Annotated in this window: 191 protein-coding genes and 3 pseudogenes (2 of these 194 only partly in view); 123 read left to right on the top strand and 71 right to left on the bottom strand. The window is 52.7% G+C overall.

What is annotated here, in order from left to right; all coding sequences use genetic code 11:
* From B0B12_RS02940 to B0B12_RS02920, 5 genes are all read left to right on the top strand, one after another.
* A protein-coding gene (locus tag B0B12_RS02940; RefSeq protein ID WP_076665988.1) for a chemotaxis protein CheB crosses the window boundary here: on the top strand, positions 1–3074 show its 3' portion. Its footprint begins 1072 nt before the window's first position; the window shows 3074 of its 4146 coding nt (coding positions 1073–4146); its start codon lies off the left edge, out of view; its stop codon occupies positions 3072–3074.
* Between the two features lie 4 nt (positions 3075–3078).
* Positions 3079–3375, top strand: a complete 297-nt coding sequence (locus B0B12_RS02935; protein WP_076665987.1) for an antibiotic biosynthesis monooxygenase family protein — start codon at positions 3079–3081, stop codon at positions 3373–3375.
* A gap of 48 nt (positions 3376–3423) precedes the next feature.
* Positions 3424–3927 (top strand): ankyrin repeat domain-containing protein, encoded by a 504-nt coding sequence (locus tag B0B12_RS02930; protein WP_076665986.1) that lies wholly within the window; start codon positions 3424–3426, stop codon positions 3925–3927.
* Positions 3872–6505 (top strand): ATP-dependent helicase HrpB, encoded by a 2634-nt coding sequence (gene hrpB, locus B0B12_RS02925; RefSeq protein WP_244554575.1) that lies wholly within the window; start codon positions 3872–3874, stop codon positions 6503–6505. The genes B0B12_RS02930 and hrpB overlap by 56 nt, the downstream gene beginning before the upstream one ends.
* Positions 6506–6702: 197 nt before the next feature.
* Complete coding sequence (locus tag B0B12_RS02920) at positions 6703–6933, top strand: hypothetical protein (RefSeq protein WP_076665984.1); 231 nt, start codon at positions 6703–6705, stop codon at positions 6931–6933.
* 632 nt (positions 6934–7565) lie between these two features.
* Here the strand turns inward: B0B12_RS02920 and B0B12_RS02915 are convergent.
* The 3 genes from B0B12_RS02915 to B0B12_RS02905 all read right to left on the bottom strand — a co-directional run bounded on the left by B0B12_RS02915 (position 7566) and on the right by B0B12_RS02905 (position 11167).
* A complete protein-coding gene (locus tag B0B12_RS02915; RefSeq protein WP_076665983.1) occupies positions 7566–8966 on the bottom strand; it encodes a M16 family metallopeptidase in 1401 nt (466 codons plus the stop codon).
* A 5-nt stretch (positions 8967–8971) separates the two neighbouring features.
* Positions 8972–10426 carry a M16 family metallopeptidase gene (locus B0B12_RS02910; protein ID WP_244554574.1) on the bottom strand — a complete coding sequence of 485 codons (1455 nt, stop codon included), beginning with the start codon at positions 10424–10426 and terminating at the stop codon, positions 8972–8974.
* 183 nt (positions 10427–10609) lie between these two features.
* Positions 10610–11167 (bottom strand): fasciclin domain-containing protein, encoded by a 558-nt coding sequence (locus B0B12_RS02905; protein ID WP_076665982.1) that lies wholly within the window; start codon positions 11165–11167, stop codon positions 10610–10612.
* A 102-nt stretch (positions 11168–11269) separates the two neighbouring features.
* Here B0B12_RS02905 and B0B12_RS02900 point away from each other — a divergent pair, with 102 nt between their 5' ends.
* A complete protein-coding gene (locus tag B0B12_RS02900; protein ID WP_076665981.1) occupies positions 11270–12883 on the top strand; it encodes an AprA-related methyltransferase in 1614 nt (537 codons plus the stop codon).
* A gap of 715 nt (positions 12884–13598) precedes the next feature.
* Complete coding sequence (locus B0B12_RS02895; protein ID WP_139337780.1) at positions 13599–15530, top strand: M13 family metallopeptidase; 1932 nt, start codon at positions 13599–13601, stop codon at positions 15528–15530.
* Between the two features lie 121 nt (positions 15531–15651).
* On the opposite strand, the gene B0B12_RS02890 is transcribed toward B0B12_RS02895, so the two are convergent.
* Positions 15652–17175 (bottom strand): malate:quinone oxidoreductase, encoded by a 1524-nt coding sequence (locus B0B12_RS02890; RefSeq protein WP_076665980.1) that lies wholly within the window; start codon positions 17173–17175, stop codon positions 15652–15654.
* A 284-nt stretch (positions 17176–17459) separates the two neighbouring features.
* Between B0B12_RS02890 and B0B12_RS02885 the strand changes: the two genes are divergently transcribed.
* From B0B12_RS02885 to B0B12_RS02865, 5 genes are all read left to right on the top strand, one after another.
* Positions 17460–18473 carry a hypothetical protein gene (locus B0B12_RS02885; RefSeq protein ID WP_139337757.1) on the top strand — a complete coding sequence of 338 codons (1014 nt, stop codon included), beginning with the start codon at positions 17460–17462 and terminating at the stop codon, positions 18471–18473.
* 178 nt (positions 18474–18651) lie between these two features.
* Positions 18652–21159 (top strand): penicillin-binding protein 1A, encoded by a 2508-nt coding sequence (locus tag B0B12_RS02880; RefSeq protein WP_083704062.1) that lies wholly within the window; start codon positions 18652–18654, stop codon positions 21157–21159.
* A 293-nt stretch (positions 21160–21452) separates the two neighbouring features.
* Positions 21453–22127, top strand: a complete 675-nt coding sequence (locus B0B12_RS02875) for a response regulator transcription factor (protein WP_076665978.1) — start codon at positions 21453–21455, stop codon at positions 22125–22127.
* Entirely contained in the window at positions 22127–23401 is a 1275-nt protein-coding gene (locus tag B0B12_RS02870; RefSeq protein ID WP_076665977.1) for a sensor histidine kinase, read from the top strand. The genes B0B12_RS02875 and B0B12_RS02870 overlap by 1 nt, the downstream gene beginning before the upstream one ends.
* A 77-nt stretch (positions 23402–23478) precedes the next feature.
* Entirely contained in the window at positions 23479–24753 is a 1275-nt protein-coding gene (locus tag B0B12_RS02865) for an SdiA-regulated domain-containing protein (protein WP_244554573.1), read from the top strand.
* A gap of 41 nt (positions 24754–24794) precedes the next feature.
* Here B0B12_RS02865 and B0B12_RS02860 read toward each other — a convergent pair whose 3' ends face one another.
* The 3 genes from B0B12_RS02860 to B0B12_RS02850 all read right to left on the bottom strand — a co-directional run bounded on the left by B0B12_RS02860 (position 24795) and on the right by B0B12_RS02850 (position 27714).
* Positions 24795–25613 (bottom strand): phosphatase PAP2 family protein, encoded by an 819-nt coding sequence (locus tag B0B12_RS02860; RefSeq protein ID WP_083704061.1) that lies wholly within the window; start codon positions 25611–25613, stop codon positions 24795–24797.
* A gap of 123 nt (positions 25614–25736) precedes the next feature.
* Positions 25737–26594 (bottom strand): aminotransferase class IV, encoded by an 858-nt coding sequence (locus B0B12_RS02855; RefSeq protein WP_076665976.1) that lies wholly within the window; start codon positions 26592–26594, stop codon positions 25737–25739.
* Positions 26578–27714, bottom strand: coding sequence for a DmpA family aminopeptidase (locus B0B12_RS02850; protein WP_076665975.1), 1137 nt, complete (start codon positions 27712–27714; stop codon positions 26578–26580). The genes B0B12_RS02855 and B0B12_RS02850 overlap by 17 nt, the downstream gene beginning before the upstream one ends.
* Positions 27715–27871: 157 nt before the next feature.
* On the opposite strand from B0B12_RS02850, the gene B0B12_RS02845 reads away from it, so the two are divergent.
* The 3 genes from B0B12_RS02845 (at position 27872) to B0B12_RS02835 (ending at position 30873) form a co-directional block, all read left to right on the top strand.
* Positions 27872–28639, top strand: a complete 768-nt coding sequence (locus B0B12_RS02845; RefSeq protein WP_076665974.1) for a S1/P1 nuclease — start codon at positions 27872–27874, stop codon at positions 28637–28639.
* A gap of 231 nt (positions 28640–28870) precedes the next feature.
* Positions 28871–29062 (top strand): cold-shock protein, encoded by a 192-nt coding sequence (locus B0B12_RS02840; protein ID WP_076665973.1) that lies wholly within the window; start codon positions 28871–28873, stop codon positions 29060–29062.
* Positions 29063–29214: 152 nt separating this feature from the next.
* Positions 29215–30873, top strand: a complete 1659-nt coding sequence (locus tag B0B12_RS02835; RefSeq protein ID WP_076667618.1) for a M1 family metallopeptidase — start codon at positions 29215–29217, stop codon at positions 30871–30873.
* Positions 30874–31123: 250 nt separating this feature from the next.
* Here B0B12_RS02835 and B0B12_RS02830 read toward each other — a convergent pair whose 3' ends face one another.
* Positions 31124–32188: a hypothetical protein gene (locus B0B12_RS02830; RefSeq protein ID WP_244554572.1), complete on the bottom strand. Its 1065-nt coding sequence runs from the start codon at positions 32186–32188 to the stop codon at positions 31124–31126.
* 230 nt (positions 32189–32418) lie between these two features.
* Between B0B12_RS02830 and B0B12_RS02825 the strand changes: the two genes are divergently transcribed.
* From B0B12_RS02825 to B0B12_RS02720, 22 genes are all read left to right on the top strand, one after another.
* Positions 32419–32940 carry a DUF2911 domain-containing protein gene (locus B0B12_RS02825; protein WP_076665971.1) on the top strand — a complete coding sequence of 174 codons (522 nt, stop codon included), beginning with the start codon at positions 32419–32421 and terminating at the stop codon, positions 32938–32940.
* Positions 32941–33011: 71 nt separating this feature from the next.
* Positions 33012–33860: a membrane or secreted protein gene (locus B0B12_RS02820; protein WP_083704060.1), complete on the top strand. Its 849-nt coding sequence runs from the start codon at positions 33012–33014 to the stop codon at positions 33858–33860.
* Positions 33861–34191: 331 nt separating this feature from the next.
* Positions 34192–34797 carry a restriction endonuclease gene (locus tag B0B12_RS02815; protein WP_244554571.1) on the top strand — a complete coding sequence of 202 codons (606 nt, stop codon included), beginning with the start codon at positions 34192–34194 and terminating at the stop codon, positions 34795–34797.
* 389 nt (positions 34798–35186) lie between these two features.
* Positions 35187–35624, top strand: coding sequence for a CBS domain-containing protein (locus B0B12_RS02810; protein WP_076665970.1), 438 nt, complete (start codon positions 35187–35189; stop codon positions 35622–35624).
* A gap of 30 nt (positions 35625–35654) precedes the next feature.
* Entirely contained in the window at positions 35655–36089 is a 435-nt protein-coding gene (locus tag B0B12_RS02805) for an NADH-quinone oxidoreductase subunit A (protein WP_076665969.1), read from the top strand.
* 88 nt (positions 36090–36177) lie between these two features.
* Positions 36178–36816, top strand: coding sequence for an NADH-quinone oxidoreductase subunit B (locus B0B12_RS02800; RefSeq protein ID WP_076665968.1), 639 nt, complete (start codon positions 36178–36180; stop codon positions 36814–36816).
* A 448-nt stretch (positions 36817–37264) separates the two neighbouring features.
* Positions 37265–39013 (top strand): NADH-quinone oxidoreductase subunit C/D, encoded by a 1749-nt coding sequence (gene nuoC / locus B0B12_RS02795; protein WP_076665967.1) that lies wholly within the window; start codon positions 37265–37267, stop codon positions 39011–39013.
* Positions 39014–39085: 72 nt separating this feature from the next.
* On the top strand, positions 39086–39799 hold the full coding sequence (locus B0B12_RS02790; protein ID WP_076665966.1) for a hypothetical protein: 714 nt from the start codon (positions 39086–39088) through the stop codon (positions 39797–39799).
* 26 nt (positions 39800–39825) lie between these two features.
* Entirely contained in the window at positions 39826–40290 is a 465-nt protein-coding gene (gene nuoE, locus B0B12_RS02785; RefSeq protein WP_076665965.1) for an NADH-quinone oxidoreductase subunit NuoE, read from the top strand.
* 19 nt (positions 40291–40309) lie between these two features.
* Positions 40310–41611, top strand: coding sequence for an NADH-quinone oxidoreductase subunit NuoF (gene nuoF, locus B0B12_RS02780; RefSeq protein ID WP_076665964.1), 1302 nt, complete (start codon positions 40310–40312; stop codon positions 41609–41611).
* A complete protein-coding gene (nuoG, locus tag B0B12_RS02775) occupies positions 41593–44328 on the top strand; it encodes an NADH-quinone oxidoreductase subunit NuoG (protein ID WP_076665963.1) in 2736 nt (911 codons plus the stop codon). Before nuoF ends, nuoG begins: the two co-directional genes overlap by 19 nt.
* A complete protein-coding gene (gene nuoH, locus B0B12_RS02770) occupies positions 44298–45266 on the top strand; it encodes an NADH-quinone oxidoreductase subunit NuoH (protein WP_076665962.1) in 969 nt (322 codons plus the stop codon). The genes nuoG and nuoH overlap by 31 nt, the downstream gene beginning before the upstream one ends.
* A 248-nt stretch (positions 45267–45514) precedes the next feature.
* The gene (nuoI, locus tag B0B12_RS02765; protein WP_076665961.1) at positions 45515–46030 is read left to right on the top strand and encodes an NADH-quinone oxidoreductase subunit NuoI; all 516 of its coding nucleotides are present in this window, start codon (positions 45515–45517) and stop codon (positions 46028–46030) included.
* Positions 46031–46033: 3 nt separating this feature from the next.
* Positions 46034–46591 (top strand): NADH-quinone oxidoreductase subunit J, encoded by a 558-nt coding sequence (nuoJ, locus tag B0B12_RS02760; protein ID WP_076665960.1) that lies wholly within the window; start codon positions 46034–46036, stop codon positions 46589–46591.
* A complete protein-coding gene (gene nuoK, locus B0B12_RS02755; protein WP_076665959.1) occupies positions 46588–46896 on the top strand; it encodes an NADH-quinone oxidoreductase subunit NuoK in 309 nt (102 codons plus the stop codon). The genes nuoJ and nuoK overlap by 4 nt, the downstream gene beginning before the upstream one ends.
* A 4-nt stretch (positions 46897–46900) precedes the next feature.
* Entirely contained in the window at positions 46901–48787 is a 1887-nt protein-coding gene (gene nuoL / locus B0B12_RS02750; protein ID WP_076665958.1) for an NADH-quinone oxidoreductase subunit L, read from the top strand.
* Positions 48784–50391 (top strand): NADH-quinone oxidoreductase subunit M, encoded by a 1608-nt coding sequence (nuoM, locus tag B0B12_RS02745; RefSeq protein ID WP_083704059.1) that lies wholly within the window; start codon positions 48784–48786, stop codon positions 50389–50391. The genes nuoL and nuoM overlap by 4 nt, the downstream gene beginning before the upstream one ends.
* A 6-nt stretch (positions 50392–50397) precedes the next feature.
* Positions 50398–51852: an NADH-quinone oxidoreductase subunit N gene (locus tag B0B12_RS02740; protein WP_076665957.1), complete on the top strand. Its 1455-nt coding sequence runs from the start codon at positions 50398–50400 to the stop codon at positions 51850–51852.
* A 302-nt stretch (positions 51853–52154) separates the two neighbouring features.
* Positions 52155–53105, top strand: a complete 951-nt coding sequence (locus tag B0B12_RS02735) for a GNAT family N-acetyltransferase (RefSeq protein ID WP_076665956.1) — start codon at positions 52155–52157, stop codon at positions 53103–53105.
* 42 nt (positions 53106–53147) lie between these two features.
* Positions 53148–54290, top strand: a complete 1143-nt coding sequence (locus B0B12_RS02730) for an alpha/beta hydrolase-fold protein (RefSeq protein ID WP_076665955.1) — start codon at positions 53148–53150, stop codon at positions 54288–54290.
* A 277-nt stretch (positions 54291–54567) separates the two neighbouring features.
* A complete protein-coding gene (locus tag B0B12_RS02725) occupies positions 54568–55488 on the top strand; it encodes a lytic transglycosylase domain-containing protein (RefSeq protein WP_076665954.1) in 921 nt (306 codons plus the stop codon).
* A 122-nt stretch (positions 55489–55610) separates the two neighbouring features.
* A complete protein-coding gene (locus B0B12_RS02720; RefSeq protein WP_076665953.1) occupies positions 55611–56129 on the top strand; it encodes a GreA/GreB family elongation factor in 519 nt (172 codons plus the stop codon).
* A gap of 122 nt (positions 56130–56251) precedes the next feature.
* Here the strand turns inward: B0B12_RS02720 and B0B12_RS02715 are convergent, their stop codons facing one another.
* From B0B12_RS02715 to B0B12_RS02700, 4 genes are all read right to left on the bottom strand, one after another.
* Entirely contained in the window at positions 56252–58021 is a 1770-nt protein-coding gene (locus B0B12_RS02715) for an efflux RND transporter periplasmic adaptor subunit (RefSeq protein ID WP_076665952.1), read from the bottom strand.
* 63 nt (positions 58022–58084) lie between these two features.
* Entirely contained in the window at positions 58085–59518 is a 1434-nt protein-coding gene (locus B0B12_RS02710) for a TolC family protein (RefSeq protein WP_076665951.1), read from the bottom strand.
* On the bottom strand, positions 59515–63276 hold the full coding sequence (locus B0B12_RS02705; protein WP_076665950.1) for an efflux RND transporter permease subunit: 3762 nt from the start codon (positions 63274–63276) through the stop codon (positions 59515–59517). Before B0B12_RS02705 ends, B0B12_RS02710 begins: the two co-directional genes overlap by 4 nt.
* Positions 63277–63377: 101 nt before the next feature.
* Positions 63378–63797, bottom strand: coding sequence for an HYC_CC_PP family protein (locus B0B12_RS02700; RefSeq protein ID WP_083704058.1), 420 nt, complete (start codon positions 63795–63797; stop codon positions 63378–63380).
* Between the two features lie 223 nt (positions 63798–64020).
* Here B0B12_RS02700 and B0B12_RS02695 point away from each other — a divergent pair, with 223 nt between their 5' ends.
* The 3 genes from B0B12_RS02695 to B0B12_RS02685 all read left to right on the top strand — a co-directional run bounded on the left by B0B12_RS02695 (position 64021) and on the right by B0B12_RS02685 (position 66884).
* Positions 64021–64479 carry a DUF2892 domain-containing protein gene (locus B0B12_RS02695; protein WP_076665949.1) on the top strand — a complete coding sequence of 153 codons (459 nt, stop codon included), beginning with the start codon at positions 64021–64023 and terminating at the stop codon, positions 64477–64479.
* 75 nt (positions 64480–64554) lie between these two features.
* A complete protein-coding gene (locus tag B0B12_RS02690; RefSeq protein ID WP_076665948.1) occupies positions 64555–65622 on the top strand; it encodes a COX15/CtaA family protein in 1068 nt (355 codons plus the stop codon).
* 11 nt (positions 65623–65633) lie between these two features.
* Positions 65634–66884, top strand: coding sequence for a GAF domain-containing sensor histidine kinase (locus B0B12_RS02685; protein ID WP_083704057.1), 1251 nt, complete (start codon positions 65634–65636; stop codon positions 66882–66884).
* Between the two features lie 3 nt (positions 66885–66887).
* Here the strand turns inward: B0B12_RS02685 and B0B12_RS02680 are convergent, their stop codons facing one another.
* Both B0B12_RS02680 and B0B12_RS02675 read right to left on the bottom strand, forming a co-directional pair.
* On the bottom strand, positions 66888–67883 hold the full coding sequence (locus tag B0B12_RS02680) for a PorP/SprF family type IX secretion system membrane protein (protein ID WP_076665947.1): 996 nt from the start codon (positions 67881–67883) through the stop codon (positions 66888–66890).
* Positions 67884–67888: 5 nt separating this feature from the next.
* Positions 67889–71899 (bottom strand): Ig-like domain-containing protein, encoded by a 4011-nt coding sequence (locus B0B12_RS02675; protein WP_076665946.1) that lies wholly within the window; start codon positions 71897–71899, stop codon positions 67889–67891.
* Between the two features lie 241 nt (positions 71900–72140).
* Here B0B12_RS02675 and B0B12_RS02670 point away from each other — a divergent pair, with 241 nt between their 5' ends.
* Entirely contained in the window at positions 72141–73037 is an 897-nt protein-coding gene (locus B0B12_RS02670; RefSeq protein ID WP_076665945.1) for a patatin-like phospholipase family protein, read from the top strand.
* A 12-nt stretch (positions 73038–73049) separates the two neighbouring features.
* On the opposite strand, the gene B0B12_RS02665 is transcribed toward B0B12_RS02670, so the two are convergent.
* From B0B12_RS02665 to B0B12_RS02650, 4 genes are read right to left on the bottom strand one after another with little or no spacing between them, the layout of a single operon-like run.
* The gene (locus B0B12_RS02665) at positions 73050–74681 is read right to left on the bottom strand and encodes a phospholipid carrier-dependent glycosyltransferase (protein WP_076665944.1); all 1632 of its coding nucleotides are present in this window, start codon (positions 74679–74681) and stop codon (positions 73050–73052) included.
* Between the two features lie 6 nt (positions 74682–74687).
* Positions 74688–75338: a lipid-A-disaccharide synthase N-terminal domain-containing protein gene (locus B0B12_RS02660; RefSeq protein ID WP_076665943.1), complete on the bottom strand. Its 651-nt coding sequence runs from the start codon at positions 75336–75338 to the stop codon at positions 74688–74690.
* Positions 75325–76101: a glycosyltransferase family 2 protein gene (locus tag B0B12_RS02655; RefSeq protein ID WP_076667614.1), complete on the bottom strand. Its 777-nt coding sequence runs from the start codon at positions 76099–76101 to the stop codon at positions 75325–75327. Before B0B12_RS02655 ends, B0B12_RS02660 begins: the two co-directional genes overlap by 14 nt.
* Positions 76102–76114: 13 nt before the next feature.
* Positions 76115–77179 carry an NAD-dependent epimerase/dehydratase family protein gene (locus tag B0B12_RS02650; RefSeq protein WP_076665942.1) on the bottom strand — a complete coding sequence of 355 codons (1065 nt, stop codon included), beginning with the start codon at positions 77177–77179 and terminating at the stop codon, positions 76115–76117.
* 462 nt (positions 77180–77641) lie between these two features.
* On the opposite strand from B0B12_RS02650, the gene B0B12_RS02645 reads away from it, so the two are divergent.
* Positions 77642–80308 carry a cation-translocating P-type ATPase gene (locus B0B12_RS02645; protein ID WP_076665941.1) on the top strand — a complete coding sequence of 889 codons (2667 nt, stop codon included), beginning with the start codon at positions 77642–77644 and terminating at the stop codon, positions 80306–80308.
* Between the two features lie 15 nt (positions 80309–80323).
* On the opposite strand, the gene B0B12_RS02640 is transcribed toward B0B12_RS02645, so the two are convergent.
* The 9 genes and pseudogenes from B0B12_RS02640 to B0B12_RS02600 form a co-directional block, all read right to left on the bottom strand.
* Entirely contained in the window at positions 80324–81211 is an 888-nt protein-coding gene (locus tag B0B12_RS02640) for a phosphatase PAP2 family protein (RefSeq protein ID WP_083704056.1), read from the bottom strand.
* Between the two features lie 17 nt (positions 81212–81228).
* Positions 81229–82440 (bottom strand): DUF3570 domain-containing protein, encoded by a 1212-nt coding sequence (locus B0B12_RS02635; RefSeq protein WP_076665939.1) that lies wholly within the window; start codon positions 82438–82440, stop codon positions 81229–81231.
* Positions 82431–82657, bottom strand: a pseudogene (locus B0B12_RS02630) (DUF4266 domain-containing protein). The gene B0B12_RS02635 and the pseudogene B0B12_RS02630 overlap by 10 nt, the downstream one beginning before the upstream one ends.
* A 5-nt stretch (positions 82658–82662) precedes the next feature.
* On the bottom strand, positions 82663–83625 hold the full coding sequence (locus tag B0B12_RS02625) for an FAD:protein FMN transferase (protein ID WP_342039358.1): 963 nt from the start codon (positions 83623–83625) through the stop codon (positions 82663–82665).
* Between the two features lie 114 nt (positions 83626–83739).
* The gene (locus tag B0B12_RS02620; protein WP_076665938.1) at positions 83740–84210 is read right to left on the bottom strand and encodes a thioredoxin family protein; all 471 of its coding nucleotides are present in this window, start codon (positions 84208–84210) and stop codon (positions 83740–83742) included.
* Positions 84211–84425: 215 nt separating this feature from the next.
* Positions 84426–85856, bottom strand: a complete 1431-nt coding sequence (locus tag B0B12_RS02615) for a TolC family protein (protein WP_076665937.1) — start codon at positions 85854–85856, stop codon at positions 84426–84428.
* Positions 85849–89052 (bottom strand): efflux RND transporter permease subunit, encoded by a 3204-nt coding sequence (locus tag B0B12_RS02610; protein ID WP_076665936.1) that lies wholly within the window; start codon positions 89050–89052, stop codon positions 85849–85851. The genes B0B12_RS02615 and B0B12_RS02610 overlap by 8 nt, the downstream gene beginning before the upstream one ends.
* Positions 89053–89076: 24 nt before the next feature.
* Positions 89077–90165, bottom strand: a complete 1089-nt coding sequence (locus B0B12_RS02605; RefSeq protein ID WP_076667613.1) for an efflux RND transporter periplasmic adaptor subunit — start codon at positions 90163–90165, stop codon at positions 89077–89079.
* A gap of 221 nt (positions 90166–90386) precedes the next feature.
* Entirely contained in the window at positions 90387–90749 is a 363-nt protein-coding gene (locus B0B12_RS02600) for a hypothetical protein (RefSeq protein WP_139337756.1), read from the bottom strand.
* Between the two features lie 532 nt (positions 90750–91281).
* Here B0B12_RS02600 and B0B12_RS02595 point away from each other — a divergent pair.
* From B0B12_RS02595 to cls, 20 genes are all read left to right on the top strand, one after another.
* Positions 91282–92619, top strand: a complete 1338-nt coding sequence (locus tag B0B12_RS02595) for an MBL fold metallo-hydrolase (protein ID WP_076665934.1) — start codon at positions 91282–91284, stop codon at positions 92617–92619.
* Positions 92620–92737: 118 nt separating this feature from the next.
* Complete coding sequence (locus B0B12_RS02590; protein WP_076665933.1) at positions 92738–93385, top strand: Crp/Fnr family transcriptional regulator; 648 nt, start codon at positions 92738–92740, stop codon at positions 93383–93385.
* Positions 93386–93724: 339 nt separating this feature from the next.
* Positions 93725–94582 (top strand): sulfite exporter TauE/SafE family protein, encoded by an 858-nt coding sequence (locus B0B12_RS02585; RefSeq protein ID WP_076665932.1) that lies wholly within the window; start codon positions 93725–93727, stop codon positions 94580–94582.
* A 122-nt stretch (positions 94583–94704) separates the two neighbouring features.
* Complete coding sequence (locus tag B0B12_RS02580) at positions 94705–96117, top strand: MBL fold metallo-hydrolase (RefSeq protein ID WP_076665931.1); 1413 nt, start codon at positions 94705–94707, stop codon at positions 96115–96117.
* Positions 96118–96279: 162 nt separating this feature from the next.
* Positions 96280–96612, top strand: coding sequence for a rhodanese-like domain-containing protein (locus tag B0B12_RS02575; protein ID WP_076665930.1), 333 nt, complete (start codon positions 96280–96282; stop codon positions 96610–96612).
* An 88-nt stretch (positions 96613–96700) separates the two neighbouring features.
* The gene (locus B0B12_RS02570; protein ID WP_076665929.1) at positions 96701–97258 is read left to right on the top strand and encodes a YeeE/YedE family protein; all 558 of its coding nucleotides are present in this window, start codon (positions 96701–96703) and stop codon (positions 97256–97258) included.
* 121 nt (positions 97259–97379) lie between these two features.
* Positions 97380–97793: a DUF6691 family protein gene (locus B0B12_RS02565; RefSeq protein ID WP_076665928.1), complete on the top strand. Its 414-nt coding sequence runs from the start codon at positions 97380–97382 to the stop codon at positions 97791–97793.
* Between the two features lie 90 nt (positions 97794–97883).
* On the top strand, positions 97884–99146 hold the full coding sequence (locus B0B12_RS02560; protein WP_076665927.1) for an MFS transporter: 1263 nt from the start codon (positions 97884–97886) through the stop codon (positions 99144–99146).
* A 55-nt stretch (positions 99147–99201) separates the two neighbouring features.
* Positions 99202–99564, top strand: coding sequence for a hypothetical protein (locus B0B12_RS20190; protein ID WP_076665926.1), 363 nt, complete (start codon positions 99202–99204; stop codon positions 99562–99564).
* A gap of 151 nt (positions 99565–99715) precedes the next feature.
* The gene (locus B0B12_RS02550) at positions 99716–100612 is read left to right on the top strand and encodes a DoxX family membrane protein (protein ID WP_076667612.1); all 897 of its coding nucleotides are present in this window, start codon (positions 99716–99718) and stop codon (positions 100610–100612) included.
* A 60-nt stretch (positions 100613–100672) separates the two neighbouring features.
* On the top strand, positions 100673–101302 hold the full coding sequence (locus B0B12_RS02545) for a TlpA disulfide reductase family protein (protein WP_076665925.1): 630 nt from the start codon (positions 100673–100675) through the stop codon (positions 101300–101302).
* A gap of 108 nt (positions 101303–101410) precedes the next feature.
* Positions 101411–102355: a sterol desaturase family protein gene (locus B0B12_RS02540; protein ID WP_076665924.1), complete on the top strand. Its 945-nt coding sequence runs from the start codon at positions 101411–101413 to the stop codon at positions 102353–102355.
* Between the two features lie 570 nt (positions 102356–102925).
* Complete coding sequence (locus tag B0B12_RS02535) at positions 102926–103654, top strand: VIT1/CCC1 transporter family protein (protein ID WP_076665923.1); 729 nt, start codon at positions 102926–102928, stop codon at positions 103652–103654.
* 201 nt (positions 103655–103855) lie between these two features.
* The gene (locus B0B12_RS02530; RefSeq protein ID WP_076665922.1) at positions 103856–104197 is read left to right on the top strand and encodes a hypothetical protein; all 342 of its coding nucleotides are present in this window, start codon (positions 103856–103858) and stop codon (positions 104195–104197) included.
* A gap of 153 nt (positions 104198–104350) precedes the next feature.
* Entirely contained in the window at positions 104351–104563 is a 213-nt protein-coding gene (locus B0B12_RS02525; protein ID WP_076665921.1) for a Sec-independent protein translocase subunit TatA/TatB, read from the top strand.
* A 36-nt stretch (positions 104564–104599) separates the two neighbouring features.
* Positions 104600–105259, top strand: coding sequence for a DedA family protein (locus B0B12_RS02520; RefSeq protein ID WP_076665920.1), 660 nt, complete (start codon positions 104600–104602; stop codon positions 105257–105259).
* A gap of 29 nt (positions 105260–105288) precedes the next feature.
* Complete coding sequence (locus B0B12_RS02515) at positions 105289–106737, top strand: dicarboxylate/amino acid:cation symporter (RefSeq protein WP_076665919.1); 1449 nt, start codon at positions 105289–105291, stop codon at positions 106735–106737.
* A gap of 134 nt (positions 106738–106871) precedes the next feature.
* On the top strand, positions 106872–107339 hold the full coding sequence (locus B0B12_RS02510; protein WP_076665918.1) for a COG2426 family protein: 468 nt from the start codon (positions 106872–106874) through the stop codon (positions 107337–107339).
* Between the two features lie 61 nt (positions 107340–107400).
* The gene (locus B0B12_RS02505; RefSeq protein WP_076665917.1) at positions 107401–108360 is read left to right on the top strand and encodes a calcium/sodium antiporter; all 960 of its coding nucleotides are present in this window, start codon (positions 107401–107403) and stop codon (positions 108358–108360) included.
* A gap of 28 nt (positions 108361–108388) precedes the next feature.
* Positions 108389–109864 carry a cardiolipin synthase gene (gene cls / locus B0B12_RS02500; RefSeq protein ID WP_244554570.1) on the top strand — a complete coding sequence of 492 codons (1476 nt, stop codon included), beginning with the start codon at positions 108389–108391 and terminating at the stop codon, positions 109862–109864.
* Between the two features lie 73 nt (positions 109865–109937).
* Here the strand turns inward: cls and B0B12_RS02495 are convergent, their stop codons facing one another.
* Positions 109938–111191: an OmpA family protein gene (locus B0B12_RS02495; protein ID WP_076665916.1), complete on the bottom strand. Its 1254-nt coding sequence runs from the start codon at positions 111189–111191 to the stop codon at positions 109938–109940.
* Between the two features lie 613 nt (positions 111192–111804).
* On the bottom strand, positions 111805–112071 hold the full coding sequence (locus B0B12_RS02490) for a hypothetical protein (RefSeq protein ID WP_076665915.1): 267 nt from the start codon (positions 112069–112071) through the stop codon (positions 111805–111807).
* A gap of 576 nt (positions 112072–112647) precedes the next feature.
* Between B0B12_RS02490 and B0B12_RS02480 the strand changes: the two genes are divergently transcribed.
* On the top strand, positions 112648–113049 hold the full coding sequence (locus B0B12_RS02480) for a hypothetical protein (protein WP_076665913.1): 402 nt from the start codon (positions 112648–112650) through the stop codon (positions 113047–113049).
* Positions 113050–113209: 160 nt separating this feature from the next.
* Entirely contained in the window at positions 113210–113677 is a 468-nt protein-coding gene (locus B0B12_RS02475) for a DUF1569 domain-containing protein (protein WP_244554569.1), read from the top strand.
* Between the two features lie 531 nt (positions 113678–114208).
* On the opposite strand, the gene B0B12_RS02470 is transcribed toward B0B12_RS02475, so the two are convergent.
* Both B0B12_RS02470 and B0B12_RS02465 read right to left on the bottom strand, forming a co-directional pair.
* The gene (locus tag B0B12_RS02470; RefSeq protein ID WP_076665912.1) at positions 114209–114703 is read right to left on the bottom strand and encodes a hypothetical protein; all 495 of its coding nucleotides are present in this window, start codon (positions 114701–114703) and stop codon (positions 114209–114211) included.
* A 131-nt stretch (positions 114704–114834) separates the two neighbouring features.
* Positions 114835–115149, bottom strand: a complete 315-nt coding sequence (locus B0B12_RS02465) for a hypothetical protein (protein WP_076665911.1) — start codon at positions 115147–115149, stop codon at positions 114835–114837.
* Between the two features lie 368 nt (positions 115150–115517).
* On the opposite strand from B0B12_RS02465, the gene B0B12_RS02460 reads away from it, so the two are divergent.
* From B0B12_RS02460 to B0B12_RS02445, 4 genes are all read left to right on the top strand, one after another.
* Complete coding sequence (locus tag B0B12_RS02460) at positions 115518–115925, top strand: hypothetical protein (RefSeq protein ID WP_076665910.1); 408 nt, start codon at positions 115518–115520, stop codon at positions 115923–115925.
* A 137-nt stretch (positions 115926–116062) separates the two neighbouring features.
* A complete protein-coding gene (locus tag B0B12_RS02455) occupies positions 116063–116257 on the top strand; it encodes a hypothetical protein (protein WP_076665909.1) in 195 nt (64 codons plus the stop codon).
* 9 nt (positions 116258–116266) lie between these two features.
* Positions 116267–116983 (top strand): PRC-barrel domain-containing protein, encoded by a 717-nt coding sequence (locus B0B12_RS02450; RefSeq protein WP_076665908.1) that lies wholly within the window; start codon positions 116267–116269, stop codon positions 116981–116983.
* 147 nt (positions 116984–117130) lie between these two features.
* Positions 117131–118402 carry a PQQ-dependent sugar dehydrogenase gene (locus B0B12_RS02445; protein WP_076665907.1) on the top strand — a complete coding sequence of 424 codons (1272 nt, stop codon included), beginning with the start codon at positions 117131–117133 and terminating at the stop codon, positions 118400–118402.
* A 73-nt stretch (positions 118403–118475) separates the two neighbouring features.
* Here the strand turns inward: B0B12_RS02445 and B0B12_RS02440 are convergent, their stop codons facing one another.
* On the bottom strand, positions 118476–119114 hold the full coding sequence (locus B0B12_RS02440) for a DUF2911 domain-containing protein (protein WP_076665906.1): 639 nt from the start codon (positions 119112–119114) through the stop codon (positions 118476–118478).
* Positions 119115–119306: 192 nt separating this feature from the next.
* On the opposite strand from B0B12_RS02440, the gene B0B12_RS02435 reads away from it, so the two are divergent.
* The 4 genes from B0B12_RS02435 (at position 119307) to B0B12_RS02420 (ending at position 121845) form a co-directional block, all read left to right on the top strand.
* A complete protein-coding gene (locus B0B12_RS02435; RefSeq protein WP_076665905.1) occupies positions 119307–119609 on the top strand; it encodes a phosphoribosylpyrophosphate synthetase in 303 nt (100 codons plus the stop codon).
* Between the two features lie 37 nt (positions 119610–119646).
* Positions 119647–120099 carry a hypothetical protein gene (locus B0B12_RS02430; RefSeq protein WP_244554568.1) on the top strand — a complete coding sequence of 151 codons (453 nt, stop codon included), beginning with the start codon at positions 119647–119649 and terminating at the stop codon, positions 120097–120099.
* A gap of 103 nt (positions 120100–120202) precedes the next feature.
* Entirely contained in the window at positions 120203–121225 is a 1023-nt protein-coding gene (locus B0B12_RS02425) for a potassium channel family protein (protein ID WP_076665904.1), read from the top strand.
* A gap of 122 nt (positions 121226–121347) precedes the next feature.
* A complete protein-coding gene (locus tag B0B12_RS02420; protein WP_076665903.1) occupies positions 121348–121845 on the top strand; it encodes a VOC family protein in 498 nt (165 codons plus the stop codon).
* A gap of 109 nt (positions 121846–121954) precedes the next feature.
* Here B0B12_RS02420 and B0B12_RS02415 read toward each other — a convergent pair whose 3' ends face one another.
* Both B0B12_RS02415 and B0B12_RS20185 read right to left on the bottom strand, forming a co-directional pair.
* Positions 121955–122392, bottom strand: a complete 438-nt coding sequence (locus B0B12_RS02415) for an acyl-CoA thioesterase (protein ID WP_076665902.1) — start codon at positions 122390–122392, stop codon at positions 121955–121957.
* A 382-nt stretch (positions 122393–122774) separates the two neighbouring features.
* Positions 122775–122951: a hypothetical protein gene (locus B0B12_RS20185; RefSeq protein ID WP_170871806.1), complete on the bottom strand. Its 177-nt coding sequence runs from the start codon at positions 122949–122951 to the stop codon at positions 122775–122777.
* On the opposite strand from B0B12_RS20185, the pseudogene B0B12_RS20775 reads away from it, so the two are divergent.
* Together B0B12_RS20775 and B0B12_RS02405 are read left to right on the top strand one after the other, a co-directional pair.
* Positions 122904–123017: pseudogene (locus B0B12_RS20775) on the top strand (hypothetical protein); the annotation flags it as partial. The gene B0B12_RS20185 and the pseudogene B0B12_RS20775 overlap by 48 nt on opposite strands.
* Before the next feature lie 66 nt (positions 123018–123083).
* Positions 123084–127070 carry a DUF7619 domain-containing protein gene (locus B0B12_RS02405; protein ID WP_170871805.1) on the top strand — a complete coding sequence of 1329 codons (3987 nt, stop codon included), beginning with the start codon at positions 123084–123086 and terminating at the stop codon, positions 127068–127070.
* Positions 127071–127115: 45 nt separating this feature from the next.
* Here B0B12_RS02405 and B0B12_RS02400 read toward each other — a convergent pair whose 3' ends face one another.
* Complete coding sequence (locus tag B0B12_RS02400; protein ID WP_076665899.1) at positions 127116–127310, bottom strand: hypothetical protein; 195 nt, start codon at positions 127308–127310, stop codon at positions 127116–127118.
* A gap of 150 nt (positions 127311–127460) precedes the next feature.
* Positions 127461–129629, bottom strand: coding sequence for a glycoside hydrolase family 97 protein (locus B0B12_RS02395; RefSeq protein WP_139337754.1), 2169 nt, complete (start codon positions 129627–129629; stop codon positions 127461–127463).
* 170 nt (positions 129630–129799) lie between these two features.
* On the opposite strand from B0B12_RS02395, the gene B0B12_RS02390 reads away from it, so the two are divergent.
* Positions 129800–130078, top strand: coding sequence for a GNAT family N-acetyltransferase (locus tag B0B12_RS02390; protein WP_076665898.1), 279 nt, complete (start codon positions 129800–129802; stop codon positions 130076–130078).
* A 1-nt stretch (position 130079) separates the two neighbouring features.
* Here B0B12_RS02390 and B0B12_RS02385 read toward each other — a convergent pair whose 3' ends face one another.
* Both B0B12_RS02385 and B0B12_RS20180 read right to left on the bottom strand, forming a co-directional pair.
* A complete protein-coding gene (locus tag B0B12_RS02385; RefSeq protein ID WP_076665897.1) occupies positions 130080–130310 on the bottom strand; it encodes a hypothetical protein in 231 nt (76 codons plus the stop codon).
* A 99-nt stretch (positions 130311–130409) separates the two neighbouring features.
* Positions 130410–130616 carry a hypothetical protein gene (locus tag B0B12_RS20180; protein ID WP_170871804.1) on the bottom strand — a complete coding sequence of 69 codons (207 nt, stop codon included), beginning with the start codon at positions 130614–130616 and terminating at the stop codon, positions 130410–130412.
* Positions 130617–131070: 454 nt separating this feature from the next.
* Here B0B12_RS20180 and B0B12_RS02380 point away from each other — a divergent pair, with 454 nt between their 5' ends.
* Positions 131071–132681, top strand: a complete 1611-nt coding sequence (locus B0B12_RS02380) for an alpha-amylase family glycosyl hydrolase (RefSeq protein WP_076665896.1) — start codon at positions 131071–131073, stop codon at positions 132679–132681.
* Between the two features lie 169 nt (positions 132682–132850).
* Here B0B12_RS02380 and ligD read toward each other — a convergent pair whose 3' ends face one another.
* Positions 132851–134401 (bottom strand): non-homologous end-joining DNA ligase, encoded by a 1551-nt coding sequence (gene ligD, locus B0B12_RS02375; RefSeq protein WP_076665895.1) that lies wholly within the window; start codon positions 134399–134401, stop codon positions 132851–132853.
* A gap of 819 nt (positions 134402–135220) precedes the next feature.
* Here ligD and B0B12_RS02370 point away from each other — a divergent pair.
* The 5 genes from B0B12_RS02370 to B0B12_RS02350 all read left to right on the top strand — a co-directional run bounded on the left by B0B12_RS02370 (position 135221) and on the right by B0B12_RS02350 (position 141854).
* Entirely contained in the window at positions 135221–135682 is a 462-nt protein-coding gene (locus B0B12_RS02370; protein WP_076665894.1) for a GbsR/MarR family transcriptional regulator, read from the top strand.
* Between the two features lie 71 nt (positions 135683–135753).
* Positions 135754–137106, top strand: a complete 1353-nt coding sequence (locus B0B12_RS02365; RefSeq protein WP_244554567.1) for a TolC family protein — start codon at positions 135754–135756, stop codon at positions 137104–137106.
* A 17-nt stretch (positions 137107–137123) separates the two neighbouring features.
* Positions 137124–138176, top strand: a complete 1053-nt coding sequence (locus B0B12_RS02360; RefSeq protein WP_076665893.1) for an efflux RND transporter periplasmic adaptor subunit — start codon at positions 137124–137126, stop codon at positions 138174–138176.
* Positions 138177–138335: 159 nt separating this feature from the next.
* Positions 138336–141515 carry an efflux RND transporter permease subunit gene (locus B0B12_RS02355; protein ID WP_076665892.1) on the top strand — a complete coding sequence of 1060 codons (3180 nt, stop codon included), beginning with the start codon at positions 138336–138338 and terminating at the stop codon, positions 141513–141515.
* A 96-nt stretch (positions 141516–141611) separates the two neighbouring features.
* Entirely contained in the window at positions 141612–141854 is a 243-nt protein-coding gene (locus tag B0B12_RS02350; protein ID WP_076667603.1) for an acyl carrier protein, read from the top strand.
* A gap of 124 nt (positions 141855–141978) precedes the next feature.
* Here B0B12_RS02350 and B0B12_RS20655 read toward each other — a convergent pair whose 3' ends face one another.
* Positions 141979–142113 (bottom strand): hypothetical protein, encoded by a 135-nt coding sequence (locus B0B12_RS20655; RefSeq protein ID WP_280173742.1) that lies wholly within the window; start codon positions 142111–142113, stop codon positions 141979–141981.
* A gap of 312 nt (positions 142114–142425) precedes the next feature.
* Between B0B12_RS20655 and B0B12_RS02345 the strand changes: the two genes are divergently transcribed.
* Positions 142426–142896, top strand: coding sequence for a YbhB/YbcL family Raf kinase inhibitor-like protein (locus B0B12_RS02345; RefSeq protein WP_076665891.1), 471 nt, complete (start codon positions 142426–142428; stop codon positions 142894–142896).
* On the opposite strand, the gene B0B12_RS02340 is transcribed toward B0B12_RS02345, so the two are convergent.
* Positions 142883–144178: a hypothetical protein gene (locus B0B12_RS02340; RefSeq protein WP_076665890.1), complete on the bottom strand. Its 1296-nt coding sequence runs from the start codon at positions 144176–144178 to the stop codon at positions 142883–142885. The two genes, B0B12_RS02345 and B0B12_RS02340, sit on opposite strands and share 14 nt — an antisense overlap.
* 240 nt (positions 144179–144418) lie before the next feature.
* Here B0B12_RS02340 and B0B12_RS02335 point away from each other — a divergent pair, with 240 nt between their 5' ends.
* Together B0B12_RS02335 and tamL are read left to right on the top strand one after the other, a co-directional pair.
* Positions 144419–149545, top strand: a complete 5127-nt coding sequence (locus tag B0B12_RS02335; protein ID WP_342039364.1) for a translocation/assembly module TamB domain-containing protein — start codon at positions 144419–144421, stop codon at positions 149543–149545.
* Positions 149546–149551: 6 nt separating this feature from the next.
* A complete protein-coding gene (tamL, locus tag B0B12_RS02330; protein ID WP_076665888.1) occupies positions 149552–151930 on the top strand; it encodes a translocation and assembly module lipoprotein TamL in 2379 nt (792 codons plus the stop codon).
* Positions 151931–152018: 88 nt separating this feature from the next.
* Here the strand turns inward: tamL and arsC are convergent, their stop codons facing one another.
* Positions 152019–152360: an arsenate reductase (glutaredoxin) gene (gene arsC / locus B0B12_RS02325; protein WP_076665887.1), complete on the bottom strand. Its 342-nt coding sequence runs from the start codon at positions 152358–152360 to the stop codon at positions 152019–152021.
* Between the two features lie 167 nt (positions 152361–152527).
* Here arsC and B0B12_RS02320 point away from each other — a divergent pair, with 167 nt between their 5' ends.
* Entirely contained in the window at positions 152528–153169 is a 642-nt protein-coding gene (locus B0B12_RS02320) for a DUF3347 domain-containing protein (RefSeq protein WP_076665886.1), read from the top strand.
* A gap of 215 nt (positions 153170–153384) precedes the next feature.
* Here the strand turns inward: B0B12_RS02320 and B0B12_RS02315 are convergent, their stop codons facing one another.
* The 3 genes from B0B12_RS02315 to B0B12_RS02305 form a co-directional block, all read right to left on the bottom strand.
* Positions 153385–153693, bottom strand: a complete 309-nt coding sequence (locus B0B12_RS02315; protein WP_076665885.1) for a DUF6122 family protein — start codon at positions 153691–153693, stop codon at positions 153385–153387.
* 106 nt (positions 153694–153799) lie between these two features.
* Entirely contained in the window at positions 153800–154069 is a 270-nt protein-coding gene (locus tag B0B12_RS02310; protein WP_076667600.1) for a hypothetical protein, read from the bottom strand.
* 211 nt (positions 154070–154280) lie between these two features.
* On the bottom strand, positions 154281–154712 hold the full coding sequence (locus B0B12_RS02305) for a hypothetical protein (protein WP_076665884.1): 432 nt from the start codon (positions 154710–154712) through the stop codon (positions 154281–154283).
* Between the two features lie 299 nt (positions 154713–155011).
* Here B0B12_RS02305 and B0B12_RS02300 point away from each other — a divergent pair, with 299 nt between their 5' ends.
* The 3 genes from B0B12_RS02300 to B0B12_RS02290 all read left to right on the top strand — a co-directional run bounded on the left by B0B12_RS02300 (position 155012) and on the right by B0B12_RS02290 (position 158970).
* Entirely contained in the window at positions 155012–155272 is a 261-nt protein-coding gene (locus B0B12_RS02300) for a hypothetical protein (RefSeq protein WP_076665883.1), read from the top strand.
* Between the two features lie 351 nt (positions 155273–155623).
* Positions 155624–158059 carry a TonB-dependent receptor gene (locus B0B12_RS02295; protein WP_076665882.1) on the top strand — a complete coding sequence of 812 codons (2436 nt, stop codon included), beginning with the start codon at positions 155624–155626 and terminating at the stop codon, positions 158057–158059.
* A 140-nt stretch (positions 158060–158199) separates the two neighbouring features.
* Positions 158200–158970: a metallophosphoesterase family protein gene (locus B0B12_RS02290; RefSeq protein ID WP_244554565.1), complete on the top strand. Its 771-nt coding sequence runs from the start codon at positions 158200–158202 to the stop codon at positions 158968–158970.
* A 73-nt stretch (positions 158971–159043) separates the two neighbouring features.
* Here the strand turns inward: B0B12_RS02290 and B0B12_RS02285 are convergent.
* A pseudogene (locus B0B12_RS02285) lies at positions 159044–160579 on the bottom strand (SulP family inorganic anion transporter).
* Between the two features lie 91 nt (positions 160580–160670).
* Between B0B12_RS02285 and B0B12_RS02280 the strand changes: the two are divergent.
* Both B0B12_RS02280 and mscL read left to right on the top strand, forming a co-directional pair.
* Positions 160671–160907 (top strand): hypothetical protein, encoded by a 237-nt coding sequence (locus tag B0B12_RS02280; protein WP_076665881.1) that lies wholly within the window; start codon positions 160671–160673, stop codon positions 160905–160907.
* A gap of 274 nt (positions 160908–161181) precedes the next feature.
* Positions 161182–161616: a large conductance mechanosensitive channel protein MscL gene (mscL, locus tag B0B12_RS02275; RefSeq protein WP_212564602.1), complete on the top strand. Its 435-nt coding sequence runs from the start codon at positions 161182–161184 to the stop codon at positions 161614–161616.
* Between the two features lie 744 nt (positions 161617–162360).
* On the opposite strand, the gene B0B12_RS02270 is transcribed toward mscL, so the two are convergent.
* From B0B12_RS02270 to B0B12_RS02260, 3 genes are all read right to left on the bottom strand, one after another.
* A complete protein-coding gene (locus B0B12_RS02270) occupies positions 162361–163128 on the bottom strand; it encodes a creatininase family protein (protein ID WP_076665880.1) in 768 nt (255 codons plus the stop codon).
* A gap of 201 nt (positions 163129–163329) precedes the next feature.
* Positions 163330–163725: a hypothetical protein gene (locus B0B12_RS02265; protein WP_076665879.1), complete on the bottom strand. Its 396-nt coding sequence runs from the start codon at positions 163723–163725 to the stop codon at positions 163330–163332.
* A 52-nt stretch (positions 163726–163777) separates the two neighbouring features.
* Complete coding sequence (locus B0B12_RS02260; RefSeq protein WP_076665878.1) at positions 163778–164179, bottom strand: hypothetical protein; 402 nt, start codon at positions 164177–164179, stop codon at positions 163778–163780.
* 261 nt (positions 164180–164440) lie between these two features.
* On the opposite strand from B0B12_RS02260, the gene B0B12_RS02255 reads away from it, so the two are divergent.
* Positions 164441–164848 carry a hypothetical protein gene (locus tag B0B12_RS02255; protein ID WP_076665877.1) on the top strand — a complete coding sequence of 136 codons (408 nt, stop codon included), beginning with the start codon at positions 164441–164443 and terminating at the stop codon, positions 164846–164848.
* 294 nt (positions 164849–165142) lie between these two features.
* Here B0B12_RS02255 and B0B12_RS02250 read toward each other — a convergent pair whose 3' ends face one another.
* The 3 genes from B0B12_RS02250 to B0B12_RS02240 form a co-directional block, all read right to left on the bottom strand.
* Positions 165143–165583: a hypothetical protein gene (locus B0B12_RS02250; RefSeq protein ID WP_139337752.1), complete on the bottom strand. Its 441-nt coding sequence runs from the start codon at positions 165581–165583 to the stop codon at positions 165143–165145.
* A 269-nt stretch (positions 165584–165852) separates the two neighbouring features.
* Positions 165853–166641: a TaqI-like C-terminal specificity domain-containing protein gene (locus B0B12_RS20540; protein ID WP_076665875.1), complete on the bottom strand. Its 789-nt coding sequence runs from the start codon at positions 166639–166641 to the stop codon at positions 165853–165855.
* Positions 166601–169834 carry a DUF7149 domain-containing protein gene (locus B0B12_RS02240; protein ID WP_076665874.1) on the bottom strand — a complete coding sequence of 1078 codons (3234 nt, stop codon included), beginning with the start codon at positions 169832–169834 and terminating at the stop codon, positions 166601–166603. Before B0B12_RS02240 ends, B0B12_RS20540 begins: the two co-directional genes overlap by 41 nt.
* 341 nt (positions 169835–170175) lie before the next feature.
* On the opposite strand from B0B12_RS02240, the gene B0B12_RS02235 reads away from it, so the two are divergent.
* The 3 genes from B0B12_RS02235 to B0B12_RS02225 all read left to right on the top strand — a co-directional run bounded on the left by B0B12_RS02235 (position 170176) and on the right by B0B12_RS02225 (position 174562).
* On the top strand, positions 170176–171660 hold the full coding sequence (locus tag B0B12_RS02235; RefSeq protein WP_076665873.1) for a S8 family peptidase: 1485 nt from the start codon (positions 170176–170178) through the stop codon (positions 171658–171660).
* A gap of 294 nt (positions 171661–171954) precedes the next feature.
* Positions 171955–174174 carry a PAS domain-containing sensor histidine kinase gene (locus B0B12_RS02230; RefSeq protein WP_076665872.1) on the top strand — a complete coding sequence of 740 codons (2220 nt, stop codon included), beginning with the start codon at positions 171955–171957 and terminating at the stop codon, positions 174172–174174.
* The gene (locus B0B12_RS02225) at positions 174164–174562 is read left to right on the top strand and encodes a response regulator (RefSeq protein ID WP_170871803.1); all 399 of its coding nucleotides are present in this window, start codon (positions 174164–174166) and stop codon (positions 174560–174562) included. The genes B0B12_RS02230 and B0B12_RS02225 overlap by 11 nt, the downstream gene beginning before the upstream one ends.
* Here the strand turns inward: B0B12_RS02225 and B0B12_RS02220 are convergent.
* Positions 174559–175638, bottom strand: coding sequence for a PAS domain-containing sensor histidine kinase (locus tag B0B12_RS02220; protein ID WP_076665870.1), 1080 nt, complete (start codon positions 175636–175638; stop codon positions 174559–174561). The two genes, B0B12_RS02225 and B0B12_RS02220, sit on opposite strands and share 4 nt — an antisense overlap.
* Positions 175639–175920: 282 nt before the next feature.
* Positions 175921–177852: an ABC-F family ATP-binding cassette domain-containing protein gene (locus B0B12_RS02215; protein WP_076667594.1), complete on the bottom strand. Its 1932-nt coding sequence runs from the start codon at positions 177850–177852 to the stop codon at positions 175921–175923.
* Positions 177853–178070: 218 nt separating this feature from the next.
* Between B0B12_RS02215 and B0B12_RS02210 the strand changes: the two genes are divergently transcribed.
* The 3 genes from B0B12_RS02210 (at position 178071) to B0B12_RS02200 (ending at position 183838) form a co-directional block, all read left to right on the top strand.
* Entirely contained in the window at positions 178071–178622 is a 552-nt protein-coding gene (locus B0B12_RS02210; protein WP_076665869.1) for a 2'-5' RNA ligase family protein, read from the top strand.
* 254 nt (positions 178623–178876) lie between these two features.
* Positions 178877–181072 carry a catalase gene (locus tag B0B12_RS02205; protein ID WP_076665868.1) on the top strand — a complete coding sequence of 732 codons (2196 nt, stop codon included), beginning with the start codon at positions 178877–178879 and terminating at the stop codon, positions 181070–181072.
* A 177-nt stretch (positions 181073–181249) separates the two neighbouring features.
* Entirely contained in the window at positions 181250–183838 is a 2589-nt protein-coding gene (locus B0B12_RS02200) for a M1 family metallopeptidase (protein ID WP_076665867.1), read from the top strand.
* An 81-nt stretch (positions 183839–183919) separates the two neighbouring features.
* Here the strand turns inward: B0B12_RS02200 and B0B12_RS02195 are convergent, their stop codons facing one another.
* From B0B12_RS02195 to hslV, 6 genes are all read right to left on the bottom strand, one after another.
* Positions 183920–184936 carry an outer membrane beta-barrel protein gene (locus B0B12_RS02195; RefSeq protein WP_139337751.1) on the bottom strand — a complete coding sequence of 339 codons (1017 nt, stop codon included), beginning with the start codon at positions 184934–184936 and terminating at the stop codon, positions 183920–183922.
* 9 nt (positions 184937–184945) lie between these two features.
* Positions 184946–185191 carry a hypothetical protein gene (locus B0B12_RS02190; RefSeq protein WP_076665865.1) on the bottom strand — a complete coding sequence of 82 codons (246 nt, stop codon included), beginning with the start codon at positions 185189–185191 and terminating at the stop codon, positions 184946–184948.
* 336 nt (positions 185192–185527) lie between these two features.
* Complete coding sequence (locus tag B0B12_RS02185) at positions 185528–186499, bottom strand: deoxyhypusine synthase family protein (RefSeq protein WP_076665864.1); 972 nt, start codon at positions 186497–186499, stop codon at positions 185528–185530.
* A gap of 114 nt (positions 186500–186613) precedes the next feature.
* The gene (locus B0B12_RS02180) at positions 186614–186931 is read right to left on the bottom strand and encodes a DMT family transporter (protein ID WP_076665863.1); all 318 of its coding nucleotides are present in this window, start codon (positions 186929–186931) and stop codon (positions 186614–186616) included.
* A gap of 63 nt (positions 186932–186994) precedes the next feature.
* Positions 186995–187564 (bottom strand): Crp/Fnr family transcriptional regulator, encoded by a 570-nt coding sequence (locus B0B12_RS02175; RefSeq protein ID WP_076665862.1) that lies wholly within the window; start codon positions 187562–187564, stop codon positions 186995–186997.
* A gap of 17 nt (positions 187565–187581) precedes the next feature.
* Entirely contained in the window at positions 187582–188124 is a 543-nt protein-coding gene (gene hslV / locus B0B12_RS02170; protein ID WP_076665861.1) for an ATP-dependent protease subunit HslV, read from the bottom strand.
* Positions 188125–188347: 223 nt separating this feature from the next.
* Here hslV and B0B12_RS02165 point away from each other — a divergent pair, with 223 nt between their 5' ends.
* From B0B12_RS02165 to rclC, 11 genes are all read left to right on the top strand, one after another.
* Positions 188348–189181, top strand: coding sequence for an FkbM family methyltransferase (locus tag B0B12_RS02165; RefSeq protein WP_139337750.1), 834 nt, complete (start codon positions 188348–188350; stop codon positions 189179–189181).
* Between the two features lie 66 nt (positions 189182–189247).
* On the top strand, positions 189248–190090 hold the full coding sequence (locus B0B12_RS02160) for a 1,4-dihydroxy-2-naphthoyl-CoA synthase (protein ID WP_076665859.1): 843 nt from the start codon (positions 189248–189250) through the stop codon (positions 190088–190090).
* Positions 190091–190217: 127 nt separating this feature from the next.
* Positions 190218–192062 (top strand): PLP-dependent aminotransferase family protein, encoded by a 1845-nt coding sequence (locus B0B12_RS02155; protein ID WP_076665858.1) that lies wholly within the window; start codon positions 190218–190220, stop codon positions 192060–192062.
* A 125-nt stretch (positions 192063–192187) separates the two neighbouring features.
* Positions 192188–193168 (top strand): Gfo/Idh/MocA family protein, encoded by a 981-nt coding sequence (locus B0B12_RS02150; protein ID WP_076665857.1) that lies wholly within the window; start codon positions 192188–192190, stop codon positions 193166–193168.
* A gap of 80 nt (positions 193169–193248) precedes the next feature.
* The gene (locus B0B12_RS02145; protein WP_076665856.1) at positions 193249–193842 is read left to right on the top strand and encodes a Crp/Fnr family transcriptional regulator; all 594 of its coding nucleotides are present in this window, start codon (positions 193249–193251) and stop codon (positions 193840–193842) included.
* Between the two features lie 85 nt (positions 193843–193927).
* Entirely contained in the window at positions 193928–194641 is a 714-nt protein-coding gene (locus B0B12_RS02140; RefSeq protein ID WP_076665855.1) for a hypothetical protein, read from the top strand.
* 297 nt (positions 194642–194938) lie between these two features.
* A complete protein-coding gene (locus B0B12_RS02135; protein WP_076665854.1) occupies positions 194939–196177 on the top strand; it encodes a S41 family peptidase in 1239 nt (412 codons plus the stop codon).
* Between the two features lie 106 nt (positions 196178–196283).
* Positions 196284–196613 (top strand): DUF1801 domain-containing protein, encoded by a 330-nt coding sequence (locus B0B12_RS02130; protein ID WP_076665853.1) that lies wholly within the window; start codon positions 196284–196286, stop codon positions 196611–196613.
* 30 nt (positions 196614–196643) lie between these two features.
* Positions 196644–197204: a sugar O-acetyltransferase gene (locus B0B12_RS02125; RefSeq protein ID WP_076665852.1), complete on the top strand. Its 561-nt coding sequence runs from the start codon at positions 196644–196646 to the stop codon at positions 197202–197204.
* Positions 197205–197245: 41 nt separating this feature from the next.
* Positions 197246–198076, top strand: coding sequence for a helix-turn-helix domain-containing protein (locus B0B12_RS02120; RefSeq protein WP_076665851.1), 831 nt, complete (start codon positions 197246–197248; stop codon positions 198074–198076).
* Positions 198077–198147: 71 nt separating this feature from the next.
* Positions 198148–198780: a reactive chlorine resistance membrane protein RclC gene (rclC, locus tag B0B12_RS02115; RefSeq protein WP_076665850.1), complete on the top strand. Its 633-nt coding sequence runs from the start codon at positions 198148–198150 to the stop codon at positions 198778–198780.
* Positions 198781–199176: 396 nt separating this feature from the next.
* Here the strand turns inward: rclC and B0B12_RS02110 are convergent, their stop codons facing one another.
* Together B0B12_RS02110 and B0B12_RS02105 are read right to left on the bottom strand one after the other, a co-directional pair.
* A complete protein-coding gene (locus B0B12_RS02110) occupies positions 199177–200886 on the bottom strand; it encodes a pyruvate dehydrogenase complex dihydrolipoamide acetyltransferase (RefSeq protein ID WP_076665849.1) in 1710 nt (569 codons plus the stop codon).
* A 109-nt stretch (positions 200887–200995) separates the two neighbouring features.
* Positions 200996–201622, bottom strand: a complete 627-nt coding sequence (locus tag B0B12_RS02105; protein ID WP_076665848.1) for a histidine phosphatase family protein — start codon at positions 201620–201622, stop codon at positions 200996–200998.
* Positions 201623–201688: 66 nt separating this feature from the next.
* Here B0B12_RS02105 and B0B12_RS02100 point away from each other — a divergent pair, with 66 nt between their 5' ends.
* The 7 genes from B0B12_RS02100 to B0B12_RS02070 all read left to right on the top strand — a co-directional run bounded on the left by B0B12_RS02100 (position 201689) and on the right by B0B12_RS02070 (position 209447).
* Complete coding sequence (locus tag B0B12_RS02100) at positions 201689–202099, top strand: PaaI family thioesterase (RefSeq protein ID WP_076665847.1); 411 nt, start codon at positions 201689–201691, stop codon at positions 202097–202099.
* Between the two features lie 3 nt (positions 202100–202102).
* On the top strand, positions 202103–203311 hold the full coding sequence (locus B0B12_RS02095; RefSeq protein WP_076665846.1) for a chorismate-binding protein: 1209 nt from the start codon (positions 202103–202105) through the stop codon (positions 203309–203311).
* A 244-nt stretch (positions 203312–203555) separates the two neighbouring features.
* Entirely contained in the window at positions 203556–205253 is a 1698-nt protein-coding gene (menD, locus tag B0B12_RS02090) for a 2-succinyl-5-enolpyruvyl-6-hydroxy-3-cyclohexene-1-carboxylic-acid synthase (RefSeq protein WP_076665845.1), read from the top strand.
* A 775-nt stretch (positions 205254–206028) separates the two neighbouring features.
* The gene (locus B0B12_RS02085; RefSeq protein ID WP_076665844.1) at positions 206029–206484 is read left to right on the top strand and encodes a DoxX family protein; all 456 of its coding nucleotides are present in this window, start codon (positions 206029–206031) and stop codon (positions 206482–206484) included.
* A gap of 431 nt (positions 206485–206915) precedes the next feature.
* Positions 206916–208028 (top strand): AMP-binding protein, encoded by a 1113-nt coding sequence (locus B0B12_RS02080; protein WP_076665843.1) that lies wholly within the window; start codon positions 206916–206918, stop codon positions 208026–208028.
* A gap of 49 nt (positions 208029–208077) precedes the next feature.
* Entirely contained in the window at positions 208078–208947 is an 870-nt protein-coding gene (locus B0B12_RS02075) for an SMP-30/gluconolactonase/LRE family protein (RefSeq protein ID WP_076665842.1), read from the top strand.
* Positions 208948–209051: 104 nt separating this feature from the next.
* Positions 209052–209447: a hypothetical protein gene (locus B0B12_RS02070; RefSeq protein WP_244554564.1), complete on the top strand. Its 396-nt coding sequence runs from the start codon at positions 209052–209054 to the stop codon at positions 209445–209447.
* A 184-nt stretch (positions 209448–209631) separates the two neighbouring features.
* Here B0B12_RS02070 and hutG read toward each other — a convergent pair whose 3' ends face one another.
* The 3 genes from hutG to hutU all read right to left on the bottom strand — a co-directional run bounded on the left by hutG (position 209632) and on the right by hutU (position 213932).
* Entirely contained in the window at positions 209632–210606 is a 975-nt protein-coding gene (hutG, locus tag B0B12_RS02065) for a formimidoylglutamase (RefSeq protein WP_076665840.1), read from the bottom strand.
* Between the two features lie 188 nt (positions 210607–210794).
* A complete protein-coding gene (hutI, locus tag B0B12_RS02060; RefSeq protein WP_076665839.1) occupies positions 210795–212039 on the bottom strand; it encodes an imidazolonepropionase in 1245 nt (414 codons plus the stop codon).
* A 180-nt stretch (positions 212040–212219) separates the two neighbouring features.
* On the bottom strand, positions 212220–213932 hold the full coding sequence (gene hutU / locus B0B12_RS02055; RefSeq protein WP_076665838.1) for a urocanate hydratase: 1713 nt from the start codon (positions 213930–213932) through the stop codon (positions 212220–212222).
* Between the two features lie 120 nt (positions 213933–214052).
* On the opposite strand from hutU, the gene B0B12_RS02050 reads away from it, so the two are divergent.
* Entirely contained in the window at positions 214053–214679 is a 627-nt protein-coding gene (locus B0B12_RS02050) for a class I SAM-dependent methyltransferase (protein ID WP_076665837.1), read from the top strand.
* A gap of 712 nt (positions 214680–215391) precedes the next feature.
* Here the strand turns inward: B0B12_RS02050 and B0B12_RS02045 are convergent.
* Positions 215392–217263 carry a vWA domain-containing protein gene (locus B0B12_RS02045; protein ID WP_076667592.1) on the bottom strand — a complete coding sequence of 624 codons (1872 nt, stop codon included), beginning with the start codon at positions 217261–217263 and terminating at the stop codon, positions 215392–215394.
* Positions 217264–217362: 99 nt separating this feature from the next.
* Between B0B12_RS02045 and B0B12_RS02040 the strand changes: the two genes are divergently transcribed.
* Genes B0B12_RS02040 through B0B12_RS02030 form a run of 3 tightly spaced genes read left to right on the top strand, consistent with a single transcriptional unit; the run spans position 217363 to position 219928 of the window.
* A complete protein-coding gene (locus B0B12_RS02040) occupies positions 217363–217962 on the top strand; it encodes an RNA polymerase sigma factor (protein WP_076665836.1) in 600 nt (199 codons plus the stop codon).
* Entirely contained in the window at positions 217949–219301 is a 1353-nt protein-coding gene (locus tag B0B12_RS02035) for a carboxypeptidase-like regulatory domain-containing protein (protein ID WP_076665835.1), read from the top strand. Before B0B12_RS02040 ends, B0B12_RS02035 begins: the two co-directional genes overlap by 14 nt.
* Before the next feature lie 12 nt (positions 219302–219313).
* On the top strand, positions 219314–219928 hold the full coding sequence (locus B0B12_RS02030) for an HD domain-containing protein (protein ID WP_170871802.1): 615 nt from the start codon (positions 219314–219316) through the stop codon (positions 219926–219928).
* Between the two features lie 53 nt (positions 219929–219981).
* Here B0B12_RS02030 and B0B12_RS02025 read toward each other — a convergent pair whose 3' ends face one another.
* The 3 genes from B0B12_RS02025 to B0B12_RS02015 all read right to left on the bottom strand — a co-directional run bounded on the left by B0B12_RS02025 (position 219982) and on the right by B0B12_RS02015 (position 222710).
* Positions 219982–221028, bottom strand: coding sequence for an NAD(P)-dependent alcohol dehydrogenase (locus tag B0B12_RS02025; RefSeq protein WP_076665833.1), 1047 nt, complete (start codon positions 221026–221028; stop codon positions 219982–219984).
* Between the two features lie 171 nt (positions 221029–221199).
* Positions 221200–222102, bottom strand: a complete 903-nt coding sequence (locus B0B12_RS02020; protein WP_076665832.1) for an SMP-30/gluconolactonase/LRE family protein — start codon at positions 222100–222102, stop codon at positions 221200–221202.
* An 83-nt stretch (positions 222103–222185) separates the two neighbouring features.
* Positions 222186–222710, bottom strand: a complete 525-nt coding sequence (locus tag B0B12_RS02015) for a c-type cytochrome (protein WP_076665831.1) — start codon at positions 222708–222710, stop codon at positions 222186–222188.
* 190 nt (positions 222711–222900) lie between these two features.
* Between B0B12_RS02015 and B0B12_RS02010 the strand changes: the two genes are divergently transcribed.
* From B0B12_RS02010 to B0B12_RS20495, 3 genes are all read left to right on the top strand, one after another.
* The gene (locus B0B12_RS02010; RefSeq protein WP_076665830.1) at positions 222901–225336 is read left to right on the top strand and encodes a zinc-dependent metalloprotease; all 2436 of its coding nucleotides are present in this window, start codon (positions 222901–222903) and stop codon (positions 225334–225336) included.
* Positions 225337–226053: 717 nt separating this feature from the next.
* On the top strand, positions 226054–227121 hold the full coding sequence (locus B0B12_RS02005) for an NAD(P)-binding domain-containing protein (RefSeq protein WP_212564601.1): 1068 nt from the start codon (positions 226054–226056) through the stop codon (positions 227119–227121).
* A gap of 68 nt (positions 227122–227189) precedes the next feature.
* On the top strand, positions 227190–227414 hold the full coding sequence (locus B0B12_RS20495; protein ID WP_212564600.1) for a hypothetical protein: 225 nt from the start codon (positions 227190–227192) through the stop codon (positions 227412–227414).
* A gap of 91 nt (positions 227415–227505) precedes the next feature.
* On the opposite strand, the gene B0B12_RS02000 is transcribed toward B0B12_RS20495, so the two are convergent.
* Positions 227506–227772 (bottom strand): hypothetical protein, encoded by a 267-nt coding sequence (locus B0B12_RS02000; protein WP_076665829.1) that lies wholly within the window; start codon positions 227770–227772, stop codon positions 227506–227508.
* 164 nt (positions 227773–227936) lie between these two features.
* Positions 227937–229550, bottom strand: coding sequence for a T9SS type B sorting domain-containing protein (locus B0B12_RS01995; RefSeq protein WP_076665828.1), 1614 nt, complete (start codon positions 229548–229550; stop codon positions 227937–227939).
* 268 nt (positions 229551–229818) lie between these two features.
* Between B0B12_RS01995 and brnQ the strand changes: the two genes are divergently transcribed.
* Positions 229819–230686, top strand: partial view of a branched-chain amino acid transport system II carrier protein gene (gene brnQ, locus B0B12_RS01990; RefSeq protein WP_076665827.1) — the 5' portion only. 473 nt of this gene lie beyond the right edge of the window; only the first 868 of its 1341 coding nucleotides appear in the window; its start codon is at positions 229819–229821; the stop codon falls past the right edge of the window.

Raw genomic sequence — 230686 nt, 5'->3', positions numbered from 1 at the left:
TCTTTGCGACTGATATAGACCAGTCGGCCCTGCAGAAAGCTTCAAAAGGGGCCTACCCTGCCGGCAACCTTCGCAAACAGGTGTCCGAAGAGCGTCTGCAGCGTTTCTTTCAGCAGACAGGCAACAAATACATTGTGAGCGATGAGATACGCAAGATGGTGATCTTTGCGCAGCACGACCTGCAGAAGGACCCGCCTTTCAGCAAGATCGACCTGATCTCCTGCCGGAACATGCTCATCTACCTCAACCCTAGCTTGCAGCATAAAGTACTTTCCCTGTTCCCGTATGCCCTTAATATGGGCGGCTACCTGCTTCTGGGCCCCAGCGAGCACATTGGCGACATGCAGGAATACTTTGAGGAAGAAGACCGCAAATGGAAGCTATTCCGAAAAGTAAAAGACCGCAGCAGCCTGCAGCGCAGCTATGGCGTAACAGATTACCAGAATACCAGCATGCAGCAAAGCCAGGCCAGTCAGTTTAAGACCACGCAGCTCAACCGCTACAACGAGGCATTTATGGATGCCCTGGCAGAGGACTTTAGAGTCACCGCCCTTTACGTTGACTCCAACTACCAACTGCTGCACGGCATCGGCGACATCAACCGTTTCCTCAAGTTTCCGGACAAACGCCTGCACTTCAACCTGATTAAAATGGTGCCGGAGGAGCTCGCCGTTGTGCTGAGTGTAAGCATCCGCAAGGCCCTTAAGACGAAACACAGTGTGGTGGGCAGGCAGGTAGCCGTGAAATTTGGAAAAACAGAGCGCCTTATCCATACCTCTGTGCGCCCGGTTACGCTCGAAAAAGGCCAACCGCCCCTCATCCTGGTATTGTTGCAGGAAATGGGCGAAGTAAGTCCGCAGCCTAAACTAAGCGAGGTGCCCCACCTCTCGGACTCGGACTACTACCAGCAGCTGACTGCGCTAGAAACAGAACTGCGCGAAACCCGTGAAAGCCTGCAGATGACCGTGCAGGACCTCAGCACTACAAACGAAGAGCTGCAGTCAAGCAACGAAGAACTGATGTCGAGTAACGAGGAGCTGCAGAGCTCCAACGAAGAAATGCAGTCGCTAAACGAAGAGCTGCATACGGTTAACTCTGAGCACCAACTGAAAATAAAGGAACTACAGGAACTTAACGAAGACCTGGACAACTACTTCCGCAGCTCCAATGTGGGTCAGCTTTTTGTAGACCACAACCTTGAAGTGCGCAAGTATACGCCGTCCGTTGAGCAGATCGTCAACATCATTGGAGGCGACATCGGGCGACCCGTTCACCACCTGTCGCACAACCTGAAGTATGCCCGCCTGTTTGATGATATTCGCCAGGTGAACAATACCTCACAGGAAATAGAGCATGAAGTAGAGACTGAAAGTGGCCGCTATTTCCTGATGCGCATTATACCTTACCTGAAACGTGACGGCAACAAAGACGGTGTCGTGGTCAGTTTTGTGGATGTGACCACCCTCAAAACACTGACCAGCGTAGTGCAGGGCGTGCTCGACAGCTCGCTTAACAGCATCATGGCCATGCAGCCTGACCGCGACAGCAAGGGCCAGATCAAGGACCTGACCTGGACCCTGCTCAACAAGAAAGCAGAGGAAATGCTCGGCCAGTCGAGTGCCAACCTGATGCAGGGAAGTGTGTCAGCAACGATACCGCACCTACGCGAAAGCGGCCTGCTCCAGAAATTCTGCCAGGTGGTCGAGACTGGCAAGCCCCTGCACATTGAGCAGTTACTGACAATGAACGATCAAAAAGCCTGGTACGAAATTGCCGCCGTGAAAATGGGTGTTGGCATTGCCGTGACCATGGCCAACATCAATGATAAAAAAGACAGCGAGGAACAAACGCTGGAAGCTTACGAAGAGCTTAAGAAGGCAGAGGAAAACCTGACGATCCTCAACAACCAACTGGAGCGCCTGGTGCAGGAGCGTACCCGCGAACTGGCAGAGAGCGAGGAACGGTTCAGGCTGGTAGCCATGGCCACCAACGACGTGGTGTGGGACTGGGATCTGGCAGCCAACAAAATCTGGTGGAGTGACGGGCTCTTTAAAATGCTGGGCTACGACGAAGATGAAATGGCTGGTGGCCTGGAAGGCTGGTTCTCGAAACTGCACCCTGACGACCGGAAGGAAGTGGAGCGCAGCGTGAACAATGCCATCAACAACGGCAAAAAGCAGTGGAATGCCGAATATCGCATCCAGCACAAAGAAGGCACGTATACCCACGTCTCGAACAGGGCCTACATTCTGTATAACGAGTACCAGATGCCGTACCGCATGATCGGCTCGTTTATAGATCTTTCGGACCTGAAGCTGGCGCAGGAGGAACTGCAACACACCAACAACCACCTGATGCGCGTAATCGACGACCTGGACACTTTCGTGTACACGGCCTCGCACGACCTCAAGTCACCGATCGCCAACATAGAGGGTCTGATGCTGGTACTCGAAGAACAAATACGGGAAGCGGAGCCGCTACCAGGCGAGCCGACAGACCCGCTCTTCGTCATGATCAAAGATTCCATCAGCCGCTTCAAAAATGTGATCCGCGACCTGACCGACATTGCCAAGGTACAGCGCGATGTAGATGGTGAGTCGGAACCGCTGGAGATCGAAGCAGTTTACAAGACTGTGTATGAAGGGTTGAGGGAAGAGGCGGAGCGTAAACAGGCGATCATTGAGACAGACTTTACGGAGGCACCTAACATCAGCTTTTCCAGAAAGAACCTGCACAGCATTCTGTATAACCTGATGAGCAACGCGCTCAAGTATAGCTCGCCGGAGCGCAGACCGCACATCCGGATCAAAAGCGGTCACAAAGGGAAAAAACTGGTGCTGAGTATTGAAGACAACGGGCTCGGCATCAACAGAGAAAACCAGGGCAAGATGTTTACGCTCTTCAAGCGTTTCCACTCCCACGTAGACGGCACCGGCATGGGGCTTTACATTGTGAAGCGCATCATGGACAACTCGGGCGGACATGTGCACGTGAAGAGTGAGGCAGACAAGGGAACCACTTTTACGCTAACGTTTCAGCAACAGGAAGTAGGTTCCACCACCATTTTAAAATAAAAATATGTACATAGCCATGAGCCAGTTTGAGGTTGCCAACGGAATGGCAGCTGATGTGAAGGAAGCCTTTGTGAGACGACCACACCTGGTCGACCATGAGAAGGGATTTCTGGGCATGAAAGTTTTTACCCCACAGGAAAACGGAAATGAGTTTTGGGTGATGACCACCTGGACCGACGAAACCAGTTACAAAGAATGGTATAAGGAGCACATGAAGGCCTCGCACGAAGGTATACCGAAAGGTTTAAAACTAGTGCCTGGCAGCCTGAAAATACGTTTTTTTGACATGGTGAGTGACTAAATCATGTTTTCATCGTAGGTAAGGGCAACATCAAAAGCCCTTATACCTATGACCTTCCAATCCACTAGACCTGTTGACATTCTCTTCGATGCTGCCCGGCGCGGCGACCTCACCCTGCTGAAGCAACTGATTGACGAAGGTGTTGACGTGAACGAGCCAGGCCCCCGTGGCTTCACCCCTCTGATCATCGCGACTTACAACAACCAGCCCGAGGCAGCGCGTATGTTGCTGGAGGCGGGGGCTAATGTCAATGCGCAGGACCTGGCCGGTAACACCGCCCTGATGGGGCAATGTTTTAACGGCTATGAAGGTATAGCCGAGCTCCTGCTGGAATACGGCGCAGACCTTGACCTGCAGAACGGCAGCGGCGGCACCGCGCTGATGTTTGCCACTATGTACGGCCGCACCAACATGGTGAAGTTTATGCTGGAGCAGGGCGCCAACCGCGAGCTACGCGACGTTCGTGGCCTGACCGCCCAGCAAATGGCCGCACAGGTTGGCAACGAAGAAGCCCTGGAACTTTTCGAAGCCTCCCCAGAAAGCACCACCTGATAAGTTTAACTTATTTTTCGGAAATTGCGGCGACATGTCGTACGCCCTTTCTATACCTAAACTGCCGGAGCTCCCCGTAAAGGAAGCGCTCCCCAGCCTGCTGCAAGCACTTGCCACTTCGAACCGCGCTGTGCTGGAGGCCCCTCCCGGAGCTGGTAAGACTACGCTTGTGCCACTAGCTCTGTTAGATGCCGACTGGTTGCAGGGCGGCAAGGTGCTGGTGCTGGAACCACGCCGACTGGCAACCCGTGCCGCCGCGCAGCGCATGGCCGATCTGATGCAGGAAACCCTGGGCCAGACCGTCGGTTATTGGGTACGCATGGAACACGTTGTCTCTTCCCGTACCCGCGTGGAAGTGGTAACCGAAGGCATTCTGACGCGCATGTTGCAGGAAGACACCGCTCTGGAAGGTGTAGCCGCTATCCTATTCGACGAGTTTCACGAACGCAGTCTACAGGCTGATTTGGGCCTGGCACTCGCACTGGATGCGCAAGCTGTCCTTCGTCCTGACCTGCGCATCGTCATCATGAGCGCCACGCTCGACGCAACAGGTATAGGCAAGTGGCTCCAGGCACCCGTAATCCGAAGCGACGGCCGCCTTTACCCTGTCGAAACGCATTACCTCTCCCCTGCCGAAGTGGCGGCAGCCGGTTCTCGACCTGCTGAACGCCTGCAGGAGTTGGTACCCAGAGCAATCATGAAAGCCTTGCGCGAAGTGCCTGACGGAGACATCCTCGTCTTTCTGCCAGGTATGGGCGAGATGCGACGGGTGGCAGATCAACTGGAGAGCAGCCTGCCGGCCGATGTAGAACTACACTTGCTGCACGGTGACTTGGCACTAAGCCGTCAGATGGCTGCTATCCAACCTTCTCCAGCCGGTCGACGGAAAATAGTGCTGGCCACCAGCATTGCCGAAACCAGCTTGACCATAGAAGGCGTGAAGATTGTAGTGGACGGCGGCTTTGCGCGCACCCCGCGCTTCCTGCCCCGTACCGGACTCACAACACTGGTCACCACTCCTGTATCCAAAGCTGCAGCCGACCAGCGACGTGGTCGCGCCGGTCGATTAGGCCCCGGCGTATGCTACCGGCTCTGGTCCACGGCCGATCAGTTGCAGCTGCCCGAGCGACAGGACCCTGAAATAAGCGAGGCTGACCTGTCGGGGCTGGCGCTGGAACTGGCCTTGTGGGGTATAAAAGACGTCAGTGCCTTGCAATGGCTGGATGCCCCGCCCCCAGCAGCACTCTCACTTGCCCGTGATTTGCTGGTGCGCCTGGAGGCGATCGATCATATGGGGCAGGCCACCGCCCACGGAAAGGCCATTGCCTCCATGGGCCTCACTCCCCGTCTCGGACATCTGGTGATCCGTGGGCACGAACTAGGTTTGTCTGAAACAGCTTGCACCCTGGCCGCCCTGCTTGCAGAACGTGACATCATCAGAGCACAACAAACCTTCAACACTCCCCTGCCCGACCTAACCCTACGGCTGGAACTCCTGGCCGGTAAGCGCCCGCCTATACCTGGCTTCGTGCGCGACGAGAATGCTATCAGGCGGGTACAGGAACAGGCCCAGCACCTGCGGCAGCGCCTCCGTGCCCCCAAGGGAACCATCGACGCGCATGCGGCCGGCCTTCTGACAGCCCTCGCCTATCCTGACCGGCTGGCTCAGCGCGAGAGCGCGGGTAAGGTACGGCTGATCACAGGCCAGCGTGCCTCACTCCCTACGGAGATATTTTCCGAGGCTGCCTACTACGGCATTGCCCACCTTGATGCAGGGCAGCATCCACGCATTTTGCTGGCTGCGCCTCTAAGCAAAGGGGAAGTGCAGGAACACTTCGCAGCCCAGCTTGCGCAATCCGAAGAGGTGCGCTGGGACAATGCCAGCGGTCGGGTGCAGGCGCGACGCATTGTCAAGCTAGGTGCCTTGGTGCTGGAGGAAAAACAACTTGCGCAGCCCGATCCGGAGCAAATGGCATCAGCGCTCCTGCAAGCATTGCAGGAGAAAGGTATAGCACGATTACCCTGGTCAGAGGAAGCTATCCGGACACGCCAACGAATAAATTTCTTACGTCAGCTTGCACCCGACGCCTGGCCGGATGTATCAGACGAGGCATTGGAAGAGACTAGGGAGAATTGGCTTTTGCCGCACCTGGCCGGCCTGCGCAGCTTGGAGCAGGTCAACCGGCTCGATTTTCAGAATATCCTCTTGTCTATGCTGACTTGGGAACAGCAACAGGAACTGGACAAACTGGCTCCCTCGCACCTGCAGGTTCCCAGCGGCTCCCGTATTGCCTTGGACTATACTGATCCTTCGACCCCTGTGTTGGCTGTCCGATTACAGGAAGTGTTCGGTATGCTCGACACCCCCCGGATTGCAGCGGGCAAGGTGCCACTGTTAATGCACTTACTCTCTCCTGCTTCCCGCCCCGTACAGGTTACCCGCGACCTGCGAAGCTTCTGGAACACCGGCTACTTTGACGTGCGTAAAGACCTGCGCGGACGCTACCCCAAACACCACTGGCCGGAGGATCCGCTCACGGCTATACCTACCCGCAGCATAAAAAGGAAAAGTAATTAATCAGTACAAAACGGACTATTTAAATCAGCAGAAACATTCTGAGTTCGACTTTAAATAGAACTATACAAAGAATATACAAACTAAATCATACTGATAAACAACCTTTTACAACTATCACATCGTACAATTAATCGATATTATACCTGCTTTATTTATAGGCTAATATCGTATTGTGATCAAGTTTAAACTATAAAACCATGAAAAAGATATTATATGCAGGCTTCGGTGTGCTGTTTGGTACAATGGCTTTAGTTGCCTGCGATAACACCAATAGAACCGGAACAACAGAAAGTGATACAGAGCGAGTGGTAGATCGGGACTCAGTTGCGACTGAATATGAAGTAACAGAAACAGTTGTAGATTACGACACCACGAAAAACACCAAAAAAGTAGATGTTGATCGGGATAACGACCGGGACAATAACTAAAATAAAAAAATATTTTTTGGTTGAATGCAACCCCACCCGAAATGCCGCCGTATAAAAGAACGGCTAAAAGTTGAAAAGTTAATTGTTACAGACTAATCTTTTCAATAGAGAACAGCTCCTTTTCGAAGGGGCTGTTCTTTTTTTATGCCCTATCCATACTATAGCGCGAAAAATTCAAACGGGCCAGTTTACCTTTCATCATTCCAGTTCTTGTACAGATCAAGCATTGGTTTAAATCCCATGCTCATTTTCCTGCGCTCTCACAGTCCAACTTAATAGCTATACCTGCTGGCAAAGTCTACACATTGGGACAGTATTTGGAGAGCAGGTGAGCTCCCTCTTAATTATTTGGAAACAGAGACATACCGAGGTTAAATCGCCTACTTGTTGAGGCGCCAGCTGGGGCTCAGAAATTAAGAAGGAAAATTATTTTTAAAAACTTTGTAACAACCCTGAAACTAGCCCCGTATAAAGGAATGGCTAAAAGTTGAAAAGTTAATTGTTACAGACTAATCTTTTCAATAGAGAACAGACTCCTGCAAAGGGGTCTGTTCTTATTTTATACCTACCCTAATCAAAAAAAGGGAGCCCGGATATGGACCGGGCTCCCTTTTTTTGTGCTTTACTGCCTATTAAAGTGCGTTCTTCTTCAATTCTGCCTGAAATTTCTTCAGTTGCGGATCGATCACTTTTTTATCACCTACTACTACGAGGGTCATGTTTTTAGGCTGCATGTACTTCTGTGTGGTTTGCTGTACCTGCTGTGGAGTTACGGCATGGATGTTCTGTACTTGGTTTTCCAGGAACGAATCTGGCAGATCGTGCAATTTCAGGAAATTGAGCTGCGAAATGATACCCGATGGAGATGAGTTACGCAGAACGAACAGACCGGCTTCATAATTTTTAATGCCTTCCAGCTCTTCAGGTGCAGGGGCTTCAGTAGCCATGCGGTTGATCTCGTTCAGGATCTCGCGAAGGGAGTTGCCCGTGTGCTCGGTGGTGACATCGGCTACCTGCGCCCAGTCCCCTACCCGGTAACGGGCGGCTAGGGTGCTGTAAGGCGAGTAGGTATAGCCTTTGTCTTCGCGAATGTTGCGGGTGATGCGTGAGCCGAAAGAGCCTCCCAATAGCGAGTTTGTCACACGCAGCGCCATGTAATCAGGATGGGAAGGATCGACAACCGGCAAACCGAATACGATGGTAGACTGCGGCGCCCCCGGCCTGTCCAGAACGATCATGTCGCTTTTGGTAACGGGTTTGGCCACCATGATCTGCGGGGCTGCCCCTTTCCGCCAATCGCTTAACTGACTGTTCACGGCGTCCTTCATGGCGACCTGGTCAAACTTACCGGCCACGTATACCGTGGTGCGGTCGGCTCCGAACTGCTGCTCGTAAAACTGCTGCACCTGCTCGCGGGTAAAGCCATCGATCATTTTATCGGTCGGAAAGTCGCGGCCATAGGGGTGATTCGGGTATAGCGCCCCTCTGAACTTTGACTGCGCAATGGCACCCGGCTGCTGCCGGAGCAGATTGTTCTGGCGCTTGAAGTCATTCTTGATCCGATCCATCTCCGACTGTGGAAAGGCCGGATTTTTAAGCAGGTCAGCCATGATCTCGACCAACTGTGGACCAAACTCTGACAGTGCTGAGCCGGAAATCCAGGTTTCGTTAGGACCAACGCTTATGTACAAGGAGCCTCCCAGGCGAGCCACCTCCTGGGCCAGCTGCTTGGCGTTTCGTGTAGCAGTGCCTTCCTGCATCAGGCTGCCCACAATGTCGGCCAGGCCATTTTGCTCGGCCGTCTCGTGTACGTTGCCTACCTGCACCACCATGCTTACCTCTACTTTGGGCACGTCGCCATAAGGCACCATCACGGCAGAAAGTCCATTGTCAAGTTCGAACTCCTGCTTGGCGGGAAGTTTAAAGTCACGTGGCTGGCCTCCCTCGGGCGGGCTTTGCTTTTGGGCCATGGCCATACCTGCCGACAAGGTCAGGACAGCGGACAGTGCGATTGTAAATATCTTTCTAGTCATGGCGCTTAGCTTTTTGCGAGTGGTTTAACAACAAGAACAGTGCGGTTAGTAGGACGCAGGTACTCCTCAATCGTTTTGCGGAGCAACTCAGGCGTCACTTTACGGAACTCTGACTCCAGCCGGTTAATGCGAGCCGGATCGTCGTCGAACAAGGCAAAAGTGGCTAGCAGATCTGCTTTCCCGAAACCGGATGAGGCACTTACCTGATCGTAAAGGGAGGAGCGCATTTTCACGATCGCCAGATCAATCAGTTGCTTGTCAATCCCCTCCTGCTGCAGTTTCTGGATCTCGGCATCCAGTACTTTCACGATCTCGTCCGCATTCACGTTCTGGTCATAGATCAGGCTGCCCATCCACAGCATCGGACCGTTGTAGTTGAACATATTGCCCAGAAAGGCATTGATGCCGCCATCCACCGAACCGGTATAACCCCGCTCCTGCACCAGTGCCTGGTAAAGACGGCTGTCGTTGCCCTGCAGCAGGATCTGGTCGAGCAGGCCCATGGCGTAGTACTCCGGCGAGTTGCGCTCCGGCATGTGGTAGGCAAAAGCCAAGGCCGGACGGTTAGCCAATTTGTCGTCTTTGGTGAAGCGCTGCTCTTTTTCCTGCCGCGGCTCGGTCAGGTCGACAGGAGCCGGCAGTTTGCCTGTAGGTATACTGCCAAAATACTGCTGTATCCATTTTTTTGCATCACCTGTCTCGAAGTCGCCGACTACGACCAGCACGGCATTGTTAGGCGAGTAGAAAGTGTCAAAAAAGGACTGCACGTCCTGCAGGTTGGCAGCATCCAGGTCTTTGAGGTCGCCATAGAAGTTGTGCGCGTTGTACCAGTTTTTATTCGCGTACTGCGGCATGTCGAGCCAAGGGAAGCCACCATAAGGCTGGTTGAGCACGTTCACCTTCACCTCGTTTTTCACCACGCCCTGCTGGTTGGTCAGGTTTTCCTGGGTGATGTTGAGGCCCTTCATACGATCCGCCTCTGCCCAAAGCATGGTTTCAAGTTTGTGCGCCGGTACGATCTCGAAGTAGTTGGTGAAGTCGAAGCGGGTAGAGCCGTTGAGGATGCCGCCGTTCTTCTGAACAAGCTGAATGAACTCCATTTTGCCCAGGTTATCAGAGCCCTGGAACATCATGTGCTCGAACAGGTGCGCAAAACCAGTGCGGTCTTTGGGCTCGTTCCGGAAGCCGATGTTATAATACACAGCGATGGTGGCAATAGGTGCCGTCTTGTCCTGCGACAGAACCACCTTCAAACCATTGTCCAGGGTATAGTAGTCCACGGGAATCTGATAGCCCGATTCGGTTGCTGGTGGCTCCTCGGTGGCGGGTACGCTCTCGGCTGTGGCCGTTGTCGTTTCAGGAGACTGGGTGGTGGTCCGCTGTCCGCAGGCGCTCCAACTGAGCACTAGAGCCAATGCGCCCCATCTCACATAATTTTGGAAAGGTGTGTGATTCATCATGCGCTGATTATAAGGTTGAAAATAGGGAAAGCCTTAATTCAGAACATAATACGAGAACTAACTAAAATATATACTAAAAAATATGTTAAATTTTAAAATAAGGCTTATCCTATATAAAAAAATTAGCCTGTGCTTAAGGTCCTTAAGCACAGGCTATTCTGCCAGCTGTTGCATGGGAGCGGCTTATTCCGGCAACAACACCTGATCGATTACGTGAATGATTCCGTTTGAGGCTGGTATAGAGGCAATGATCTTAGCACCGTTTACAGTAGGCTGGTCTCCTTCCAGACCAAGTTTCACACGGCCGCCGTTTACCTGACCAAGGGTCATGTCGTCGTCAAAACGCTCAGCGGGGATAACGCCCACATAAACGTGGTATTGCAGTATGTTACGCAGGTCGCTGCGGCTCTCTGGTTTCAGGAGGCCATCTACCGTCCCGGCGGGCAGTGCCTCGAAAGCGGCATTGGTCGGTGCAAACACTGTGAACGGCCCTGCGTTGGTTAGCGCATCTACGAGCCCGGCAGCCTTAACGGCGGCTACCAGCGTGGTGTGGTCCTGCGAACCGGCGGCTACCTGCACCACGTTCTGCTGCGACTGGTCATCGGCCACGGCAGATTGTCCTGCGGCTGGTGTTGCTTCTGTTTCAGGAGCTGCCTGAGCTGTTTCTTGTGGATTTTCCGTGTTGCATGAGGTCATCAGACCAAAGGCAATCGCTATCAAGGCTACATGTAAACTTTTCATTTTCGTTAGGTGGTTTAGTTTGATGTAGCAATATTCCGTAAATTAAAGTGCTTGAAATATGACTGTTCTTAGTCTAAAAAATGATATTCGTTACTATTTACTATGAGAAGCAAAAACGAACTGCGTGAGACTATTTTCCGCCACCTGGATGGGATCGTAACGGCTCCAACCGCCTTTAGTCTGCACAAACACGGGGTGCTGGCCTACCTGTTGCAAGAGCAACAGGCAAACCTGGATGAACTGGTCTCACGATTCAAAGCGAATGACGGCTACCTGAATGTGGCGCTGCGCGTGCTGTGTTCGCAGGGCTGGCTGGAGCAGGACCTCAACAATGCCACCGACCAGGTGAACTATCGCATAACGGATCGTGGGCGCCTCGCCATTCCCCTTGTGCCTTTATATGAGGATGTCGTGCAGTTAATGCAGCTGTCGGGTAATTTTCATCCGCGCAAGTTCGAGAAGGAACCCTACCAGGTATGGGCAAAGGTGGCTGACAGGTATAAAGACAGGTATGGCTTGAAGCCATCGGATAATCCGGATGAGCAAAGTGTGCAGGAGCAGGTACTCAAACACATCGAAGGCCTGCTGATGGGTCCGACGATCGTGCGGCTGGGCATGAACGGTATGTTTCATAAATACTTTATGGAGAGCCGTTTCAGCCCCGAGGAGTTTCATGAAAACCACGAGGATTTCCGCAAGATACTCGACCTGTTTGCGCACCTGGGCTGGTTCCGGAAAGTGCGTGACCAGTATGAGTATACCGACGAAGGAATTTTCTTTGCCAAGCGGGGCAGTGCTTACGGTGTCACGGTTTCCTACATCCCCACCTTCCGTCACCTCGACGAGATGATCTTTGGCAACCCGAACATCCTTTGGAATAAGCCGGAAGGGGCGCCCGAACTGCACGTGGACCGGGAGATGAACGTATGGGGCAGCGGCGGTGCGCATGCCACCTATTTCAATGTAATCGACGAAATAATCATCGAGTTATTCAACCGACCGATAAACGAGCAGCCCAAAGGCATACTGGACATGGGTTGCGGCAACGGGGCTTTTCTGCAGCATATGTTCGAGGTGATCGAGCGGCAGACCGCCCGGGGAAAAATGCTGGACCAGCACCCGCTCTTTCTGGTGGGGGCCGACTTCAACCAGGCTGCGCTGAAGGTGACCCGTGCCAACCTGATCAAAGCCGACATCTGGGCCAAAGTGATCTGGGGCGACATCGGGCGTCCGGACCTGCTGGCGCAAGACCTGCGCGAGAACTACAACATCGACCTGAAGGAATTGCTCAACGTGCGCACCTTCCTCGACCATAACCGCATCTGGGAGCAGCCGGCGCAACGAACCGAAAATCGGTTGAGCCAGTCGACGGGGGCCTTTGCTTTCCGGGGCAGGCGGGTGAGCAACAATGAGGTAGAGGACAACCTGCTGGAGCACCTCAAAAAGTGGACGCCCTATGTGGATAAGTTCGGCCTGCTGACTATGGAGCTGCATACCATCCCCCCTACCCTGGCAGCCGCTAACCTGGGCAAAACAGCCGCCACCGCTTATGATGCAACACACGGTTTCTCAGACCAATACATCGTGGAGGTGGAAGTATTTCATAAAGTAGCTAGAGAAGCCGGCTTGCACCCCGACAAAGGGGCCTTCCGTCGCTTCCCGGACTCTGACATGGCGACCATCAGCATCAACTTGCTGAAAGGCGAAACGCAGTAAGGCTATACCTATACCTGTGATACCATCTCATTGAAGTACCGGTTTGCCCTTACACGACATGGTCAATTACATACAGCAGCTCCCTTCAAACAATCGCTCTGAAGGGAGCTGCTATACCTGCCGGGTGACCGTTTTGGAGACATTAAGCCTCTACGTTCTGGCTCTTCTGCTTTGTAACTTATAACTGGTTCCCTCCTACGATAGGCCCAGGCTGTCCTTCGCACAAATTCTTCTGTCTATGCTGGATACAGAGTGCATGATACCCGCCTGGCAAGGTAATGTATAACACAACTGGTCGTGACCGGAGAAGGATTCTTTGCTTAGCTTCCGGTATACAGCATGTCTAGGTATGGCAAAGCCGGGAAAATTCGGTCCGGTTAAACTATCGGAGGGTTCACTGTGTTGTGAAAAAAGTGTACGCTTTAAATAAGGCAGAAAAAATACCATTCACTTTTCAATCAGAAGCCTTATTTTAGGGCATTCAAAAACCTTCTGTTCTAACAACAGCTTTTTGAACCTAAAACAAATTCATCCTAACATGAAAGACACAAAGAACACGGCTGCACTTTCCCGAAACGTGGAAGTAAAGTCAGCCTGGAAGAACCGCCTGCGGCTCCTGCTTTTCGGAGCGGCGACGCTTTGCGCCCTGGAGGCCTCTGCCCAGTACGGTGGCAAGGGACCAGCCGGGCAGGCAAAGTTCATCGACAAGGCCAACATGGACCTGAACGTGAAGCCTGGCGATGACTTCTATACCTACGCCAACGGCGTATGGCTGCGCAACAACCCGGTACCTGCCAAGGAAACCCGCTGGGGTAGCTTTAACCAGCTGCGCGATTTCAACATCATTGCTGTGCGCACCATCCTCAACGATGCCGCCGCAAAAACCAATGCACAAGCTGGCTCAGTGGAGCGCCGTGTAGGGGACTTCTACGCTGCCGCCATGGACAGTGCCGCTATTGAGAAACTTGGTTACGAACCGATCAAAGCAGACCTGGAGCGCATTAAGGGTATCAAAGACGTGAACGGGGTACTGAACGAAGTGGCTAACCTACGAACTTCAGGTACGGCTGCGCCTATGTTCGGCTTCTTCGTGGGCCAGGACCGCAAAAATGTGGAAGTGATGATCCCGCAGTTGAGCCAGGGCGGAACTACCCTGCCAGACCGCGACTACTACCTGAAGAATGACGCCCGCAGCACTAAAATTCAGGATGATTACAAGAAATACATCGCGACGCTCTTCACCCTGACTGGCGTGGACCAGGCTACTGCTCAGAAGAATGCGGAGACCATCTTCAACATTGAGAAGCAACTGGCGGCCACCCAGATGGCCCGCGTGGAGATGCGTGACCCGCACAAAACTTACAACAAATTTGCCGTTGCCGATTTCAGCAAGACCACATCAAACATGGACTGGAAATCGCTGATGACGAAGATGAAGGTATCTGGCGAAGACACCATCCTGGTGAATAACCCGAAATTCTTCATTGAGCTGAACGGCCTGCTCGCCGCTACACCTGTGGCGAACTGGCAAACGTACCTGCAGTGGAATGTACTGAAATCAGCCGCGCCATACCTGAGCTCCGACTTCGTGAACGCGAACTTTGCCTTCACACAGACCCTGACCGGCCAGAAAGTACAGACGCCACGCTGGCAGCGCATGTCGCAGCTGACGGACGGCACCATCGGTGAGTTGCTGGGCCAACTATACGTAGCCAAGCACTTTAAGCCGGAGGCAAAAGCCCGTATGGACGAGATGATCGCCAACCTGATCAAGGCTTACGAGATCCGCATCAAAGGACTGGAGTGGATGTCGCCTGAGACAAAAGATAAAGCACTGGCGAAGCTTGCTACTTTCCGTCCGAAAGTAGGTTATCCTGAGAAATGGAAGACCTACGATGGCCTGGCGATCAGCCGCAACTCGTTCTTCCAAAACGTGCGCAACGCTGGCCAGTGGGGCTACAATGACATGGTAAGCCAGTTGGGCAAACCGGTGGACAGAACCAAGTGGGGCATGACGCCTCCAACTGTGAACGCCTACTATAGCCCGGTAATGAACGAGATCGTGTTCCCGGCCGGTATCCTGCAATTCCCGTTCTTCGACCCGAACGCGGATGACGCAGTGAATTACGGCGGTATCGGTGCGGTGATCGGCCACGAGATCTCCCATGGTTTCGACGATTCGGGTAGCCAGTACGACAAAGACGGTAACCTGCGCAACTGGTGGACGGCCGAAGACCGTGACCGCTTCATGCAGCGAGCCAACCAGCTGGTGGAGCAATTCAACGGCTATACCGTGCTGGACACCATCCACGTGAACGGTAAACTGACGTTGGGTGAGAACATCGGTGACCTGGGTGGCCTGAACGCCGCTTACGAAGCCTTTAAGATGACCAAGCAAGGCAAGTCAAAGAAGAAGATCGACGGCTTCACGCCGGACCAGCGCTTCTTCCTGGCCTGGGCACAGGTATGGAGAACGAACATACTGCCTGAGACAGCTGCCCAGCTGATCCTGACTGATACGCACTCTCCGGGCATGTACCGTACCATCGGTGCGCCTGTGAACATGGATGCCTGGTATAAGGCCTTCAACGTGAAGCCTGGCGAAAAGCTTTACAAAAAGCCCGAAGACAGAATCAGAATCTGGTAGCTTATACCTGATCTACATGACAAAAGCCCTCCTGACAGCAGTCGGGAGGGCTTTTTATTTCTAATACGGCGAAGGAAAGCTGGGAACAAGCTTCAGGTATAGCGCAGCCAGATGATCAGTTCTATACCTGACTATCCACTGTATCCTGCAAGCCAAGCACTTCGCTGGTCCAGCTGCGCACCTTCCGGAGCAGAACCGGATCATCTGCAAGCGATTCACCATACGACGGGATCATCTGCTTCATTTTCTCCTGCCAGGCCGTTGACTGCATCTTCTCCGGGAAACAGCGTTCTAGTAAGTTGATCATGATTGAGACGGCGGTAGAAGCCCCCGGAGAAGCACCTAGCAGGGCCGCCAGCGACCCGTCTGCTCCGGCTACAACCTCTGTCCCGAACTCCAGCACGCCGCCGTGCTTAGGGTCTTTCTTGATTACCTGTACACGCTGCCCGGCCACTTCCAGTTTCCAGTCCTCGCTACGCGCCTCCGGGTAATACTGCCGCAGCGCCTCCACCCGCTCATCAGGCGACTGCCGTACCTGGTTGATCAGGTACTGAGTGAGTGGGATGTTCTTGACCCCAGCTGCTAACATGGGGTGCAGGTTGTTGACTTTAAGCGACAAGGGCAGATCGAAGAAGGAGCCATTCTTGAGGAACTTGGTGGTGAATCCGGCATAGGGACCAAACAAAAGTTCGCGCTTGCCATTGATAAAGCGGGTATCCAGGTGCGGCACCGACATGGGCGGGGAACCCACGGAAGCCTTGCCGTATACCTTGGCACGATGTTGCTCAATAACCGCAGGGTTGGTGCACTTGAGCCACTGCCCGCTCACCGGGAAACCACCGAAGCCCTCTCCTTCCGGTATACCTGACTTCAGCAGCAGCGGCAAAGAACCACCACCTGCACCAATAAAAACGAAGTTGCCACGTACCTTATGCTTCGTACGCGTATCGCGGTGCCGGATGCGGACACTCCAGCGGTTATCGGGGCGTTGCTTTAGTTTGCGCACGTCGTAGCCGAAGTATAGGTGCACTCCTTCCATTTTGCTCAACTGCTCAAACATAGAGCGGGTCAGCGCACCAAAATTCACGTCTGTTCCCAGGTCCATCCGGGTGGCAGCCACCTTCATGAGCAGATCGCGCCCCTCCATCACCAGCGGCATCCAGGACTTCAATTCTTCCACATCCTCTGTGTAAGCCATACCTTCAAAAAGATGGCAGGCAGTCAGCGCGTCGTGGCGTCTTTTGAGGAAGTTGACGTTCTCATCGCCCCACACAAAACTCATGTGCGGAACATTTCGAATGAAATTACCAGGCAGGGTCAACTGATTTTCCTGTATCAGGTAGGACCAGAACTGACGCGAGATTTCAAACGATTCGGATATACTGACTGCCTTTGTCGTATCGATGCTGCCATCCGCTTTTTCCGGGGTATAATTTAACTCACAGAAAGCGGCGTGCCCGGTTCCGGCATTGTTCCAGGCGTCGGAGCTTTCGGCCGCGGCTTCATCCAACCGCTCGAGCACCGTGATCCGCAGGTCGGGTTGCAGCTGTTTTAGCATCATACCCAGTGTCGCACTCATAATTCCCGCACCAATCAGCACGACATCCGCCTCCGAAACATCAGGCAGTCTTTGGTCTGTTTTCATAAAAATTTCAGCTTTGGGTTCAGAATCTTACTACGTAGCGGACTCTGTAGGGTAAGATCGCAGAAAAATTTTATGCATCGTTTCGGCATTGGCTATTGGGCGAAAGTCAATGGGAAAAGGGTGAACTGCCCGAAACCGATGGTGAAAAAGCACAGGGATGCTCTAAAGAAACAGACCAGCCAACAATTTATAAATTACTTGAAATCAAACACTTATATTGCAGTTGGTAAAGCATCGCACCCTGCTACCTCACTATTAAAACCTACTGACGGCATACCCGTCAAATGAAACAAATCTTAGATATGAGTACCACCTTTTCGAATGTTCATCTGCCTAAGTTTACTGGTTCTAAATCACCCCAGGCACCAGCAACCGATATCCTTTCAGTCAGCTACTGTCCGCATCACAAACTACTGTACGCGCAGTGGGAGCGCTTCACAACTTCTGCAGAACTACGTCAGTCAATTCGCCTGCTGGCACGTGCGGCCGCTATCCTCAAAGCAGAACTAATATTGGTAGAGATTCCGGGGCATTACAATGTACCGGAGCAGGACCGTGAGTGGGCGAAAAAGTTCATGTACGACGCCCTGAAGTATACCTCTATCCGCCGGGTGGCTCGCTTGGCCGCGACCGAAATGAATCATGCCATGCGACATGCGCTGCGCAGTTTGGAAGAAATGCCGTACGAGGCTCAACTATTCAACGATCGGAACGAGGCGCTGCGCTGGCTGTTGCGTGAGGACTATGTGGCATTTTCAAACGAGGCATTCATCCGGGTGCCCCTTCAAGTTAATCTGAAGCTTGTGCGCCCCGAACTGAAGGGGCGTGGCCATGCCACTGTTCCAGTTGCCCAATCGCAGAGTGGTAATCCCACCAATGTGACAGAGACCCTGCCGGCGCTGATCTCTATCGAAACCGACTTCGTCTCGATTACGCTTGATAAGGTGAAGAGCCTGATGAACATCCGTTGGAAAAAAGCCCCTCACAGCCGCCAATACCGCTATGGCATGCTGAAGGCAGCACGCGCGCTGATTGAGCATCGCTTGGAGCGCTTGCTGCTCAATAACCAGCGCCTGGGCGTGCTCACGCTCGAAGACCAGGGTTGGCTGATCACGGCTGCACAGCAGATGCTGCCCAAGATGAATTTAAAGAAGCTCGCAGTGATTACTTCATCCGATTCGCTGCAGCAAATGAGCAGTGAGCACATTGGCAACAAGCTAAAGCAAGCCGCCGTCAATTACAAGGCCCATTATTTCCTTTCAGAAGAAGATGCCCTGGGGTGGCTGACAATGGATTAAGTTCTGATTGAATAATATACGGACTGATTGCGTTGTAATCCGGAGTCCTGCAACAGATGAGTATGTCCGGAAAGGATTTTTTCTCGTATGGCCTCTGAAAACCAAGGGAAGGTATGGCGTGGTTATTGCCTGCCTTTTGGCTGCAGCTGCTGTGGCAGCTACGCAAAACTGACCTTATATGAAGCGTTTGCTTGTAAAGCTAATAAAATTAATTACTTATGGACTGCTGGTGCCCGTGCTTAGCTTTTTAAGCACCCAGTTTCGTCTCTTCTTCGAAAGCCAAAAGCCCAAGTTCACCAAGGCCTACTGGCAGCAAAAAGGGCAGGCCATACGCCAGTTTAACCTGTTAAAGCCTCGCATGTCAGATCTGCGTGCCATCCTGCGATTTGCACTCAAAGGGGCCCTTTTTCTGATACTTGCTTTTACCATCTTCTACCTGGCCGTGTTTACAGGTATAGTTGGCGGGGCAGTCCCTTCGCGCGCGCAGCTCAAAGCCATCCAGAGCAACACAGCCTCTGAGGTATACTCCGCTGACAAGGTGTTGCTGGGCCGTTACTACATCCAGGACCGCACCAACATCCGCTACGACGACATCGCCCCTGTTGCCATCGATGCCCTGATCGCGACAGAGGATGTGCGCTTCTACAAGCACAGCGGTGTGGATGCCCGCAGCCTGGGCCGCGTGTTCCTGAAGACAATGCTGATGGGACAGGAAAGCTCCGGCGGGGGCAGCACCCTAAGCCAGCAACTGGCCAAGAACCTTTTCCCGCGTAAAGGACGGCGCATCTGGGAAATGCCTATCAACAAGATGCGCGAGATCATTATTGCCCGCAAGCTGGAAAGCATTTACTCCAAACAGGAATTGCTGGAGCTATACCTGAACACTGTGCCTATGGGGGGAAACCTGTACGGCATCGAACGGGCCTCACGCCGCTTCTTCAACACCACTGCCGACTCGCTTAAAACAGAGCAGGCCGCCGTACTGATCGGGATGCTGAAAGCCACGACCAGCTACAACCCGCGCCTCTACCCGGAGCGCTCGCTGCAGCGCCGCAACGTGGTGCTCAACCAAATGGCCAGGTATAACTACCTCACTCCACAACAGGCTGATTCTCTGAAGAAAATACCGCTCAAGTTAAACTACCGCTACATCACGCACAACGACGGCATTGCGCCTTACTTCCGGGAGCAACTGCGACAAGAGTTGGTGCAATGGGTCGCCTCGCAGAAAAAACCGAACGGACAGCCTTACAACCTCTATACCGATGGCCTGAAGATCTATACCACCATCGACTCGCGGATGCAGCGGCATGCCGAGCAGGCGGTGCGCAAAAAAATGGCCCAGCTGCAGCAGCAGTTCGACGCACACTGGAAAGGCCGCACACCCTGGGGATCGGACGCCTCGGTCATTCAACAGGCCATGCAGCGATCCGACAGGTATAAGAAACTGAAGGCAGGGGGCGCTGAAGAAGCTGAAATACTGGAGAATTTCCGGCAGCCGGTGAACATGCAGGTGTTTAACTGGAAAGGCACCACCACCAAACCCATGACGCCGATGGATTCACTGGCGTATTACCAGCGTTTCCTGAATACGGGATTACTATCGATGGAGCCTGCCACCGGGTATGTACGGGCCTGGGTGGGCGGCATTAACCACCATGCCTTCAAGTACGACCACGTGCGCTCCCGCCGACAGGTGGGTTCTACGTTCAAGCCATTTGTGTATGCGGCGGCGCTGGAGAAAGGAATTGACCCATGCGAATATTTCCCGAACGAACTCACCACCTACCCGGAATACGAGGATTGGTCACCACGCAACTCCAACGGTCAGTACGGCGGCGAGTACACCATGCGCGGGGCGCTGGCGCAGTCGGTCAACACCATTTCTGCTCACCTGATCCTGGAGACGGGCGTAGATCGGACCGTGTCTTTGGCCAAACGCATGGGCATACAGCAGGATTTGCCCCGGGTTCCGTCTTTGGCCCTGGGTACAGCCGACCTATCGCTGCTGGAAATGGTGAGCGCCTATTCGGCTTTCGCGAACGGCGGCTACAAAACGGCTCCCATCTACATCGACAGGATTGAGGACCGCCAAAGCCGCGTGCTACACCAGCATTTGAACCGCAGCGGCACGCAGCGCGTGCTCTCGCGCGACAATGCTGCCATTATGCTGCACCTACTACAGGGGGTGGCAGAAGAGGGTAGCGCTGCTCGTCTGAAGACAGAATATGGGTTGCGGATGGATATTGCGGGCAAAACCGGAACCTCACAGGAACATGCCGACGGCTGGTTCATCGGTATTACACCGGAGCTGGTAACCGGCGTGTGGGTGGGTGCCGAAAGTCCGAAGGTCAGGTTCCGGACAATCAGCGAAGGACAGGGCTCGCGCACGGCCATGCCTATCTGGGGCGAGTACATGAAACGCATCGCGCAGGACAAGGAGTTTGCCAGTCTGCGCACGGGACGTTTTGCACCGCTTCCCTCCCATTTGCAAGGCATGGTCAACTGCCCATCTTACCGCGATGCGCCTCCCGAACCGGAAAACATTTTTGACCGTATTGCCGAGCGGGTTGTGAAAACCTACGAAGACTGGAAGAACCAGGCCAAGAGTAACCGCGAAAGAAAGAAGGAAGAGAAAAGGCGCCGTCAGGAAGAGAAAAAGAACCGGCGTGGCGGATGGTTTTAGTGGGGCAAGTTTATGGTCCTTCCATACCTATACCTGAGGCATCTGTCTTTGTTCCAGTACGAACGAGGACGTGGTAGCTTGCTCCGACTAACGCTATGCTTTGAACCATATCCTAGATGTGGACGGAGCTAATGACAGATTATGAGGTTTTAAGTTAAAGGCAGCCGCTATACCTGAGGGAGACTGAATACGCTCAATCCTATACCTGTAGCGGAGCTTATACCTGACGATAAAACTCCGAAACAGATTGTCTTCAGATTCTTTCCGTATACTGCGTGAACTAAACGAGTCAGATGAAACTGCTGATAATTGAAGACGAGCAAGCCCTGAACGCCTCCATGGTGTCCTACCTGCAGGCGGGTGGCTATACCTGCGACACAGCCCTCAACTACCACGAAGGTTCCCGACTGCTGTCCGACCAGCACTATACCTGCGTGCTGATCGACCTGACCCTGCCAGGCGGAAACGGGCTGGACCTGGTGCGGCTGATCAAAAAGAACAGTCCGGATACAGGCATTATCATTATTTCAGCAAAAAACGCCCTTGACGATAAAATCACGGGATTGGAGCTGGGCGCGGACGATTACCTGACCAAGCCCTTCCACCTCTCAGAACTCAACGCCAGGCTGCGCTCCGTTATCCGGCGCCGGAACTTCAATGGGCAGAAAGTGATCAAGATCGGAAATCTGGAGGTGTTCCCGGAATCGGCCGAGGCCCATGTGAAAGGGCAAAAGCTTACCCTGACTAAAAAAGAGTATGACCTGCTGCTCTACTTTGTCACGAACAAAAACCGGGTACTGACCAAGGATTCCATTGCCGAGCACCTGTGGGGCGACCACATCGAAAACCTCGACTCGCTCGACTTTGTGTACACGCACATCAAAAACCTTCGCCGCAAGTTGGTGGAGGCCGGTGGCGAGGACCCGATCACAACTGTGTACGGGATGGGCTATAAATTCACTTTCTGATGCGCATTCTCACCAAAACCAGTCTCTACTATCTCCTGGTTTCCGTCATCGTGTTTTTGCTCGGTGGCCTGAGCTTTTACAAGATCCTGCAGACCGAGATTTACGACGAGGTGGACGACCAGCTTTTTACGGATAAGGAGAACATCATCGAGTACATCAGGCGCCACAACGAGCTGCCCAGCGTGACTTCAGGTATATCGGAGGCGATCATTGTCAGGGAGACCAGTGCCGGTGTGGGTGCCCTTGAGGCGCTGTCGGACACGCTGATCTTCAGCACTTACGACGAAGAGTATGTGCCCTTCCGCAAGCTCACCTTCACCACCTACCAGGACGGCAAACCCTTTGAATATACCATCCTTAAATCGCTGATGGACTTTGAGGACCTTTTTGAAAGCACCATGCTGGCCATGGCCTGGATTTTTGTGCTGCTGCTCGTCGGGCTGGCCGGGGTGAACTACTTCATCAACAAATACAACTGGCGCAACTTCTACGACACGCTCGAGCGGGCCAAACGCTACAGCCTGACGCAGCGAAAACCTTTGCTGCTAAAACCCACCGACACCCAGGAGTTTCAGGAACTTAATGAGGTGCTGCAGGCCATGACGGGCAAGATCCACAACGACTACCTCAACCTGAAGGAGTTTACCGAAAACGCCTCGCACGAAATTCAAACGCCGCTGGCCATCGTGAGCAGCAAACTCGAGCTTTTCATGCAGTCCGACAACCTGACACAGGCGCAGGCCGCCATGCTGGAAGAGATGCACGCCTCCATCAACCGCCTGTCGCGGCTCAACCGCTCGCTCATTCTGCTGACCCGCATCGAGAACCGGGAGTTTTCAGAGAACGAAGTCATCCCCTTCCATGAACTGCTGCAGGAACAACTCGACCAGTTGCATGAAATGATGCTGATGCACGACATTCAGGTGGAGATCGAGGCGATGGAGCCTGTTTTCGTGGAGATGAACATCGGTTTGTGCGAGATCCTGATCTCTAACCTGCTGCTCAATGCCATCCGGCACAACAGCACAGGCGGCATTATCCGCATCAGTCTGAAGGCGGAGGAGCTTTGCATTAGGAACTCCGGTGAGCCCTTGCAGGAAGAGCCGGTGACGCTGTTTGAGCGCTTCCGGAGCGGCAACAAGCTTTCCGGCTCAATGGGCATCGGCCTGGCGCTGGTGAGCAAGATCAGTGAGCTATACCTGCTCACACCTTCCTATACCTACGAAGAGGGCCTGCACGTGCTCCGTCTGAAGTTTCCGAAAAAAAATTCCTAAACTCAGATTTCTTCAGAATTGCTTCAAATTCGGTCAGTATACCTGATCAGAGACACGAAAGAATTAAGAAGCATTCTATGAAACATACATTTTTTTGGGCCATGGCGCTCGCTGTTGGCGCTACCCTGAGCAGCTGCGACCAGATCTGGTCAGCCCGGAACGTACCCGATGCCGTGAAGGTGAAATTTGTGGAGAGTTACCCCACCATCAAGCGGGTAGACTGGGATCAAAAAGGCAACCTCTTTGAGGCTGAGTTCAAGATCAGCGGCCGCGAGCGAAAAGCGCTCTTCCAGGAGGATGGTACCCTGGTGAGCTATACTGAGGAAATCGAAGAACAATACCTCCCGAAAACGGTGGCTACCCATTTGCAACAGCAATTCAATAATTACAAAATAGAGGAGGTACACCGGGTACAGGAGGGCAATATGACGAGCTTTGTGGTCGAGGTTGAAAAAGGTACCCGCGACTATAAGCTTCGTTACAGCGAAGCAGGCGAACTGCTGGACAAATCGGCTTACGCCGCGCCTGAAGTACAGCAACAGGCTGCTTCCCTCCTGCCGATGAAAGACAGCGGTACAACAGTGGAGGACCTGGGTATGGCGGACACGCGCTGGGAATTACCGGCCGAACTGCGCGAAGTGTCCGGTATTTCGCTGCTGTCGGATGGGACCATGGCCTGCGTGCAGGATGAAGAAGGAAAGATCTTCGTTTATGACTTGGAGAAAGAAGCAATTGCACGGGAAATCCCCTTCGCCGGACCTGGCGACTACGAAGGTATAGCCATAGCTGGTGAGAATGCCTACATTGTACGGAGCGACGGTACCCTGTTTGAGATAGCCAACTTCACAAGTGAAAAGCCGACCACCAAGGTATACGAAGCCTCCTTCCCCGCTACGATCAACATTGAAGGGCTCGCCTACGACCAGGAACAGAACCAACTCCTGCTGGCTCCCAAGGGCCACGACCCGAAACTGAAAATGCAGAAGGCCATCTACGCTTTCTCGCTGGACTCCAGAACATTCCTTTTGGAACCGGTGGTCAACATCCCGCTGGATCAGGTTGAGCCACCGAAAAAGGGCAAAAAGAAGAAATCCGAGTACGATGTGCTGCAACCCTCCTCACTTGAGAAGCACCCCACTGACGATGCGCTATACCTGCTCGATGCGGTCAACAACCGGCTCTACTCGATGACAAAAGACGGCAAGCTGACTCGCACCCTGGAGCTCGACGAGTCGCAGCTCCGGCAGGCAGAAGGCCTGACCTTTGATCAGGACGGGGCCATGTACATTGCCAGCGAAGGCGGTAAGAAAGGCAAAGGCGTTATCCTGAAATACACCAAAGGCATCAACTAAATTTTAGATCGCCCTGCACCCTGCGTGTAGGGCGTTTTGCTTTATGGCAGTTGCCATACCAAGGCCACCCCTCCTGCACCGCCATCATAGTAAGGCATCACGATCATTTTATTTTGCCGCTTCAGGTAACTGCGCGCCACCACCTGCTGGAGTTTAGGGTAAACCATGTACACGACTTCAGCCGACAGAATGCCTATACCTGCCCCGGCCAGCACATCAGACAGCCAATGTTTGTCGTTGAGGATGCGCAGTGCGCCCGTAGCGGTAGCCACAGAATAACCCCCAATGCTGTACCAGATGCTGCGATGGCCATACTCTTTGTGAAAAAAGGTGGCATACGCAAAGGCTTTGCTGGTATGGGCCGACGGGAAGGCATCGTTGTTGGAGCCGTCTGGTCGGTTGATGGCCGTGATGGTTTTAAGGTTGTTGGTGATGGTCCTATTCAGTAAATGGGTCATACCCAGCAGCAGGGCCTGTTCAGCATAATGGTGCTTTCCTTTCACGCCTGCTATGTTGAGTCCCACAGTCAGGGCTAAGGGAGCGTTGTAGAGGTAGTCGTCTACGGGGGTGTGATAGTCCTTATACTCGCGCTGTACCACCCGTCGCAACCCGCGACTTCCTTCAAACAGCCCTTCGTCATCCATATGGGTTAGGCCTAGCCCTATCAGCAAGACGGGCACAGCGGTTTTTCTGGCCACCACACTCAACTTGCCGGGTCTGTTAAGTTGTACGGTCGTGTCCATTAGTTGCGCCACCACGGACGAGTCAGGAATGTGAGGGGATTGAATTTCGGGCTGGTGAGCGAATAATGGAGGGAGGGCCAGCCAACTTAAAAGTAAACAGTAAACGTATTTCTTCATAGTACCGCCTTTTTTCCTTCTATATACTAGCCGATTCTGAAGAAAATCTGATTTTAACTAAAAAAAGCCGCTCCCTATCAGATAGTGAGCGGCTTTAAAATTTAAAGCTGTATCAGTAGAGGGCTATACCTTGGGGGAAGTCATCTGTGCTTCTTCAAGGTCCTTCAAATCCTGCAGCAGTTGCAAGCTTACCTCACCGGGCAGGCCATCACTAATCAAGACATCGTCCACTCGCACAATGGGCAGTACACGCTTCGTTGTGCTGGTCAGGAAGCACTCTTTGGCCTGCAGTACTTCCTCCAACCGGATGTCGCGCACTTCGGTCTTATACCTGCGGCCGGCCAGCAGCAGCACATTTTTGCGGGTAATTCCCTTCAAAATGTTTTTGGCTGGCGTCACTACCGTATTGTCGTGTGTCACAAGGAAGAAGTTGCAGCGCGGGAACTCAGAAACAATGCCGTTTTTGGCGTAAAGCACCTCTTCTGCCCCAACGGCCTTTTGCTCCTGCAGCAGGCGTATACCCATCGAGTAATTGATCGTTTTTACCTCTGGCACCTCGCGCACGTAGTCGTGCGTCATGATCGGAATGCCTTTTGCCACTTTCTCGTCTGAAGGCAGCGTGAGCGGCAACTGCGAGATGAGCAGATTCGGGTTCATCGGCGTAAAGCCGTCCTCGGAATAGCCCCCGGTCAGGATGATTTTCATGCCCGCTTCCGGCAGTTGGTTTCGTTCCGTCAGGTCAGCGATCACCTGCTTCAGCTCTTCCCGCGACAAGGGCACCTCCAGGTGCATCAGCTGCGCCGACTGGTAAAAGCGATCCAGGTAATCGTCCAGAAATAGCGGGATGCCCTGCTGCACTTTCACAAAGTCGAATACCCCGTAGCCGCGTTGCACGGACAGGTCGCTGATGTGCAGGCGCGCCTCGCTCAGCGGCACGATCTCTCCAAGATTATAGGCGAAAAGCTTATCGTTTGATGGCATGATGTTTTTTTAAGATTTTGATAACGGGTTCGATCGGAAGCGCTTCCACGATATTGTTGTCACGGCCTTTCATGGTCTGCGCTTGGAAAAGCGAGTTGATGATCGCTTCTTCGGTTGCCTCGATTGTGGCCATAAAAAGCGGCGACATCTCGTCGTTTCGGAGCAGCGTGAAGGTCTGTGTTTTTTCTTCTGACTGATAAGGTATACGCAATCCTTCGTTTGTGGAGAAGGCGATTACATAATCCCCACTCCCATTCGAAGCGATACCGCCGGTTTTGCCCAGCCCCAGCATGGCTCTTTTGGCAATGCGCTCCAGGTTGCGGGCGTCTAACGGCGCATCTGTTGCCACCACAATCATGCAGGAGCCGTCGGCGCTTTCCAGCACCTGATTGCTGTACGAGAACTTGCCCAGTTCCTTTCCGACCGGCACACCGTCAATCTGCAGCACGCCGCCGAAATTGCTTTGCACAAGTATGCCCACCGTATAGCCGCCCAAACTGGCTGGCAGTTTGCGCGAGGCCGTGCCAATGCCGCCCTTAAACCCAAAGCAAACGGTGCCCGTGCCTGCTCCCACATTGCCTTCCGCCACTGGACCACCTGCAGCTTGTTTGATCGCCTGCAGCACGTGCTCCTCTTTCACATGCCTTCCCCGGATGTCGTTCAGGTAGCCATCGTTGGTTTCGCCCACCAGCGCATTCACCGACTGTACCGCTTCGTTGCCGGGCAATTGCAAGGTATAGCCAACCACCGCGTTCATAGCGGTGCCCACTCCTAGGGTGTTCGTCAGGATGATCGGGGATTCGAGGTTGCCGAGTTCCTGCACCTGCGTGCTGCCAGCCAGTTTGCCAAAGCCATTGCCGACATAGATAGCTGCGGGGACTTTTTGCTGAAAAAGATTGCCGTTGTGCGGGAGGATGGCTGTCACGCCGGTCCGGATGTTGTTGCCCTGCACCAGGGTGGAATGCCCCACCTTTAAGCCCGCCACATCGGTAATAGCATTGTGTGTGCCGGGCTGTAGCACACCAATCTGGATGCCATAGTCGCGGGCGCGCTTACGCTCCTGCCCACTTGCGTTTACCAACACTGCCATCATGAGAAATCCTGTAAGGAGTAGTTTCATAGCGGAAAACTAAGTCTAACAAAGCACTTTAACAACCGCCACACGCCTCCCCATCTAAAGCCGGAAAAGCCTTTCGCTAAAAGAAAAAGGCTTAGGTCTACACAATTAAGCAAAAAAGCCTTTGTTTTGCAGCATTCAAAATCCAATAATTTTATCGATGAAAAAAATAGTTTGTATTCTGCTATTTATACCCCTTTTCATAGGTCAGGCCATGGCCTGGGGGCAAAACGGACACCGCGCCGTTGGTTTGATCGCGGAGCAGCACCTGAAGAAAAAAGCGAAAAAGAAAATCACGAAGATCCTGGCAGATAACTCGCTGGCGGAGGTGTCGGTTTGGATGGACGATATCAAATCGGACGCAGCTTATAACCACACGCACGACTGGCACTGGGTAACGGTACCGGGCGGCAAGAAATACGAGGAGACCGAGAAAAATCCGAACGGCGACATCATCATGAAAATTGAGGAGTTGGTGTCTGTACTGAAAGCCGGCAACCTGTCAGCCAAGCAGGAAGAAGAGTACCTCAAATACCTGGTGCACCTGGTAGGCGACCTACACCAGCCGCTGCACGTGGGCAAAGAAGGCGACACAGGCGGAAATGCGGTGAAGGTACAGTGGTTCGGACAGCCATCTAACCTGCACCGGGTATGGGACAGCGACATGATCGACGGCAAAAACCTGAGCTTCACAGAACTGGCCTGGTTTGTTGGCACGCCTTCCAAAGAGCAGGTAAAAACCTGGCAGTCCACGGGCGTGCGCGACTGGGCTTACGAGTCGGTACAGCTCCGGGAGCAGGTATACCGCCTGCCAGAAGATGGTCGTTTAGGCTACCGTTACAGCTACGACAACTTCAGCACTGTAGAGCAGCGCATCCTGCAGGCGGGCATCCGTCTGGCCGGTCTACTAAACCAGATCTACGGCTAAACAGTCCAAAAAATTATACCTGGAATAAAAAACTCCGGCAGCTGTCTCCAGTTGCCGGAGTTTTTTATTCCAGGTATAGAGCCGCTACGTCCGCGAAAATGGAATTTGCGAAAAATAATGTCCCCTGAGAATACAGGAAGCTATTATTTTAAATTTTTTGCAAAAAATTGTAACCTACTATGAACGTTTTACCGTTCTGCAGTGTCTAACATGTATTAACAACAACATATCATGAGTAACGGAAAAGTAAAATTCTTTAATGAAACCAAAGGTTTCGGTTTTATCAAAGACAGTGAAACAAACGAGGAGTACTTCGTGCACGTAACAGGTCTGATCGACGAGATCAAAGAGAACGACGAAGTTACATTCGAAGTGAAAGAAGGCAGAAAAGGACTAAACGCGGTAAATGTGAAACTGGCTTAGTCTGGTTATATATAAAGCGTAAATCAAACGAAGGGCTCCGCAATAGCGGGGCCCTTCGTCTTTTATACCTGCCTGCCCGAAGATTGGCCGGCCCCAGGCTGCTCTTTCCGAAATTCTTTTTAATTTAAGCTTTCTGAATGAAAGCTATCCCTATGAAAAATTTATCGGCCAGGCGCGCACTCACCGGAGCGGCGCTTCTGTTGGGGCTCTGCAGCCTGGAGGCACAGGCGCAGCAGCAAACCCCTACCTTCACCCGTCAGGACACCCTGCGCGGCACCATCACCCCCGAGCGGGCCTGGTGGGACCTCACCCACTACCACCTCGACATCAGCGTAAATCCGGCTGACAGCACCATCCGCGGTACGAACACCATCCGCTACAGTGTGTTGGAGCCTTACCAGATCATGCAGATCGACCTGCAGCCTCCTATGCGTATGGAGCGGGTGATGCAGAACGGCAAACAGCTGAATGTGCGCCAGGAAGGCAATGCCTACTTTGTGCAGTTGGTAGATGCACAGCAGAAGGGCGACCAAAACGAAGTGGTGGTTCACTATGGTGGCAAACCGCAGGTCAGTGTGAATCCGCCCTGGAGCGGGGGCATAACCTGGCGACGGGATGAACGTGGCAAACCCTTTATCGCCAACTCCAACCAGGGAGACGGTGCCAGCTTGTGGTGGCCGTGCAAAGACCACATGTACGACGAACCCGACAGCATGCTGATCAGTGTGGCCGTGCCCAAGGATTTGACAAATGTATCGAACGGCAGGCTGCGCGGTGTGGATGAAAACCCGAACGGCACCCGCACTTTCCACTGGGCGGTTACTAACCCAATCAACAACTATGGCGTGAACATCAACATAGGCGACTATGTGCACTTCGGGGAGAAGTACCAGGGCGAGAAAGGCGTGCTGGACTGCGACTACTGGGTGCTGCGCGATAACCTGGAAAAGGCGAAGGTACAGTTCAAAGATGCAGGCCGTACACTTCAGGCCCTGGAGCACTGGTTTGGCCCCTACCCTTTTTATGAGGACAGCTACAAACTGGTGGAGGTGCCCTACCTGGGTATGGAGCACCAGAGCTCAGTGACCTACGGAAACGGTTACCAAAACGGCTACCGAGGCCGTGATCTGAGTGGTACAGGCTGGGGTATGAAGTTCGATTTCATCATCGTACACGAGTCGGGTCATGAGTGGTTTGCCAACAACATCACTTACAAAGACGTGGCCGACATGTGGGTGCACGAAGGATTTACCGCCTACTCAGAGTCGCTCTTCCTGGATTACCACTACGGCACGCAAGCCGGCAACGAATACACCATCGGCAAGCGGGCCAGCATTAAAAACGACCGTCCACTGATTGGCTACTACAATGTGAACTACGCCGGCTCCGGTGACATGTACAACAAAGGGACCAACATGCTGCACACGCTGCGCCAGATCGTGAACGATGACGAGAAGTTCCGGGGTATGCTGCGCGGCCTCAACCGCGATTTCTACCATCAGACAGTCACCACGCAGCAAATCGAAAATTACCTGGCACAGCACACCGGCCGTGACCTCAGCCGCTTCTTCGACCAGTACCTGCGCGACACCCGCATCCCTGCGCTGGAGTACCGACTGGAAAAGAAAAAGCTAACTTACCGCTGGACAAATGCCGTGCAGGGTTTCGACATGCCGGTAAAGGTATACCTGAACGGCGTAGAAACCTGGCTCGAACCAACTACTGACTGGAAGGAAATCAAAAAAGTGAAAGCCGGCACTAAATTAACCATCGATCCGAACTTCTATGTGCTGGAAGGGAAGGGAGCTTAGAAGTTTGAGAGTTAAGGAATTTAAGAGTTGGGGAGTTTAGGATTAAGAGGAAAATCAGGAAACATTCAAACCCAAAACAGAAGGCCTGCCAATTATTGGCAGGCCTTCTGTTTTAATTGAAAACTGATTATTAGTTGACTTTCAATTCAACTATGACTTTGCATAAGCTACTTCTGATGAATCAGGAAAGTATACCCCTGAATTCTTATCTCACTAACTCTTCAACTCCCAAACTCCCCAACTCCTAAACTTACTTCGCTCCCACCGCTTTAAGCTCTTTGTCGAGTCTTTGGTTCCAGTTATCCTGGGCAGCTTTGTCGAGGCCGTGGCGGGTTTCGGCATAGTATTGCTCCTGAAGCCGGTTCATCTCGCGGTACGATTCGATGAAGTGATATTGAATGTTGCTGTTGTAATCTGTCAGTGACAGTTCCTCCGGTTTAATCTTTTGTTTGAAGCGCTCCGACATCAGCTTGACAATGTCAAAATGCCGCTGCTCGTGATTGAGGCCGTAGGCATCGCGCGCATTTTCCTTCACCCATGAGGAGCTTTTGAGCACGTATACCTTCATGTTCAGGTTCAAGTGGATGATGCCGTCGCGTACTTCTGTTTGCCCTTCGTAGGCAAAACTCGGAAACACGGTCGCGGAAAAGCGGCTCGTGAGGTTTACGTCTGCCTGAAAATCCTGCCAGTTGAGCGGCCTGCCCGGATCGTAGAAAACGGTATCCTGATCCGGAGGAGCAATATAGTCCGTAAAGCGTACTTTTATACCTTTGGCCAGTCTGGGGTTGGTGTCAGCTTCACGGTCCATCCAGGTGTTCAGGTAGCGGAGGGCCTCCACGATCGACTGGCGCATGGCGGGCTCCGTAACTTCATTCCGGGAAGCGGAGCGTTCGTATCGTCCCCCGCCCTTATACTCCAGCAGGGGCACTGTCTCTCCCTCCCTTTCCATTTCAAAGGCCATTACCACCGAGATATTGCCCGCCACCCGGCCCGCGTCTGTAGCGGTTTCCTTTACCTGCAGTTCCTTTAGCCGGATGGTGACGGGCCGCAGGGATTTGTCAGAAGGCAAACTTTGCTGGATGAATGTACGCAAAGCCGTTGGGGCGCCTCCCTGCAGGTCGATAGCCTGTGCCTTGCCTCCCCCGCCAACCGGCAGCAGGTAGGCAACTGCCTTGCGGTCGCTGCGCTCATCGATTACATTGGCAATGTAAAACTCTTTCGGGGTGAAAGGCAGCTTGCCGGCACGCAAAACGAGTGGCTCTACGTTAGGTGCTATACCTGTCGCTGCTGCGTAATAGCAGATGAGTAACAGCAACAAGAGGCTTGCGCAGGTATATAGTTTTCTGGAATTGAAATTCATGATCAGAAAGGGCCTTATTTACCGGAGGCCATACCTGAAACAGCGGCCGGACCTACTTTCGTTCAGTCAGACCAGCGGGGTTTTATCACTTAGATGCGAGCGCATAATTAAACTATTTTTTTAAAAACCTGTCTATACTTTTGATTATCTTAGCCTGACCAATCAGGTATTTCTTTTATCTCTATATGAAAACTTCTTTTTTAGTACGACACATTCTGCTTTCTTTTCTAGTGCTGGCTCCCTTGCTGACCCTGGCGCAGAATGGCAACAAGACTAACCGCCCAAGTCCTCCAGCCAACGCCTCCGGCAAAATCGGAGACGCCCTGGTGACCATTGAATACAGCAGTCCTTCGGTTAAAAACCGTAAGGTATGGGGTGAACTGGTACCCTACGGCAAGGTATGGCGCGCCGGTGCCAACGAAGCCACCACCATCGAATTTAGTCAGGACGTGCAGATTGAAGGCCGCCATCTGGCCAAGGGCAAATACAGTCTCTATACTATACCCGGCGAAACCAACTGGACCGTGATCTTCAACAAAGCCACCGGCCAATGGGGCACCGAATATGACGAACGTCGGGACGCACTGCGTGTGTCGGTAAAGCCTCGTAAGGCGGCCAAGATGCACGAGCGACTGACGTACGTGGTGGCCAAAAACGGCATCCTGCTACGATGGGAAAACCTGGAGCTTCCTGTCAAGATCAAATAAACGAAATCAGAAAGCCGCCTATACTTGGTATAGCGCGGCTTTTTTATGTCTAACCTCTATACCATGCATCCATGATAAAACTACTGAAAAACACCTCCGCTACCGGTCTCTCCTTTTGTTTCCTGATGGGATGCGCCGGCTCTGATGCGACCTCTTCTACCTCAGATAATCAAGAGGCTACCGCCAGTGCCACTGCTCTCGTCACTGCTACAACCACTGCTGCAACTTCCGCTTCTGCTCAGAATGCCAATGCGACGCAGCAGGCCACTGAGCTGGAAGGAGCCTGGCGAACGACAGACGGCCATGGCAATGAAGTGGTGATGATCGTGCAGGACGGCTTCTTTACCATTGCCCGCTTCAACCAGCAAAACAAGCAGTTCCTGGGCACCACTGGTGGCACCTATACCGCCTCAAACGGCACCTTTGAGATCAAATACGAATTCAACACCTTGGACTCCACCCAGGTGGGCACCACCAGTTCAACAGGCTATAAACTTGAGAAAGACCGATGGGTGATGAGCAGGGATGGCATGACGGACACCTGGAACCGCATCAACGAAACCAACAGCAAATCCCCGCTGGCGGGTACCTGGCGCATCACGGGCCGCGAAGTGGATGGCCAGATGAACGCCATGCGCCCTGGTCCGCGCAAGACATTGAAAGTACTGTCAGGCACCCGCTTTCAATGGATCGCCTTCAATTCCGAGACCGGCGCTTTCTCCGGTACGGGCGGTGGCACCTATACCGCTGAGAATGGCAAGTATACCGAAAACATTGAGTTCTTTTCTCGCGACAACAACCGGGTGGGTGCATCGCTCAGCTTCAATTTTGAGGTGAAGGACGGCAACTGGCACCACTCCGGCAATAGCAGCACGGGCAAGCCTATCAATGAGGTCTGGTCCCGCATCTCAAACGATTAACTGCAGCAAGGTATGGCAGGTATAAGTTAGCTATCTGCCATACCTTGCTGAAATTGACTCTGCAAACAAACACCCCCACATGAAGGACACCCCGGACCAACTTGTTGTGACCAAGGCCTCAGGCGAAAAAGTACTTTTCTCGATCGGAAAGCTTACACATTAGCTCCTTAAATCAGGGGCAAGCGAAGAGCAGGCCCATGAGGTCATCAGGCAGCTGGAGCCAGCGCTCACTCCAGGCATCTCCACCAAAAAAATCTACCGCAAAGCCTTCAGCATCCTCAAGCGGATTTCCAAGACAGCCGCAGCCCGCTATAGCCTGAAGCAGGGCATCATGCAGTTGGGTCCTTCGGGTTTTCCTTTTGAGAAGTTTGTGTCCGAAATTCTGCGGGCACAGGGTTATTTGACTGAGATCGGAGTCTTCGTAGAAGGCCACTGCGTACGTCACGAAATTGACGTGCTGGCCGTCAAGAACGGGAGGCGCGTGATGATTGAATGCAAATACCACAACCTGAACCATAACAAGTCCAATGTCAAGGTGCCGATGTACATCCACTCCCGTTTCAAAGACGTGGAGAAGGTATGGCCTTCGGAAAACGAGTATGAAATCCGTTTCCATGAGGTATGGGTCGTAACAAACACCCGCTTCACCGACGATGCCGTACGATACGCATCGTGCATGCAGATGAAGTTGATCGGCTGGGACTACCCACATAAAGGAGGTCTCAAAGACCTGACCGACTCCTTCCATCTATACCCGCTTACTACCCTCACAACACTGACCAAAGCAGAAAAGCAGCGGCTCCTGGAAATGAAAATCGTGCTCTGCAGCGAGTTGCTTCGTCACGAAACGCTTTTACTACAGGCTGGCCTGACCGAGGAACGTGCCAGACGAGTTATAAAAGAAGTGAAGGACCTTTGCGGGAGCGCCCATAACTGAAGAAACTCACTTTCAGGTAGGCCAAATCATGGCATATTACGGATAAGCTAATAAGCTACCCACATTAAGATTAACATCGACATCTGTAGAGAAAACTACACAGCCTGCCTATACCTATACCTTATTGAGGAAATTCTTAGTTTGCTCCTACTGAGATAAGCAATTCAGCTTATATACAAATCTGTCCAGCCTAAATACTAGTTCAGTCAAACTAGTTCCAACCAATTTACAAGTCATAACATCAGTTCAAGGAAGTCTGCCCTAGCTCACCGAATTATGAATTTTCGAAGCTTTTTAGCAATATTTAAATAAAATATTGTCCTGTTTTAAAACCGCCTCGTATAACATCCTAACATTCAATTATATATTATAAGAATACAGGAGATTTTATGGGAACTGTCAGGCACTTACTCCAGAAAAAGGGAAACAGGGTAATTTCCATTTCCCCCAATAGCACCGTTTACAGTGCGCTCGAAATGATGGTGGAGCAGAACGTGGGCGCCCTTATTGTCATGGACGGGGACAGATTTGCAGGTATGTTCACAGAACGCGACTATGCACGCAAGGTGATCCTGAAAGGTAAGGCCTCGCGCGACACACTGGTGAGTGAGATCATGAGTGAGCACCCGGTGGTGGTAACTCCCGACACGACCATAGACCAGTGCATGGCCCTGATGACAGATAAGTACATCCGCCATCTGCCTGTTTTGGATAAGCAACAACTCGTAGGACTGGTCTCCATCGGCGACATCGTGAAATGCATGATTGACGAGCAAAAATGCATCATCGAAGACCTCGAGCATTATATAACCGGGCACCACGAGTAGTAGCCCGGATATCATTTATTAGGAGAAAACATGCAGGAAACAGCCGAAACAACAACGCTACTGTGGCCATTGGCCGTCTATGGAGCTATTGTGCTCAGCCTGGTGCTGCTTATACTGGGGCTTTCTTACGCACTCGGTCAGCGGGGGCACGGCCGCTCCATGGGTGAACCCTATGAAGGGGGCATCGTGAGTGCAGGTGGCGCGCGTATCCGTTTCTCTTCCCAGTTTTACATGGTGGCCATGCTTTTCGTGATTTTCGACGTGGAGACCATTTTTATTTTCGCCTGGGCCATCGCCTTCCCTGAATTGGGCTGGTATGGCTATTTCGGCGTGCTCGTTTTCATTGCGATGCTGGTGGTGGTGCTGGTGTACGAGTGGCGCAACGGAGCCCTGGACTTTGGCCCGGATGGCAAGAAGATACTGGCTGCCTACAAACGCATGCTACAGAAGCCGAGCCTGAACTGAGCTTCTCACAAAATACTGTTGGGCAAAGGACAACCGTCTTTCGGATGGTCCCTTTTGTCCTGATATTTAAAACGAAACACCCTATGCTATGAAATGGTGGCTAAGTAAACCGGATGCGCCTGCCAATGCCGTGAAAGGCACAGGCTCCTACGAAGAGACCATACAGCAGAGCATCATGCTCACCACGCTGCAGGACCTGATTGGCTGGGGGCGCAAGAATTCGATGTGGCCCTTCCACTTCGGGCTGAGCTGTTGCTTTGTAGAGATGGCCACCAGCATGACACCAAAGTATGACGTGGCCCGTTTCGGAGCGGAAGTGATCCGGGGTACTCCGCGTGAGGCCGACGTGATGATCATCGCCGGCACCGTTTTCATCAAAATGGCCCCGATCATAAAACGCCTGCACGAGCAGATGATGGAGCCAAAGTGGGTGATCTCGATGGGCTCATGCGCCAACTCCGGCGGCATGTACGACATCTACAGCGTGGTGCAGGGCGTGGATAAGTTCTTGCCGGTGGATGTCTACGTTCCCGGTTGCCCGCCCCGCCCCGACGCTTTCATGGAAGGACTATTGCTACTGGCCGACAGGGTTGGAAAAGAGCGCCGCCCACTCAGTTGGACCATTGGTGAGCAAGGCGTGATCCGGCCAGAGAAAATCGAAGTGAAAGCCGGTAAAAAGGAGCGCTGGAGTCAGATGAACGAATTCCGGTCGCCGGATGAAATATAGGAGTTTGGGAGTCTAGGGGTTATCTGAATCAAGATTAGAGGATTATCAGGATTATGACGCACGATAAACCCACCCGTGCCCCTCCGAGGAGGGGAGTTCCTGTGTTTGCTACTTTTAAGGAATATGCACTGTAGCACATGACCACTGGCAGGTACAGCAAGACTAACTTGCACGCAAGCCACGCTAGGTATAGCGGTGCCAGGTGCACCTAAATGATTACCCACTGTTTGAGCGTTCAGCGAGTTTGGGGAATCTTGACTTTTTTGCCTTCTTTTTGTGTCAAGACAAAAAGAAGGTGCCCGCCGCACAGGCGAAGCAATGAAATATGGCTAGTGATGATCAGCAATTGCTACATCAGCAAAGTATAGGTATAAGTTCAAAGTATAGCATAAAAAGAAAGAGAGTACATGAGTTAGCAATACAGAAAACATTTTAACGGCCTCCTCCCATGAACAACAACAGCGGCATACTGGAGCAACTCAAGTCGCGGTACGGCGAAGATACGTTCAAGCCTCAGACCACCAAGGATGAGATCCTCACCCTCTGGCTGCCTGTGGACCATGTGCCTGATGTACTGAAGTTCCTCAAGCACGACCTACCTCAGCCCTTCCCCCTCCTCTTCGACCTGACCGCTATTGACGAACGCACCCGCAAACCCGAGAACGGCCACATCCCCTACAGCTTCACGCTCATCTACCACCTCTTCTCGTTTGAGCGCAATACGTTTATCCGACTAAAAGCAGGCCTGCGCGAAGACTTTCCGAAAGCACCCAGCATCAGCGGCCTCTGGCGAAATGCCAACTGGTATGAGCGTGAAGTCTACGACATGTTCGGTATCCGCTTCGAAGGGCACCCGCACCTCTCCCGCATCCTGATGCCGCGTACGTGGGTCGGTCATCCGCTCCGTAAGGAGCACCCGGCTCGTGCCACCGAGATGGGGCCATTCCAACTCTATGACGACAAGATTGACCTCGAGCAGTCGGCCCTCCAGTTCAAACCTGAAGAATGGGGGTTGGCACGGCAGAGCGAGGATAGCGACTTTATGTTCCTCAACATCGGTCCGCAACACCCCGGCACGCACGGCGTTTTGCGCATCATTCTGCAACTCGACGGCGAAGACATTGTGGATGCTATACCTGACATCGGCTTCCACCACCGCGGAGCCGAGAAAATGGGAGAGCGCCAGTCCTGGCATACCTATATACCTTATACCGACCGCGTGGATTACCTGGGTGGCGTGATGAACAACCTGGCTTACCTGCAGGCCGTGGAGAAGCTAGCAGGTATCGAAGTGCCGGAGCGCGTGAAATATATCCGGGTGATGCTCTGCGAGCTTTTCCGTATCGCCAGTCACCTGGTGTGGTACGGCACTTTCGCTCAGGACGTGGGGCAGCTCTCGCCGGTGTTCTACATGTTCACCGACCGCGAAAAGATTTTCGACATCATCGAAGGCATTTGTGGTGGCCGCATGCACCCCAACTGGTTCCGCATTGGTGGTGTGGCGCAGGATCTGCCCAAGGGTTGGGAGCAGCTAGTGCAGCGCTTTCTCGACTACTTCCCGAAACGGCTGAAGGAATACGATGCGATGGTGATGAAGAACAGCCTCTTTAAAGCACGCACCGTCGGCATCGGCATCTTCACCAAAGAGGAGGCCATTGAATGGGGCGTGACCGGGCCAAACCTACGTGCCTGTGGCTTTGAGTGGGACTTCCGCAAAACACTCCCCTACTCCGGCTACGAGCTCTTCGACTTCGAAGTGCCTACTGCCAGCAACGGTGACTGCTATGACCGGGCGGTGGTGCGGGTAGCCGAAATGCGCCAGAGCCTTCGCATCATTGAGCAGTGCGTGAAGAACATGCCGGCCGGTCCTTTCAAGTCCGATCACCCCATCACAACGCCTCCTGTCAAGCAGAATACTATGCATGATATTGAGACCCTGATCACGCACTTTCTGGGTGTGACCTGGGGACCGGTCATTCCGCCGGGGGAGGCGATGAGCTGCATTGAAGCGACCAAAGGAGCCAACGGATACTACTTGACCAGTGACGGGAACACCTCCCCTTACCGGGTACGCATCCGCACTCCCTCCTTCCCGCACATGCAGATGCTTCCCTACATCAGCCGCGGCTATACCGTAGCGGACCTGCTGTCGATATTGGGTGCCATGGATTATGTGCTGGCGGACATTGATAGGTGAGTTTTGATTGAGTGATTAAATATAAGGTAGAATTTGAAAATCAGGCTTTGCATATTGATCTGTTTGGTTGCCTTGGATCTACAAGCGCAGGAGCTAAATGAAAACCAGGGCCGGCGGCTATACCTGTCCGTGACGGGTGGCCTGGGCTTCATGGGACCGCTGAGCGATATCGAAGATCAAATGAAAGCTTCCGGTCTGGGAGATACGCAAACGGGTGGATTTTTTAGCAGTGGCAGCACGGAGCATCCAAACAGTAGCAAAATCCCGATCATCCACCTCACTGCTAACTATTGGCTGAAAGGACGCCAGGGTATATCGCTGGAAGCGGGTCTGTTAGACTACATCGAAGTAAACGGCTACGATGACATCGGTATTGGAAACTACATCTTTCTGAGAAGCGCCATCTGGTCTGCTTCGCTGAACTACACATTTGGCTCGCAGAACCGAAAACGCTACCTCAGTGTAGGGCCCGCGCTACTCCTGCACCATGTGAAAGACGATGCAAGTGGCAGTTTAACGGACGCTCAGACCAATTGGCTGGTTGGGTTGAACACCAGTTACACCGCGCACCTGATCGACCGGCCAGGGTGGTTTTTGGCATTAAAAGCCAATGGCCGACTTGCCCCAAAATCGGAGATCGGGCCCTTCGTAGCCGAACACCAGACCGGGATCATCAACCCGCAACCTGAGAACCAGCGTTCCGAATTCGCACAAACAAAAGTCCGGATCACTGGCTTCAGCGTGGGCCTGACCGCTGGCCTGAAACTAGGGGCGAAAACTGATTGAAAGCACAGCACTCTAAACATTACGATATGTTGACCACTGAAGAAAAACACAAGATCGACCACGAGATCAGCCTGGTGCCTTCGCCCAAGAATGCCTGTATCGAGGCGCTCAAGATCGTGCAACAAAGCCATGGCTGGGTGTCGGATGAGAGCCTGAAGGATGTGGCGGACTATGTGGGGATGTCACCGGCGGAGCTCGACAGTGTGGCAACGTTCTACAACCTGATCTTCCGCAGACCCGTGGGGCGACATGTGATCCTGGTGTGTGACAGCATCAGCTGCTGGGTGATGGGATACGAAGGGATACGCGATCGCCTCTTCGACAAACTCAGCATCAAATACGGCCAGACCACCGAAGACGGTCGCTTTACGATACTACCCAACTGCTGCCTCGGTACCTGCGACCGGGCTCCTGCCCTGATGATTGACAACGACCTGTACCGTGACCTGACGGTGGAACAACTGGACGAGATTCTGGAAAAATATACCTAAAACCAAAGCGGGCACACCCATGGAAAAGCCCCTGACCCAACACATTGTCCCCGGACGCGCGCCACTCTCGCTCAAGGAATATGAGCAGGTAGGCGGCTACCAGTCTGTGCGCAAAATCCTGAAAGAAATGGCCCCTGCCGAGGTGCAGACGCTGGTGAAAGACTCCAACCTGCGCGGGCGCGGCGGGGCTGGCTTTAATACCGGCCTGAAATGGAGCTTCGTGCCCATGGGACCCGAAGCGGCCAAGCCCAAATACCTCGTAGCCAACGCTGACGAGATGGAGCCTGGTACTTTCAAAGACCGGGTGCTGCTGGAGGGCAACCCGCACCAGTTAATCGAAGGGATGATCGTAGCGGCCTACGCCATCGACGCGAGCATTTCTTACATTTTTATGCGCTGGGCTTACAAAGTGGCGGCAAAGGAAATCATCAAAGCCCTTGCCGAAGCTTATGAAGCGGGTTATCTGGGAGAAAATATACTAGGCTCAGGTTTCAGTCTGGACATGCACCTGCACACTGGCGTGGGCAGGTATATGTGCGGCGAGGAAACGGCTTTGCTCAATGCCCTCGAAGGCAAGCGGGCCAACCCTCGTGCCAAGCCCCCTTTTCCGCAGGTAAGTGGTTTGTTTGGCAAGCCGACTATCGTGAACAACGTGGAGACGCTTTGCTGCCTGCCGCACATCATCAACAACGGTGCCGAGTGGTTTAAAGGCCTGAGCAAAACCCAGGACGCGGGCACCAAACTCTACGGCATCAGCGGTCGCGTGAAAACACCCGGCTGCTGGGAACTGCCGATGGGCACCACCATCCGCGAATTGATCGAAGAGCACGGCGGCGGCATGCAGGACGGCTACCTGTTCAAAGGGCTGTTGCCAGGCGGTGCTTCCACGGATTTCCTGGTGGATGAGCACCTCGATTTGCCGATGGATTATACCGCCATTCAGGTAGCCGGAAGCCGCATGGGTACGGGCACCATGATTATACTCGACGACCAGACCTGCCCCGTCGGTTTCGTGCAAAACCTGCAGCACTTCTTTGCACAGGAGTCCTGCGGATTCTGTACGCCTTGTCGCGAGGGACTGCCCTGGGTAGAGAAAATACTACTGGCTATCGATAAAGGCGAGGGCAAACCCGAACACCTCCTCACACTCGACTTTCATACCAAATACCTCGGTCCCGGCAACACGTTTTGCGCGCTTGCCCCCGGTGCCATGGAACCTCTGCAGAGCGCTCTGAAATATTTCAGGGAGGATTTTGAACGGCACATTCACGAACACCACTGTCCCTGGAGCAAAGCGAAAGTATGGCAACCATCTATATAGACGACAAACCCTACGAAGTACCCACCGGTAAAAACCTACTGGAAGCCGTCCTCACCCTCGGCAAGGACCTGCCCTACTTCTGCTGGCACCCGGCCATGGGCTCGATCGGCGCTTGTCGCCAGTGCGCCGTGAAGGTATACAAGGACGAGAATGATAAGAAGGGCAAGCTCTTTATGTCCTGCATGGAGCAGGTACGCGACGGCATGCGCCTTTCCATCGCCGACATGGAAGCCAAAGAATTCCGGGCGCACATCATTGGCTGGCTGATGACCAACCACCCGCACGACTGCGCCGTGTGCGACGAAGGCGGCGCCTGTCACCTGCAGGATATGACCGTGATGACGGGCCACAACTACCGGGCCTACCGCTTCGATAAGCGCACCTACATCAACCAGTATCTTGGCCCCTTCATCAACCACGAAATGAACCGGTGCATTCAGTGCTACCGCTGTGTGCGCTACTATAAAGACTATGCCGGCGGCAAAGACCTCGACGTGTTTGCAGCGCACAACCACCTCTACTTTGGCCGCTACGAAGACGGCGTGCTCGAGAGCGAATTCAGCGGCAACCTGGTGGAGGTATGCCCGACGGGTGTGTTCACCGACAAGACGCTCAAGCAGCACTATACCCGCAAATGGGACCTTACTATGGCGCCCTCCGTGTGCCACCACTGCAGCCTGGGCTGCAACATCACGGCCGGCGAGCGCTATGGTACGTTGCGCAACATCACCAACCGCTATAACGGCGAAGTGAACGGCTACTTCCTCTGTGACCGCGGCCGCTTCGGCTATGAGCATGTGAACCATCCCGGAAGAATCAGAAAGCCATTAGTTCGCAGCCAGGTGCCGGAAGCCACTGATAAACTGACTGCTTTGCAGGCGGCAGTGGCTGCCTTCAGAACGGGCCGTGTCATCGGCGTCGGTTCTCCCCGCGCTTCGTTGGAGTCTAACTTTGTGCTCAAGACCTTGGTAGGCGATGATAACTTCTACCATGGTGTAGCCGACACGGAGCATGACCTGGTCTGCCGGGCACTGAAGATCCTGAAAGAATGCGCTGCCCGTACGCCATCCTTGCGGGAAGTGGAACAAGCCGATGCAGTTTTCATACTAGGTGAAGACTTGATCAATACCGCCCCGATGCTGGCCTTAGCTGTGCGGCAGTCGGTGCGCAGGCAACCGGCCTTGGAGCACATCTCCAAAGCCAGCATACCAGCCTGGCAGGATGCGGCGGTGCGGGAGATCGTGCAGGACGATAAAGGTCCGCTCTTCATTGCTACCATTCACGACACTAAACTCGACGAGATCGCCACCCAAACCTACCGCGACTCACCGGATGCCATTGCCCGCTTGGGATTTGCCGTGGCCCATTTCATCCACTCGGACTTCCCGGAGGTGAAGGGTCTAAACGAAAACGAGCTGCAACTGGCCCGGCAGATTGCCGAGACGCTGATGGGGGCGAAAAAGCCACTCGTAATTTCCGGCACGCACTGCGGCAGTGAAAGGGTACTGATGGCCACCGCGAGTATCGCGAACGCTCTGGTAGCCAAAGAAAAAGAAGCGGAAATTGTCCTCACATTGCCCGAATGCAACAGCATGGGCCTCGCGATGCTGGGCGGACACAATCTAGACTCAGCTTTCGAAGCGGTTCTTAACAGCTATGCAGATACAGTGATCATCCTGGAAAATGACCTCTACCGAAGGGCTAGTGCAGGAAAGGTGACCAACTTTCTGAAGACGGCCAAGAACGTGATCGTGCTCGACCACCTGCACAATGCTACCACCGAGGAGGCCGACGTCCTGCTCGCGGCTGGCACCTTTGCCGAAGCCGATGGCACCTTGATCAACAACGAAGGGCGGGCGCAGCGCTTCTTCCAGGTATACCCAACCCAAGAGGACCTGCAGGAAAGCTGGCGCTGGCTGGGCGAACTGGGCACGATCCTCGCCCACGACCGCATCAGTCACTGGCACGGCTTCGATGATATCCTGCAGGCGATGGTGAAAGCAAAGCCGGAGCTGAAAGGGATAGAAGCCGTCGCACCGGGCACCGATTTCCGCATTGCCGGTCAGAAAATACCCCGTGCGCCGCACCGATTCAGTGGCCGCACCGCCATGCTGGCCAACATCAACGTGAACGAGCCCAAACCACCGGTTGACCCGGACGCGCCCCTTTCCTATACCATGGAAGGCTACCGCGGACAGCCGCCTTCGTCCATCATCCCATTTTTCTGGGCACCGGGCTGGAACTCCTCGCAGGCCACCAACAAGTACCAGCAGGAAGTGGGCGGCCAGCTGAAAGGCGGCGATCCGGGCTTGCGTCTGATCAAACCAGATACGTCTAAAACGGCACCCTATACCCGCACGGTACCGCAGAAATTTCAGCCATTGGAGGGGCACCTCTACATGCTGCCACTTCACCACATTTTCGGATCCGAGGAGCTCAGCATGCACTCGCCGCCCATTGTGGAGCGGGCGCCGGAGCCTTATGTGCTGCTCAACGAAGAGGATGCCCTCCTGATGAAACTGCAGGAAGGGCAGAGTCTGAGCTTCACCATCGACGGACAAGTCTACCAGGTGCCCGTGAAAATAAGTCCGTTGCTACGCAGCGGCACTGCGGGCCTGCCTGCCGGGCTGCCGGGTATACCTTATGCTGAATTGCCTGCCTGGGCCACACTTAACCGAGAACTGAAATGGAAGCAGCAACCCCAAACTACTTACTGATCATTGGCGGCGTACTGTTCGTCATGCTTAACGTGGCGGCAGCCCTTATCTGGGTCGAACGACGCGGTCTGGCTTTGTTCCAGGACCGCTATGGCCCGAACCGCGCCGGTCCCTTCGGCCTGTTGATTGTGGCTGCTGACTCCATCAAGCTATTCTTCAAGCAGGACTGGATTCCGCCCTTCGCCGACAAGCCCGTCTTTGTGCTGGCCCCGGCCATTGTGGTTGTTACGGTGCTGATGTCTTTTGTGGTGATTCCCTTTGCCCCAGGTATAGTGGTGGCCGACCTCAACATTGGCTTGCTGTTCTTTTTGGCGATGTCTTCCATGGGGGCCTACAGCATCATCCTCGGCGGCTGGGCCTCGAACAACAAGTACAGCCTGCTCGGTGCCATGCGTGGCGCGGCCCAGATGATCTCATATGAAGTGTTCATGGGGCTCTCTCTGATGGGCGTGGTGCTGATGGCAGGCTCTTTCAGTCTGAGTGAGATTGTGGAGGCGCAGCGGGGCATGTGGTTTTTCATTCCGCAGATCATCGGCTTCGTCATCTTCTTCATTGCAGGTATAGCCGAAACGCACCGCCTGCCCTTCGACATTCCGGAGGCGGAAAGTGAGCTGATCGCGGGCTTCCACTCGGAGTACTCGGGCATGAAGTTCGGCATGTTCTTCATCGGCGAGTACATGGGCATCACGCTCATCTCCTGCATGATCGTGACGCTGTTTTTCGGCGGCTGGCTCGGCCCGGATTTCCTGCCGCCCATCGTCTGGTTCATCCTGAAGACTGCCTTCTTCCTCGGCATCTTCATCCTGCTGCGCGCCTCTATGCCGCGCCCCAGGTACGATCAGTTGATGGAGTACGGCTGGAAGTATCTGCTACCGCTGACGCTGTTGAATTTGATCGTGACGGCCGGGGTGTTGCTGTGGATGAGAGAGGGAGTTTAGGAGTTTGGGAGTTTGAGAGTTTAGGAGTTGAAAAGTTAGAATTCGGACCTCGAGAGACTGTCCCCTTGAGGGGACTATAGGGGTGTAAAGCCAGTCGGAAGTATGTCACCAAGAGCCTTGCACCGTCAAGTGTTAGACAAAAAAGTCCCTCTTGGGGGCAGGGGGATGACGATCGTGCATGATGAACACCCCTGTAGTCCCCTCAAGGGGACAGTTTAAAAAGAAAACAACAAACGAAAGGAGCACTTATGTTTAGTTTATTGCGCAGTATGTGGCTCACGTTCCTGCATGCGTTTCACAAGCGGGATACTATTCTGTATCCGGAGGAAAAGGCCATCCTACCGACCCGTTGGCGGGGCCGCATCGTGCTCTCGCGCGACCCGGACGGGGGTGAGCGCTGTGTGGCCTGCAACCTCTGCGCCGCTGCCTGTCCCGTGGACTGCATTGCCCTGCAGGCCACCGAGGATAGTACCGGTCGGCGCTACCCCGAGTTCTTCCGCATCAACTTCTCGCGCTGCATATTCTGCGGCTTCTGCGAAGACGCCTGCCCTACCTACGCCATCCAGCTGATCCCTGATTTCGAAATGGGCGAGTACAACCGCCAAAACCTCGTCTACGAGAAAAAAGACCTGCTCATCAACGGACAGGGCAAGTACCACGGCTACAACTACTACAAGGTAGCGGGCCTGGCCATCGGCGGAAAAGGCAAGGGCGAGGCCGAGAATGAATCCCCACCGGTAGACATCAAAAGCTTAATACCCTAGCCTATGGAAATCACATTTTATATAGCCGCAACTGTTGCCGTGCTAGCCACTGTCATGGTCATCACGCGCTACAACATGATCCATGCCCTGCTCTACCTCGTGGTGTCTTTTCTGGCCGTGGCCGTGGTGTTCCTGACCATGGGCGCTCCCTTTATGGCTGCCCTCGAAGTCATCGTCTACGCCGGGGCTATCGTGGTGCTCATCATCTTCGTGATCATGATGCTGAGCCTCACCCGCGAAGATGTGGAACAGGAGAAGGCCTGGCTCCAGCCCAAACTCTGGATCGGCCCGGCCCTGCTCTCTTTTGTACTACTGGCTGAACTGGTATACCTGCTGGCGATTGCCGAAGTCCCCACTGCTCCTTCCGTTGCGAGTTACGTAGACGCGCAGGCTGTCGGCCTGGCGCTGTATGGGCCTTATGTACTGGGCGTGCAGCTTTCCGGTATTCTTCTGATGGCCGGCATCGTCGGGGCCTACCATTTAGGCCGTCAGAAGAAAAAAGTCATCCACCGCTTCCTGCAGCAGCAGGAGCCGCAAAAAGAAAGGAGCGCCGCGCTATGACCGCTATACCCATAGAAACCGGCTTGTTGCTGGCGGGCGTGTTGTTCATGCTTGGGCTAATCAGCGTGATGATTCGGCGCAATGTCATTTTCATGCTTATCTCGGTGGAGATCATGCTTAATGCCGCCGGGCTGGCCTTTATCGTGGCAGGTAGCCACTGGGCGCAGCCGGACGGACAGATCATGTTCATCTTCATCCTCACGATGGCCGCCGCCGAAGTGTCGGTTGGTCTGGCCCTGATACTGCAGATTTATCACCAGCTGAAGACGCTCAACAGCGACGCGGCTAACTTTATGAAAGGATAACGCTATGGGAGAATTACTCTGGTTAATCCCCGCCCTGCCTTTTGCCGGCGCCCTCTTACTGGTGCTCTTCGGCAACCGCATTTCCCGCGCGCTGGTCTCGGCCATCGGGGTTGGGAGCGTAGGTATAGCAGCGGCTATCACGCTAGCCTTAGGTATAGAATTCCTCAGCACGCGTCCGGATTTCATCAGGCAGGAGGTATGGCAATGGTTTGATGTGGCAGGCTTCAGTCCGGCCATCGCCTTTCACCTCGATGCACTTTCGATGGTCTTCATCTTCGTCATCACCTTTGTGGGTTTTCTCATTCACATCTACTCCACGGAGTACATGGCGAAGGACCAGGATTACGCACGCTTCTTCGCCTGCATGAACCTCTTTGTGGGCTCCATGCTGATGCTGGTGATGGCGGACAATTTACTGTTGCTATACCTGGGCTGGGAAGGCGTGGGCCTCTGCTCCTACCTGCTCATCGGTTTCTGGTACAAGGAGCCAGCCAACGGCTATGCCGCCCGCAAAGCCTTTATTATCACCCGCGTCGGCGACACGGCCATGGCCATCGGTCTGTTCATGCTCTTCCAGCACTTCGGCACCTTGCACATCCAAAGCATCTCCACGGAGGCGGCACAGGTATGGAGCGTCGGCAACGAAACGGCCATGATTATTGCCTTGCTCCTGCTCGGCGGTGCCGTGGGTAAATCAGGTCAATTGCCGCTGCAGACCTGGCTGCCGGACGCCATGGCGGGCCCGACACCGGTGAGTGCGCTTATCCACGCCGCCACCATGGTGACAGCCGGCGTATACCTGATTGCCCGCATGCATGTGATCTTCGCCCTATCACCTGTGGCCATGACGGCCGTGGCCGTGATTGGCGCTGTTACGTTGCTCATCGCAGGTTTTGCGGCCCTCACGCAATACGATCTGAAACGGGTCCTCGCTTACTCCACCATCAGCCAGATAGGCTACATGTTCCTGGCCCTGGGTGTAGGCGCCTGGTCGGCAGGCGTGTTTCACTTCATGATTCACGGATTTTTCAAAGCGCTGCTCTTCCTATGTGCCGGGGCCATTATTCTGGCGCTGCACCACGAACAGGACATGCGCCGGATGGGCGGGCTTCGGCAAAAGTTACCGGTCGTGTTCTATACCTTCCTGATCGGCGCGGCCTCGCTCGCGGCCTTCCCGCTGGTGTCGGCGGGTTTCTACAGCAAGGACCAGATCCTGTGGCTGCAGCTGGCCGGTGAAAACGGCAACATCTGGCTATACCTGGCTGGCTTGCTGGGCGCTTTCATCACTTCTATTTATACCTTCCGGATGGTCTTCCTGACCTTCTATGGCGAAGAAAAAACCCATGTGGGGCATAAACCGACGATGGCTATCACCATGCCCCTGATAATTTTAGGTATACTCTCTTTCGCGGGTGGTTTCATTGAGCTGCCGCACAACTTCGGGCATGTGGTGCTCTTCTCCGACTTCCTGGCTCCTGTGCTGCCGGCGGTGCAAGTGGTGGAGGGCTTGACTCAATACGAGTGGATGCTGCAGCTGCTGGCGGCGGTGGTTTCGCTGGGCGGCATCTTCATCGCCTACCTCTTCTACTACAAAAAGCCGGAGCTCGTCGAAAGCATCCACCGCTCCGAAACCGCCATGGCCATCCACCGCTTCTGGTACTCGGGCTGGGGCTTCGACCAACTCTACGACACGCTCTTTGTGCGGCCTTATGTCTACCTGTCGAAACTGAATAAAAGCGACTTCATCGACAGCGTCTATACCTTCCTCGCTAGGATAACCCAGGGGCTGCACCAGCTGTTCTCCACCACCCAAACCGGCGTGATGCGCAATTACGTGGCGGGTATTGTTGTCGGGGCGATCATGATTTTAACCATAAGTCTACTGCTATGATACTGGTCTGGCTGATTGTGATACTGATGGCCGGCGGGGTGCTGGCCTGGATCTCCGGGAAAGTAAACCGCGCCCTGCCCCGCTGGATAGCACTGGGTTCGGTTCTGGCTGTTTTCGGAATGACACTCTACCTGTGGCTGAGCCGTCCAACCCCTATGCTGGGTTCGCCCTGGCTCGTACAGTTCGACCAGCCCTGGATTCCGCAATGGGGCATCGGCATCAGCCTGGCGCTCGACGGCCTGAGTCTGCTGATGCTGCTGCTCACCTTTTTCCTGGGCCTGCTGTCGGTGCTCATTTCGTGGCGGGAGATTCAAAGCAAGGTCGCATTCTTCCACTTCAATCTGTTGTGGGTGATGGCAGGTATAACCGGCGTGTTCCTCACCATGGACCTCTTCCTGTTTTACTTTTTCTGGGAGGTGATGCTCATCCCGATGTATTTCCTCATCGGCATCTGGGGGCATGAAAACCGCCGCTATGCCGCTTTCAAATTCTTTCTCTTTACGCAGGCTTCCGGTCTGCTCATGCTGCTGGCCATCCTCGGGCTCTACTTCATCCACGGCAACCAGACCGGCATCTATACCTTCAGCTACTTCGAGCTGCTCAACACCACGCTGGCACCGGAGGCGGCTCGCCTGCTCATGTTCGGTTTCCTGGCTGCTTTCCTGGTGAAACTGCCGGTGGTGCCCTTCCATTCCTGGCTGCCCGATGCGCACTCGCAGGCGCCAACGGCGGGCAGCGTGATCCTGGCGGGACTGCTGCTCAAGACGGGCGCTTACGGACTGCTTCGCTTTGTGATTCCGCTCTTCCCGACTGCTACCGTGGAGTTTGCCCCCTGGGCCATGCTGCTGGGCGTGGTAGGCATTCTCTACGGCGCGATGCTGGCCTTTTCGCAAACCGACCTGAAACGGTTGGTGGCTTATACCAGCGTGAGTCACATGGGCTTTGTAATTCTGGGCGTGTTTGCTTTCAATGAGTGGGCACTGCAGGGCGTGGTGATGCAGATGATCACGCACGGGTTGAGCACCGGGGCGCTTTTCATCATCGCCGGCTTCCTCTACGAACGGCTCCATACCCGCGACATCCGGCAGATGGGCGGCTTCTGGTCCACAGCTCCGAAAATGGGTGTGATTGCGATCATCTTCGTAATGGCCTCACTCGGCCTGCCCGGTCTTGGCAACTTCATTGCTGAATTCCTGACTTTGGTCGGCTCCTGGCAGGCCAACAACTGGCTGACGGTTTTCGCAACCATCGGCATTGTGCTGGCTACCATCTATTCGCTGCGCATCATGCAGAAGATTTTCCTGGAAGCCAACCACCTGGAGCAACCGCTTGCTGACTTGAACGCCCGCGAAATGCTCATTGCTATACCTATGGTGACCATGATTCTATGGCTAGGCTTATACCCGCAGCCATTTCTCGAAACCGCCAGACCCAGCATACAGGAACAATTGCAGGCCTATTCCGGATCAGAAGCAAAGAAGGAGCCCATTGCGCAAGCAAATGTAACCGGGGAGCCGGCTATACCTGAAAAGACAGCCAGCACGGAAAAGCCTGAAGAATCGAAGCCATATTCAAATCTTCAAATTCTCAAATCTTCAAATTAAAACGCCATGACGCTGACCGATTTCCAACACCTCCTGCCGCTGCTTATCCTCACCTTTGCGGTGCTGGTGTCGATGCTGGTGATTGCCGTGGGGCGCAACCACAAGATCATGTACGTGATCACGGCCGTTTCCTTCCTGGCAGCTTTTGCCTCGTTGTTTGAGCTTCGGGATGTGGGGCGCTATACCATCGAGCCGCTGCTGGTGATTGACGGTTTCGGCGTGTTCTACATCGGCATGATTTTGCTCACAGCCCTGCTCATCAGCATGCTCTCCTATGCCTATTTCGAGCAAAGGGAAGAGCGCAAGGAAGAGTACTACATCCTGCTCCTGCTGGCTACCATCGGGGCCTGTATGCTGGTCGTCAGCAAGCACTTTGCTTCGCTGTTCTTAGGACTGGAAATCCTGAGCGTGTCGCTTTATGCGCTTATCGCCTACCTGCGCACCCGCGAGCGATCTGACGAGGCGGGCATCAAATACCTGATCCTGGCAGCCTTCTCCTCGGCCTTTCTGCTCTTTGGTATGGCGCTGGTATACGCCAGCACCGGCGCCATGGAGTTTGCAGGTATCGCCACGGCCATTGCAGGCTTCACTGAGCTGCCGCTTTTGCTTCTGACAGGCTTTGGTATGATGATCGTGGGCATCGGCTTCAAGCTGAGCGTGGTACCCTTCCACATGTGGGCGCCCGATGTGTATGAAGGCGCTCCGGCTCCGGTCACGGCTTTCATTGCTACAGTTTCCAAAGGCGGCGTTCTGGGTGTGCTGATCCGCTTTTTCATGGAAGTCGACGGTTTCCGCTACCCGACCCTCGTGCTGATTTTCACCATCGTGGCCATTGCCTCCATGCTGGCCGGCAACCTGCTGGCCCTGCTGCAGCGCAACGTCAAGCGCATCCTCGCCTACTCCTCCATCGCGCACCTGGGCTACCTGCTGGTAGCCTTCCTGGCCGGCAACGAGATGGGTGTAGAAGCGGTGACCTTCTACCTGGTGGCCTACTTCATCACCACCGTCGGTGCCTTTGGGGTGGTGGCCATGCTTTCGGACACAGAGCGCGACGCAGAACAACTGGAAGATTACCGCGCCCTGCTCTGGCGCCGTCCCTGGACGGCGGCGGTGTTCACGGCCATGCTGCTTTCGCTGGCAGGCATCCCGCTCACAGCGGGCTTCGTGGGCAAGTTCTACATCCTGGCGGCAGGCGTGAACACCCAACTCTGGTTGCTGGTGGTCATGCTGGCGCTCAACAGTGTCATCGGCCTGTTCTACTACATCCGCATCATCGCCGTCATGTTCCAGCAGCCGGAAGCTGACACGGCCATTCAGCCGCGCAGCAGGCTGCGCCCTTCCATCTACCTGGCCAGCGTGGGTACGCTCACCGTGCTGGCACTGCTGCTGCTCTACATCGGCGTATATCCTTCTGGTTTGCTTCAGGTTATCCAGGGAATGTTGGCAACAGCTACTCCTTGAGAACATACATCAGCTTATTGAGTCAAAGCCTTTCTAATCAGAGGGGCTTTTTTTAATATAATTAGCTGGAAAAATTTGTCCTGAATGTGGATTCCAAGTCAAACAAAAGATAGCCCGAGGCAGGTCTGCTCAAGTTTCTGAAGGAACCTATGGACGAATAAAGCGAGACAATTAATGACTATAAATAATTAAATTTAATATTTACTTGTTTACAAAATAATTCGTAATTAGAGAATATATTTTTCCAATTTGCCCTACCCGCATAAGCTCGCTGAGCGCTAAAAAGGCACCAGTCTCTCGTCATGGCCACCAAGAAGAACAAGGGTTTTAAAGTAGTGCCCTACCGTCCTGAGCATGAGCAGGCGCTCTTGGAAATTGAGCGCGAGTCACCGCAGGGCTTTATGGTAAAGCTGGAGACCATGCGGCCGCAGTTCCTGAGCCGGGCTTCGCTCTTTGAGGACTATACTGCTTTCACGGCCATCGCACCAGATGACAAAGTGCTGGCTGGTGTCACTGCCGCGGAGGTTCCCATGCGTATCAACGGAGTATTGGAGAAGACCGGCTTCGGCTTCGATGCGGTAGTTGATCCAGCCGTACGCAACAAAGGCATCGGGCGCGAGCTGGCAAATTGCGTTCGGGAACGCTTCTTTGAGCCCAAAGGTCTGGCAGGTCAGTTTACCACTTTGCGGGCAGGCAACCTCACCATGCTGCATTTACTTTCCAAATCATACCGCAACACTTATCTGTACGAGTTCCTATACCTGACCTTCCCGACAGCGCGCACCCTGCGGGTCGAAAATACGACTTTCGATGATCCTGTTTTCAGTGTTTCGCTGCTCTCCGACAGCGAGCGGCTGAGCGATTTCCACGAGGTGACAGAAAGCGGACTTGGCCTGTGGCACACGCACCAGATCTACCAGCTTAAAGTGAAATCCGTAAATCCGGTGCTGAGCGGCGGCATCTGGCTCGGCAAACGGTTTGTACGCACGAACAAGTACGTGCCACTGGTAGGCTCTGTGCTGAAAACGACCACCATCTATAATCTGACCCGGGATAACATCCACACCTTGCCGGAAGTATCGCTGGAACTGTATAAGCAGGGCATCAATTACATGCAGGTTTGCTGCCGGCCAAGCGATCCGGTATACCATGCCCTGCAGAAAAGTGCTCTTAATGCCTTCAGCCATTACATTGTGGGCACCAACGAACTTAAACTGGAGGAACCGCTCACGATCGATGTCCGCTGTCTGTGACATTTCCGCTATCTTTAAGGCTGAACTTCCTGTACAAACCCGATGCGATACCTTCTGTTGACCCTTCTTGTTGTGCTTAGCTTCTGCTTGTCTGCCTCGGGGCAACAACAGTCGGATAGCCTGCGCGTCACGTTCCGGGTGCACGCCCCCACGCTCCCCGACTCGCAGCGCGTATACCTGACCGGTAGCACAGCGGCGCTCGGCAACTGGCAGCCCGACAAAGTGGTCATGCAGCATATAGGCAAACAGGTATGGGAAAAGCAGCTGTACCTGAAGGAGCGGTTAATCGCCTACAAATTTACGCTCGGTTCCTGGGACAATGAGGCTACCGATGCGCAGGGCCAACCACTACCCAACTTCAGTCTCCAACTCGAAGGCGACACCACCGTGCAGCATACGTTAGCGCACTGGCTGAAGAAGAAAACACAAGAGGTAAAAGGCGGCATCACGGGCAAGGTAGTCTATCACCGTAACCTGAAAGCCGACAGCCTGAAACACCGCGACCTGGTCGTGTGGTTGCCGCCTGGCTATGAGCAGGACAGCAAGCGTTACCCGGTGCTCTACATGCACGACGGCCAAAACGTGTTCGACCCGGCTACCAGTTCTTTCGGGGTAGACTGGCGCATCGACGAAATAGCTGACAGCCTGATCCGCAGTAAGCAAATGGAGCCTGCCATTATCGTAGGGATCAACAACACGCCCGACCGTATGGAAGAGTACGTACCAGGCGACAAAGGTAGCGCTTACATGGAGTTTGTGGTCCATACTGTAAAGCCCTTGATCGACCGGGAATACCGTACCAAACCGGGTGCGAAGCATACCTTAACGGGCGGCTCCTCGGCCGGTGGCATTATGGCCTTTATGCTGGCTTGGGAATATCCGCAGGTTTTCAGCAAGGCCATCTGCATGTCACCCGCTTTCAAGATCATGCACATCGATTACGTAAAAGAGGTACAAGCCTATAGTGGCAAAAAGAAGAAGCTCCGATTCTACATTGACAACGGCGGCATTGACCTGGAGGCGCGCCTGCAGCCGGGTATAGACGAGATGCTCGAAGCCCTGCAGCAGAAAGGTTACCGCAATGGCAAAGACTATACCTGGGTACTGGACAAGAACGCCCTGCACAACGAGGCGGCCTGGGCGAAACGCATGCCCGATGCACTGCTGTTTATGCTCGGCAAGTGATAAGAAATCAGGCTAGATCAATCCCACCTGCAAATATTGTAAAACCTATATATTTCCTAAGAATCGATAGCTCAGATTTGTCGACCAATCTAAATGCCTCCTATACCTCTATTGCGCTGAAACAGTAATTTAAGCCACATATATTTGTCCTACAGGACTCCTAATTCATTTAAAAATGGCTACAACGAGTGGCTTTCTATTGCATTTTTCCTTACCTTGATACACAATTCCCCCTTGGTTTTCGGGTTATTTAACAGGTATAAGAAAGGAGCACGCTATGAAACAGCAGTTTATCAAGTACGGATGGGTATTGGTTGCCCCCTTGTTGGTTTTACAATTCACCGGCGAGAACAGCCTGAAGCTGAACGCCACGCCAAATGAGCGCAGCGATCGGGCTTTTGAAACAAACAGACAGATCTTCACCTCTCCCGCCCTGCCCGACGCCATCACGTTTGCAGGGGAGCCGGTGCCGCTGCATGTGCCCGATGTGGCCGAGCGACTCGACCGCGAACTGTTGGCCAACTCATACCTACATACCTCTACCCTGCTGGCCCTCAAACGCATGCAACGTTACGTTCCGGAGATCAAGCAAATGCTGAAGGAGAATGACATTCCGGAGGATTTCGTATACCTGGCCCTGGCCGAAAGTCTGCTGAGCCACGTGACTTCTCCGGCAGGTGCATCTGGTTTCTGGCAGCTCATGCCCGACACGGCCCGCGGGTATGGCATGGTGGTGAACGGTGAAGTAGACGAGCGCTATCACATTCAGAAGTCTACGCTGGCTGCTTGTCGCTACCTTAAAACTGCCAAAGCCAAGTTCGGAAACTGGACCAACGCCGCCGCCTCTTACAACCGCGGCATGGCAGGTATAGACCGCGCCATGAAACAGCAAGGCGTAACGGACTACTACGACCTATACCTCAACGACGAGACTTCCCGCTACATGTTCCGCATCCTGGCTTTGAAAGAAATCCTGGGCAACCCGCAGAAGTACGGTTTCGACCTGGCCGAGGAGCACGGTTACAAGCCCCTGCCGAGCAAGCCGCTCACTGTAAGCAAAACTATAGCTGACCTGCCTGCCTTCGCGTTGGAGCAGGGCATCAACTACAAAACGCTGCGCCTTTACAACCCCTGGATCAGAGGGTACAAGCTGACCGTGCCGGAAGGCAAAGAGTATGTGCTGCAAATGCCGATGTAGTTTTTTGACAACATACAAAGGATTTACTGTATAAATTATTTTTCAAGGTATACAGCCTATACCTGACCAACAGAAAAGGGAGCGGCAGAAACATCTGTCGCTCCCTTGCTGTATAACGAGGCATGAGCCGTGCATTTGTAAAAGAAGACGACGCGGGCGAAGCGCCCATCATTCCACCCCGGGCTGCACTCCCGGCAGGGGTGCCGAACTATGTTCGTCCAGAGGGACTGGAAAAGCTGCGTGCCGAGCTGGAGGAACTGGAAGCCGAGCGCAGCCAGGCAGAAGCTAACCGCGAAAATGAGGCCGACCGCACCCGCCAACTCACGATCCTCAACGGAAAACTTAGTGCCCTGAACAGCAGAATCGCCAGTGCCAGAGTCATCGACCCGCTAGAGCAAAGCCCCGATGAAGTGCGCTTTGGCGCCACCGTCAAGCTGCGCACTATTAGTGGTGGAAAGCCTGGCACCATCCGAAAGTTCACCATCGTCGGGGTGGACGAAGCCGATGTCATGCAAGGCCTGATCGCCTTCGTAGCCCCCATTGCCCAGGCCATAACCGGCGCTAAAGTTGGACAAAAGCTCAAACTGAAATTAGGCCGTGTGGAAGAGGAAGTGGAGGTGATGGAGATCAGGTACAGCTGAGGAGCAGCAAAACAAAAAATGTCATTTCGAGCAAAGCGAGAAATCTGAATTGGTTGCTCTATACCACTCCAGATTTCTCACTGCGTTCGAAATGACAATCTCAAACAGGCGCTAATGCCAGATTAATGCTGATGCCCCTGCATCGCTTTGGGAGCCTCAGTCGCGTCAGTTGCCCGACTTTGGCCTTTCCTGTAAGTTTCCTCGGTCTCTCCGCAAGCCAGCATAGCCTCCCCAAAGTAAGGGTTTCGAATATCCTTGATCTCGCTCAGCCAGAAAGCACCTTTGTCGCCGAGGGCCATGGGACAGGACTGGATGTAGGCCACGTCATGCTGTATCCCGAACACCTTCACGGCTTCGATCATGTAGTCTGACAGCGGCGAGAAAGCTGCCCGCTGCTTTTCCAGATCGCGGCTTTTCTGAATGGCTTCGGCATTTGATTTCAGCGTTGGGAGCAGTGCCATCCACTGGTCGTGTAGCTTGTCGTCGAGTTCGTTCATGTCCACTTCACCTAGCTTCATAGCAAAAGTGCCCGCCGCCTGACGCGCCGCCGGTATGTCCGAAGCCACCAGGGCGTTTTTCAAGGTATAGTACTGGTCCACAAGACCGGTCAGTTGTTTCTGAAAAGCCGCTGGTGCCTGCGGACCGCCTGCCGGTGGCAGCGACATCATGCTGTAGTTGCCGCGCAGCTGGGCGGCCCCGTCTACGGCAAATACCCCGTTGGTTACCACTTCCTCTCCTGGCTGTAAACCAGACTCCACCACATAGTTGTCACCCATACGAGGACCGAGCGTTACTTCGCGCATCTCGAAGGCCGGCATCTCTTCTCCGTCTACCTTCACATATACCACCGAGCGTTTGCCGGTCCACAACACGGCGCTGCTTGGCACCGACAAGGATTGCTGCTTGGCGCCTGTCGATGTCTTGATACTGGCATTAGCAAACATACCTGGCTTCAGTTGGTTTCCCGGATTCTGCACCTCCGCCCGCACCTCAATGGCGCGCGTGGTGGCATCGAGTACCGGCGTGATGAAAGCAACCTTCGCCGTGAATTCCTTGCCCGGTATACCTGGCACTGTGAAGGTGATGTTGCCACCCTGCTTGATCCAAGACATATCAGCTTCATACGCGTCCAGCACCACCCACACCGACGACAGGTTGGCCACTGCGAATAGCGCAGAGCCCGTAGTCACATAATCCCCGGTGCTTACCAGGCGCTCCGTTACCACCCCGGTAGCGTCGGAGTAGATGTCAAAGTTGGTAATGATGTCGGAAGCACTCTCGATGCGTTTGATCTGGGCATCACTCAGCTTCCAAAGCTTGAGTTTGGCGCGGGCTGCTTCGTAGAGCTCAGGCATCAGACTTTTGGCTTTGGCGGCTTCCTGCAGCTCGCGCTGTGCCGTGATCAGTTCCGGAGAGTAAAGCGAAGCCAACCGCTCGCCACGGCGCACTTGCTGGCCCGTAAAGTTCACGTAAAGCCGCTCAATGCGACCCGGAAACTTGGCCGTGATAGACGAAACCTGCTGCTCATTCAGCGTCACGCGACCTGAAAGCGTCAGCTCATTCTCTGGATCAACCATATCCAGTTTTGTTGTCTGGATGTTTGAAAGCGCAATGGCCTCCGGTGTCATCTCCAGCACATAACGGCTCGTCTTGCCGCCGCTTCCGCCACTGCTCACCGGTATCAGGTCCATGCCGCAGAGCGGACATTTGCCCGGTCCGTCCTGCCGGATCTGCGGGTGCATTGAGCAGGTATACTCGGTGGCTTCGGCCACCCCACCGGCATGGTCGTGCCCCTGTTGTGAACCTCCTCCGCCAAACAGCAGCCAGCCCAGCAGCAATCCGCCCAGGGCCACGAGTAGGTAGGTTCCGATTCTTTTATTTCTAGCTGTCATTTTTTCTAATTTTTAGACAATTGGTTTTGTGACAAAAGGCAATGCAATGGTCTATCGTCAATATTAATTATCACCCTGCATCATCCGGTTAATGGCCGACACGGCAATATTTTGGTTTGTAATGGCCTGTACCTGCTGTTGCCTGTAGCTGAGCAACGATTGTCGCTGCCGTAGGATCTCGTCTATACCTGTGCCTGACACCGCGTAGTTGGTCGTGAGCAATCGCATGGCTTGCTCCGTCAGCTGGATCTGGTCTTTCAGCAGGTTGATCCGGCTCACAGCGCTTTGATACTGGTACAGCAGGTTTTCCAACTCCGTGAACAGCTCCCGCTCCGTTGCTTCCTTCTGATAAGTGGCCGCCTGCTGCGAGAATTCCGCTTCTTTCCTGGCCGCATTGTATTTTTTACGGTAGATCGGCAGCGTTACGCTCACCATCGGCATGATCATGTTCTCCCCCGCCATTTCGCCCATCATCACATCTGTGCGCGGCTGGAAGATCATGTAGTTCAGTCCTACCCCGAACATCGGCCGGCCCATCAGCTGGGCCATGCGCAATTGCGACGCTCGGGCCTTCTCGTCCCACTCATACATTTTGAGCATCGGGTGGTTGCTGCGGATAGAATCTTCGATCAGCGACAAAGTAGCCGGCAACGGCGCAGGCAGCAGCGTGTCAGCTGACAGCACCGTCATGCTCGGGCGGCGGCGCAGCAATTGGTTGAACTGCACCTGCAGCGGGCGACGAGCCTCGTGGTGGATTTTCACCTGATTTTCGAGCTCTTTCAGCTGCAAACGGATCAGCATCACGTCTACCATGGAGGAACCGCCGGAGCTACCCATTGTAGACATACCGCCCATACCTGCCGAACCTCCGCCGCTGCTCGCCACACTACCTCCGGAACTACCAGAAGTGCCCATACCTCCCATACCGGACATGCTGCCGCCACTGCTTGTGGCGGCCGAGCTGCCTGTGGTGCTACGAGGTGGTGTGGCGGTGCCCGAAGTGCCGCCTGCCGGGGCCGAGGTATACCTGGCCAGCGCCATCCGCTCCAGCGCTTTCATGATCTCCAGTTCACGGTCCATCAGCACAGACACCTGGTCGTTTTCGTAGAGCTGGTACCAAACGGTGCGCACATCGTGGTACAGGTTGATCTTCGCCTCGATGAAAGAAGCAAACTTCATCTGCGCCATGTAGTTCGCCTCGTCTCTGGCCGCCTTGTTGGTGCCAAACCAAGGGAACATCTGCATCACGGACACACCCCCCACCTCCTTGCCCATGTAGCGCTCCATCGGCTGCAGGAAGAACTCGAAAGAAGCCTCCGGATCAGGCAGGGCGCCCACCTGTGGCGCACGCTGCAGGGCGGCCTGGTACTCGGCGTAACGGGCTTTCAGCGTCGGGCTGTTTTCGCCTGCTTCTACCAGGTACTCCTCCAGTGTTTGTGCCTGCGCCAGGGGCATGGCCCCCAGCAGCAAGCCTATAAAAGCCAGTATCTTTTTCATACGGTATCTTTTTTGATTTTAAGTTCTTCGCGCCAGCTGTACAGCACCGGCACAATCAGCAGGGTGATCAGGGCCACGAACATTCCCCCGAAGGAAGGGATCGCCATCGGGATCATGATGTCGGAGCCGCGCCCCGAAGAGGTGAGCACCGGTAAGAGCGCCAGCAAGGTAGTGGCCGTGGTCATCAGGCAGGGTAGCACACGGCGCTTTCCTGCCTCCATCACAGCCGCCCGCACTTCATCGCGCGTCTGCGGGGTGTTGCGCTCAAAGCTTTGCTTCAGGTAGGTGCCCATCACCACACCATCGTCGGTGGCGATGCCAAACAGGGCGATAAAGCCTACCCACACCGCCACGCTCAGGTTAAAGGTGCGCATCTGGAAGAGCTCCCGCATATTGGTCTCGCCAAACGAGAAGTTCATGAACCAATCCTGCCCGTAAAGCCAGAGCATCATAAAGCCCCCCGCAAAGGCCATGGCGATTGCCGTGAAGATGAAGAGCGAGGTGCTCACCGAACGGAACTGGAAATACAGGATGAGGAAAATAACCAACAAGCTGAGCGGCACAATAAAGGCCAGCCTTTCTTCGGCACGCACCTGGTTTTCGTAATTGCCGGAGAATTTGTAGCTCACGCCTGTCGGCACCACCAGCTCACCGCTGTCGATCTTCTGCTGCAGGTAGCGCAGGGCGTCCTCCACCACCGTCACTTCGGCAAAACCCTCTTGTTTATCGAGCAGCACGTAGCCGGTCAGGAAAGAGTCTTCAGATCGTATCATCATCGGTCCCGGACGGAACTCGACTTTGGCGATGGCCGCGAGCGGGATCTGTCCTCCCTGCGGATTGGCGATCATGATGCGGCTCACCGACTCGGGGTCGTTGCGGTACTCGCGGGCGTAGCGCGCCCGGATGGAATAGCGCTCGCGACCTTCCACGGTTGTGGTCAAGGCCATGCCGCCCATCGCCACTTCGATGTACTCCTGCACGTCGGCCACATTCAGTCCGTAGCGGCCCAGGGCGCGGCGGTCGAGGTCGATTTCCATGTAGGGCTTGCCCAGTGAGCGGTCTGCAAACACAGCCTCCGGCTTCACAGACGGCACCTCTTTGAGCAGGCGCTCCAGCTGCATGCTGAACTCCTCGATGGTCTGCAGGTCGGGTCCGTATACCTTCACGCCCATGGGTGCGCGCATACCTGTCTGCAGCATCACCAATCGGGTTTCGATCGGCTGCAGTTTGGGAGCAGAAGTCACGCCCGGCAATTCGGCCACCGTCACAATTTCGTTCCAGATGTCGTCCGGCGTGCGGATGTGGTCGCGCCACTGCCGGAAGTATTCGCCGCTGTCGTCTTCGATCAGGTCGCCCTTCGCGTCGCGCACAAAATTACCTTCGTCGTCTACCTTGAATCGGACCTTATACCCGTTGGCATCTGTGATGTACTCGGACTTGTATTGGATCACGTTCTCGTACATCGACATTGGGGCAGGGTCCAGCGCCGTTTCAGCACGACCGGCTTTGCCCACCACCATCTCCACTTCAGGTATAGCCGTGATGAGCATGTCGAGCTGTTGCAGGTAGCGCTTGTTGGCCTCTACGCCAGTGTGTGGCATGGAGGTCGGCATCAACAGGAAGGCTCCCTCGTCGAGCGAAGGCATAAATTCTTTGCCCATGCCCGGGAAGGTATGCACCAGGCTGCTCCACGGAGCCGAAGTGCGCACGTTCACCCCTAGCTTGTCGAAGCCGGTCGCCACCCAGCCGAACACGCCATTAAAGCCGATCCAGATGTTGAGCCCCAGTAGCATGATGAAAGCCGGGATCAGCAGGAAAGTGCCTTTGTTGGCCAGGCACCAGCCCAGCACGCGCGGGTATACCCTGATGAAGAACAAGAATAGCCCCAGTGACAGACCGATGACCAGCAGGATGAAGATGAAGTTAACAAAATAGCTCACCGACACGCCCAACGGCACCCACTCCGTCGCCAGCAGCCAGGACATGGCCAAGGCTACAATGCCGACCAGTAGCTGACTGTGGTATCTGCCGAAACGCTCCGGCTGGTAGATTTTGAGCAGATTGTTGGCGGCTACCAGCAGCAGCGTTATACCTGCCAGCGGCAGAATGAACAGGCCTGCTATACCTATACCTACGAGTGCCCAGTTCATCATCTTGCTCCAGGCCACGTTGCGCGATTTCAGTCCGAAGATTACGTGCGCAAAGGCCGGCATGAACACCAGCGTAAAGACAAGAGAAGCCACCAGCGCAAAGGTCTTGGTATAGGCCAGGGGACCAAAGAGTTTGCCCTCCGCAGCCTCCAGCGTGAACACCGGCAGGAACGAGACCACCGTGGTGGAAACAGCTGTTATGATAGCGGTGGCGACCTCCGTGGTGGCGTTGTACACGATCGTGAGCAGCGGGGTCCCTGGCGGAGCCTCTTCCCGGTGCCGCAGGATGTTCTCGTTGAGGATGATGCCCAGGTCGACCATGGTACCGATGGCAATGGCTATACCTGACAGGGCCACAATGTTGGCGTCCACGTCGAAGTACTTCATCATGATGAAGGTCATCAACACGGCCAGCGGCAGGAGCGCCGAGATCATCATCGAAGCCCGCAAGTTGTACACCATCACGATGATCACAATAACGGTGATCAGAATCTGCAGAATGATGGCGGAGTTGAGCGTTCCGAGGGTTTCGTTGATCAGGTGGGTGCGGTCGTAGAAAGGCACAACGGTCACTTTGGAAGTGCGCCCATCAGCCAGTTTTTTGGAGGGCAGACCCGCTGAAATCTCATCCAGCTTCGCTTTCACATTGTTGATCACGGCCAGCGGGTTGTCGCCATACCTGGCAATCACCACGCCGCCCACAGCCTCGGCACCGCTCTTGTCGAGCAGGCCCAGCATGGAGCGGTCAGCCGGTCCGATGTTCACCCGCCCGATGTCGCGGATGCGGATCGGTACGTTGTTGGCCACCCGCACTGTCGCGTTCTCAATGTCACCGATCTCCTTCACGTAGCCCAGTCCGCGCACCAGGTACTCGATCTGGTTGATCTCCACGGTACTGGCGCCCACCTCCTGGTTGCTGTTTTTGAGGGCGTTCATCACCTCCATCATGGAGACGTTGTTGGCCTTCATCGCCACCGGGTCGAGGTCTACCTGGTACTCTTTGATATAGCCACCCGCGGAGGCCACTTCGGCCACCCCCTGCGCTCCGGACAAGGCATACTTCACATAAAAGTCCTGGATGCTGCGCAGTTCATGCAGGTCCCAGCCACCGGCAGGATTGCCATCCTCGTCACGCCCCTCCAAGGTATACCAGTATACCTGCCCGAGCGCGGTGGCGTCCGGTCCGAGCTTCGGTGTGGTTTCGGCTGGCAGCAGGTCGGCTGGCAGGGAGTTTAGTTTTTCGAGGATGCGGGAGCGGCTCCAGTAGTACTCCACATCATCTTCGAAAATAACATAGATGCTCGAAAAGCCGAACATGGACGTGGAGCGGATGGTCTTCACCCCGGGCATACCCAAAAGGGAGGTTGTGAGCGGATAGGTGATCTGGTCTTCCACGTCCTGCGGCGAGCGACCCATCCACTCAGTAAAGATAATTTGCTGGTTTTCGCCGATGTCAGGTATGGCATCGACCGGAACCGGATCGCGGGGCAGGAAGGTCACGTTCCAGTTGAAAGGCGCCACGATTATGCCCCAGCCTACAATAAGGAGCAGCAGCAGGACAGTAACCAGCTTCTGTTCAAGAAAGAATTTGATAATGCTGTTTAACATGCTTTGTTCGATTGAATGCAAATGAAAATGGCCTTTCCCGGTTGGGGAAAACCAAAAGCTATACCTGACCAGCGTGGCCGGGCATCATCGAAAAAGCGGGTTTATAGCAGGAAGGATTGCACCAGAACGGGGATGTCCAACGCCAGGTAGGGCGGTGCGTAGTCCGGCACATGGGTATAGGCCGGTTCATAAAGTTGGAAAAAGGCTGACCACACCGCCGTGAAGGCAGCGATAAAGGTCATATCCGGAACGGACAGTTTAAAGGTCGGGCTGACTTGCTGCTCGTCTTCCACTTCCAGTACCAGCGTCTGGTTCTGGCAGCAGTCGTCGTCCATCACCGGTTTGTGGCAGTCTGGCAGGGACTCGCGCTGCTTCTCCATTTCGCAGTTGGCGCTATGCGAGAAGAACGCCGTGGCCATCACCTCCCCTGCGCACAAATGCTGTGTGATCGTCATCCCCACAGAGGAGAAAACAACCAGCAAGGCCAGTGTCAGGGTCAGTATGGTGCGAATTAGCTTCAATATCAAAGTGTCTCTTCAGACGAAAGTACTGTTTTTTTGCAAATATAGCCAGTAAAAGCCGAAGTGGCTTACAGATTTTGTACGAAAGCTTATGAAAAACGACGAAAGACCGCCGATTGGCGCCATACCGCATCTTACTCGCGACATGATTCCTCTTCAGCACAACTAAATATTCGTGCAAAGACGTATAGCACTATAGTAAGATATTCACGACCCAAACCAAATGGCAACGATAGATCAGGAAGAACAAGGGCGCGTGCGTGAGAGCACGGCCGACAGTATAAACGAGCGGATAGACAGCTCTATCCGACACAGCATAAGCCGCTACAAAGGGCGCAGCTACGCCGAAATTTCAGAGCGTATCCGGGAGCTCGACCAGGAGTGGAGCATCGAACGTACCTTGGAGGTAAATGCCTCTACCCTTGCGCTTTCCGGCACTTTGCTGGGCGCTTTTGTAAACAGGCGCTGGTTCATTCTACCCGGTATCGTGTCTGCCTTTCTGCTGCAGCACGGGCTGCAGGGTTGGTGCCCTCCCCTGCCCATCATGCGGTCGCTCGGCATCCGCAGCCGACGGGAGATTGACGAGGAACGCTACGCCCTCAAGGCCCTGCGCGGCGATTTTGATGCCATATCCACTAAAAGCTCTCCAACAGAAGTTCTGAACACGGTGCGAACTACCTAGGTATAAATTTGAAAAAAGTGACATTTATCATCTTCTGACAGGCCAAAAACATGGATATTTGTCTTTTTCCATGTTATGCGACAAAATACGGTTTCCAAACCTGTCATTATCTGGCTCATCAGCGGCATTGTGCTGGTGGTGGCCATGGTCATCATCGGGGGCATCACTCGCCTGACCGGCTCCGGCCTTTCCATCACGGAGTGGAACCTCATCTCAGGCACACTGCCCCCGCTCTCGGAGGCCGAGTGGCTCGTGATGTTCGACAAGTACAAGCAGTTTCCGGAGTACCAGAAACTCAACTTCAGCATGGACCTGGCGGGCTTCAAGCAGATTTTCATGTGGGAGTACCTGCACCGCCTGCTGGGCCGCCTGATTGGTGTTGTTTTCATTGTTCCTTTCCTTTACTTCCTTTACCGCAAAGCACTGGCTCCCTGGCTCGTAAAACGTCTCATCCTGATCCTGTTACTAGGTATGGCGCAGGGCGTGATGGGCTGGGTGATGGTGATGAGCGGACTAAGTGAAAACCCGCATGTGAGTCACTACCGGTTGGCCGCGCACCTGTGTATGGCCCTGCTGCTGGTGGGCACGATCCTCTGGACGGTGGCCGATTTGGTGGCACCTGTACAAAGCAGTTCCAAAGGCAGGCGACCAGCCTATACCTTGTCGTGGTGGGTGCTGAGCGCTGTGCTGGTGCAGATTGTGCTGGGAGCTTTTGTGGCGGGACTTAAGTCCGGCTTCTCTTACAATACCTGGCCGCTGATGCAGGGTACGCTCCTTCCAGACGTGTTCCAGGGTATTTCCATAGCTGAATTTTTTGAGAATGGCGTGGCTATGCAGTTCTTGCACCGCTGGTTTGCTTTTGTGGCGCTAGGCGGCATCATATTGCTGTGGTACAGGGTACGACAGCAGTTTTGGGTAGGTAATGCCCGACAGATGACTAACTTACTACTGCTCACAGGTATAGCACAAGTATTGTTGGGCATCTTCACGCTGGTACTTCGTGTGCCGATCAGCCTGGGCGTGCTGCACCAGCTGGTGGCTGTTCTGCTGTTCTCCATGGCCGTGCTCACCGTTCACCAATTGCGCCAAATAGCGCTTGTTAAAGCAGACCGCACAATTTCCTCCCCTCGCCAACTCGTTTAGCTTATACAACCATGTCTTCTACCTGCATGCCCACCACCAACTCCCGGCAAGCGCCTTATCCTGAAAATGAAAGCAAGCGTGTCTTTGACCTATTGTCTTTTGACTTAGACTACAATGCCTTAGACCAGGAGTTTGCAGAACTCACCAGCCTGGCTGCCCGGGTAACCGGCACAGAAATCTCGCTGGTGAACCTGATCGACCTTTACACACAGTGGACGGTTGCCGGACATGGCATGGCGGTTATGCAGACGCCCCGCGAAAATACGGTTTGCCAGTACACGATTCTGGAAGAGGATCATTTTGAGGTACAGAACCTGCAGGAAGATGAACGCTTCAGAGAACTGCCCGGCATCGAAGACGGTCCCATGCTGCGCTATTACTTTGGCGTACCGCTGCGTACCCCGGACGGTCACAACATAGGCGCACTTTGTGTAGTGGACAAAGAAGAGGTAAAACTTTCTACTGACGAAAAAGACCTGCTTAAGTCCCTGGCCAATGAAATCGTAAAACGGCTGCTGCTCCTGAAGGAGGTGCATACCTTGCGCAGCGAGCTGGCGGAGGCCAGAGCGGTGAATCGGCGGGTAGCCCATGATGTGCGCGGTCCGATTGGCGGAATAACGGGGCTGGCGAAAAGGCTGATCCAAAAGGAAGGCAAAAGTAGTCCGGAAGAGGTGCTAAAGATATGCCTGATGATTCATAAAAGCGGTACTTCGCTGCTGACACTGGCTGATGAGATTCTCCAGCCCACACAAATGCAGGCAGCTCAACCCGAGATCGAGAATGAAACCACACTTTCGAAATTCAAAGACGCGCTGGAGCAACTCTTCCAGCCGCAGGCCTCCGAAAAGGCCATCGGCTTTGCGGTGCACATCAATGAAGAGCTCGGCAACATCATTTTCAGCAAAAACAGGCTGATGCAGATTACCGTGAACCTGGTTTCCAACGCCCTTAAGTTCACGCCTCCACTGGGCGAGGTTACTGTTAGCCTGGACCTGACCATGTCTCAGAACAACCGGGTACTGAAAATTCAGGTGCAGGACACAGGTATAGGCCTTAGCCAGGAGCAGGTCGATGCGATCGTGAAGGGAAAGGCGCCGAGCACCGTTGGTACGCAGGGCGAGCATGGCTTCGGCATGGGCTTACAACTCGTGCGCCAACTCCTCGAGAGCCTGCGCGGTACCATGCAGGTACAAAGCACCCCGGGCCTCGGGACTTCCTTTGAGCTCCTTATCCCGATTGGCCTGGTATCGCACGCGGGCTAGATCCTACCAGAACGAAGGTCTGCTACTGCCTGTGCGGACTGTCGGAAGCTGACGGAAGGTATAGGCCAGCCCGATTTCGTTGGTGGAGCGGCTGATGGAGCGGGCCTCTTTGATGGGGCTTTCGTAGGCGTAGGTAATACGGAACTGGCGGTAATGCAGACCGGCTGCCACATGAAAGGCCTGGTCGTTACGATAACCGGCACCTAGCCACAACAGTTCGTCATACACCACTTTCGCCTGCCCTTCTACAGTGCCTTTCAGCTGCTCATCGTACTGGTAAAGGCCGTTGACAATTAGCCCAAAGGGCTCTGCCAGCGAGGCCCGGAAACCAGCCTGCAAAAGGTGCTTGCGGGTGTACACATCTTTCATGAAATTATCGCCCCCTTTCAAAAAGTGCCCTCTGGTGATGTCCTGCATCGCGTAGCCGAGGTAATAATTGGCAGATGCCAGGGCAAAACCGAGGTTCAGGTCGAACTTGCTCATGCTGTTCTGGTTGTTGAGCACGTGTTGGAAGCGCGGGTCGCCGGTGTTATCCACCACCAGGCTGTTGCCATCGAGGCGGAAGTTGTTGAAGGTAAGCGAGGTGCCGAACCGCAGGCTGAGCGACTGCGAGAGTCGCACGCCGGTACCATAATTCAGGCCAAGCTGCGTTTCTCTGGTCGGGCCGAAGCGCTCCTGCAGGGCAATCAGGCCAAAGGCGTGTTGCGCACCCATATAATTACTGCGCGAATCCCGGAACTGGTAGTGGCTGGTTTTATCTGTTGTCTTGTTCAGGTCCGCCAGATCCAGTTCACCGGAGAAAAACAGTGTTTTGGGAGCATCTTCAAAGCCCGTCCACTGGTTGCGGTAATAGGTCCGGACCATGGAGCCTTCATTGCCGGTAAGCGCCGGGTTGTAGTAGTGCTGAAAGGCCGAGAAATTGCTGATATACTTGCGGTTCTGCGCCTGCAGTCCCGAAATGGTCAAAAAAAGTATCGCTGCTAAAAATATTCTGTTCATTACGCTTACTTAAGTACCGTTAATACACCCTTCTGCACCAGGTTAATGTCCTTCACCTCGATGATGTAGAAATAAGACCCCTCCTTGACTTGCCCGTCCTGACTGCGGCCGTCCCAGCCCTGCTCCGGGTTGGTGGTGTGGAAGAGCCTCCTGCCTGCCCGGTCGAACACCTGAATGCTGACTTCGTCATAATACCGGAGTTCGGGCACGGTCCAGGTATCGTTCACACCATCGCCGTCCGGCGAGAAGGCGTTCACCAGTTTTATCGGGTTGGCCGGTTGGTATACCTCCTTGTTCAGGGTGAATGTCTGCTCAAAACTGTTCTGGTAAGGATCAGTGGTGCGCACCCGGATCTGGAAGTTGCGGATGCCCGACAAACCGTTCGTAGCTTTCAGGTAAAGCTTGTCGTCCCGGAGCTCAAAATAGCCGTTGTGTTGGGCGCCCTGTCCGTTCACCAAGGTATAGGTATGGGTGTCATCATCCGGATCGGTGGTGCTGAAAGTCAGCAAGGGATCCACCGGAGGGGCATCCGGTTTAAACGAATTCTGGCTGATGGCGACGGCTGTCGGTGGTTGGTTCGGCTCCACGGTCACGGCGATGTTAGCCTTGCGGTTGTCCTGGTTGGTGGTGTTCGGCTTCAGCACCAGGTCTCCTCTCAAGGTATAGGTGCCGGGCTCCAGTCCATTGTAGTTGCCCTGTTGCCACTTTATCTCCAGGTCTTCTTCCTCGCCGTTGGTATAGCGCACCTTCACCTGCGAGGGCAATGGCAGGTCCTCGAAGCTGGTCCGGAACTTGACGCTGATCGCATCCAGGCTGCTCACCGCTGCAATGTTCTTGGTCAACTTCACCACCTGCGCCGTGGCATCAGCCCCGCGGTTGCCGGCGGCGTCCACCTGGTAAAAACGGAGGGTGAGCGTGCCATCGTTCAAACCGCTCAAATAGAGATTATCGATAGTAAAGGAGGTGGCTGTTGTGCTGGCTGTGCCCGATACTTCGGTGCCACCTTTGTCGCTGCTGATGGTGTAGAAGTAAGTGGCTCCCTGCTCCGCTCCTTTCACGCTGAAGGCAACCTGGTTTTGGTTGTTATGGTCCACTTTGTCGGTGCCGAAAGCCACGGCGTAGCCGGATGGGGCGGTAGCGTCGTAGCGGATGCTCAGTGCACTGGAGGCGGCATTAGGGTTGCCCGCCGCATCCTGCGCTATACCTGCTGCCAGTCGCACGGTCACCTCGCCATCGGCTGCGGGTCTGATCAGGGCGCTATACTTGTTGTCGTCTGTTTTCTTAAACTCGCTGGCTGCACCGTTCGCTACCGTGATGTCGGCCAAAGCAAACCCTTCCACTGCTTCGCTAAACTGAAAGCTTACTGTAAAAGGCTTGTTGGTCAGTTCCGGTGCATCTGTGCTCAGCACCACGGTAGGCGCCGTAGCATCGTATTGGCGCTTGAGCATGTTGGAGGCGGTGTTCCCGTTTCCGGCCTGGTCTTCGACTTTGCCAGCAGCCAACAGCAGGCTTACCTCGCCGTCTTTTTCAGGCGTCAGTACCAAGGTATAGGTGGTGTTGCCCGTTTTCTGCAGGTTGCTCAGCTTGCCGTTGGTGGTACTAAAAGAGGTCAAGGCAAGTCCGGTGACAGGCTCACTGAACGTAACCGTGACAGGTATAGCGGCATTCGTCAGTTCGGCCGCCGTAGTAGCCAGTGTGACGGTTGGCGGGGCCACGTCATAGAGGCGCTTCAGTTCTGCAGAAGCCTCGTTGCCATTGCCAGCCTCGTCCTTCACTTTGTTCTCCGCCAGACTCACCACTACTTCGCCATCCGTTGTCGGACTGATGGTAGCGGTATAGACGGTCGCGCTCTCAGACTGTAGATTCCCTGCCGTTCCGTTCTGCACGCTGATCGAAGCAGCTGTGAAGCCGATGATCGGTTCATCAAACGTAAACTTCACTGAAAACGGCGCTTTCACGAGCTGCGGGGCATCCGAGCTCAGCGTCACTTTCGGGCGCTTCAGGTCATAGGTAATCTCCAGTTTGTCAGAAGCCGTGTTGGCATTGCCGGCCAGGTCAGTCGCTTTGGACGCAGCCAGACTAATGGCAACCGTACCCTGCCCATTGGCAGGTGGCGTGATGGTGGCCGTGTAGGTAGATTTGTTTACTTCCTTCAGATCACCCAATGTAGCGCCCGTCACGGTAATGTCCCCCGCAGCCAGGCCGTATACCTCTTCTGTGAATTTAAGCTGTACCGGGAAGGCTGCGGTAACCGGCGCTTTGGCATCGGTGCTCAGGGCTACATCCGGACGGGTCAGGTCGATGGTAACTTCAAAAGTGCTGCTGACCTTGCTCACATTGCCTGCTATGTCGGTTGCGGTAGCGGTGAAACGGTAAACGCCCGCCGGCAAGGCTGTGCCTTCGTAATTGAAAGTCCAGTCGCCGTTGTCGTTGGTGTTCACTTTGCCCAGCACGCCGCGTTCGGCTTCGCTCACCGTTACCTCTACCCCATTCTGTGCCTTTCCAGATAAGCGGATGGTGTTATCCGAAGTCACACGGTCGTTGTTGACAGGGCCACGGTCTTCGGTCACCGCTGTGAAAACGGGTGGCGTTGGCGGTTCGGTGACGATGGTCCAGGTATGGGTGGCTGGTGTGGCATCTTTTCGGCCGGCGGCATCCACTGCCCGCACCGACAAGGTATAGCGTCCGTCAGCCAGGTTGCTCAAGGTATAGGGCGTACTCACCACCGCGTATTCCGCACCGTTCAGACTTACTTCAAAGTAAACGGGGCTTTTATTGCTTGTAAAGGCGAAGGCGGGCGATTTCTCTTTTGATATCTCGGTCGGCTTTTGCGTGATGGTGGTTTCCGGGGCACCGGTGCCAACGGTAGAGGGCTTGAGCAAAGGCTCCAAAGCCTTGAACCACTGGTTTGCCATTTTCTGATAGCCCGACACTGATGGATGCAGGCTGTCGTCGAAGTCGCCTCCCTCACTGGCCATGCGGTAAACGAGGCCGGCCGCTTTCTCCATGTCCACCACGATCAGGCGGTCGCTTTTGGTACGGATGCGGTTTTCGGCCATGGCGGCCAGCTTCACGTTGAATCGGGAAGTAAACTCAACTGCCGCCGGATCATTCGGCTGAAGTACCCGGTTGATGATAAGTCCCAACACAACGGTCACTTCCTTGTTGGCTCTGGCTTCATAAGCGTCCACTTCGTCGAGTATGGCGGCCATTTCGGCAATGGCCTGGTCATCGTCCGTCACGCCCCACTGCCCGCCGTTGGTGCCCAGGTGCAGCAGCACCACATCCGGGTTAAATTTGTCCAGGTAGGTGCCCGAGCCACGCGATACCAATTCATTGCCCTGGTTGCGGTAACTGCTGGTTTTAAGCAGGCTTGCTATATCACCTGTGCGTGATCCTGAAAAGCCTGCGTTCTGATCGTTTGCCAGAAAAGCACTGCCCGACCGCTCACTGCCCACATAGGTGAAACGGGCACGGGCCCCAGTGAGCAGGTCATAAAGCTGTTTGCGGTACGCGATGCGTTGCTCGTCCGGGCGCATGTCGCTGAATCGGGTGCCGTGGGTGTTGGAGTCGCCGAGCGGCATGATGTTAAATGTTTTGGTCTGCGCGTATGTAGTGGCGCTCACCGTCGTGCTCCAGGGAGAGTCGCCGGAGCTTGTCACGGCTTTCACGCGGTAGAAATAGCTTTCGCCGTAGCCCAGTCCGGTATCGCGGTAGGTATAGGTTGTTTTGCCGCTGACGGGAGCAACCGTGGCGTGCGCCTCAAAGCCTCTGTCGGCCAGCAGCGAACGCTCAATAATGTATTGGCTGGCGCCAGTTACGGCATTCCACTGCACCGTGATGGCTCCCACTAGTGAGGGCTGCGCTTTGACTGCGGCTGGTGCGGTGGCGAAAAAAGCAAAGGAAAAAGAGGCAGCTGTACTTTTGATTCCGGCAAATGCAGCTACTATAAAGAGCACTAAAAAAAACGCACGTCTGGTTTGTTCTCTGTAGGCGAAAGAGTAGAATTTATTCATACAAACTAAATGAATCAAATGAAAACACCTTGCTAAGGCAATGTTACGGAGGTTCAGAGGGCTAAACGAAAAATGCCGCTATGGGTTGAGTAGTTGGACCAGAATATATAGTGCTATCACCTTATTGGGTGGTGAGAACAAACTAGAATTTGTACAAAGCATCCTCTTCACATACGAATTTTAGGCAGCATAGGGGACTTTTGTATGAAGATGCTGGATGAAAAACATATCTTGTCGGGGAATGGAAAACAAGAAGGTACATTTGGTGCTGGGAAGCGGCGGCGCGCGTGGATTGGCGCACATTGGCGTGATCGAAGTGCTGGAGGAAAAGGGCTTCGCGATCGTGAGCGTGGCCGGCTGCTCGATGGGCGCTGTGGTGGGCGGGCTGTACGCCGCCGGCTATTACCAAGCCTACAAAGAGTGGATGCTCACCATGACCCGAAGCACTGTCTTCAACCTGCTTGACTTCACCTTTACCCGGCAAGGTTTCATCAAGGGCGAAAAGGTGTTCAATGTACTGCGGGAAGTAACAGGTGCGCAGGAAATACAACACCTCAAAATCCCTTTCACGGCTGTGGCCACCGATATGCTCCGTAACCACGAGGTCCACTATACCTCCGGCGACCTGTACAAAGCCCTGCGCGCCTCTATTGCCATACCGGGCTTGTTTACACCCGTGCTCGAGAACGGACAGTTTCTGGTAGACGGCGGGGTGCTCAATCCCCTCCCCCTTAACCTGGTGCAGAAAAAGGAACATGAATTGGTCGTAGCAGTCAACCTCAACGGCCCGGCAACCGGAGAAAAGCCGATTCTGAAGGTGAACGAGCGCCCGGAGGCTGTGTCGGCCCTTTGGAAATGGCTGCACCTGACAGGCCAGGACAAGGAGAACGCTACCGGAGATTTTTCGCCGCTCTCAGATTATTCCCTCAGAGAACTGCTGTTACTGTCCTACCAAATGACCCAGGACCGCCTGACCAGCCTTATGCAGCAGGTATACCCACCCGACGTGTTGGTCGAAATACCGGTGGACTCGTGCTCTATTTTTGAATTCCATAGAGCGGAAAGCCAGATCGAACTGGGACGCGAACTCTGCCACAAGGCTTTGGTTGCCTATACCTGTCCATCTTCAGGCTGTTAGCAGTTCGTCAACTTAGTAATACACGATCCACACCCCCACCTCTTTCCTATTTTCAAAAGGAGCGATCAGCCAACTCCTGTTTTCCGGCAAAGCTCTTTTCGATATCAGGACCGCTTGCTGCTGGAGCAAAGCCTGAATTTTGACAGAATCCTGTTTGTCCTGAATGCGCAACAGGTGGTTGCGCCAGTCTTCATCTCGCTCAAACTGTGTTTCGCGAATCAGGCTGTGGTGCTGGTCGCTGATGGAGACAATGTCCTTGTTCAGCTCAAAGGCCAGCGAGGGAAGCAGGCGGTCGTATACGACAATGGTCCTGTTCTGTAAACCCTTTTCCCTGATCAGGTTGGCCATTTCTTCGCTGGATTTGATTTGTTCGGGGTTAGCTCCCAGCAGGTGCGTGGAATAAGGTAACAGAAGCAGCGTGAAAGCAAGCGCGGCGGCCGTTATTTTCCCTACTCCAATTTCCGCAAAACGCCAGATCAGGTATAACACCACAAGCATGAGCACTGCCAGCCCTACCAGTGGCAACGGCACGTATAAGCCGGTGGGCAGCCAGCGCAGCAACAGCAGTCCGATCCCAAGCAAACCCAGGTATAGGAAAGTGAAAAGTGAGACAATACGGAGTTCTTTGGGAGACAACTGGTGCAACAGCCAGGAAACGAGCAAGGCTATACCTGCCAGCATGGGCAGTACATACAGGATAAGCTTAGAACTGGAGAAAGAAAAAAACAGCAGCGGCACGAGCAGCCACAGAAAAAACAAGCGTTTATGATTCGTCGAAAGCAGGCGGAGTTTACGCAGGTATAGCAAAAGGATAGCTGACCAGGGTAGACTCAGGAGCGGAATATACGCGATGTAAAACCACCAGGGCTCGGAACGGCTGAAGGTTTCGGGGCTGGTATAGCGCTTCACGATGTGATTCAGGAAAAAGTAGTCGACAAACTGCCGGTCCTGCCACATCAGGAAAACGTACCAGGAAGCGCTCAACAACAAAAACAGCAGGAAGGCAATGAAGTGATGCGAAACACTGGCCTTGCCTGTTGCGTGCGCCACCCTATACCCTATCGCGACAAGCACCGGAAAGATCAGCCCCACCGGGCCTTTGGTGAGAAATGCCAGCGCCAGGGCCAGGTAAAACAGGTATAGCCAGCCCACTTTTTTTTCAGGCTTATACCTGAGCCAGGCCCAAATGGCCAGCAGCTCGAAGGTAGTCAAAAAGGAGTCGGTGGTCAGGTTACGGGCAGCGATGAGCACGGCCGGAAAGGTGACGTAAATAACAAAGGCAGTTATGGCAATCTTGCGCGATTGAAATACTTCCATTGCGATCAGGTAGACCAGTAGGGCCTGCGCCAGCAAAGAGAGCTGCAGAAAAAAACGCACCCCAAATTCATTCACCCCGAAGAGGCCCATTCCTGCTGCCGAGATAAGGTAGGTGACAGGCGGTTTATGGAAGTGCTGGATGCCGAGCAGACGCGGGTATAGCCAGTCGCCGCTCACCAGCATTTCGCGGCTAATCTCGGCATAGCGGGCTTCGCTGGACTCTATGACGCCCCAACCGCCAAGGTTGTAGAGCAAAGCCAACAACAGCACAAGAAGCAACACGGCCACCAGGGTATGGTCCTGCATACCTGCCAAGGTTCGCTTCATAGCCGGTCAGGAAATGGTACGTTGACTGGCCGACTGCTTCTGCAACCCCAGGTATAAGTTTCGACTGTAGGCCACTACGCCCACCACCTGCCCAAGCAGCAAGACCGGATCAAGGCGTAGCACGGCATAGGTCACAATCATAAGGCTTCCCACCAAGCTGATCACCCAAAAACCATTCGGCAGGATCGACTCCTGAGCCAGTTCGGAGTAATACCACTGGTACACAAAACGAAGCGTGAAAATAACCTGCCCCGCCCCACCCCAGGCTATAAGCAAACCCGACGCATTGTTGTGCTTCCAGATATAGGCTAGGCTGTACGCATCCCCGAAAAGCAGCCAGGCAAACGTGGCGATCGGGAACAGCAACGCCGACCAGCGCACCCAGGCTGGCAAGTCCCGCCAAACCCCTTTAAACTGCAGGTTGCGCAAATAGATCAGGTATGAGACCACCTGCCCGCCGATGATCACCAGGTCCTGCCGGAACATGCCGTAGAGCATCAGCAGAAAAGAGGCCAGCAGGCTGAAGGTCCAGAAAGAGGTGGGCGACAGCACCCGGCCCGCCCGCTCCGACTTGATCCATTGCACCAGAATGCGCGCAGAAAACAGCGCCTGCGCCATCAGCCCCAGACTCAGTATGCCTAGTTCAGACCTGCTCATGTTGTGCGGCTGTCTTGTTCACGGATTGTTCGGCAATGGTATAGCGGATGTAGCGTTTGCGCATCCACCGGAAGGCAAAGGTGTCGTTCAGCGGTCCCCAGATGCGGTTGAACAAATGGTATTTGGAAGTGCCCGCGTAGCGCTCAAAATGCTGTACCGGCACTTGCTTTACTCTGCCACCTTGCAGCTGGATGAGGGCAGGCAAAAAGCGGTGCATCCCGTCAAAAAATGGCACCCGCTTCGCATAGGCCGCATCCACAATTTTGAGCGGGCAACCCGTATCGACAATGCCGTCGTCAATCATCCTTCGCCTGAACCCGTTGGCAATGCGGGAGGAGATTTTCTTCACAAAGGTATCCTTGCGTTTCATCCGGATGCCGCACACCATCTCGTGCTCCGGTAGGTGCTCGAAAAACAGCAGAAAATCGAGCGGTGAGGTTTGCAGGTCAGCGTCGATGTAGCCAATGTAGGTGCTTTGGCAATGGTCAATACCTGCCTTGATGGCCGTGCTCAACCCTTTGTTTTGGCTCAGCGAAATGTAGCCGTAACCCTGGCGGCGGGCACATATTTCACGCATCATGTGCAGGCTGTTGTCTGTCGAGCCATCGTTGATGAACAGCACCTGCGCCGGGATTGGAGACTGCGGGAGAAAAGCATCCAGGGCCTCGCTCAGCCGCACCAGGCATTCTGCTTCGTTGTAAACCGGTACCAGTATTGTGAGGGAGGGTTTTACGGGCGCCTCACGGTAGAATTCATTTACCATACCTTTATCATTTTTATGCAGCTTTTTCAATGGGCAATGCAGTGTAGTAGGCCTCGAACCAGTACAGGAACTTGCCTATACCTACCTCCAGCGTAGTGCGGGGCCTGTAGCCGGTAGCCGTCACCAACGACTCCACATCGGCATAGGTCACGGGCACATCCCCGGGTTGCATGGGCAGCAGATCGATGTTGGCTTTTTTACGCAGACCGCGCTCCAGCAAAGCCACCATCTCGAGCAGCTGCACGGGCTGGTTGTTGCCGATGTTGTACAGGCGAAAAGGTGCTTCTGTAGCACGTTTCTTCTTGGTGATTTTTGGCGCACGTGTCAGCAGTTTCATCACGGCGGCCACCACATCGTCTATGTAAGTGAAATCGCGCCACATGTTACCCTGGTTGTAAAGCCGGATGGTGTGCCCCTCGGCAATGCATCGGGCAAACTGGTAACAGGCCATATCGGGTCTGCCCCACGGCCCATACACCGTGAAAAAACGCATGCCGGTGGTCGGGATGCCGTACAAATGGGCATAGCTGTGAGCCATCACTTCATTCGCCTTTTTGGTGGCGGCATAAAACGAAATCGGGTGGTCTGTTCTGTGGTGCGTGGCGAAAGGAATTTCCACATTCTGGCCATACACCGAGCTGGAAGAGGCAAACAGAAAATGCTTGACAGGATGCTGCCGGCACGCTTCCAGCATATTGGAAAAGCCTACCAAATTACTCTCCACATAAGCCATCGGGTTCTCCAGGCTATAGAGCACACCGGCCTGCGCCGCGAGGTGCACCACCAAGTCGAACTGCTGTTCTTGAAAGAGCTTCTCCAACGCAACCTTATCTGTCAGATCGAGCAGCACGAATTGGCACGAAGGGGTTTTGGCACTGCTGATGCAAGTTCCGTATTCGATCAGCGACTTGTCGAATCCCTGCTCATTCAGTCGGTTATACTTCAGAATCGGGTCGTAATAATCGTTGATGATGTCGAGCCCCACCACCTCGGATTGCGCTTCCTGCAAGGCCATGACCACATGGTGACCGATGAAACCTGCACTTCCTGTTACCAAGACTTTTTGCTTCTTCTTCATAGTCGTCTAGAGCCGAACTTAGATGCCCTCCTCAAAAAACTATACTTGAAACATTAAATACGTAAGCAGATAAAATACAACAATCAAACACAAAAATATCTTTAAATGTTTTTCTTTTAAAAACTATAGACCACTACTAATTGAAGGTAAAATTTCTGGTTTTGATTAACTTGAACAGGGTTTAAGGTATAGGCTTAGGAAAGGTCGCATACCCAGCAAATTTTGAAAGCTTTTATTTTGGGAAGCATGAGGTTGCGGATCAAGTTGCTTTCTTCCGATAAAGGAAAGAAATACATCGTCAGGTATAAGCCCGGTCCGAAATATCCTGGCTAATTGTATTACTTCTGTTGGGATACCTTGTGGCAAGATTCGGGGCAGAATTTCACCAAAGCGCATAAGCCTGCTCCGTCTGATTACGGTCTGTGGCGTAGTTTTTTTGATGTAACCTAATGCTGGAACTACATGTGGTTCTCCAAATCAAAAGAAGCTGTTCTATATGAACTGGAAGTAGACCCCTCCCGGGGACTTACAGAAGCCGAAGCGCAAGCCCGCTTGAAAAAGTATGGACCCAACAAGCTGAAGGCGAGAAAGAAAAAGAGCGTCTTTCAGCTGTTTCTGGCGCAACTGCAGGACTGGCTCATTTATGTGCTGTTCGCAGCGGTCGTTATTACGCTCATCATGGGCGAGTACATCGACGCCATCATCATCATAGCCGTCATTGTGCTGAACGCAGTATTGGGTGTGGTACAGGAAGTGCGGGCGGGCAATGCCATTGAGGCGCTGCAGAAAATGGCCTCGCCCAAGGCCCTCGTTCGCCGCGATGGGGTTGTGCAGGAAGTGGACTCCGAAACTGTCGTGCCCGGCGACATCCTGGTACTGGACGCGGGCAGGTATGTGGCTGCAGATTTGCGCCTGCTTGAGTCTGCTCATCTGCAAATAGAGGAATCGGCCCTGACCGGCGAGTCCGTCCCCACTCCTAAAGACGCTTCCATTACCTTAAAAGTACCCAACACGCCCCTCGGCGACCGCGACAATGCAGCCTTTATGTCCACGCTGGTCACGGCAGGAAGGGGCCTTGGGGTAACCGTGGGCACGGGCATGCACACCGAGGTGGGCAAAATAGCCCGCATCATCAATACCGAGGAGCAGATCAAAACCCCACTTGAAATCAGGCTGAACAGACTCGGCAAGTCGCTTGGCAAATTTGCCATCGGCATCTGCGTGCTGATCTTCGGGGTGGCCTTGCTGCAGGGCAGAGACCTGGCGGAGATGTTTCTTATATCGGTCTCGCTGGCGGTGGCCTCTATACCTGAAGGGCTGGCCGCCATCGTGGCTATTGTGCTTTCGATCGGCGTTACGAGCATGTCCAAACGCAATGCCATCATCCGGCGTCTGCCGGCCGTCGAAACGCTGGGCTCCGTCAACATCATCTGCTCCGACAAAACTGGCACCCTGACGCAGAACAAGATGACCGTGCTCAAATACTTCAACATGGAGGGGGAAGCGACGGTGAAGCCCGGAAAAGGAAACATCCCATCCGAAGATGCCCGCCTACTGGCCAAAGCCATGGTGCTCTGCTCCGACGCTACGTACGCCAACGGTGAAGGAACCGGCGACCCGACCGAAATCGCGCTGCTGATGCTGGGAGACGACCTGGGCTTAGACCGTGAGGCCTTGAACAGGGAAAGTAAACGCATAGACGAGTTTTCGTTTGACTCGAACCGCAAGCTGATGTCGACCCTGCACGAAGAAAACGGCAGGTATACCGTCTACACAAAAGGCGCCATCGACAACCTTCTAAAACTCGCCACCCATGTGCAGGAAAAAGGCCAGGTAGTGCCCATTTCCGAGCAGCACCGCCAGCAGGTGCAGGCGGCGACCGCTCGCATGTCAGAACAGGCGCTCCGCACGCTGGGCGTCGCCTATAAGCCGGTCGAAAAGGTAATTTGTGCCGAGGAAATGGAACGGGAGCTGATTCTGCTGGGGCTTGTCGGCATGATGGACCCGCCGCGAACCGAGGTGAAAGGATCGGTCAGAAAAGCAAAAGAAGCCGGTATCCGGACGATCATGATCACGGGCGACCACAAGATCACAGCCTACGCCATCGCACACCAGCTAGGTATAGCCGAATGCCTGGATCAGGCCATTACGGGACAGGAAATAGATGACTTAGGCGAGCATACCTTCAATGAAAAGGTGCGCAATTACCGCATTTTCGCCCGCGTTTCGCCGGAGCACAAGGTATGCATTGTGCGCGCCCTCAAGGCCCAGGGCAATGTGGTCTCGATGACGGGCGACGGCGTGAACGATGCCCCCTCGCTCCAGGCCGCAGACATTGGCGTGGCCATGGGCATTGCAGGTACGGACGTGGCCAAAGGCGCTTCGGACATGATCCTGACAGACGATAATTTTGCCACCATCGTTTCGGCCATCGAACAGGGGCGGAACATTTATAACAACATCCGCAAAGCCGTTCTCTTTTTGCTGACCTGTAACCTCGGCGAGGTGGTGACCATGTTCATTACGCTGATAATCGGTTGGGAGGCGCCCCTGATTGCGACGCAGCTGCTTTGGATCAACCTCCTCACCGACTCCATGCCGGCAGTTGCGCTGGGGATGGACCCCGGAGACCCTGACGTGATGCGGGAAAAGCCGCGTGACCCGAACGAAAGCTTCTTTGCCGGCATTGCGGGCTGGCGCGTGCTGGGTGGCGGTTTCCTGATAGGCCTACTGACGATCTTTGCCTTCTGGTTCGGTTACTACGAGCACGGCTACAGTCCATTCGACGATAACGTGCCTTTTGCCACACTGGAGAATGCCCGAACCCTGGCCTTTATGACACTGGTGGCCTGCCAGCTATTTTATGCCCTGGCCATGCGACATCCAACGAAATCCATCTTCCAGGTGGGTGTTTTCACGAATAAATACCTGATTGGCGCCATTGTGCTGGGTTTGGCGCTGCAACTGGTGGTGATTGCTATTCCGTTTATGCGGGAAGCCTTTAATCTGAAAATGCTGGATAAGAACGGCTGGTTTATGGTCTTGTTTTTAGGTTTGGTTCCGTTACTGGTCAATGAACTGGGTAAAATATACCTAAGGGTTTGGAGGAGGAAAATAGTGGATCAATAATCCTAACTGCGCTTGCTAGAAAACCAAAGTCGCGCTCAGGCCCCCTGACTGCGTGCCTAGCTGCGGATTGATCAAGAGCCGTTGTTTCCGAATTTTAAGTTTCTGATTTACCATATCGTATAGATAGATTGTTCCTTTGGCAGAAATATACCCTACCACTGCACCAGCCATTACATCTGTGGCCCAATGGGCATTATCATTTACGCGAGACAAGCCCACTAGTGTGGCAATACCATAGGCAATGGGTGGCACATACCTGTTCTCGTAGCCATATACAGTCGCCACAGAAGTTGCCACCGCAAATGCTGTTGCCGTATGAGCAGAAGGCAGCGAGGTATTGTCTGAAGTACTGATCGCCCAGTCAAAAATATGATTCTCAGTGGTGGCACTCGGCCTATGTCTGTGAATCTGGTTTTTCAGCATACTCGTCAAACCCGAACTGATCAGTATACTCCCCATGGAAACAAAGCCTGCCTTCTGAAGTTGGGAGTCTTTCAACAGTAAACCTCCTGCAAAAGCTACTCCAGCGACTGGCACCATGAAACCTTGGCGTCCGAGCGGTTGCACCACATCGGATATCTTGTCTGCAGCAGTGCTGCGATGACGTTGTGTATACTGCTGTAAAGGTTCATCTGCCAGCGCAAACGTAGCTGTCCAGATACCCGTGCCAGCTACCAATATTGCTGCGCCTTTGGCCAAAGGTGACAGCCCTGTCCTTTTTGGGGTTGCAAGTATATCAATGCCTTGAGGTACATGCTCAGTTTTGAGAAAGTCCTTATCAGCTAATGAATCTGGCTGAACCGGTAGATTTTGAGCCTCTACCCTTTGGTAGCCTAATAAAATCATTCCCAGCAGCAATAATCTAACGCGATTGCGAAAAACTGTATTTTTGGGATTCGCCATAACTTAGCCATTTCACCCTATTTTCTGGAAGGCAACGTGAAGTTCAGATCCGTGCTGATGATAAAAGCCTTCAGCCCATCGCTGCGCCAGTAATTGGCGCCCCGTAGCTCTATTCCTTTCAGGGATGTTTTGTTTTTGCCGAAGGGCAGGCCAAACTTCCCTATACCTGACAGTGGCGAATAGCGCAGCCCCAGACCTGCCTTATGACTGGTGAAGCCAGAGAGGTCGTAGTCGGAGGTATAAAACTCTTGGCTCAAACTGTGCGCTTTGTAGGGGGCAAAGTAGCTGGCAGCCGTTTGGGTATGGAAACGGTAAAACGGATAGAATGAAAAGAAAGGCCCGAACTTGATGGGTGTCTCCAGCTCAATGGTATTAGCCGTGATGCCCCAATTATCGCTGTAGAAACGGTAGAAAAATCGTGACGTCACAAAGTCGTTCACATAATAGTTCACCCGCAGCCCGATTGGGTACTTCAACCGCTGGTCTGGCAATTGCTCCACCTGTGCCTGCGCCTGTTCCTGAAAGTATACACGGTGAAATGGTGTGGACAACAAACCCGACTGGTACACGATATCAGCACTCAGCGAGGCCTGCATCTTCTGGTTGATTACCTGCGACAAGGTGGCCGACAGATTATAGGACTGCCGCTTGTTGGTGCTCACCAAACTCTTGCCATTACGAAGCTCTTCCGGGTAAATCAGCGTCCAGGTATCATAGTAAATCATGCCCATCAGGCTGAGTTCTCGGTTGCCGTCCCGCGACTCCTGCGCCCAGCCCGCGCCTACCGACACTGATTGATAATCGTACTCGGTAGAGCCGCCCACAAACAGGCTTCTGGTGGAGCGGGACAGGTAGTTTCGGCGGCTCAAGCCGATGTTCAGATGCGTGCGCATGTCCGAACTCGAGGCCGACGACACGTTATAGTCGATGTTGTCGGTAGAGGCCGAGGAGTAGAAGTCCATCCCGAAGCTGATGTTCAGGTTGGTGACCGTATCGAGCGGCACATTCACGATCACGGTCGGCGTCACGTCGGTGAGCTGCTCGGTGCCAATGCCCCCCGTCACAGGCGAGTGGGTGCCGTCCTGACTGTAGTAACTGCCCAGGATGTTCACCTCGGCTGGTTCGAGTCTTCGTACACGTCGTGCAGGGGCAGTCGTGCTGGTAGTTTGCGCAAAGGCCGAGGTGGCCATGGTACAGGCCACGAGCAAGCCGATATACCTTAGTTGCATCCGCACCCCCTCCTACTTTACCTCCGTTCGCACCTGAGGCACCTTCGCGGTAAGATTGAAAGTTCGTTTCGAAGCGCTCCAGTTTGCGGGCGCTCAGCTTCATCTCTTCCTCGTTCAGCAGGGTTTTCTGGTAAGGCTTCACCACCTCGCAGCTGCTCAGCAAAGACAGCAACAGCAGTGCAGGCGCCAATCGCAAAGTGATTTTCATGTTCTTCATCCCGATCACATTTTAGAGGTTTTGGCAGGTATAGCCGCCTTGGCCGGCTGCGGCTTGTTCTTGTAGTAGTGCAGGTGCAGGTTGTCGGAGGTCACCATTTCATCCTGGTCGGTGATCATCAGGCACTCCACGCCTTTTAGCTGGTTGATCAGGTAGAGCCCCTCCTCACGGCCCAGCACCATGGTGGCCGTGGCCAGGGCATCCGCCAGTTCGGCATCGGGACAAATGATGGTCACACTCTTCAGGCCTGTAACAGGATAGCCCGTGCGGGGGTCGATGATGTGGGCATAACGCTTGCCGTCAATTTCGGCGAACTTCTCGTAGCTGCCTGAGGTCACAATGGCGGTGTGGTCGGCAGTGAGCCAGGAGAACACCTTGTCTTTCTCGGCAGGGTCGGCAATGCCGATGTACCAAGGTTGCCCGTCAGCCTGTTTACCCCAGGTAATTAGGTCACCCGCGGCGTTCACCACACCGCTCTTGATGCCCATATTACGCATCACATCGCGGGCCTTGTTGGCGGCATAGCCTTTGCCGATTGCGCCGAAACCGATCTTCATACCCTGTTCCTGCAGGTATACACTGTGCGTTTCAGGTATAAGCTGGATTTTCTGGTAGCCGATGTGGCGGATGGAATTGGCCACCGCCTGGGAATCGGGCATCGTTTTCATGGATCCATCGAACTTCCATACTTTGTCTGCCGCCGCCCAGCTTATGTCGAAAGCGCCGCCCGTGAGTTCTGATATGCGCAGACTGCGGCGGATGAGCTCGTACAGCTCTTCGTCCACAGACACAGGCATGCCGCCTGCACTGCGGTTGATGGCGCTGGTTTGGGAAGTTGGTTGCCACTCGGAAATTAGCGCCTCTATTCGCTGGATTTCTAGTATACCTGCCTCAATGGCCTTGTCGGCCAGCTGCTCGTCCTCCGACACCGCCACCAACTCGAAGCGGGTACCCATCAGCAAGAGCACTTTTTTCTACGTTTTCAGCGCCTGTTGGGGAGTCTGGGCCACTGCCGCGCCCTGAATCAGGAGCATACTGGCCAGTAAGGTATACAGTAGTTTGTACATTGCTAGAGAACTTAATTACTTCTGCTGCAGGAGATGCTCCAGGTGGGCAATGTACTTCTCGGGGCCGCCCGCCTGGTAGCCCGTTTTGCCCAGTACCTTGCCCTGTTCATCGGTCAGGACAAGGAGGGGAAACAATCCCTCCTGGTTATATTTCTCAGCCAGTTGCTCGTTGTACTTCTTCTGGTCTACGGGGAGTTGGTTCTTTTTGAAGCGAGGAAAGTCAAGTTCCAGCAACACGAAATGGTCATTGGCATAGTTCTGAAACTCGGGTGAGTCCCATACCTCCTTGCGCAGCATGATGCAGGGCTTGCACCAGTCGGAGCCAGCAAACACCATCAGGATAGGTTTGTGCTCTGCCGCGGCTTGCTTAGCGGCTGCCTCGTAGCTGTGCTGCCAGGTGGTTTTGTGTTGAGAAGTTTGTGCATTGGCCGCAAAGCCAGCCAACAGAAAGGCCCAGAGTAGGACCGCTGAAAATAGATGCTTCATGATCACCAGATAATGTATCAGACAATAGTTTTATCCGCCCTTGCGGGAAGAATATCACTGCAAAAAAATCAGTGTGTAATTTTCTCTGTTCAAATGAAGTATCTGGTGCTGTGTATGTTATAAACGACTCGAAATAACTTGCAGTTGTACGTGAAATATATTTTTTTTCAGGCACATCACATTCCGTCTAACGCTGCCTACACAGCACCAGTTTCTTACTGCCAGCCGCCACCAAGTGCCCGGTATACCTGCACTCTGGCGTTTAGCTGTTCTTTTTTCGTTTCAATCAGCTCAAACTTAGCTTCCAACGCTTCCCGCTGTGTCAGGAGCACTTCCATGTAATCGGCCCTGGCGGAAGAGAAGAGATCTTTCGAAATCGAAACCGACTGGTTGAGCGCCGCCACTTCCCTGGCTTTCAGGTCGTAGCTTTTCTCCAGGTTATCGATCTTGGACACCTGGTTCACTACTTCGATGTAGGCGTTCAGGATCGTTCGCTCGTAGTTGAACACCGCCTGCAGCTGCTTGGCATTGGCGCTGTAATAGCTGGCCTTCAGTGCATTTCGGTTGACCAAGGGAGCCGCCAGATCACCTGCCAGGGTATAGAGCAGGGACTCAGGATTAAGCAGAAAACTCGGGTTAAAGGCCTGGTAGCCTATACCTGCTGTGATGCCTACTGATGGATAAAACATCGCTTTGGCCACTTTTACGTCCAGTTTGGCAGCTGCCAACTCCAGCTCCGCCTGCTTGATATCTGGGCGATTGGCCAGCAGTTGGGTGGGTATACCTGCCTGCACCTTGGCGGGTGTCAGTTGCTCAAAGGCACCCTCGTTGCGAACGATCGGTTGCGGAAACCTGCCGACCAGAAAGTTGAGGTGGTTTTCGGTCTCGACGATCTGCTGCTGAATGTCGTACTGCAACCGCTGCGTATGCAGCAACTGCGCCTCAAACCTGCGCACGGCCAGTTCGGTCACACGGGTGGCTTCTTTCTGCACTTTCACAATGCGCAAAGCATTTTGCTGCAGGTCAATGTTCTGCTGCACGATTGCCAGTTCACTGTCGAGTGCCAGTAATTCGTAGTAGCCATCGGCTATCTCAGAGATCAGGTTCGTGACCATGAAGTTCCGTCCTTCCACCGAAGACAGGTAGCGGTACACCGCAGCTTTCTTGGCGTTGCGCAGCTTGTGCCACACGTCTACCTCCCAGGAAGCAAAGGCGCCTACCAGGAAATCGGGTACGGGCTCCGGCATGGCCCTGTCGCCTTCGATGTTGGTGTTGGCCACCATGGCGCCAATGTTGGTAAAGCGGCCTACTTTGTCCACCCCGGCGCCTGTCCGTATACCTACACTTGGCAAATATTCTCCTTTGCGGGTCCGCACCTCGTTTTTCGAAATCTCGATTTCCTGCAGCGTGATGTTTAGCTCCTGGTTGCGCTGCAGGGCTGTGTCGATCAGGGCGGCCAGGTTAGGGTCGGCGAAATAACTTCGCCAGCCCGCTGTGCCTGTGTTAGTGGTATCCTGCGAGTTTACGTAACTAGCAGGCACCGATCTGTTCTCTGTTTTTTGAATGGCCGATGGGGTCACACAGGCCGTCAGGCTCAAGGCCAGACAGGCCACCCCCAAGCCTTTATAGATGATTTTCTTAAGCATTGTACTCAACTTCTTCGGTTAAAAGTTCTTTCTCTTCCATGACCCCGAGCCCTTCTGTCAAAGGCGTTTCGTGTTCATGCCTGATCAGGTGACGACCGTCGGCCAGGTGCGCGAATATGTAGTACAGACCAGGCACAATGATGACACCGAAGATGGTACCGAACAGCATACCTCCGAGCGCAGAAGCCCCTATAGTGCGGTTACCGATGGCACCCGCGCCCGTCGCGATGATCAGCGGAATCAGACCTGCGATAAAGGCAAAGGACGTCATCAGGATCGGGCGGAAACGCACCTTGGCCCCTTCGATGGCAGCATCAAAAATAGTGGCTCCCTCCTGCCGCTTCTGCACGGCAAACTCTACGATCAGCACGGCGTTCTTACCGAGCAGACCGATCAGCATGATCAGCCCCACCTGGGCGTAGATGTTGTTTTCGAGTCCCATCAGCTGCAGTACCAGAAACGAACCGAATACCCCGACAGGCAGGGAGAACACGACTGCCAGCGGAATGATAAAGCTCTCGTACTGGGCCGCCAGGACGAAGTACACGAACACCACCACGATCAGGAACACGTAAAGCGCCTCGTTACCCTTGCTCGCCTCGTCGTACGACAGGCCTTCCCAGGCAATATCGTAGCCATTTGGCAGGGTCTCTTTAGCTACTTCCTGCACCGCCTGAATGGCATCGGCCGTGGTATAACCTTTGGCTGGAAGCCCTTGGATGGCGGAAGAGTTGTAGAGGTTGAATCGCATGACCTCATTCGGCCCCTGTGTTTTCTTCAGCTTCATGAAAGCCGAGTACGGTACCATCTCGCCCTGGTCGTTGCGAACGTAAAGCTTCATCACATCTGAAGGTAGTCTTCTGAATTGAGGATCGGACTGCACGTATACCTTAAAGAACTGGTTGAATTTGATAAAGCCCTGCTCGTAAGTACTGCCGATCAGAATGTTCAGGTTCTCCATGGCCGTCTCAATCGACACGCCCTTTTGCATGGCCAGCTTGTTGTCAATCTGCAGTTCGTACTGCGGATAGTTGGCCGCAAAGAATGTGAACAGACCTGTCAGCTCCTTTCGCTTGCGCAGGTTGTCCATGAACTCCTGGTTCACCTTGTCGAACTCGTGGTAATCGGTCTCGGAGTTTTTGTCGAGCAAGCGCATGGAGAAACCGCCCGACGAACCGAAACCAGGGATTGCCGGTGGCTCGAAGAACTCCACCACAGCACCTAGGCCATGCGATTTTTCCTCCAGCTCTTCCATGATCTCCTTCACGTTGTGGTGACGTTCTGACCAGCGCTTCAGGTTGATCAGACAGGTACCTGCGTTCGAGCCCCTGCCCTCGGTCATGATCTCGTAACCCGCCAGCGAGGACACCGACTCCACGCCATCTATCTCTTCGCATATCTTCTGCAGCCGCTGCGACACCTCGTTGGTTTTCTCCAGGGTAGAGCCTGGAGGCGTCTGGATGATGGCGTAGATGGTTCCCTGGTCTTCGTTCGGGATAAAACCGGACGGCAGCACCTGGTTCTGCACGAAAATGGCAGCGCCAAATGCCAGTAGGATCGCAAAAGTCAGCCATTTGCGGCTCACCATGTGCCGCAGCAAACCCACATACTTGCCCGTCAGTTTATCAAACCCACGGTTAAAGCTATCGAGCGACCTGGTAAGGATGTTTTGCTTCTTCTGATGGCCGTGGTGGTTCTTGAGCAACATGGCGCACAACACAGGCGTGAGGGTAAGGGCCACCAGCGCCGAAATCACAATAGAACTCGCCATGGTGATGGAGAACTGGCGGTAAAAAGTACCCACCGGACCCGACATGAACGAGATTGGCAGGAACACTGCCACCATCACGGCCGTGATCGCGATAATAGCCCCACTGATCTCACCCAGCACTTTTTTCACGGCGTTGTATGGCGACAGGTGCGGCTCTTCCTCCATTTTGGCATGAACGGCCTCCACCACCACAATCGCGTCGTCGACCACTATACCAATTGCCAGTACCAATGCAAAGAGTGTCACTAGGTTGATAGACAGCCCAAAGAACTGAATCACAAAAAAGGCGCCCACCAGCGACACAGGCACGGCCAGAATCGGGATTAGCGTCGAGCGCCAGTCGCCCAGGAAGATGAACACCACAATGGCCACCAGGATAAAGGCGTCGCGCAAGGTATGGATCACCTGTTCGATAGATGCATCGAGAAACTGCGACACGTCGTAGCTGATCTTATAGTCCATACCTGGCGGGAAGTAGGGACGCATTTCCTCCAACTGTGACTTCACGTCGGCAATCACGTCGCTGGCGTTGCTCCCGTAGTTCTGCTTTAGCACGATCGCCGCCGACGGGCGTCCGTCCAGGTTCGAGTAAATGTCGAAGAATTCGCTGCCCAGCTCAACTGTGGCAATGTCCTTCAGATGGATGATCTCGCCCTCGGCGTTGGCCCGCACAATGATGCCCTCGTATTCCTCTGGTTTGTTATACCTGCCTTTGTAGGTGAGCACATACTCCAGCGACTGCGCTGCTATACCTGAACTTTGGCCTAAACGACCCGGACGACCGATGATACTCTGCTCCTCCAATGCCTTCATCACCTCATCTGACGAAATGTTGTAGGCGCGCATGCGGTCAGGATTGAGCCAGATACGCATGGCATAGCGGCGGCTACCCAAAATCTGTGCCCGCGCCACGCCTTTGATGCGCTGTATTTCCGGGATCATCTTCACAGTGGCATAGTTGAAGAGGAACTTCTCGTCCATGCTCTCATTTTTGGAGTAGAGGTTCACGTACATCAGCATACTCGGCTGCACGGGCGTAATCACCACCCCTTCGCGCTGTACCAGTTCTGGCAAGAGCGGCATCACCTGGTCTACTCGGGTCTTTACCCGCACCACGGCATCATTGGGGTCAGTGCCTGGCTCAAAAATGATGCGTAGTGTGGCCTCTCCCGCACTGGTGGCATCGGTAGCGATGTAGCGCATGCCCTCCACCCCGTTGATGGCCTGTTCGAGCGTAATCAGGGTCGAGTTTACCAGCACATCGGCACTGGAACCCGGGTAGGCGATAAAGATATTGACCGTAGTAGGTGCAATGTCGGGGAACTGGGAAATAGGCAGCTTTTTAATGGCCAGCGTGCCCACAAAAACGATCATGACCGATATCACAATCGCGAATACGGGCCTGTGTATGAATTTACTAAACATGTTTTTGGCTTTTAAATTACCTGGCTACTCGGCATACAGGTCTAACTGTGTGAGCACGGTAGCAGGCGCTACGAATTGGGAGTTGATCTTTTCGTTCTCGCGCACCAGACGCAGGCCTTCCAGCAGGATCTTGTCATTTTCCTGCAGGCCCTTCTGTACCACGTAGATGTGCGGTATTTCGGCCTCAATCGTGATTTCGCGGGAGCGCAACACATTGTCCTTGTCCAGTACATAAACATATTTCTTGTCCAGTACTTCGTAAGTGGCTTTCTGCGGAATCAGCAGCACATCTTGGAGCGGGATCGCCATGCGGATATTGCCTGTTTCGCCGTGTCGGAGCAGGCCCTCGGGGTTCGGGAAAGTAGCCCGAAAGGCAATGTTGCCCGTTTCATGGTTAAAATCGGCCTGAATGGTCTCGACCACACCCTGGTGGGCGAAGAGCTGGTTGTTGGCCATCAGCAAGCTCACGTTAGCAGCCTGACCCTGCTCCGTTTTGGTTTTATAATCCAGGTACTCAGCTTCGGGCACGTTGTAGTATACCCACATTTTGCTGTTATCTGACAGCGAAGAAAGCAATTCTCCCTCTTCCAGCAGGCTCCCCTCTCTTACATGGAAACGGTCAACGATACCATCAAAAGGAGCTCTGATTTCGGTAAACTGCAGGTGTGCCTGTGCCAGGGCAACATCAGCCTTGGCCTTGTCCCATTTGGCTTTGGCCATTGCCAGTTCGTTGGGCGACACAATGTTGCCGTCTGCCAGTTTTTTGGTGTTCTCGTACTCTATTCGGGCGAAACTGGCTTCGGATTGTGCTTTCAGCAGCTCCGCCTCGTACAGATTCGGCATGATCTTGAACAGGAGCTGCCCTTTTTTCACCAGCTGCCCTTCGTCTACATAGATCTTCTGCAGGTAGCCTCTTTCCTGAGCCCTGAGTTCGATGTGGCGAATCGCATGCACCTGGCTAACATAGTCTTCGGTGATGGTCGTGTCCATTTTCATCGGGCTTGTGACCAGGTACTTGGTATGGGCTTCTTCTACTTTTTCTCCTTTTGAGTCTGTACAACCGGATTGGCACAGCAAGGCACACGATCCCATAAGCATGAGAAAGCTCTTCATGATTTTCATGATGTTATTGACTAAATAGCTATTGATGGATGGAATAATCTAATAGGTATGTATCAAACAGATACACAGCAACACCTGCATAGCCTGGGCTATGGGATGCGGCAGAAATAAAAAGTTGGGGATAGGTAGTATGGCTCTACAAGCCAGGAAACGGCAAAACATAGAGCAATTGCTGCACATGGAGAAGGCAGCCTACCGGAAAGGAAAAGGGCTTATAATCGGAATACGGAGTGCAGGAGGTAGACAGCAGGCAGCCTGTCTTTGATGGCTGCGCCGTAATGCACTAGAAAATGCTTGTTAACCAGCTCAAAATCAGGCTGGTAGGTATAGAAAAGGGAACTGCCGTCTAAAAGCGACAAGTAAAGGGGCGGTACATCATCCTCCTCGTGCTCTTTGTTTACCTGCAGTACCTGTACCTCAAGAGAAGATTTCTTCAGCACCTGCTGACCGGCATGGTCAGGCACTGTGCCATCGGTGACATTTGATGAATTGATGACCGCCGCAGCAATAGCATAACCACCTGATAGATTCAGGCAGGTAAAGCTAATAAGCAGAAGCAACAGAATTCTTTTCACAAAAGGAGTCTAATCAGTGAGTGGACAGCCGCAAAGGTATATGGAATTGTTGGAATCAAATACATACCCCGACAATAAAATTAATGCAAAAAATTTCAGGTACACTCCGACTTTGTAATTATAGTCACTAAAGAAGCTGCGCGTGAGGTCGATTTTTGTATCGTTAATGAATTTAAGTCATGATGCAGCGACTCTGTAACGAACGAATAGCTCCACAGGTAAAAGCAGGTATACCGCCCGGCTAAACCAGTACTCGATGGTTGAGTCTTCCTCCTGCTTTATGTAGTCGGAGCTTGCCCTGATATCTCCATCCCGTTGAAGGACATATAAACAACACTCATTTTCACAACCTCAATTTTGTATCTCAGCTGACTTTCAAGGTATAACGAGCTCAAAATAAGAACATTTTACCCGTGATTAACGCTTTGTGACTTACATCACTGTGTGCCGGCAACGTATACTTTAATTTTGTATCAGAAATCAGAAATGCATCTCAGGTTTCTGAAAACATAAAAAGTAAAACCCAAAACCCATGAAAATAGAACAGTTCGTAGACAAAGGCTTAGCGCATTACGCGTATGCCATCCTAAATGAAAAAACAGGTGAAATTGTGTTGGTTGATCCGGCGCGTGATCCGCAGCCTTACTACGATTATGCCGAGCAGCATAATGCCAAAATCGTTGGGGTGATCGAAACACACCCGCACGCTGACTTTGTGAGTTCGCATTTGGAGATTCACGAAAAAACAGGTGCGACTATTTATGCCCACAGCCTGGTAGGCGCAGATTATCCGCATACTGCTTTCGACGAAGGCGATGTGCTGGAGATCGGTGAGATAAAACTGAAGTCGTTGCACACACCGGGCCATTCGCCGGATAGCATCAGCGTTGTGCTGGAGCAAGAAGGCAAAGACATAGCGGTATTTACAGGCGATACGCTCTTCATCGGTGACGTGGGTCGTCCGGACCTACGGGAGAGTGCCGGCAATGTGACGGCCAAACGCGAGGAACTCGCCCGCCAGATGTACCACAGCACCCGCGGAAAGCTGATGAAGCTGGACGACGCTGTGTTGGTATACCCGGCGCACGGGGCCGGTTCGCTTTGCGGTAAAGGTTTAAGTAGCGCCAACAGCAGCACCATCGGGGCCGAGAAAAGAAGCAACTACGCGCTGCAGGACATGAGCGAAGATCAATTTGTGAAAGTGCTCACCGAAGACCAGCCGTTTATACCTAAATACTTCGGCTACGATGTGGGACTGAACAAGCAAGGCGCTCCGTCTTACCAGCCAAGCCTGGACAAAGTGAAGAGACTGGAGAAAAACCATAAGCCGAGCGGTGGTGCTCTGATCGTGGATAGTCGCAGCGAGAAAGTCTTCAAAAAAGGACACCTCGAAGGTGCGATCAACATCCAGAACGGTGGCAAGTTCGAAACCTGGCTGGGCAGCATTGTCGGTCCGAACGAGCGCTACTACCTGATCGCTGAAACTGAAGACGAACTGAATGACCTGATCCAGAAAGCTTCTAAAATCGGTTATGAATTGCTGATCGAAGGAGCCTTTGTGCAGACCGAGGCTGGCAAAGAAAAATCTGCCGAGATGAATGTAGCGGAGTTCAGAGAAAACCAGGACCAGTTCACCATTGTGGACGTTCGCAATGTCTCGGAAGTAAAGGGTGGCAAATTCTTTTCAAACTCCATTAACATTCCACTGCCAGAGTTGCGTGAGCGTGCCAGGGAAATTCCGACCGACAAACCGGTTGTGGTGCACTGCGCGGCAGGCTACCGTTCGGCGGCAGGCAGCAGCATTGTGGAGGCCGCCTTGCCAAACACTAAAGTGCTTGACCTGAGCGAAGCTGTAAACGACTTTAAATAAGCCTTTTATAAATTAATTATGACCAGTGCGGGTACTCATAGTGCCTGCACTGGTTTTTTGCTTTAAACTTGCCATACCTTAAAACCTATCCTAACCTATACGACACGTATACTAAAATATGGAAATATCACAGAAAGAAGCTATCCTTCAACAGTTCCCCCAATTTGAGCAAACTCTCCTCGACGAAATACTGACGCACAGCACCATCAAACAGGTTGAAGAAGGCGAAGAAGTGATGCGTACCGGGCAGTACATTCGCTCCACCGTCCTGCTCCTGAGCGGGCTGCTCAAGGTATACCGCGAGGACGACGAAGGCAATGAGTTTCTGATGTATTACCTGGAGCCGGGCAATGCCTGCGCCCTATCCATGATGTGTACCGCCCGTGACGAGCAGAGCCAAATCATGGCCAAAGCCGTCACCGTGGCAGAGGTCATCCTGATTCCCTCCCACCTGTCGGAACAATGGCTGGCCAAGTATAAGAGCTGGCACAATTTTGTCATTGCCTCCTACCGCCAGCGCTTCGAAGAGCTCCTGCAAACCCTCGACAGCATTGCCTTTAAAGGCCTCGACGAGCGTCTCTTGTTCTACCTCAAGCGCCACGTGAAAGTGAGTGGCAAAGAGATCCGCCTCTCCCACCAACAGATCGCCCTCGAGCTCAACAGCTCCCGCGAAGTGATCTCCCGCCTCCTCAAAAAACTAGAGCAATCCGGCGCCATCACCCTGCACAGAAATTTTATTGAAGTACATGATCTGGAGGTAGTCTAATAAGTTAGAAAGTTTGGAAGGTAGAAAGGTAGAAAGTTCGGGTTTCGCACGGACAGGTCGCGACCTGTCCGTGCGAAAAGCTGTTCTATGCAACAGGAAGGTATAAATTCTGAATTACTTAAAAGATATAATTCTTGCTTGTGATTATCCGCACATAAATAAACTACCCTCCACTTTTTAATAGAAAGACCATAACAATCAGTTTCATTTGTCATCCTGAAAGGATCTTGGTAGCATTTAGTTTAAGCTCAACCTTCCTCCCTTAAGTGATTCTAGTCACTGAAGTCCTTTGAAAGCCGCTATACCTTTGTGTTGTTAAAATCATAAATTTATCACTCAATGGAAATACTAGGTTATATAGCGGCCCTGCTGATCGGGCTTTCTCTCGGTTTGATTGGTGGTGGTGGCTCTATTCTGACAGTGCCGGTACTGGTATACCTCATCGGTTTGAGCCCCGTTATCTCTACCGCCTACTCACTCTTTATTGTGGGTTTGACCAGTCTGGTGGGCTCTTACAAATTCTACAAAAACGGGCTGGTCAGCATGAAGACAGCCATCGTGTTTGGTATACCTTCTATCGTTGCCGTATACCTCACGCGCCGTTACCTGGTGCCGGCTATACCTGAAGAGATCTTCTCGGTGGGCGATTTCATGGTAACCAAAGGCATTATGCTGATGTTACTTTTCGCCGGACTGATGGTGTTTGCCTCCATCAGCATGATCAGGAAAAAGAAAACTCCTGCCACATCTGAAGCCGTGGACATGGTGGACGAAAACATCGACACAGAGATTGATGTGGAAGGAAACGGCACCCCCCACCCGAAACCAAAATTCAACTACGCCGGCATTCTGGCCGAAGGTCTGGTGGTGGGTACGCTCACCGGTCTGGTAGGAGCAGGCGGTGGCTTCCTGATTATTCCTGCGCTGGTGCTCTTCAGTAAACTCGACATGAAAATGGCCGTAGGTACTTCCCTTCTGATCATCGCAGCTAAGTCACTTTTCGGTTTTATCGGCGACATATTCAACTACGAAATCGACTGGATGTTCCTGGGTATTTTCTCAGCCATCTCCATTGCTGGTATCTTCGTGGGCACTTACCTTTCCGCCAAAATCCACGCCGACAAACTCAAAACCGCTTTTGGTTGGTTCGTCCTGGTGATGGGTGTTTATATCATCGGAAAAGAGCTTTTCTTCTAAAAAAATGTACCAGCGTGACCTAAGTCACTGTATCGCGCAAATAATATACTGATATTTGTAGTGTCATCGGATAAGAAGTGACAACAGAAAACAGAAACGAAAGAACTCATAACCCTATACCCATGAAAGTAGAACAGATCTATACAGGTTGCCTGGCACAAGGCGCATACTACATCGAAAGCGATGGCGAAGTCGCCATCATCGACCCGCTTCGGGAGGTAAAACCTTACATCGAAAAGGCTGAAAAGGCCAATGCCAAAATCAAATATGTACTGGAGACGCACTTCCACGCCGACTTCGTCTCAGGTCACCTGGATTTGGCAAAAGCCACTGGCGCCCAGATCGTTTTCGGACCAAATGCCCAGCCTACTTTTGCAGCGCATATCGCCACTGACGGCGAAGAGTTGAAGCTTGGCAACGTGACCATCAAGGTGCTGCACACACCGGGTCACACAATGGAGTCAACGACCTATTTGCTCATCGACGAGAACGGAAAAGAAACAGCTATCTTCTCAGGCGACACGCTCTTTATCGGCGATGTGGGTCGTCCGGACCTGGCAGTAAAGTCTGACCTGACAGAGGAACAACTCGCTGAGCACCTGTTCGATTCGCTGCGCAGCAAGATTATGACTTTGCCGGATGATGTAGTGGTATACCCGGCGCACGGTGCCGGTTCGGCCTGCGGCAAAAACATGAGCAAAGAGACAAGTGACCTGCTCGGGAACCAGAAGAAGACCAACTACGCCCTGCGTGCCGACATGACCAAAGAAGAATTTGTGAAAGAGGTAACCGACGGTTTGCTGCCTCCTCCAGGCTATTTTCCGATGAACGTGAAGATGAACAAGGAAGGCTACGCGAACATTGACGAGGTACTGGCAAAAGGTCAGCAGGCGCTTTCACCGGACGCCTTTGAGGCGGCTGTGAACGAAACGGGTGCGCTGGTGCTCGATACACGCAAACCAGAAACTTTCGCTGCCGGATTTGTACCTAACTCGATCAACATTGGCATCGACGGCAACTTTGCTCCCTGGATCGGCGCTTTAATTCCGGATATCCAGCAGCCTATTCTGTTCATTGCCGACGAAGGCCGTGAAGAGGAAGTAGTGACCCGGCTGGCCCGCGTAGGCTACGACTTTGCGCTGGGTTACCTCAAAGGCGGACTCGAAGCATGGAAAGCTGCTGGCAAGAAAGTAGACACCATCAAGTCCATTTCTGCTGCTGCGTTTGCTGCCGATTACGCAAAAGATAACAGCATCAAAGTAGTGGATGTGCGCAAGCCAGGCGAGTTCCAGGCCGAGCACGTAGAAACAGCGCAGCACGCTCCGCTCGACTACCTCAACGATCACCTGGCCGAGTTGCCGAAAAACGAGGACATGTACATCCACTGTGCCGGTGGCTATCGCTCCATGATCGCAGCTTCTATCCTGAAGGCAAGAGGCTTTGACAACGTGATCAACGTGGAAGGAGGCTACAAAGCCATCTCTGAAACTGACATACCTAGAACGGCTTATGTATGCCCTTCTACCTTAAAATAAAATGGTTTAGTATTTTGATTAAATGCAACGGGGTCGGTCAATAGCCGACCCCGATTTTTTAGAAAAAAAGCTAAGCGTGACCAAAGTCACTGAACCTGTTTTATCCTACCTGTACCTTTGTATAGTAATTTAAAACAGAACCAACATTAAACGCATAAAGCCATGTTCAATACCTTTAAATCCACTCCAAAGAACTACGAAAACCTGGACGGAAAATCATTCAAAACACAATTCCAGAACGCTGATAATGCCGAGCTGCTCGATGTGCGCACAGCTGGTGAGTTTGCCTCTGGCACCATCAAAGGCGCCAGGAACCTGGACGTAACCACAGGCCAGTTCCAGAACGCACTGAAGTCGCTAGACAAAAACAAAGCGTACTTTGTGTTCTGCCGTAGCGGCAACCGCAGCGGTTCTGCCTGCGACCTGATGAGCGCGCAAGGCTTTAAGTGTTACAACCTGGCGGGCGGTATCGATGCTTGGCCAAACAAAAATTAAAATCTAAGGGCAGAGCCGGAAGGGGCACGCGACCTCGCCCCTTCCCTGCCTATCTCTCTTTATCACCAAATATTAAATTGACCTAAAAATGTTAGAGTTCATAAGCCAACCATGGCCCTGGTATACCTCGGGTATCGTGATCGCTTTTATCATGGTGCTGCTGTTGTTTTTCGGTAAGTCGTTCGGTTTTTCGTCGAACCTGCGCGTGATTTGTTCAGCCTGCGGTGCTGGTAAAAAGCTTAAGTTCTTCGATTATGATTGGCGTGCCCAGACCTGGAACCTGTTGTTTCTGGTAGGTGCCATCATCGGCGGTTTTATCGCAGCGGAGTTTCTTTCTTCCGGCGAGCCGGTGCAAATCTCACAGGCTACGATCCAAGACTTGCAGCAACTCGGAATTTCTGCTCCTGACGGCATGCAGCCTTCAGAGATCTTCAGCCTGAGCGCTGCCTTCACCCTCAAAGGATTCCTGATTCTGCTGCTGGGCGGATTCGCGATAGGATTCGGTGCGCGCTACGCAGGAGGCTGTACTTCGGGTCACGCCATCAGTGGTATCTCCAACCTGCAGCTTCCCTCCCTCATCGCCGTGATCGGCTTCTTCATCGGCGGACTGATCACCACGTTTGTGCTGCTACCATTAATTTTATAATGTGTAGTTATTAATGAATAATGATTAATTATTTCTCTCAGTGAGCATATTATATAATACGTCATTATTCATTCCTGATTACTCATTATTCATTCGTCATTAATCATTATTAATAAGAATCGTGAAAAGTATAAAATTTATAATAGCCGGTATTTTGTTCGGCATCGTGATGAGTAAGTCGGAGGCGATTTCGTGGTATCGTATTCAGGAGATGTTCCGCTTCCAGGACTTCCACATGTATGGCATTATCGGAACAGCTGTGGTGCTGGGTACCATTGCCACTTTTGTGATCAAGAAGTTCAAGCTGCGCGATATTCAGGGCAACCCGATCGTATTCACGCCCAAGGAAAAGTCTGTTTCTCGCTACCTTATTGGCGGTACTATTTTCGGTTTGGGTTGGGCGCTCACTGGTGCCTGCCCGGGTCCGATGTTTGTGAACGTGGGCTTCAGCTACTGGGCGATATTTATCGCCATAGCAGGTGCGTTATCCGGTACCTATGTGTATGGCGCTATCAAAGACAGACTGCCTCACTAAAAAAGAATTTGGCTAAAAGTTGAGTGTTTGCTGAAAGTCGCTTGCCCCAGGCGGTGGCTTTCATGCAACTCTCTAAAAAATTGAAAGACCATGTCAACAAACGAAACAAAACTGGGCTTGAGAGAGAACGCAATGCAGTTCTGGCTGCTGGTGCTCATCAACGGTTTCGTGGGTGCCATGGTCGGACTGGAGCGCTCTGTGATCCCGGAGTTTGCCGAAACGGTTTTCGGTATCAGCGGGCACACGGCGCTTCTGTCATTTATCGTGGCCTTTGGTCTGGCCAAGTCCATCGCCAACATGATGATGGGTCGCCTGACCAGCAGATTTACCCGCAAGCAACTGCTGCTCATCGGCTGGCTCTTTGCGCTTCCGGTTCCGTGGCTGTTACTGTATGCTACCAACTGGTGGTGGGTGATCTTTGCAAACCTGCTGCTGGGTATAAACCAGGGCCTGGCCTGGTCTGCCACGGTGGTGATGAAGATCGACCTGGTGGGTGAAAAGAACCGCGGGCTGGCCATGGGCATCAATGAATTTGCCGGTTACCTGGCCGTGGGTTTGGTGGCCTTCCTGGCTGGCTACATCGCCTCTTCTACCGGTGAGGTCACGTACGCTTTTATTCCAGGTATAGCCTTCTCCCTTATCGGTCTGCTCCTCACCTGGTTTTTCGTGCGCGACACGCATGCCCACGTCAAAACCGAAACAGCACAGACCAGCATTCCACTTTTGCGAAACGTCTGGAAAGATACGACCTGGCGCCATGCCAACCTGGGATCTGTCACTTTGAGCGGATTTGTGAACAACATGAACGACGGCATCCTGTGGGGCTTGCTGCCAGTACTGCTGATGAGCAAGGGCTATACCCTGCATCAGGTCGGACTGCTGGCTGGTGTTTATCCGGCGGTTTGGGGCCTTGGGCAACTGGTAACAGGCCGACTCGGGGATGTGCTTTGCAAGAAACAGTTGCTGAGTGTAGGTATGATGTTGCAAGGTATAGCCATTGGCGTCCTGTTCTTCAGTCAGGCCTATGCGTTGGTGATTGCGGCACTTGTGCTGCTGGGAGCCGGAACTGCCTTGGTATACCCAAATTTCCTGTCGGTGGTGGCGGAGAACACGCATCCGGAACAGCGCCCACAGAGTCTGGGCATTTTCCGGTTCTGGCGCGACTTTGGTTATGTGGCTGGGGCCGTGGTAGCCGGCGTGTTTAGCGATCTTTTTGGTGTGGAATTTGTACTGTTGGGCACAGCCATCCTGACCATTGGAGCAGGCATACTGTCCGAATTTCGTATGTGCTGCACCAAAAAGCTGCTTTGGCATAGTGCTGAATGCGGGACAAACTTGGTGGCCAGAACTTAAAATGGTAAATTTACGAGAGAACGCGCCAGTTATAACTGCTGCTAACCTATAAACAATGAAGCATACGCTGCTCCTACTTTTAAGCACAATCCTCTTCCTCTTCACACTGGCGCAACCTCAAAAGCCAGTGAACGGGTTTGCCTGCGCGGTTAAAAGTGAGTTAAAAGCAGCCACGAATCACCAGAAGTTCAAGCGGCCATGCGCTAAAAAATGCCTCAAACACCAGACTCATTCTGAGCGGAAAGGCTCCGCCAATGTTACTCTTGAGTGTGGTCAGCAGCTGTACGCCGTGGTGGCTGACGGACAATCGGATGCGAATGTAAGCGCCGCTGTCAGAAAGCAGCTTTTCCGTTCCGTTCAGCGCAAGCACTTGCCGCCCAACCTGGGTACTGACCCCGACCCTCCGAGATTTTCTTGACATTTTACATGCATCATGCTGACACAGCCAGTACAGACCGGGTTTGCTCAAATTGCTATACCTGTTCCATCGCTGTGCCCTTTCAGCCTGTCAGCGCAACAAGTTTACGCGCTGGTGCAGCTACTATTATTTCAAGAAAAAAATCTCAATCATGGAAAATAATCCTTCCCAAAAAATATCATTCCTCGTGCTACGCGTCATGGGTAGCCTGATTTTTATAATGGCTGGCTTCAACCACCTGCTGCAAACTGCCGCTGCTACTGCCAGACTCGAAAAAGCTACCTTTGCACAACTCGCTACCTGGATCGCGCCGCCCGACACACTGATCATTTTGTCTGGTGTGGGCCTGGTGGTTGGCGGCTTTCTGCTGCTGACTGGCTTTAAAACCAGAATGGCGGCAGGTATGCTACTGGCCATTCTCGTTCCGATCACAGTCACCGTACAGGTTGGCGCCGAAGGCTCTGGCCCCCTGTTTAAGAACATTGCCCTAATTGGATTGCTACTATTTTTCACCGTGAACGGCGCCGTCTATTACGGACTGGACCAGTCACTTTTCCAGAATAAACAGCTGAAATCAAACTTAAAGCCTAAATTGAAAAGAAATTACGTAGCCGCGCTGGCACTCGGTCTGATGACGTTCTTAGGATCATGCACAACGGGTACCACCTTGGCCCAAAGCACTGCCTCAGCAGAAACTGAGACAAATGCCGATGGAAAAAAATACGCGGTCCTGATCTCCCAGCCCAACCACCTGAAAGCTGCGGTGAACACAGCCGAAACCATCACAAGAGAAAGCCGCTACCAGCGCGAACGTTTTGTGGTGATGGCCTGTGGCAAGTCCGTAGAAGCCTTTGTGAAAGGCAGCGGTATGGAGCAGGAGTTTGAGAAAGGCAAAGCAGCCGGCATCACTTACAAGGTATGCGGAATGTCGCTCAAGCAGTTCAACATCGATGCCGGTTCGCTAGTGGCTGGCGTGGAAATAATTCCGAACGGTCTGACCTATATGTTTGAACTGCAGGCGGAAGGCTACACCACCGTGGAATTGTAAGTACGGCAAGCATCAAAACGAACTTTTACGAAGTCATCTGACTTAACAAATAAGCACATTATGAACAAGAAGAAATTTTCAATTAAGAACATACCGGGCTGGGTTGTGACGCTGGCCATTTTTGGTGTCTTATACCTGACGGGACTGCACACGGAAGCCATTGGGCAAGTGCAGCGCATTTTGCTGGCAACCGGCATCAAAAATGCAGATGTCCCTGCTATCGATGAAGTGTCTACAAACCCAGAGGCTGCTACCTATACCTCAGCCGGAGCACCCATGGCTGGTGCCGGATTCAAAATGGTAGACTTAAACGGCAAAACAGTAGCATTTGAAAGCCTGAAGGGAAAGGTCATTTTTCTGAACATCTGGGCGACTTGGTGTCCGCCCTGCATTGCCGAGATGCCCAACATCCACAGCCTCTACAAAAAAATGGACCCGAACAAAGTGGCCTTTGTGATGCTGTCGGTAGACGAAGGCGGTATGGGCAAGGTGAAGAAGTTCATCGACAAGAAAGGCTATACCTTCCCGGTGTACATGCCCGCCAGTCAGTTTCCGCAGGAGTTCTATAGCACGGCCATCCCTACCACCTTCATCATTTCGCCGGATGGCAAGATCGTAGCCAAACAGGAAGGTATGGCGGAGTATGACACGAAAGAGGTGCGCGAGTTTCTGATGGGCCTGGCGAAATAAAGGATCAGAATAAGCTGGCAGCGCAATGGGTTGCCAGCTTATTTTTTATGCTTATTTTGTACCACCAGCCGAAACAATCAAACTCCACCTGCTGTTGGGGAAATTAGTATGGAGAAATACTGGAACATCTTCACGAGCTCTTTTTCAGACTACGGTAATTACCTGTGGCGGGAAATACTGAACCCGAGTTGGGGCAACTATTTCTACTGGCTGCTGGGGCTGTCGCTGTTTTTCTGGCTGTTGGAAGTGGTGGTACCCTGGCGCAAGGGCCAGCCTGTTATCCGGCAGGATTTCTGGCTCGACGGCTTCTACATGTTCTTCAATTTTTTCCTTTTCTCGCTGGTCGGTTTCAATGCCATCTCCAATATCGGTGTAGAGGCTTTCAATGATTTTCTGGCCCTTTTCGGGATTCAGAATTTAGTAGCTTTTGAAATTCAGTCCTGGCCGCTGTGGGCGCAGCTGCTCACGCTCTTTGTGTTGCGCGACTTCATTCAGTGGAACGTGCACCGCCTCCTCCACCGCTCTGATTATCTGTGGCGCTTCCACAAGGTACACCACTCGGTACAGCAGATGGGTTTTGCCGCGCACCTGCGCTTCCACTGGGGCGAAACGATCGTCTACCGCACCATTGAGTATATTCCGCTGGCCATGATCGGCTTCGGCATTCAGGACTTCTTCCTGGTCCATATTTTCGCCACGGCCATTGGGCACTTCAACCACTCCAATCTGCATATCCCGCTTGGTCCATTGCGCTATCTCTTCAACAACCCCCAAATGCACATCTGGCACCACGCCAAGCGCTTGCCCAACAGGTATGGCGCGAACTACGGCATCAGCCTGAGTGTATGGGATTACCTCTTCGGGACGGCTTACATGCCGAAGGATGGCCGTGATATTGAACTTGGTTTTGATGAGGTTGAAGTGTATCCAAAGTCTTTTCTGGAGCAGCAGTTCCAGCCTTTCAAGGAGCGTACAGCTATACCTCTGCAAGAGGTTGTACCAGCAAAAGAAAAGCAGTTTATACCTGCTGAAGAGGTTGATCAGTTGAATTGAGGTTGGGTTTCGCCTGCCTCAGGCAAGGCGCTAGAGTCCACGCTTGTGAGGGGCCTTTGACTTGGTTGCAGGTATAACTAGCTATACCTATACCTAGTGTAGCTCTATATTAGGTATAGCAATTTATGCACAAGCTCTTTCGGATTTCCTGATCCGAAAGCAAACTGTCGGGGATGACCACATCCCCATGTATAGGTGTAGCAATTGAGCCATTGCATAGCTGGCTTTTCGCCTGTGCGGCGGTCACTCACTTTTTTCCTTGATGGCGGTAGTGCCCCTCGACAAAGAAGTAGGCACAGGTTGACGATCGTGCACCAGAATCCTAAAAATTCTCTAATCCTGTAAATCCTGATTCAGACAAATAGGCATGTGCACGATTCGGACAGGTCGCGACCTGTCCCTACAAGGAAACGAGAATTTTGCGTAGTATCGCGACGTTATAACGTAACGTCGCTACAGTTCAACCTTTCTACCTTCTAAACTCTCTAACTTTCTAACTTCTAAACTCTTCCCCTCTCCTTTCCATTTTTTCCGTAACTTCAATGTGACTTCACTTAACAGCAGCACGCTATGCAACACCACGAGCTACAGTCGGAAGACAAAATCCTTTTCTTCAAGAAGGATTACATTTCTGAATTTGTGTATGGCGGTGTCGATGGGGCTATTACGACCTTTGCGGTGGTTGCTGGGGCGGAGGGCGCGAGTTTGGGTGTAGCGGTGGTAATCATTCTGGGGCTGGCCAACCTGATCGCCGATGGCTTTTCCATGTCGGTCGGCAACTACTTTTCTACCAAGGTTTCCCGCGAAAATTTTGACCGTCACAAGGCCCGCGAGTATTGGGAGGTGGAGCACCTGGGCACGACCGAGAAAGAGGAAGTCCGGGAAATTTACGCAGCCAAAGGTTTTAAGGGCCCACTGCTGGACCAGGTGGTAGAGGTGATCACTTCTGACAAAGATGTATGGGTGGATACCATGATGAAAGAAGAACTGGAGATGACCAAGGACGATAAAACACCTGTCAAAACGGCATCGGTCACATTCATCAGTTTCGTGCTGGTGGGCTCTATTCCGCTGCTGGCTTACATCTTTTCCGGCTCCGGATCAGGTATAGGCGGCTCCGAACTTTTCCTTTACTCAAGCATCCTCACCGGCATCGCCCTGACCCTAGTGGGCGCCCTGAAGAGCGTGGTAACAGAGCGCAACATGCTGGCAGGTATAGCAGAGACACTTCTGCTGGGTGGCCTGGCGGCATCACTGGCTTATTTTGTCGGCGATGTGCTGGAACAGGTTTTTCTATAAGGTTGGGCGCCGGAAAACCTGCATACGCTGCTAAATGGCTGCTTAAGAACTACCTGCAGGCAAGAAAGCACGTCAATGGGATTTTCTAAAATTGTGCAAATTTAAATTTACAGGTATCTGACTTACTTGTAGATTGTAGTATATTTACGCCGTTTTATGGTCCTGATTCCGCTTAAACCCCGCTTACTAAGGCATTTGATAATGTCGCTCGCTCTGCTTTGGGCCGTCTTGCTCCATTGCGGGTCAGCGTATGCGTACGATTCGGCCATACCAGAAGCGCAGGAAAGCACAACGGTTCAAGCACAGGAAAACGGCGGCAGCAGCGACTATGACCATGATTTGCAGACCGGTCAGTTATACCTGGCCCAGGAAGGCACGATTTCCTCCTGCCTACTCAGCCTGCACCCTGCCACCACCGACACAAGAACACACGCACTATCGTTTGCCGATCAGCAGGCAATTACACCCTACACGGTACGGGCGCCGGGCGAGAGCTTCTTTTGTCAGTTCCTGTATACCTTCGTTCAGCCACAAGCCCCCTAGGCTGCTGCCACGTCCATTTAGCTGCCACAATCTGCTTCTACAAAAGTCTGCAGGGCCTATCCGGCAAATGCAGGTATAACTATGCACATCTTATTTTTCTGGCAGCCAGTCGATTAACTTACTTTTTTTAAACTGATTTTTTATCAACATCATATGATCATCACTGCAATTTTCGCCTTCATTGGCGGTCTTGGAGGCGCTGAAGTGGCCCTCATTATTTTCGCTTTCTTACTACTGTTTGGTGCCAAACGCATACCTGAACTGGCACGCGGACTAGGTCGCGGCATACGCGAGTTTAAGGACGCCACCAACGAAATCAAGAGCGAGCTCGACAAGTCTGTGCAGAACACCGACGAAAAGAAATAACAGGCTAGTCCGGCACACAAAGCGTCAGCTTACCAGATGGATTTCGTTTATTATTTGATAGACTTCGTTCTGCACATCGACCAGCATCTGGTTGAGCTGGTGCAGGAGTATCAGCAGTGGATTTATTTTATTCTGTTCCTGATCGTGTTCTGTGAGACGGGCCTGGTGGTGACCCCATTCCTACCCGGAGACTCACTGCTTTTTGCGCTCGGTGCGCTGGCGGCTATACCTGCCTCCGGCCTCAACCTGACGCTTCTGATCGTGTTGTTGATCACGGCCGCCATTCTGGGCGACTCCTTCAACTACTATGTGGGGAGCAAGATCGGAAGCCGCATTTACCTGCGCGACTTCTGGTTTATGCGCCGCTCGCACATCGACCAGACGCAGAAGTTTTATGCGAAGTACGGCGGACTTACGATCATTTATGCGCGTTTCGTGCCGATCGTCCGCACCTTCGCTCCCTTCGTGGCAGGTATAGCCAAAATGGATTACAAGCGTTTTTTTAGCTTCAACGTGATCGGGGCGTTTGTTTGGGTGGTGTTCTTTATGATGGCAGGCTATCTCTTCGGTAACCTGCCGGCCGTAAAGCGGCACTTCTCCCTGTTGATCCTGGCCATCATCGTGCTTTCGATTACCCCTCCTATCATCGCCGCCATCAAAGGCTGGCTGTCGAAGAGAAAGTCCTTGCAGAGTTAATGAACCTTAAAGCTTTAGACGACTAACATATGAACAAGAAGGCTATACTGCCACTGGCTACCCTGATCTGTATCAGCATTGCCGCCCTCCTGACGGTGCTGCAGCAGTACGAAATTATCGCACTGCCAGCCGCTGTCATCACCGCCATCCGCTGGGCTGGCACAGGCGTGCTGTTACTTTACGCCCTGCAGAAACGCTCCCTTACTACCTGGATTCTGGTGAGCATGGTGGTAGGTGCCCAGATCGGCTACGACTTCCCGGATGTTGGGCAAAGCCTGAACGTGCTTAGTAAGGTATTTTTGAAACTGATCAAGACCATCATCGCGCCTCTCATCTTCGCTACGCTGGTAGTGGGTATAGCCGGCCATGCCAACCTGAAACAGATCGGCAGCATGGGATGGAAAGCGCTCCTTTACTTCGAAGTGGTGACGACAATTGCCCTCTTCATCGGTCTGGCTGCCATCAACATCAGCAAAGCCGGCGAAGGCATTGACATGACAGGTATAGCCGAGACCGAGGAGATCGTGGCTCCGGTCAAACAAACCTGGCAAGACATCATCCTGCATATTTTCCCTGAAAACATTGCCAAGTCTGTTGCCGAAGGACAGGTACTGCAGATCGTGGTGTTCAGCGTGATCTTTGCTATTGGCCTGGCCATGGTAACCGAAAAGAAGCGCAAGCCTATGATCGACTTCTGCGAGAGCCTTTCGGAGACCATGTTCAAGTTCACGAACATCATCATGTACTTCGCACCGGTGGGTGTGGGTGCTGCCATTGCCTACACGGTGGGTCATATGGGCTTCGGTATCCTGGTGAACCTGTTCCAACTGCTGGCTACGCTCTATGTGGCGCTGCTTGCCTTTGTGCTGCTGGTGCTCCTGCCAATCGCGCTCATCGCCCGTATTCCAATCGTGCGTTTCCTGAAGGCCATCTCGGGTCCGGTGTCCATTGCTTTTGCCACGACCAGCTCGGAGGCCGCCCTGCCACGCGCCATGGAAGAGATGGAGAAACTAGGCGTACCACGCCGCATCGTAGCCTTCGTCATGCCGACCGGCTACAGCTTTAACCTCGATGGCACCACACTATACCTGGCGCTGGCCGCGGTGTTTGTGGCACAGGCCGCAGGTATAGACCTGAGCTGGGAGCAGCAATTGCTAATGGTGTTTACGCTGATGCTGACAAGCAAAGGCGTAGCGGGTGTGCCGCGTGCCTCCCTCGTGATCCTGCTGGGTACGGTTGCTTCTTTCAACCTGCCGGTATGGCCGCTGTTTGCCATCCTGGGGATTGACGAACTGATGGACATGGCCCGTACATCCATCAACGTGACAGGTAACTGCCTGGCCACTGCCGTAGTAGCCCGTTGGGAAGGCGAGTTTGACCCGCAGCCGGAAGTAGGCCTGGTAGAAACAACGAACCCGGATTTACACGATGCGCTTCCTAAGCCGGAAGAAGAGTCTTCTAAATCTGTAACCGCTTAAACTCACGCAAAGCAATTAATTCTAAAGTAAGGCGACCCGGTTAGCGAAAGAGCCGACCGGGTCGCTCTGCTTCAAATTTTCTGAGCAACATCCATCTCCCCTATTGTACACATTAATTTGCCCTGAGGCGCTTTATGTTTGAAATACTGATCTATACCTTTCTGCTCAGCATCTCTCCCTTCGGCGAGGCGCGGGCAGGCATTCCGTACGCCGTGCTCAACGACATGCCCGTATTCTGGGCCTTTGTGGTGGGCCTGGTCGGCAACCTGCTCATCTTCCCCTTACTGGCCTGGCTGATCGAGTCCTTCAGCAAGAAGCTCTGGCCAAACAGAACCTACAAAAAGGGCGTGATCAAGCTGGGAAGGCGGGCCAAGAAAGGAGTTGGCGCAGAAGTTCAGAAATATGGCTTCTGGGGACTAATGGTGTTTGTGATGATTCCGTTGCCGGGCACCGGCGCTTACATGGGCACCATTGCCGCCTACCTGCTCAAGATCAAACGCGGACAGGCTTTCCTGGCAGTGAGTATTGGCGTCATCATTTCCTGCCTCATCATGGCAGGCGGATCCTACCTCGGAAACATGGGATTGAAAACTTTACCTTAGAATTACGTTAAATCGTAACGCAAACCCTTTCAGGTTTGCGACTCAGGTAATTGATCCCTACATGCTAAACATTCTACTCTTACTGGCCGGCTTTGCGGCGCTTATATTCGGGGCAGACAAACTGGTAGACGCCGCCTCCGCCCTCGCCAAGAAACTGGGCGTTCCGAACATTGTGATCGGTCTGACCATTGTGGCCTTTGGTACTTCGGCTCCCGAACTGGTGGTGAACGTGTTTGCGGCTGCCAACGACAACACCGACATGGTGATGGGCAATGTCATCGGGAGTAACCTTTTCAACGTCCTGGCCATTCTGGGATTATGCGCCACCATCTACCCACTCACCGTTAAGCGCAACACCACCTGGCTCGAAATACCGCTTAGTTTTCTGGCGGCCGTGGTGGTGCTGATCCTAGCCAGCGATTTGTTGCTGGACGGCGCTGCCACCAACGTCATCACCCGCTCCGAAGGCCTCGTGCTGCTGCTCTTTTTCGCCATTTTCCTGGTATACAACGTGGTAATCGGCCTTGGCGGAAATGCAGACGACGAAGAAACGGAAACCAAGGATTATACCTACCTGAAGTCTGTGCTATTCATTGTGCTGGGGCTGGCCGGTCTGGTGATTGGCGGTCGGCTGATCGTGACGGGCGCCGTAAACATTGCCGCGGCTTTCGGGCTGTCAGAACGCATCATTGGCCTTACCATCGTTTCCATCGGCACCTCGCTCCCGGAGCTGGCCACCTCAATTGTGGCGGTGCGCAAACGCAACGTGGACATCGCCATCGGCAACGTGGTGGGCTCCAACATCTTCAACATTTTCTTTATCCTGGGGGTGTCTACGGTTGTGGCACCAGTGCCGGTAAACCCGGCTTCCTTCACCGATATTTACATGAACATCGGCACCAGTCTGCTTCTATTCATCTTTATCTTCACAGGCAGGGGACGCCAGTTGTCGCGCGGAGAAGGCATTGTGTTCCTGCTCCTGTATGTGGCCTACCTCGTGCTGCTGATCAGTCAGGAATAAGATAACTGGTTCTAAAACCCGGCCCTGCATGCTGCGTGCGCTCTCAGACATCGACTGGCTTCTGATCGGAGAAACGCTATACCTGGCCGTGTTGGTGCTCGTGTGCCTGCGCATCATTTACGACACCCGCTCCTCGATCAAAACGCTCGCCTATTTGCTGCTGGTCATCTTTCTGCCGGTTGCCGGTATCTTTTTCTATTTCTCGTTCGGCATCAACTACCGCAAGCGTAGCCTGTACTCCAAAAAGCTGTTGCAGAACGTAGAGCTCATGAAGCAGATCAGGCAGCGGATCATCACCACGTCCCGAGAGAACTTCAGGGCGAGCAGTGAAGAGATACAACACTACCGCCCCCTGGCGAAATTGCTCCTGCGCGATAACCTCAGCCCCCTAACCGCAGGCAACAAAGTGAAGCTGCTGCTGAACGGGGAGCAGAAATTTGCCGAAGTATTCGAAGCCATTGAGAACGCCCGCCACCACATCCACCTGGAGTACTACATCATCGAGAATGACCATATCGGCAACAATCTGAAAGACCTGCTGATCAAAAAGGCGAAAGAAGGTGTCATCGTGCGGGTCATCTACGACGACTTTGGCAGCCGGTCCATACGGCATGGCTTCAGGAAGGAGCTGCAGGCAGCCGGTGTGGAGGTATACCCTTTCCACAAGATCCACATCCTCTTTCTGGCCAACCGCCTCAACTACCGCAACCATCGCAAGATCATCGTGATAGACAGCATCACAGCCTTTGTGGGCGGCATCAACATCAGCGACAGCTACATCAACTACTCCGACCAACAGGAGCGCAAACCTTACTGGCGCGACTCGCACCTGCGCATCGACGGGCCGGGGGCTTTCTACCTGCAGTACCTCTTCTTCACAGACTGGAATTTTTCGTCGCAACGACACCTGGAGCCGGAAAGTAGCTACTTCCCGAAACCCACCGACGCGCACGGCAACACCGTGGTTCAGCTCGCCTCGAGCGGACCCGACTCCGCCAAGCCCACCATCATGTTTTCCATTCTGCAGGCGATTGCCTTGGCAAAAGAGGAATTCCTGCTAACCACCCCCTACTTTATACCTGGAGAAAGCATCCTGGACGCTTTGTCGATCGCAGCCATGGGCGGCGTAACGGTGCGACTGCTGGTACCCGAAAACTCAGATTCTTTTATCGTAAACGCCGCTGCCCGATCTTATTTCGAGGACCTGTTGGAGGTGGGCGTGCAGATCTACCTCTACCAGAAAGGCTTCGTGCACGCCAAAACCTTGGTGGTAGACAACACACTGTCAATGGTGGGCACCGCGAACATGGACTACCGCAGCTTCGACCTGAACTTTGAAGTGAACGCCGTGGTGTACGACACAGTTTTTGCCGGTGAGCTCCGCGAAGCTTTTTTCCAGGACCTGGAACATGCCGTGCTACTGGATGCAGCGGAATGGAAAGCCCGCCCGGTTTACAGGCAGCTGATCGAAAAGGTGTTTAAGCTAATATCGCCTTTGCTTTGATCAAAAAGAAACAGACAGGAAAGACCAAGTGGTTTCCCTGTCTGTTCTTGTTCTAGTATACCTGAAAAACTACCTACTTCTTGGTCACTAGCACATCGATGCGTCGGTTCTGGGCGCGGCCTTCTTCCGTAGCATTGTCAGCGACAGGGTGCTGCTCGCCATACCCTTCCGCCTCCAAACGATTAGCCGCTATACCTTGCTTCTGAATGGCATCCCGCACCGCTTCTGCCCTGCTTTGGGACAGTTTGAGGTTGGAGGCCGGTTGCCCTACGTTGTCGGTATAGCCCCCAATTTTGATGTTGACCTGCGGGTAGGCTTGCAGAATCTTCACGATGTTGTCGATCTGCTCCTGCGATTCTGGTTGAATGCGGGCGCTTCCGGTCTCAAAATGCAGTCGGTCGAAACTGAACCAGCTGGTTTTGTCGGGCACTTTGTTGTCGTCCTCAATAAACGCTACCAGTTTGCTTTCTATGCCGTCCGGCGGAATGTTGAGCACTACCCCTCCCGGTATCTCCCGTTCTGTAAAATCCACATCAGATCGTCTCGACTCCATGGGTTCTTCTGTTGTAGCTAGAGGCACCGTGGTGGTGGTTGGCTCTGTGGTTACGTTCTCTGCATCGTCGTTGCAATTGCGAAGTCCGAAAATAAGTAGCAGCAGGGCAGCAATAGCCAGCAGCGGCCAGAGCCAGTTTGTCTTTTTGCGAGGCTCCTCCGGAGTATGGTGCACGCGTTCGGTAGCTGCGGCAGCTGCCGGTTTGGGTCTTTCGATGTGGGATGCAGCTGCTGCTGCGGCGCCTCCTAATCCGCTTAAGCCGAGCACACTGACCAGACCAGGAGGAAGCGCACTCATGATGCTGGATTTCTGGCTGCTCAAATAGCTGCTCAATCCGGCTTCGTCCAGTTCATCGTCGTGGGTCTTTTTCCCCAGAAAGCCCAGCACCAAAGGAGCAATATAGCCAAGGATGGCAGAAACGGAGGTAGATTTTATACCTGCGAAATTGCTGAGCGCGCTGTTCACCCCGTCTATGTTATTGCCAAAGATTTGGGATAAGAACTGGTTGCCAACAGGTGATGTACTTCCGGGTGCGCCCGGAACAGTGTTGCTTAAACTGGACAGCATACCTCTGTCGCTGCCCCGGATCATGTTATAAATAGAGCTCATCACACCCGGCTCGGAGGTGCGGCTAACTAATCCGCCTAACACGGCGGGTATGATGCCACCAAAAGCTTTCGCAGTGGCAGGCTCGCTCTCGCCTAACTCCCTGCTGGTTCTTGAGATGAGGTCCGGAGATATATAACCCCGCAGTGACTCGAGTAAATCTGCCATCTAATTTTCTGTATAAAGTTTAACAAAGTAAATTATACTTTATACAGATTTCACCATACATAGTTGCTGTATACGGCAGTGCAAATCAGTTGTAAGTAATTAATATACTGTCTTTTAACCTCATACCTATTGTTATGGTCGTAGTTGGCTGATAGAAACAAAAACTATTATTTGTTACAACCCTATGCAATTGTGTAAACCACGTTGAGTTGCTGCTCAGTCAGGTATAATCCATGCAGCAGAAATACCCGCCTCCTATAGGTGGGGTTGGGACTTTGAGTAGGTAAACGCTAGAACGCTGATGTATTGGGGAAAACTCTCCTACTGTGGGTAAGGGTACGCTAAAAGACAAGGAGCGGCAATGGTGATTGGAAGCAGTATTTCCAGGTACAGGTACAGGTATAGCAATCTTAAAATAGCAATCTTAAAAGCTGCTTTATCCTCCCAATTCACACCACAATCCTAAAAAGAAAACAACCATATACCAAGCAAAAAATTAACGGAGTACAAAAGCAATTTCCTATATTACAAAACCACTACGCTTAAGGATTTCAAGCACGAAAGAGTAGGTATAAGCGTGACGTAGAAAGGCAATGAAGCAGGCATACCGTCCTTACTTGGAGAGCTCTTCGATGATCCTGCGCTTCACTTCGCGTTCTACTTCGCGCTCCACATTGATCGTGTCAACTGCCCCGATCTTGTGAGCGAGTGAATCGATGCCGGTGTAGCGTTCCAGTTCCTTGTTGGCGGAGTGGTGGAGCGAGTCGATGACCATGGTGGCGCCGGCTTCGGCTACATTGTAAAGCGTGTCTTCCAGGTTGTGGTCTGAGGAGCAGGAGGCAGCGCCAAAAGCGAGCGCTACAAAAAGTAACTTCTTCATTCGGGTGAGGTAATTTTAAGTGCTAAGATACCACGCTAGCCTGCAGCTACCATACCACCGAACACGAAGAGCCCGCTGCTTCATACAGACAACGGCAGTAGCATCCTGTATAACGGGTATAGCCAGCCAGACGCACAGCGGTTGTTATGCCGGAATTGCCACTTGCCAGATTGCTGAACCTAATGCGTGTAGTAAGCCGGTAAAACCAAAGGAAGGTTTATTTTAAAGCTAGACAAATGCCAATTAGGAAACCGTATTGCAACTTTGAGCCTGGCCAGGTCGGGATCAGGCGACTAAACTGCGAAGGTTGGCTGCTACAGGAAATGCAGGTTTTAAAAACGGAGGAATGGATAGGCGGACATTTAAAGCTGTCTATATTTTTATGCTATTTTTATGCTGCAAATGCGAAAACTACTTGAAAATAGGAGAAATATTCGACTCTCACCATGGCTATTCCAGAGAAGCGATAAAACCAGGTGAAACGATGAAGTTGGAAGTGGAGATCGTTAATTTTTCACTTCATGAATTACATCAGTAAATAAGAACGAACCATACCTTAAACCCACTTCATAACACATGCAAACCAAAATTATGATGACCCTGAGCGCCGCCGTGCTGGCCGTGCTAGGTATAGCCTTCACCTTTCTGCCTGAAGAACTGGCGGTATACCTAGGCTCGGAGCCGGGTCCGCTTGATGTGCTCCAGCTGCAGGTGGTAGGCGCCTTGTACGCAGGCTTCGCCATGCTCAACTGGATGGCAAAAGGCAGCCGGGTCGGTGGCATTTACAACCGCCCGATCTGCATCGCCAACTTCGCCCATTTCTTTATCGGCGCGATGGCCATGTTCAAGTTTTTGTTCCGCTACCCCGAGCAGCCCTTCACACTCTGGATCTTGTGCGCCGTATATGCCGGGCTGGCGGCCTGGTTCGGCCTCACGCTCTACCGACATCCGCTGCCTGCCCAATCAAGCCAGGTATAGCAGCCTTTTTCCCAGACAAGGTATGCACACAGCAGGTATAAATTCAAGAGTAGCTGGTTACTGTGTTTCCCAACATGCTTATCAGAATTTAATACTCCCAGGTACTGCGCAGACCTTGCGAAAGAGTATCTTTAGGCTACCAAAAACCTGAACCCTAGACATGAATTCGCTAGACATGAAAAATATCTTCTCACCAGATACCACCGCCGCACTCACGCAGCGCATCAACCAGCTACAGACCCGCACAAAACAGTTGTGGGGCAAAATGAACCCTGCCCAGATGCTGGCCCACTGCAACGTCATCTACGAGATGGCCTACGAAGAGAAGCACCCGAAACCCAATGCCTTCAAGCGCGCCATCCTGAGGCTCCTGCTGAAAAACACGGTAGTCAATGAAACACCTTACAAACGGAACAGCGCCACGGCACCGCAGCTTAAAATGTCGAGCGACAAAAACTTCGCCACCGAGAAAGACCGCCTCCTGCAGTACATCCGCTACACCGAGTCCCTGGGAGCTGCCCACTTCGAAGGCCTGGATTCCCATTCATTCGGCCCGCTCAGCAGCCAGGAGTGGAACAACATGTTCTACAAACACCTCGACCATCACCTCAATCAGTTTGGTGTGTAGGGCTAGTTGTGGCAGCGCGTTGGGCGGGATACTACTGCTCTTCTGGATTTGAAATCCGATTTACAGCCTGCAACCGCTGTGCCTTTTCTACAAACCTAATGGCGGAATCTAAATCCCCATAATGGCTTTGTGTCGGATTGCGAATCCGAAGCAGCTGAGAGGGAAACCATTGAGCTGTAAATAGCTACCGTTTTGCTATGTTGCTACTGCACTAACTAGTCTTCGGTCTAGGTAACATCCCTGTAGTCCCCTCGAAGGAAACACTCCTAATAAAGTTTTTTTTAGATTCAGACCTTTTGCACTCTTTCTGTCATTTCAACCTTTGGGAGAAATCTGAATAAACTCAGGTTCGGCCTCTCAAAATAATCCAGATCTCTTCATGTTGCCGGAATGACAATAAGAGGGGATTTGATCTTAATAACAATCTGTATTGGCAGGCCCGATCATCATCAAAAAAATGGCCAGTGAGCAAAGGTATACCGCAGTACGGTTTTCCCTTTGCCCACTGGCCTTCTCAGCTTTCGGAGTTTCCTATACCTGCACGGCCTTTCTGCTCGATATGTTATGCTGTATGATCGCATTCCATTCCTCTGCCAGTTTCAGTTCGCCTTTCAGCATCATGATGTCCTTGGTGAGATAGAACGGCAGGTATACGCTCGACTCTTTAGCTCCTTGCAACATCAGGCGTAGCCCGATCGCGTCGAAGATACGGTTCCCGTTATTTTCGCGGTACGCGCTGTCTACAATGCTTTGCTTCACAGAAGACAATTCTGTGATCATCTCCTGCGGAATACCAGTTTCGTTGTGCCAATAGAACAGGCGGCTTTCGGTTTCGTCGAGCCCAATCCCATACTGCTCGTTCCAGAAATCATATTTGCCTAGTTGCAGACCATGCCGCTGTGCCGCATCCAGGAAGGGCTGTTTTGCTTTGTTTAACTTTGACTTTTGCTTTTGTTGTATATAATAAATCGGGACTACAAAAAGTGCGAGCGCCAGTATTCCCATTACGATGGTGGATGTATCCATTTCTCTTTTCTTCTTTTAAATGACATAAAATGACAGGAACAGGTATGCTTGCCGGTGCTTTGACCGCATCATACCTGAACTTGCTCAAAAGCAGGGCTTATGAGCAGTGGGCCGATAAAAAAGAAAAGAATCTACCAGAAGTAGTGGAAGGGAAAGATAATGTCCGAGATGGTGAGGCTGGGACTAAAATACCGGGCGCGCTGCAGGTAGTGCTTTGTCTGCAGTTGCAGCCTGAACTCCTGTGCCCAGCCGAGTGTAGCCAGCCCCGGGGAAGCCTGCTTGAGCGGTGCCGACGGCCTTGGCTGCCACAGGCGTAGCTGCTCTTCGGGCTGAAGAAACTCCGCTGTGTGCTTTAGTTTGCCCTTGCCAAAATAGGATGTTTCGCTATCAGTAGCCCACTCCTTTACCGATTGGGCCCGCATCTCCATCGCCGCCCTGGTCTGCATTCCATAGAAAGCAAAAAAGAGCGAGAGTGCGAATACTATATTTTTGACAGCGTAGTGCACCCTGCAAGATACTAAAATTAAGCGAGGGGAGCTCTATCTAGGTTCTATTGTCGGGGTTCTTCGCCAGCATGTGTGTACAGTTATGCTTCCCTCTGGCCTGTTCGACAGGGATTCTCGTGTGCGATTGTCATCCCCTACCCCCATCAAGAAATAAAGTAGGTACCCGCCGCACAAGCGAAGCTATGCAATACACCCGCTATACCCACAGCAATAGCTACATAAACAACTATAACAACAAGGCAAAAAAGCATGTAATAATATAGCATGAAAGCCTAAGCTATTACAGCACAACCACATTAGTAGTAATTATGAAGCGATCATTCAAACACTACTGGAACAGCCTGGGCCAACGCTACTGCACTATCCGTTACCTTGAAACCCGGAAAATGATCAGCATTATCTGGAAAGGTACTGCCACTCGTGAGAGCATCCGGGAGGTGGCGCAAGGGCTCAGTGAATTGATCCGGGATTTCCCCTGCGGCTCAATTCTGAATGATGTGCAGGAGTTTCACCAGGGGCCGGCTGATTATCTGATGTGGTCTGACTGGAACATGGAAGGACTTCGTGAGGCAGGCATCCAATTCATCGCCTACGTGCTGCCTCCCCAGGACCCAATTCCAGAGCCAATAGAAGGCAAGAGCCTGACGCCGGATGTAAGATTTTTCAGGCATACCATGGATGCGGTGGAGTGGCTCAACAAACAGCATCAGCACTGAAAATCTTGCCTAAGTTTCCTAACACCCCGCTTTTTCAACAATCATCTCTGCAACAGCGTATTAAGCTCAACACCTCCCTCCGCTTAATTGGCAGGTATAGGTGAACCGATAAAACTATGAAAAAATAACAACGCAAAATGGCTGAGATAAACATCCAAAAAAAGAAAAAACCTGTTTGGCCTTGGATCCTGCTGGTAGTGATTCTGCTCCTGTTGGGATGGGCAGTTTATGAATTGGTATTGCGGGACGGACAGGCCCAGGCGCTGGCCGCTGTCTGCACACAGATGCCCGCCTCTACCCTCGACTTTATACCTGATGTGATACGCACTTAACCTGAAATTATGAACGACAACGAACTAAGAAACCAAAGATTGGTGGCCCTAAGCGAGCTCAAAGACTACGAGGTAGCCAAGAACAACACCGACGTGACAGGCTGGCGCGTGGTGGGCGCCGACGGCGAAAAGCTGGGCGACGTGAAGGACCTGATCGTAGACATGGATGCCATGAAAGTGCGCTATTTGTCTGTGCTCGGTGACAACCGCTTCTTCAACCGCGACCGCGACACCTACATGCTCATCCCAATCGGAGCAGCCGCCCTCGACCGCAAAGGCAAGAACATATTCGTGGCTTCAGTGGATGCCAACACCATTTCCCGCTACCCGGCCTACGGCGGCGGCCCCATTACGCCGGATTATGAGTATGCCGTGCGCGACAATTTCCGTCGGGCCCACCACGAAGCCTTCGGCGACAAGTCCGAGTACAAGTCCGAGTTTGACGATGCCCTGCAGCGCGACGCCACCACCACGCGCCGCATCAACCCGGACTTTTACAACGACGAGTCCTTTAACGAAGATCGTTTTTATACGGCCACTGAACCTGTATACGACCGCGATGCATCGGTGCAGCGGACGACCGACACTGCCGATACCCGAGACCACCGCACCAAGCCTGTGGAAGATTCCATTGCCACCATCGAGCGACTGGAGAACCTGCGCAAGCGCGGCTCTATTACGGAAGAGGAATTCAACCTCCTCAAGAGAAGGGCGCTGGAGTCTTAGACCGCCATTGGACCTATCCTATACCTGCAAAGCCGCACCCGATAAGCGTGCGGCTTTGTGGTTTACAATGCATTGCGAACAAATTCAACACAATAGAGTAAAACAAGTGACTTTACGCAGAACACCAATCACAAAAAAAAAAACACTATGAAACTATCCCGACTCATCCTCCTGAGCGCCATCGGCATGGCCACGCTGGGTGCCTCCTGTAGCGAAGAAAGAGCCACCGAACAGGAAAACGAACAGCAGGAGCCCGTAGCCACTACTCCGGAGCAAGACTGCCAGCCGATTGACAGAGGCACCGCCAACGTACCTGAGCAGAAGCCTACCTTCGAGGGCCAGACACGCGCCTGCGAGATGAAAACCGATTCAACGGCATACCAGGTACAGGTGCTCACCAAGAGCCTGAAAAAGCCCTGGGCCGTGGAGCCCCTCCCCGATGGCAACCTGCTTGTAACCGAAAAGGGCGGCCAGATGCGCATTGTGTCGGCTACTGGCCAGGTGGGCAACCCAATTACAGGTATACCGAAAGTGGACGCCCGCGGTCAGGGTGGTTTGCTGGACGTGGCCCTCAGCCCGAAGTTTGGCTCTGACCGCATGATTTACTGGAGCTATACCGAACCACGCCAGGGTGGCAACGCCACCAGTGTGGCCCGCGCCGTGTTGTCAGAGGATCGCTCGCGCGTGGAGAACGTGCAGGTGATCTTTCAGGCACAGCCCACTTACGACGGCGACAAGCACTTTGGCTCCCGCCTCAACTTCGGTCCGGACGGCATGCTGTACATTACGCTGGGTGAGCGCTCCGACATCGAGATTCGTCCGCAGGCACAGCAAATGAACAGCCACATGGGCAAGATCATCCGCATTGCGCCGGACGGCAAGGTGCCAAATGACAACCCATTCGTGAACAAGGAAAACCACTTGCCTGAGATTTGGTCTGTGGGCCACCGCAACGTGCAGGCCGCCACTTTTAATGATGCAGGCGAGTTATGGATCGTGGACCACGGGGCACAAGGTGGTGATGAAGTAAATAAAGTGGAGAAAGGCAAAAACTACGGCTGGCCAGTGGTTACGTTTGGAGAGGAATACTCCGGTCAGCCTATACCTAGCGCGGTTACCACCAAAGAGGGCTTCGTAGACCCGATCTACTATTGGGATCCGGTGATCGCCCCTTCGGGAGCGCAATTCTATACGGGCAACGCTTTTCCGGATTGGAAGGGGAACCTGTTCGTTGGGGGACTGCGGGCACAGGCGCTGGTGCGTTTGCGCATTGAGAACAACCGCGTAACGGGCGAAGAACACCTGCTCAAAGACCGAGATCAGCGTATACGTGACGTGCGCCAGGGACCGGACGGAGCGCTGTACGTTGTGACCGATCAGGAAAACGGCGAACTCTGGAAGATAAGCCCTAAACAGTAAGCTCCTCTAAAAAAGCAGCATTAAAAAAGGACAGGTATACGCCTGTCCTTTTTCTATCTGTTCGATACCAAGTTTACTGCTGCGAAACGGGAAGCGTTACCCGCAGCATGTCCCAGGTGATCTGGATGCTGCCTTCGCCGCCGTCCCCGGAAATGATTTCGTAGCGCAGCCTTTCCTGTTTCGTAGGTGCCACCTCAGGCTTTACAGTAAAGCGCAGCACATCCTCCGACTCCGCATAATCGTCAGCCAGGTGTTGGTCCCAATTTTTGTTGATGATGATCGTCCACTCGGCCTCACCAGGTATGGTGAACAAAGCATATTTGCCGGAGGGCAGCTCTTTTCCGCCAATCGTGATGTCCTTGTCAGTCGTCAGGCTGGTAGCGGTATGCGCACCCGTTACCCATACCTGGTTATACGCTACCAGACCGCCCCAGATCACGCGTCCGCGTACGGCTGGCGAATGATAAGCTATGGTGAGGTGGGCGTCGCCGATCATTCCGTGTGCTTCCGCCTTCAGGCTGCCTTTCAGTGTATCAGGCTCTGCCTGCACCCCGATGATGCGGGAACCTTCACTGGCTTGCATATTATGCCCGGAATGGCTTTCCTGTGCTACAGGCGTCTCCTGCCTGTTTTCCTGCTCAGGGTGGTTGCAATACGTTAGGGTGGCAGTGAGCACAAGCCCTAACGCTATTCGGGTAGATGTTTTTTTCATGGCTGTAAGTTCTATTTAAGTACTACTGTACGAGGACAAGCTACAAATTATTCCTCAAATTAAAACACTCCCCTACCCAGCATCAGTGAAGCACTGCTGACACTGTCGAAGCTTCCAAAAAGGGCAGTTCAAAACGAAACCGTAGCGCACGTAGTACAAAGCTATAGTAATGAACCTAAAACCTATAAAAATATGCCTTATAACAATTATCCCACCCTCTCCGGCGCCTTGAACGACCTCAAAAAAAGAGGGTATACCGAGGATTTCAATCTGGAAGAAAACTGCATCGTCTGCTCCTCCAAATCCTTGGAGTTGAAACCTGAAGAGTTTTACATTGATGAAGTGCACCGTTTTGAGGGCATGAGCAATCCGGATGACAACTCAGTGATCTACGCCATCTCTTCTTCGAGCGGTGTGAAAGGCGTGCTGGTGGATGCCTACGGACCGTATGCGCAGGCCATCACACCTGAAATGGCCCGAAAGCTGCGGGCTTAAACCCGGCATAACGACTCTATCACGTAATACACGGAAAATGAAAATGGTAAAGGATTACTTCCTCCGGGCTATTCTGCTAATTGGTGTGAGCGGCTGCCAGCAGTCTGACAATGTACAAGACATGCTGCGAGACGAAGAGGAACGCCAGCAGGTATACAGCACCATTCTGGAAGATGAGCAGATGCGAAACGAGCTGATGGCCCAGATGCGGGACCAGAATATGGGCGAGGGCATGATGCGCGGCGGCATGATGCAGGGCGGTATGATAGGCGACACGTCTGGCATGGTGCACCTCCACCGCCAGCAAGTGCAGCAGCACATGAAGCAGATGATGACCCTGTGCGACTCCGACACCGTTGCCTGCAACGAGATGACCCGCCTGATGCTCCAGCACCGGGGCATGATGCGCAGTATGATGGAGCGCATGCAACAGCAGGGTATGATGGACAGCACCCAGCTAAACCGGATACGACGGGGAATGAACCGATAAGGCCAAGCTGGTAAAGATGGCGTAGTGTCTGTGCAGTTTACAGAACCCCAGGGCTTCTTAGAAAGTACAAGAGGTACTTATTGCGCACCCACGCTTGTTGTTTATGCAAATACTTTACGCGATTGCAGGTATAGCCATCATTGTGTATGTGATGAAAGACCTAATCACTACTACCTTGTCTTTTCAGGGGGGCGGACACCTGACCAATTTCATATCAGAGAACCTGTGGCGTCTGTGCCTGAGACTGGCAGGGCATGATGGTAAAAAGAAAATGCTCGAGCGGGTTGGCCACATGCTGCTGGTCCTCATCATCCTGACATGGGTGATGGGGATGTGGCTCGGCGCTTTTCTGCTCCTTCTCTCCGATCCGGCCTCGGTACTGAACAGCACGACAGAAGAGATTACCACCGCTTCGGAGAAACTTTACTTTGCCGGCTATACCTTATCTACCGTGGGCAACGGCGACTACAAACCTGGAAGCAATTTGTGGGACATTGTAACTAACCTGCTCGCCTTTAGCGGACTAGCTTTCATTACGGTTTCCATCACCTACATCATGCCGGTGCTTTCGGCGGTTATCCTGCAGGTAAAGCTCAGCGTGTTTCTCAACAGCCTTGGTAACTCGCCCCAACAGGTACTGCTCAATTGCTGGAACGGCGAGAACTTCGACCGCCTTCTCAGGCACGACGCCGATCTGGCCGACATGATCACAGAGCACAGCCAGAACCACAAGGCCTATCCGATCATTCACTTCTTCCACAACATTGAGCAACGTCAGTCTGTCGTCCTCAACCTGGCCATATTCGACGAGGCCATCAACTTCCTGAAGTTTGGCGTGCAGGAAGAGGTCAGGCCATCCGATGCTGAGCTGCTCACGATCAGGGGAGCGCAGGACTATTACCTCTACGTGCTGGACCGACACCACAAAAACGAGGAGCAGAAGCCATATACCTTTCCCGAAATGAAATGGGACGCCCTCATGGAAGCCGGCATTCCGTTAAAAACGCCGCTTCTAAGTGATTTTCATTCCCCGGAGACCTTTAAAGAACGGCGCGAAGTCCTCACTTATCTTTTGCACCAGGACGGCTGGAGTTGGAACGACATTTACCGCCCCGATCCTGTCTAAAGCTCCCCGAAAACTCAGGAGAAAGCAGGACTAATAGGTTGACAGTGCTCCTCAACACAAAACAGGACAGGATACGTATGGGCTACTATACCTGCAAGGTATAGCAACAGAACCAATTAGGTATGGCAACAGAGAAATACACCATTCCGGCGCAGACCCGCATTGGGCACGTACACCTGAAAGTAGCAGACCTCGACAGGGCCTTGGCTTTTTACCGCGATCTGCTGGGCTTTGAACTGATGATGATGTATGGGCCGGATGCGGCTTTTATTTCGGCAGGCGGTTACCACCATCACATCGGGTTGAACACCTGGTATAGCAAGGGAGGCACGCCGCCCCCGCCACGCAGCACGGGACTGTTCCATACCGCCATCCTCTACCCTACCCGAAAAGACCTGGCTGCCATCCTGAAACGGATCCGGGATGCGGGTTACCGCCTGGACGGCGCCTCAGACCACGGCGTTTCGGAAGCGCTCTACCTGTCGGACCCTGACGGCAACGGCGTGGAGCTCTACTGGGACCGTCCGAAGGAAGAATGGCCCCTCGACGAAGAAGGCAAAGTCACCATGTACACCCAGCCGCTGGATCTGCAGGATTTGTTGGGGGAGTTGGAAAAGTGATGTTTCTTGACAAAGGACTTTTGACAAAAAATGCTAAAGCTTATCCTCTGAGAAGATAGCCCTTTGTCAAAAGTCCTTTGTCCGGTAGTCCTAAAAGATAGGTATAGCCCTACCTCTCCAACTCCACATAATCGGCGCTACGCGGCAGTTCCAGAAAGTGCTGCGCCAGTTCTTCCGGCAGCACGGTTAGTTTGCGCTTTAATACATCCATCCAGGCGCCTTCCACTTTTATCACAGCTGCTTTTACACCGTCTTGCTTGTAAAGTTCGTGGCGCAGCGCCCAGCGGGACCCGTCTTTGCGGCTGGCTGTCAATTCTGTCTTGATGGTGATCTCCTCGTTAATGCCTACCTCCCGCAGGTAGGAGGTTTCTTCCCTGAACAGGATCGGCCCGATGTGCAGTCGCTGAAAGGTTTTCAGATCCATTCCCAGCTCTTCCAGGGCTTCGATACGGGCCTGCGCCGCGAAATCGGCATAGGCGGAGTGGCGCATGTGCATGTTCGCATCCAGGTGCGACCACATTACTTTGTTGGTGTAGGTATGGGGCATAGTTAATGAATTATCGTGAGAATGAAGTTTTAATGGTAAAGTTAAGATTTGCGGTTATAACACAGGTTGTTTTTTATTTACTGCTCTAGCAAATCAGCTAAGATAGCGCTAAGTTTATGCGCTAATTGCTAGACTTACAGACTTATAACACCGTCTTTAAAATCACTCTTCAGTGCCTATGAGAACAACTTTACTATTGACCCTGTTTATATTACTTTTCTCAAATCCTGGATTAACTCAAACAAACCTGCAGGAAGAATACATCCGGACGAAATTCATGGGGCTCACACTACAGGACCCATCGGATTTCGATATCGCTCCTGATGGAAAAATCTATGTCCTGGATCTCTTCAACGTTAAGGTCTTTAGTCCTAAAGGCGAATTACTCAAAGAGCTTTATCTTGACGATACCTATGCAGGCAGTGGAATTGCCACTGACAACCAAGGACATTTCTTTGTATCCAGGCCCAATAACCAAGTCTGCAAATACACCGTTGAGGGCAAATTGGTCATGTGCTTTGGTAGTGCTGGTAAAGCTCCAGGTCAGTTTGTTAGTCATGGGGGTATAGACCTTGATGCAGAAGGTAATATCTACGTAGCAGATGCAGGTAATTACCGCGTGCAAAAGTTCGATAGCAAAGGGAAAATCTTGAAGGTATATGACAAATTAGAAATAGGTCCAGAAGCGTATATGGAACCCTACAAGATCAAAATAGATGCTAACAATGACCTGAACATAGTAGGGGTACACTGGTATAAACGAATCAAACAAAATGGCACACCCGATCTGCTTATTAACGGTGGTTTTATACAGGATATGGCCTTTGATGCGGAAAAAAACATCTACTTAACGGCTGTTCCACTAAATGAAGGCCAATACATTACCAAGTACAGCTACACCGGCGACACATTAGCAACCTATCTGAACGAAGGAACAGAAGAAGGTAATTTATCAGGACTCTATACTGCACTGTCCACAGACCCGGAACATAACCTTTGGGTGATGGAATATACTCCTCGTAGCTTGAAAGGGAGAATTCACAAGCTTTCACCAACGTTCGAGTTCACACTTACTTTCGGTGACGCTGGCGACGATAACAAGAGTAAAGTTAACATGAACTTTTCCTTGCGGTTCGATAATAATGGGAATTACTACAGCTATCACGATGGCAAGCTAAACCTGTATGATAACAGCGGCAATCATGTAGGCAAGCTCAGAGGGAAAGGCGGTTCGGACTATGATCTTTTTTCCATTAAAGATATGGCATTCGATAGTCAGGAAGCTGTTTATGTTTTAGCGGAGAGTAGCGACGGACTGGTGCATAAATTTGCTCCCACAGGCGAATTTACCAGCATCCTGTTGAAACAGCCTTTACTTCCGGAGGGTGGCCACTTTTCCCCCAATAGGATCCTACTCGACCGTGCTGACAACTTATACCTGATTGGGCAAAACCGCTGTCTTAAATATAACCTTTCAGGAGAACTAATCGGGGATTTTGCTTTTGAGTTTCAAACCGGATTGAACGGTAGCCTCTACCCAATTCATGATTTAAGGATGGATGCTCTTGGGTTCTTCTACGCTATCCAGGACCAACATGTCACAAAATACAATCAAGTAGGTAAAGTAATTACCAAATTTGAAGTGCTGGCTCCAGGCAGGCATTACGAGGCTGGCCGTGCTAGATTGGACATTGATGACTATGGTTTCATATATGTTGCCGATAGATTGGCCGTCAGGAAATACAGTGCTTCCGGAAATTTAATTGCCTCCATTCCGGATAAATACCATCTGACAGGCAATCCAATCATTCCTGACTTCCGGGTTAACAAAGATGGCAGCAAGATCTGGACGGCAGTAAAGGATTTTGGTCATTTCAATAATATTCTGATCTACCAAAATAAGAATGCGGTGAACACTCCCTTACCAAATCTAATAACTGGTTCTATCTATAATGACAGCAACGCTGATTGTGTGCAGGATAAGGAAGAAGCAGGTATGGGAGGTATGATTGTAATGGCCACGCCGGGTCCTTACTACAGCAAAACCAACAGTTACGGACAGTTTAGTCTACAAGTTCCTCCTGGAGTGTATACTGTAAATCAGATCTTACAGGATCAAAATGGAAAACGGATGCATCAGATCTGCCCGCAACCAGCAGATGGACAAATTGTTGACTTATCACAAAAAGCAGGCGCAAAGACTACAGTGAACTTCGGCAACCGCGTCACCCTCTCCCCCCACCTTGCAGTAAGTGTTTCGTCAAACAGAAGACGTCGCTGCTTTGAAAGCACGACGACTGTTAAGTACAGCAACACAGGATTCGCCATTGCCCCCGACGCCAAGGTATACCTGCAGCTGCCCGGTGAGGTAGAGCTGCTCTCAGCCGATAAGCCCTATACCTTGCTGAAAGACGGCACATACGAGTTCTCCGTGGGCGATTTGGCGGCGGGCCAGCACGGCACCATCACCATCCAGGATTTGGTCACCTGCGGCGACGAGTCGGTGCGCGGCCGCACGGTCTGCACCCGCGCCTGGATCACGCCCTCCAACAACAAGCCGGCTGAGCCCACCCCGACCATCTCCATCACCGGCCGCTGCCATGCCGAGCTGGGCATGATCCGCTTTGTGGTGCGCAACACCGGCACGGCCGACATGGACCAGTACGAGCTCTTCCGCAAGTACGCGAATGGAGAACTGGCCTCGCAGGAGCAGTTCCGCCTGGCCGCCGGCGACAGCCTGGTGCTCTGGGTGCCCTCGCTGGGCTACACCTGGCGCCTGGAGGCCGACCAGCCAACGGGCAATGGCGACAACACCACGGCCAGCGTCACCATCGAGGGCTGCCCCAGCGAGGCGGCAAGCTCGGTGAGCACCGGCATGGTCAACCTCCTGCCCACCGACGACGAGGAGGCCGAGAAGTCGGAGGAGTGCATGCCCATCACCGACTCCTACGACCCCAACGACAAGCTCGTCACGCCCGTGGGCCGCACCGGGGAGTTCTATACCCCGACAGGTTCTGAACTGAAGTACAAGATCCGCTTCCAGAACACGGGCACCGACGTGGCCTACCGCATCGTGGTGGTGGACACCCTCTCCGAGCACCTGGACCTCTCCACCCTGCAGCTGGGGGCCACCTCCCACCCGAGCCGCGTGGAGGTATCGGGCAAGGGCCGCCCCGTGCTCACCTGGACCTTCGACAACATCATGCTGCCCGACTCCACGGCAGACGAGCCTGGCAGCCACGGCTACATCCTCTTCAGCATCAAGCCGAAAGCGGATTTACCGGTGAAGACCCTGGTGGAGAACTTCGCCGACATCTTCTTCGACTTCAACTCGCCCATCCGCACCAACATCACCCAGAACCGCATCTACAACATGCCGCCGGTGGTCAATGAAGCGGTGCGCGTGCACCTGGAGGATGTGCTGGCCACACCCGGTATAGCAGGCTTCTTCCCTAGTGCTGGTAAGTTTGGCAGTGAGGTCACCATCACCGGACAGCGCTTCGCTACAGTGCCAGGCAACAACAAGGTATACCTGAACGGCAAGCCGGCCACCGTGGTGAGCGCCACCGCCACCGAGCTGAAGGTGCTCGTGCCGACAGGCGCCGCCACTGGTAACCTAAAGGTCATTACCCCGGACGGCGGCGTGACCTCCGCTGACAGGTTCCAGGTATACCAGCCGCCGGTGCTGGCCTCCTTCAGTCCTGCGGAAGGGATGGTGGGCCAGACTGTAACAATCACGGGGGAGCACCTGCAGTCGGATATGATCGAAACGGTGAAGCTGGGCGAGCTGACCTGTGAGATTGTGAGCAGCAGCGCCAACATGGTAACGGTACGCGTGCCGGCAGAAGCTACAACAGGCGCTTTCCGGATTAGCACCAAAGGCGGCGAGACGTTGAGCAGCACGGCCTATACCGTGTGGTACGCCCCCGGCATCACGGCCCTGAGCAGGCAGAGGGATATTATGGGCGCCAGCGTTACAATCACGGGTGAGAACTTTGCTGCAGACAAGACGCGCAACAAGGTGCGCTTCGGCAGGGCAATGGCCGAGGTACTGGAGGCCAGCCCGAGACAAATGACCGTGCGCGTGCCCGAGGGCGCCGAGTCCGGTTTCATCTCCGTGGAGACCCCTGGCGGGAAGGCTACTACTGCTACTAGATTCGAAGTTATTCCGGGTCCGAGGTTTAAGGCCATGCAGCCGGCCAGCGGTACGGTCGGTACCGTAGTGGAGATCACGGGCGAGCACTTCGGCATCATGGGCCAGCAGGATGTGATCCGCTTTAACGGAAAGGAGGCGCTGGTGCTGGAGAGTGCCGGCGACAGGTACAGGGTGCGCGTGCCGCGCGGTACTACTACCGGCAAGGTGACCATCACCGGCTTCGGCGGCCAGGCCCAGAGCAGCGCGGATTTTGTGGTGGAGGAGCTGGCCCCGGCCGAGGCCATCAGCGTCTACCCCAACCCGAACAGCGGGCAGTTCACCGTCAGCCTGCGCCACGCCGACTTCGACGTGCAGCAGATGGAGGTATACGACGCGCTGGGCAAGCGCCTGCACCAGACGCACATCACCGGGCCGAGACCCGAGGCAGTGGAGATAAGCCTGCCGACTGCCAAAGCCGGCCTGTACTTCCTGCAGATCCAGACCGAGCGCGGCACGATCACCAAAAAGCTGACTGTGCTGTGAGAGCCTTGTAATTGCAGGGCCAGCACAGTCAGCTTGGTTTAAGCATTAAGCGGCTTCGCTTCGTTCGTCTTCCAGCGTTTTGATAGCATCATAGAGGGCTGGGCTGGCATCTTGTAGTTTGTCGATCACAGACGCCAGATCGTAAAACTTTTCCGGCTTCACTTCGGAGCTGTTGGCGAAGGCTTTTAAAAGCGTTTGGAGGATTTGGGTATAGTTCTCTTCAAATTCGTCTGGGTTCATAGGTAAATTGGCTAAAAGTTTACATATCAGTAAGATACAAATTACACGTCAAAATAATTCGTTTTAAGACAAAAAAAGCGCCGTACATTTCTGCACGGCGCTTTTTTTGGTTTATGTTCTTGGTCGAAAATTCCTTTGTTTAAAGCTAGCTTACAGTTTTTTCAGGCCTTTCTGCTCCTGCTTGCTACCCTCTTTCACGCTAACGGCTACACCACCACCTGAGGCCAGGTGCTGCTTCAGAACGCTCTTCGAGTTCACGAGCACTTTGCGGATCTCGTACTTCTGTGGGTTCTTGTTCCAGCTGGCGTCTTTGGCATCGGCGTAAATGGTTGCAATGTAGGTTTTGCCTTTTGGCAGGTAATCGAAGCGGATATTGGCCGTGCGGGTGTTCTCGTCCGTAATGCCACCGATGTACCACTCGTTCTTGCCTTTTGCTTTACGAGCAATCGTTACGTAATCGCCCGGCTCAGCTTCCAGCACCCAGGTATCGTCCCAGTCCACGGCTACGTCTTTGATGAACTGAAATGCATCCGGGAAGCGGGTATAGTTGTCTGGAATATCGGCGGCCATTTGCAGCGGGCTGTACATGGTCACGTAGTAGGCCAGTTGCTTCACCAGCGTGGTGTTCACGCGTTGCTCGCCGCCGTGGTAGTACGACAAATCTGTCTGGAATATACCTGGGGTATAGTCCATTGGGCCGCCCATCAGGCGGGTGAAGGGCAGGATTGTGGTGTGGTCCGGTGCCAAACCGCCCATCGCCTCGAACTCAGTGCCGCGCGCCGACTCCTGCGCCAGCCAGTTCGGGAAGGTGCGGTGCAGACCAGTTGGGCGAACCGCCTCGTGGCTGTTGATCAAGATCTTGTACTTGGCTGCTGTGCGGGCCACGTGGTTGTAGTGATTCACCATCCACTGGCCGTCATGGTGCTCACCACGAGGGATGATCTTGCCTACATAGCCTGTCTTCACGGAAGTATAACCGTGATCATTCATAAACTTAAAAGCATCTTGCAGGCGACGCTCGTAATTGGTGGCAGAGCCCGACGTCTCGTGGTGCATCATCACACGCACGCCCTTCGACTCGGCGTATTTCTGTACTTCTTTCACATCAAAATCCGGATAGGCCGTTACGAAATCGAATACCTCCTCTTTCCAGTTGCCAAACCAGTCTTCCCAGCCGATGTTCCAGCCTTCGATCAGTACGGCATCAAAGCCATGCTCAGCAGCAAAATCGATGTGTTTCTTCGCGTTCTCGGTCGTCGCACCATGGCGTCCGTTTGGCGTTAGTTTGGTGAAGTCATCCGTCAGCTTCACGTTTGTTTCAGTGCCGTATGCCCAGGAGCTCTTGCCAGCCACAAAGTACTCCCACCAGATGCCGATGTACTTCACCGGCTTGATCCAGGACACGTCTTCGTATTCGGTCGGCTCGTTCAGGTTCAGTATCAGTTTAGAGGCCAGGATGTCAGTGGCTTTATCGCTCACCACAATCGTTCTCCAGGGCGTATGGGTTTCGGTCTGCATGTAGCCTTTGTTGCCAACGGCATCCGGCGTAAGGTGCGAGCTGAACTTAAAGGTTTTCGGGTCCACGTTCAGCTGCATGGCCGGGTAGTTGAGCAGGGCCGCTTCGTGGATGTTAATGTAGAGTCCGTCCGACGACTTCATCATAGAAGGGGTTTGCACCGCCAGCGTTTTGATTGGGAACTGGGCGTGCACATCGATGGTCGCCTTCTGCATCAGGCCCGGAATCTGAGAGATCTGCGAAGTGGTATAGGCATACTCGTTCGTGTCGTAGTCTCCCGGAATCCAGAAAATCTTGTGATCGCCAGTGAGGTTGAACTCCGTGTGCTCCTCCTTGATGATGAAATACTTCAGCTCCGGCTGCTGCGGAAATTCGTAGCGGAAGCCGAGTCCGTCGTTGAACAAACGGAAGCGAATCTGGATATGGCGGTCCTTGTGCTCTTTCTGGCTGAGGGTTACCAGCAACTCGTTGTAGTTGTTGCGTATGGTTTTCTGCTCGCCCCAAACCGGCTCCCAGGTGTCGTTCACAGAATTCTGCTCGGTCTTGGTTACGGTAAAACCGTTCATCATAGAAGGCACATCCTTCATTTCAAAGCCCATCTTACTCTGCTTGATCACCGGCTTCTTTTTGTAGGTCAGCTGGTAGGTGGGCACCCCGTTAGCTGCCAGTTCAAAGGTCATCGACAAGTTCTTGTTCGGGGAGGTGATGGTCTGCGCCTGTACCAGCCAGGTGAACAGGAACAGGAAGGTAAAGAGGGACAGTCGCCTGTAGATGCGACCGATCAGGTTAGCGTTTTGATGCATATCTTATAAAGGGTGTATGGTGAAGGACCGCTGATTGTACTCTGTCAACCCTCCACAGGTTATATTTATCTGTCTACAAAAATACATTAAAAATTATTTAGTAGCGAGGGAGCCTTTCTAACACCTTCTTTCACACCCCGTATACCTGAAGCAAACACAACTATACTCCCATGGAAATCATACACGACGAAGAGGACACCCGCTTTTATATTGTGCTGGAAGGTGGCGAGGCCGAACTTACTTATTCTATCACCGACCAGGGGCATATGGATTTTGACCATACCTATGTACCCGAGCAGCACCGCGGTCAAGGTATAGCTGACAAATTAGTAAAGGAAGGGTTGGAACATGCACGGGCTTGCAAATGTCAGATAGTACCCTCCTGCCCCGTAGTAGAGGCCTATGTGAAACGCCACAAGAAGTATGACGCCATCGTGCAATGGGATTAGGCTATACCTGCTGTTCCGTTTTTTGCGGCCGGAGCAATAGCCAGATAATCAGACCAACCGGCCATACCATCAGCAGGACCATCAGCGCCACCAGCCAGGGAGATTTGCCTCGCCTCCGGGCATCTTGGTAGGACCAGATCACACTCCAAAAAATAAACACCAGCAGTACTATACCTACGATAATGCCGATCAGACCCAAGCCTGCCAGAAAGGATGTGTAGCTTTGCTCCATAGTCGTATTTGTACCTAATTTATAACGCAGGTTGTGAGATGCGGTTGAGAAAATGGCGCGAGCGTCCACGCCTGTGTCTACTTTATAGGGGCCTCTGGTCTAGTGGCAGGTATACCTATACCTTGCTGATGTAGCAGTGTTGTAGGTATAGCAACCTGTACTGCTTTGTAGCTTCGCCTGTGCGGCGGGCACCTTCTTTTTGTCTTGACACAAAAAGAAGGCAAAAAAGTCAAGACCCTCCAAACTCGCTGACCGCTCGAACAGTGGAGTGTCATTTGGTGCACCTGGCACCGCTACTTTTTTCATCGTAAGCGTGCAAGTTAGTCTTGCTATACCTGCCAGTGAATTTTAACAGGTTCTAAAGCGCTTATACCTGACAATTGGTAACGGCAGAAATTCCCCTCCTGGGAGGAGAAGGGGTGGGTTATCGCTAATGCTTAACCTGACTCAACCAAAATCCTTTCAGGATGACAATTAAAAAAGTAGTAGCTAAAAGTCCCCCTTCGAAGGGGGCAGGGGGATGACAATCGTTCCCAAATCCTCTACGAATGGGCTCGGGTATTATAAATTGTGAACCAGAATCCTGCTAATCCCAAAATCCTAATCCACACAATTCAGCAGACACTCTCAAGTCCAGAAAACACTGCGAGGTAAAACTTACATCACCCCATCTATCCTATACCCTCCCAAGAGTTTACCGTACACCAAACCTTATTACGTGTATAATCTACAGCCAATTGGCACACCAAACAGACAAACTATGAAAGACAAACAGCATAAATACCTGTGGTGGCAGGAAGGCATTATTTACCAGATCTACCCCCGTTCGTACCAGGACAGCGACGGTGACGGCGTGGGCGACTTGCAGGGCATCATCAAGCGACTCGACCACATCCAATCGCTGGGTATAACGGCCATCTGGATTTCCCCGATCTTCTCCTCTCCCATGGCTGATTTTGGCTACGATATTTCCGACTACTGCGACATTCATCCGCTGTTCGGCACGATGGAAGATTTCGACGAATTGCTCGAAGCTGTGCACGACCGGGGTATGAAGCTGATTCTGGACCTGGTGCCGAACCATACCTCCAGCGAGCACCCCTGGTTCAAGGAATCGCGCTCTTCGAAGGATAATCCGAAACGCGATTGGTACATCTGGCAAGATGCCAAAGAAGACGGCTCCGAACCGAACAACTGGCTCGCTATGTTTGGAGGCAGTGCCTGGGAATGGGACGAGAAAACACAGCAGTACTACTACCACGCTTTCCTGAAAGAGCAGCCCGACCTGAACTGGCGAAATCCCGAAGTGCAAAAGGTTATGATGGATGTGATGCGTTTCTGGCTCGATAAGGGTGTAGACGGATTCCGGGTGGACGTGATGTGGCACATGATCAAGGACGACCAGTTGCGTGACAATCCCATCAACCCAGACTATAAGCCCCACCAGGCTACATACGAAAAACTTATACCTGCCTATTCTACCGACCAGCCCGAGGTGCACGACATTGTGCACATGATGCGCGAAGTACTCGACAGCTACGATGAGCGCATGATGATAGGAGAAATTTACCTACCCATCCATAAACTGATGACTTACTACGGCACCGACCAGAATGGAGCGCACCTGCCTTTCAACTTCCTGCTGCTCTCTACTGACTGGGATGCTACTAAAATCGCCTCTAATATCAACCAATACGAGGGCGCCCTGCCCGACGGCGGCTGGCCCAATTGGGTATTGGGCAACCACGACCAACCCCGCATTACGAGTCGGGTAGGTATGGAACAGGCACGTGTCGCGGCTATGCTGCTGCTTACGCTTCGCGGAACACCAACGATCTATTATGGTGATGAAATAGGGATGCGTGATGTGCCTATACCTGAAAACGAGGTGCAGGATCCGCAAGGCCTCAACATGCCCGGTCTTAACCTGAGTCGCGACCCGCAGCGCACGCCAATGCAGTGGGACAGCAGCGAAAATGCCGGCTTCAGCAACAACAAGCCCTGGCTGCGACTGCCTGATGACTACCGCCGTGTGAATGTGAAAGCACAGCTTGATGACAAGTATTCGACCTACACGCTCTACAGGCGCCTGATCAAACTGCGCCAGGAAGAACCGGCCCTGCATATCGGCGACTACCGGCCTGTGGAGGCCAAGGCTCCGCTTCTGGCCTACCTGCGCTATACCTCCGATCAGCGCTTCCTGGTCCTGCTCAACCTGAGCCACAAGCCCTGCCACTTCGCACCGGAGCATTTCAGCTTCGAAGGCACAATCGAAATCGATACCCTGCCCGAGCGGGAAGGCGGGCGGGTGAGCGGACACGTCAGTTTAAGTGGTGATGAAGGGATGATCATCCGGCTGGATCAATCCTGATCAGGGTATAGCGGGCCTTCTGAATCAACAACAGGATCAGGAAAACAGAGCTATACCTAAAGTTGGGCTAATGAAAGCAAAGGCATCTGCGGAATAGCAGATGCCTTTGGTGGTTGTACTGATCAGAACAGACGGTCAGTAAGTTTAAGCGAGTGATTTAAGGTATAAGTTATTTTGCTTCAAGTTTCTTAAGGCATGCCTCCAGGTCTACCCCCTCTCCCAACACGCCGCTGAAAATATCACCCAACTGACGTACTCTGTCCGGCATGTTCAGGATCGTAAAATCACTTGGTCGCAGACCGGACTTTACCTCGTCCCAACGAAGCGGAGCCGAAACCGGGGCGCCTGCCCTTGGTCGGACACTGTACGGAGCCGCCACTGTTTGCGCAATGGCATTCTGCAGAAAATCCAGGTAGATCTTTCCTTTGCGCGAAGCTGGGTTGCGCTCCATGCTCGTTAGGGTGGGCAGCTGATCGTGCACCATCCGGGCTACGGTATGCGCAAATTGCTTTGCTAGTTCAAAGGTATACTTGGCACCCAGTGGCACGTAGAGGTGCATGCCCGTAGCACCCGATGTTTTCACACAGCAGGCTGCACCGGCCTTATCCAGCACCTCCATGGTTACCAGCGCGGTTTCCACTACTTCGTCATAAGGATTTTCATCCGGGTCGAGGTCAATGACCAGGTAATCCGGTTTGTCCAGGTGGGCCAGACGGGAGTTCCAGGGGTTTAACTGTATACAGCCCAGGTTGTTCATGTAAGCCAGCGTTGCCTTGTTGTCGCATACCAGGTAGTCGACCTCCTTGCCTGTAGACTCCGCATGCAGGGCCACGGTGCGTACCCAGTCGGGTGTATGGTCGATGTCCTTCTGGTAAAATCCGGGTTTTTCGGCCCCGTTCGGGTGGCGCAACAGCGACTGCGGCCGGTCCTGCAGGTAGGGCAATAGTACCTCCGCTATACCTTGATAATAAGCAATCAGGTCACCTTTTGTGATGCCTTCGGCGGGCCAGTAAAATTTATCGAGGTTACTGAAAGAGACGACCTGCCCACCTATATTCTTCTCCTCCCTGCTATCACCTTCTTGGCTCTTGTCAGGTGAGAATTTGGAAGACTTCTTTGCTGAAGTGGCTTTCTTAGGATTAACTTTTTGACGCTTTTTAGCTGGCTTGGTAGCCTCGATACCGTCTAAAAAATCCTCACTGTTATAAAGTTCGGTCACTGCCGCTTCATCTTTCTTTTTCACCAGGAGCCAGGCCCCTTTCTGACGCCCTTTCATTTTGATGAGGCTAAACTCACCCCGCAGCTTTTTCCCTTCCAGCACAAATTGGATACTGCCTTCCTGCAGACCACGCAACAGGTATTCTTTCTCCTTCTCAGGATCATCGGTTTCAGTCGAATGGTAGGTACCCTCGTCCCAGATGGCCACACGGCCGGCACCGTAGTTCCCTTCAGGTATAACACCCTCAAAAGTGCGATAGGAAAACGGATGGTCTTCCACTTCCATGGCCAGGCGCTTGTCGGCCGGGTTGAGTGAGGGCCCTTTGGGAACCGCCCAGCTTTTCAGGACGCCCTCCATCTCCAGTCTAAAGTCGTAATGCAGGGTGGAAGCTTCGTGCCGCTGCACCACAAATCGTAGTTTTCCTTTGCCGTGTTGCTTTTTCCCGGCGGGCTCCGGCGTCTCGCCGAAGTTCCGCTTAGCGTTATATTTATTGAGACTCATAACTTGTCAGGAAGTATGCATTTTGATAGGAATGGCACCAGATTCACTGGTTGTTTCATGTAATTGAAGTTTGCGTACATCGTCTATTTTGAAACTATAGTCTAAAGTAGCCTTGTATACTTTCATCCACCCTAAACTAGGGGATGCATTCGAGATTGTTTTCATCGTTTTTAGATCAGGTATAACAAACGTCGGGGTACGCTACTTAGCTTGAAACGTAAGGGATAGGCATTCGTTTTCTGTAACGGCCCCGACGCACCAGGTCGGCTTAGAAGCTGGATAGAAGAACCAATGCTATCAACTTAAACAAAGCTCTTTCGGATTTGTAATCCTACTTACTTAACTGCTCTTCTGGATTTGCAATCCAGAAACGTATACTATGAGGATTTGCAATCCGATTTACTACATGTAACCCCTCTGTCTACCTTGAAAACACAGAGGCGGATTACAAATCCTGATAACAGCATTCTTTCGGATTGCAAATCCGAAACAGCTTTGTGGGCCCCTACCCCGGAGCTTAAGCCTTCACAACTTGCTCAAAAGATCCTTGCAGGATGACAAAAGAAGAGAATGAAACGACCCTGCTCTCAAGGAGAGAATCACCCAGACCCTAACGGCTATACCTATTCATACTTTAAAACTTAACTATCTCATGCTCTTACCCTAACACAAAGGTTCAATTTAATTGCTAAACACATGCTCCAAACAGCCTAGGTATGCCTTAGGAAATAAATTCAAAAATTTTGGTTCTGTAAATTATGAACTAATGAAACCATGTGTTACCTTTGTAGCGTTAAAGCCTTAAAAGGAAAGTAAATTATGACGCTTACTGAACAACAGCTTAGCCTGATCGAGGAATTTGGGGTGTACCAGGAGAACAACGGTTTCCAGCCTGCCGTGGCGCGGGTGATGGGACTACTGCTCGTCTGCGACCGTCCTGAACTCACGTTCGATGAGATCAGCGAAGCGCTCAGCATCAGCAAAAGCGCGACTAGCAATGCGCTCAACATGCTGCTCAACACAGGTCACATCGAGTACACGACCTTCCCCGGCGACCGCAAGCGTTATTTTCGCATCAAGTCTTCTAACTGGAGTGAATTCTTTGTCAAGAAAATGGATGATCTGAGTTATCTCAGCACACTGCTGAAACGTGTGCTGGATGTAAGAAAACGGGACCTTCCCATTTACGATGCCAAATTGAACGACTTCATCAGCTTCCTGGATTATATGAAAGACAGAATGCCTTCTCTGATTGAAGAGTGGCAGAAGTCGCGCAAATAATTTTTTTTTATCTCCATAGTTCACTTTATCCTGAACTTACTAGTTACATCTAAACACAATAAACCAACAACGTGAAAATCAAATATTTAGTAGTCGGATTGGCCATGCTCTCCCTACGGCCGGTTGTGGCGCAGGAAAAGCCGGATGTGCGGACGCTGAGTCTGCAGGAGGCCATTACGTATGCGCTGGAGCACAACGAAGACATGCAAAAGGCTTCGTACGACCAACTGAGCGCCAAATACATGGTGAAAGAGGCCAAAAGCAATGGTTTACCGCAGGTAAATGCCTTCGGTAACTTTAATATGTACCCGGCCATCCCGGTACAGGTAATCCCGAACGTGTTTGAGGGCAAGCCAGACGAGATGATTCCGGTGCAGTTTGGTACCAAGTACAACGCGAACGGCGGTATTCAGCTGTCACAGTTGTTGTTCAACCAGTCTTACTTTGTAGGATTGAAGGCAGCCAAGAGCAGCGAAGACCTTTACCGTCTGCGCAAAACCATGACGGAAGAAGAAGTGATGTACAACGTAAGTTCATCTTACTTCCAGATTCTGCAAACGAAAGAGCAATTTGAGATCATCAACGCCAACCTGGCCCGTCTGGACCAATTAGGCAAGATCCTGCAGCTTCAGTACGAAAACGACCTGGCCCGCAAGGTGGATGTGAACCGCATCAAGGTAAACAAAACCAACCTCGAAACGCAGCTGCAAACACTGACCAGCGCGCTCGACCAGCAAATGAATGTGCTGAAGTTCTTTATGGGCATGCCGCTGGAAGAGGGCATTGCCTTGACGGATGCCAGCATTTTGCTTGACACAGGCGTTACGGCTTTCAACAGCAGCAAAGACCTGGTGCAGGGACAGACGCAGCTGGAGTTGCTGAACAAGCAGTCGGAGTTGACGGAGCTGCAGATGCAGAACATCAAAGCAGGCTACTACCCTACCCTGGCTGCCACCGGCACTTACCAGTACAACGCCATGCGCAAGGAGTTCAACTTCTTTGATACCGACCTGCCTTGGTTCAAAACGGCCATTGTGGGTGTGCAGCTCAACATCCCAATCTTCGACGGCATGCGCAAGCACTCCCAGATCAAGCAAACGGAGTATACGCTGAAATCGCTGGAGGCGGACCGCCAGAAGCTGACCAAGAACCTGGAAGTTGAACTGGAGAACTCCATCAGCCAACTGCAGAACAGTTCATCGTCCATCGCGGCGCAGGAACAGAATGTGGCCCTGGCACAGGAGGTATACGACACAACCAACGACCTGTACAAAGAAGGCATTTCCCCGCTGACTGACCTGCTGGAGGCAGAAGTAAGTCTGCGCGAAGCCAAAACAAACCTGAACAACGAAATGCTGAAGTATCAGCTGGCCCAACTCGGCTACCTGAAAGCTACCGGCGACCTAAACACATTAGTTAAATAAGCATCACAAACAACAAAATGAAAAAGCTGATTTATATCGTAGTCGTAATCGTGATTTTGGGCGCCATTGGCTACAAGCTGATGAGCAACAAAGAGCAAATGGCCGCCAACGCCGCCGTTGCCTCCATAAAGAGCGATGCTATACCTGTTACCATTACCGAAGTGGCCTCCGAGAAGCTGGACAAGTCTTTTACTGCACAAGGTAACTTCGCCCCTATCCAGAGCCTGACGCTGCTGTCCGAAACACAAGGCCAGATCAAGAGCGTGCTCAAGCGCAAAGGCGACAAAGTAAAAGCTGGCGAACTGCTGCTTCAGGTAGAAAGCAACACCATGGCTGCCGACCTGGCCACTGCACAGACCAACGCCGAGAAAGCCAAGCGTGACCTGGAGCGATTCGAGAACCTGGCAGCAGGCGATGCGATCACCAAGCGTCAGCTGGAAGATGCGCGCCTGAATGCAAAGTCTACGGAAGGTCAACTGGTAGCTGCCCGTCAGCGCCTGACCAAGACCCGCATCACGGCTCCTATCAACGGCGAGATCAACGAGATCTATGTAGAAGTAGGTTCATACCTGAACGCTGGCACCAAGCTGTACGACATCGTGAACGTGGACAAGCTGAAACTGAAAGTGAAGGCTTCTGAAAGCGAAGTGCTGTTGATCAACAAGGGCGACAAAGTGAAAGTAAAAGCTGACGCCGGATCAGGCCAGGAGTACGAAGGCATCGTGACAGCCATTGCCGCACAGGCCGACCCTACCCTGAAGTTTGACGTGGAGGTGGAAGTGAAAAACGCTGCTAACAACAACCTGCGCGCAGGTATGTACGGCACCGCTTTCTTCGAAGTGGCCGACCAGCGCGACGCGATGCTGTTGCCACGTGAAGCCATTGTGGGTAGCATCCAGAATCCAAGCGTGTTTGTGGTAAAGGATGGCGTGGCCAACAGCCGCAAGGTTAGAGTAGGCGTGGTAACGCAGGACAAAGTGGAGATTTTGGACGGTGTGCAGCCTGATGAAAAGATTGTACGCAGCGGCCAGATCAACCTGCGCGAAGGCATCAAAGTGTCGGTGCTGTAATTCAACTATGGCGCGAGCCTCTTCGCTCGTGACAAGCTATAGCAAGGCCTCTGGCCCAGTTTATAGTTGCAAGCGGCCAAAGGCCGCACCATACTAAACACGAGCGAAAACGCTCGCGCTAGTGAATAGCATAAACTTCTTTCTTCAGAAAATTTAGAAATGAACATAACCAAAATATCCATACAGCGATCGACCTTGGTGGTGGTGGTCTTTACCGTCCTCACCCTGCTCGGGGTAGCCAGCTACCAGTCGCTCAACTACGAACTTCTTCCGAAGTTTAACCCGCCGGTACTGACCATCTCTACCATCTATCCGGGTGCCTCCCCTAACGAAGTGGAGAACTCCGTGACCAAAGAGATCGAGGAAGCCCTGTCGGCACTCGAAAACGTGAAGACCATGCGTGGCACCTCGCTGGAGAGTTTCTCCATTATTGTGGTGGAACTGAACCAGGGCACCAACGTGGACCTGGCCCTGCAGGACGCCCAGCGTAAGATCAACACCATCCTGGCCAACCTGCCGGATGATGCGGAATCGCCGACGCTGAACAAATTCGACCTCGATGACCTCCCGATCATTAAGATGGGTGCTACGGCCAACATGTCGCCAACGGAGTTCTATGACCTGATCGACAAAAAGATCAAGCCGGAGCTGTCGCGCATACCAGGTATGGCCGCCATCAAAATTCTCGGTGGTCAGGAGCGTGAGATCAAGGTGAACATCGACGCCAACAAACTGGAGGCTTACAATCTCTCCATCCTGCAGATTCAGCAAAAAATCCGCAACTCTAACCTCGACTTCCCGACCGGTAAGATCAAGCAGGAAAGCGGTCAGACGCAAATTCGTCTGGCTGGTAAATTCCAGTCCCTGGACCAGCTGCGTAACCTGATCGTGCGTGAAGATGCAAATGGCATTGTTCGCCTGGCCGACGTAGCCGAGGTACAGGATACGCAGAAAGACATTGAAGTACTGACCCGCGTGAACAGCAGCCCTTCGGTGGGTATCACTATCCAGAAGCAGTCGGATGCAAACGCCGTGGAGGTAAGCCGTCTAACAAAAGAAGCACTGGCCAGCCTGGAAAAAACCTATGCTGATGTGGGTCTGAACTTCAACATCGCCAACGACTCCTCTGATTTTACCCTGGAAGCAGCTGATTCCGTGATCCATGACTTGGTAATCGCGGTAATCCTGGTAGCGGTGGTAATGTTGCTGTTCCTGCACTCGTTCCGTAACGCCGTGATCGTGATGATCTCTATACCTGCGTCATTGGTAGCGACCTTCATTTTCATGTACCTGTTCGGCTACTCACTTAACCTGATGTCGCTGCTGGCTCTTTCGCTTGTAGTAGGTATCCTGGTGGACGACGCCATTGTGGTAATTGAAAACATTCACCGCCACATGGAAATGGGCAAGAAGCCGGCACAGGCCGCTTACGACGGTATCCGTGAGATCATGGCGACTGTAACGTCGATCACACTCGTAATTTCAGTGGTGTTTATACCTATTGCCCTTTCTTCGGGTCTGGTGTCGGACATCCTGCGTCAGTTTGCCGTGGTGGTGGCTGTTTCTACGATGATCTCATTGTTCGTAGCCTTTACCCTGATTCCGCTGCTGGCCAGCCGTTTCTCAAGACTAGAGCACTTGTCTGACAAAAATATCTTCGGACGTTTCATCCTGGCCTTCGAGCGATTCCTGGACCGCATCATCGATGGCTTCACGGCTGCTTTGAAGTGGGCTTTCAACCACAAACTCATCACCCTGGGTGTGACGATGATCTTGCTGGTGGCTTCGTTTGCACTAGTACCGCTTGGCTTTATCGGTTCGGCCTTTATACCTGCCGGTGACCGTGGTGAAGTGAGCTTGCAGCTCGAGTTGCCAAAGAACGCCACAGTAGAGCAAACCAACTTTGCAACCCGCCAGGTAGAGCAATACCTGGAGACTTTCCCGGAAGTTAAGAAAGTATTCACCACGGTAGGTACTACCTCATCAGCCCAACAGGGTCAGAATACGGCCTACAAGTCGGAAGTGTCGGTGACGCTGGTAGACGTGAAGGAACGTACTTTCAGCACCGACCAGTTCAGCCGTCAGGCCAAGGCCGATATTGAGAGCAAACTTCCAAACGTGGAAGTAACACCGGTGCCGGTTGGTCTGGTAGGTAACTCACAGGCTCCTATCCAGCTAATCATCTCAGGCTCAAACCTGGACAGCGTGATGGCTTTCTCGCAAAAAGTAATGCGCGTTGTAGAGGGTGTGTCTGGTACAGCTGACGTGGAAATGTCGGTAGAGGGCGGTAACCCCGAGATTGAAGTAGTGGTAGACCGCGATAAGATGGCCAATGTAGGCCTGTCGCTGGAGAACGTAGGTGCGAGCATGCAGCTGGCCTTTAACGGTAACTCTGACGTGACTTTCCGCTCCGGTACTGAAGACTACGACATCAACATCCGACTCGACGAGTTTGACCGTCGCAGCGTAACCGACATCGCCAACCTGTCTTTCGTGAACAACACTGGACAACTGGTGCGTCTGGGTCAGTTTGCCGACATCCGCCAGTCTACAGGCCCGTCGCAATTGGAGCGCTACAACCGCGTGACGTCTGTGAACGTGAACTCACAGGTAATCGGTCGTCCTTCAGGCTCGATCGGTGCCGAGATTCAGGAGAAGCTGGCAGCAGTGGAAACCCCGAAAGGCGTGAGCTACGAGTTTGGCGGTGACATGAAAAACCAGAGCGAAGGTTTCGGAACGCTGGGTATCGCCTTGCTGGCTTCGATTATCTTCGTGTACCTGATCATGGTGGCGCTTTACGATTCATATGTCTATCCGCTGGTGGTTCTGTTCTCTATACCGTTGGCGATCATCGGTGCCTTGCTGGCCCTGGCGCTTGCCTCACAGGCCCTGAGTATCTTCTCGATCCTGGGTATCATCATGATGATTGGTCTGGTAGCGAAGAACGCCATTATGGTGGTGGACTTCACCAACAAGCTGAAAGATGAAGGCGTGGAAGTGAAGGAAGCCCTGATTGAAGCGGTGAGAATACGTTTCCGTCCGATCCTGATGACGACGCTGGCGATGGTGATTGGTATGTTGCCGATCGCGCTGGCAGGTGGCTCGGTGGCTGCGACCAAAAACGGTCTGGCCTGGGCCCTGATCGGTGGTCTGAGCTCATCGATGTTCCTGACCCTGATCGTGGTGCCGATCATCTACTACGGCTTCGACCGCATCCTGGCCAAGTTCGGTTGGGATAAGAAGACCAAGATCGAGCTGGAAGAGAAAACGCTGGAAGAACTGGAGCACGAAACCAAAGAACTCGAGGAAAAGAAAATGGCACATGAGTTTGTGCATTAAGATCCTAATGTAACTCCCCTCTCCTCCTGTAGCCTAAAGCGGCAGGAGGAGATAAGGGGATTGCGAAGTACCAAACTACCCTTTACGATGATGCATATGGCAGATACTAGAACTACCCTGTACAAAGAGGTAATTAACCTGGTAAGCAGGTTAAAAGCAATCGCCCCCCATAAACTTTCCGGCCCCAAAGGACTTTGGGAAAATGGAATGGATATAGTTGATGTGGTAGATATTATACTAGCTGTAGAGAAGAAGTACAGCGTCGTAATTCCGGACGAAGTACCAGTATATTCAATTGATGATCTGGTGAACTACCTACAGATGAGCAAGGCAAGTTAGAAAACGTCTTTCCATGGATACAACAAAAAAAGGTGCAGGAGATGATCCTGCACCTTTTTTTGTGCTGCAACGGTTACAGGCCGGTCAGCCCACGCACTTCATTCACAAACGGTATAAGCTCCCCTTATACCTGATAGCGATCGTACTTTTGATAGCGGTCGTAATTGCGGCCTTTTTGCTCCTCCTTGCCATACATGTAGTAGAGCAGGTAGCCTACTGCATAACTCGCCAGTACTGTCAAGATGATAAATATCTCCATATCCCCATGCTTTTTAATCCGAATTGCCTTATATACGAAAGTTAATAGATTCCGACTAATTCTCAAGTATTTAGAGAAAAAATCTGTAAAAATATTTCACCTGCTATCATTTTAGGACAATTATTTGTCGAATAGATGGCATAAACACCCTCTATTGATAGAATATTTAGTTAAAATATACCTTTTATTATTACAAAACTCAACCTTTATAAAAAAACTAAGTTATAATATAAATATAAAACACAACCCTGCTCCACTTTTCTGCCTCCTGCCCTTCTGAACAACAGCATACCAAACAGATACTGAAACGCTATGCAACCGAGAACACAAGGAAAGCTATACCTGACAAGTCCTGCCTTTTCGCAGGGTGAGCGGATACCGACCCGCTATACCTGCGACGGGGAAAATATCAGTCCGCCGCTCGAGATCAGAAACCTGCCCAGGTATACAGAAAGTCTGGTGGTGATCGTGGAAGACCCGGATGCGCCGCGCGGCATCTGGACGCACTGGCTGGTTTGGAACGTGCCTCCCACCAACATGATCGAGGAGGGTGTTGTGCCCGGCATACAGGGCACCAACGACTTTGGAAGGCTCCACTATGGTGGACCCTGTCCACCGCAAGGACTGCACCACTACCACTTTAGGATATACGCGCTGGATGTGATGCTCAACATCAAGGAAGGCACCGGCCGGCAGGCCCTGCTCCGCGTGCTCGGTCCGCATGTGCTCGCGGTGGGCGAATTGATGGGCGTCTACAGCCGCTACAATGTTATGATGGCGTAGTAGGGTGCCACTGCGCCATGTGGTGGGCATGGGTACGGAGGTAAGCGCCCGGCTTGTAGAAGGTGTCGTAAAAGTCCAGATCCAGGTGATGGGCCTGCAGATAGGTGCAGATGAACATGGATGGCACCGTGCCCGGGAACTTACCGAAGGTATCAAATACATACTGCGCCTGCAAGGCCACACATTCCCTGAAAGCCTCGTCATGCACCTGAGCCGCTCCCCTCACCTTCCCGCTTTGTAGCCAGGGACCGGCAGTTTCCGGATTAAAGGGTCCTCCCAACCCAAACTTCCGCTCACATACCGCCTCCACTGCAGCCCGCATAGTGGGATAGTGCGGCGGACAGTAACCCTCCATAACTCCTGCCAGGCCTGTCGGGTTAGGGTATGGCCAACGTTCATCTTTATCATATCGAAAACCGAGCCCCTCCACTCCTGCCACGCCACTTGCCCCTAACACACTAAATGGGTCAATGCCATCATACATCCAACCGCCTAGTCCCATGGCCTGTAGCATCAGGGCACCGGCATAGCAGGAAGTCGACATCTCGGCAGTTACTTCCGCCAGGGAAAGCTGCTCTACAAAGGTGATCGGCCATACATTGTTCACATCTACTATGTGTTTGAACTGCTCTATACCTGGGATGGCGCGTTTATGGATATCGTCGTAGAGCACGAGGCCGTTTTGCAGCATGTAACAGAGCGCCAGCAGTACGTGTTGGGCCAGGTCAGCGACCGGAATCACGAGTAGCGTGCCCGGCTGGTTAGTGACCCAGGTATTGTGCGCTTCTACAAAGGGAACTTCAGCCGGAAGTTTCAGACGACCGTCCTGCAATTTGGACACAAACCGTTTCATATCCCCCAGCACACTCTCCAGTTCCAGGGAGCCATCTGCATTTCGGTCCGCAGCGGCGGGTACATCGCGGTTGTTGAGTACGTACACGCCTGTATCGTCTGTAAAAAAAGTCATGGAGGTATGGAAGCCTGCTGCCGATGGAAAAGTGCGTCCTCCGGCGGCGGCGGCATAGTTGGAAAGGTATGGCGCATAACGCTGGGCACGGTAAATCATGTTGTGCCAGCCTGTGTTGCCGGCGCAGGCCGTAACCACCAGCAGCTTTTCCAATTCGGACAACGGCAGGGGCGCGTGCTTTGATTTATAGGCAAAAACACCGTCCGGAATCTCTGCTCCCATGAAAAAGCGGCGGGAACGGCGACCTAATAAGGCCTCCACCAAGCCAAAACCCAACATTTCTTTAAAACCGGGAGGTATTGCTGATGATGCCATGACTCAAATAAACTAACTCTCTTCTAATTTACTCTAGTAGCATCTAGATGTTTGTGCATTAGACAGTTACCAACCTGCCTTCACTAAAAAAATGGTCCAATTCTTCTTAATGACTTAAACAATACAAGCGTCGACTTGTCATCCAACTGCGGCCTTCGGTTTCCTTTTCGATTAACGTTAGCAAAAAATTCTATCCTTGTTAGCAAACTTGCGTAAAGTCAAACTGTAAATAAAAGTCATATCGCCTCAGCTAAACATATCGGAAAGACCATTGCCAAGGTAGTACTCTGGTTCCTCGCCATTGTAGTGGGCCTGCTTTTGCTCATCATCATTGCCTTACAAATTCCTAAAGTGCAAAATTTTGCCGCCCAGAAAGGCGCCTCATACCTGTCCGGCATGTTGGATACGCGGGTGGAGATCGGGCGCTTTAAGACAGACTGGCGCAATGCCATTGTACTGGAGAACGTATACCTGGAGGATCAGCAGCAGGACACGCTCTGGTACAGCCAGCGCCTCGGCCTCGATCTGAAGGTATGGTCGCTGCTGAGCGGCGGCATCAACATCAGCAAAATAGACCTGCAGCAGGCCACGCTAAACCTGCACATCCGCCCCGACTCCACTTCCAACTTCGATTTCCTGATGGAGGCCTTTGCCACCGACACCACAGCCGCACAACCCGCCGACACGGCGGCAGCCATGCAACTGGACCTGGGCCTGATCAATCTCGAAAACGTGTACGTCAACTTCAACGACGAGGCAGGCGGCAACCATATCCGGGCGCGTGTGGGTCAGCTGACCACCACCATGGAGGAACTGAACCTGGAAGAGGAAATCTACCGCCTGGATGAAATAGAGTTGCGCAACACAGGTATAAGCTACGTGCAGACCAAACTACCGCCCGAGACAGAGCCACAACCCATCACGTTTCAGTTTGACATGAACGGCGTGGAGGTAGAGAACTTCGGGCTGAATTATGTCAGCATACCTGCCGACCAGCGTATCGAACTCAAATTGGGCAAATCGGGGCTGGCTGTGGAGGACATCGACCTGCCCAACGCCCGCATCGACTTGCGCAGTTTCGACCTGCACGACTCGAAAGTGCTGTATGTACAGGAGAAAATGAAACCGACCGACTCGCTGGCTGTGAACCCGGCCGAGACGGTGCGCAAGCTGGATGAATCAGTAGAGAAGACACAGGGACAGCCGGTGAAGTGGATTGTGAACCTAGGCAAGCTGAACGTGAGCGGGCTGGAGGCAGGTATGGACAATGCCGATGCGCCCCGCCAGGCACAAGGTATGGACTACAACCACCTGCGCTTCTCCAATATCGAACTGGATGCCGAGGATGTCAGGTATAGCCTGAACCAGATGGGCATGAAGCTAAACCAGCTCAAGCTGCAGGAACAGAGCGGCTTTCAGATAGGCAATTTCCAGTCCGATATCACGCTCGACTCTACCCACGCTCGACTGGCCAACCTCGACCTTCAGACTGGTAACAGCCGCATCAGCAAAGACCTGGCCCTGCGCTATACCTCCTGGGACGACCTGACCGACAACCTGGACGCTGTGCAAGTGGACCTCGACATTGACAACAGCCGCATCGGCATGCAGGATGTGCTGCTCTTCGCACCCGACCTGGCTCAAAATCCATCGTTCCGCAAGATTGCCAATTCCACTGTACGCCTCAACGGCCGTGCGCAGGGCCCATTGGACAACATCAGCATACAGCAATTGCAGGTGGCGGGTCTGCAGGGCACTACTGTGAACGTGACGGGCAATGTGCGAAACGCCATGGATCCGGACCGCCTGGCTATGAACCTCAACATCAACCGCATGGCCACCACCCGAACCGATATACTGGCCTTAGCCCCGCCGGGCACCATTCCGCCAGAGATCAGGATCCCGAACAACCTGAGCATGACGGGCAGGTATAGCGGTACTCTCACTAACTTCGATCTGAACGCGGCCATTAGCAGCTCCTTTGGCAACTTGAACGCCGTGGTGGACATGGACGAGGGACCAGCCGGTGCCGAGCCTTTCAAGGCGACCTTACGTACCGCTGGTTTTGACCTGAAGCAACTCTTCACAGAAGACTATGGTGTGGGTCGAGTGGCTTTTGAAGCGACCGCCCAAGGCACCGGCCTGAGCCCCGAGACAATGCGTGCCGATGTGAAAGCCCGCATCAAGGAAGCTGTCTACAACAATTATGCTTATAACAATGTGGATGTGGATGCCCGCATTGATCGCAATTTATACCAGGTGGCAGCCCGTGCCCGTGACGAAAACCTGAACTTCGACCTGAAAGGTGACTTTAACATGCGCAATGTGCAGCGGGGCGAGTATGTGTTCGACCTGGACCTGAAAGGTGTGGACCTTAAGGCGCTCAATTTCTACGAAGAGGAGCTGGGTATGCGCGGGAAGCTGCGCGGCCGCTTTGCCGGCAAAGACGCCAGCGACATCAGCGGCACGCTGGAGGGTGAGGGCGTGCGTGTCAGGCTGCAAGGCGTCTCCTACCCCATCGATTCGCTGCAGCTGACTCTGAACCAGAAGATGCCTGGTGCAGAAGTTGCGCTCAACTCCAGCATACTCAATGCCGACATGCGTTTTGCCAATGACCTGGGCGAGCTTCCGACCGCGCTGGCCAAACATTTCTCTGCTTACTTCGACCTGCAGCCCGATCCGCCTTTCCCGGCCAACCTGAACCTGGGCGACTTTGAAGTCACGATGCTCGTTCGCCGCCCGGACATCATCGCTTCTTTTGTGCCGGATCTGGAAGAGCTGCAGGTAAATGGGCCGATCACGGCTTCCTACAACGGCGAAACGCAGGTGTTTGCCATGGATGCGAATGTGAGCAAGCTGACCTATACCGAGTACAACGTGCAGGATGCGGCGCTGCAGCTGCGCGGCAACCGAGAGCAGATGGGCTATAACCTGGGCGTGCGCGAGATCCGGTCTCCTTCCCTGCTGCTTAATAATGTTAGCCTGAATGGGGCGGCCCGCGACAATGACCTCACCACACGACTGGCCATAGCAGGTACAGACAGCGTTGAAAAGTTTGTGATAGGCGGTGTGCTCAACAGCCTGGGCCCCGGCTACCGTTTTTCCTTTAATCCGGAGCAACTCGTTATCAACAGTCAGCGCTGGTCGGTGCCGCAGGACAACTACCTGCAGTTTGACACTAACCTGCTCTATGCGCAGAACATCCGCCTGGAGCGCAACGGCAATTTCCTGCTGCTCAACAGCACCGGTCCTGTCAGCCCGAATGCACCGCTGCAAGTGGAGTTTGGCAATTTTGAGATCGGCTACATCATGGCCTCTTTCCAGCAGCAGGACAGCGTGATGACGGGTGTGTTGAATGGCACGGCCACTCTGAAAGACCTGATGTCCGGTAACCCGGCCTTTACGGCAGACATGACCTTGTCTGACTTTGCTTACACAGGTATACCGATCGGCGACATTGCCCTGAAAGCAAACACAGCGGGCGCCAACCGCTATAACCTGAACCTGGGAATGACCGGTAACGGCAACGAAGTGCTGGTGAGCGGCACCTATGAAATGCAGCCGGAGACGAGCTTGCTCAATCTTGACGCCAACATCGCCAACCTCAACCTGGCCTCGTTCGGCGGCTTTACACAAGGGATGGTAGACGACCTGGCCGGCAGCGCAAATGGCAGGTTACGCATCACCGGTTCGCTGGCACAGCCGGCCATCCGCGGCGGGCTGGACTTTAACCAGGCCCGCTTCAACCTCACCATGCTCAACTCGCCTTTTACATTGCAGAACGAGCGGATGGAGTTCACAGAGCAAGGCATCAGCATGCGCGACTTCACCCTGACCGACTCACTGGGCAACACGCTCGATATCAATGGCAACATCTTAACACAAAACTATACCGATTATACCTTCGACCTGCGCGCGCGAACAGAGCGTTTCCTGGTCATGAACTCCACAGCCAACGACAACGACCTGTTCTATGGCAATGTGCAGACGGCCCTGAAAGCCAACATAACAGGCACAATGCAGGTGCCGAACATCGAAGTATTTGCGACGGTGCTGGATGGCTCCACGTTCACCACCGTAATTCCAGCCGACGGAGTGGCCGCCGCGGAGCGCGAAGGGGTGGTGGAATACGTTACGCTCAACGATTCCCTCACGGCTATTCTGGAAAGGGCGATTGAAGAAAGCACCTCCGCCGGCTTTGCCGGTGCGAACATCGATGCGCAGATCACCGTCACCGATGCCACCACAGTCACCATCATCATTGACCCCACCACTGGGGATAACTTGGTCGTGCGCGGCAGTGCGGCTCCCCTCTACATCGGCATCACACCAAGCGGGCAGATCAGCATGAGCGGCCGCTACGTGATCACGGAGGGTATGTACAGCATGGATTTCTACGACCTGGTGTCGCGGCAGCTTGAGATCGCCGAAGGCAGCTACATCAACTGGACCGGCGACCCGATGCAAGCCAATATGCAGATCTCGGCTATTTACAGAATCGATGCGGCGCCTATGGAACTGGTGATTGACCAGATTGACGCAGAGGCGGGCCAATTGAACCGGTATCGCACCCAGCTGCCATTCGAGGTATTTGTGAACCTGAACGGAGAGTTGCTCAAGCCTGAGATCGGGTTCGACATACAGCTGGAGGAGCAGCGCCGCGGGGCACTCGACGGCACGGTGGAAGCACGCCTGGGTGCTTTGCGCCAGAACGAATCGGAGCTCAACAAACAAGTGTTTTCGCTGCTGGTGCTGGGTCGCTTCCTGGCCCAGGACCCGCTGTCAAGCTCGGGTGGCGGCGGCTTGGGCTCCACGGCCCGAAACAGCTTAAGCCAGGTGATGACTGACCAGCTCAACCAGCTGACCAACCGTTTCGCCGGCGGGCTCGGACTGGAGTTAGGCGTGAGCTCCTACGAAGACTTTTCTTCCGGCTCAGCTGAAGGCCGCACCGACCTGAACGTGGCCCTGCGCCAGCAGTTCCTGGACGACCGACTGACTGTGCGCGTTGGTACTGACATTGGTCTGGAGGGCCAGAGCGAACAACAGCGCAGCATGGGCGGCTTCGGCGGTGACGTGTCGGTGGAGTACTCGCTCACTAAAGACGGGAGACTGCGCGTACGGGCTTTCCAGCGCAACCAGTACGAGGGCTTCCTGGAAGGCGACGTGCGGGCGACCGGCATGGGCCTGATCTTCGTGCGCGACTACGACAACTTCTCTGACCTGTTCCGTAACCTGGAGAGAAGAGAGGTGCGCAAAGAGGAGCGCCGCATGGAAGAGGCCATTAAGTTTAACCAGCGCGAGAAGCGCAGGGAAGAAAAGGAAGCTGAAGAGAAAGTAGAAGAAGTCAAATCAGAAGACCAACAATAAGTCACCATGACCACAGCCTTACGCTATACCTTGTTCGCTTTATTTCTGGCACTGAGCTGGGTATTGTCCGGTTGCAGCAGCACGAAAACGGTGCCAGAGGGCGATGCCCTGTTTGCCGGATATTCGGTGAAGGTGAATGATGAAGAAGACAGCAGCAAGCGTGGACCTGCGCTCGAAACTGAATTGAGTAACACGGTTCGTCCAAAGCCTAATGCGTCCATCCTTGGGCTGCGCCCCAAGCTTTGGATACACAATGCTTTCTATACCAAAAAAGAGAAAGGCCTGAAGCACTGGATTCAAACGAAACTGGGCGAACCGCCGGTGCTGCTGTCGGAGGTGGACACAGCCAGCATCAACGAAGTGATGCGCGCGCGCCTCCACAACCGGGGCTACTTTTACAACACGGTGCAAAGCGACACGACTATCAAGAAAAAGAAGGCCACCATTCAGTGGAACGCGACGGTGCACGAGCCTTACCGCCTGCGCAACATTGCCTATACCTTAAGCGACTCCCTGCCCATCCATACCGAGATCAAGAAAATGCAGCCTAACTCGTTGTTGAAGGAAGGTGAACCCTATGACCTGGATAAGATGATAGCCGAACGCGCCCGCATTGACCAGGCACTTAAAAACAAAGGCTACTTCTACTTTGCGCCTACTATGCTCATCTTCAGCGCCGATACCACAGTGGGCAGCAAGGGCGTGGATGTAGTCCTCCGCCTGAAAAACGATGCACCATCCCCTGCCCTACGTTCCTATAAGATCGACGATATCTTCATCAACGCAAACTTCGTTTTGAACGACAGCCTGTCGGTGAGCGACACGCTGCGCTTTGAAGGTTACAACTACATTCCGAACGAGAACTACGTGCGTGCGAAGCACATTGTGCCGGGACTTTTTGTGGCGAAGGACAGCGTGTACAGCCGTCGCAACCACCTCCTCACAGTCAGCAGACTGTCAGGCCTGAGTGCCTACAAATTTGTGAACCTGCAGTACGAGCGCGACACCCTGAAAGAGGACCGGCTGGATGCCTTCATTTACATGACGCCTGAAATGAAAAAATCGCTCCGGGCGGAGGCGCAGATGGTGACCAAGTCCAATAACCTGGCAGGGCCCGGTGTTACTGTCTCTTTCCGAAATAGAAATGCCTTTAAGGGATCAGAGATGCTCACGTTGAACCTGACGGGGCGTTTTGAGAATCAGGTGGGCGGCCAGCGGGTCGTCAGCACTGCCGAGTCACCCGAAGAGAACCCGGTTGGGCTTAGCTCCTACGAACTAGGTGTGCAGACCAGTCTCAGCTTCCCGAGGCTGGTAGCGCCCTTCAACCTGCCCAATCTACGCTCTGCCTATGTGCCGCATACGCGCATTACGCTGGGCTACAATTTCCTGAACCGGGTACAGTTTTTTCAGATGAATTCCTTCAATGCCTCTTATGGGTATACCTGGCGACCAAAGCAGACGATCACGCACGAACTCACGCCGATCAACCTGCAGTATGTGCGCCTTGGGAAACAAACGGATGAGTTTATGAAGATTCTGGAAACCAATCCGTTCCTGCGCAGCAGTTTTGAAGAACAGTTCATCATTGGCTCCATTTACCAGCATACCTTCAGCACGCTCAGCCTGGAGAACAAAACGCATCAATTCTTCAATGCCACCAGCCTTGATGTGTCGGGCAACCTGCTGGGTGCAGTGCAGTCGTTGCTCGGCAGCGAAAAACGAGACGATGCTGCGGATCCGCCTGTGCCAGCCCGCACTATTTTTGGCCAGCCTTACTCGCAGTACACGCGCCTCGAAAACGACTTCCGATACTACCTCAACTTCTCCAAAACAAGTCAGCTGGCCACGCGCCTGATTGCGGGGGTGGGCTACCCTTACGGCAACTCCCTGACCATGCCCTACGTGAAGCAATTTTCGATCGGTGGTCCGAACAGTATCAGGGCGTTCAGGGCGCGCAGCATCGGGCCAGGCACCTACAATGTGCCCGACTCCCTCGCCACCTCCTTCTTCGACCAGGTAGGCGACATCAAGCTGGAGGCGAACGTCGAGTACCGTTTCCCTATTTTCGGATTTTTCAGAGGAGCTGTTTTTCTGGATGCTGGTAACATCTGGCTGATCAACGAGACCTACAATGCCAACGGAAGCCTCGACAAACCGAAGTTTAAGGCGAGCAACCTGTTTCAGGAACTGGCGGTCGGCACGGGATTCGGCCTGCGGGTAGACATTGACTTCTTCGTGATTCGTTTTGACCTGGGTATACCGGTGCGCGTACCCTACGGTCCCGAAGGCGACCGCTTCGCCCTCAACGATTTCCGCTTCGGTTTCAAACCCAAACCGGGCGAGCATGGCATGGTGCTGAACATTGCCATTGGCTATCCTTTCTAAGATATGCAGAACAGGTATAGCAAATAAAGCAGGTATGGCAGGTATAAGCGAATTCTATACCTGCCATACCTAACAACCTATGCTTTCCCTACAGAATGTCGAGCACTTTTTCAGGAGGACGACCGATAACGGCTTTGTCGCCTTTCACGACGATCGGGCGCTCGATCAGGATGGGATTCTCCGACATGATCTGCAACCACTCGTCGTCGGAATAGCTTTTACCCGCGAAGGAATCTTTGTATACCTGCTCGCCTTTGCGCAATACCTGCTCCGGTTTCAGGCCCAGTTTGTTGAGCACGGATTTTAGCTCCTCGGCAGAAGGTGCCTCCTTCAGGTATTCCACTACCTGCAGCTTCTCCCCTTTTTCGCGCAGCAAGTCTAGAGTCTGGCGGCTTTTGCTGCATCTGTTGTTGTGATAGATCGTAACCATGGCTTCTACTTGATTTACTCAAAGATACGTAAAAGCCGGCATTGGGCGAAGGCCACATCGTTGCCACCATTTCGCTAAAAAGCTTACCTTTGCAGAAGAAATGCCCGCTAAGGGCTCCTTTTTTTTAGAAGAGTGTATTAACCATTCGAATTTTCTGATAGCTGATTATGAAAAAGACAACCTTATTTGCAGCGCTGGTGGCCATGTTTGCATTTGCCTCCTGCTCATCTGATAACAGCCAGCAACACGCTGAAGGCACCGAAGAGCACGACCACGAGCACCACGACGGTATGGCACACGGTGACAACATGCCTGCAGCCGGTACTGTGGTAGTGGAAACGCCTACCTTCGACTCGGTAGCAGAACCGATGAAACGCAACTTGGCACAAATGCTCGACGAGTACATCGCCCTGAAAGATGCCATGGTAGAGTCAGACGCTGAAACTGCAAAAGAGGCTGCCAATGCTGTGTTGAACTCTGCGAACGCTATGCCGGTAGCCGCCATTCAGGTACCAGAGCAAAAGACGTTTGCAGAAGAGCAAATTGAGAAAGTACGCCAGTCTGCCGCTGCTATTGCCGGCACCAATGACCTGGGCGAGCAGCGCAACCAACTGGAAGACCTGTCAGAAGCTGTGTTCACGCTGACCAAAGCATTCGGCGCCACCGACCAGAAAGTATACTACCAGCACTGCCCGATGGTGAACAACAACCAGGGCGCCTACTGGGTTAGCACCAAACCTGAAATCCGCAATCCTTACTTCGGAAGCAGCATGCTGAAATGCGGCAGCAACGAGGAAGTTTTTAATTAATTGAGTGAATGAGCGATTGAGTGAATGAGTGATTAAAATTCATTCTCTCAAAAAGAAAAGAGCTGATCAATAACTTGATCAGCTCTTTTCTTTTTGGACCTTTTAAAAAATTAATCACCGCTATAAAATCTCCCATTCACTAAAACACTCAATTAAAATTCACTAACTCGCTCAATCACTCCTTCACTCAATCACTATCTCACTCCTTCACTCAATCACAAATAACAATCAATCCAATCCAGCACGATATGAATGAGCAGACCCAAGCCGATCAGGCGAGTTTTGGGGATGAGGGCCAGGATGGTGTAAATGGGCACGAGCCAGTACCGGTGTAGTAAATGAAAGCCTATGCTGCACCTGTCCTGGTCGATGATGGGTGTAACCAGCAAATGGTCAAAATCGATCAGCCAGCCTGCCAGCATCATGAGCGAGGCAAAGCGGAGTTGCTCCCGGTAAAACAGCGCCGCCACCAATATAGGAACCAACATGTGCAATATGATATGGATCGCAAAAGATAACGTCATACAGCAGGTACTGCATCGGCCAGGTATAGGTTACCGGATGACCGAACATAAAAAAGCCCTCTGCTTTCATTAAGCAGAGGGCTTTTTCTATCGCTATGGGAATAGACTATTTCAAAGTGTCCAGCAGCATTCTGGATTTCACACGAAGAGCGAACCACTCATACCTATTTTTGAGTCGCTCAAAGTGAAGGCCTTCCACAATGCCGTTTACGCTTGCTTCCTGTAGTGCAGTGGCCAGCACATTATTTTCGATCTGAAAATTTTCGTACACCAGGCCCTCTTTTATAAAAGAACATTCGACCTTCTCCTCCCGGTCTTTCAAAACAAGGGTGTTGCTGTGCCGGAGTGCTTTCTGGATTCTTTCAAGCTCTTTCATAGTCATGTATTTGTACAAAGTATTATAACTTATTAGCAAATCTAATACATGAACTATTCGCAAAAGGTTCATGAATATTTCAGGTTATTACAGCTTTTTTTCAATTATTTTTAAAAATCAGGCAAAATAGTCCACAATGGAGCACCCATTGAAGCGCTATACCTGAATATTAATATGATTTACTGATTGTAGATGGGAATAAAGCCTTTTGTTAAGAAGCGTTTCGGAATAATCCTTCGCAGGGATCGTTGTCTGAAACGAGCCAGTGCTTTGCGGCGCTCGAATCACTAAATTGCGCGATTTGCAAGTTGATATTGGACACATTGAGCAAACCATCACGCACTCTTTCCACCGCCACTTCCAGGAAAAGATCATCGGGCAGCACAACAGCCAGTTTACGTAACTTGGTGTGTGGCAGGCTTTGAGTCAGTAAGTCCAGCGTCCAGTTCTGGTCACGCATATCAGGCGACGTCATGCGGCTGAAGTCCACCAACCAACCCATTGCATTACTTTTATGGAGTTGTTTGCAAGTATCCACCAGCGCCTGCCGATACTCTGCACTGTTACCCACTCGCAGCCATCGGCTTGAAATGAAGTCCTGTGCCGGGTTATAGGATAGCTTAAAATAAGGCGGAGATTTCATTTCCTAATTTCAGTCAATAATTTAGCAATATAGTTATATAACGAACAAATACCCGTGGCTGTTGTACGAATTATGTGAAAATCCTAAATTTTCACCCCAACTAACTGTATCTCAATGCGAACGCAAAATATAACTGGGCCTTCACACTAAAAAACGGACGTTTACCTCTTTTAAAAGGCCCTTGACGAAATAAGTGATAAGGGTCATTTTTTCTAATGAAGGCTAGTGGTAGTTTTAATCTTTCATCGTGGAATTATTCAGTATTAAAAAGCATTACAACAGGATAGAAGCGGTAGGAAATGGAAAATTTAAGACGTGCTCTGGCCGAGGAAACGGGCAGGAAAGTGAAAAGGAAAAGCGTGCGGAAGTGTTTCTTAAGTGCCTATAGTTACCTCCTCTATCAGGATACGGTCAGCCTGCTAGAGACACTGGATTATAGAAGCTCTTTGGGAAAAGAAGAGCGGAAGCGTGAGCGTTATTTCGTTTTTCGCTATATGCTGCGGCTGATCAAAAACAAGCACCCCAAACAGTATAATCAGCTTTGCGCGGTGCCAAACTAAGCTACAGCATCCCTCCTTCTGTCCTCTCATGAAATTTCCTCCTGTTTGCCGTTCCCGGCAGACAGGAGTTTTTTATTCCATAGTTTCTAAATTAGATAACCCATACCCGGAGGCAACCTTTCCCGGGCGCACCTCATCTATTAGCAAAACCCGTAGCGATGGCGGCTCCCCTCCGCCCAGCTGCTTTCATCGAATTCTCTGAAACCGACTTTCCGTTCGTCGGAATTCTAGCGCGATTGACGGATTATCTGAGGCTATTCATATAAAATTCCAAACAGTACCTTGCAATACAAAGTACTATACAATAGCTTTGCATCATCCTATTACAATACACGCTAACAAAGTAATTCTATGAAAAAGTTATTCTATTTACTCGCGCTCGTTCTGCTAAGCACTCTGTCACACAACACCTTAGCCCAACAGGAAGGTTGGCTGACAGGCCAGGTACTGGACGAAAAAGGACAAGGCCTCGGATTTGTGAATGTGGCGGTGGTCTCCTCCTCCACTAACGCCGTGGTGACAGGCGCCATTGCAGAAATGGAGGGTGCTTTCCGCATCAAGACGCCGGTCAAAGGTAGTTATAAGCTAAAGCTAAGCGGCCTGGGCTACCTGCCACTGGTAACGGAGACTTTTGAAGTGACCGGACCAGACTTCAACCGCGACTTCGGCAAGCTGCAACTGAAGCCGGACGTGAAAACCCTGAAAGAGGTGACGATCCAGACCATGCGCCCCACCATTACGAACGACGCCGAAAAGATGGTGGTGAGCGTAGAGGGCACCGGACTGGCACAGGGCAGCACAGCCTATGAGGTACTGGAAAAATCGCCGGGTGTGTGGATCGACCAGGACGGCAACATCACCCTGAACGGTAAACCCGGTGTACAGGTCATGATCAACGGCAAGCAGTCGTACCTTTCTGGCAAGCAGTTGCAGAACCTGTTGCAGGGCATGTCCGCCGAGAACCTGAAAGACCTGGAGATCATCACCAACCCATCGGCCCGCTACGATGCGGAAGGCGCCTCCGGCATCATCAACATCAACCTGAAAAAGAACGAGGCTTACGGCATGAACGGAAACGTATACGTGGGCTACCAGTACAACCGCATGAGCTCCTTCAACTCAGGCTTCGACCTGAACCACAAGAGCGGCAGATGGAACACCACAGCCGGTGTGGACTTCTCGCGCCGCAAGAGCTTCCGCGACATGGAGATGGAACGTATTTTCAATGATCCGGAGGGCCGCAGCTACTTCGACCAGGTGGGCATTGAGGAGCGGGAGCGCATCAACCCGACCCTGCGCCTGGGCACTGACTACGAAATCAACGAGCGCCACAGCGTGGGCTTCATGAGCAACCTGTTCTACAACGCCAACGAGGGCATCTTCAACACCGAGTCTGACCTGCGCCGCCCGGTAGCCGCCGACAGCCGCCACATTTCGGCCACCAACGAGCACGAAAGCACATACCGCAACGGTACCTTCAACCTGCACTACAACGGCAAGCTCGATACAGTGGGCACCACCCTGTCAGCAGACGTGGACTATGCCCGCATCACCGACGAGACGGACTTTGTGTTCAAGAACAGACAGTTTGTGCTGGGTACAAATGAACTGGTTAGCCAGGAGCACCTGACCAGCTACAACCCGACCGGTTACGACATCCTGGCCGCCAAAGTAGACTTCGGGAAGAAACTGGGTCAGGATGGCAAGCTGGAACTGGGCGCCAAGGCCAGCCACGTGGTGTCTGACAACGAGCTGCTCTTCTACGAGATCACGGACGGCCGACAGGTGCTGGACCCACGCCGCACCAGTCACTTTGTGTACACCGAGAACATCTACGCGGGCTATGCCAACTACTCAACCAAGCTGAGCGACACCTGGAAAGTGATGGCCGGACTTCGCGCCGAGCATACTTCTTCGGAGGGTAACTCCATCACGCTGAAGGATATCACCAAGCGCAACTACCTGGACCTGTTCCCCAGCCTGTTCCTGCAGCAGAAGGTGAGCGACAACTACCAGGTAAGCTATAAGTACAGCCGCCGCATCAACCGCCCGTACTACAGCCAGCTGAATCCGTTCATTTTTTACCTCGATCCCTATACCTGGTCGCAGGGCTACCCGAACCTGAAGCCACAGTACACCAACTCATTTGAGGTGACGCAGACGCTGAAGGAGAAATACAACCTGATGGCCGGCTACTCCATCACCACCGATTTCATTGGTGAAATCCCGACCTACAACAGCGAAGACAACACCACGGTGTTTGGTCAGCGCAACATCGAGAGCTACAAGAACCTATATACCACCTTGGTGGCGCCGGTAAGGGTTTCCGGAAAATGGGAGATGAACAACACGGCCACCCTTGCCTACCAGCGCTATACCAAGGAAGTGAATGCGCAGGACGTGGTGAACGACGAAGTGCTGTTCTTTGTGCAGTCGAACCAGAACATCCAATTGCCGAAGAACGTCCGCATGGAGCTGAACGCTGGCTTCCAGGGACCTGCCGTGTACGGCCTCTACGAGATCCAAAGCCAGTGGTGGCTCGATGCGGGCCTGAAGCGCACCTTCCTGGACGACCGTCTGACGCTCTCCCTGAACGCGACCGACATCTTCAAGACACGTGTGCTGAAAGTAAAAACCCACCTGGAAGGAAACCTCAACGCCATCGACCAGTACCAGGGCACCCAGAGCATCCGCATTAACCTGCGCTACAATTTTGCCAAAGGAAAAGACTTTGAAACGAAGAAGCGCAACACCAACGTGGAAGAGATCAACAGAACCGGAAATTAGATAGATAGTACTTGTTAGCTTACTCAGCCCCCGCCCCACCGAGAGCGGGGGCTGTTTCTTTTTCGGGGCAGGTATCGGCGCTCTTCCCATCCTGAAGCAGGTTTGGCACGTAGTATTACATTCCATAAAAATGAAACACGATGCAAGACGCGAATAACACGATGCAGGACGCGAATACTGAACCTAAAAAACTACGCATTGCGGCCGTAGGCGATATACACGTACACGAGCAGGATACCGGCAAGTGGGTCGACTTTTTCAGGCAGGTGTCGGAGGAGGCGGATGTGCTGCTGCTCTGCGGCGACCTGACCGACACGGGCCGCGAAAGCGAAGCTGAGGTGCTGGCCGGGGAACTCAGGGCCTGCTCTATACCTGTGCTGGCCGTACTCGGCAACCACGATTACGACCACGACCAGGTGAAGAAACTACGTAAGATCTTCGCCCAGACCAACCTGCAGCTGCTCGACGGCGACTTTACCGTAATCGAGCATGTAGGCTTTACCGGGGTGAAGGGCTTTGGCGGCGGCTTCGACAGGTATATGCTGGGCATGTTCGGCGAGCAACTCAACAAGGATTTTGTGCAGGAAGCCGTGACGGAGGCCCTGAAGCTGGACGCCGCCCTCTCGCAACTCGACAGCCAGCACAGCGAGTTGAAAAAGATCGTGCTGCTGCACTATGCGCCCATCCGGGCCACGGTGGAGGGCGAGCCGGAGGCCATCCATGCCTTCCTGGGCTGCTCCCGCCTCGAAGAACCACTCAATCGCCGCAACGTGCTGGCCACCTTCCACGGACACGCCCACGTGGGTACGCTGGAGGGCGAAACCAGCACCGGGGTGAAGGTCTTCAACGTTTCGGTTCCCGTGCTGCAGAAATCGGGCTACGAGAAGCCTTTCTTCCTGTATGAGGTATAGCCGACAGAAAACGCAGGTATACTAAAAAAGGAGGCGCTACGTGCCTCCTTTTTCAGGTATAGAACATCCTCCCTTAGGACAGCTTGTCCGAGAGCACGGCATAGTGCGGGTCTTCCATGATATTCACTTCAACGAAGCTTTCGGCATTGGCCAGCAGACGGCGGCAGTCTTCGCTCAGGTGACGCAGGTGCAGTTTCTTTCCGGCTGCCTGGTATTTTCCTGTCAGTTTATTCAGTGTCTCTATACCGGAGTGGTCCACCACACGCGACTCTTTGAAATCGATCACCACTTCTTCCGGGTCGTTGGTCACATCAAACTTCTCCAGGAACGTGGCAGTAGAGCCAAAGAAAAGCGGCCCGTAAATCTTGTAGTGCTTCACACCGTTTTCATCCACGCGCTTGCGGGCACGGATGCGCACGGCACTGTCCCAGGCAAATACCAGCGCGGCGATAATCACACCGATCAGCACGGCAATGGCCAGGTCGAAGATCACGGTCAGGACGGTGACGGCCACCATGACTAGGGCGTCGGATTTGGGTATGCGGCGCAGCACTTTAAAACTGGCCCACTCAAAAGTACCGATCGCCACCATGAACATCAGGCCCACCAGCGCCGCCATCGGCACCATCTCAATAAAAGTGGACAGAAACAGGATGAAGACCAGCAGCATCACCGCCGCCGTGATGCCTGACAGACGCGTACGCCCGCCCGAACTCACGTTGATGATACTCTGCCCGATCATGGCGCAACCACCCATCGTGCCGAAGAAACCGCCTATCACGTTGGCCGCTCCTTGCGCAATGGATTCCTGATTGCCGCGTCCGCGGGTGTCCGTCAGTTGGTCTACAATGGTCAGGGTCAGCAGCGACTCCAGCAGGCCTATACCTGCCAGGATGAGCGAGTAGGGAAAAATAATGTAGAGTGTCTCCAGCGTGAAGGGAACCATCGGGATGCTGAAGGTGGGCAAGCCGCCGCCTACCGAAGCAACGTCCCCCACTGTTTTGGTATCCAGGCCGAAACCGATCACCAGGGCCGACACGATGACAATGGCCGTTAGGGCGGCAGGCAGTTTTTTGGTGATCTTGGGCAGGAAGAACATGATGGCTATGGTCAGCAGCACCAGGGCTCCCATCACGTACAGGGCCTCGCCCTACATCCAGCTGGCGCCTCCTCCCTCCGCGGCAGGCACTTTGAACTGTCCAAACTGCGACAGGAAAATGACGATGGCCAGGCCGTTCACAAATCCGTAGATGACGGGCTCCGGTACCAACCGGATGAATTTACCGAGCTTAAGAACACCGAAAAGGATCTGGAGCACGCCCATCAGCACGACCGCCGCAAACAGGTACTCTACGCCGTGGGAAGAAACAAGCGAGACCATGACCACAGCCAGTGCACCCGTAGCACCGGAAATCATGCCGGGACGGCCACCAAAAACGGCCGTAATGAGGCAAACGATGAAGGCGGCGTATAAACCAACAAGCGGCTCAACGCCGGCTACAAAAGCAAAGGCCACAGCCTCCGGTACCAATGCCAGCGCCACCGTGAGCCCCGCCAGAATCTCATTCCTGAAATTGATCTCCTTCAGGGAGATAGGTGCATAAATCATAAATGTATTTTGTTAGAAAAGATGTGTAAAAGCAACAAAGAACTGCCGCAGCCCGAAAGTGGCGGCGTGGTTATACCATAACCAAAATAAATTGGAGAAGAACAGCTCAGGCCAGAGATGGCCTGCCGTTAAAATCGAGTTAAATCAATCTGGCGTATTGCCGGCGGTATGTAAGAATGTTGCTCTCATGGAGGCTGCAAATTTAGAAAGTTTAATTTTTATAATTACAAAAAACGAAACAGTTTTAAAGGACTCGCCGATGGCGCTTGCCCATGCCGGTGCGATTATTACCACGAGCCAGGTCGATTCTGATCGGCCTTGCCCCTAAGCAGCTATCATCAGGCATGAGCACCGCATCCGGCTACCCGACCGAGCTCGACAAATAGCTGGCGTGACCCAAATGATTTAAGCTTGCACACTCACAAAAAGGCCGCAATGAAAAGCGGATGCTATACTTTGCTTTAGGTATAGCATCCGCTTTTTACACTCTAGTGCGTCCGGATAAATACTTAAAAGTGGGGACTTGCTTTATAAAATCAAATGAATATATTTACATATCAAAAGCAACTGTTCCATCTTCTCACTTTAAAAAATTCAGGCTCATGGGCATGATGAAAGAATTCAAAGAGTTTGCCATGCGTGGCAACGTAATGGACCTGGCCATTGGTATCATCATTGGTGGTGCCTTTAGCGGTCTTGTTAACTCCGTGGTAAACGACGTGGTGATGCCTGTGGTAGGCCTTGCTGTCGGAGACATGGATTTCTCCAACCTTTACGTTCCGCTCTCGAGTGCCGTACCTCAAGGCTTAGCGCTGGAAGAGGCCCGCAAGTTGGGCGCTGTGTTAGCCTGGGGTAATTTTATAACCGTAGTGCTCAATTTCCTTATCCTGGCCTTCATCATTTTCATGATTGTGAAGGGCATCAATAAGTTGAAGCGTAAAAAAGTGGAAGCACCATCTGTGCCGCCAGCACCAACCAAAGAAGAGGTACTCCTCACCGAAATGCGCGACGCCCTGCGCACCATCGCTGCGAAATAATATTTTTTAGAGATAAAGAAATCATGCTGTGGGATGTCCTTTGGGCTCTTGCAGCATGGTTTTTTTGTTTATGGTTGAAGGGCTCAAACCTCGCGGTGTGCGCAGCTCCCGCGAGAGTCTCAATCGACTGCTGTAGCTATACCTATATCTGGCGTGGTAACGGTCTTCCTATACCTTGAGCTATTTTGCTTTGTAGCTTCGCCTGTGCGGCGGGCACTCACTTTTTGTCTTGACACAAAAAGTAAGCAAAAAAGTCAAGACCCTCCAAACTCGCTGACCGCTCAGACAGTGGAGCGTCGTAAAGTGCACCTGGCCAATGCTGTCTGTTTCATAGTTGGAGGGGCAAGTTAGCCTTGTTATACCTGTCAGTGGTCAGTGTGGCCTTTACGACAGAGCTTATACCTTAGGTATAGCTGCAACAGAAAAGTCCCCCTTCGAAGGGGGCAGGGGGATGACAGTTTCCAATAGTTATACCTTTGCTACAAAGCTTATACCTTAAAGCTGGCAGTTGCTGAGATTCCCCTCTAAGGAGGGGCAGGGGTGGGTTAATCGTGCACCTAAATCCTGAAAATCCTTGGGGAAGGGGCCCTATATTAAGATTCAGATAAGTATACCTGCACACACCTGGACAGGTCTCGACCTGCTCCTACGGAAACTGCCCTGCTGCGTAGCACCTCAACGTTACGTTATAACGTCGCTACAACCCTAACACCAGAACTCGCAAACTCATAAACTCTCAAACTCCTAAACTCGATTATACCTGTCATCCGGATCGATTGTGGCTAGTTCCTGCAGGAGTTGGGCGATGTTGCGGGTGGTGGCTTCGAAGAAGGCTTTGCCTTTGGCGGGGGTGGCGGCTACGGGGTTGCCGATGCCCGTGTCGTCGCTCACTTGCGACCACAGGCGCTCTGACCAGGCCCAGCCTTCGCGTATACCTGTCAGCTTGGATTTGTACTCTTTCCCCTCCCCTGCCTCGCTCAACGGCAATACCAGGTCGGGGCGCAGGTGCTGCATGATGCTGGTTTCCATTTCGTCGGCGTGGTCGCCGGGGCTGTCGAAATAGGCTTTGCGGTCGGCGGCCAGGAACCAGTTACAGGTCAGCAGAAACATCGCCGGGAACTTCAGGCCCAGCTCGCGCAGCATAGGTTTAAAATCGTTGCCGCCGTGGCTGTTGAGCACCAGCAGTTTGCGGATGCCCTGGCGGTTGAGCACCTCCACGATGTCGCGGAGGATGGCCAGTTGCGTGCTGGGGTTCAGGTTGATGTCGAGGGTGATGTCGGCCTGGCCGGTGTTTACGCCAAACGGGATCACCGGCAACACGGTCACCTTCGCTCCTGCTTCCCAGGCCAGTCGGGCCGCTTCGGCAGCCACGGCCTCGGCCTCGTAGTTGTCGGTGCCATAGGGCATGTGGTAATTGTGGGCTTCGGTGGCTCCCCAGGGCAGTATGGCTACCTCCACCTGCTGGTCTTTGATAGCTTTCCAGTTCGATTCGGCAAGGATGTATGGACGCATATTTTAAGTTTAGGAGTTTAGGAGTTGGAGAGTTAAAAGTTCGAAAGTTCGAAAGTTATGGTATACGAAGTAATGGTATTAGTTTATGGTAAATGCCTATTCCTGTACCTTGGGTAATTAAAAATGGGTCCGGACTCTCCAACTGGCAATCTCCTAACGCTATAATTCCTAAACCCTCAAACTCCCAAACTCCTAAACTCTTCAACTTTCAATCAGCCAGTTGATGGCTTCTTCTTTGCTGGCAAAGCTGCGGTAGGCGATGGAACCGATCACCAGGGCGGCGGCATTGGAGGAAATGGCTTCGCGCCTTAGGTCCGTGGTTTGCAGCTTGGCAAATTTTTGCAGACGGGTGGTGGCCAGTTGCAGCGCCAGTTGGTTGACCACGTTGGTATACTCCTCCATCGGCACGGTTACCTGCGACTGCCGGGTGTCGGCAAGGATGCGTTTGATATCGTAGCTGCGTACCGCCTCTAGCACCTCATCGATGATGTAGCTTACCTCCGGCAAGGTATAATCGTGCATGTTGGGCCAATCCACAAACAGGATGTCGTGGGTGGGGTTATAGTCGAGCTTCAGAAATTTGTTGGGAATGATCATCTTGCATCAGTAAGTAAGCGAGCGTTCAGGGAGTTGGGCAGAGGTGAGAGGATCAGGCCAGGAGCCAGTTGCGGGCCTCGCCGTAGAACTCAAACTCCATGAAGCTGTAGGAAAGCTGGCTGTGATCGAAGTCCCGGAACATGTTTTCGGAGCTGATGCGGGCCGAGATGTCGGTTGATCGGACGCGGGCCACTTTCTCCAGTTGCCTGGCCTCCTCAATGAACAGGGGCACCCACTCCTCTGTCGTCCACTGCTGGTCCGAGAGGCGCACTACCCGCGCCTGACGGGAGTCTTCGAGCCAATGGTTGATCTCATACTTCCGCAGCGCCTCTATGAATTGTAGCATGGCCTCGCGGTAGGCTGCGCTGGAGGTATAGGCCAGCCAGGTGATTTCGAGCAGTTTTTCCGCTTCGTAATAGGCAATGCTGATATGGTCTTTTTTATATAGGATCATTGCAATCTAGTCTAAAGGGCCAGGTATAGTCACCTCTCCCGGCGGTCAGCCAATTCTTTAAATTGTGCCACAATGGTGTTCTGCCCTAGCTATTTCGACAAGGATTTGCAAGAAAGGACTTCCGGTTTTAAAATCAAAGCGGCCGCAGGAATTTAGTATAAATTTGTGATATTCCTCTACTATAGCTTGGTTAGGCAAGTGTTGCTTTGTATATTAATGCGCTTTTCTATTGGGAGATTCCTCTAACACCGCTTCTGAAACATGATACTTTTGCAAAACAGCATTTTGCGACTGGAATACGACCCTGCTACCGACATCCTGCAGGTGCGCTACCCCGACCTGCAGCGCTACCACATGGCGGAGATCAGGCACAGCCTGCAAATTATGGTGCAGACCATCCGGAACTACGATGTGCGCAAACTCCTGCTCGATGCCCGCACGACGGCCGTTGAGATTGACGAGGAAGAGAACCGGCAGCTCACGCTGGACTTGACGGCCATGCTGTCGAAGACGCGGCTGATGAAGGTGGCCCGTGTGCAGCCCTTCGACCCGCAAAGCGAGGCACGTGCCCAGCAAAACATCGAAGCGGCCCGCAAGGCCGGCGTCTTAACCTACGACGTGGCCACCTTCACGTCGCCTGTCGCTGCCCTCAATTGGCTGAAGAATTGACAAAGGTATAGGCATAAAAAAAGCGGCCCCGGTCGTTCACCCCCGGAGCCGCTTATACTTATCACAAAATGAGCTTTCGCTTAGCTGTCTATATATACGCTCGCCTATATTAAAAAGTTGTTATCTTTTTCAATTTTATTTTTCGGAAGCGTATTTAGCAGTCCCGGGCCTCGCGGCGTGCGCAGTTCCCGCGAGCGTCTCACCCAATAGCCTTAGCTATACCTATACTTGGTTTTTCACGGCCGGTCGCTTAGACGCTCGCGGGTCTGTAAGTGGGCAATCTATTTCGGAAATTTAATTTTCAAGTACCTCCGCCTCCCTTATATTGCGATTGAGCTCGTAGGTCATGAAATAGTAGTAAAAGGCTGCCTGTTGCTGTTGACTGAGCGGCGTGGATCCCATCAGTATGCCGCCTATTTCGTCGGCGTCTATACCTAGCTGCTTGCTTAGATCATTGCGCGACAACTTATACACTTCTTTGCGTTCTGCTATCCATTGGAGGTCGATGGCATCAAAATCCGGTTTGAAGGAAAGCGTTACATAATGTATCCTATACCTGTTCCCAAGTGGCTCGAACAAAACCCTGGCCCTTCTGATTAGTTCCGATTGGCTGAGCAACCAGTTATTTTTCAGGTTCGCCTGCTCTACCCGCACACGCAAAATGTCTTCCTTGAGATCCAGTATATCGACTGCTATACCTGTATAGGCCAGCAGCTTGTCCCGGCGTAGCCTCATGTCGTCTTGTACAGACTTTCCGACTGGTAATATATCTAGGTTCCTCATTTCAGTATTTTGATGGTTGTGCCGTCTGGCTGTTTGTGGTAGGGACAGGTCGCGACCTTTCCGAATCGTGCACTGGTTTTGACTGCCGGGCTATACCTGTTGCAGTGCTACAATGCGTATTCTTCTTGCATACTGCTTCGTGTGTTGGCCTATCGCGCGGACAGGTCACGACCTGTCCCTACGAAGGATGCTATACCTAACGACGGCAGGTATAGGTATAGCTACCGCAGTTGGGTGAGACGCTCGCGGGAGTTGCGCACGCCGCGAGGTCCGGGGTCGGCCGCTTCGTAATCCTCCCGACTCAGGCCAAAACCCGGGTCCACGAGCAGCACTTCGTCGTAGGTGAGGTCGTAGAGGCGGTATACCTGCAGGTCGATCTCGGCTTCCAGCGCCGCCGTGTCCGCCCCCGCATCGGCCTGCTTCGCCGCCAGCACCTGCTCTACCATAGCCCGTATACCTGCTTTCGTTTCTTCATCGGCTTGGGCGATGGGGAGCTTGATAACATATTGTGAGAAGAATCTTAAGTACCCACCTCTAACTGCCGCTGATGTTTCTCTATAGAAATATAATATTAATTTACTGGCTAGTAGAGCTAAAATGAAGTCATCATCACAAGAAATGAAATAACAGGTATTAGTTAAGTACCAACCACCGGACCTATCAATTGTAAAATCCCCTTTAAGCGATATATCTGGATAAATAATTTTCGGTTTTTCAAATTCATTATAATAAGCAACATTGTCTTGTATTTCATACCAATCGTAAGAGCCCTCTTTTCTGCCTTCCCATTTTGAATCTGCCCAATCTTTAGGTTTAGGCATTAACCTATTTTTGAAGTTTATTAGATGATTCAGAATAGCTGGATAATTCTCAATCTCTATACCTCTTCTCGTAAAAATCAAATACTTATCAGACTTCGGCGGCTGATATCGCTTCACATCACGCCCTGCCAAAAACGGCTTGATCACCTCAGCACTTCTCGGGTCTTCGGCAATCAGGTGTGGCTTCATCTATCACAAAGGCTTCGTTATACCCTGTTTTGATGCCGTAGTAAATTTTCCCCTCCACATACTCGCCGAGCGGTATACCTGTGTTTTTGAGTTTTTCGAGGAGTTGCTGCGAGTTGTTGTCCGAAAGCGTCCAACCGGAGTCGGGCAGCTGCCTGGCTTTCACCCAGTAGCCGTTGTCCTGCAAATATTCCGACAGACCGTGCTCAAAATCGAGGGTGTCTATACCTGCGGCCTGCAAGGTATAGTCCTCGTCGTCGGGCGCAGTTTTGGTAATCGACACGATGAGCGGGTAAGTCGTGGCTTCTTCAAACACCGGCTGGTCGCCGAAGTCGAGGAGCTGCTGCAAGGTATAGCTCTGCACCCAGCCCCTAAGCGCCTGCCCATACCCGGCCCGCATCCACTTGTTGGGCACAATGTAGCTGAACTGCCCGCCCTCGCGCAACAGGTCGATGCCCCGCTCCACAAAGTACACATACAGGTCGGCGGTGCCGGCGTAGGTCGCAAAGTGTTTTTTCAGGTATAGCTTAAAGTCGCCGAGCTCTTCCTGTCGGATGTAGGGCGGGTTGCCGATCACCACATCAAAACCGAGGTAATTGCCCATCTCATCCAGCACTTCCGGAAACTCGAAACGCCACTCAAAAGCGCCCTCGTATACCTTGTTCGTCTCGATCTGCTCGCGCTCGGTTTCCAGTTTCTGCAGTTCTTTTTTAAGCGCGGCGAGTTTGGCTTTGTCCACCTTCACGGCCCCAAACAGGTCGGGGTCCTGAATGGCGGCAATGGTGCCGCGCAGTTTGGCCATGCGCTGACGCAGCGGGTCGTTGTTGGCCAGCGTGGTCCGGAAGCCCTGCCGGAGTTCCTCCAGAAACTGCTCCAACTCCTTCTTCTTTTGCTTCGAATTGGTGTGCTTGTATTCGGCCACGGCCTCGCGGTAGGCCTGCAGACTGTGCCCCTTCCTCCCGAACGCCTCCTGCAGGTCGGCCGTCAGCGGGTAGCGGCTCAGCAGCGAGTTGCCCTGCTTGATGTTGATGTCGATGTTGGGTAGCGTCTGCAGTTCGCTATACCTGCCCTTCGCCCCGTCGGCTATACCTGTGCCAAAGCCCTCGCGCATACCCGGCGCATCGGCATAACAAACCGGACTGCTGGTTTCAGGTATAGCGTCGGTGCTGAGGTAATACGCATTCTTAAGCAGCTCGATCCAGAGGCGCAGGCGGCAGATCTTGACAGAGTTCGGGTTGATGTCGACCCCGAAGAGGCAGTTCTCGATGATGGTCTGCTTTTCGTGGAAGAGCGTTTCCTGAATTTCCTGCAGCTGCGGGTTGATGGTGCGGCTGCCGTCCGGCTGCTGGTGCACGGTATAGCTGAAGAGCTCGCCATACTGGTCCGTCACGATGAGTTCGTCGTTCTGCACCTCAATGCTGCCCGCCCGCAGTGGTTTGCCCTGCCGGTTCAGCAGCAGGCCCAGCTCCCACTTGATCACGATGAGCTCGTTGAGGGCGCTCACCAGGTAATGGCCCGAGCCCACCGCCGGGTCGCAGATGCGGAGGCTGTTGAGGATGCGGTTGCCCTCCAGCGCCAGTTCGGGGTTAAGTTTACGGTCCAGCTGAAACCGGAGCGTCGCAAAGTCCTGCAGCTCCCAACTGAAGGCCTCGTTGAAGCGCTCTACCACCGCCCGGCGTATGGCCTCGCGGCTCATGTACATCGTAATGAAGCCGGGGGTATAGAAAGAACCGTCGCGGTAGCCGTTTATTTTCTCGAAGATCAGCCCCAGCACCGAGGCCGTGATCAGCGTCTTGTTTTCTTCCTGAATCTCTTCCCTGCCCTCGGCCCCGAAGTCGTAGCTGCCAAGAAAGCGCAGCAAATACTCGAGCGTCGGCAGTTTGCCCTGGCTCTTGCCCAGCGGTTTGCCCTGCTGATTGCGCAGCACGCTTTGCGGGTATACGGTCAGCAGGCTGCGGTCCTTCAGGTTAGAGATGCGGAGCGTGCGTTTCTCCAGCGCCGTGGTCTCGAACAGCGAGGAGTTCAGGTATGGGATGTGGGCGAATTTCTGGCGCACGTTGGCGGTGCGGTTTGCGGGCCGCTCGGCCAGCACGTCAAAAAAGAGCTCGTTCAGGTCGTCGAACTCGCGCAGGTGCTCGGTGCTCATAAAGGCATAGCGGCGGTCGCCCTGGTGGTAGCTGATGAGCTGCGCCTCCAACAGTTTGAGGAAGAGGATGCGGTTCATCCAGGTGATGCACAGCTCCAGCGCCACGTTAAACAGCTGCTCCTCGCGCGTGTTGCCAAAGGCATAGGGCTTGTCGAGGCCCGAGATCAGGTCTTCGGAGCGCAGCTTCTGGTAGGCCGCCTCCAGCAGCGAACCGGCGCTGGGTTTGGCTTTGCGCCGGATGAGTTTGCGGCCTCCCTCCTTCACTTCCTCCAACCCGATAATGTGCAGCAGCTCCAGGTAAAAGTCGCGGTCCAGGGAGTTGGCGTCGGTCGCAAAGGACTCTTTGAGCAGGTGAGGCGGCGAGAACAATTTGTAGAGCTGCACCAGCTTCACGTCGTCGCGCAGGTCACGGTTGCGCAGCGCCTTTTCGCTGTCGCGCAGGTCAAACCAGGTATAGTTGATCGTGTCGGTGAGGTTGGCAATGGCCGGCGCGGCTATCTGCTTGTAAAAGAAATCGGTGCCGCTGCTCGACTTGCGGCCTTCGCTCCAGTCGGTAAAATCTTTGCGCAGCTGGCTGTTGCGGTAAAACACACGGTCGAACTCCAGGGCATCGAACACAAACCACTCGTGCACATCCGTCACGATGAGGTGGCGCAGGTCGTGGTTCTGGTGCTGCACCCGCTCCTGCAGGTAGTAGAGCAGCAGTTCGTGCACGGCCTTGTAGTTCAGGTTGTCGGTGGTGGGCATGTCGGCCCGGTTGCCGGGGCGCTTTACCTCCAGCAGCACCGCCGCCGTGCTCTTGGTCGTCGGCCCGGTATGGATCACCAGATCCGTGCGCCCCTTGGTGTTGATGCCGTAGCCCCCGTAAAAGGCCGCCTTCAGAAAATCGCGCAAATGGTTTTTGGCATGCTCCTCGGTTTCGTGCGGGTTAATGCTGTCGAGGAGCGTGCAGAGCGCCGCCTTAAAGCGCTCCATGTCGTTGCGGGCTGTTTTCTGGCGCAGGTAGGCTTTGTTCAGGGCTTGTCGGGGACGGAGGGTGTTGTGCTGCATGTAATAGGCTTGCTTTCTACTACAAGTTACTCAAAACGCTGGAAATACCTACAAAAACGGCTACAACCACGCTAAAAGTAAAATACGCTATATATAATTTTATAAATATAATTAAATTTAAAATAAATATAACACTAATTACCTCACTTCCGTATTGTTAAAATCTAATAAAAATAACACCTGATAAATCATTGGCTTCTTAATATTCCAACAGCGAAACTGACCCTTTTGGTGCCTTCTAAGGATTTCGAAAGGAAGGAATAGCTGCTAATCATAGCGGGTCTGTCTGTACAGGTCATTGCGTAGTGTCATCACCTATTTCTAACCATAAAACCTTTACCATGTCGAACAAACTATTTACCCGCAACAACCTGCTCGCAGCGGCGGCTTTTGCCTTTTTAGGCTTAACAGGCTGTAATCCTGAAGAAGACGTAAATCCTGATGGCGCGCTGAATGCCTCCACTGTAAATGCAGCCAAAGGAGAAGCCGGCAATGTCAAAATGCTCACTGGACACTACATTCTGGTTGGCTCTACAGAGCAACTTCCTGCCGGCCTAGCCAAGCAAATAGCCGATATGGGAGGCGAACTTACTTCCTCCATCGACGAACTGGGCATCGCGACAGCAAGCTCCGCCGATCCTTCCTTTGCCGCGAGAGCAAGCAAAATAAGTGGTCTTCGTTCTGTAGTCAGAGACCTTGAAGTGCAGTGGTATAATCCGGAAGCCATCAAGACCGTTGAGGTGGATGAAAATGCCGTGACCGCTACCGCAAATTCCAACCGTTACTTCGATTTCCTTTGGGGTCATCAGGCCGTTAAAGCACCGCAAGCCTGGGCCGCAGGCGTTAGAGGAGCTGGTGTGCGGGTAGCAGTGCTCGACGGTGGTTTCGACTTCACCCACCCGGATTTAAGGGCTAACATTGATTTGGATGCCAGCGCAAGTTATGTGCCTGGTGAGTCACGCCAATTCAACCCACTTATCGCTGGCAGAACCTTCAGCCACGGCACGCACGTTGCAGGCACTATTGCCGCTCTCGACAATACGATCGGGTCAGTAGGCGTCGCGCCAGATGCCCAACTCGTGCTTGTAAAAGTACTCGGCGACCGTGGAACAGGGCAATTCTCCTGGATAATCAACGGCATCTACCATGCAGCAGCTTCCAATGTGGACGTAATCAACATGAGCCTGGGTGCTACACTGCCACGTAATGGTCGCTTTCAGTTAGAAGACGGCAGCTGGGTGAACGATACAAAAGCCGTACAAGAACTGGTAATTGCCCTGAACAGAGCCACTGGCTACGCCACAAAACAGGGTGTTACGGTCATCTCCTCTGCCGGCAACGACGCCAACAACGGGAACACAGACAAGTCGATGATGAAAGTGCCTGCTTCCTGCACGGGCGTTATCTCCATTTCGTCCACAGGTCCTATGGGCTGGGCTACCAACATGCAAGCCGCTAACCTGGACCGTATCGCCTCTTACACCAACATTGGCACGCCGGATGTAACCTTTGCAGCACCAGGCGGTGACTTCGCCTATCCCGGCAACGAGACAACTATCGTATCAGGTATACTCAACCCGGTTTGGGCATTCGACATGGTGTTTAGCTTGTCAATGGGTGGCTATACCTGGTCAGCAGGTACCAGCATGGCCTCCCCCCACGCAGCTGGCGTGGCTGCCCTCATCATCAGCAAGAACGGTGGCAAAATGGACCCGGCTCATGTGCTGGCTAAACTACGCGCTACCGCCGATGACCTTGGCAAGCCGGGCCGCGACCCGTACTATGGCTATGGCCGTGTAAATGCCTTGCGTGCTGTAACAGAGTAAGTTATACCTGCACTCATAACAAAAGCCGGACTGTCTCACGACAGCCCGGCTTTTGCTTTCTATATCGGTGCTATTTTAAAAAATCAGACCCTTACAATTATCCAACTTTATGCAGAAGGCAAACTCTTGATTTAGGCTCTTCACACCAGTTAATTTCAGCCTATTGTGCCAATTATAGGATATTAAACAGCCATTTTTCTACATTTAGAATAATCTGCTAAATATTGCCTCAATAATGAACCCATATTGCGTAATTCCAATTACATTCAGGTTGTCTTTAGCCAAAGCACCTCTATGAAGGTAAATTTTACGCAGTCTGAGGAACTAGCCCTGACGCCGGATTTCTACAGCTCTATTGTACGCCACGGATCTGAGCTGATCACTGTCGTTAACTCAGATGGTATGTACCAATATGTTTCTGACTCGGCAGGTCCGGAGCTGGGGTATGCTCCAGAGGATCTGCTGGGTACCCATGTGCTCGATCTCATTCATCCGGATGATGTACCAACAATTGCCGAGGAGCTTTACAAACACACCAGCGGGCTTGCAAAGCAAATAACGTTGGCTCCTTTTCGTTTCAAAGCCCGGAACGGCGACTGGCGCTGGTTAAGCTGCGTATCTACCAACATGCTGCACAACCCGCATGTGCGGGGCATTGTCACCAATTCCCGTGATATTACCCCTAAAATGGAGGCGCTGCAGCAGAAAAAAGAAAGCCAGGCCTATTACAGAGCGCTCTTCTTCAACAATCCTGACCTTGTTTTCACGATTGCCCCCAATGGTCGTGTAGAGGCCTGCAACGATGCCGTTGTATCCCTGACCGGCTATACCCGGGAGGAATTTCCCGAGAGTAACTTTGCTGAATTTGTCCTGTCCGAAAGCCATGAAGCAACTTATGAGGCATTCAGGCAAGCACTGGCCGGACAGCCCTGCACGGTTGAAACCCGCATCCGGCACCGCAATGGCACAACGCGCCACTTGTCGGCAAGTCTGCTTCCGGTGATGCTGGAAGGTCGCGTACTGGCTGTGCAGTGCATTGCCAAAGACATCACCAGCGAAAAAGAAGCCAACCTGCTCGTGAAAGCACAGGCACAGAAGCTGCACAACATCCTGGAAGGCATGATAGAGGGCTTTTTTGCCTTGGACAGTAACTGGCACTACAGCTTCGGCAATTCGGTTTTCGCCAATTTCCTGAACCGCTCCCTCGACGACTTGATGAACCGTAACATCTGGGACGAGTACGCCATCCTGGAAGGCACTAAATTTCAGCGAAAGTGCTTTGAGGTAGCCGCCACCCGAGAACCGGCCCAGTTCGAAGATCAATTTGAAGCACTAGGCGTTATTTTGCGCTTCACGCTGAGTCCGTTTGCGGATGGCATCCTGGTCTCGTTTGTCGACATCACGGAGCAAGTAGCTGTGCAGGAGGAACTGCGCAAACTGTCGCTGGTGGCCAGCAAAACCACCAATGGCGTGATCATCACCAACAGCCAGCTCGAGATTGAATGGGTGAACGAGGCCTTCAGCAACGTAACCGGCTATACGCTGGAGGAAGTGGCTGGCCGGCGCCCCGGCGATCTACTAGCCACCGGCACAGACCCGCACGAACTCACCTGGATAAGAGAGCAGTTGATTCTGGGCCTGCCCATGCGGAAGGAAATGCGCAGCTACAAAAAGAACGGTGAGATACTCTGGTCCGACGTCACCATTTCACCGATTGCCAATGAGCAGGGCCAGGTCGAAAAGTACGTCTACATCCACACCGACATCACGGAGCGCAAGCTCGATCAGGAACAGTTGCTCAAAACAACCGAGCACCTCTACCATCAGAACCAGGACCTGCAGCAGTTCAACTACATTGTGTCGCACAACCTGCGCGCACCTGTAGCCAACCTGGTAGGCCTTTCGACAATACTCCAGAAGCTGGACCCTAACAGCAATCGCTTTGTGCAGGGCCTGCAAAACCTCGAAATATCCGCCCGCCGGCTCGACGATGTGATCAGTGATCTGAACAAAATACTGGCTGTGCGCTCCTCCAGCCTGCACGGCGCCCGCGAACTGGTTAGCCTGCCTGAGGTGGCCTCCGAAGTCGTACAAAGTCTGCAGCACCTGCTTACCCCTGTAAACGGACGCATTGTGCTGAACCTGGGGCAGGACGATGTGCTCTGGGCCAACCGTGCCTACGTCTACAGCATTCTGCACAACCTGATCTCAAATGCAATTAAGTATAAATCTGCGCACCGCGACTTACTTATTGAGCTAAGTAGCGTAAGGAAAGAAGACAGTCTGCTACTACGTGTAAAGGACAATGGCAGTGGAATGGACCTGGAATCCGTAAGGCCCCATCTGTTCCAACTCTATAAGCGCTTCCATACTGGGTCCGATGGCAAGGGCATCGGGCTATACCTAGTGAAAATGCAAATGAACGCCATTGGAGGAGAGATCGAGGTAGACAGTGAACCGGAACAGGGAACAACCTTCACCTTACACTTTAAGCATGCAGCCTATGATCAGTAAGGTCTTTGTAATTGACGACGACGAGATCAGTGTCTACCTGACCTCGCTGGTGCTGGAGGAAGCTGTGTTTGCAAGGGAAATCTATACCTACTCCTCGGCAGACGAGGCCCTTGCCAACCTGTCTTTAACAGAGGATGCCCCCCTACCCGACCTTATCCTGCTCGACCTCAACATGCCCATTAAAAGCGGCTGGGATTTTCTGGACACACTGCGTCCGTACGAAAATGACTTGAAGGGAAAGCTGGATGTTTTCATCCTGACCTCTTCCATCGCTGACAGCGACAAAGACCGGTCCCGCACTTATCCGCTGGTGCGCGGTTTCCTGCACAAACCGCTGGACGAAGCAAGCCTGGCCCACATCCGACACACGCGTACTTATCGCTCTTAAGCCCCGTACTTAGGCAGCCTGATCGTGAAGCTGGTGCCTTCCTGTTCCTGGCTCTGCACGCTGATGGTACCACCGTGCAGCCTTACCAGTTCAAATACAATGGCTAGCCCAAGTCCACGCGATTCTTCTCCGTTGAGTCCTTGTCTGGAGGCGATGCTGCGCCGCTCAAATACTTTAGGGAGCAGGTGCTCAGGTATGCCGATGCCACTGTCGCTGTGTTCGAGCACAGCCCACTCGCCGTCCTGATAAGCCTGGATCGTGATGGTGCCGGTGGATGGAGTGAACTTGATAGAGTTCGAGATCAGGTTATTCAGTATCTGTGAGAATTTTATCAGGTCGAGCTCTACCATCAGTGGCTCTTCCGGTAGTTGCAGCACAAATTGCTGCTGCACCATCTGGCCTTTTTGGTAAAACTCCACCACGTCCCGCACCTGCTCGCTCATATTCACGCGGCTCTTGTTCACGTATACCTCCGGCGACTTCAGGTGCTCTTCGTTGAGCAGGTCCTGTATCAGGTTCGTGCACTGCACGCAGGCCTTCTCGATGATGTCGGTATAGTGGGCCAACTCTTCCTTTTTGTTATCCTGAATATCCTGGCGAAGCAGGGTGGTTACGCTTTTTACGATGGCCAGCGGACCCCGCAGGTCGTGCATCACCATCTCAAGGGCGCTGTTCTTTCGCTGTCCGAACTCTGCCAGGTAATTGATGAACTCCTGCTGTTGGGTCACGTTCTCGGCCATACCTGCCAGGGCCACTACCTGCTGGTCGCCGTCAAAGATGGGGTAGGCGAGGCAGCGCATGTAGCGCTTCAATCCACGTTGCTCAATGCGCGCAATCTGGTCCACGTGCTCTCCCTTTAGCAGTTTTTTCCAGCACCGGGCCAGGGCTGGGCGGTCCTCATCTACGACTGAGTCAAGCAGCCGCTGCGGTAGCTCCTGTCCTTGCGATGCCGTTATCTCCCAGATCTCGTAAAAAGCGGGGGATAAATAGTCGAACTTATGTTCTGTCAGATTGTACTGAAATAAAACTTTGGGACTTTGCTGTCCTATCTGGTGAAGTATGTCTGGTTGGTTCATAGTTTGGTACTAGTAGCGCTGTTTTAGATACGGCGCAGCAGGCGGTATGTTAATAAAGGCGCATAAAGTGCGCTTTTCTGCCTGTTTTGACTGGCCATACCTGGCGCGTGTTGTCCCCAAAAGATCGGACGTGAAATTGACTTTTGGGAATCAGTCAAGGGCATTATTTTGTACAAAAAAAGCAGCAAGCCCTTGGCTTGCTGCTTCCATCATACATCATATCGCTTTATCTGATATTGATCAGTCCTCAAACTGGTTTATAACCGAAACGCTATACCTGACCTAGCTCTTCAGCTGTTCCTCCAGCTCCTCTGCCTCCAGCATCAGGTTCTCCCACTTTCCGTTAACGGCGTTCAGCTCCTTTTGCACCGCCTCAAACTTCTGCGAAGTTTCTTGTAACAGGTTCGGGTTGCCGTATACCTTGGGGTCCGCCAATTCAGTTTCGTGTTTGGCAAGTTCCTGCTCCAGTTGCTGTACCTGCTTTTCGATCTCGCTTATCTGCCGGTTCACCTGTTTGAGCTGGTTATTAAGGGCGTTGTACTCGCTGTTGTCGCGCTTCGGCTTTGGCTCATCCTTTTTGGGGGTTGGGGCAGCGGCGGCCTCGCGTTTGGTTTCCTTCTCGCGCTTCTCCTGGAAGGCCTCGTACTCGTGGTAAGTACCCGGATATTCCTTCAGTTGGTAGTCTTCGATGTACCAGATCTTGGTGGCCACGTTCTCCACAAAATAGCGGTCGTGCGAAATCACGATGAAGGTGCCCTCGTACTGCTCCAGCGCCTGGATCAGAATGTTCACCGACTGCATATCGAGGTGGTTGGTCGGTTCGTCGAGCATCAGGAAGTTGGCCTCCGAGATCAGCGTCTTGGCCAGCGCCACACGGCTCTTCTCCCCTCCTGACAGCACTTTGATCTTTTTAAACACATCGTCGCCGGTGAAAAGGAAGGAACCCAGCAAGGTGCGCAGCTCCACCTCCGTTTTGCCGGAGCCCGCCTGCTGCAGTTCCTGCAGAATCTCGTTTTCGACGTTCAGCGCTTCGAGCTGGTGTTGGGCGTAGAAGGACATGATCACGTTATGCCCCATCTCGCGCTTGCCCTGTATCGGTTCGGTGCCCGCTATGATGCGCAGCAGCGTGGACTTACCCTTGCCGTTGGCGCCGATCAGCGCTATTTTATCGCCACGCTCTACGTGCACGTTGGTATCGCGGAAGATCAGTTTGCTGCCGAAGCTCTTGCTCATGTGCTCGAGCCGGAAAATATGGCGGCCCGGCTGCACATTGAACCGGAAGCTGAAATTTACTTTTGCGGCTTCACCTGCCACCTCTTCGATGCGCTCCATGCGCTCGAGCTGCTTCATGCGGCTCTGGGCCTGCTTGGCTTTGGTGGCCTTGGCCTTGAAGCGCTCAATGAAGCGCTCGGTCTGTCGGATCTGGGCTTGCTGGTTTTCGTAAGCGCCTTTCTGTATCTCGTTGCGCAGAGCTTTTTCTTCTACATAAAAACTGTAATTGCCCGGGTATACGTTCAGCTTCGCACCCGATACCTCTACCGTGATGTTGGTCGTCTTGTCCAGGAACTCCCGGTCGTGCGACACGATCACCACAGCCCCTTCAAAGCGGTCGAGGTAGGATTCGAGCCACTTGATGGAAGGAAGGTCGAGGTGGTTGGTCGGTTCGTCTAGCAGCAGCAACGAAGGTTTCTGTAAGAGGATCTTGGCCAGCATCACGCGCATGCGCCAGCCACCCGAAAATGAGGCCAGCGGCTGCTTTAGCTCCTCGGTCGTAAAGCCAAGGCCCTCCAGGATCGACTCGGCCTCGGCCTGCATGGTATAGCCGCCCAGCGCCTCAAAGCGTTCCTGCAAAGCCGCCAGCTTGTCCACCAGCTTGTCATGAAAGTTGTTCTCGAACTCCACCAGCACCTGGTCAATTTCCTTCTGCAGTGAAATGGCCTCGTCAAACGCCTGCATGGCCACCGACAGGATGCTCTCGTGGGTTTCGTAGCTGAGCAGGTCCTGGTTCAGGAACCCGATGGTGGTGTCGCGGCTCATCTGGATGCTGCCGCCGTCAGGTTTGTACTCCCCTACAATGATGCGCAACAGCGTGGACTTGCCCGTACCATTCAGCCCGATCAGGGCGATCTTGTCTTTGGGTTTGATGTGCAGGTTGGCATCCTCGTACATGGGGCGGCTGCCAAAATGGAAGTTGAGGTTATTGATAGAAATCATAAATTCGGAAAGCTGAGTTGCAAAGGTACTTATTTTGGGAAACATCCCCAGCGGAAAGGCCCACAGACCAAAACCTGCCTTACACGTAGAATTAAACGTTGGCTATCGCAAAAAGCCCCGGACAGGCAAACATTATCATACCTGCCTCGTTCTATACTTTTGTGCTTTCCAGAAATTGTGCGCGAGACGTTGAGAACAGCAATAAAAAATAACCTTTTATGATCGCAGTTACATCCCTGCTCGACCCTTCCCATTCTGCACGTGTCACCGAACTGACCGAGTTACTCGACTCCCAATTCGGCCTTAATGAAGTAAAAATGACACCTTACCCGCACCTGACCCTGCTCACAGCCGAGATACCGGATATGGAAGAACTGCAGCAGTACCTGCAGGAAACCAGCCGTGAGACAGAGCCCTTTACGATCCGCACCACCGGCCTGGGTGTGTTTCCGGGAGAAAAACCCGTCATTTACATACCTGTGTTGCGCACGACCCCGCTCAATCAGCTACACGCCCGCCTGCACCGCGACATTTCGGAGATGAGCAGCGAAATGGGTGTTTATTACAACCCCAACATGTGGCTCCCGCACATTTCGCTGGCCCTCGGCGATACCAGCCCTGAATTGCTGGGCCCGGTCCTTACCTTTCTCTTCAACTACAATTTCAACTGGGAGATCACGATCGACAACCTGACGATCCTGCAGAAATGTGGCGACTACTACCTGAAAGAAGACGAGTACAGCTTTGGCCGAAAGGAACTTAGTCTGTAATTCGCGGGCAGCAGTTAAATATTCACCCATTAGAATCCTCCAAATTCTGTTTGCGCTATACCTGTGTTTTATCTAATCGAAGCACAGCTATACCTGTGTTAGCTATCCTTTTAATCACATTTTAATTCCATTTTAATCTTGTATAGATTCATTTTTTGCTAACCACTTAAAATGCTACCCCGTATGGTTGGATTGAATTCCGCACACGATTCTTTAAAGCTATACCTCACCTACATCCAAAAACAAACAGAAATATGGAAGAGAAAGACAAGCACAAAGCCAAGCCTACCCACGTCGACGAGAACAGTAAGAACAAGCAACTGGAGCATTTCCGCTCAGACAATGACGGCCAGTACATGACCACCGACCAGGGCCTGCGCATCAACCATACCGACGACTCGCTTAAAGCAGGGCAGCGCGGACCGACGCTGATGGAGGACTTTCACTTCCGTGAAAAAATGACCCACCTCGACCACGAGTCTATACCGGAGCGCGTGGTACACGCCCGGGGCTCTGGCGCACACGGTTATTTCCAGCCTTACGACAGCTCACTGAAGGAATTTACGAAAGCCAAGTTCCTCACCGACCCAACCAAGAAAACGCCCGTATTTGTACGCTTTTCTACCGTAGCAGGCTCCAGGGGCTCTGCTGACACGGTGCGCGACGCCCGCGGGTTTGCGACTAAGTTCTATACCGAAGAGGGCAACTACGATCTGGTGGCCAATAACATCCCCGTGTTCTTTATCCAGGACGGCATCAAGTTTCCGGACCTGGTGCACGCCGTAAAACCGGAGCCGGACAACGAAATGCCGCAGGCCTCTGCCGCCCACGACACCTTCTGGGACTTTATCTCCCTAATGCCCGAGTCGACGCACATGATCATGTGGCTGCTGTCGGATAGGGCTATCCCGCGCAGTTTCCGGATGATGGATGGTTTTGGCGTACATACCTTCCGGTTCATAAACGAGGCCGGCAAAGCCACCTTTGTGAAACTGCACTGGCGCGCGCTACTGGGGGCACACTCACTGGTGTGGGACGAGGCGCAAAAACTAGCCGGCAAAGATCCGGACTGGCATCGACGCGACCTATGGGATGCCATCGAAAAGGGTGACTATCCGGAGTATGAGCTGTCGGTGCAGCTGGTACCGGAAGAAGACGAATTTAAGTATGACTTCGATCTCCTCGACGCCACCAAGATTATCCCGGAGGAGCTGGTTCCGCTGCGTCCGGTTGGCAAAATGGTGCTCAACCGCAACCCCGATAACTTCTTCGCTGAGACGGAGCAGGTGGCCTTCCACCCAGGCAACCTAGTGCCGGGCATCGACGTGACCAACGATCCGCTGCTGCAGGGCCGCCTCTTCTCATACCTCGACACGCAGATTAACCGCTTCAGCAGTATCAATTTTACCGAAGTGCCGATCAACAGACCAGTGGCTCCGGTGCATAACCACCATGGAGCGGGCTTCATGAAAATGACCATCGGAAAGGGCAAGGCGAACTACTGGCCAAACTCGATTGGCAGTGGCTGCCCGATGATGGCGCCAGAGAACATGGGCGGCTATGTGCACCACATGGAGAAAGTGGAAGGTCACAAGATACGGGCCCGCAGCGAAAGCTTTAACGACCACTACAGCCAGCCCACCATGTTCTGGAACTCCCTGACAGAGGCAGAGAAGGATCACCTGGTGTCGGCTGCGCACTTTGAGCTGGGCAAGGTTGAGCGCAAAGAGATTAGAAAGAGACAGCTCGCGAATTTCTATAGAGTAGATCCGCAGTTTGCGGCCCTGGTGGCAGCCGGCATCGGTGTAGAGATGCCAATAGGCCAGGATTCCGAACCAACAGGCAATTTCGTGGAAGATGCCGCTTCGCAAAAGATCAGCAAAGGCAAGTCGGTGCCCTCCTCCCCTTCTGTCAGCATGGAGATTGACAAAGTGGAGGGTACCAAGTCGCGCAGAGTGGCCATTCTGATAGAGGACGGTTTTGAGTACAACGAAGTGATGCAGGTGAAAGAAGCCCTGGAGGCCGCTGGCATCCAAGTCACCATCGTATCGAAAATACAAGGCAAGCGCATTTCCAGCGGTGGTCAGGAGCTGGAAGTAGAAAAAAGCCACATAACAACCGGCTCCATGATGTTTGACGCTGTGTACATTCCGGACGGAGAGAAAAGCGTGCGCAAGATGATGGGGCTCGGAGACGCCCTGCACTTTGTGGCCGAAGCCTTTAAGCACTGCAAACCGATTGCCACCTCCGGCTTTGGCATCAACATGTTCGAAAAGGCTTTTGTGGTGGGCGTAAATTTTGCTGACAAAGCGTCTGGCAAAGTGGTTTCACACAATGGCGTGATAACGGCTGGTGTAGACGCAGATGCCGGTGATTTTGCTAACAAGTTCATAGAGGCCATTAAGAAGCACCGCCATTGGGACCGTGAAAAGTCCATGACGCCGGCGTAAGGATAGGATGATGTGTTATTGATTGTTTGTTTAGAGCAAGAGCCGCGAGTTTCGCGGCTTTTGCTTTTTAGGTGAGTTGTAACTATACCCTCTTATACCGCAAGTGTAGTTTGTGATCGCTCACAATAGCTATCATACCGCCTTTACCACTATATTTACAAAATACCCTTAGAGCAAATGATCAAACCTAATAATACACTTAGTGCCGCAGCCCTGTCGCTGCTACTGCTTGGCGCCTGCAACAAAGGCCCTGCTACGAGCAGCTATACCTTGCCAGTGGAGACGGGCGTTTCCAGGACACTGGCCGAGCATAGAAGCAATTCGCTGCACAATGTGCACTACAACATCAAGCTGCAAATCCCTACTGGTAAAGATGCGCCTATACCTACCTCTGAGACCATTTCCTTTGAACTGACCGACCTGGGCCAGCCGCTGCAGATAGACTTTAAGGAGAAGCCAGAGTTGCTGCATGGCTTGAAAGTAAACGGCAAAGAAACAGCCATCACTTTTCAAAACGAGCACATCGTGATCGAGCCGCGCTACCTGAAGAAAGGCCAGAACCAGGTGCAGATCGACTTCACGGCCGGTAACCTCTCACTTAATCGCAACGAGGACTTTCTCTATACCCTACTTGTGCCGGATCGGGCGCGCACGGTATTCCCCTGCTTCGACCAGCCGGACCTGAAAGCGGTCTTTACGCTCACGCTGTCACTGCCCCAAAATTGGAAAGCGCTGGCCAATGCCCCGCTTCAGGATTCGGTACTGACCGGCGCTACCAAAACCTATACCTACCTGCCATCCGACACCATCCCGACCTACCTGTTCTCATTCGTGGCGGGTGACTTCAGCAAGGTGAGCAACAGCGAGCGCGGCCGCGCCATGCACTTTTATCACCGTGAGACTGATCCGGATAAGCTCAAGCTAAGTATCGACCCGATCTTCAGCATACACCACGATGCGTTGGCTTTCATGGAGGAATATACCGCTATCCCCTACCCTTTCCAGAAATTCGACTTTGTGGCCATACCTGATTTCCAATACGGCGGCATGGAGCACGTGGGCGCGATCGACTACAAAGCCTCTACCTTGTTTCTGGACGAAGGCGCTACCAAGGACCAGCTGGTGGCCCGCTCCAACCTGATCGCGCATGAGACGGCGCACATGTGGTTTGGCGACCTCGTGACGATGCGCTGGTTCAACGACGTGTGGATGAAAGAAGTGTTTGCCAACTTTATGGCCGACAAGATCTCCAAGACCACGGTAAAGGACAGCAACTACGACCTCAAGTTTCTGATCGACCACTTCCCGGCCGCCTATAGCGTGGACCGCACAACAGGCGCAAACCCGATACGGCAGGAGCTTGCCAACCTGCAGGATGCCGGCACGCTCTATGGGAACATCATTTACCACAAGGCTCCCATCATGATGCGGCAGCTTGAGCGGCTAATGGGCGAGAAAGCTTTTCAGGAGGGACTGCAGATATACCTGAAAACCTATGCCAACGGCAACGCCACCTGGCCGCAGCTGATAGAGATACTGGATGCCCGCACATCGGCGGACCTGCTGGCTTGGAACCAGGTATGGGTGAACGAGCCGGGGCGTCCGGTTTTTGATTACGACCTACAGGTGACGGATGCCAAGATCAACTCCTTTACCATCACCCAGAAAGCAGAAGACGGCTCGGACCGCCTCTGGCCGCAGTTCTTTGAAGTGGCGTTGGTGTATGCCGACAGCGTGCAGGAACTTACGGTGAACATGGACCAGGCTAATGTAGAACTGAAGGAGGCGATCGGGAAGCGGATGCCACTGAGCGTGCTCTTCAATTCCTCCGGGCAGGGCTACGGGGTGTTTCCGGTAGATCTGCGTTATCGTGCCGGCATCAGCCAAAGCATCGACAACCCGGTGATGCGTGCGGCTGTGTACATCAACCTCTACGAAAACATGCTCAACGGTAGAAAAGTGACACCTGACCTACTACTACCGATTACGATGCTGGAGTCAGGTGTGGAGACCGACGAACTTAACCTGAAGCTGCTGACCGGCTACCTAAGCGATACTTTCTGGAGGTTCACGACTCCTGAAAGACGTACAGCCGTTGCGCCTGACCTGGAGAAGAACCTGTGGGAGGCGATGGAGAAACAAAAATCCGGCAACGCTAAAAAGTTGCTATTCAAGACCTACCAAAGCATCGCGCTGACCAAAGAAGCGCAGGACCGGCTGTACCAGGTATGGCAAACCCAGAAAGCACCAACAGGCGTCATCCTCACTGAAGAGGACCATACTTCGTTGGCCCTTTCGCTGGCCGTGCGCGACTATGCCGACTCCGAAGGTATCCTGCGCCAGCAGCTGGCCCGTATCAAGAACCCGGACCGCCAGAAGCGCCTACAGTTCCTGATGCCGGCTTTATCGGGTGACGAAAAAGTGCGCGATGCCTTTTTCGCCTCGCTCAAAAATCGCAGCAACCGCGACAAAGAAGCCTGGGTAGCCACAGCCCTCTCCTACCTGCACCACCCGCTGCGCACCGCTTCCTCGGAGAAGTATCTGCGCGAGAGCCTGGAACTGGTAGAGGAAGTCCAACTCACCGGCGATATTTTCTTCCCGACCAACTGGCTGCAGTCTACCTTTGGGTACTACCAGACACCCACGGCCACTCAAACCATCCGAGATTTCTTAAACGAACGCCCGAACTATAACCCGAAGCTCAAAGGCAAAATTTTGCAGGCCGCGGACCATGTGTTTAGGGCGGAGAAACTGGTGAAACAGTAACAGCAATTCTTAAATACAAAAGCAAGAGAGGCTACCTGATTTGATTAGGGTAGCCTCTCTTGCTATGTGACGTTGTTCATTTTACTTCATCCTGTAACCTAACCGGATAGCCACTGCGTTATTGGCGGTTTTCACGCCCTCTGCAGCAGAGAAACCGTTTCCTTTTTCAAGCCGTATTTCCGCCTGCAATCGTTTCCACTCGCCCCCTATACCCAGCAGCAGCGTCTGCTCATGCTTTCGCATGATGTTGGCCATCGGGTTATCTCTTTTGCGGTTCTCGGTCGGATAGGATGGAGAGTAGACTTCTTGGTGGCTGTTATCACTCAGCAGGAAATTATTGCCGACGCCCAGACTAACGTAAGGCCGTATGCTCCTATCCAGGAATCGGTAGCGACCCAGCACATTGATAGCAACCTGGTTCATTTGGAACGTGGTGGTGTACTTTGTGTATACCTGCTCCGTTTGTTGGTTGATGTGCCGGAAGGTTCCCTCCGTCTGGTACGATTTGTAGAGCAGTTCTCCAACCAACGCGTACCTGCCGTGCCTTCGGGGCAGCGTAGCCAGCAGGGATGCCCCCAAGGAATAGCTCATACCTGTAAACTTCGGCTCGTTCAGTGCCCTGTTCGGATGGCCATTGATGTTCAGGAAGGTATAGGAAACGCCCCCTAAGGTATAAATATTAAACTTTACCTTCTCTTCCGTAGCAACATAATTTCCCTCGACGCCGCTTGCGCACATATTGTAATCCTGCACCAGATTCTTCAATGCTGAAGGCTTAAAGGCCACCTGATTTACTTTGTTAGCCAAATCCTGGCAGTCCGTCATCTTGGTATTTAGCATTCCCCTATACACAGGCAACTTCACAATACCTGATTTACCGCCCGATCGCTTCAGAACGGATCGGTACACCAACTCGACAGGAGCCTCACCTTCTTTCTGAACATAAATGCGTTCCTGTGCATCCGGCTCATTCAATGTGTACAAACTCACCTTGCCTTTGACCAAGACGCGTAAAAACACGGTGTCCCGCACAATCCTGGATTGGCTATCGTAGATGTATGTGCTGCCTACCTTGTTCACAGATTTTTCCTTATCCACGACATGCACCTAGTACCTGTCACCCGAAGCTAACAGAAAGCCCTTGATATCCCCTGCGCTTAGTCTTTGTATGTTGGTGTCAGACAAGTTCTGTTTCACTTCAATAAAAGTAGGGCTCCTTTTCCAGTTCTGATCGTTTATGTGCACCTGCACGGTATCCCCCTGTTGCGTCATATACTGGCCCTGCACAAACTGCTTCTGCCCGAAGGCGAGTGCATTAGTGAGTAGAAGAATAAGTGTAAAGGTTGTTTTCATGTATTGTTTGCTATAATTATATAATGGTATCTCTATACTAACTAAACTAGCCATTTGATTCAGTTCTGGTATTTTTATACCTGATTCCGGGTCAACATTCAGCTTAAATTTGAGTTTTATATTTATGTTAGGAACACTATAATGCTGTAAAAGAGGATTAGATTAAATAGCGAATTTGCTCTGATAAAAAGTCTGCCACATTGGGAATAGCTTAATCCTGAAAATCTTTGAATCCTGATTCAGACAAAAAACAAAAAAGCCCGCTACTAACGCAGCGGGCTCCTCTTTTATAAAGGACATCCTTTGTCTTTTGTCAAAAAATTCCTTTTCAAAATATTACATATCCAGCACGATCGCGAAGATAAGCGGCGCTACGATGGTGGCGTCTGACTCTATCATGTACTTCGGCGTTTCTTTGCCGAGTTTGCCCCAGGTGATCTTCTCGTTTGGCACAGCGCCCGAGTAAGAACCGTAGCTGGTGGTAGAGTCGGAGATCTGAGCGAAGTAGCCCCAAAGCGGAACGCCTGTGCGCTGCAGGTCCTGGTGCAGCATCGGTACTACGCAGATCGGAAAGTCACCGGCAATACCGCCACCGATCTGGAAGAAACCTACTGTCGATTCCTCTTTTGCGTTCTGGGTATACCAGTCGGCCAAGTACATCATGTACTGTATACCTGTTTTCATGGTATGCACATTCTTGATGTCGCCGCTGATCACGTGGCCGGCGTAGATGTTACCCAGTGTAGAGTCTTCCCAGCCCGGGCAGATGATCGGCAGGTTCTTTTTGGCAGCTTCCAGCATCCAGCTGTTTTTTGGGTCGATCTGGTAGTACTGCTCCAGCTCGCCGCTCAGCAGGATCTGGTAGAAGAACTCGTGCGGGAAGTAAGACTTGCCTTCCTGGTCGGCTTTCTCCCAGAACTTCAGCACCGTGTGCTCGATGCGACGCATCGCCTCTTCCTCAGGTATACACGTGTCGGTTACGCGGTTCATGTGGCGGCTCAGCAGTTCTTCCTCATCGGCAGCTGACAGCTCGCGGTAATGCGGCACGCGCTCGTAGAAATCGTGGGCCACGAGGTTGAAGATATCCTCCTCGAGGTTGGCACCGGTACAAGAGATCGCGTGCACCTTGTCCTGGCGTATCATCTTGGCCAGGATGATGCCCAGCTCAGCAGTAGACATGGCGCCTGCCAGCGTGATCATCATTTTACCCCCGTTGTTGAGGTGCGTCTTATATCCTTCGGCAGCGTCGATGAGCGAAGCAGCGTTGAAGTGCTTGTAGTGCTTCTTTAAAAAATTAGATACTTCCATTTCCTTGTGTTTATGCTGTTTACTGATTCGTGTTTATACTCCTCCAACTCTGTATGAGTTAAGAAAAGATGATTTCCGGCAAAGATAAGCTTTAAAATGACATCGGGGCCCTTCCTACTTCGACACCAGCTTCAGACCGATGATGGAGCCGATGAGCAGGAAGATGAAGAACAGGCGCCAGAAATCAGCCGGCTCCTTGTAGAGGATCATGCCGACCGCCACCGTGCCCACGGCGCCTATACCTGTCCAGACGGCGTAGGCGGTGCCCATCGGGATGGTTTGGATGGCTTTGTTGAGCAGGAAGAAGCTCAGGGAAATGCAGATGAAGAAGCCGACTGACCACTTCAGCACACTAAAGTTGTTGGATAGCTTGAGGCAGGTCGTGAACCCGATCTCGAACATGCCCGCAATGATTAAGTATATCCAGCCCATTTTTCCTTTTTTTGACAAAGGTCGGGACCCGGCGGCAGAAGAAATTTAACAAATGTTAAAAAATCAGCGAACCTGGGCCCGGATGCGGCTGAGGGTCACCTGGGTCACGCCCAGGTAGGAGGCGATCTGGTTGAGGGGCACGCGCCGGATCAGGCCGGGGTTCTGCTGCAGCAGGGCCTGGTAGCGCTCGGTGGCCGACTGGAATTGAAAAACCATGAAGCGCTCCTCTGTCTTGATGAGTTCGTACTCGGCGAGCTTGCGGCCCCAGTTGGCCAGCTCGATGTTGGTCAGGTATAGCTCCTGCAAACGGGCCAGGTCCATGGCGTGCACGACCGCGTTTTCGAGCAGCTCCACGGTTTCGTAGCCGGGTTTGTTGGCCACGTAGCTATAGTAGGAAAGCAGCACCTCGTTCTCAGCGCCGAACCAGAACGTCACTTCCTGATCGTTTCGATAGCAGAAGGCGCGTGCGATGCCTTTTTCGATAAAGAATACCTTGTGGCTCACCTCCCCCTCCCGGAAAAGGATACTTCCTTTGGGCAGTTCCTGCCGCTGCATGAGCGCCGTGAGCTGTCCAAAGGAAGTATCGGAGATGGGGTATAATTGCCGGATGGCCTGTTCGATAGTCTGCACCATGTGCGCTATACCTGAGATTACTTAGCCGGTTTCTCGATCACCAGGTTGTGGTTGGTATAGATGCAGATGTCGGCGGCGATGTTGAGGCTTTCGCGCACCATTTCTTCTGCCGTGAGGTGTGGGGCATGCTTCTTCAGAGCCAGGGCCGCGGCGTGGGCAAACATACTGCCCGAGCCGATGGCCGCGATCTGGTTGTCAGGCTCCAGCACGTCGCCGGTTCCTGAGATGATGAGCAGCTCCTCTTTGTTGGCCACCACCATCATCGCCTCCAGCTTGCGCAGGTACTGGTCTTTGCGCCAGTCTTTGGCCAGCTCGATGGCGGCACGCTTCATGTTGCTCTGGTAGGCGTTCAGCTTCTCCTCGAAGCGCTCGAGCAGGGTGAAGGCATCGGCTGTGGAGCCGGCAAAGCCCGTCACAATCTTGCCATCAAGTAGCTTTCTGATTTTCTTCACATTGCTCTTGGCGATGTGCTTGTCCATGGTGGCCTGTCCGTCGGCGCCTACGCATACTTCTCCGTTGTGGTATATGCCTACTACTGTAGTCGATCTTATTTTTGCCATTGTGGTATGTTGGTTTATGTGAAAGGTATACGGCTATACCTTAAAAAGCCTGTACTAAAGCTACTGCTTCTGCAAACAAAAAGCCAAAGGTATAGCAGCCGACAAAATGGCGTATTCCAATACCGCAACGTTCTAGATTTGTGAAAGAAGACGTACCTTCGTGGCAATGGAGCCTTAGTGTCAGGTATAGCAATTGCCAGACACGCACAAAACCACCGCGCGTATGCTGACATTTTTCAGGTTATGGAAGCTGGCCTTTAGCCGACAGAACACGCATCTGGCGGGGCGCTTCCGAACATTCCTTACCCTGATCCGCATTCATGTCCAGGCCAAACTGAGCAAGCAGAAAGATGAACTTATCCGATTAAATCTGGAAGGCTTTACCATAACGGGGTATAGCTATGTAACCTTAACCGAGCTTTACTCTGATATTTTCATCAAGCAGGTATACCGCTTCGAAACAACCGCCAAACGGCCTTTCATTATTGATTGCGGTGCCAATATTGGCATGTCGGTGCTATATTTTAAGCAATTATACCCAAAGAGCGAGGTATGGGCTTATGAAGCAAATCCGGAGGCCTTTGCCCTGCTGCAGCGCAACGTGGAGGCCAATAAGCTGAAAGGCGTGCGCTTGTTTAACTACGTGTTATCGGATACCGATAATGAGGTTGATTTTTACATACCTGAGGTTACAGCCGGTCTGAATGGTTCACTTCATCCTTCTATTGCCAAAGGCAAAAAGCAGCGCATGAAGGCTTACAAACTATCCGGTTTGTTGCCTGCGCATAGAACAGTTGATTTTGTAAAGGTGGATATTGAAGGCGCTGAGTTTAATGTTTTGGGAGAGATCAGCCAATCGGGTCGACTGAATGACATACGTCAGCTGGTAGTGGAGCTGCATGCCAGTAGTGAGAGCGTGCAGCTGAAATTCAACACGTTGCTGGACATCTTCGGAGCGGCCTACCGGCATGAAGCAGTAGGTGACCAGTATACCCTGGATTTCCCGCACCTCGTAAAATTCACCAGAGTAGACCGGCCGACAAGCACGCACCGCTAAGCGCCTGCCGACGATGTTTGCTGCAAAGCTGAAAATGCGGTAATTTTACATCAAAAATCGACGATAATGAGCAAAATAAACTGGGTAACAGTCAAAGAATACGAAGACATCACCTATAAGAAATGCAACGGCGTGGCCCGCATCGCCTTCAACCGGCCCAACGTGCGAAACGCCTTCCGACCGAAAACAGTGGGCGAACTGTTTGAGGCTTTCCTGGATGCCCGCGAAGATACCTCGATTGGCGTCGTACTGCTATCGGCTGAGGGACCATCCACCAAAGACGGGGTATATTCCTTCTGCAGTGGCGGCGACCAGAACGCGCGCGGCCACCAGGGCTATGTGGACGAGGCGGGTATGCCGCGCCTGAACATTCTGGAAGTGCAGCGCCTGATCCGCTTTATGCCGAAGGTGGTAATCGCGGTGGTGCCGGGCTGGGCCGTGGGTGGCGGACACTCCCTGCACGTGGTGTGTGACCTGACGCTGGCCAGCAAAGAACACGCAATCTTCAAGCAGACAGATGCCGACGTAACCAGCTTCGACGGTGGCTACGGATCAGCATACCTGGCCAAAATGGTGGGCCAGAAGCGTGCCCGCGAGATCTTCTTCCTGGGTCGCAACTACTCTGCGCAGGATGCTTACGACATGGGCATGGTGAACGCGGTGATCCCGCATGCTGAGTTGGAAGACACGGCTTACGAGTGGGCGCAGGAAATACTGGCCAAGTCCCCTACCTCCATCAAGATGCTCAAATTCGCTTTCAACCTGACCGACGATGGTATGGTAGGCCAGCAGGTATTCGCCGGCGAAGCCACGCGCCTCGCCTACATGACGGACGAAGCGAAAGAAGGTCGCAACGCCTTCCTCGAGAAGCGCAAGCCCGACTTCAAAGACATCAAATGGATCCCGTAAGGTATAGCCTTCAGGTATAGAAACAGCAAAGCCGCTTTTTCAAAAGCGGCTTTGCTGTTTCTGCTTGATTAACATTTTCAGATCATTCTATTTCATTTTAAATTGCAAACAATCCAGAAGCATAAACATGAAAGAAAATAAAGCGCTTAATTTTATTGAGCAAGTACTAGAAAATATACCCACCGACTGGTTAAAGCTAACGACTCATCGGCTGGATATTTACAATGAAAAGCTGGCCAAAACTGAATTTCTACAGCAGTTTGAGGCCTTATACCGGAGCAACCATGCTGAAACATCCGCATTAAACGGGCTACCTACCGCTTACGACTACATTCGTTTGGGCCATCCCCTTTCTTCTGTACTGGAGTGGGGAATTGCCAACTTAAACGATCTCAAACCGGATCATGTGATCAGTTTTTCTTCGAGAACGGCTCCCATCTTAGCTGTCCTCAGAAAAAACCTGTTTGACGGCAAGAGCACCCGGATTGTTCATACAGGCGAGCTACCAGCACATTTTGATCCTGAAACAGTGAAGCGTGTTTACGGCTATAATTTTGAGCTGAAGCAAGTGGAAAAAGCAGAAGACATGGCTGAGTTCGATGGCAGTACCGTTTTCGTTTCGCTTCAGGATCAAATAGGCGTTTATGACTTGTCTCCGAATATTGACTTCTTCGTTAGTGTTCATCCTGACCTTGGCAGTATCATTTTAGTGAATGGGGAAGAAAATGGGCGCTATATCTCGGAAATTCAGCATGTCCGGAGAAGAGAGACGATTGCCATGACACCAGCCAACTGTTTCGCTGCCCTGCAGCAGCTGGTAGGACAACCTTCTTCTGCCCAAAAGAAAAGCGATGTGGGGGCAAACAAAGCTAGTGTAATCGAATCTATACAAAAGATAACCGCTACAAAGTCAAAAGTACTGGTAGCTTCTTCCGGACTGTCCACGCAGTATGCGATCATGATGGGGCTCATTGACGATGCACTGGAAAAGCACCCAGGGAAAGCCATTAGGTTCATTGTTCCTCCAAACTGCTACGGTGGCACAAACGATCAGGCAAGACGCGTTGCTGCCTGCCTCGACCATGTTGAAATTATGGATCTGCTGGTGGATGGTGATAACAACATGGTGCAAAGTATCGATACTGTGTTAGATAAAGTCGCCAGTGAAAACGCTGTACCTTATATCATCGCTGAAATCCCAACTAACCCCAGAGTAGAAGTTCCCGATCTGGAAAAGTTAAGAGATGTTTTGGGCAAAGACCGAAAAACGGCAAGTGGTGACGTGGCGATCGATCCGGTTTTCATTTTAGATCAGACATTTTGTCCTAATGTGCAGTTTCTAAGCAAGGACAGTATACTCTCTTCGATCAGAACCATCTCCTATGCAAGTGGCTCAAAATTTCCGAGCGGAGGCAAAAGCACTGCCGGGTACTGTGCAGCCAACGAGAGAGCGCAGAACTTAATGCCTGTCATCGAAAAGCACCTGCAACTATGCGATAACGAGGCCACGGATCTGCAGATGGAAATACTGGCAGAGCAACTGCCTTCCATGAATCAAAGGATCGCGGATGCTTACAAGAATACCCGTGAGTTTGTAAACTTCATCAAAGAGGTACTGCCTGAGGCAAAGATCAATTTTGTTTCAGAAGAACTGGCACAGCAAGGATTCACCCCATCCGTGTTTTCACTGGATCTTCCGACTAAAGGGGATACTCCTGAAGAAAGAGAATCTTACAAAAGGGCTTTGAATGATAAATTGATCAGCCTGATGATCCATGAAATTCCTGATGAAAGTAAATACTGCGTGAGTTACGGACAGTTAAAAGGATGTTACTGGACAATTCCTGCCACATCAACGCAAGGGACTACAAAAGAAGCCGACAAGGATTACATAGCCCGTGTGGCCCTGTCTCCTGATCTGGACCTTGAACGCCATAAAAAGGTATTCACTGAATTTGTGGCACAAATGTAATTCTGGGGAGGTGATGAACGCCTCCCCTATTTTTTTAAATAAGGGAAGCTTACGTTTACCTTTCAAATCAACTACCGCTATTACTGGCGGGCGTACCCTTTTCCTTGATTTAAATTTCGACCAATATGAAAACAATCCGCTGGGGCATTATTGGGTGTGGCAATGTAACGGAAGTCAAGAGCGGGCCTGCCTTTTCAAAAGTAGCTAACTCCAGGCTTGTAGCTGTCATGCGCCGCGATGCAGCCAAATGTGAAGATTATGCCCGGCGCCACCATATACCGAAATGGTATACCGATGCGGATGCGCTCATTAATGACCCGGAGGTGGATGCGGTTTACATTGCCACCCCTCCTGGTTTGCATGCAGCCTACACGCTTAAAGTCGCTGCAGCCGGCAAACCGGTTTATGTAGAAAAGCCCATGGCAATAAATTACGGTGAGTGCCAGCAAATGATTGCAGCCTGCGAGCAAGCTAGCGTGCCCTTGTACGTTGCCTATTACCGACGGAGTCAGCTCTTCTTTTTAAAAATAAAAGAACTGATCGATTCGGGTGCTATCGGTGATCTCCGTTTCGTGAATATCCGTTTTTACCAGCCCCCGCAACATGGTTTGCAAAAAGATAAGTTGCCCTGGCGACTGCAAGCGGATTTGGCAGGTGGTGGTTTATTCTTTGACCTGGCTTCCCACCAGCTTGATCTGATGGACTTCTTCTTCGGTCCTATTGCTTCGGCCTCCGGACAAACTGTCAATCAGGCTGGCTTATATGAAGTGGAGGATATCGTAACCGCCAATTTCAGGTTCGAGTCCGGCCTGCTAGGCAGCGGCGTCTGGTGTTTTACGACAGCAACCGAGTCCCGCACCGACAGCACAGAAGTAGTCGGTAGCAAAGGCCGCATCACCTATTCTACTTTCGGGCATGATATAATCACCTTAGAAACTACGGAAGGAAAGCAGGAGTTTAAAATACCCTACCCTGAACATGTGCAACAGCCCTTTATCGAGCAAATGGTACGTGATTTAACCGGGCAAGGCAGTTGCCCGAGTACAGGTGTTTCAGCGGCACGTACGGCTAAAGTAATGGATTGGATCATGGGCAAACAATTATAATTTCTGCTAAACCGCTTTATTGGTCAGAATGACAACCATCTGTTTGATTATGAGAAAGTAACACCTTATCTTTCCATTCTATGGAAGATGAAAAAGTATTTGTAAAGCGTTTTTTTCAGCCGGGAGTAGCTCAGCCTGATAAGCTGGAGATGATAGCAAGTCACTTTCATGAAAAACTGGTTCCCAGGCATGAGCACTTCTTACTGGAAGGAAAGACCAGCCAGGAGTATATGCTACTGGAAAGCGGTTTTATGCGCGCTTATTCACTAGACACGACCGGCAATGAAGTAACTACCGCTTTTTATGGTGCCGGCCAACCTGTGTTTGATGTCGCTTCCTTTTTCTTGCGCACACCTTCCAAAGAGAGCATCCAGGCGCTTACGCCGTGCAAAGGCTGGGTCATTTCTTTCGACGACCTCAACGGTCTATTCCACAGCATACCTGAGTTCAGGGAAGCTGGCAGAGGAATTTTAGTGAAAGGCTACGCTTCCCTCAAACTGCGGATGCAGTCTATGATCACGGAAACGGCCGAAACACGTTACGCCAACCTCCTGCAGACTAATCCAGAAATTCTGATGCAGGCTCCGCTCAAATATATCGCCTCCTACCTTGGGATTACCGACACTTCCCTAAGCCGGATACGACGCGAGTTCAGCAAGCACCATAAGAACTAATTATTGCACCTTCAACACTTCTTACCAAATGGCAAGTGTATTGACGTAACCATGGGTTTATTTTGATAAAAAAAAACAATAAGCCATGGAAACATTACCTCTGTACATCTACGGCACCTTTGTGCTTACCGTACTCGCCGCCATTTATCTATTTGTGAAAGCCTCCGCTTCACGCTGGTTAGTTTTTGTACTGCTCGGCTGGCTAGTGCTGACGGGTGCGCTGGCCTGGATGGGCTTTTTCCAGGTCACCGACACATTGCCTCCCCGATTTTTAATAGCAGTACTGCCACCGCTGATCTGTCTCACAATTCTCTTCAGCACAAGCAAGGGCAGGGCATGGCTCGACCAATTCGACCTGAAAACGCTCACGCTGCTGCAGACCATGCGCATACCGGTGGAGCTTGTCTTATATTGGCTTTTCCTTTACCAACTCACACCAGAACTGATGACATTTGAGGGCAGGAACTTCGATATACTGTCAGGTATAACAGCACCTCTGGTATACTACTTCGCCTTTGTGCAAAACAAGTGGCGCCCGCAGTTTTTGCTCATATGGAATATTGTTACGTTAGGTATACTCCTGTTTACAGTGAGCAACGGTATTCTCTCGGCCCCCTCTCCTGTGCAGCAGTTTGCTTTCGAGCAATCCAATGTAGCTGTGTTACTCTTTCCTTTTATCTGGCTTCCAGCTGTGGTTGTGCCGATCGCCTACTACGCGCACCTGATCTCTATCCGGCTGCTTTGGAAAAAAGTATTTAACTCAAAACCAATCTCCGGCCTGGCCAGCCCGGCATTCTAGTGACGGAGCGTATTAATTTTTGATTATACCCGATTCAAAAGATTGTTTGAGACCAGGAAAGTTAAAGATCACCTAAGAACTCTATCGGAACTCAGCGAGATATAATTAGAAAATGTAGCATTGCATGCTAAAGGGCGCAGGTAGATACTGATCGAGCCAGTTTAAAGAACGATTGGAAAAATGGGGCGGCTTGTGTTAATTTAACACGCAGCAAAAATTCTTTTGCATTTGGCATTAGCAAAATAAATGAGCAGAACTATTCACCGGACAAGGAATCGTTACCCGTTTCAGGCTGCTATGCAGAAGCTGCTCTTTATTTTCTGTATCCTGGCCGGATTAGCATCCCCCTCCTCTGCTCAGGTACAACAGTCTATACCTGATAAAGCGCTTCTCGCGGAAGACTTAGAAAAGTTGCTCACTGATCTTTCGGAACGCTACATTTATCTGAAAGACAAGAAAACTGATCTGGCGTGTATCCGCGAAAAATATATCCCGTCCCTCGACACAATCCGGACGGCCACAGGGCAAGTCTTGTTCTTTGAGTACCTGCTCTATGAATTTTATGACAGCCATTTGATACTGAATACAAATAGAAAAGCTTCTTACAGGTTGTATGCCCCGTTATATGCTAACACCCGCCAAAACAAAACTGTCATCACGCAGGTATGGCAAACTCAAATTAGCAACCTGCACCATAACATCATTGGTGCCGAGGTCCTGAAATTCAATGGGCGCCCGTTCGGTCAGATGATCGATGCTTTCCCAACCGTATGCCATGACAAATCGGACGAGGAGATCAGAAATTGGATCGGAAACAAGATACTGTCCGGCAGGTACGACCAGCCACGCAACCTGGAACTGAAACTAACTGACGGAAGAATCATAGAGCTCAACCTGGACGACCTGCAAATCAGAAAGGATACCACCTTCCTCACCAGCTACCATAAGCAAAACGTGGGTGTGATCAGGCTCAACAACTCGCTTGGCAATGGCAACCTGATACGCGAATTTGACAAAGCCCTGGATGCCCTGATGCACACGAAGGGTCTGCTCATTGACTTGAGGAACACAGTAGACGGCGGTGATTCCTACATAGCCCGCGCCATCATGGGCAGGTTTGTGCAGCAGGAAGCACCCTATCAAAAACACTGGACCGTGGAGGCCTATGCGGATTTACCGCCTGTTGTCAGGACCTGGGTGGAGTATGTGGCGCCCCGCGGAAAAACCTATACCAAGCCGGTTGTGATATTGGTTGACAGATGGACCGGTAGCATGGGCGAAGGGCTGGCTATTGGTTTTGAAGGTATGGGGCGGGCTGTGACCGTGGGTACAGAAATGGAAAGGCTGGCAGGCGCCATGCAGGGCTTTTCGTTCAAGAACCAAAAGTTCGGCTACCGCTTATCGACCGAGAAGTTATTCCACATCAACGGTACTCCCAGAGAAAAATACATTCCTACCCATTTGTTCGTTCCGAAAAGCATAAACCAGGATGAGATCCTGGTAAAAGGGTTTGAACTTGTAAAACGCAGTAAATAAGGGGCAAGCGGATGTGCTCAAAGGAGGAATTTTCACTTTCTTTTCCTGTGAGTTATATCAAGTGATGACGGTAATTAGAACGGATATTAATAGAAAACCAAGAAATATGCATCCAGAAGTAACCAACTACATTAACACGTCCTATAAGCACAAAGAAACACTGGAGGCACTGCGCCAACTCATGCACGATACAGTGCCCAGTGTAACGGAGGAGTTTAAGTGGAACCGCCCTGTTTTCCGTTCCAACAAAGACTTTGCCTACCTCAAAACTGCCAAAGCCTATGTCACACTGGGCTTCTTTCAGTTCGGTAAACTCAACGACCCGGAAGGCTTGCTGGAAGGTACCGGTAAGGACATGCGCCACATCAAGATCAAAAGCATGCAGGATATTGATAGTGAACTTCTGCGCGATTGGTTTAAAACGGCAGCGCTATAGCCAAAAGCTGCAGTCGTCGTATACCTGCCTATGAAAACCGAGAAAGAGAAAATGCTGGCAGGCGAACTCTACGACCCGCTGGACAAGCAACTGAGTGACGAGCGCCTGCAGGCACGCCTGCTTCTGAAAGAACTCAATGACAGCCGCGAAGACCAGGTGGAAGAACGCAGCCGCATCCTGAAAGCCCTGATCCCGAACGCGGGCGAAGGGCTCTGGTTGCAGCCCCCCTTTTACTGTGACTATGGTTACAACATGGTGGTGGGCGAACGGGTGTTCTTTAACTTCAACTGCGTGGTGCTCGACGTGATGGAAGTACGTATCGGGAGCCGCACGCTGTTTGGCCCCAACGTGCAGGTATACACCGCCACCCACCCGATGGACCATAAAGTACGCGCCTCCGGGGTAGAGAATGCCAAACCCATCAACATTGGAGAAGACGTCTGGGTAGGAGGCAGTGTCGTGATCTGCCCTGGCGTCAGCATCGGCGACCGCAGCGTGATCGGGGGCGGAAGCGTGGTTACCAAAGACATTCCGGCCGATGTATTCGCCGCGGGCAATCCCTGCCGCGTGATTCGGCATTTGGACAAGTAGTGCTGCCGGTGCTATCTTTAGCTTCTGTTACCCGATTGCGTATGGAAGCTTACCAGGACATGTTTCAGCTGCAGAAGCACCCCAGCAGTGCATTTGCCCGTCCCTATTCCTCTGAGTTTTATAACATCCTGCTGCTGGAGGGCAGTGGCACGCTTAGCGTGGACTTCACCGACTACGCTTTCGCCGGGAAAATTGCACTGTTTACCTCCCCCTATCAGCACTTGTGCATTACAGCCGATACGGACTTCGAGGTAGACCAACTGATCTTTCATGGGGATTTTTACTGCATTGAGTACCACAAGAACGAAGTGGCCTGCAATGGCCTGCTGTTCAACAACATTTACAAGCAGCCCTTCATCACGCTAAACGACGATGAAATTGCCTCGATCTTTGACAAGTTGAGGAGAGAGTTAAACCAGAACGAGCCGCACTCAGAGCCGATTCTGCGGAGTTACCTGCAATTGATTTTAGCCATCGCGAGCAGAATCAAAAAGCGGGAGCAGCAGCTGGAGGCTGACAGCAAGCTTCACCCTGTGGAGCAGTTTCGGGAACTGGTAGAGCAGCATTTCCTGACACAACGCAATACGCCATTTTACGCAGAGCAGATGGGCCTCTCCCATAGCGCATTCGCCCGTAAGGTCAAGAAACACTTTGGCAAGTCACCTTCCCAATTGATACAAGACCGGGTGATCCTGGAAGCCAAGAAACAGCTCCACCTCACGCACAAGAACATCAAAGAAGTAGCTGCCGCGCTCAATTTTGAGGACGAGCATTACTTTAGTCGCTATTTTAAGAAGCACACTGGCATCTCCCCTACCCATTTCAGAGACAAAGTCGGCATCTCCATCGTAGCGGATTTGTCCATGAGATAGCCTGATCCGTCCATTTTCCCGCGCTTGAGGAGGCATTAGTTTTGTATCGTCACCAATACTTTACTGAACTGATGAACGAAAAAGCACAGCAACTACTCGAATCTTTGGCGAACGCACAGCGCTACTTTGTGCACTTTATCCGGATCTCCATTTTCATCGTCATGGCCTGGATCGGCGGCCTGAAAGCCTTCCAATATGAGGCGGATGGCATTGTGCCCTTTGTAGCCAATAGTCCGTTTATGAGCTTCTTCTATACCAAAGACGCGCCCGAGTACCAGCAGTACAAGAACAAGGAAGGCGAAGTGGTTCCGAAGAACATTGCCTGGCACGAGGAAAACGGCACCTACATTTTCTCCTATGCGCTGGGCGCAGTCATCATCGCCATCGGTCTGCTGACCCTACTCGGTATCTACAACGCCAGGATCGGACTGCTGGGTGGCTTGCTTACTGTCGGTATGTCTATTGTGACGCTCTCTTTTCTCATCACTACGCCAGAGGTATACGTGCCTAACCTGGGCGGCCCCGACCACGGCTTCCCCTACTTGTCCGGCGCCGGCAGATTGGTGCTCAAAGACATCATCATGATGGCTGGTGGGCTGGTTGTGGCATCTGATGCGGCCAGCAGAATCCTGAAACAACAGAACGCAACACATTCTGCTACTGTACCTGCACACCGGCAGCAAGTAGGGCAGTTGGTGGAGTAATGTAATATAGGCTTACCTATATCTCAAAGTCGTTTCATTCTGAAAGAACAGTCCAAAAAATCCTGTCCTTCTGTTAAGGAACCTGTTAGAAAAAATTTTATAGCGCGAGCCTCCAGGCTCGTGCTTATTATAGAGCCGGCCTCTGGCCGCTAAACGTGAAAAAGGGCCAGAGGCCCCACTATAGGAGACACGATCCCGGAGGCTCGCGCTATGAATACTTAGCTGACCTCCCCATATATTAAGTCTCTGGTACCAGCCAACAAGATCCTTTCAGGATGACAAATAGGGAAAATACTTGCCATAAAAAAGGGCCTCTCCGTTTCCGAAGAGGCCCTTTCTTATTTTCTATACCTGCAAAAGTCTTTTGTCTTTTGTCAAAAGTTCTTTTGTCAGGAATTACACCAGGATGCGGAGTGGGTTTTCCAGCATGCTCTTGAAGGTCTGTAGGAAGGCAGATCCAACAGCGCCGTCCACTACGCGGTGATCGCAGCTCAGCGTCACTTTCATCACGTTACCGATCTGGATGTTACCGTTCTTCACCACTGGCGTTTGCTTGATGGCACCTACCGCCATGATGCAGGCATCTGGTGGGTTGATGATGGCCGTGAATTCTTCGATGCCAAACATGCCCAGGTTAGAGATGGTGAAGGTGTTGCCTTCCCAGTCAGATGGCTGTAGCTTCTTGTTCTTCGCCTTGCCACCCAGGTCTTTCACCTCAGATGCGATGGCAGAAAGTGATTTGCTGTCGGCGTTGCGTACCACTGGTACCAGCAGGCCTTCTTCTACCGCCACTGCCACGCCAATGTTGATCTGCTTGTTGTAGCGGATCTTGTCGCCCAGCCAGGAGGAGTTCACGGCAGGGTGCTGACGAAGTGCCGCAGCAGCCGCCTTGATCACCAGGTCGTTGAATGACACTTTCACCGGAGACACCTCGTTGATCGAAGCACGGGACTCGATCGCTTTGTCCATGTCGATTTCCATGGTCAGGTAGAAGTGCGGTGCAGAGAACTTGCTTTCTGCCAGACGACGGGCAATCACCTTACGCATCTGCGATACAGTCACTTCCTCGTAGGCGTCTGTAGTAGCAGCCGGTGTTGCTGCAGCAGCTTGTGGCGCTGGAGCAGCGGCCTGAGTTGGAGCGGCAGCAGGGGCTGCAGCTTTTTGTGGTGCAGCAGACGGCGTGAAGTTCTCCACGTCGCGCAGCACGATACGGCCACCTTCGCCTGATCCTTTGATCTGGTTGAGCTTAATGCCTTTATCTTTTGCTACTTTTTTGGCAAGCGGAGAGGCTTTGATGCGTCCATTATCTTCAGCGGCTACCTGTTCGGTCTCGCCAGCCGGCACTTTCGTGTCCTGAACTTTTTCTTCAGTTGTCTCTTCAGTACGGGCTTCTACGTTTTCATCAGACTGTGCATTCTCCTCGCGGGAGCGTGCTTCAGTTCCGCCTTCAGCATTCAGCAATGCCTTGTAGTCAGCGTCTTTGTCGCCTATGATGGCGATGATCGCATCGATTGGAACCGCGTCGCCTTCGTTTACGCCGGTATACAGCAGGGTGCCGTCTTCGTAAGACTCCAGTTCCATGGTGGCCTTGTCGGTCTCCACTTCGGCCAGCACATCGCCTGAGCTCACTTTGTCGCCCACTTTCTTCAGCCACGATACCAGCACGCCTTCGGTCATGGTATCGCTCATTTTCGGCATGCGGATGACGTTAGCCTTGATATTGGAAGTATCCACAGTTGTTTTGGCAGCGGGAGCGTCGGCCTTGGCCGGAGCTGCTTCTTTCTTTTCTTCCTGCTTTGGAGCTTCCTCTTTGGCAGCAGGCGTTCCTCCGTTTCCGGCATCGCCTAGCAGGCCAGAAATGTCCTCGCCTTCCTTGCCAATGATTGCTATTACAGCATCAATAGGTACGGCATCGCCTTTTTTGGGACCAATGTGCAACAGGGTGCCATCTTCGTATGATTCCAGTTCCATAGTCGCCTTGTCGGTTTCCACTTCGGCCAGAATATCGCCGGCGCTCACCTTGTCACCTACTTTCTTAAGCCAAGATGCAATCACCCCCTCCGTCATCGTGTCGCTCATCTTAGGCATTCGTATCACTTCAGCCATAATTTATCGTCTTGTTTGTTCGCCTGATTCGTCTAATGGATAAAGCCCAAAATTAGACCTAAAAATATTTTATTCAAACTATACCTCTTAAATTGTTGCAACAGGCAATTTATACCTGCACATCCTGCAAATGGGCCACGTCGCAGTACTTCTTCACACTGAACATACTTCCCGTGAAATCGAGCTGGTAAAGGCACAGATTCTGATGCTCGAACTGGTCCATGCAGCGCAACGGGTAGCGCAGCAGCTGGCTTAGCAGGATGCGCATGGCGCGCCCGTGCATACAGATGAGCACATTTTCCTCTTCCGGCCTGCTCAGGATCAGATCCACTACAGGCTTCTGCCGGGCGGCTACCAGCTCAGGGCTCTCCCCTCCTTCTATACACAGGCTGGTTTCGCCCTCGGTCCAGGACTGCAGCATGCGGTGGTAGTAGGCGTCCTCTTCGGGTGTGATGCGGGTGCCCTCACGTGTGCCCCAGTTGATCTCGTTCAGCCCGGCATGTTGCTCGTGCGGTATGCCCTTCTCGATAAAGCCCTGCACCGACTGCATCGCCCGCTGCAATGTGGAGGTGTATACCTTGTCGAAAGGAACGTGCTGGTATTTCTGGAAGAATGCCGCAGCCTGCCTGCGCCCCAGATCGTTGAGCGAAGCATCCACGCCACTGCCCTGCACAATGCCCTTCAGGTTGAAATCGGTTTGCCCGTGGCGGATCAGGTATATTTTCTTAATACTCAAAATTGACTTACTTTTGCCTCTTTACAAATACGAGAATGCGAAGTTAGCATTCAAACCCTATACAAAATGGATTCTACGTTAGAAAAGCTGCAGGAGTGGAGTAAAAACACGATGGTGGAGCACCTGGGCATTCAAATGATCGCCTTTGAAGAGGGTGTTTTAACCGCCAAAATGCCAGTTGACAAGCGCACGCACCAGCCGATGGGCCTGCTGCACGGTGGCGCTTCCGTGGCTCTGGCCGAAACGCTCGGTAGCGTTGGCGCGGCGCTTTCAGTGGACCTGAGCCAGAAAGCCTGCGTGGGTCTGGAGATAAACGCCAACCACATCCGCAGCGTGCGCGAGGGTTGGGTATACGGCGAGGCCAAAGCCCTGCACCAGGGACGCAGCACCCAGGTATGGGAAATCAAAATCACCTCAGAGTCGGGCGATCTGGTATGCCTCAGCCGCATGACCGTCGCCATCATCGATAAGAAATAAGGTATGGAGCAGGCAGTTGGAATAGGAGGTGAAACCGGAGGGCACTATACCCTGGAACAGGTACTTACGGCGGCGCTGCGCCAGCAACTGGCCATAGCCGTCTGGCGACTTCCTTTGCAAACCGAAGTGCAAGCCTGCATCTCCTTTGCACCGCAATCCACCCCGGCTATACCTGCATTGGAGCCAAGTCCAGCCGGTTTCCTCTTCTGCCCCTTCGAGACGGAAGGCGAACATGGCCACATTTTCCTGAAAGCTGACATCCGGTATAGTTCCCTAACAGGTCAGATCACTACAGCTCCTGATGCACCAGCCACAAAGGCGAGCCTTTTTACAGAAGTAGTGATGCAGTCTGAGATCGGGGAGCCTAGCGCATGGCCTATACCTGCCAAACCTACTCGCCATGCCGACCGCAACGAAGAAACCTTCACAGCGGCTGCCAGCCTGGCGGTGGACGCCATCCGGGCGGAAACGATGGAGAAAGTCGTTCTCTCCCGAACCAGCACAACGCCGCTGCCCGCTGGTTTCAGTTTGCTCAAAGCGTTCGAGAAAATGCTGGCCGCCTACCCCAACGCTTTCGTCTCGCTGGTGGCTATACCTGGCGTGGGCACCTGGCTGGGCGCTACACCGGAAATACTGGTGAGTGTGGACCAGCAGCAGGTATTCAAAACGGTAGCCCTGGCCGGCACACAACCTTTGTGCGAAGACGGCTCCACGGCTAACGCCATCTGGCGCCAAAAGGAAATCGAAGAGCAAGGTATGGTAGAGCGCTACGTGCTGAGTTGTTTTAAAAAGCTCCGCCTGCGTGAGTATACCGAAGTAGGTCCCCGCACCGTGATAGCAGGAAACCTGATGCACCTGCGCACCGATTTTAAGGTGGATCTGAAGGAAGTGGACTTCCCAACGTTGGGCACCGATATGCTGCGCCTCTTGCACCCCACCTCCGCCGTGTGCGGACTCCCGAAGGAACCGTCTCAGCGCTTTATACTGGACCACGAAGGTTACGACCGTTGCTACTACAGCGGCTTTCTGGGCCCCGTAAACAGTGAAGCCGGTACCTACCTTTTTGTGAACCTGCGCTGCATGCAGCTATTAGAGCACGAAGCCGTACTATACGCAGGCGCTGGCATCACCGGCGAGTCATCCCCCGAAAAGGAATGGCAGGAAACAAGGCACAAACTTCAGACGATGTTTAAAATTCTATCGGAATTTTAAACATTGAGTGAATGAGTGATGGAGTGATTGAGTGATTTTTGAAATAGTGAATGGGGAGTTGAGCTAATTTATGGATTTAAATTTTTTTATAGGAGTGTTTAGTTTGACAAAAATCCAGTTAAAGGCTCCGAATTATTGCTCTCTAAAATCCCTCTACACAGACTCAATCATCAATTAAACAATTTAACCATCAACAATTTAACAATTCACTCAATCACTCAAACACTAACTCACTAAATCAAATATGATCCAATCGCCTGTTGTCAATATTGCTGAGATATGCGCCCGCAAGGGAGTGGAAAATGTGGTGTTGTCGCCGGGGTCGCGCTGTGCTCCGCTGACCATTGCTTTTGCACGTCACCCGAAGCTGACGGTGCGCACGGTAAGCGATGAACGGGCGGCGGCATTTATAGCCCTTGGCATGGCGCAGACAACGTGTAAACCGACGGTGCTGATCTGTACTTCGGGTACGGCTGCGCTCAACTATGCGCCTGCTGTGGCAGAGGCTTTCTTCCTGCAGGTGCCCTTGTTGGTGCTCACCGCAGATCGTCCACCGGAGTGGATCGATCAGCTGGACGGACAGACCATCCGGCAGCAACAGGTATACGGACAGCACATCAAGCGCAGCTTCGACTTCCCGGTTGCCCTGGAACATCCGGATGCCGTGTGGCATACGGAGCGCCTAGTGTCGGAGGCGCTGAACGAGGCGGTGGCTTTCCCGGCCGGCCCGGTGCACATCAACGTGCCGCTGCGTGAGCCCTTCTACCCTGCTGATGGAGAAGAACTGCAGTACGACACCCAGGTGAAAGTGATCGAAGAAGACCACAGTACCTTTGAGTTGAACCCGATGCAGTCCCTCAAGTTGGAGCAGGAAATGCTCTTTTTCAAGCGCGTGCTGATCGTGGCCGGGCAAGGGCACCACGACCTGAGTCTGCTGCAGGCCCTACAGAATTTCACGGGTTCGACGGGCGCCGTGGCAGTGGGAGACATCATCAGCAACACGCAACAACTGCCGGGTGTGGTGCGCCATCAGGATGCGATTTTAGCCTGCCCCGATCCGGAGAAAATGAAGTCCTTGCAGCCTGACTTGCTGATCACATTTGGCAAATCCGTCATATCCAAAAGCCTGAAGCTATACCTGCGCCAGTATAAGCCCAAAGCGCACTGGCACATACAGCCAGCCGGACAAGTGGCCGATACGTTCCAGTCGCTCACCCGCATCATCCGCTGCACTCCCGTCAGCTTTTTTCGCAGCCTGGCCGGAAGCACGCGCGTAGAACCTGGCTATATAGAATCCTGGACAGATATAGAAAGTAAGGCAGGTAATTTTCTGAAAGACTTTACAAAGGAAGCTCCCTACAGCGAATTGACGGCCATCAGCCGTATGCTCAACAGTCTGCCACAGCAGAGCAATCTGCACCTGGCTAACAGCATGGCAGTGCGCTATGCCAACATCCTGGCCCTACGAGCAGATCAGGATGTGCAGGTATACGCCAACCGCGGCACGAGCGGAATTGACGGCAGCACCAGCACCGCTGTCGGCTGCGCCCTTAGTAGCAACCGCATCACCACCCTCCTCACTGGCGACATGGCCTTTTTCTACGACCGCAACGGACTCTGGCACAATTACCTGCCGGCCAACCTGCGCATCGTGATCATCAACAACCATGCAGGGGGCATTTTCAGGCTGATCGATGGTCCGAAGCGGCAGCCGGAGTTGGAAGAATTCTTTGAAACCTGCCAGCAACTGGACGCCCGTAACACGGCCCTCGACTTCGGTTTGGAATACACTGTCTGCTCTTCACTCGAGGAACTAGAGCAAGCACTACCCGCTTTCTTCGCCGCCGATGCCGGAGCTGGTATACTGGAGATCTTCACCGACAGCAAAGAGAATGCTGTAGAGTTCGCTGCTTATAAGCAGGCGCTGTTGAAGGCTTTGTAGGCGATTACCTCCCCTAACCCCTCCTAAAAACAGGAGGGTGACTTTGTGTTGCCAGTTTAAAAGTATAGACAGTATAGTAACCGTATACTTGCACGATTGACACACCCCTGCCCCTCTCAAGAGGGGAATTTTCTGTAGTTACCAGTTTGCAGGTATAAGCCTTGTAGCAAAGGTGTAGCTATACCGGGTCCAACCACCCCTAACCCCTCCTTGTCTAAGGCGGGGAACATGTAATTGCCATCTCACAGATATAAGCATTGTAGTTTTTGCATACCTGTTCACGATTACACCCTCTTCGCTCCCCTCAAGAGGAGAATTTGGCCACTACTACGATTAAGGTATAGCTTCATAGTATCCACACAAGCCACTGGCAGGTATAGCAAGACTTACTTGCACGTAACCAACGCAGCAAATAACGGTGCCAGGTGCACTTTTGACGATTTTTTGTTTGAGCGGTCAGCGAGTTCAAAATCGTCTTGATTTTTTTGCCTACTTTTTTCATCAAGGAAAAAAGTAGGTGCCCGCCGCACAGGCGAAACCCCAGCCCGCCTGGCATGGCAAGCTATGAAACAAGTTGCTATACCTTCAACAGCTAAACTGCTACATGAGGTATAAGTATACCGCCGCCATGAACTGCGGCTCCTTGCATAAACAGCAGATGCAAGCCTACCTATTCGATATTTCAAAGAACTAACCCTTATTTCATCATCCATTTAACAGCACGATTCGTTTAAATAATTGTATACTAATTTGTTAAACCTAAAATCATACAGCCATGAACTTAACGCAAGACATGCACCGGATCGAGCACTGGGCTGATACACACCATCCGGTTTGGGTAGACTTTGTGCGCATGGCGCTGGGTATCTTTTTATTCGTGAAAGGCGTCATGTTTATCCAGGATACGGAGGCACTGCAGAACATTATGCGCGATAGCCAGTTTCAATGGGTGTCATTCGGTATGGCACATTATGTGGCCTTTGCGCACCTGGTGGGCGGACTGCTGATTGCCATGGGCCTGGTTACCCGCATTGCCATCCTCTTTCAGATCCCGATCCTGTTGGGTGCTGTGTTTTTTATCAATCCGCAGCGGGGCTTCTACTCTGAGAACACCGAGCTTTGGTCATCTATCGTTGTCCTGATTCTGCTGTTTGTGTTCCTGATCCTCGGTTCTGGCCGTTTGTCGGTCGATAACCTGATCAGCCGCCCGGAAAGAGACGTGCTTTATTAAGCCATTGCTTCTGGTGCTTTATTAAATGCACCAGACCCGGCTAATCCGAAAATTGCTTCCTCCATACGGGGAGGAAGGTGATAGAGGTGCGGCTCTTACTTTCCGAAAAACTTCCGATTTAATTTTTTATAAACCTGCCTCACCCTGTTGGAAACATGATTCAGTAGTTCTCCTATTAACTGCTAAGCATAAATTATACCTGCCCTTATTTAGGTCTTATACCTGATTCTCGTAATTTTGAGCGAAAAATCAGAGCAGCCTATACCTGCAAAAAACCCGTATGGTATAGTCTGGCAGCTAGCCTATTTCGTATGCTATCAACAGCATAAATAATCGGCTAGCTATACCTGCCAGGCTCCGAAAAATAAAACGTATGAACATGCGGCAAAGCAGTACTGAAGACGTGCTTGTCGCAACTATTGAGACACCCCATGACGCAAAGGTTCCTGACCCTAAACGGGAAGAAGTTCTTCTACGACGAAATAGCGGCCTATTCTTTCCGCAACAGTGTGCCACTAAACGGCTACGAAGCAAAGACCCTCGAATTTTGCCGTGACTGGCTTAACGGGGTGCAGGAATTTCCGATCCAAACCTCCGGCTCTACCGGCGTGCCGAAGCAGATTGCGCTCACACGCAAGCAAATGGAGATCAGCGCCCGCCGGACTATCAAACTGCTCCACCTGAAAGCAGATGAGCATATGCTAATCTGCCTCAATACAGAGTACATTGCCGGTTTGATGATGATCGTTCGCGGACTGCTGGCCGACATGCAGATGACGATTGTGGAGCCTGTCGGGAATCCGCTTACACTTGCCCCTGCAGACGAAGCGTATCACTTCTCGTCCTTTGTGCCGATGCAGCTGCAGACCATCCTGCATGAAAACGGGGGCAGTCTGGAGCGCTTGAACAACATGAAAGCCATCCTGGTGGGAGGTGCTCCGGTAAGTTTTGCGCTACAGCGCGAGCTGCAACTGCTGCGGGTGCCAGTCTACCATACCTACGGTATGACGGAAACAGCCTCGCACATTGCCCTGCGCCTGCTCAACGGCCCTGACGCAGCCGACTACTACGAAACGATCGAGGGCGTCACCATTGGCCAGGACAACCGCGGATGTCTCACCATCACAGCCGACATCACGTCAAATGAAACGCTGGTCACAAACGATATCGTCGAGATCCTCACCCCTACTCGCTTCCGATGGATAGGCCGTGCTGACAATACCATCAATACCGGCGGCGTGAAAGTGCAGACGGAAACCGTGGAAGTAGCCGTTTCGGAAGCCATGGCCGACCTGGAAAATGCGCCTCGCTTCTTTGTGGCCTCCCAGCCTGACGAACTGTTGGGCGAAAAAGTGATTCTGGTACTGGAAGGAAACAGTTTGCCCGAGGAAACAGAGCAGCTCGTACTGGACAAAATGCGCAGTCTGTTGCACAAGTTCGAAATGCCGAAAGACGTGTACTATAGCCCCGCTTTCTCGGAAACTCCCACCGGCAAAGTGTCCCGGCTGCGCACCATGCAGAAGCTGGGGCTCGAGACAGATTAAAACAGGTATGGCGCTATCGCGTAGTAGGGTAAAAACAAAGCACCTGACTATGCGATCATTCTCATTACTTAGCTTCATCTTACTCGCCGCCCTTTGCCTGCAAGGCTGCAGTGGCGGACTGTTCTCTTCCAAAGGCCCCGTAACGCTTACAGAGGCCTGGGCCACGGACAACACACTGCGCTCTCCTGAGTCGGTGGTCTTCGACCGCGAACGCAATGTGCTCTACGTTTCCAACATTAACGAGAGCAACAGAGACCGCAAAGATGGTGATGGCTTTATCTCGCGCCTTAGCCCCAACGGCGACGTGGAGCAACTCTATTGGGTTTCGGGATTGAATGATCCTAAAGGCCTTGCCCTGCACAACAACATCCTGTATGTGGCCGACATAGACGAGATCGTTGCCATTGCCACCCAGACAGGCGCCATCCTGGCCCGGCACAAAGCTGACAAAGCCCAGATGCTCAACGATGTGACCGTAGACGATGCCGGCAATGTGTATGTATCCGACTCGCAGCGCGGAGCTATCTATCTGTTCCGGAACGGCCGCGTCAATCACTGGCTCGACACCAAGCGTGAGCGCCCGAATGGTTTGTTATATGACAATAATCGACTGATCGTGGCGTCCTTCAACACAGGTAAGGTGCGCTTTCTGGATACGGACCAGAAGGAATTCACAGACTGGACCGAAAAGATTCCTTCGGCAGATGGCATTGTGCGGCTAGGTGCTGGGGGGTATCTGGTATCGAACTGGAATGGGGAAATTTATTTTGTGAACAATGCCGGCAAGAACTGGAAAGTGCTCGATACGAAGAACAAGAAAATCAACGCAGCGGATATTTTCTATTCCGAAGAGCAGGGCCTGCTTTACGTCCCCACTTTTTTCGACAACCGCGTGGTTGCCTATCGGGTGTCTTTCTAGAAAAAAATTGCACTGATTTTTAGAATTTTTAGTGAGACCCGTAGAATCTGGCCTAAATTATGTATAGCTCCGGTATACCCATGTGCTGGAGATAGATTATGAAAATGAAACAAACGTATTGGCTGGCTGGCGCCATGGTGCTGGCCGGTTTTTGCGCCACGGCGCAGCGGAGCTCAACCCAAACTATACCTGTAGAGCAGGACAAAATCAAAGAGATTAAAGCCGACTCCACCGTCCGTATGGAAACGCTGTCGGGTATATTTCTGAACCCAACCAAGAAAGGGACTTTTGTGCTGGACTTCAATCAGGTGCTGACTGAAAATGCGCGGCTGGAAGTGAAAAACAGAGCAGGCAGGCTGGTTTATAAAAAACCTGTGAGCGTAGCCAAGAAAGAAACCGCCTGGCGTTTTGACCTGGGCAAGCTGCGACCCGACACCTATCAAATCGAAGTCATCACCCCCGACACAACCTATTGGAGTAAGTTTAAGGTTGGAAGATAAGAAAGTTAGAAAAGTAAAAAGTTAGAAAGGTAAAAATCTAGCTTAGCAGCTTAAAGTCAGGTATAAAAAGGATTGACATCCTCTGCTGTTACAGGTTAGTGAAACGCCATGCAATTAACTAACCTGCATTTCAGCCTAGGTAGCGTCATCTTTCTATCTTTCTAACTTTTTACTTTTCTAACTTCTAAATCTGGCTCCATTGCTGCACCACGTGGTACAGTAGCGAAGCCGCGAGTCTTGCGGTACGGCTGTCGACGTCTAACGACGGGTTCAGCTCCACCACGTCCAGGGTGAGCAGTTTGCCACTGCTGATGATCTCCTGTAACAAAATCAGAGCGATTTCCGGGTGTATACCTAAAGCAGCCGGGGCACTTACGCCCGGTGCATAGGCTGCAGCGAACACATCCAGGTCGATGCTCACGTACAGCACATCTACCAGCGCTATAAACTGCTGCAGTTTTTCGCGCAGCGCCTCAAAGTTGTATACCTGCATGGCGGGAGCAAATACATAATCAGCTCCATACTCCTCAGCTGTTTTGAAGAGCTTTTGGGTGTTGCCATACTGCTGTATACCCAGGCACAGGTAGTTGAACTCCTGGTTGTTTTTGATCAGATCGTCGGCGATCTGTAGAAACGGCGAGCCCGAACTTGGTTGCTTTTCATAACTGCGCAGGTCGAAGTGCGCGTCGAAGTTGATGATGCCGAGTTGTTTGTCTGCAGGCAACGCTTGTTTTATCCCTGAAAAGTGACCGTAAGCGGTTTCGTGGCCTCCTCCGAGGACGATTGTTTTGTAGGTGTTGGCCAGGAGCGAGTGTACCTTCTTGCCAAGCTGCTTCTGCGCCTCTTCCAGGTTCTGGTTGGTACAGTATACATCACCGGCGTCCAACAGGGCGGTGTCATCCTCCAAGTGCCAGGCAAATGAAGCCATGGCCTGCCGTAAAGCTGATGGTCCCTGCACAGCCCCTTCCCTTCCCTGGTTGCGCCGCACGCCCTCATCACAGCAAAAGCCCAGAAACACTATGGCCTGCTCAGCCGTCGCTGGTTCCGTTTCCTTGCTTAAGTCAAGCAGCTGTATGCCCTGGTGCCAGCGCTTGCCTTCCACACCATCTGCAGCGTCTACTCTTCCTTTCCAGGTGCCGGCTTCCGTAGGTTTGTACATGTGATTTATGGTTGAATTGTTGATGGTTAAATTGTTGGTTGTTTGATGCACGATTGACACACCCCTGCCCCTCTCAAGATGGGAATTCCAAAGTAGATATTTCCCTCTTGAGGTACGAACTGAGTATTTTTATCAGTGCTATACCTAACCCGGTAGCACCACAAGACGAGCTTAGGTATAGCTATACGCTATACCTCCATCCCCAGCTTCCATACCTGGGCTGGTTTCAGTTTGCCTTGCTGGTAGAGGATTTCTTTGTAGTTATCGGTCGGGAAGGCGATTAAATCGGCCAGTTTTCCTTTCTCAATGGTGCCACGGTCCGTCAGATTAAGAGCTTTTGCGGCACGAACGGTGATACCAGCCAGCGTCTCGGCCACGGTCAGTTTTTCGGCGGCACCCAGCAGTGCGGCTTGCATCAACAGATCCCCCATCGGAGCGGAACCGGGGTTCCAGTCGGTGGCGATGGCCAGACAAAGTCCGCCGTCGAGCATTTTGCGGGCAGGTGCATAGTGCATACCCAAACCCAGCGATGCCCCCGGCAGTACAGTCGCCACCACACCGGATTGTTTCATCAGAGCGATCTCCGCCTCACCACTCGCCTCTAAATGGTCGGCGCTGATTGCCCCAGCTTCGGCTGCAATGCGGCTACCGCCGGTACTGAACTGGTCGGCGTGCACCGTAATTTCGAAGCCCAGCTCTTTAGCCGCTATCAAATACTCCAGCGATTCCTCTTCGTTGAAGGCCGTTTCTTCGATGAAAATATCCACCCGGTTGGCCAGCCCCTGCTCCTTTATCTGTGGCAGTAGATGCGAGAGGACCTCCAGCAGGTATAGGCGCGAGTCGGTGTGCTCCGGTGGACGCATGTGGGCCGCCAGGCAGGTAGGTATAAGCTCCAGGGAATGATGCTTGTTTACAAGCTGAATCGCCTCCAGCATCTTGATTTCCTCTTCTGTAGTCAGGCCGTAACCGCTTTTCACTTCGCAGGTCGTCACGCCTTCTGCCAAATGGCGATCGCAGCGTTTCTTAAGCAGTTCCACAAGTTCCACCAGAGTAGCCTCGCGGGTTTTACGCACGCTGTCGAGTATGCCGCCACCGCTGCGGGCGATCTCCAGGTATGATTTTCCGGCCACACGCATAGCGTAGTCGTTGGCGCGGGAGCCGGCAAAACAGATGTGGGTGTGCGCATCCACCAGCCCCGGCAGCAGTACCATTGGCTGGTCAATTTTGTGCAGTGTGTACTGCTCTTCTTTTGCTATGTTCAGGAGCTTCTGGTAATCCCCTACCAGCACAATCTGTCCTTCAAACATCAGCACGCCCCCATTTTCAATGACCTCCAGCTGTTCGTCAGCAATAGGCCCCACTTCCGGCAGGCCGGCCATGGTGAGCACCTGACAGAAAGGACCGATTAAGGTATGTGAAGTTTCGTGTTTCATAGTTTGGTGTGGATTATCCTTTACTTTTGCTCGTGTTGCCTCCAACATCAACTTTCATTTCGAATTAATTGCCATTTCGAACGGCAGCGAGAAATCTGCAGTGCTTTAAATGATTCCTTAGATTACCCAGTAGCGTTCGAAATGACAACAATGATTTTCCATTCTTCAATAGGCAGATTGTTACAGCTTCAAGCCGAACTTCTCCGCATTCTGCTGCGCGGTTTCGTAACCGGCATCGGCATGGCGGAAGATGCCCATGGCCGGGTCGTTGTGCAGCACGCGGCTCAGGCAGCGGTCGGCACGCTCGGTACCGTCAGCCAGGATCACCATTCCGGCATGTTGCGAGTACCCAATCCCTACACCGCCTCCGTGGTGGAACGATACCCAGGTGGCGCCACCCGCCGTGTTGGACATCAGGTTGAGCAGCGGCCAATCCGATACCGCATCGGAGCCGTCGAGCATCCCTTCCGTCTCGCGGTAAGGCGAGGCCACAGAGCCACAGTCGAGGTGGTCGCGGCCAATGACGATCGGGGCTTTTACCTTGCCTTCGCGTACGAGTTGGTTGAACATAAGACCGGCTTTCTCGCGCTCGCCCATACCCAGCCAGCAAATGCGGCATGGCAGTCCCTGGAAAGCCACTTTCTCTTCGGCCTCATCCAGCCACTTGATCATGTGCGAGTTCTCCGGGAAAAGTTCTTTCAGGGCTTCATCTGTCACGCGGATATCCTCCGGGTCGCCGGAAAGAGCTGCCCAACGGAAAGGACCTTTGCCTTCGCAGAAAAGCGGGCGCATGTACTCCGGCACGAAACCAGGTATGTTGAAGGCGTTCGGCTCGCCACCCTGCTGGGCAAACTCACGCAGGTTGTTGCCATAGTCGAAGGTGCGGCTGCCGCGGCGCTGCAACTCCAGCATAAAGCCCACGTGGCGGGCCATGCTCTTGAGTGAGCGGGCCTTGTACTCCTTCGGATCACGCTCACGCAATTCTTTCGCATCTTCCAGCGTCAGGCCGTTGGGCACATAGCCGTTTATCGGGTCGTGAGCAGAAGTTTGGTCAGTGAGAATTTCGGGGGTGATGTTGTCGTTGATCAGTTTCTCCAGCACGTCGCCAATGTCGCCTACCAGTCCAATGGAGATGGCTTCGCCTTTTTCTTTGGCCTCCAATGCCCAGCGTTTGGCCTCCTCGTAATCGTAGGTCATTTTATCGATGTAGCGGGTCTCGAGTCTTTTTTTGATACGCTCCGGGTCCACGTCTACGCCCAGGAAAGTAGCACCGGCGATAGTGGCCGCCAAAGGCTGTGCGCCGCCCATACCACCAAGTCCGCCTGTTACGAGCAGCTTGTGGCGCAGGTCATCGTTGAAGTGAATTCTGCCACAGGCCGCAAAGGTCTCGTACGTACCCTGCAGAATGCCCTGCGTACCAATGTAGATCCAGCTACCGGCCGTCATCTGTCCGTACATCATCAGACCGCGTTCGCGCAGCTCGTTGAAGTGCTCCCAGGTAGCCCAGTGCGGTACCAGGTTGGAATTGGCGATAAGCACACGCGGTGCCTCGGCATGCGTGCGCACCTTGCCCACCGGCTTGCCGGACTGCACGAGCAGACTTTCGTCTTCCTCCAGATTCAGCAGCACTTCGATGATCTTCTGGGCATCTGCCACCGTACGCGCCGCCTGGCCTATACCTCCGTATACCACCAGTCGGCTCGGGTCTTCGGCCACTTCGTCGGTGAGGTTGTTGAGGAACATGCGCAGGGCAGCCTCCGACTGCCAGTTTTTGGCATTCAGTTCGGGACCGGTTGGCGGAATATAGGTGGGGTGATTGGCGTATTTCTGGATAAACTCACTCACAGAGAGTCCGGAGCGCTTCACAGTTTGGGTGGCAGTAGCGTTATTCATAGTTGCTTATATGGTAAAATCCTGTTCAATATTCTTAAAAATAAAGGAGAAAGGATAGGAAAATCATGCTTAATTTCAGCCTCACAGCTAGTCCTATACCATTGTCTGAACAACAGTACCATGTTTCACATCCCGCTCAGCTCCCTCCCCGCCCAGTTCGGCGACATCGACATCTACCTGTTCGACCAGTTGCTCAAAGGCCGAATCCAGAGAGGAATGAAGCTCTTGGATGCTGGTTGTGGAGCTGGCCGAAACTTACACTACCTGTTGCAGGCCGGTGTAAAGGTATACGGAGCTGATCTTTCGGCAGAAGCCATCGATAAAGTTAGGAATCTGGCTTCTGAGCTGGCTCCTAACCTGCCTGCCCGCAACTTTGTGGTAGCCGATTTAGATGCGCTGCCTTTTGAGGATGCTCAATTCGACGTGGTGCTTTGCAGTGCTGTTTTGCATTTCGCCCGTAGCGAGGAACATTTCAACGGTATCGTCCGGGAACTGTGGCGCGTACTCAAGCCGGGTGGTATGCTCTTCGCCCGATTCAGCACCACGATCGGGCTGGAGGGAAAGCTGCAGCAGGTAGAGGGCCGGTTTTACCGGATGTCACATGGTCCGGTCTGGTTTCTGGCGGATGAAAAGCTGGTGGTAGAATTGGAAAAGGAGCTGGGTTTTGCAAGGCTTGAGCCTTTAAAGACAGTGTTGGTAGAGCAAGAACGCACCATGACGACTTGGGTGGTGCGGAAGGTTGTCTGATTCTATATATAGGGCCCCTACCCCAAGGATTTACAGGATTAAACAATTAACAGGATTTCGGTGCACGATTAACATCCCCCTACCCCCTTCGAAGGGGGACTCTTGTCCACAGTCATTTTCTCAGGTATAGGGCTTTTAGCTCCCGTGTTGTTATACCGGGTCGAACCACCCCTAACCCTTCCTTACCAAGGCGTTGAACCTGAAACTGCTACTCCAAGGTATAGGCGTTGTAGCAAGCTGTACACTCGCTTGCTTTACACACCCCTGCCCCTCTCAAGAGGGGAATTATGCCGTTGCCAATTTCAAGGTATAAGAGCCATAATTTGTTTTATTATATGAATATCACTGATCACTGGCACGCATCGAAAGACATCCTTGCCCCTTTCAACTATGTAACAGATCACCTGTGCAAAGTGCATCAAACGACACTCCACTGTTTGAGCGGTCAGCGAGTTTGGAGGGTCTTGACTTTTTTGCCTACTTTTTGTGTCAAGACAAAAAGTAGGTCCCGGCCGGACAGGCCAAGCTATGAAACTATTCAACTTAGGGTATAGCATGCCAGAAGCGACGCGAGGTATACGTATAGGTTACACAAAACCAGAGGCCTTACGATAGCAGACAAGAGCGAAGAAGATCTCACTACAACCTCACTTAATTGAGCAAAAGAAGCAGGAAGCAGCGAACTACTTCCCGTTTCTTTTGCTAAAAGCAACTACCTCCCATCACTCACCAACCCCATCGACTTCACCAAATTAACAAACTCAATCCGATACCCCTCTTCATCCTTCCCACGGGCATTCTTCGCCAAATCCAGCACCATAGGGAAAGAGGCATTGCCCTTGTGCTCGGAGTCGCGGAGGAGCATACCGCAGGCCGCTACTGCAGCAGAGAAGCGGAAATTGTCAGAGGTTTGGTCCGTAGGTATAGCTTGACTATTCACCGTTTTTGTCATTAGTCTGCTCGTCTCGCCGTCGGGTTCTTTGTAGCGCAGTTTCATGGTGAGCATCTCGTCGGAGCTCTTTGCTTTCGGGTCGAGGGTGGTTTTCTGGTATTTCAGCGCATCTACAGTTCCCGCCTGCGTATCAGACGTAGCTCCTGTTGGCACAATTTCATAAAGGGCCGTGACGGTATGGCCGGAGCCCATGTCGCCGGCATCTTTCTTGTCGTCGTTGAACTCTTCGTTAGCCAGAGCGCGGTTTTCGTAGCCGATCAGGCGGTAGGCTTTCACTTTGGCCGGATTGAACTCGAGCTGTAGCTTCACGTCCTTGGCAATGGTGAAAAGTGTGCCGCCGAACTCGTTCACAAACACTTTCTGCGCTTCCCGGATGTTGTCGATATAAGCGTAGTTGCCGTTCCCTTTGTTGGCCAGTTGCTCCATGCGGGAGTCTTTCAGGTTGCCGGTGCCGAAGCCCAGCACGGTCAGGAATACACCCGTCTCGCGTTTTTTCTCGATCAGGCGCTGCAATTCGCTGTCGCTGCTCACACCCACATTGAAGTCGCCATCCGATGCCAGGATCACCCGGTTGTTGCCACCTTTCATAAAGTTATCTTCCGCTACCTTATAAGCCAGGTTGATGCCTGCGCCACCGGCCGTAGAACCACCTGCCTCCAACTGGTCCAAAGCCTCGATGATTTTCTTCTTATCCTTTCCGGAGGTGGAGGGCAGTACCAGTCCCGCCGCACCGGCATACACTACCATCGATACCTTGTCCTGCGGACGAAGCTCTTCCACCAGCAGTTTCAGACCGGCTTTCACGAGCGGTAGTTTGTCAGGCGAGAACATGGAGCCGGACACATCGATCAGGAAAACCAGGTTAGAAGGTGGAAGTTTGTCTGTTGGCACACGCTTGCCCTGCAGGCCGATGTGCAACAGCTGATTGTCCTTGTTCCAAGGGCAAGCGGAGAGTTCGGTCGTGACAGAAAAAGGGGCATCGTCGGTGGGTTGCGGATAGTCGTAGTTGAAATAGTTCACCATTTCCTCAATGCGCACGGCATCCGCTGGTGGCCGTTGCCCCTGGTTCAGGAAACGGCGCACGTTGCTGTAAGAGGCATTATCGACGTCGATGGAAAAAGTGGAAAGCGGATTTTTCTGTGCATCCAGAAACGAGCTTTCTTTGATGAAGTCGTAGTTCTCAGTATTGTGCACCATAGGAGCAGCATCGAAAATAGGCGCTGGCCCATAGGTTATGTTTTGTGCCGCATCTCTCCTTGAGAAAACTCCCGCCACCTTACCGGCTACTGCGCGGGACATACTTTGCTCCACCACAACCACTTCATGCAGCGTGTGGGTATCCAGTTGCAGCTTCACATCCAACACATCCTGCTTACCCGCCTTAAGTTCCTGGGTCTTGTAACCGATATAGCGAAAAACAAGCGTGGCCTTGTCGTTAGGTATAGCTAAACTGTACTTGCCGTGTTGGTCAGTGGAGATACCCTTTGATGTTCCTTTGATGATGATGCTTACGCCAGGCAATGGATTGCCGGCACCGGCGTCGGTTACAGTTCCGGTGATGGTGCGACTCTGCGCGGTTGCTGTCAGCCCGAACAGTAGCAGGGCTAAAAGCAGGTAAAGGTTCTTTTTCATGGCTTTTATGTTTTGGTTTCCCGCATGATGCCACCTCCACAGGCTTTCCATAAAAATTTAGGAATATTTTTCTTTTCTTTAGAAAATCAATTCCGGCACATGCTCCCATTCTTCATCAAGCTCTTTACGAACGCCAAGCCACCGCCCGACGACGCGGAGCTGGTGCGCCTTTACAAGGAGACGTGCGAGCTGGAGCATCTGGGGGAATTGTTTCAGCGGCACTCCAAACTCGTATACCTGGTCTGCCAGAAATACCTGCAGGACCCGGAGGAAAGCAAGGACGCCACCATGCAGCTGTTCGAGCATGTTTCTAAAGCGCTGCTGCAGCACGAGGTGAGTAATTTCAAGAGCTGGCTGCACGTGACCACCCGCAACTATTGCCTGATGCAGCTGCGCGCCAATAAACACAAAAACAAGGTACCGTTCTCAGATAATGCCCCGCCACTTATGGAAAGTGTGGAGCCGCTGCATCCTACCGACGCAGAGGAATCTGAGAAGATGGAACAGGCCTTGCACGCAGCCCTGAAAGAGCTGCCACCGCAGCAGCGGGAATGCGTCGAGTTGTTTTACCTGCAACAAAAGAGTTACAAAGAGATCAGCGCCCTCACGGGTTGCGACCTGAGCAAAGTGAAAAGCTACATCCAGAACGGAAAGCGAAACCTGAAAATCATCCTGGAGAAAAACCATGCAGCCAGATAGCCGACATATCCTTTGGGAGCCGGGCGACCACCCTTCCGTGGAACTGCTGGAGCAGTACCATGACGGCACCTTGCCCGATGCCCTGCACCACCAGCTGGAGCGCCACCTGCTGGACTGTGACCTGTGTGCGGATGCATTGGAGGGGCTTCAGGTGTCGGATGCCGCTCAAACCGAAAACGATGTGCGGGACATCAACCGGCACATCGCGGCCAAAAGTCAGCAGCGCAAAAACCTATACCTGCCAGATTGGAAAGTAGCCGCAGCCGTCGTGCTGGTATTGCTCTCTTCGGTGGCGGTCTTCTACTACAATTACCAGCAGGTGCGCGAACAGCAAGGTATAGCTGCCCAGCAGGAACAGGCGATTCAGGAAGCGATGGACCTCGGCGAAAAACCGGCATCGGCTATACCTGAAACTATAGCTGATGCGATACCCGATACGGTGCGCCCAGAGCAGATGGCTGCTGTCACCAAACCCCGACTGCTCCCTTCCCCACGGGCACGCAGAAGTCCCGCTGTTGGCGAAGAAGCAATCGTGCTCGCTGATGAAATAGAAGAAGTGGAAGTTGAAGTAGCGGTGGCTGATCTGACGGAGGCCATACCTGAAAAACCTTTGATAGCTCAAACAGATAAGCTAGCGGAAGTAACGGTACCGGCTGCACCACAGCACCTCAGCCTGCAGCCAGAAAGTACGTCAATGCCCAAAGCCTTGCGAGGGCGCGTGGCCGGCGTGCAGGTGCAGCGAAACAAAGCACTGGGTACCAATCAGGTGCAGGGGCAGGTAGTGGACCAGGACGGCACGCCGCTGCCGGGCGTTTCGGTGGTGGTGAAGGGCACGCAGCATGGCGTGGCAACGGATGCGCAGGGCAACTTTGTACTGACCTTGCCGGATGATAAAGCGACTTTAGTTTTCCGTTACATTGGTTACCAGACAAGAGAAAAAGGGGTATATGCAGGTACCAACCCGATTACCATGGATCTGGCCCTGGATACGAAGTCTTTGAGCGAAGTAGTGGTGACGCGTCAGCACAGTTCCTCCCCTGCTCCGGTTGTAGCGGCCAGGCCTGCTGACGGCCTCAAGGCGTATCGTCAGTACCTGGCTGACAGTTTGCGCTATACCTCTGACATGCTCAGGGGGCGCGTTGTGATTCGGGCAACTGTTATGACGGACGGCTCGCTGGAAAACCTGGAAGTGGTGCGTGGCCTTTGTGAGCCCTGCGACGACGAAGCCATGCGCCTGGTAGCTCAAGGTCCGAAATGGCAACCGGCTACACAGGGCGGTCACAAGATTGAGCAGAAAGTCAGAATAATCGTACGCTTCAGGCCTGAAAAGGGGAACTAGATGGAAGCATTTGTGAAATCAGCATGGGATACGCTTTGCCGCAGGTACAGCACAGACGAAGCCTTGATCGGGCAATTGTGGGAGGAACTGGAAAAGGCCTATACCGCGAAAGACCGGCACTACCACAACCTCGAGCACATCGCTTACATGCTAGAGTTGGGTGACAGGTATAAAGTGGACGGTTCAGCGTTCGACCTTCTGCTTTTTGCCATCTTCTTCCACGACGTGGTTTACGAGGCCACACGCTCCGATAACGAAGAGCAAAGTGCTACACTTGCCCAGGTTCGGTTAAACAGGCTTGGTATACCTGAACACACGATCCTGAAAGTGAAGGAAATGATCATAGCAACCAAGTCGCATCAGGCAACTGAAGATCTTCTAACAAACCTGCTGCTCGATCTGGATCTGGCCATACTTGGTTCTGATAAAGAGCGATATGACAAGTATAGCCAGGGTGTACGCAAAGAATACAGCATGTACCCCGACCTTGTCTACAAATCCGGTAGGCGAAAAGTACTGCAGCATTTCTTATCACAAAAACACATTTACAAAACAGCTGTTTTTCAGGAGGAATTTGAAAGCTATGCGAAAGCGAATTTAAACCGTGAACTGGCAGAACTGAATTAATAATAAGGGCTCCCGCTTATGCAGCAGGAGCCCTTTTTGGTTAGCTAGTTTATTTATTTCAAGCTTTCCATATCAATCACAAACCGGTACTTCACATCGCTGCGCAGCATGCGTTCGTAGGCTTCGTTGATGTCCTCCATTTTGATCAATTCGATGTCGGACATGATGTTGTGCTCGGCGCAGAAATCCAGCATTTCCTGGGTCTCGGGTATACCGCCAATCATGGAGCCCACCAGGCGCTTGCGGCGGGCGATCAGACTGAAACCCGCCACTGTCGAGGGCTCTGGCGGCGCACCCAGCAGGATCATAGTGCCGTCGCGCTTCAGCATGGACAGGTATAGGTTGTAGTCGTGCGGGGCCGAAACAGTGTCGATGATGAAGTCGAAGGAATTGCGAAGTTGCTTGAGCGTCGCCTCATCTTTCGTCACGGCAAAATTGTGCGCGCCCAGGTCCATGGCATCCTGCTTTTTGTTCGGCGAGGTGCTTAGCACCGTCACATCAGCGCCTTTGGCAGCGGCGATCTTCACAGCCATGTGGCCCAGTCCGCCCAAGCCCACAATGCCTACGCGGTGCCCTTTGCCAATCTTCCACTCCATGATGGGAGAATAGGTGGTGATACCGGCACAGAGAAGCGGAGCCGTTCGGGCCAGGTCAAGATTCTCCGGTACTTTCAAGGTATAGTTTTCGTCCACCACAATCTGGCTGGAGTAGCCGCCGTAGGTGATGGTCTTGCCGTCGCGTTCGTAACTATTGTAAGTGCCTACGTTTTGCACTTCGCAGTACTGTTCCAGCCCTTCTTTGCAGCTGTCGCAGGTACGGCAGGAGTCTACAAAGCAGCCAACTCCGGCCAGATCACCTTCCTTGAACTTGCTTACTTTGCTGCCCACTCTGGACACCACACCTACAATTTCGTGGCCTGGCACGAGCGGGTACATGGCGCCTCCCCACTCGTCGCGCACCTGGTGCAGGTCGGAGTGGCAGACGCCACAGAATTTGATATCGATGAGCACGTCATGCTCCCCTACTTCGCGGCGCTCCAGGCTGAAAGGCCCCAGCGGGCTGGTAGGATCGAACGCGGCATATGCTTTTGCTTGAATCATAGTTTGATTTAATAATTAATGAGTAATGGATAACGAGTAATGAGTAATGAGTAATGACTAATGAATAGTGAGCAATAATTTTATGAGCTATGAGCAAGTAAAAAAGAATGATGGGTGCCGAGAAGTAATTACTCATTATTCATCAATCATTAGTCATTACGCACTCCTGTCTTACAGGCGACTTAAGAAAAAGTTTGCGGGAACACCTTTTGCATCGGGCTTTATGGCAAATATGCCGCCGCTGAGCGGATATTGCTGCAACTGCTCTTTGTCCAAGCCGTCGCGGGCAGTGGTGATGTATAGGGTGTCAAGGCGCGAGCCGCCAAAGGCGCAGGATGTGGTATGTGGGGCAGGAACGGTCACTTTCATGAGCATCTCGCCTGTTTCGGGGTCCCAGCAGCCTACGCCGCCTCCGCCATAGAGCGCGATCCACAGCCGCCCGCTCTCATCGATCGTCATCCCGTCGGGCTTTCCTTCGTGCTCAGGTATCGTAATCACGTCCCGCTCCTTCCGGATGCTTCCGGTCTCGTGGTCGTAGGCAAAGGCCTGCACTTTACGGGTAGGTGTGTCGATAAAATAGAGGTGCTTTTTGTCTTCGGTCCAGACGAGGCCGTTGGAAACGCTCAACTTATCCAGCATCTGCGTCATCTGCCCGTTATGCTCCATGCGATAGAGTGCTGCGGCACCCTTACGTGAGTCAAGCGCCATGGAGCCGACCCAGAACCTGCCGGCCGGGTCACACTTTCCGTCGTTGAAGCGTATATCGTCCTCACCCAGCGGATTGGTAATGAAACTGAGCTTGCCCGTTTCTGTGTCGATGAAGTGCACCCCATTCTGCAGCGCAACCAAAGCCCCGCCATTTACAACCGGAACAACCGTGCCTATCCGCTCCCCAACCGGCCAGGTCTTACTTTCTTGGGTGCCGGGGTCGAACAGGTGAAGTTTGCGGCCTTCTATGTCCACCCAGTACAGGCGCCTTTCGGCCGGATGCCAGATGGCGCCCTCCCCCAGCGTCGCCTTTGCGTCGAGTACCAGTTCTGCTTCCAGTTCAATATAATTTTTGGCTCTGCTCATAGCTTGTCGGACGGGTCAGGTTATGGTATAAAAAAACTGTCCCTCCACCTTTGCGGGTATCGGGACAGTTTTCAGGATTGCTTTTATTTACGTAGCGACAGAATGTAGCGTGCCATTTCTTTGGCATCTCCTTCGCTCAGGTTCGGGTGCGGCGGCATCGGGATCTGTCCCCAAACACCGGCACCGCCCTTGATGATCTTGCCCGCCAGGTAGGCTGTATTCTTATCGTTAGCTTCATACTTTTCAGCTACCTCTTGGTACGATGGACCCACTACTTTCTGGTCTACTTTGTGGCACGCCAGGCAGTCCGATCCGGCAATCAGCTTCTCGCCTTTGGCATACTGTCCAGCAAGCGCTTCTTTTTGCTGACCAGCTGCCTCTGTTGTGCCAGGTCCGGTTGGCGTTCCGGCCGGAGTTGTCTGCACGTCTTCCGTGGCAGCGTTGTCGGGTGGCGTGGTGGCCGGACGCGGCGGTTGCGGACGTGAGGCTACGGCTGTGGTGTCAGGCTGGTAGTCGCTGTCGTAGTAGCGTTCATACTCTGACTTCGGTTCGTTGCCGCAGGAAGTCAGGAGCGCGAAGGCTGAGATGGCCATCAGAATCTTTTTCATAATGATAGTTTTGGTTTGTACGTGTTCTGCTCAATGAGCACTTAGAGAATATGTACTGACCTGAGCGCTTAAAGTTGTAAGTTTCAGACCAGGTTTTCGTTTCATGCAATTTACACTATATTTTCGGGAACCTATACCTGAAATGCGTAACTTAAGCCTGCATATACCCCATCACCCTATACCAAACCTTATGACATTGACCTGTAAGAAACACTTTCTTCTCCTGTTCCTGTCGCTGCTTCTGATTGGTAACGCCGCAGCTCAATCACTGCCCGGCATTTCCTCCAAAACGGCCGGCATGAAGAAATTCAATGGCTATTTCCCTTTCTACTGGGATGAGCAAAGCGGCAAGATCTGGCTCGAGATAGACAAGTTGGACCAAGACTTTCTGTATGTGAACTCGCTGCCGGGCGGACTGGGCTCCAACGACATCGGGCTCGACCGCGGGCAGCTGGGAGGCCAGCGCATTGTGTCCTTCAAGAAAGTGGGGCCTAAAGTACTGCTGGTACAGCCGAACCTGCGCTACAGAGCCATCACCAACAATCAAAACGAAGCCCGCGCCGTGGAAGAGTCTTTTGCGCAATCGGTACTCTGGGGGTTTAAGGTAGAAGCAGCGGACGGGAAACGGTTACTAGTAGACGCCACGGACTTTCTGCTGCAGGACGCCCACGATGTGATCGGGAGTATCCGGCGGGCGGGTCAGGGCACTTATCGCCTCGATGCCAGCCGCTCGGCCCTATACCTGCCACGCACCAAGAACTTCCCGAAAAACACGGAGTTCGAAGCTACCCTCACCTTTACCAGCGACAACGGCGGTTCTTTGGTGCGCAGCGTGGCCCCTAACCCACAGGCCGTCACCCTGCGCCAACATCACTCTTTCATAGAGTTACCCGACAACAACTATAACCCACGCGAGGCCGATCCGCGCGCCGGCTACTTTGGCATCTCATACTTCGATTATGCCACGCCAGTGAACGAAAACATTGAAAAACGCTACATAGCCCGCCACCGGCTGCAGAAAAAGAACCCTGCGGCCAACGTGTCGGAAGCCGTGAAGCCGATCGTGTACTACGTGGACAACGGGGCGCCCGAGCCCATTCGCTCAGCCCTCCTCGACGGTGCCCGCTGGTGGAACGAGGCCTTTGAGGCAGCCGGGTATAAGAATGCCTTCCGCGTAGAGGTGTTGCCTGACACGGCCGACCCGATGGATGTGCGCTACAACATGATCCAGTGGGTGCACCGCAGCACGCGCGGCTGGTCCTATGGTGCTTCTGTCATCGACCCACGCACCGGCGAGATCATCAAAGGACACGTATCGCTGGGTTCGCTGCGCGTGCGCCAGGATTACCTGATTGCCGAGGGACTGCTGGCACCTTATGAAGACGGAAAGCCCGAAAACAAGGCGATGATGGACATGGCCCTGGCCCGCATCAGGCAGTTGTCGGCCCACGAGCTGGGCCATACCTTGGGCATCATGCACAACTACGACGCCAACAACAATGCCTCCGTGATGGACTACCCGCACCCGCAGGTGCAGCTGGACCGGGCTGGCAACATCAACATCAGCAAAGCCTACGGCACAGGTATTGGCGCCTGGGACAAACTGGCCGTGGCCTACGGCTACCAGGAATTTCCGAAAGGCACCAACGAGAAAAAAGCACTGGACGAGCTGCTGGCGCAGGGCCGCGTACAGGGGCTAACCTTTATTTCTGACACGGACGCCCGCTCTCCCGGTGGCGCGCACCCCACCGCCCACCTGTGGGACAATGGCACAAATGCAACAGATGAGTTGAATCGCGTGCTCGATGTACGTCGCAAAGCGCTGCAGAATTTCTCTGAAAAGAATATTAAACCAGGCGCACCGATGAGTACGCTGGAAGATGTGCTGGTGCCGATCTACAATTTCCACCGCTACCAGACCGAGGCGGCGGCCAAGCTGATCGGGGGCATGCGCTATACCTACGCCCTGCGCGGCGACAAACAAGTGGTGACTGAGGTGCTTGATAAAAAGGAGCAGCAGAAAGCCCTGGACGCCATGCTGCGGACCCTTTCACCGGAGGTGCTGACACTGCCGGAACACATTATCAGCCTGATACCGCCACGCGCGCCTGGTCTGGGAAACAACCGCGAGCTGTTCATCAAAAGAACAGGCCTCACCTTCGATCCACTGGCGGCAGCGCAGGCCTCTGCTGAGTTCTCGCTCTCCTTCCTGCTGCATCCGGAGCGCGCCTCACGGCTAGTCGAGTTCGGAGCACGTCACAACACACTGGCTTTGCAGGACGTCACCAGCCAGTTGATCGAAAAGACCTGGAAGAGCAGGCGACAGGACGGACTGGCCGGTCAGGTACAGCTGCAAACCGAACAAGCCGTGCTCACGCACCTAATGGCCTTGGCCCAGGAAGAGAACGCTTCTTACCAGGCACGCGCCATGGCCACCAGCGCACTAGCCGACATCAAGCAGCACGCCACCAGTCAGGCTAAACGCACCCGCGATGCCGGCTACAAAGCCCACCTGGAGTTCGCGTTGGCCCGTATGGAAAAACCCGAGGAAGTAAAACCGACAAAACCACTCAGCCTGCCCCCTGGCGCCCCGATCGGAAGCGGCGAGTCTATGGGGTGTGAGTAAACCCCAAAAGACAAGTATACCTAACCCGCTCCTTCGCTTTGAAGGGGCGGGTTTATTTTTAGTGGATGCTCAGACAGCTGCTGGACTAGTGACTTTTATACCTCAGCCTATCCATCTTATTTGCCCGCTTTTTTATTTTTTTATCAGCTAGTCAGGTTCCACATACCTGCATCACAGGCTTTGCCTTTTAATCCAAGTCAACACCAGCTCTACCGACGCCATCTTTTGCAACATCTAAAACTTTGGATGCAAGCCTACTACACAAGATGCCCGTAACCTCACAATCGCTTTATTCCCAAAATAAAATACTGCCTAAAGTCCAACCGATCGAGCTACCGAAGTGATGGTACAATTTAGAGTTTCCACTTACTCAATCTTACTTTCATCCATACCTTCAAGCTATACCTTGAAAGCAATATTATAATTATTCCGTTAGATTCCGTATCTTTGCAAAACAAGCATTCTGACATATAGAGATATGAATATTTTAGAAGGGCGCTTTGTTAGTATAGTTCAGCCCAGGCGGCTTCTTTTGTAAGGCATCCATTCCAACGCCTTTTTTTATACTTCCTGCACCCCTTTCTGATTTCCGCCCAGCAGGTTTACCCTTTGCGCGGCAATTTGGAATTGTAATTTTTCCGATCACAGAAACCATCAACTTTGGATCATATCTCAAGGCAACTTTTTGTACTTTGCATTTACCAATTTAAAGTATATATGAAAATAAGAGTAGGAATCATCGGAGCCGGCCCCAGTGGTCTGGCGCAGCTACGCGCGTTTAAATCAGCAGAAATGAAAGGCGAGGCCATACCTGAGATCGTGTGCTTTGAGAAGCAGTCGGACTGGGGTGGCCTCTGGAACTATACCTGGCGCACCGGCGTGGGGCAGTACGGCGAGCCCATCCACGGCAGCATGTACCGCTACCTGTGGTCAAACGGGCCGAAGGAGTGCCTGGAGTTTGCGGATTATACCTTCGATGAGCACTTTGGCAAACCTATCTCTTCTTACCCGCCCCGGCCGGTGCTTTTCGACTACATCCAGGGCCGTGTAGACAAGTGCAACGTGCGCGACTACATCCGCTTCAACACCACCGCCCGCTGGGTGGAGTACAAGGAGGACACGCAACAGTTCTCGGTGGTGCTGGAAGACCTGGCCCATAACAAGACCTATACCGAGGAGTTCGATTACCTGATCGTGGCATCCGGCCACTTCTCCACCCCAAACATGCCCTATTTTGAAGGTATAGAAGAGTTCCCGGGCCTGATCATGCACGCACACGATTTCCGTGGAGCCGATATTTTCAAAGACAAGGATGTGCTGCTCATCGGCAGCAGCTACTCGGCCGAGGACATTGGCGTGCAGAGCTACAAGCACGGTGCCCGCTCGGTTACCCTGAGCTACCGCAGCAATCCCATCGGCATGGACTGGCCGGAGGGCATGAAGGAAGTACCTCTGCTCACCCATTTCGAGGGAGAGGTTGCCCACTTCAGCGACGGCACGCAGGAGCGTTTCGATGCGGTGGTGATGTGCACCGGCTACCAGCATAAATTCCCTTACCTGCCCGACGAGCTGCGCCTGAAGACCAAAAACTGCCTCTACCCGGACAAAATCTACAAGGGTGTCTTCTTTAACGAGCTGCCGCAGCTCATCTACCTGGGCATGCAGGACCAGTACTATACCTTCAACATGTTTGATGTGCAGGCCTGGTACGCGCGCGACGTCATTCAAGGGAAATTCAGCTGCCGGGCAAAAAGGAAAGGCAAGCGAACATCGACCTGTGGCTGAGCAAGGCGGCCGCCAACCAAAATCACGATGATGAAATTGACTTCCAGACGGCTTACGTGCGCGAGCTCATGAACATGACCGACTATCCGGAGATTGACCTGGACAAAGTGGCCGCCCTTTTCAAGCAGTGGCTCATCGACAAGGAAGAGGACATTCTCCGCTACCGCGACAAAACCTATACCTCGGTGATGACGAGCACGCCAGCCGCCCAGCACCACACTCGCTGGCTCGACGAGATGGACGATAGCTTTGAGCGCTACATGCAGGAAGCTCCGGCGCTGGAGCAGGTATAGCTAAAGGTATGGCATAACCGGCAAAAAAGAAGGGAAGGCATTTTGCCTTCCCTTTTCTATTTAAACCAATATCTTTTTATACCCGCTGGACTCAAATCTCGTTCTCCCCCATCCAATTGATCGGCTCCATATCAGCAATATAAGGTTCCAATACAGCCATTACGTTGGCGCTTTTCTTAAACGTCGTCACCACTTCCGCCTCTGTGCCCGTCCATACCTCCACAAAGGTATGTCCTATTGTGTAAAGCCGGATTGTATACCCGTTTACCTGACGCTGCGCGATGAGCGTGCCTTCTTTTTTCAGGGCTTCGCGCTGGCTCCGGTACGGGAGCCTTTCGAACATAGAGTATTCCAGCATATGGGCTTTGCTACGGGTATTTGACTATATAAGCCTGACCGGGGATAAATGGTTTCAAACCTGGATATAGCAAGTATAGGAATCTGGCTCAGTACAAAATCCAAACACCACTAAATCAACCAGTTCCTGCTGCAATAAAATTTATACCTGAAGTAACCCTGTGTTTACCTGATGATGGTCACGGTGCCTTTCAAGGTGCCGGCGCAGCCGTGCGTGGCCACCCAGTGGTAGACAGCTTCTGGAAGGCCGGTGCCGCTCCAGTCGTTGGTGTAGTGGTTGCTGTCGTATACCTTGCTGCCCCACCTGTTGTAAATCTGCAGTTTGGCTCCCGCTATGGCAGGGTCGAGCACAAAATAGTCGTTCTTGCCGTCTCCGTTCGGGGTGATGACGTTGTAGGTTTTAAAGGTACTGCCAGCGGCCGTAAATTTGGTAGCGCATGGGTCGAACTTCATCAGGAAACCATTGGTTTCTCCGCGGCCATACCAGTTGATGTGCTCAGCCCGGAGCGGTCCCCAGAACTGCCCCGAGAGGTAAAAGGCACCATTCCCCGCAAGGGTAATATTATCAGCAACCCCACCGGCATTCAGGTGGATGCGCTCTCCTGGGTTTCCTGCCAGGTCAAAATACTGTACAAATGGTTTGAAGTCCCAGGCCCCTGCCAGAACAAGACCGCCGGAAGGGAGCAGTTTTATGTCTCTTCCCAAATCATGCCCCTCACCTCCAAAGCTTTTGGCCCAGACCACCTTGCCATTTTCAGTTAAACTGGCCAGAAAGATATCTGCCGGCACTCCCGAAAATTCAACCATGCCTGATTCTTCTAATACGATGCCATCAAAATCAACCCTGCCTTTGAATGAGCCCGCCAGGTATATATTTTTTGTTTTGGGATCAATTTCAAGACTTGCACCAGCACTACTCAGCAGTCCGATGGAATTATTGAATCCCTTAAGCCAGAGCGGGCGCCCCTGCTTGTCAAACTTTGCCACAAAAATGTCATCATGCGATTCGGGGCCTGTCGCGATGCTGAGACTCCCTATTTTGTACGTCCCGATGTAAGCCCCTGTCATATAAATATTCCCTGCCTCATCCAGCTTCACTTCGCGGGGGAAAACGCTGCCATTGTGGAAGGATCGGGAAACGAACGTCACCTGACCTGCAGAAGTTAGCTTGATCAACAGAAGATCGTTCCCTCTTTGGTTCTGACTCTGGAATTGCTGATTTTCGAACTGAACTTTGCCCCAGAACTGTACAGGTAACACCACTTCACCTTCCGGACTTGCAGTGATCACACCCCTTAACTCTGCTGAGGCATATTGTTCTTTGGTGATTACCCCCTTGGACCACAGGAGTTGCCCGTTCGGGTCAAACTTACCGATGAAAGTGTTGAAAACACCTTCTCCCTTCAGTATAATCTTGCCATCCAACACCAGTTCATCAATAAATACGCCGCCTACGTATAGGTTGCCCAGCTTATCTGTAGCTACCCCCATCGTACCATCTGAATGTGGACCACCCATTGTTTTGGCCCAAAGCACTTGTCCCGTCGGGGTTGCTTTGTACAAAAACATGTCGTCGCTTCCCTGGCTGGTCAGCGTATGGCTCCCCAGGGTGATGGTTCTTTCAAAGTGCCCTACCGCAATGATGTTTCCATCCTTATCAATTATATGGTTATCGACGTTATTTCTCCCCGTTACCCCGATCTGATGTCCCCACTGAATCTGGGCATGGAGTTGTAGCGAAGCGAGACAGCAAAAAATCACAAGTAAAAGTTTATTCATATAGGTATAGTATTGCCTGATCGGAGCCTGGATGTGCAGTCTTCGGTTTTGCACTCAATAATAAAAAAGAAATATAACGATTCCTTAATTTTTATCCCGGAGTAACAACAGATACGGAGAAAGTCTTCAGGGCTTTGGTGGAACGCTTGGAGATAGGGCACATTCTCAGGCATTTAGAACTAAACACAAGATAAATGTAGGATTTTGCCGGTTTGGATATTTAATTGCATTACAATTAAAATTATTCTCTCACGGATCATAGAATATTGTGAAAGCAGGTACCCTCTCTTTTAAAGAAACATTTTTTATTGGCCTGATGCTATTTGCCATTTTCTTCGGCGCAGGCAACCTCATTTTTCCATTGTCTCTTGGTCAGGCTGCTGGCACTGAACTTATACCTGCCATTGTCGGCTTCCTGATGACAGGCGTTGGGCTCCCACTGCTGGGCGTTGTTGCCATCGGCATGTCCAAGAACGAAGACGTGCAGTCCATCTCGGCCAAGGTGCACCCTGTTTTCGGCCTTATTTTCCCGGTTGTGATCTACCTCACCATCGGTCCGTTGTTTGCAGTGCCGCGTACCGGCACCGTATCCTATGAGATCGGTATCTCCCCTTTCCTGTCTGAGGGTCTGAAAGCTTCTTCGTGGAGCATGTTGATTTACTCCATCGTATATTTCACGGTCACTTACCTGCTGGCGCTCAACCCCGGCAAGATAGTAGACACCATTGGAAAGGTGCTGACGCCGGTGCTGCTTATCATCCTGGCCTTTCTGCTGGCTATCAACATCATCTCTCCGCTGGGAGAAATCTCAAGTCCGCTGGCAGCCTATGAGAACGCTCCCTTCTTCAAGGGCTTTCAGGAAGGTTACCTGACCATGGACACCATCGGCTCCTTCATATTTGGCCTGATCGTGATCAACGCCATCCGTTCCAAAGGGGTGGACAGCACCAGGCAGATCGCAAAGATTTGTACCACAGCAGGACTGATAGCGGCGGCTGGCCTGGCCCTGGTTTATGTAGGACTGGCCTATTCCGGTGCTACCAGCGTGCAGGCACTAGGTCACCTCGAAAATGGAGGACAGATCATCAGCCGGATTTCTAACCTGCAGTTTGGGGTATCGGGTAGCCTGATCCTGA

This window comes from Pontibacter indicus (assembly GCF_900156345.1).
GTDB lineage: Bacteria > Bacteroidota > Bacteroidia > Cytophagales > Hymenobacteraceae > Pontibacter > Pontibacter indicus.
This window is presented reverse-complemented; position numbering and strand designations above follow the sequence as displayed.

Bases quoted from the DNA above. Each gene is read 5' to 3' on its own strand.
- B0B12_RS02085 (WP_076665844.1), top strand. From the start codon at position 206,029: ATGAACTTAACGCAAGACATGCACCGGATCGAGCACTGGGCTGATACA.
- B0B12_RS02190 (WP_076665865.1), bottom strand. From the start codon at position 185,191: ATGAAAACAACCTTTACACTTATTCTTCTACTCACTAATGCACTCGCC.
- B0B12_RS02025 (WP_076665833.1), bottom strand. From the start codon at position 221,028: ATGATTCAAGCAAAAGCATATGCCGCGTTCGATCCTACCAGCCCGCTG.
- B0B12_RS02385 (WP_076665897.1), bottom strand. From the start codon at position 130,310: ATGGAGCAAAGCTACACATCCTTTCTGGCAGGCTTGGGTCTGATCGGC.
- B0B12_RS02610 (WP_076665936.1), bottom strand. From the start codon at position 89,052: ATGTTTAGTAAATTCATACACAGGCCCGTATTCGCGATTGTGATATCG.
- B0B12_RS02545 (WP_076665925.1), top strand. From the start codon at position 100,673: ATGAACAAGAAGAAATTTTCAATTAAGAACATACCGGGCTGGGTTGTG.
- B0B12_RS02725 (WP_076665954.1), top strand. From the start codon at position 54,568: ATGAAACAGCAGTTTATCAAGTACGGATGGGTATTGGTTGCCCCCTTG.
- B0B12_RS20655 (WP_280173742.1), bottom strand. From the start codon at position 142,113: ATGGAGATATTTATCATCTTGACAGTACTGGCGAGTTATGCAGTAGGC.
- B0B12_RS20190 (WP_076665926.1), top strand. From the start codon at position 99,202: ATGAAGCATACGCTGCTCCTACTTTTAAGCACAATCCTCTTCCTCTTC.
- nuoG (WP_076665963.1), top strand. From the start codon at position 41,593: ATGGCAACCATCTATATAGACGACAAACCCTACGAAGTACCCACCGGT.
- hslV (WP_076665861.1), bottom strand. From the start codon at position 188,124: ATGGCAAAAATAAGATCGACTACAGTAGTAGGCATATACCACAACGGA.
- B0B12_RS02140 (WP_076665855.1), top strand. From the start codon at position 193,928: ATGGAAACATTACCTCTGTACATCTACGGCACCTTTGTGCTTACCGTA.
- B0B12_RS02185 (WP_076665864.1), bottom strand. From the start codon at position 186,499: ATGGAAGTATCTAATTTTTTAAAGAAGCACTACAAGCACTTCAACGCT.
- B0B12_RS02835 (WP_076667618.1), top strand. From the start codon at position 29,215: ATGAAAAATTTATCGGCCAGGCGCGCACTCACCGGAGCGGCGCTTCTG.
- B0B12_RS01995 (WP_076665828.1), bottom strand. From the start codon at position 229,550: ATGAATAAACTTTTACTTGTGATTTTTTGCTGTCTCGCTTCGCTACAA.
- B0B12_RS02735 (WP_076665956.1), top strand. From the start codon at position 52,155: ATGGCCACCAAGAAGAACAAGGGTTTTAAAGTAGTGCCCTACCGTCCT.
- B0B12_RS02475 (WP_244554569.1), top strand. From the start codon at position 113,210: ATGAATTCGCTAGACATGAAAAATATCTTCTCACCAGATACCACCGCC.
- B0B12_RS02100 (WP_076665847.1), top strand. From the start codon at position 201,689: ATGGATTCTACGTTAGAAAAGCTGCAGGAGTGGAGTAAAAACACGATG.
- B0B12_RS20185 (WP_170871806.1), bottom strand. From the start codon at position 122,951: ATGACTAACAAACTGACCTGGAGCTTTACCAGCACTACCAAAGCACAT.
- B0B12_RS02665 (WP_076665944.1), bottom strand. From the start codon at position 74,681: ATGAAGCGAACCTTGGCAGGTATGCAGGACCATACCCTGGTGGCCGTG.
- nuoK (WP_076665959.1), top strand. From the start codon at position 46,588: ATGACCGCTATACCCATAGAAACCGGCTTGTTGCTGGCGGGCGTGTTG.
- B0B12_RS02595 (WP_076665934.1), top strand. From the start codon at position 91,282: ATGAAAATAGAACAGTTCGTAGACAAAGGCTTAGCGCATTACGCGTAT.
- B0B12_RS02155 (WP_076665858.1), top strand. From the start codon at position 190,218: ATGAAAGAAAATAAAGCGCTTAATTTTATTGAGCAAGTACTAGAAAAT.
- B0B12_RS02080 (WP_076665843.1), top strand. From the start codon at position 206,916: ATGACGCAAAGGTTCCTGACCCTAAACGGGAAGAAGTTCTTCTACGAC.
- B0B12_RS02890 (WP_076665980.1), bottom strand. From the start codon at position 17,175: ATGAAAACAGACCAAAGACTGCCTGATGTTTCGGAGGCGGATGTCGTG.
- B0B12_RS02470 (WP_076665912.1), bottom strand. From the start codon at position 114,703: ATGGATACATCCACCATCGTAATGGGAATACTGGCGCTCGCACTTTTT.
- B0B12_RS02620 (WP_076665938.1), bottom strand. From the start codon at position 84,210: ATGAAGCATCTATTTTCAGCGGTCCTACTCTGGGCCTTTCTGTTGGCT.
- B0B12_RS02660 (WP_076665943.1), bottom strand. From the start codon at position 75,338: ATGAGCAGGTCTGAACTAGGCATACTGAGTCTGGGGCTGATGGCGCAG.
- B0B12_RS20495 (WP_212564600.1), top strand. From the start codon at position 227,190: ATGAACATGACCGACTATCCGGAGATTGACCTGGACAAAGTGGCCGCC.
- B0B12_RS02825 (WP_076665971.1), top strand. From the start codon at position 32,419: ATGAAAACTTCTTTTTTAGTACGACACATTCTGCTTTCTTTTCTAGTG.
- B0B12_RS02880 (WP_083704062.1), top strand. From the start codon at position 18,652: ATGAAGCGTTTGCTTGTAAAGCTAATAAAATTAATTACTTATGGACTG.
- B0B12_RS02720 (WP_076665953.1), top strand. From the start codon at position 55,611: ATGAGCCGTGCATTTGTAAAAGAAGACGACGCGGGCGAAGCGCCCATC.
- B0B12_RS02040 (WP_076665836.1), top strand. From the start codon at position 217,363: ATGCTCCCATTCTTCATCAAGCTCTTTACGAACGCCAAGCCACCGCCC.
- B0B12_RS02920 (WP_076665984.1), top strand. From the start codon at position 6,703: ATGAAAAAGATATTATATGCAGGCTTCGGTGTGCTGTTTGGTACAATG.
- B0B12_RS02205 (WP_076665868.1), top strand. From the start codon at position 178,877: ATGGAAGAGAAAGACAAGCACAAAGCCAAGCCTACCCACGTCGACGAG.
- hutG (WP_076665840.1), bottom strand. From the start codon at position 210,606: ATGTACAAACCTACGGAAGCCGGCACCTGGAAAGGAAGAGTAGACGCT.
- B0B12_RS02075 (WP_076665842.1), top strand. From the start codon at position 208,078: ATGCGATCATTCTCATTACTTAGCTTCATCTTACTCGCCGCCCTTTGC.
- B0B12_RS02860 (WP_083704061.1), bottom strand. From the start codon at position 25,613: ATGAAGAAATACGTTTACTGTTTACTTTTAAGTTGGCTGGCCCTCCCT.
- B0B12_RS02580 (WP_076665931.1), top strand. From the start codon at position 94,705: ATGAAAGTAGAACAGATCTATACAGGTTGCCTGGCACAAGGCGCATAC.
- B0B12_RS02145 (WP_076665856.1), top strand. From the start codon at position 193,249: ATGGAAGATGAAAAAGTATTTGTAAAGCGTTTTTTTCAGCCGGGAGTA.
- B0B12_RS02810 (WP_076665970.1), top strand. From the start codon at position 35,187: ATGGGAACTGTCAGGCACTTACTCCAGAAAAAGGGAAACAGGGTAATT.
- B0B12_RS02800 (WP_076665968.1), top strand. From the start codon at position 36,178: ATGAAATGGTGGCTAAGTAAACCGGATGCGCCTGCCAATGCCGTGAAA.
- B0B12_RS02400 (WP_076665899.1), bottom strand. From the start codon at position 127,310: ATGAACCCAGACGAATTTGAAGAGAACTATACCCAAATCCTCCAAACG.
- B0B12_RS02250 (WP_139337752.1), bottom strand. From the start codon at position 165,583: ATGAGGCTACGCCGGGACAAGCTGCTGGCCTATACAGGTATAGCAGTC.
- B0B12_RS02930 (WP_076665986.1), top strand. From the start codon at position 3,424: ATGACCTTCCAATCCACTAGACCTGTTGACATTCTCTTCGATGCTGCC.
- B0B12_RS02685 (WP_083704057.1), top strand. From the start codon at position 65,634: ATGTCTTCTACCTGCATGCCCACCACCAACTCCCGGCAAGCGCCTTAT.
- B0B12_RS02035 (WP_076665835.1), top strand. From the start codon at position 217,949: ATGCAGCCAGATAGCCGACATATCCTTTGGGAGCCGGGCGACCACCCT.
- B0B12_RS02200 (WP_076665867.1), top strand. From the start codon at position 181,250: ATGATCAAACCTAATAATACACTTAGTGCCGCAGCCCTGTCGCTGCTA.
- B0B12_RS02160 (WP_076665859.1), top strand. From the start codon at position 189,248: ATGAGCAAAATAAACTGGGTAACAGTCAAAGAATACGAAGACATCACC.
- B0B12_RS02740 (WP_076665957.1), top strand. From the start codon at position 50,398: ATGACGCTGACCGATTTCCAACACCTCCTGCCGCTGCTTATCCTCACC.
- B0B12_RS02450 (WP_076665908.1), top strand. From the start codon at position 116,267: ATGAACGACAACGAACTAAGAAACCAAAGATTGGTGGCCCTAAGCGAG.
- B0B12_RS02255 (WP_076665877.1), top strand. From the start codon at position 164,441: ATGATACTTTTGCAAAACAGCATTTTGCGACTGGAATACGACCCTGCT.
- B0B12_RS02705 (WP_076665950.1), bottom strand. From the start codon at position 63,276: ATGTTAAACAGCATTATCAAATTCTTTCTTGAACAGAAGCTGGTTACT.
- B0B12_RS02635 (WP_076665939.1), bottom strand. From the start codon at position 82,440: ATGCAACTAAGGTATATCGGCTTGCTCGTGGCCTGTACCATGGCCACC.
- B0B12_RS02495 (WP_076665916.1), bottom strand. From the start codon at position 111,191: ATGGCAGATTTACTCGAGTCACTGCGGGGTTATATATCTCCGGACCTC.
- B0B12_RS02915 (WP_076665983.1), bottom strand. From the start codon at position 8,966: ATGACTAGAAAGATATTTACAATCGCACTGTCCGCTGTCCTGACCTTG.
- nuoE (WP_076665965.1), top strand. From the start codon at position 39,826: ATGTTGACCACTGAAGAAAAACACAAGATCGACCACGAGATCAGCCTG.
- B0B12_RS02355 (WP_076665892.1), top strand. From the start codon at position 138,336: ATGAACATAACCAAAATATCCATACAGCGATCGACCTTGGTGGTGGTG.
- B0B12_RS02460 (WP_076665910.1), top strand. From the start codon at position 115,518: ATGAAGCGATCATTCAAACACTACTGGAACAGCCTGGGCCAACGCTAC.
- B0B12_RS02480 (WP_076665913.1), top strand. From the start codon at position 112,648: ATGCAAACCAAAATTATGATGACCCTGAGCGCCGCCGTGCTGGCCGTG.
- B0B12_RS02150 (WP_076665857.1), top strand. From the start codon at position 192,188: ATGAAAACAATCCGCTGGGGCATTATTGGGTGTGGCAATGTAACGGAA.
- B0B12_RS02885 (WP_139337757.1), top strand. From the start codon at position 17,460: ATGAAACAAATCTTAGATATGAGTACCACCTTTTCGAATGTTCATCTG.
- B0B12_RS02390 (WP_076665898.1), top strand. From the start codon at position 129,800: ATGGAAATCATACACGACGAAGAGGACACCCGCTTTTATATTGTGCTG.
- B0B12_RS02935 (WP_076665987.1), top strand. From the start codon at position 3,079: ATGTACATAGCCATGAGCCAGTTTGAGGTTGCCAACGGAATGGCAGCT.
- B0B12_RS02405 (WP_170871805.1), top strand. From the start codon at position 123,084: ATGGAACCCTACAAGATCAAAATAGATGCTAACAATGACCTGAACATA.
- B0B12_RS02590 (WP_076665933.1), top strand. From the start codon at position 92,738: ATGGAAATATCACAGAAAGAAGCTATCCTTCAACAGTTCCCCCAATTT.
- B0B12_RS02905 (WP_076665982.1), bottom strand. From the start codon at position 11,167: ATGAAAAGTTTACATGTAGCCTTGATAGCGATTGCCTTTGGTCTGATG.
- B0B12_RS02605 (WP_076667613.1), bottom strand. From the start codon at position 90,165: ATGAAGAGCTTTCTCATGCTTATGGGATCGTGTGCCTTGCTGTGCCAA.
- B0B12_RS02900 (WP_076665981.1), top strand. From the start codon at position 11,270: ATGAGAAGCAAAAACGAACTGCGTGAGACTATTTTCCGCCACCTGGAT.
- rclC (WP_076665850.1), top strand. From the start codon at position 198,148: ATGAACGAAAAAGCACAGCAACTACTCGAATCTTTGGCGAACGCACAG.
- B0B12_RS02045 (WP_076667592.1), bottom strand. From the start codon at position 217,263: ATGAAAAAGAACCTTTACCTGCTTTTAGCCCTGCTACTGTTCGGGCTG.
- B0B12_RS02550 (WP_076667612.1), top strand. From the start codon at position 99,716: ATGGAAAATAATCCTTCCCAAAAAATATCATTCCTCGTGCTACGCGTC.
- B0B12_RS02350 (WP_076667603.1), top strand. From the start codon at position 141,612: ATGGCAGATACTAGAACTACCCTGTACAAAGAGGTAATTAACCTGGTA.
- B0B12_RS02850 (WP_076665975.1), bottom strand. From the start codon at position 27,714: ATGAAACTACTCCTTACAGGATTTCTCATGATGGCAGTGTTGGTAAAC.
- B0B12_RS02095 (WP_076665846.1), top strand. From the start codon at position 202,103: ATGGAGCAGGCAGTTGGAATAGGAGGTGAAACCGGAGGGCACTATACC.
- B0B12_RS02440 (WP_076665906.1), bottom strand. From the start codon at position 119,114: ATGAAAAAAACATCTACCCGAATAGCGTTAGGGCTTGTGCTCACTGCC.
- B0B12_RS02560 (WP_076665927.1), top strand. From the start codon at position 97,884: ATGTCAACAAACGAAACAAAACTGGGCTTGAGAGAGAACGCAATGCAG.
- B0B12_RS02815 (WP_244554571.1), top strand. From the start codon at position 34,192: ATGCAGTTGGGTCCTTCGGGTTTTCCTTTTGAGAAGTTTGTGTCCGAA.
- B0B12_RS02215 (WP_076667594.1), bottom strand. From the start codon at position 177,852: ATGATTTCTATCAATAACCTCAACTTCCATTTTGGCAGCCGCCCCATG.
- B0B12_RS02260 (WP_076665878.1), bottom strand. From the start codon at position 164,179: ATGATCCTATATAAAAAAGACCATATCAGCATTGCCTATTACGAAGCG.
- nuoF (WP_076665964.1), top strand. From the start codon at position 40,310: ATGGAAAAGCCCCTGACCCAACACATTGTCCCCGGACGCGCGCCACTC.
- B0B12_RS02650 (WP_076665942.1), bottom strand. From the start codon at position 77,179: ATGAAGAAGAAGCAAAAAGTCTTGGTAACAGGAAGTGCAGGTTTCATC.
- B0B12_RS02655 (WP_076667614.1), bottom strand. From the start codon at position 76,101: ATGGTAAATGAATTCTACCGTGAGGCGCCCGTAAAACCCTCCCTCACA.
- B0B12_RS02615 (WP_076665937.1), bottom strand. From the start codon at position 85,856: ATGCTTAAGAAAATCATCTATAAAGGCTTGGGGGTGGCCTGTCTGGCC.
- B0B12_RS02535 (WP_076665923.1), top strand. From the start codon at position 102,926: ATGCAACACCACGAGCTACAGTCGGAAGACAAAATCCTTTTCTTCAAG.
- B0B12_RS02225 (WP_170871803.1), top strand. From the start codon at position 174,164: ATGATCAGTAAGGTCTTTGTAATTGACGACGACGAGATCAGTGTCTAC.
- B0B12_RS02110 (WP_076665849.1), bottom strand. From the start codon at position 200,886: ATGGCTGAAGTGATACGAATGCCTAAGATGAGCGACACGATGACGGAG.
- B0B12_RS02690 (WP_076665948.1), top strand. From the start codon at position 64,555: ATGCGACAAAATACGGTTTCCAAACCTGTCATTATCTGGCTCATCAGC.
- B0B12_RS02050 (WP_076665837.1), top strand. From the start codon at position 214,053: ATGTTTCACATCCCGCTCAGCTCCCTCCCCGCCCAGTTCGGCGACATC.
- B0B12_RS02575 (WP_076665930.1), top strand. From the start codon at position 96,280: ATGTTCAATACCTTTAAATCCACTCCAAAGAACTACGAAAACCTGGAC.
- B0B12_RS02415 (WP_076665902.1), bottom strand. From the start codon at position 122,392: ATGCCCCATACCTACACCAACAAAGTAATGTGGTCGCACCTGGATGCG.
- B0B12_RS02670 (WP_076665945.1), top strand. From the start codon at position 72,141: ATGGAAAACAAGAAGGTACATTTGGTGCTGGGAAGCGGCGGCGCGCGT.
- B0B12_RS02695 (WP_076665949.1), top strand. From the start codon at position 64,021: ATGGCAACGATAGATCAGGAAGAACAAGGGCGCGTGCGTGAGAGCACG.
- B0B12_RS02180 (WP_076665863.1), bottom strand. From the start codon at position 186,931: ATGGGCTGGATATACTTAATCATTGCGGGCATGTTCGAGATCGGGTTC.
- nuoM (WP_083704059.1), top strand. From the start codon at position 48,784: ATGATACTGGTCTGGCTGATTGTGATACTGATGGCCGGCGGGGTGCTG.
- tamL (WP_076665888.1), top strand. From the start codon at position 149,552: ATGACCACAGCCTTACGCTATACCTTGTTCGCTTTATTTCTGGCACTG.
- B0B12_RS02640 (WP_083704056.1), bottom strand. From the start codon at position 81,211: ATGGCGAATCCCAAAAATACAGTTTTTCGCAATCGCGTTAGATTATTG.
- B0B12_RS02675 (WP_076665946.1), bottom strand. From the start codon at position 71,899: ATGAATAAATTCTACTCTTTCGCCTACAGAGAACAAACCAGACGTGCG.
- B0B12_RS02345 (WP_076665891.1), top strand. From the start codon at position 142,426: ATGCAACCGAGAACACAAGGAAAGCTATACCTGACAAGTCCTGCCTTT.
- B0B12_RS02165 (WP_139337750.1), top strand. From the start codon at position 188,348: ATGCTGACATTTTTCAGGTTATGGAAGCTGGCCTTTAGCCGACAGAAC.
- B0B12_RS02270 (WP_076665880.1), bottom strand. From the start codon at position 163,128: ATGCGTCCATACATCCTTGCCGAATCGAACTGGAAAGCTATCAAAGAC.
- B0B12_RS02240 (WP_076665874.1), bottom strand. From the start codon at position 169,834: ATGCAGCACAACACCCTCCGTCCCCGACAAGCCCTGAACAAAGCCTAC.
- B0B12_RS02230 (WP_076665872.1), top strand. From the start codon at position 171,955: ATGAAGGTAAATTTTACGCAGTCTGAGGAACTAGCCCTGACGCCGGAT.
- B0B12_RS02445 (WP_076665907.1), top strand. From the start codon at position 117,131: ATGAAACTATCCCGACTCATCCTCCTGAGCGCCATCGGCATGGCCACG.
- B0B12_RS02420 (WP_076665903.1), top strand. From the start codon at position 121,348: ATGGCAACAGAGAAATACACCATTCCGGCGCAGACCCGCATTGGGCAC.
- B0B12_RS02870 (WP_076665977.1), top strand. From the start codon at position 22,127: ATGCGCATTCTCACCAAAACCAGTCTCTACTATCTCCTGGTTTCCGTC.
- B0B12_RS02220 (WP_076665870.1), bottom strand. From the start codon at position 175,638: ATGAACCAACCAGACATACTTCACCAGATAGGACAGCAAAGTCCCAAA.
- B0B12_RS02305 (WP_076665884.1), bottom strand. From the start codon at position 154,712: ATGAAATCTCCGCCTTATTTTAAGCTATCCTATAACCCGGCACAGGAC.
- B0B12_RS02845 (WP_076665974.1), top strand. From the start codon at position 27,872: ATGAAAAAAATAGTTTGTATTCTGCTATTTATACCCCTTTTCATAGGT.
- B0B12_RS02515 (WP_076665919.1), top strand. From the start codon at position 105,289: ATGAACAAGAAGGCTATACTGCCACTGGCTACCCTGATCTGTATCAGC.
- B0B12_RS02805 (WP_076665969.1), top strand. From the start codon at position 35,655: ATGCAGGAAACAGCCGAAACAACAACGCTACTGTGGCCATTGGCCGTC.
- B0B12_RS02585 (WP_076665932.1), top strand. From the start codon at position 93,725: ATGGAAATACTAGGTTATATAGCGGCCCTGCTGATCGGGCTTTCTCTC.
- nuoJ (WP_076665960.1), top strand. From the start codon at position 46,034: ATGGAAATCACATTTTATATAGCCGCAACTGTTGCCGTGCTAGCCACT.
- B0B12_RS02370 (WP_076665894.1), top strand. From the start codon at position 135,221: ATGACGCTTACTGAACAACAGCTTAGCCTGATCGAGGAATTTGGGGTG.
- B0B12_RS02875 (WP_076665978.1), top strand. From the start codon at position 21,453: ATGAAACTGCTGATAATTGAAGACGAGCAAGCCCTGAACGCCTCCATG.
- B0B12_RS02340 (WP_076665890.1), bottom strand. From the start codon at position 144,178: ATGGCATCATCAGCAATACCTCCCGGTTTTAAAGAAATGTTGGGTTTT.
- cls (WP_244554570.1), top strand. From the start codon at position 108,389: ATGCTGCGTGCGCTCTCAGACATCGACTGGCTTCTGATCGGAGAAACG.
- B0B12_RS20540 (WP_076665875.1), bottom strand. From the start codon at position 166,641: ATGAAGCCACACCTGATTGCCGAAGACCCGAGAAGTGCTGAGGTGATC.
- B0B12_RS02715 (WP_076665952.1), bottom strand. From the start codon at position 58,021: ATGACAGCTAGAAATAAAAGAATCGGAACCTACCTACTCGTGGCCCTG.
- B0B12_RS02175 (WP_076665862.1), bottom strand. From the start codon at position 187,564: ATGGTGCAGACTATCGAACAGGCCATCCGGCAATTATACCCCATCTCC.
- B0B12_RS02570 (WP_076665929.1), top strand. From the start codon at position 96,701: ATGTTAGAGTTCATAAGCCAACCATGGCCCTGGTATACCTCGGGTATC.
- B0B12_RS02465 (WP_076665911.1), bottom strand. From the start codon at position 115,149: ATGCAGACCAGGGCGGCGATGGAGATGCGGGCCCAATCGGTAAAGGAG.
- B0B12_RS02680 (WP_076665947.1), bottom strand. From the start codon at position 67,883: ATGAACAGAATATTTTTAGCAGCGATACTTTTTTTGACCATTTCGGGA.
- B0B12_RS02730 (WP_076665955.1), top strand. From the start codon at position 53,148: ATGCGATACCTTCTGTTGACCCTTCTTGTTGTGCTTAGCTTCTGCTTG.
- B0B12_RS02910 (WP_244554574.1), bottom strand. From the start codon at position 10,426: ATGATGAATCACACACCTTTCCAAAATTATGTGAGATGGGGCGCATTG.
- B0B12_RS02315 (WP_076665885.1), bottom strand. From the start codon at position 153,693: ATGACGTTATCTTTTGCGATCCATATCATATTGCACATGTTGGTTCCT.
- arsC (WP_076665887.1), bottom strand. From the start codon at position 152,360: ATGGTTACGATCTATCACAACAACAGATGCAGCAAAAGCCGCCAGACT.
- B0B12_RS02320 (WP_076665886.1), top strand. From the start codon at position 152,528: ATGAAAAAGACAACCTTATTTGCAGCGCTGGTGGCCATGTTTGCATTT.
- B0B12_RS02425 (WP_076665904.1), top strand. From the start codon at position 120,203: ATGCAAATACTTTACGCGATTGCAGGTATAGCCATCATTGTGTATGTG.
- B0B12_RS02135 (WP_076665854.1), top strand. From the start codon at position 194,939: ATGCAGAAGCTGCTCTTTATTTTCTGTATCCTGGCCGGATTAGCATCC.
- B0B12_RS02820 (WP_083704060.1), top strand. From the start codon at position 33,012: ATGATAAAACTACTGAAAAACACCTCCGCTACCGGTCTCTCCTTTTGT.
- B0B12_RS02310 (WP_076667600.1), bottom strand. From the start codon at position 154,069: ATGAAAGAGCTTGAAAGAATCCAGAAAGCACTCCGGCACAGCAACACC.
- B0B12_RS02010 (WP_076665830.1), top strand. From the start codon at position 222,901: ATGACATTGACCTGTAAGAAACACTTTCTTCTCCTGTTCCTGTCGCTG.
- hutU (WP_076665838.1), bottom strand. From the start codon at position 213,932: ATGAATAACGCTACTGCCACCCAAACTGTGAAGCGCTCCGGACTCTCT.
- hutI (WP_076665839.1), bottom strand. From the start codon at position 212,039: ATGAAACACGAAACTTCACATACCTTAATCGGTCCTTTCTGTCAGGTG.
- B0B12_RS02290 (WP_244554565.1), top strand. From the start codon at position 158,200: ATGCAAGACGCGAATAACACGATGCAGGACGCGAATACTGAACCTAAA.
- B0B12_RS02395 (WP_139337754.1), bottom strand. From the start codon at position 129,629: ATGCATCAAAACGCTAACCTGATCGGTCGCATCTACAGGCGACTGTCC.
- B0B12_RS02865 (WP_244554573.1), top strand. From the start codon at position 23,479: ATGAAACATACATTTTTTTGGGCCATGGCGCTCGCTGTTGGCGCTACC.
- B0B12_RS02530 (WP_076665922.1), top strand. From the start codon at position 103,856: ATGTCGCTCGCTCTGCTTTGGGCCGTCTTGCTCCATTGCGGGTCAGCG.
- B0B12_RS02020 (WP_076665832.1), bottom strand. From the start codon at position 222,102: ATGAGCAGAGCCAAAAATTATATTGAACTGGAAGCAGAACTGGTACTC.
- B0B12_RS02360 (WP_076665893.1), top strand. From the start codon at position 137,124: ATGAAAAAGCTGATTTATATCGTAGTCGTAATCGTGATTTTGGGCGCC.
- B0B12_RS02435 (WP_076665905.1), top strand. From the start codon at position 119,307: ATGCCTTATAACAATTATCCCACCCTCTCCGGCGCCTTGAACGACCTC.
- B0B12_RS02265 (WP_076665879.1), bottom strand. From the start codon at position 163,725: ATGATCATTCCCAACAAATTTCTGAAGCTCGACTATAACCCCACCCAC.
- B0B12_RS02070 (WP_244554564.1), top strand. From the start codon at position 209,052: ATGAAACAAACGTATTGGCTGGCTGGCGCCATGGTGCTGGCCGGTTTT.
- B0B12_RS02295 (WP_076665882.1), top strand. From the start codon at position 155,624: ATGAAAAAGTTATTCTATTTACTCGCGCTCGTTCTGCTAAGCACTCTG.
- B0B12_RS02505 (WP_076665917.1), top strand. From the start codon at position 107,401: ATGCTAAACATTCTACTCTTACTGGCCGGCTTTGCGGCGCTTATATTC.
- B0B12_RS02120 (WP_076665851.1), top strand. From the start codon at position 197,246: ATGGAAGCTTACCAGGACATGTTTCAGCTGCAGAAGCACCCCAGCAGT.
- nuoH (WP_076665962.1), top strand. From the start codon at position 44,298: ATGGAAGCAGCAACCCCAAACTACTTACTGATCATTGGCGGCGTACTG.
- B0B12_RS02430 (WP_244554568.1), top strand. From the start codon at position 119,647: ATGAAAATGGTAAAGGATTACTTCCTCCGGGCTATTCTGCTAATTGGT.
- nuoC (WP_076665967.1), top strand. From the start codon at position 37,265: ATGAACAACAACAGCGGCATACTGGAGCAACTCAAGTCGCGGTACGGC.
- B0B12_RS02525 (WP_076665921.1), top strand. From the start codon at position 104,351: ATGATCATCACTGCAATTTTCGCCTTCATTGGCGGTCTTGGAGGCGCT.
- B0B12_RS02000 (WP_076665829.1), bottom strand. From the start codon at position 227,772: ATGCTGGAATACTCTATGTTCGAAAGGCTCCCGTACCGGAGCCAGCGC.
- nuoL (WP_076665958.1), top strand. From the start codon at position 46,901: ATGGGAGAATTACTCTGGTTAATCCCCGCCCTGCCTTTTGCCGGCGCC.
- B0B12_RS02540 (WP_076665924.1), top strand. From the start codon at position 101,411: ATGGAGAAATACTGGAACATCTTCACGAGCTCTTTTTCAGACTACGGT.
- B0B12_RS02235 (WP_076665873.1), top strand. From the start codon at position 170,176: ATGTCGAACAAACTATTTACCCGCAACAACCTGCTCGCAGCGGCGGCT.
- B0B12_RS02455 (WP_076665909.1), top strand. From the start codon at position 116,063: ATGGCTGAGATAAACATCCAAAAAAAGAAAAAACCTGTTTGGCCTTGG.
- B0B12_RS02210 (WP_076665869.1), top strand. From the start codon at position 178,071: ATGATCGCAGTTACATCCCTGCTCGACCCTTCCCATTCTGCACGTGTC.
- B0B12_RS02130 (WP_076665853.1), top strand. From the start codon at position 196,284: ATGCATCCAGAAGTAACCAACTACATTAACACGTCCTATAAGCACAAA.
- nuoI (WP_076665961.1), top strand. From the start codon at position 45,515: ATGTTTAGTTTATTGCGCAGTATGTGGCTCACGTTCCTGCATGCGTTT.
- B0B12_RS02840 (WP_076665973.1), top strand. From the start codon at position 28,871: ATGAGTAACGGAAAAGTAAAATTCTTTAATGAAACCAAAGGTTTCGGT.
- B0B12_RS02510 (WP_076665918.1), top strand. From the start codon at position 106,872: ATGTTTGAAATACTGATCTATACCTTTCTGCTCAGCATCTCTCCCTTC.
- B0B12_RS20180 (WP_170871804.1), bottom strand. From the start codon at position 130,616: ATGAAAAAAGTAGCGGTGCCAGGTGCACCAAATGACACTCCACTGTTC.
- ligD (WP_076665895.1), bottom strand. From the start codon at position 134,401: ATGAGTCTCAATAAATATAACGCTAAGCGGAACTTCGGCGAGACGCCG.
- B0B12_RS02895 (WP_139337780.1), top strand. From the start codon at position 13,599: ATGGACCTGAACGTGAAGCCTGGCGATGACTTCTATACCTACGCCAAC.
- menD (WP_076665845.1), top strand. From the start codon at position 203,556: ATGATCCAATCGCCTGTTGTCAATATTGCTGAGATATGCGCCCGCAAG.
- B0B12_RS02855 (WP_076665976.1), bottom strand. From the start codon at position 26,594: ATGCCATCAAACGATAAGCTTTTCGCCTATAATCTTGGAGAGATCGTG.
- B0B12_RS02005 (WP_212564601.1), top strand. From the start codon at position 226,054: ATGAAAATAAGAGTAGGAATCATCGGAGCCGGCCCCAGTGGTCTGGCG.
- B0B12_RS02125 (WP_076665852.1), top strand. From the start codon at position 196,644: ATGAAAACCGAGAAAGAGAAAATGCTGGCAGGCGAACTCTACGACCCG.
- B0B12_RS02490 (WP_076665915.1), bottom strand. From the start codon at position 112,071: ATGAAGAAGTTACTTTTTGTAGCGCTCGCTTTTGGCGCTGCCTCCTGC.
- B0B12_RS02015 (WP_076665831.1), bottom strand. From the start codon at position 222,710: ATGAAAAAGATTCTGATGGCCATCTCAGCCTTCGCGCTCCTGACTTCC.
- B0B12_RS02380 (WP_076665896.1), top strand. From the start codon at position 131,071: ATGAAAGACAAACAGCATAAATACCTGTGGTGGCAGGAAGGCATTATT.
- B0B12_RS02300 (WP_076665883.1), top strand. From the start codon at position 155,012: ATGGAAAATTTAAGACGTGCTCTGGCCGAGGAAACGGGCAGGAAAGTG.
- mscL (WP_212564602.1), top strand. From the start codon at position 161,182: ATGGGCATGATGAAAGAATTCAAAGAGTTTGCCATGCGTGGCAACGTA.
- B0B12_RS02645 (WP_076665941.1), top strand. From the start codon at position 77,642: ATGTGGTTCTCCAAATCAAAAGAAGCTGTTCTATATGAACTGGAAGTA.
- B0B12_RS02710 (WP_076665951.1), bottom strand. From the start codon at position 59,518: ATGAAAAAGATACTGGCTTTTATAGGCTTGCTGCTGGGGGCCATGCCC.
- B0B12_RS02520 (WP_076665920.1), top strand. From the start codon at position 104,600: ATGGATTTCGTTTATTATTTGATAGACTTCGTTCTGCACATCGACCAG.